The 225,167-nt window shown below is 64.0% G+C and carries 212 protein-coding genes, 6 tRNA genes and 1 pseudogene (2 of these 219 only partly in view); 124 read left to right on the top strand and 95 right to left on the bottom strand.

Annotated features, from left to right (window positions below):
* Positions 1-777 carry the 5' portion of a LysR family transcriptional regulator gene (locus IB236_RS01365; RefSeq protein WP_082522392.1) on the bottom strand. 156 nt of this gene lie to the left of the window's left edge, so the window shows 777 of its 933 coding nt (coding positions 1-777); the start codon lies at positions 775-777; its stop codon lies off the left edge, out of view.
* Between the two features lie 104 nt (positions 778-881).
* On the opposite strand from IB236_RS01365, the gene IB236_RS01360 reads away from it, so the two are divergent.
* Positions 882-2,510, top strand: coding sequence for a xanthine dehydrogenase small subunit (locus IB236_RS01360; protein ID WP_192418414.1), 1,629 nt, complete (start codon positions 882-884; stop codon positions 2,508-2,510).
* Positions 2,507-4,855 carry a xanthine dehydrogenase molybdopterin binding subunit gene (gene xdhB, locus IB236_RS01355; protein ID WP_192418412.1) on the top strand — a complete coding sequence of 783 codons (2,349 nt, stop codon included), beginning with the start codon at positions 2,507-2,509 and terminating at the stop codon, positions 4,853-4,855. The genes IB236_RS01360 and xdhB overlap by 4 nt, the downstream gene beginning before the upstream one ends.
* An 892-nt stretch (positions 4,856-5,747) precedes the next feature.
* On the opposite strand, the gene IB236_RS01350 is transcribed toward xdhB, so the two are convergent.
* Together IB236_RS01350 and IB236_RS01345 are read right to left on the bottom strand one after the other, a co-directional pair.
* Entirely contained in the window at positions 5,748-7,874 is a 2,127-nt protein-coding gene (locus tag IB236_RS01350; protein ID WP_192418410.1) for a diguanylate cyclase domain-containing protein, read from the bottom strand.
* Positions 7,875-8,265: 391 nt separating this feature from the next.
* A complete protein-coding gene (locus IB236_RS01345) occupies positions 8,266-8,889 on the bottom strand; it encodes a Crp/Fnr family transcriptional regulator (RefSeq protein WP_056060781.1) in 624 nt (207 codons plus the stop codon).
* A gap of 292 nt (positions 8,890-9,181) precedes the next feature.
* On the opposite strand from IB236_RS01345, the gene IB236_RS01340 reads away from it, so the two are divergent.
* On the top strand, positions 9,182-10,222 hold the full coding sequence (locus tag IB236_RS01340) for a porin (protein ID WP_192418403.1): 1,041 nt from the start codon (positions 9,182-9,184) through the stop codon (positions 10,220-10,222).
* Positions 10,223-10,295: 73 nt separating this feature from the next.
* Here IB236_RS01340 and IB236_RS01335 read toward each other — a convergent pair whose 3' ends face one another.
* Entirely contained in the window at positions 10,296-11,651 is a 1,356-nt protein-coding gene (locus IB236_RS01335) for a glycerate kinase (RefSeq protein WP_192418402.1), read from the bottom strand.
* A 101-nt stretch (positions 11,652-11,752) separates the two neighbouring features.
* Here IB236_RS01335 and IB236_RS01330 point away from each other — a divergent pair, with 101 nt between their 5' ends.
* Positions 11,753-13,630: a phosphodiesterase gene (locus IB236_RS01330; RefSeq protein ID WP_225580898.1), complete on the top strand. Its 1,878-nt coding sequence runs from the start codon at positions 11,753-11,755 to the stop codon at positions 13,628-13,630.
* A gap of 172 nt (positions 13,631-13,802) precedes the next feature.
* Here IB236_RS01330 and IB236_RS01325 read toward each other — a convergent pair whose 3' ends face one another.
* The 3 genes from IB236_RS01325 to xdhC all read right to left on the bottom strand — a co-directional run bounded on the left by IB236_RS01325 (position 13,803) and on the right by xdhC (position 16,593).
* A complete protein-coding gene (locus IB236_RS01325; RefSeq protein WP_121943585.1) occupies positions 13,803-14,135 on the bottom strand; it encodes a multidrug efflux SMR transporter in 333 nt (110 codons plus the stop codon).
* 186 nt (positions 14,136-14,321) lie between these two features.
* Positions 14,322-15,566, bottom strand: a complete 1,245-nt coding sequence (locus tag IB236_RS01320) for a urate hydroxylase PuuD (RefSeq protein WP_192418401.1) — start codon at positions 15,564-15,566, stop codon at positions 14,322-14,324.
* 199 nt (positions 15,567-15,765) lie between these two features.
* A complete protein-coding gene (xdhC, locus tag IB236_RS01315; protein ID WP_370539868.1) occupies positions 15,766-16,593 on the bottom strand; it encodes a xanthine dehydrogenase accessory protein XdhC in 828 nt (275 codons plus the stop codon).
* Positions 16,594-16,752: 159 nt separating this feature from the next.
* Between xdhC and IB236_RS01310 the strand changes: the two genes are divergently transcribed.
* Entirely contained in the window at positions 16,753-17,301 is a 549-nt protein-coding gene (locus tag IB236_RS01310) for a hypothetical protein (RefSeq protein ID WP_192418400.1), read from the top strand.
* Positions 17,302-17,456: 155 nt separating this feature from the next.
* On the opposite strand, the gene uraH is transcribed toward IB236_RS01310, so the two are convergent.
* Entirely contained in the window at positions 17,457-17,807 is a 351-nt protein-coding gene (gene uraH / locus IB236_RS01305) for a hydroxyisourate hydrolase (RefSeq protein ID WP_015012870.1), read from the bottom strand.
* A gap of 108 nt (positions 17,808-17,915) precedes the next feature.
* Here uraH and IB236_RS01300 point away from each other — a divergent pair, with 108 nt between their 5' ends.
* From IB236_RS01300 to IB236_RS01185, 24 genes are all read left to right on the top strand, one after another.
* Positions 17,916-18,584, top strand: a complete 669-nt coding sequence (locus tag IB236_RS01300; protein ID WP_056060765.1) for a GntR family transcriptional regulator — start codon at positions 17,916-17,918, stop codon at positions 18,582-18,584.
* Between the two features lie 13 nt (positions 18,585-18,597).
* A complete protein-coding gene (gene puuE / locus IB236_RS01295; protein ID WP_192418399.1) occupies positions 18,598-19,578 on the top strand; it encodes an allantoinase PuuE in 981 nt (326 codons plus the stop codon).
* Positions 19,579-19,583: 5 nt separating this feature from the next.
* Entirely contained in the window at positions 19,584-21,365 is a 1,782-nt protein-coding gene (gene uraD, locus IB236_RS01290; protein WP_192418398.1) for a 2-oxo-4-hydroxy-4-carboxy-5-ureidoimidazoline decarboxylase, read from the top strand.
* Positions 21,362-22,597: an ArgE/DapE family deacylase gene (locus tag IB236_RS01285; protein WP_192418397.1), complete on the top strand. Its 1,236-nt coding sequence runs from the start codon at positions 21,362-21,364 to the stop codon at positions 22,595-22,597. The genes uraD and IB236_RS01285 overlap by 4 nt, the downstream gene beginning before the upstream one ends.
* Before the next feature lie 168 nt (positions 22,598-22,765).
* Complete coding sequence (ggt, locus tag IB236_RS01280) at positions 22,766-24,553, top strand: gamma-glutamyltransferase (RefSeq protein WP_192418396.1); 1,788 nt, start codon at positions 22,766-22,768, stop codon at positions 24,551-24,553.
* Positions 24,554-24,746: 193 nt separating this feature from the next.
* The gene (locus IB236_RS01275) at positions 24,747-26,027 is read left to right on the top strand and encodes a C4-dicarboxylate transporter DctA (RefSeq protein WP_192418394.1); all 1,281 of its coding nucleotides are present in this window, start codon (positions 24,747-24,749) and stop codon (positions 26,025-26,027) included.
* Between the two features lie 41 nt (positions 26,028-26,068).
* Positions 26,069-26,773: a GntR family transcriptional regulator gene (locus IB236_RS01270; RefSeq protein WP_121943593.1), complete on the top strand. Its 705-nt coding sequence runs from the start codon at positions 26,069-26,071 to the stop codon at positions 26,771-26,773.
* Between the two features lie 198 nt (positions 26,774-26,971).
* Complete coding sequence (locus IB236_RS01265; protein WP_056747391.1) at positions 26,972-28,459, top strand: nucleobase:cation symporter-2 family protein; 1,488 nt, start codon at positions 26,972-26,974, stop codon at positions 28,457-28,459.
* Positions 28,460-28,637: 178 nt separating this feature from the next.
* A complete protein-coding gene (locus IB236_RS01260; RefSeq protein WP_056747727.1) occupies positions 28,638-30,944 on the top strand; it encodes an NADP-dependent malic enzyme in 2,307 nt (768 codons plus the stop codon).
* A gap of 294 nt (positions 30,945-31,238) precedes the next feature.
* Positions 31,239-32,270 (top strand): ABC transporter substrate-binding protein, encoded by a 1,032-nt coding sequence (locus tag IB236_RS01255; RefSeq protein WP_192418392.1) that lies wholly within the window; start codon positions 31,239-31,241, stop codon positions 32,268-32,270.
* Positions 32,271-32,456: 186 nt separating this feature from the next.
* Complete coding sequence (locus IB236_RS01250) at positions 32,457-33,281, top strand: ABC transporter ATP-binding protein (RefSeq protein WP_121943596.1); 825 nt, start codon at positions 32,457-32,459, stop codon at positions 33,279-33,281.
* A gap of 24 nt (positions 33,282-33,305) precedes the next feature.
* Positions 33,306-34,073 carry an ABC transporter permease gene (locus tag IB236_RS01245; protein WP_060986854.1) on the top strand — a complete coding sequence of 256 codons (768 nt, stop codon included), beginning with the start codon at positions 33,306-33,308 and terminating at the stop codon, positions 34,071-34,073.
* 472 nt (positions 34,074-34,545) lie between these two features.
* Positions 34,546-35,496: a hypothetical protein gene (locus IB236_RS01240; RefSeq protein WP_192418390.1), complete on the top strand. Its 951-nt coding sequence runs from the start codon at positions 34,546-34,548 to the stop codon at positions 35,494-35,496.
* A gap of 244 nt (positions 35,497-35,740) precedes the next feature.
* A complete protein-coding gene (locus tag IB236_RS01235; RefSeq protein ID WP_192418388.1) occupies positions 35,741-36,781 on the top strand; it encodes a patatin-like phospholipase family protein in 1,041 nt (346 codons plus the stop codon).
* A gap of 109 nt (positions 36,782-36,890) precedes the next feature.
* On the top strand, positions 36,891-37,670 hold the full coding sequence (locus IB236_RS01230; RefSeq protein ID WP_146872238.1) for a FadR/GntR family transcriptional regulator: 780 nt from the start codon (positions 36,891-36,893) through the stop codon (positions 37,668-37,670).
* 299 nt (positions 37,671-37,969) lie between these two features.
* Positions 37,970-39,337 carry a GntP family transporter gene (locus IB236_RS01225; RefSeq protein ID WP_192418386.1) on the top strand — a complete coding sequence of 456 codons (1,368 nt, stop codon included), beginning with the start codon at positions 37,970-37,972 and terminating at the stop codon, positions 39,335-39,337.
* Between the two features lie 34 nt (positions 39,338-39,371).
* Positions 39,372-40,283, top strand: a complete 912-nt coding sequence (gene ltnD / locus IB236_RS01220; protein ID WP_192418384.1) for an L-threonate dehydrogenase — start codon at positions 39,372-39,374, stop codon at positions 40,281-40,283.
* Positions 40,280-41,551 carry a 3-oxo-tetronate kinase gene (gene otnK, locus IB236_RS01215; RefSeq protein ID WP_056060714.1) on the top strand — a complete coding sequence of 424 codons (1,272 nt, stop codon included), beginning with the start codon at positions 40,280-40,282 and terminating at the stop codon, positions 41,549-41,551. The genes ltnD and otnK overlap by 4 nt, the downstream gene beginning before the upstream one ends.
* Before the next feature lie 17 nt (positions 41,552-41,568).
* The gene (locus IB236_RS01210) at positions 41,569-42,258 is read left to right on the top strand and encodes an aldolase (RefSeq protein ID WP_192418938.1); all 690 of its coding nucleotides are present in this window, start codon (positions 41,569-41,571) and stop codon (positions 42,256-42,258) included.
* A gap of 57 nt (positions 42,259-42,315) precedes the next feature.
* On the top strand, positions 42,316-43,383 hold the full coding sequence (locus tag IB236_RS01205) for an alpha/beta fold hydrolase (protein WP_192418382.1): 1,068 nt from the start codon (positions 42,316-42,318) through the stop codon (positions 43,381-43,383).
* 25 nt (positions 43,384-43,408) lie between these two features.
* A complete protein-coding gene (gene otnI, locus IB236_RS01200; protein WP_192418380.1) occupies positions 43,409-44,206 on the top strand; it encodes a 2-oxo-tetronate isomerase in 798 nt (265 codons plus the stop codon).
* A 363-nt stretch (positions 44,207-44,569) separates the two neighbouring features.
* The gene (locus IB236_RS01195; RefSeq protein ID WP_192418378.1) at positions 44,570-45,598 is read left to right on the top strand and encodes an ABC transporter substrate-binding protein; all 1,029 of its coding nucleotides are present in this window, start codon (positions 44,570-44,572) and stop codon (positions 45,596-45,598) included.
* Between the two features lie 13 nt (positions 45,599-45,611).
* Entirely contained in the window at positions 45,612-46,610 is a 999-nt protein-coding gene (locus IB236_RS01190) for an isopenicillin N synthase family oxygenase (RefSeq protein WP_192418376.1), read from the top strand.
* Positions 46,607-47,023, top strand: coding sequence for a VOC family protein (locus IB236_RS01185; RefSeq protein WP_192418374.1), 417 nt, complete (start codon positions 46,607-46,609; stop codon positions 47,021-47,023). The genes IB236_RS01190 and IB236_RS01185 overlap by 4 nt, the downstream gene beginning before the upstream one ends.
* 94 nt (positions 47,024-47,117) lie before the next feature.
* Here IB236_RS01185 and IB236_RS01180 read toward each other — a convergent pair whose 3' ends face one another.
* On the bottom strand, positions 47,118-48,113 hold the full coding sequence (locus tag IB236_RS01180; protein WP_192418372.1) for an isopenicillin N synthase family oxygenase: 996 nt from the start codon (positions 48,111-48,113) through the stop codon (positions 47,118-47,120).
* 445 nt (positions 48,114-48,558) lie between these two features.
* Here IB236_RS01180 and IB236_RS01175 point away from each other — a divergent pair, with 445 nt between their 5' ends.
* The 13 genes from IB236_RS01175 (at position 48,559) to IB236_RS01115 (ending at position 60,026) form a co-directional block, all read left to right on the top strand.
* The gene (locus IB236_RS01175; RefSeq protein WP_369804331.1) at positions 48,559-49,074 is read left to right on the top strand and encodes a nucleoside deaminase; all 516 of its coding nucleotides are present in this window, start codon (positions 48,559-48,561) and stop codon (positions 49,072-49,074) included.
* Positions 49,075-49,141: 67 nt separating this feature from the next.
* Positions 49,142-49,798, top strand: a complete 657-nt coding sequence (locus tag IB236_RS01170) for a TetR/AcrR family transcriptional regulator (RefSeq protein WP_056747723.1) — start codon at positions 49,142-49,144, stop codon at positions 49,796-49,798.
* A 189-nt stretch (positions 49,799-49,987) separates the two neighbouring features.
* The gene (locus tag IB236_RS01165; protein WP_056060694.1) at positions 49,988-50,299 is read left to right on the top strand and encodes a 2Fe-2S iron-sulfur cluster binding domain-containing protein; all 312 of its coding nucleotides are present in this window, start codon (positions 49,988-49,990) and stop codon (positions 50,297-50,299) included.
* Positions 50,300-50,331: 32 nt separating this feature from the next.
* The gene (locus IB236_RS01160; protein ID WP_056060691.1) at positions 50,332-50,919 is read left to right on the top strand and encodes an NAD(P)H-dependent oxidoreductase; all 588 of its coding nucleotides are present in this window, start codon (positions 50,332-50,334) and stop codon (positions 50,917-50,919) included.
* Positions 50,920-50,942: 23 nt separating this feature from the next.
* Positions 50,943-52,271, top strand: a complete 1,329-nt coding sequence (locus IB236_RS01155; RefSeq protein WP_192418370.1) for an amidohydrolase family protein — start codon at positions 50,943-50,945, stop codon at positions 52,269-52,271.
* Complete coding sequence (locus tag IB236_RS01150; RefSeq protein ID WP_192418368.1) at positions 52,268-52,744, top strand: RidA family protein; 477 nt, start codon at positions 52,268-52,270, stop codon at positions 52,742-52,744. The genes IB236_RS01155 and IB236_RS01150 overlap by 4 nt, the downstream gene beginning before the upstream one ends.
* Before the next feature lie 31 nt (positions 52,745-52,775).
* Positions 52,776-53,639 (top strand): creatininase family protein, encoded by an 864-nt coding sequence (locus IB236_RS01145; RefSeq protein ID WP_121505600.1) that lies wholly within the window; start codon positions 52,776-52,778, stop codon positions 53,637-53,639.
* Between the two features lie 86 nt (positions 53,640-53,725).
* Positions 53,726-54,724, top strand: a complete 999-nt coding sequence (locus IB236_RS01140; RefSeq protein ID WP_370539867.1) for an ABC transporter substrate-binding protein — start codon at positions 53,726-53,728, stop codon at positions 54,722-54,724.
* A gap of 197 nt (positions 54,725-54,921) precedes the next feature.
* Positions 54,922-55,752, top strand: coding sequence for an ABC transporter ATP-binding protein (locus IB236_RS01135; RefSeq protein ID WP_192418367.1), 831 nt, complete (start codon positions 54,922-54,924; stop codon positions 55,750-55,752).
* Between the two features lie 131 nt (positions 55,753-55,883).
* Positions 55,884-56,669 carry an ABC transporter permease gene (locus IB236_RS01130; RefSeq protein ID WP_109791018.1) on the top strand — a complete coding sequence of 262 codons (786 nt, stop codon included), beginning with the start codon at positions 55,884-55,886 and terminating at the stop codon, positions 56,667-56,669.
* A gap of 90 nt (positions 56,670-56,759) precedes the next feature.
* On the top strand, positions 56,760-58,145 hold the full coding sequence (locus tag IB236_RS01125) for an FAD-binding oxidoreductase (RefSeq protein ID WP_192418365.1): 1,386 nt from the start codon (positions 56,760-56,762) through the stop codon (positions 58,143-58,145).
* 93 nt (positions 58,146-58,238) lie between these two features.
* Positions 58,239-59,075, top strand: a complete 837-nt coding sequence (locus tag IB236_RS01120; protein WP_192418363.1) for an urease accessory protein UreD — start codon at positions 58,239-58,241, stop codon at positions 59,073-59,075.
* 480 nt (positions 59,076-59,555) lie between these two features.
* Positions 59,556-60,026: a hypothetical protein gene (locus tag IB236_RS01115; protein WP_192418362.1), complete on the top strand. Its 471-nt coding sequence runs from the start codon at positions 59,556-59,558 to the stop codon at positions 60,024-60,026.
* 149 nt (positions 60,027-60,175) lie between these two features.
* Here the strand turns inward: IB236_RS01115 and alaC are convergent, their stop codons facing one another.
* Positions 60,176-61,402: an alanine transaminase gene (alaC, locus tag IB236_RS01110; RefSeq protein WP_192418361.1), complete on the bottom strand. Its 1,227-nt coding sequence runs from the start codon at positions 61,400-61,402 to the stop codon at positions 60,176-60,178.
* 174 nt (positions 61,403-61,576) lie between these two features.
* Between alaC and IB236_RS01105 the strand changes: the two genes are divergently transcribed.
* Positions 61,577-62,323: a haloacid dehalogenase type II gene (locus IB236_RS01105; protein WP_192418360.1), complete on the top strand. Its 747-nt coding sequence runs from the start codon at positions 61,577-61,579 to the stop codon at positions 62,321-62,323.
* A 127-nt stretch (positions 62,324-62,450) separates the two neighbouring features.
* Positions 62,451-63,545, top strand: a complete 1,095-nt coding sequence (locus IB236_RS01100; protein ID WP_192418359.1) for a cytochrome D1 domain-containing protein — start codon at positions 62,451-62,453, stop codon at positions 63,543-63,545.
* Between the two features lie 112 nt (positions 63,546-63,657).
* Here the strand turns inward: IB236_RS01100 and IB236_RS01095 are convergent, their stop codons facing one another.
* Both IB236_RS01095 and IB236_RS01090 read right to left on the bottom strand, forming a co-directional pair.
* Complete coding sequence (locus IB236_RS01095) at positions 63,658-64,740, bottom strand: adenylate/guanylate cyclase domain-containing protein (protein WP_056060658.1); 1,083 nt, start codon at positions 64,738-64,740, stop codon at positions 63,658-63,660.
* Between the two features lie 314 nt (positions 64,741-65,054).
* A complete protein-coding gene (locus IB236_RS01090) occupies positions 65,055-65,843 on the bottom strand; it encodes a metallophosphoesterase (protein WP_225580897.1) in 789 nt (262 codons plus the stop codon).
* Between the two features lie 197 nt (positions 65,844-66,040).
* Between IB236_RS01090 and IB236_RS24580 the strand changes: the two genes are divergently transcribed.
* Positions 66,041-66,658, top strand: coding sequence for a hypothetical protein (locus IB236_RS24580; protein WP_370539876.1), 618 nt, complete (start codon positions 66,041-66,043; stop codon positions 66,656-66,658).
* On the opposite strand, the pseudogene IB236_RS24575 reads toward IB236_RS24580, so the two are convergent.
* Positions 66,652-66,978: pseudogene (locus IB236_RS24575) on the bottom strand (diacylglycerol kinase family protein); the annotation flags it as partial. The gene IB236_RS24580 and the pseudogene IB236_RS24575 sit on opposite strands and share 7 nt — an antisense overlap.
* A gap of 312 nt (positions 66,979-67,290) precedes the next feature.
* Here IB236_RS24575 and IB236_RS01080 point away from each other — a divergent pair.
* Entirely contained in the window at positions 67,291-68,142 is an 852-nt protein-coding gene (locus IB236_RS01080) for a phosphatase PAP2 family protein (RefSeq protein ID WP_192418357.1), read from the top strand.
* A 22-nt stretch (positions 68,143-68,164) separates the two neighbouring features.
* On the opposite strand, the gene IB236_RS01075 is transcribed toward IB236_RS01080, so the two are convergent.
* From IB236_RS01075 to IB236_RS01065, 3 genes are read right to left on the bottom strand one after another with little or no spacing between them, the layout of a single operon-like run.
* Entirely contained in the window at positions 68,165-70,066 is a 1,902-nt protein-coding gene (locus tag IB236_RS01075) for a CocE/NonD family hydrolase (protein WP_225580896.1), read from the bottom strand.
* Positions 70,067-70,079: 13 nt separating this feature from the next.
* Positions 70,080-71,036 carry a tripartite tricarboxylate transporter substrate binding protein gene (locus IB236_RS01070; RefSeq protein ID WP_225580895.1) on the bottom strand — a complete coding sequence of 319 codons (957 nt, stop codon included), beginning with the start codon at positions 71,034-71,036 and terminating at the stop codon, positions 70,080-70,082.
* A gap of 34 nt (positions 71,037-71,070) precedes the next feature.
* Positions 71,071-72,084, bottom strand: a complete 1,014-nt coding sequence (locus IB236_RS01065; RefSeq protein ID WP_099729412.1) for a porin — start codon at positions 72,082-72,084, stop codon at positions 71,071-71,073.
* 199 nt (positions 72,085-72,283) lie between these two features.
* Between IB236_RS01065 and IB236_RS01060 the strand changes: the two genes are divergently transcribed.
* Positions 72,284-73,204 (top strand): LysR family transcriptional regulator, encoded by a 921-nt coding sequence (locus tag IB236_RS01060; protein WP_056747358.1) that lies wholly within the window; start codon positions 72,284-72,286, stop codon positions 73,202-73,204.
* A gap of 120 nt (positions 73,205-73,324) precedes the next feature.
* Here IB236_RS01060 and urtE read toward each other — a convergent pair whose 3' ends face one another.
* From urtE to urtA, 5 genes are all read right to left on the bottom strand, one after another.
* Entirely contained in the window at positions 73,325-74,017 is a 693-nt protein-coding gene (gene urtE / locus IB236_RS01055) for an urea ABC transporter ATP-binding subunit UrtE (protein ID WP_192418356.1), read from the bottom strand.
* 76 nt (positions 74,018-74,093) lie between these two features.
* Positions 74,094-74,969, bottom strand: coding sequence for an urea ABC transporter ATP-binding protein UrtD (gene urtD / locus IB236_RS01050; protein WP_056060633.1), 876 nt, complete (start codon positions 74,967-74,969; stop codon positions 74,094-74,096).
* Entirely contained in the window at positions 74,966-76,105 is a 1,140-nt protein-coding gene (urtC, locus tag IB236_RS01045; RefSeq protein ID WP_192418354.1) for an urea ABC transporter permease subunit UrtC, read from the bottom strand. The genes urtD and urtC overlap by 4 nt, the downstream gene beginning before the upstream one ends.
* Before the next feature lie 20 nt (positions 76,106-76,125).
* The gene (gene urtB / locus IB236_RS01040) at positions 76,126-77,706 is read right to left on the bottom strand and encodes an urea ABC transporter permease subunit UrtB (RefSeq protein ID WP_192418352.1); all 1,581 of its coding nucleotides are present in this window, start codon (positions 77,704-77,706) and stop codon (positions 76,126-76,128) included.
* 153 nt (positions 77,707-77,859) lie between these two features.
* Positions 77,860-79,122: an urea ABC transporter substrate-binding protein gene (gene urtA / locus IB236_RS01035; protein ID WP_192418350.1), complete on the bottom strand. Its 1,263-nt coding sequence runs from the start codon at positions 79,120-79,122 to the stop codon at positions 77,860-77,862.
* Between the two features lie 415 nt (positions 79,123-79,537).
* On the opposite strand from urtA, the gene IB236_RS01030 reads away from it, so the two are divergent.
* The 3 genes from IB236_RS01030 (at position 79,538) to IB236_RS01020 (ending at position 83,724) form a co-directional block, all read left to right on the top strand.
* A complete protein-coding gene (locus IB236_RS01030; RefSeq protein ID WP_192418348.1) occupies positions 79,538-80,722 on the top strand; it encodes an MFS transporter in 1,185 nt (394 codons plus the stop codon).
* Between the two features lie 249 nt (positions 80,723-80,971).
* Positions 80,972-83,242, top strand: coding sequence for a xanthine dehydrogenase family protein molybdopterin-binding subunit (locus IB236_RS01025; protein WP_192418346.1), 2,271 nt, complete (start codon positions 80,972-80,974; stop codon positions 83,240-83,242).
* Between the two features lie 20 nt (positions 83,243-83,262).
* Positions 83,263-83,724: a (2Fe-2S)-binding protein gene (locus tag IB236_RS01020; protein ID WP_192418344.1), complete on the top strand. Its 462-nt coding sequence runs from the start codon at positions 83,263-83,265 to the stop codon at positions 83,722-83,724.
* Here IB236_RS01020 and IB236_RS01015 read toward each other — a convergent pair.
* Complete coding sequence (locus tag IB236_RS01015; RefSeq protein WP_225580894.1) at positions 83,715-84,770, bottom strand: sensor domain-containing diguanylate cyclase; 1,056 nt, start codon at positions 84,768-84,770, stop codon at positions 83,715-83,717. The genes IB236_RS01020 and IB236_RS01015 overlap by 10 nt on opposite strands.
* A 57-nt stretch (positions 84,771-84,827) precedes the next feature.
* Positions 84,828-86,012: a DUF917 family protein gene (locus IB236_RS01010; protein ID WP_192418342.1), complete on the bottom strand. Its 1,185-nt coding sequence runs from the start codon at positions 86,010-86,012 to the stop codon at positions 84,828-84,830.
* Between the two features lie 167 nt (positions 86,013-86,179).
* On the opposite strand from IB236_RS01010, the gene IB236_RS01005 reads away from it, so the two are divergent.
* Together IB236_RS01005 and IB236_RS01000 are read left to right on the top strand one after the other, a co-directional pair.
* A complete protein-coding gene (locus IB236_RS01005) occupies positions 86,180-86,866 on the top strand; it encodes a DUF3334 family protein (protein WP_056062049.1) in 687 nt (228 codons plus the stop codon).
* 206 nt (positions 86,867-87,072) lie between these two features.
* A complete protein-coding gene (locus IB236_RS01000; protein WP_116749105.1) occupies positions 87,073-87,399 on the top strand; it encodes a plasmid stabilization protein in 327 nt (108 codons plus the stop codon).
* 23 nt (positions 87,400-87,422) lie between these two features.
* Here IB236_RS01000 and mgtA read toward each other — a convergent pair whose 3' ends face one another.
* The 4 genes from mgtA to IB236_RS00980 all read right to left on the bottom strand — a co-directional run bounded on the left by mgtA (position 87,423) and on the right by IB236_RS00980 (position 95,795).
* Positions 87,423-90,158, bottom strand: a complete 2,736-nt coding sequence (mgtA, locus tag IB236_RS00995) for a magnesium-translocating P-type ATPase (RefSeq protein ID WP_192418340.1) — start codon at positions 90,156-90,158, stop codon at positions 87,423-87,425.
* Between the two features lie 284 nt (positions 90,159-90,442).
* On the bottom strand, positions 90,443-90,688 hold the full coding sequence (locus IB236_RS00990; RefSeq protein WP_056060597.1) for a hypothetical protein: 246 nt from the start codon (positions 90,686-90,688) through the stop codon (positions 90,443-90,445).
* 398 nt (positions 90,689-91,086) lie between these two features.
* Positions 91,087-92,157, bottom strand: a complete 1,071-nt coding sequence (locus tag IB236_RS00985; protein ID WP_192418338.1) for a response regulator — start codon at positions 92,155-92,157, stop codon at positions 91,087-91,089.
* Positions 92,157-95,795 carry an ATP-binding protein gene (locus IB236_RS00980; protein WP_192418336.1) on the bottom strand — a complete coding sequence of 1,213 codons (3,639 nt, stop codon included), beginning with the start codon at positions 95,793-95,795 and terminating at the stop codon, positions 92,157-92,159. Before IB236_RS00980 ends, IB236_RS00985 begins: the two co-directional genes overlap by 1 nt.
* Before the next feature lie 269 nt (positions 95,796-96,064).
* On the opposite strand from IB236_RS00980, the gene IB236_RS00975 reads away from it, so the two are divergent.
* From IB236_RS00975 to IB236_RS00935, 9 genes are all read left to right on the top strand, one after another.
* Positions 96,065-96,367 carry an urease subunit gamma gene (locus IB236_RS00975; protein WP_015012806.1) on the top strand — a complete coding sequence of 101 codons (303 nt, stop codon included), beginning with the start codon at positions 96,065-96,067 and terminating at the stop codon, positions 96,365-96,367.
* 40 nt (positions 96,368-96,407) lie between these two features.
* Positions 96,408-97,022 carry a HupE/UreJ family protein gene (locus IB236_RS00970; RefSeq protein WP_192418334.1) on the top strand — a complete coding sequence of 205 codons (615 nt, stop codon included), beginning with the start codon at positions 96,408-96,410 and terminating at the stop codon, positions 97,020-97,022.
* A gap of 61 nt (positions 97,023-97,083) precedes the next feature.
* Positions 97,084-97,389, top strand: coding sequence for an urease subunit beta (locus IB236_RS00965; protein WP_056060586.1), 306 nt, complete (start codon positions 97,084-97,086; stop codon positions 97,387-97,389).
* A 93-nt stretch (positions 97,390-97,482) separates the two neighbouring features.
* Positions 97,483-99,201, top strand: a complete 1,719-nt coding sequence (gene ureC / locus IB236_RS00960) for an urease subunit alpha (RefSeq protein WP_099729397.1) — start codon at positions 97,483-97,485, stop codon at positions 99,199-99,201.
* Between the two features lie 11 nt (positions 99,202-99,212).
* A complete protein-coding gene (locus IB236_RS00955; protein ID WP_146872273.1) occupies positions 99,213-99,692 on the top strand; it encodes a GNAT family N-acetyltransferase in 480 nt (159 codons plus the stop codon).
* Between the two features lie 75 nt (positions 99,693-99,767).
* Positions 99,768-100,427, top strand: a complete 660-nt coding sequence (ureE, locus tag IB236_RS00950; protein WP_192418332.1) for an urease accessory protein UreE — start codon at positions 99,768-99,770, stop codon at positions 100,425-100,427.
* Between the two features lie 10 nt (positions 100,428-100,437).
* Positions 100,438-101,148 (top strand): urease accessory protein UreF, encoded by a 711-nt coding sequence (locus tag IB236_RS00945; RefSeq protein WP_192418330.1) that lies wholly within the window; start codon positions 100,438-100,440, stop codon positions 101,146-101,148.
* Positions 101,145-101,825, top strand: coding sequence for an urease accessory protein UreG (gene ureG / locus IB236_RS00940; RefSeq protein ID WP_056060569.1), 681 nt, complete (start codon positions 101,145-101,147; stop codon positions 101,823-101,825). The genes IB236_RS00945 and ureG overlap by 4 nt, the downstream gene beginning before the upstream one ends.
* Positions 101,826-101,844: 19 nt before the next feature.
* A tRNA-Ser gene (locus IB236_RS00935) sits at positions 101,845-101,932 on the top strand.
* Here IB236_RS00935 and IB236_RS00930 read toward each other — a convergent pair.
* Both IB236_RS00930 and IB236_RS00925 read right to left on the bottom strand, forming a co-directional pair.
* Positions 101,918-102,169 (bottom strand): hypothetical protein, encoded by a 252-nt coding sequence (locus tag IB236_RS00930; RefSeq protein WP_192418328.1) that lies wholly within the window; start codon positions 102,167-102,169, stop codon positions 101,918-101,920. The two genes, IB236_RS00935 and IB236_RS00930, sit on opposite strands and share 15 nt — an antisense overlap.
* Before the next feature lie 230 nt (positions 102,170-102,399).
* Positions 102,400-102,906 (bottom strand): DUF2726 domain-containing protein, encoded by a 507-nt coding sequence (locus tag IB236_RS00925; RefSeq protein WP_192418326.1) that lies wholly within the window; start codon positions 102,904-102,906, stop codon positions 102,400-102,402.
* 33 nt (positions 102,907-102,939) lie between these two features.
* On the opposite strand from IB236_RS00925, the gene IB236_RS00920 reads away from it, so the two are divergent.
* The 12 genes from IB236_RS00920 (at position 102,940) to IB236_RS00865 (ending at position 110,019) form a co-directional block, all read left to right on the top strand.
* The gene (locus IB236_RS00920) at positions 102,940-103,155 is read left to right on the top strand and encodes a hypothetical protein (protein ID WP_192418324.1); all 216 of its coding nucleotides are present in this window, start codon (positions 102,940-102,942) and stop codon (positions 103,153-103,155) included.
* Complete coding sequence (locus tag IB236_RS00915; protein WP_192418322.1) at positions 103,152-104,366, top strand: replication initiation factor domain-containing protein; 1,215 nt, start codon at positions 103,152-103,154, stop codon at positions 104,364-104,366. The genes IB236_RS00920 and IB236_RS00915 overlap by 4 nt, the downstream gene beginning before the upstream one ends.
* Positions 104,367-104,387: 21 nt before the next feature.
* Entirely contained in the window at positions 104,388-104,708 is a 321-nt protein-coding gene (locus IB236_RS00910) for a hypothetical protein (RefSeq protein WP_192418320.1), read from the top strand.
* Between the two features lie 16 nt (positions 104,709-104,724).
* Positions 104,725-104,946: a hypothetical protein gene (locus IB236_RS00905; protein WP_192418318.1), complete on the top strand. Its 222-nt coding sequence runs from the start codon at positions 104,725-104,727 to the stop codon at positions 104,944-104,946.
* Positions 104,936-105,142, top strand: a complete 207-nt coding sequence (locus tag IB236_RS00900; protein ID WP_192418316.1) for a hypothetical protein — start codon at positions 104,936-104,938, stop codon at positions 105,140-105,142. The genes IB236_RS00905 and IB236_RS00900 overlap by 11 nt, the downstream gene beginning before the upstream one ends.
* A complete protein-coding gene (locus IB236_RS00895; protein WP_192418314.1) occupies positions 105,135-105,347 on the top strand; it encodes a hypothetical protein in 213 nt (70 codons plus the stop codon). The genes IB236_RS00900 and IB236_RS00895 overlap by 8 nt, the downstream gene beginning before the upstream one ends.
* A gap of 1 nt (position 105,348) precedes the next feature.
* Entirely contained in the window at positions 105,349-105,552 is a 204-nt protein-coding gene (locus IB236_RS00890; RefSeq protein ID WP_192418298.1) for a major capsid protein, read from the top strand.
* 348 nt (positions 105,553-105,900) lie between these two features.
* Positions 105,901-107,346: a virulence factor TspB C-terminal domain-related protein gene (locus IB236_RS00885; RefSeq protein WP_225580893.1), complete on the top strand. Its 1,446-nt coding sequence runs from the start codon at positions 105,901-105,903 to the stop codon at positions 107,344-107,346.
* A 4-nt stretch (positions 107,347-107,350) separates the two neighbouring features.
* On the top strand, positions 107,351-107,650 hold the full coding sequence (locus tag IB236_RS00880; protein ID WP_192418294.1) for a DUF2523 domain-containing protein: 300 nt from the start codon (positions 107,351-107,353) through the stop codon (positions 107,648-107,650).
* Positions 107,647-108,837: a zonular occludens toxin domain-containing protein gene (locus tag IB236_RS00875; protein ID WP_192418292.1), complete on the top strand. Its 1,191-nt coding sequence runs from the start codon at positions 107,647-107,649 to the stop codon at positions 108,835-108,837. The genes IB236_RS00880 and IB236_RS00875 overlap by 4 nt, the downstream gene beginning before the upstream one ends.
* Positions 108,838-108,997: 160 nt before the next feature.
* Positions 108,998-109,444: a hypothetical protein gene (locus tag IB236_RS00870; protein WP_192418290.1), complete on the top strand. Its 447-nt coding sequence runs from the start codon at positions 108,998-109,000 to the stop codon at positions 109,442-109,444.
* A complete protein-coding gene (locus IB236_RS00865) occupies positions 109,441-110,019 on the top strand; it encodes a recombinase family protein (protein WP_192418288.1) in 579 nt (192 codons plus the stop codon). Before IB236_RS00870 ends, IB236_RS00865 begins: the two co-directional genes overlap by 4 nt.
* A 265-nt stretch (positions 110,020-110,284) precedes the next feature.
* Here IB236_RS00865 and IB236_RS00860 read toward each other — a convergent pair whose 3' ends face one another.
* Positions 110,285-112,135, bottom strand: a complete 1,851-nt coding sequence (locus IB236_RS00860) for an AAA family ATPase (protein ID WP_192418286.1) — start codon at positions 112,133-112,135, stop codon at positions 110,285-110,287.
* 356 nt (positions 112,136-112,491) lie between these two features.
* On the opposite strand from IB236_RS00860, the gene IB236_RS24570 reads away from it, so the two are divergent.
* Both IB236_RS24570 and IB236_RS00850 read left to right on the top strand, forming a co-directional pair.
* Entirely contained in the window at positions 112,492-112,971 is a 480-nt protein-coding gene (locus IB236_RS24570; protein ID WP_192418284.1) for a GIY-YIG nuclease family protein, read from the top strand.
* Positions 112,972-113,345: 374 nt separating this feature from the next.
* Positions 113,346-113,849, top strand: coding sequence for a hypothetical protein (locus IB236_RS00850; protein WP_225580892.1), 504 nt, complete (start codon positions 113,346-113,348; stop codon positions 113,847-113,849).
* A gap of 52 nt (positions 113,850-113,901) precedes the next feature.
* Here IB236_RS00850 and IB236_RS00845 read toward each other — a convergent pair whose 3' ends face one another.
* Both IB236_RS00845 and IB236_RS00840 read right to left on the bottom strand, forming a co-directional pair.
* Positions 113,902-114,075, bottom strand: a complete 174-nt coding sequence (locus tag IB236_RS00845) for a hypothetical protein (protein ID WP_165836546.1) — start codon at positions 114,073-114,075, stop codon at positions 113,902-113,904.
* Between the two features lie 376 nt (positions 114,076-114,451).
* Entirely contained in the window at positions 114,452-116,203 is a 1,752-nt protein-coding gene (locus IB236_RS00840; protein ID WP_192418282.1) for a diguanylate cyclase domain-containing protein, read from the bottom strand.
* Between the two features lie 340 nt (positions 116,204-116,543).
* Here IB236_RS00840 and IB236_RS00835 point away from each other — a divergent pair, with 340 nt between their 5' ends.
* Positions 116,544-116,876, top strand: coding sequence for an I78 family peptidase inhibitor (locus tag IB236_RS00835; RefSeq protein WP_370539866.1), 333 nt, complete (start codon positions 116,544-116,546; stop codon positions 116,874-116,876).
* 82 nt (positions 116,877-116,958) lie between these two features.
* Here the strand turns inward: IB236_RS00835 and hemW are convergent, their stop codons facing one another.
* The 5 genes from hemW to IB236_RS00810 all read right to left on the bottom strand — a co-directional run bounded on the left by hemW (position 116,959) and on the right by IB236_RS00810 (position 121,730).
* Positions 116,959-118,206, bottom strand: a complete 1,248-nt coding sequence (gene hemW / locus IB236_RS00830) for a radical SAM family heme chaperone HemW (RefSeq protein ID WP_192418273.1) — start codon at positions 118,204-118,206, stop codon at positions 116,959-116,961.
* A gap of 13 nt (positions 118,207-118,219) precedes the next feature.
* Positions 118,220-118,819 carry an RdgB/HAM1 family non-canonical purine NTP pyrophosphatase gene (gene rdgB / locus IB236_RS00825; RefSeq protein WP_056641312.1) on the bottom strand — a complete coding sequence of 200 codons (600 nt, stop codon included), beginning with the start codon at positions 118,817-118,819 and terminating at the stop codon, positions 118,220-118,222.
* A gap of 49 nt (positions 118,820-118,868) precedes the next feature.
* Positions 118,869-119,603 (bottom strand): ribonuclease PH, encoded by a 735-nt coding sequence (gene rph / locus IB236_RS00820; protein ID WP_192418271.1) that lies wholly within the window; start codon positions 119,601-119,603, stop codon positions 118,869-118,871.
* Positions 119,604-119,728: 125 nt separating this feature from the next.
* Complete coding sequence (locus IB236_RS00815) at positions 119,729-120,631, bottom strand: PP2C family serine/threonine-protein phosphatase (protein ID WP_056747320.1); 903 nt, start codon at positions 120,629-120,631, stop codon at positions 119,729-119,731.
* 82 nt (positions 120,632-120,713) lie between these two features.
* Positions 120,714-121,730, bottom strand: a complete 1,017-nt coding sequence (locus tag IB236_RS00810; protein WP_015012787.1) for a serine/threonine-protein kinase — start codon at positions 121,728-121,730, stop codon at positions 120,714-120,716.
* Between the two features lie 90 nt (positions 121,731-121,820).
* Here IB236_RS00810 and IB236_RS00805 point away from each other — a divergent pair, with 90 nt between their 5' ends.
* The 4 genes from IB236_RS00805 (at position 121,821) to IB236_RS00790 (ending at position 125,977) form a co-directional block, all read left to right on the top strand.
* Positions 121,821-122,723, top strand: a complete 903-nt coding sequence (locus tag IB236_RS00805) for a YicC/YloC family endoribonuclease (RefSeq protein ID WP_056060548.1) — start codon at positions 121,821-121,823, stop codon at positions 122,721-122,723.
* 36 nt (positions 122,724-122,759) lie between these two features.
* Complete coding sequence (gene gmk, locus IB236_RS00800; protein WP_056060545.1) at positions 122,760-123,380, top strand: guanylate kinase; 621 nt, start codon at positions 122,760-122,762, stop codon at positions 123,378-123,380.
* Between the two features lie 16 nt (positions 123,381-123,396).
* A complete protein-coding gene (gene rpoZ / locus IB236_RS00795; protein ID WP_005794722.1) occupies positions 123,397-123,600 on the top strand; it encodes a DNA-directed RNA polymerase subunit omega in 204 nt (67 codons plus the stop codon).
* Positions 123,601-123,697: 97 nt separating this feature from the next.
* Complete coding sequence (locus IB236_RS00790; RefSeq protein ID WP_192418260.1) at positions 123,698-125,977, top strand: bifunctional (p)ppGpp synthetase/guanosine-3',5'-bis(diphosphate) 3'-pyrophosphohydrolase; 2,280 nt, start codon at positions 123,698-123,700, stop codon at positions 125,975-125,977.
* Between the two features lie 71 nt (positions 125,978-126,048).
* On the opposite strand, the gene greB is transcribed toward IB236_RS00790, so the two are convergent.
* From greB to hrcA, 6 genes are all read right to left on the bottom strand, one after another.
* Positions 126,049-126,615: a transcription elongation factor GreB gene (gene greB / locus IB236_RS00785; protein ID WP_192418259.1), complete on the bottom strand. Its 567-nt coding sequence runs from the start codon at positions 126,613-126,615 to the stop codon at positions 126,049-126,051.
* Positions 126,616-127,032: 417 nt separating this feature from the next.
* Positions 127,033-128,112, bottom strand: coding sequence for an ankyrin repeat domain-containing protein (locus tag IB236_RS00780; RefSeq protein WP_192418258.1), 1,080 nt, complete (start codon positions 128,110-128,112; stop codon positions 127,033-127,035).
* A gap of 368 nt (positions 128,113-128,480) precedes the next feature.
* Positions 128,481-128,999 carry a hypothetical protein gene (locus IB236_RS00775; RefSeq protein WP_192418257.1) on the bottom strand — a complete coding sequence of 173 codons (519 nt, stop codon included), beginning with the start codon at positions 128,997-128,999 and terminating at the stop codon, positions 128,481-128,483.
* A gap of 217 nt (positions 129,000-129,216) precedes the next feature.
* Positions 129,217-129,293, bottom strand: a tRNA-Arg gene (locus IB236_RS00770).
* A gap of 205 nt (positions 129,294-129,498) precedes the next feature.
* A tRNA-Ile gene (locus tag IB236_RS00765) sits at positions 129,499-129,575 on the bottom strand.
* Between the two features lie 50 nt (positions 129,576-129,625).
* Complete coding sequence (gene hrcA / locus IB236_RS00760) at positions 129,626-130,630, bottom strand: heat-inducible transcriptional repressor HrcA (RefSeq protein ID WP_056060538.1); 1,005 nt, start codon at positions 130,628-130,630, stop codon at positions 129,626-129,628.
* Positions 130,631-130,658: 28 nt separating this feature from the next.
* On the opposite strand from hrcA, the gene IB236_RS00755 reads away from it, so the two are divergent.
* The 3 genes from IB236_RS00755 to rapZ are packed head-to-tail and all read left to right on the top strand — an operon-like array spanning position 130,659 to position 134,130.
* A complete protein-coding gene (locus tag IB236_RS00755) occupies positions 130,659-131,555 on the top strand; it encodes an NAD kinase (RefSeq protein ID WP_056060503.1) in 897 nt (298 codons plus the stop codon).
* A 2-nt stretch (positions 131,556-131,557) separates the two neighbouring features.
* Entirely contained in the window at positions 131,558-133,267 is a 1,710-nt protein-coding gene (gene recN / locus IB236_RS00750; protein WP_192418931.1) for a DNA repair protein RecN, read from the top strand.
* The gene (gene rapZ / locus IB236_RS00745; RefSeq protein ID WP_056060499.1) at positions 133,267-134,130 is read left to right on the top strand and encodes an RNase adapter RapZ; all 864 of its coding nucleotides are present in this window, start codon (positions 133,267-133,269) and stop codon (positions 134,128-134,130) included. The genes recN and rapZ overlap by 1 nt, the downstream gene beginning before the upstream one ends.
* 117 nt (positions 134,131-134,247) lie before the next feature.
* On the opposite strand, the gene mutY is transcribed toward rapZ, so the two are convergent.
* From mutY to mutM, 3 genes are all read right to left on the bottom strand, one after another.
* The gene (mutY, locus tag IB236_RS00740; protein ID WP_192418256.1) at positions 134,248-135,318 is read right to left on the bottom strand and encodes an A/G-specific adenine glycosylase; all 1,071 of its coding nucleotides are present in this window, start codon (positions 135,316-135,318) and stop codon (positions 134,248-134,250) included.
* Positions 135,315-137,276, bottom strand: a complete 1,962-nt coding sequence (locus tag IB236_RS00735; RefSeq protein WP_056747317.1) for a dynamin family protein — start codon at positions 137,274-137,276, stop codon at positions 135,315-135,317. Before IB236_RS00735 ends, mutY begins: the two co-directional genes overlap by 4 nt.
* 102 nt (positions 137,277-137,378) lie before the next feature.
* A complete protein-coding gene (gene mutM, locus IB236_RS00730) occupies positions 137,379-138,194 on the bottom strand; it encodes a bifunctional DNA-formamidopyrimidine glycosylase/DNA-(apurinic or apyrimidinic site) lyase (RefSeq protein WP_056747316.1) in 816 nt (271 codons plus the stop codon).
* 29 nt (positions 138,195-138,223) lie between these two features.
* On the opposite strand from mutM, the gene IB236_RS00725 reads away from it, so the two are divergent.
* The 7 genes from IB236_RS00725 to pth all read left to right on the top strand — a co-directional run bounded on the left by IB236_RS00725 (position 138,224) and on the right by pth (position 144,191).
* On the top strand, positions 138,224-140,002 hold the full coding sequence (locus IB236_RS00725; RefSeq protein WP_192418255.1) for a tetratricopeptide repeat protein: 1,779 nt from the start codon (positions 138,224-138,226) through the stop codon (positions 140,000-140,002).
* A gap of 125 nt (positions 140,003-140,127) precedes the next feature.
* The gene (locus IB236_RS00720; protein WP_225580891.1) at positions 140,128-140,529 is read left to right on the top strand and encodes a lipoprotein insertase outer membrane protein LolB; all 402 of its coding nucleotides are present in this window, start codon (positions 140,128-140,130) and stop codon (positions 140,527-140,529) included.
* A 70-nt stretch (positions 140,530-140,599) separates the two neighbouring features.
* Positions 140,600-141,457 (top strand): 4-(cytidine 5'-diphospho)-2-C-methyl-D-erythritol kinase, encoded by an 858-nt coding sequence (gene ispE / locus IB236_RS00715; protein ID WP_056747314.1) that lies wholly within the window; start codon positions 140,600-140,602, stop codon positions 141,455-141,457.
* A 30-nt stretch (positions 141,458-141,487) separates the two neighbouring features.
* Positions 141,488-141,564, top strand: a tRNA-Gln gene (locus IB236_RS00710).
* A 46-nt stretch (positions 141,565-141,610) separates the two neighbouring features.
* A complete protein-coding gene (locus IB236_RS00705; protein ID WP_056060480.1) occupies positions 141,611-142,585 on the top strand; it encodes a ribose-phosphate pyrophosphokinase in 975 nt (324 codons plus the stop codon).
* A gap of 160 nt (positions 142,586-142,745) precedes the next feature.
* The gene (locus IB236_RS00700) at positions 142,746-143,381 is read left to right on the top strand and encodes a 50S ribosomal protein L25/general stress protein Ctc (protein WP_056060476.1); all 636 of its coding nucleotides are present in this window, start codon (positions 142,746-142,748) and stop codon (positions 143,379-143,381) included.
* Between the two features lie 201 nt (positions 143,382-143,582).
* The gene (gene pth, locus IB236_RS00695; protein ID WP_056747313.1) at positions 143,583-144,191 is read left to right on the top strand and encodes an aminoacyl-tRNA hydrolase; all 609 of its coding nucleotides are present in this window, start codon (positions 143,583-143,585) and stop codon (positions 144,189-144,191) included.
* Positions 144,192-144,292: 101 nt separating this feature from the next.
* On the opposite strand, the gene IB236_RS00690 is transcribed toward pth, so the two are convergent.
* Positions 144,293-144,550, bottom strand: coding sequence for a YfhL family 4Fe-4S dicluster ferredoxin (locus IB236_RS00690; RefSeq protein WP_099731061.1), 258 nt, complete (start codon positions 144,548-144,550; stop codon positions 144,293-144,295).
* A gap of 208 nt (positions 144,551-144,758) precedes the next feature.
* Between IB236_RS00690 and IB236_RS00685 the strand changes: the two genes are divergently transcribed.
* The 9 genes from IB236_RS00685 (at position 144,759) to IB236_RS00645 (ending at position 154,902) form a co-directional block, all read left to right on the top strand.
* Complete coding sequence (locus IB236_RS00685) at positions 144,759-145,721, top strand: ABC transporter permease (RefSeq protein ID WP_056060468.1); 963 nt, start codon at positions 144,759-144,761, stop codon at positions 145,719-145,721.
* A 5-nt stretch (positions 145,722-145,726) separates the two neighbouring features.
* Positions 145,727-146,605 (top strand): ABC transporter permease, encoded by an 879-nt coding sequence (locus IB236_RS00680; protein ID WP_192418252.1) that lies wholly within the window; start codon positions 145,727-145,729, stop codon positions 146,603-146,605.
* 177 nt (positions 146,606-146,782) lie between these two features.
* Positions 146,783-147,820, top strand: a complete 1,038-nt coding sequence (locus IB236_RS00675; protein ID WP_192418250.1) for an ABC transporter ATP-binding protein — start codon at positions 146,783-146,785, stop codon at positions 147,818-147,820.
* Entirely contained in the window at positions 147,817-148,698 is an 882-nt protein-coding gene (locus IB236_RS00670) for an ATP-binding cassette domain-containing protein (protein WP_192418248.1), read from the top strand. The genes IB236_RS00675 and IB236_RS00670 overlap by 4 nt, the downstream gene beginning before the upstream one ends.
* Before the next feature lie 106 nt (positions 148,699-148,804).
* Entirely contained in the window at positions 148,805-150,295 is a 1,491-nt protein-coding gene (locus IB236_RS00665) for an ABC transporter substrate-binding protein (protein WP_056747308.1), read from the top strand.
* Positions 150,296-150,425: 130 nt separating this feature from the next.
* Positions 150,426-151,829 (top strand): amidase, encoded by a 1,404-nt coding sequence (locus IB236_RS00660; RefSeq protein ID WP_146869835.1) that lies wholly within the window; start codon positions 150,426-150,428, stop codon positions 151,827-151,829.
* Positions 151,830-151,934: 105 nt separating this feature from the next.
* Positions 151,935-152,543, top strand: a complete 609-nt coding sequence (locus IB236_RS00655) for a hypothetical protein (protein WP_015012762.1) — start codon at positions 151,935-151,937, stop codon at positions 152,541-152,543.
* A 23-nt stretch (positions 152,544-152,566) separates the two neighbouring features.
* A complete protein-coding gene (locus IB236_RS00650; RefSeq protein ID WP_192418247.1) occupies positions 152,567-153,925 on the top strand; it encodes a tetratricopeptide repeat protein in 1,359 nt (452 codons plus the stop codon).
* 47 nt (positions 153,926-153,972) lie between these two features.
* Positions 153,973-154,902 carry a hypothetical protein gene (locus IB236_RS00645; RefSeq protein ID WP_146869837.1) on the top strand — a complete coding sequence of 310 codons (930 nt, stop codon included), beginning with the start codon at positions 153,973-153,975 and terminating at the stop codon, positions 154,900-154,902.
* Positions 154,903-154,958: 56 nt separating this feature from the next.
* On the opposite strand, the gene IB236_RS00640 is transcribed toward IB236_RS00645, so the two are convergent.
* The 8 genes from IB236_RS00640 to IB236_RS00605 all read right to left on the bottom strand — a co-directional run bounded on the left by IB236_RS00640 (position 154,959) and on the right by IB236_RS00605 (position 161,282).
* Positions 154,959-155,630, bottom strand: coding sequence for a histidine phosphatase family protein (locus tag IB236_RS00640; protein ID WP_146869838.1), 672 nt, complete (start codon positions 155,628-155,630; stop codon positions 154,959-154,961).
* 108 nt (positions 155,631-155,738) lie between these two features.
* Entirely contained in the window at positions 155,739-155,957 is a 219-nt protein-coding gene (locus IB236_RS00635) for a hypothetical protein (RefSeq protein ID WP_146869839.1), read from the bottom strand.
* Positions 155,958-156,041: 84 nt separating this feature from the next.
* The gene (locus IB236_RS00630) at positions 156,042-156,890 is read right to left on the bottom strand and encodes a DUF429 domain-containing protein (protein ID WP_192418246.1); all 849 of its coding nucleotides are present in this window, start codon (positions 156,888-156,890) and stop codon (positions 156,042-156,044) included.
* Entirely contained in the window at positions 156,887-157,768 is an 882-nt protein-coding gene (locus IB236_RS00625) for a DMT family transporter (RefSeq protein ID WP_192418245.1), read from the bottom strand. Before IB236_RS00625 ends, IB236_RS00630 begins: the two co-directional genes overlap by 4 nt.
* A 226-nt stretch (positions 157,769-157,994) precedes the next feature.
* Positions 157,995-158,417, bottom strand: coding sequence for a BLUF domain-containing protein (locus IB236_RS00620; RefSeq protein WP_056060427.1), 423 nt, complete (start codon positions 158,415-158,417; stop codon positions 157,995-157,997).
* 2 nt (positions 158,418-158,419) lie between these two features.
* A complete protein-coding gene (gene folE, locus IB236_RS00615; RefSeq protein ID WP_060986750.1) occupies positions 158,420-159,145 on the bottom strand; it encodes a GTP cyclohydrolase I in 726 nt (241 codons plus the stop codon).
* Positions 159,146-159,262: 117 nt separating this feature from the next.
* Positions 159,263-160,507: a cardiolipin synthase ClsB gene (clsB, locus tag IB236_RS00610; protein WP_192418244.1), complete on the bottom strand. Its 1,245-nt coding sequence runs from the start codon at positions 160,505-160,507 to the stop codon at positions 159,263-159,265.
* A 37-nt stretch (positions 160,508-160,544) separates the two neighbouring features.
* Positions 160,545-161,282: an endonuclease/exonuclease/phosphatase family protein gene (locus IB236_RS00605; protein ID WP_192418243.1), complete on the bottom strand. Its 738-nt coding sequence runs from the start codon at positions 161,280-161,282 to the stop codon at positions 160,545-160,547.
* Between the two features lie 356 nt (positions 161,283-161,638).
* Between IB236_RS00605 and IB236_RS00600 the strand changes: the two genes are divergently transcribed.
* Positions 161,639-163,405: a tetratricopeptide repeat protein gene (locus IB236_RS00600; protein ID WP_192418242.1), complete on the top strand. Its 1,767-nt coding sequence runs from the start codon at positions 161,639-161,641 to the stop codon at positions 163,403-163,405.
* 52 nt (positions 163,406-163,457) lie between these two features.
* On the opposite strand, the gene nudB is transcribed toward IB236_RS00600, so the two are convergent.
* From nudB to serA, 14 genes are all read right to left on the bottom strand, one after another.
* Positions 163,458-163,934 carry a dihydroneopterin triphosphate diphosphatase gene (gene nudB / locus IB236_RS00595; protein ID WP_192418240.1) on the bottom strand — a complete coding sequence of 159 codons (477 nt, stop codon included), beginning with the start codon at positions 163,932-163,934 and terminating at the stop codon, positions 163,458-163,460.
* Positions 163,935-163,945: 11 nt separating this feature from the next.
* On the bottom strand, positions 163,946-164,773 hold the full coding sequence (locus tag IB236_RS00590; protein WP_056747298.1) for a CsgG/HfaB family protein: 828 nt from the start codon (positions 164,771-164,773) through the stop codon (positions 163,946-163,948).
* Between the two features lie 137 nt (positions 164,774-164,910).
* Entirely contained in the window at positions 164,911-166,728 is a 1,818-nt protein-coding gene (aspS, locus tag IB236_RS00585; protein WP_056060406.1) for an aspartate--tRNA ligase, read from the bottom strand.
* A gap of 53 nt (positions 166,729-166,781) precedes the next feature.
* Positions 166,782-167,402 carry a DUF502 domain-containing protein gene (locus IB236_RS00580; RefSeq protein ID WP_056747297.1) on the bottom strand — a complete coding sequence of 207 codons (621 nt, stop codon included), beginning with the start codon at positions 167,400-167,402 and terminating at the stop codon, positions 166,782-166,784.
* An 8-nt stretch (positions 167,403-167,410) separates the two neighbouring features.
* Positions 167,411-167,761 (bottom strand): FmdB family zinc ribbon protein, encoded by a 351-nt coding sequence (locus IB236_RS00575; protein ID WP_099731076.1) that lies wholly within the window; start codon positions 167,759-167,761, stop codon positions 167,411-167,413.
* Positions 167,762-167,826: 65 nt separating this feature from the next.
* The gene (locus tag IB236_RS00570) at positions 167,827-169,272 is read right to left on the bottom strand and encodes a sodium:solute symporter family protein (protein ID WP_056060397.1); all 1,446 of its coding nucleotides are present in this window, start codon (positions 169,270-169,272) and stop codon (positions 167,827-167,829) included.
* Between the two features lie 99 nt (positions 169,273-169,371).
* Positions 169,372-170,937 (bottom strand): ubiquinone biosynthesis regulatory protein kinase UbiB, encoded by a 1,566-nt coding sequence (gene ubiB, locus IB236_RS00565; RefSeq protein WP_056747295.1) that lies wholly within the window; start codon positions 170,935-170,937, stop codon positions 169,372-169,374.
* The gene (locus IB236_RS00560) at positions 170,934-171,572 is read right to left on the bottom strand and encodes a hypothetical protein (RefSeq protein WP_192418238.1); all 639 of its coding nucleotides are present in this window, start codon (positions 171,570-171,572) and stop codon (positions 170,934-170,936) included. Before IB236_RS00560 ends, ubiB begins: the two co-directional genes overlap by 4 nt.
* Positions 171,573-171,633: 61 nt before the next feature.
* The gene (locus IB236_RS00555) at positions 171,634-172,671 is read right to left on the bottom strand and encodes a Tim44 domain-containing protein (protein ID WP_056060388.1); all 1,038 of its coding nucleotides are present in this window, start codon (positions 172,669-172,671) and stop codon (positions 171,634-171,636) included.
* A 36-nt stretch (positions 172,672-172,707) separates the two neighbouring features.
* Positions 172,708-173,439 carry a bifunctional demethylmenaquinone methyltransferase/2-methoxy-6-polyprenyl-1,4-benzoquinol methylase UbiE gene (ubiE, locus tag IB236_RS00550; RefSeq protein ID WP_056060384.1) on the bottom strand — a complete coding sequence of 244 codons (732 nt, stop codon included), beginning with the start codon at positions 173,437-173,439 and terminating at the stop codon, positions 172,708-172,710.
* 215 nt (positions 173,440-173,654) lie between these two features.
* Entirely contained in the window at positions 173,655-174,077 is a 423-nt protein-coding gene (locus IB236_RS00545) for a gamma-butyrobetaine hydroxylase-like domain-containing protein (protein ID WP_099731079.1), read from the bottom strand.
* 79 nt (positions 174,078-174,156) lie between these two features.
* Positions 174,157-174,588 (bottom strand): HIT family protein, encoded by a 432-nt coding sequence (locus IB236_RS00540; protein WP_056060378.1) that lies wholly within the window; start codon positions 174,586-174,588, stop codon positions 174,157-174,159.
* Positions 174,588-178,502: an FAD/FMN-binding oxidoreductase gene (locus IB236_RS00535; RefSeq protein WP_192418236.1), complete on the bottom strand. Its 3,915-nt coding sequence runs from the start codon at positions 178,500-178,502 to the stop codon at positions 174,588-174,590. Before IB236_RS00535 ends, IB236_RS00540 begins: the two co-directional genes overlap by 1 nt.
* Before the next feature lie 99 nt (positions 178,503-178,601).
* Complete coding sequence (gene serA, locus IB236_RS00530) at positions 178,602-179,831, bottom strand: phosphoglycerate dehydrogenase (RefSeq protein WP_121943683.1); 1,230 nt, start codon at positions 179,829-179,831, stop codon at positions 178,602-178,604.
* Positions 179,832-180,131: 300 nt separating this feature from the next.
* Here serA and ugpB point away from each other — a divergent pair, with 300 nt between their 5' ends.
* The 6 genes from ugpB to ugpQ all read left to right on the top strand — a co-directional run bounded on the left by ugpB (position 180,132) and on the right by ugpQ (position 185,504).
* Complete coding sequence (gene ugpB / locus IB236_RS00525) at positions 180,132-181,445, top strand: sn-glycerol-3-phosphate ABC transporter substrate-binding protein UgpB (protein ID WP_056060369.1); 1,314 nt, start codon at positions 180,132-180,134, stop codon at positions 181,443-181,445.
* Between the two features lie 120 nt (positions 181,446-181,565).
* Positions 181,566-182,447: a sn-glycerol-3-phosphate ABC transporter permease UgpA gene (gene ugpA / locus IB236_RS00520; protein ID WP_015012736.1), complete on the top strand. Its 882-nt coding sequence runs from the start codon at positions 181,566-181,568 to the stop codon at positions 182,445-182,447.
* A gap of 2 nt (positions 182,448-182,449) precedes the next feature.
* Positions 182,450-183,301, top strand: coding sequence for a sn-glycerol-3-phosphate ABC transporter permease UgpE (gene ugpE, locus IB236_RS00515; RefSeq protein WP_056060366.1), 852 nt, complete (start codon positions 182,450-182,452; stop codon positions 183,299-183,301).
* 61 nt (positions 183,302-183,362) lie between these two features.
* Positions 183,363-184,373 (top strand): sn-glycerol-3-phosphate import ATP-binding protein UgpC, encoded by a 1,011-nt coding sequence (locus IB236_RS00510; protein ID WP_056060362.1) that lies wholly within the window; start codon positions 183,363-183,365, stop codon positions 184,371-184,373.
* A 4-nt stretch (positions 184,374-184,377) separates the two neighbouring features.
* Positions 184,378-184,746 (top strand): VOC family protein, encoded by a 369-nt coding sequence (locus tag IB236_RS00505; protein WP_192418234.1) that lies wholly within the window; start codon positions 184,378-184,380, stop codon positions 184,744-184,746.
* A complete protein-coding gene (gene ugpQ, locus IB236_RS00500; protein WP_192418232.1) occupies positions 184,743-185,504 on the top strand; it encodes a glycerophosphodiester phosphodiesterase in 762 nt (253 codons plus the stop codon). The genes IB236_RS00505 and ugpQ overlap by 4 nt, the downstream gene beginning before the upstream one ends.
* 110 nt (positions 185,505-185,614) lie before the next feature.
* Here ugpQ and IB236_RS00495 read toward each other — a convergent pair whose 3' ends face one another.
* Both IB236_RS00495 and IB236_RS00490 read right to left on the bottom strand, forming a co-directional pair.
* Entirely contained in the window at positions 185,615-186,583 is a 969-nt protein-coding gene (locus IB236_RS00495) for a tripartite tricarboxylate transporter substrate binding protein (protein WP_108498338.1), read from the bottom strand.
* Between the two features lie 173 nt (positions 186,584-186,756).
* A complete protein-coding gene (locus IB236_RS00490; RefSeq protein ID WP_056060351.1) occupies positions 186,757-187,035 on the bottom strand; it encodes a hypothetical protein in 279 nt (92 codons plus the stop codon).
* Between the two features lie 72 nt (positions 187,036-187,107).
* On the opposite strand from IB236_RS00490, the gene hemA reads away from it, so the two are divergent.
* The 6 genes from hemA to IB236_RS00460 all read left to right on the top strand — a co-directional run bounded on the left by hemA (position 187,108) and on the right by IB236_RS00460 (position 193,626).
* Positions 187,108-188,439, top strand: coding sequence for a glutamyl-tRNA reductase (hemA, locus tag IB236_RS00485; protein WP_192418230.1), 1,332 nt, complete (start codon positions 187,108-187,110; stop codon positions 188,437-188,439).
* Between the two features lie 113 nt (positions 188,440-188,552).
* Positions 188,553-189,641: a peptide chain release factor 1 gene (gene prfA, locus IB236_RS00480; protein WP_056060345.1), complete on the top strand. Its 1,089-nt coding sequence runs from the start codon at positions 188,553-188,555 to the stop codon at positions 189,639-189,641.
* Positions 189,642-189,712: 71 nt separating this feature from the next.
* The gene (prmC, locus tag IB236_RS00475; RefSeq protein ID WP_192418228.1) at positions 189,713-190,558 is read left to right on the top strand and encodes a peptide chain release factor N(5)-glutamine methyltransferase; all 846 of its coding nucleotides are present in this window, start codon (positions 189,713-189,715) and stop codon (positions 190,556-190,558) included.
* A gap of 60 nt (positions 190,559-190,618) precedes the next feature.
* A complete protein-coding gene (gene grxD / locus IB236_RS00470) occupies positions 190,619-190,942 on the top strand; it encodes a Grx4 family monothiol glutaredoxin (RefSeq protein ID WP_056060339.1) in 324 nt (107 codons plus the stop codon).
* 156 nt (positions 190,943-191,098) lie between these two features.
* On the top strand, positions 191,099-192,106 hold the full coding sequence (locus tag IB236_RS00465) for an AAA family ATPase (RefSeq protein WP_099731088.1): 1,008 nt from the start codon (positions 191,099-191,101) through the stop codon (positions 192,104-192,106).
* Between the two features lie 176 nt (positions 192,107-192,282).
* Entirely contained in the window at positions 192,283-193,626 is a 1,344-nt protein-coding gene (locus IB236_RS00460) for a hemolysin family protein (protein ID WP_192418226.1), read from the top strand.
* A gap of 37 nt (positions 193,627-193,663) precedes the next feature.
* Here the strand turns inward: IB236_RS00460 and IB236_RS00455 are convergent, their stop codons facing one another.
* Positions 193,664-194,371 (bottom strand): lytic transglycosylase domain-containing protein, encoded by a 708-nt coding sequence (locus IB236_RS00455; RefSeq protein WP_192418224.1) that lies wholly within the window; start codon positions 194,369-194,371, stop codon positions 193,664-193,666.
* Positions 194,368-196,110: a proline--tRNA ligase gene (locus tag IB236_RS00450; RefSeq protein WP_192418222.1), complete on the bottom strand. Its 1,743-nt coding sequence runs from the start codon at positions 196,108-196,110 to the stop codon at positions 194,368-194,370. The genes IB236_RS00455 and IB236_RS00450 overlap by 4 nt, the downstream gene beginning before the upstream one ends.
* Positions 196,111-196,203: 93 nt before the next feature.
* Here IB236_RS00450 and IB236_RS00445 point away from each other — a divergent pair, with 93 nt between their 5' ends.
* The gene (locus IB236_RS00445) at positions 196,204-196,881 is read left to right on the top strand and encodes an RNA pyrophosphohydrolase (protein ID WP_056060325.1); all 678 of its coding nucleotides are present in this window, start codon (positions 196,204-196,206) and stop codon (positions 196,879-196,881) included.
* Positions 196,882-196,987: 106 nt separating this feature from the next.
* On the opposite strand, the gene proB is transcribed toward IB236_RS00445, so the two are convergent.
* The 4 genes from proB to rplU form a co-directional block, all read right to left on the bottom strand.
* Positions 196,988-198,130, bottom strand: a complete 1,143-nt coding sequence (gene proB, locus IB236_RS00440; RefSeq protein WP_056060322.1) for a glutamate 5-kinase — start codon at positions 198,128-198,130, stop codon at positions 196,988-196,990.
* A gap of 89 nt (positions 198,131-198,219) precedes the next feature.
* Positions 198,220-199,290, bottom strand: a complete 1,071-nt coding sequence (cgtA, locus tag IB236_RS00435; protein WP_056747278.1) for an Obg family GTPase CgtA — start codon at positions 199,288-199,290, stop codon at positions 198,220-198,222.
* Between the two features lie 170 nt (positions 199,291-199,460).
* On the bottom strand, positions 199,461-199,718 hold the full coding sequence (gene rpmA, locus IB236_RS00430; protein WP_005794180.1) for a 50S ribosomal protein L27: 258 nt from the start codon (positions 199,716-199,718) through the stop codon (positions 199,461-199,463).
* A gap of 15 nt (positions 199,719-199,733) precedes the next feature.
* Positions 199,734-200,045 (bottom strand): 50S ribosomal protein L21, encoded by a 312-nt coding sequence (gene rplU, locus IB236_RS00425; RefSeq protein ID WP_005794184.1) that lies wholly within the window; start codon positions 200,043-200,045, stop codon positions 199,734-199,736.
* Positions 200,046-200,280: 235 nt separating this feature from the next.
* Between rplU and IB236_RS00420 the strand changes: the two genes are divergently transcribed.
* The 8 genes from IB236_RS00420 to IB236_RS00385 all read left to right on the top strand — a co-directional run bounded on the left by IB236_RS00420 (position 200,281) and on the right by IB236_RS00385 (position 207,093).
* On the top strand, positions 200,281-201,210 hold the full coding sequence (locus IB236_RS00420; protein ID WP_108498330.1) for a polyprenyl synthetase family protein: 930 nt from the start codon (positions 200,281-200,283) through the stop codon (positions 201,208-201,210).
* A gap of 39 nt (positions 201,211-201,249) precedes the next feature.
* Positions 201,250-201,326 (top strand) — tRNA-Pro (locus IB236_RS00415).
* 135 nt (positions 201,327-201,461) lie between these two features.
* Positions 201,462-203,201 (top strand): type IV-A pilus assembly ATPase PilB, encoded by a 1,740-nt coding sequence (gene pilB, locus IB236_RS00410; RefSeq protein WP_192418220.1) that lies wholly within the window; start codon positions 201,462-201,464, stop codon positions 203,199-203,201.
* 20 nt (positions 203,202-203,221) lie between these two features.
* Positions 203,222-204,442 (top strand): type II secretion system F family protein, encoded by a 1,221-nt coding sequence (locus IB236_RS00405; protein ID WP_192418218.1) that lies wholly within the window; start codon positions 203,222-203,224, stop codon positions 204,440-204,442.
* Positions 204,442-205,314 (top strand): A24 family peptidase, encoded by an 873-nt coding sequence (locus tag IB236_RS00400; RefSeq protein WP_192418216.1) that lies wholly within the window; start codon positions 204,442-204,444, stop codon positions 205,312-205,314. Before IB236_RS00405 ends, IB236_RS00400 begins: the two co-directional genes overlap by 1 nt.
* Positions 205,315-205,323: 9 nt before the next feature.
* The gene (gene coaE, locus IB236_RS00395; RefSeq protein ID WP_192418214.1) at positions 205,324-205,944 is read left to right on the top strand and encodes a dephospho-CoA kinase; all 621 of its coding nucleotides are present in this window, start codon (positions 205,324-205,326) and stop codon (positions 205,942-205,944) included.
* A gap of 85 nt (positions 205,945-206,029) precedes the next feature.
* Positions 206,030-206,785, top strand: a complete 756-nt coding sequence (gene zapD / locus IB236_RS00390) for a cell division protein ZapD (protein ID WP_056060302.1) — start codon at positions 206,030-206,032, stop codon at positions 206,783-206,785.
* A gap of 89 nt (positions 206,786-206,874) precedes the next feature.
* Positions 206,875-207,093, top strand: coding sequence for a DNA gyrase inhibitor YacG (locus tag IB236_RS00385; RefSeq protein WP_192418213.1), 219 nt, complete (start codon positions 206,875-206,877; stop codon positions 207,091-207,093).
* Between the two features lie 117 nt (positions 207,094-207,210).
* Here IB236_RS00385 and IB236_RS00380 read toward each other — a convergent pair whose 3' ends face one another.
* The 5 genes from IB236_RS00380 to IB236_RS00360 form a co-directional block, all read right to left on the bottom strand.
* On the bottom strand, positions 207,211-207,669 hold the full coding sequence (locus IB236_RS00380) for an NUDIX domain-containing protein (RefSeq protein ID WP_225580890.1): 459 nt from the start codon (positions 207,667-207,669) through the stop codon (positions 207,211-207,213).
* A complete protein-coding gene (locus tag IB236_RS00375; RefSeq protein WP_192418211.1) occupies positions 207,659-208,531 on the bottom strand; it encodes an ATP-binding protein in 873 nt (290 codons plus the stop codon). The genes IB236_RS00380 and IB236_RS00375 overlap by 11 nt, the downstream gene beginning before the upstream one ends.
* A 62-nt stretch (positions 208,532-208,593) precedes the next feature.
* On the bottom strand, positions 208,594-209,823 hold the full coding sequence (gene argJ, locus IB236_RS00370; protein ID WP_192418209.1) for a bifunctional glutamate N-acetyltransferase/amino-acid acetyltransferase ArgJ: 1,230 nt from the start codon (positions 209,821-209,823) through the stop codon (positions 208,594-208,596).
* A 96-nt stretch (positions 209,824-209,919) separates the two neighbouring features.
* Positions 209,920-212,673, bottom strand: coding sequence for a preprotein translocase subunit SecA (secA, locus tag IB236_RS00365; protein ID WP_192418207.1), 2,754 nt, complete (start codon positions 212,671-212,673; stop codon positions 209,920-209,922).
* Between the two features lie 137 nt (positions 212,674-212,810).
* Positions 212,811-213,794 (bottom strand): M23 family metallopeptidase, encoded by a 984-nt coding sequence (locus tag IB236_RS00360; RefSeq protein WP_108498321.1) that lies wholly within the window; start codon positions 213,792-213,794, stop codon positions 212,811-212,813.
* A 32-nt stretch (positions 213,795-213,826) separates the two neighbouring features.
* Here IB236_RS00360 and IB236_RS00355 point away from each other — a divergent pair, with 32 nt between their 5' ends.
* A complete protein-coding gene (locus IB236_RS00355; RefSeq protein ID WP_192418205.1) occupies positions 213,827-214,126 on the top strand; it encodes a hypothetical protein in 300 nt (99 codons plus the stop codon).
* Positions 214,127-214,169: 43 nt separating this feature from the next.
* On the opposite strand, the gene IB236_RS00350 is transcribed toward IB236_RS00355, so the two are convergent.
* From IB236_RS00350 to petA, 6 genes are all read right to left on the bottom strand, one after another.
* Positions 214,170-214,245 (bottom strand) — tRNA-Thr (locus tag IB236_RS00350).
* Between the two features lie 49 nt (positions 214,246-214,294).
* Positions 214,295-214,834: a ClpXP protease specificity-enhancing factor gene (locus tag IB236_RS00345; protein ID WP_192418203.1), complete on the bottom strand. Its 540-nt coding sequence runs from the start codon at positions 214,832-214,834 to the stop codon at positions 214,295-214,297.
* 52 nt (positions 214,835-214,886) lie between these two features.
* Positions 214,887-215,498 carry a glutathione S-transferase N-terminal domain-containing protein gene (locus IB236_RS00340; protein ID WP_005794209.1) on the bottom strand — a complete coding sequence of 204 codons (612 nt, stop codon included), beginning with the start codon at positions 215,496-215,498 and terminating at the stop codon, positions 214,887-214,889.
* A 101-nt stretch (positions 215,499-215,599) separates the two neighbouring features.
* Complete coding sequence (locus tag IB236_RS00335; RefSeq protein WP_099731102.1) at positions 215,600-216,361, bottom strand: cytochrome c1; 762 nt, start codon at positions 216,359-216,361, stop codon at positions 215,600-215,602.
* 17 nt (positions 216,362-216,378) lie between these two features.
* The gene (locus IB236_RS00330; protein WP_015012702.1) at positions 216,379-217,794 is read right to left on the bottom strand and encodes a cytochrome bc complex cytochrome b subunit; all 1,416 of its coding nucleotides are present in this window, start codon (positions 217,792-217,794) and stop codon (positions 216,379-216,381) included.
* Between the two features lie 11 nt (positions 217,795-217,805).
* Positions 217,806-218,405, bottom strand: coding sequence for a ubiquinol-cytochrome c reductase iron-sulfur subunit (petA, locus tag IB236_RS00325; protein WP_056060279.1), 600 nt, complete (start codon positions 218,403-218,405; stop codon positions 217,806-217,808).
* A gap of 145 nt (positions 218,406-218,550) precedes the next feature.
* Here petA and mscL point away from each other — a divergent pair, with 145 nt between their 5' ends.
* Positions 218,551-218,979 (top strand): large conductance mechanosensitive channel protein MscL, encoded by a 429-nt coding sequence (gene mscL / locus IB236_RS00320; RefSeq protein ID WP_056641077.1) that lies wholly within the window; start codon positions 218,551-218,553, stop codon positions 218,977-218,979.
* A 184-nt stretch (positions 218,980-219,163) separates the two neighbouring features.
* On the opposite strand, the gene pdxA is transcribed toward mscL, so the two are convergent.
* Together pdxA and IB236_RS00310 are read right to left on the bottom strand one after the other, a co-directional pair.
* Positions 219,164-220,192 carry a 4-hydroxythreonine-4-phosphate dehydrogenase PdxA gene (pdxA, locus tag IB236_RS00315; protein WP_192418201.1) on the bottom strand — a complete coding sequence of 343 codons (1,029 nt, stop codon included), beginning with the start codon at positions 220,190-220,192 and terminating at the stop codon, positions 219,164-219,166.
* Between the two features lie 124 nt (positions 220,193-220,316).
* Positions 220,317-221,090 carry a Nif3-like dinuclear metal center hexameric protein gene (locus IB236_RS00310; protein WP_146869867.1) on the bottom strand — a complete coding sequence of 258 codons (774 nt, stop codon included), beginning with the start codon at positions 221,088-221,090 and terminating at the stop codon, positions 220,317-220,319.
* A 140-nt stretch (positions 221,091-221,230) separates the two neighbouring features.
* On the opposite strand from IB236_RS00310, the gene IB236_RS00305 reads away from it, so the two are divergent.
* Positions 221,231-222,379 (top strand): trypsin-like peptidase domain-containing protein, encoded by a 1,149-nt coding sequence (locus IB236_RS00305; protein ID WP_056060267.1) that lies wholly within the window; start codon positions 221,231-221,233, stop codon positions 222,377-222,379.
* Between the two features lie 355 nt (positions 222,380-222,734).
* On the opposite strand, the gene tatC is transcribed toward IB236_RS00305, so the two are convergent.
* The 5 genes from tatC to IB236_RS00280 form a co-directional block, all read right to left on the bottom strand.
* Positions 222,735-223,529, bottom strand: coding sequence for a twin-arginine translocase subunit TatC (gene tatC, locus IB236_RS00300; protein ID WP_056060263.1), 795 nt, complete (start codon positions 223,527-223,529; stop codon positions 222,735-222,737).
* A 59-nt stretch (positions 223,530-223,588) separates the two neighbouring features.
* The gene (gene tatB, locus IB236_RS00295) at positions 223,589-224,053 is read right to left on the bottom strand and encodes a Sec-independent protein translocase protein TatB (RefSeq protein ID WP_192418199.1); all 465 of its coding nucleotides are present in this window, start codon (positions 224,051-224,053) and stop codon (positions 223,589-223,591) included.
* 52 nt (positions 224,054-224,105) lie between these two features.
* Entirely contained in the window at positions 224,106-224,348 is a 243-nt protein-coding gene (gene tatA, locus IB236_RS00290; RefSeq protein WP_056060256.1) for a Sec-independent protein translocase subunit TatA, read from the bottom strand.
* 106 nt (positions 224,349-224,454) lie between these two features.
* The gene (locus tag IB236_RS00285; RefSeq protein ID WP_015012693.1) at positions 224,455-224,811 is read right to left on the bottom strand and encodes a histidine triad nucleotide-binding protein; all 357 of its coding nucleotides are present in this window, start codon (positions 224,809-224,811) and stop codon (positions 224,455-224,457) included.
* 235 nt (positions 224,812-225,046) lie between these two features.
* Positions 225,047-225,167, bottom strand: partial view of a patatin-like phospholipase family protein gene (locus tag IB236_RS00280; protein ID WP_192418197.1) — the 3' end only. The gene runs 917 nt beyond the window's last position; only the last 121 of its 1,038 coding nucleotides appear in the window; the start codon falls outside the window, past its right edge; its stop codon occupies positions 225,047-225,049.

Below are 225,167 nucleotides of genomic sequence, written 5' to 3'. Positions count from 1 at the left end.
ATACCGCTCGCAGTACTGGCGGCCCGTGGTCAGCACAAGCAAGCTCGATGCCACGATGCTTGGGATGAGGCTGAAATGCGCACAGCGCGCCGTGATGTGGCGCTGCATGCCCAGGCTGTCCAGGTGGGCGTCGATCACGCCGCGTGCGCCGGGGTGGGTGGGCGTGGGGGCGATGTGCTCGGCGGCCAGCCAGCTCTCCACGTCCCAGCCGCGCCGCACGGCAGGGTGGTCCTTGCCGACCAGGCACACCACCTCGTCGCCAAACAGGCGGCCCATGTGCAGGTCGTCCGGCGGCTGGGGCCAGTTGCCGATCACCACGTCCACGTCGCCCTGCGCCAGGTGCGCGTGGTAGTGCGCGTCGGCCGACAGGGGCAGGATCTCGATCGGACACAGGGGCGCCTCGACCTTGATGCGGGCCACGAGCTGGGGCAGAAAGAGTGGGTCGAGGTAGTCGCTGGCCGCCACGCGGAAGGTGCGGGTGGCCGTGCGCGGATCAAACCCGCGCGCGTCCGAAAACAGTGCCTCGGCCGCCCGCAAAATGGCGCCTGCAGGCTCCACCATGCGCAGTGCGGCGTCGGTGGGCATCATGCTGGCGCCGGAGCGCACCAGCAGCGGGTCGCCCGACAGGTCGCGCAGCCTTTTCAACGCAGCCGACACCGCCGGCTGGTGCATGCCCAGGCGGACGGCGGCCCTCGATACGCTGCGTTCTGTGAGCACGGTGTGCAAGACCCTTATGAGATGGAGGTCTATCTTGTCGAAAAGGGCGTGGTCTCTCATAGCGGTGGGGGCATGGGTGCCATAAGCTTGCGCATATGCCGGTAACGGTACTGCGTTCTACCCTCTGCTGAACCTTTCCATCAAAGATCGAAGTGGCGTTTGTCATGACAACAAGACCCTTGCAATTCCTGCGCCGAGGCCAGCCCGTGGCGCTGGGCAATGTACCACCCGACCGCACTCTGCTGGAGGTGCTGCGCGAAGACCTGGGCAACACCGGCACCAAGGAGGGCTGCGGCGAAGGCGACTGTGGCGCCTGCACCGTGGTACTGGGCGAAGAACGCGATGGCCAGCTGCACTACAGCGCCGTGAACAGCTGCATCCGCCTGGCCCATTCGGTGGACGGTATGGCGCTGTGGACCGTGGAGGACCTGGCCGAAGACCCGCTGATCCAGCCGGTGGGCGACGCCCCCGCTGCGGCGCGGCAAGCGATCACCTTGCACCCTGCCCAAGAGGCCATGGTTCAGTGCCACGGGTCGCAGTGCGGGTTCTGCACCCCCGGTTTTGTCATGAGCCTGTTCGGCATGTACCAAAGGCACATTGCCCCCACGCTCCCCACTGCGTGTGGTTCGCTGCCCCCATCCGGGGAAGGCCCCCCGGACTCCCGTGCGCCCGGGGCCCTCGCGCCTAGGGGCGGCCCGTCGGCGCTCGACCACGTCCGCCACGGCCAACCCATCACCCGCGAACTGGCGCAGGAAGAACTCTCGGGCAACCTGTGCCGCTGCACTGGCTACCGCCCCATCCTTGATGCCGCCCAGCAGATGGCATCGCTGCCCGGCATGGCGGTCAACGAGGCTGAAGTGCTACAAAAATTGAAGCTGCTTCGGCATGGTGCACTAGCGCAAGCGGCCGATTCGGCGTATATCGCGCCCTCCACCCTCCCAGAACTGCTCGCAGCCCGCGCCGCCCACCCGGGCGCCCAGGTGGTGGCGGGCTGTACCGACGTGGGGCTGTGGGTGACCAAGCAGCACAAGCAGTACACCCAGGTGCTGGACGTGACCCGCGCGGCCGAGTTGCGGCAGGTGGCACAGCACGCCGACGCCATCCACATCGGCGCTGCCGTCACGCTGACCGACGCGTTTGCAGCCCTCACCGCACAGTGGCCGCAGCTGCACCGTTTTGCCACGCGGTTTGCGGGGCTGCCCGTGCGCAACTCGGGCACGCTGGGCGGCAACGTGGCCAACGGCTCGCCCATTGGCGACTCCATGCCCCTCTTGATCGCGCTGCGCGCCCAGGTGGTGCTGGCCAGCCAGGCCCGGGGCGAGCGCCAGCTGCCGCTGGAAGACCTGTACACCGGCTACCGGCAAAACGTGATGGCGGCCGACGAGCTGCTGGTGCGCATCGTGGTGCCCCGCCCCTCGGCCCAAGAACAGCTGCGGGCATACAAGATTTCGAAGCGCTTTGACGACGACATCTCCGCCGTCTGCCTGGTGCTCAACCTCGACATCGCGGACGGCACCGTGCAGCGCGCCAGCATTGGCGCGGGTGGCGTGGCTGCCACCCCGGCCCGCGCACGGCAGACCGAAGCCGCCCTGACCGGCCAGCCCTGGACCGAGGCCACCGCGCAGCGTGCCGCTGCGGTGCTGCAGGCCGAGTTCAGCCCCATCTCCGACATGCGCGCCAGCGGTGCCTACCGCCGCCAGGTGCTGGGCAGCCTGCTGCAGCGCTACTGGCTGGAGACCCAGGGCCAGCCCTCGGTCAGCCTGGACACTTTGACGCTGGAGGCCGCCGTATGAACGCCCCCCACACCATCGCCGAAACCGCCCTGCCCGCGCCCGCCCGCGCCGCCATGGGCCAGTCGCACATCCACGAAAGCGCCCGCGCCCAGGTGGCGGGCGCCGCGCACTACATCGACGACCTGCCAGAGGTCAAGGGCACGCTGTACGCAGCGCCCATCCTCTCCACCGTGGCCCACGGCACATTGAACGGGGTGGATGCCACCGCCGCCCTCGCGCTGCCCGGCGTGCGCGGTGTGGTGCTGGCCAGCGATGTGCCCGGCGACAAGATCCTGGCCGCGTTCGGACACGACGAGCCCGTGTTTGCGCTGGACAGCGTGCAGTTTGTCGGCCAGGTGATCGGCCTGGTGGTGGCCGACTCGGTCATGCAAGCGCGCCGCGCGGTGCGGGCCGTGAAGCTCGACATCACCCCCCTGCCTGCCGTGCTGACGGTGCAGGACGCGCTGAAGGCGCAAAGCTATGTGCTGCCGCCGGTGTTTGTGCGCCGGGGCGATGCGGCCACGGGCCTCGCGCAATCGGCGCACCGCATGCAGGGAGCGTTTGAAGTCGGCGGCCAGGAGCATTTTTATCTGGAAGGCCAGATCGCCTACGCCATGCCGCTGGAGCAAAAGCAGTGGTGGATCTACTCCAGCACGCAGCACCCCGGCGAGGTGCAGCACTGGGTGGCGCACGCGCTGGGCATCGACAACCACGCGGTCAAGGTGGAATGCCGCCGCATGGGCGGTGGCTTTGGCGGCAAGGAGACCCAGGCCGGGCACCTGGCCGTGTGGGCCGCCGTGGCCGCGAACAAGCTGGGCCGCCCCATCAAGCTGCGGCTGGACCGGGACGAGGACTTCATGGTCACCGGCAAGCGCCACCCGTTTGCGTACGAGTACGACGTGGGCTTTGACGGCACGGGCCGCATCACGGGCCTGAAGCTCCAGATGGCCGCCAACTGCGGCTTCAGCGCCGACCTGTCGGGCCCCGTGGCCGACCGCGCGGTGTTCCATGCCGACAACGCGTACTACCTGAGCGATGTCGAGATCGCGTCGTACCGCTGCAAGACGAACACGCAAAGCCACACCGCCTTCCGCGGCTTTGGCGGCCCGCAGGGCGTGATCGTGATCGAGGCCATCCTGGGCGACATTGCCCGCGCGCTGGGCCGCGATGCGCAGGACGTGCGCCTGGCCAACCTGTATGGCAAGGACGCAAGCAGCGGCCGCCACGTCACCCACTACCAGATGGCGGTGGAAGACAACATCCTGCACGAGCTGCTGCCCACGCTGGAGCAGACCTCGCACTACCGCCAGCGCCAGGCCGAGATTGCGGACTGGAACGCGCGCAACACCGTCATCAAGCGCGGCCTGGCCATCACGCCCGTCAAGTTCGGCATCAGCTTCACGGCCACGCTGTTCAACCAGGCGGGCGCGCTGGTGCACGTGTACACCGATGGCAGCGTGCAGGTGAACCATGGCGGCACCGAAATGGGCCAGGGCCTGCACACCAAGGTGGCGCAGATCGTGGCCGACGAGCTGGGCGTGCCCCTGCACCGCGTGCTGGTGACGGCCAGCGACACCAGCAAGGTGCCCAACGCCAGCGCCACCGCCGCCAGCAGCGGCACCGACCTGAACGGCCGCGCCGCCCAGTACGCCGCGCGCAACGTGCGCGACAACCTGGCCTCGTTCGTGTGCGGGCTGGACGGCTGCGGCGCAGGCGCGATCCGGTTTGCAGGCGGCCAGGTGATCTCGCCCAAGACGGTGCGCAGTTTTGAAGAGGTGGTGCAGGCCGCGTACGCCAACCGCATCCAGTTGTGGAGCGACGGCTTTTACCGCACGCCCAAGATCCACTACGACAAGACGACCCTCACCGGGCGCCCGTTCTACTACTTTGCCTACGGCGCCGCCTGCACGGAGGTGGCCATCGACACCCTGACCGGCGAGAGCCGCGTGCTGAAGGTGGACATCCTGCACGACGTGGGCCACAGCATCAACCCGGCCATCGACATCGGCCAGATCGAGGGCGGGTTTGTGCAGGGCATGGGGTGGCTGACGACCGAGCAGCTGGTGTGGAACGACAAGGGCACCCTCGCCACCCACGCGCCCAGCACCTACAAGATTCCCGCCACGGGCGACATCCCGTCGCACTTCAACGTCCACCTGTGGCCCGAGGCGAATCGGGAGGACAACGTGGGTGGCAGCAAGGCGGTGGGGGAGCCGCCGTTCATGCTGGCGATCAGCGTGTACGAGGCGCTGCGCAATGCGGTGGCAGCGGGGCGTAGCGGCGTGGATGCTGCGGCGCCAGTGGTGTTGACGGCGCCGGCGACTGCGGAGAATGTGCTGAAGGCGTTGGGGCGGTTGGGAGAGTGACGTTTTTGGCTTCTGGCGATAATGGGATATGGGTTGGTAGCTATTGATTTTGTAGTGTTTGGTTGTGTGCGCTGACTGAGTCGCATGCCTTTGTTAAGGGCGGAGGCCGGGAGTCGCCCGGCAGGCGAGGCACTTTTCTTTGCTTCGCCAAAGAAAAGTGCCCAAAAGAAAGGCGACCCCGCTGTCTGCGTCCCCTGCGCTGACGCTACGGGGCAACCTGCGGTGCTCGGGTTTGGCGGGGTCTCGCTCAACTCGCGCCGCTGCGCGTCGCTCAGACACACGCGAGCCCTGATCCGCCAAACCCTGCGCTCCTCGGCGCATCCACAGGGGCACTGGGGGCAGAACTTCCACACGGGCCATTGCTTCGCTCGGCCCAGGCTGCGCAGCGCGTGGCGCTTGCGCCCGCGAGGTGGGGCCGAGCGCAGCAATGGCCCGTTCGGCTGTTCGGCTGTTCGGCTGTTCGGCTGTTCGGCTGCTTGGCTGCTTGGCTGCTTGGCTGTTTGGATGTTCGGCTGTCCACCCCCCTGCTGGCTGCGCCTGCGGCGGGGCGGTTGCGGGGTGAGCATGGGCGTCGGAGCGCCCATGCTTCGTGAACTGACTCGCCGTGGCTGTCTGAGCGGCGCGCGGCAGCGCAAAGCGAGTTCCACGGCGCACCTCGCAGCCGCCCCGCCGCAGGTTTGCCCCTTCGCAACGCGAAGGGGTCGCAGACTGGGGGGCGCCTTTTCTTTGGTGACTTTCTTTTGGCGAAGCAAAAGAAAGTTACTCGCACGCCGGGCGACTCCCGGCCTCCGCCCTCAACACAGGCAAGCAGCCCAATCAGCGCAACGACCAGATACTACAAAATCAATAGCTACCACCGCATATCCCACTAGCGCATCCAGCCCAAAAGCCCTCAAACAGGCCCCAAAGCCATCCGCCCCGAAGAAGTCACCGACGCATCCCTCGCATGCCGCGTCTCCACCCGGTTGCGCCCCGCCCGCTTGGCGTCATAACAAGCCATGTCCGCCGCATACAACACCGACGGCACATCCTGCAAGCTGGCGTCCAGCACCACCAGCCCGATGCTCACCCCCAGCGTAAAACTGCGCCCCTGGTACGACGGCTCCCACGCACGCACCGCCGCACGCAACTGCTCGGCCACGGCCTGGCCGCGCGCCAGAGCGCAACCAGGCAACACCACCGCAAACTCGTCCCCCCCCAGGCGCGCCGCCCAGCCGATCTGGCGCACATGGGACGCCAGCAGCCGGGCCACGTGGCGCAGCACATCGTCGCCCGCGTCGTGGCCCGCAATGTCGTTGACCACGGTGAAATGGTCCAGGTCGAGGAACAGCACCACGCCGTCGCCCTGGGTCTCACCGCCCTCCTCATCGGCGGCGGGTGCCACAGGGCGCTGACGGGCCGACCGCTCCGCCATCAGCTGACCCAGGCGCTCGTCAAACGCGGCGCGGTTGTACAGCTGCGTCAGCGCGTCGTGCGCGCGGCCCCAGGACTGCTGCACCTGGGCCTCGCGCGCGGCGGTGATGTCTTCCAGAATCCACACGGTGCCACCGTGCACCTCCTCGGGGCGCACACCCTGGCCCTGCACGCGGGCCCACACGGGGGTGCCGTCCTTGCGCAAAAAGCAGACATCGCCGTCGAACGCGCCATGCGCCGCCACCTCGGCGCGCACACGCTCGCCCACCTGGGCATAGTCGGCGTCGCTCGCGTACAGGATGCGCGCGGGGCGGCCCTGCAGCTCCTGCGCGCTGTAGCCCAGCATCACGCAGGCCTGGTGGCTCACCACCTCCAGCATGCCGTGGCGGGTGATGACGATGCCCACCGGGGCGCTGTCCAGCACGGCCTGGAACTGGCCGACCACCGTGTCCTTGCGCGACTGCTGCAGGCTGCCCTGCTGCACCAGGCCCTGGAACACCCGCACCAGTTCGCCCACCTCGCCGCCTGCGCGGGGCCAATGCACATCTTGCGCAGGCTGCTGGCGCGCGCTGGTCCTGAGCAACTGGCGCGCCTTGAAGGTCAGCTGCGCCAGCGGCTGGGCCATCCAGCCCATCAGCGCCACCGCCAGCAGCATGCACAGCACCATGCTGGCCACCGCCAGCCACCAGGCTTCGCGCTGGGCGCCGCGCAGCGGTGCCAGCAGCGCCTGCGACTGGCTCACGCGCGCCACGATCCACTGCGGCAGCGGCATGCCCGCCATGCTCACGATGTGGTCGGACTGCACATGGGTCATGCCCCGCCCCACCACCGGCTGGGCCTGGCTTTGCCAGCGCGTGTACACCGGGGCCAGGCCCACTTCATCACGCACCTGGCCCAGCACGCGGGTGGGGTCGGAGTGCGACAGGATGGTGCCGTCGCGGGTGAAGACGATGAGCTGCGAGTCATCGCGGGCGGGCAGCGTCATCGACGGTGGCAGCAGGCTTTGGGATTGCAGGCGCAACGCCCCTGCCACCACGCCCACCACCGTGCCGTCTTCGCGGTGCAACGGCATGGTGAACATGACCCGCGCCTCGCCCCGGCGGCCGGCGATCAGCTCGGACACCAGGGGCTTGCCATCGACCAGGGTGCGGCGCAGGGCATCGCGTTCGGTGGGGTCCAGGTCCGCGGCCTTTTCGATCTGACCGGCGCGCAAATTCAGGCGCAGTTCGCCGTTGTCGCGGGCGACCTGCATGGTGTCGAAGAACTGCACCGCAGGCAGGCCCTGCTGCAGCAGCCATTCCAGCGACGAGGGTGACTCCAGCATCGCCGGTGTGATGCCTGCGGCCACGGTGCGCAGCACCTTCTGGCTTTGTTCGATCTTGCTGGCCAGCAACCGGGCCACCACCTCGACCTCGTCGGTCTGCTGGCTCACCACCCGGCGCATGGCCTCCTGCCCGGAGGCCCGTGTCACCAGCCAGGCGGCCACCGCCCCCGACAGCGCCACCGCCAGCGCCGCCACCAGCATCAGCCGCAGCACCAGGGCGCCGGGCACCAGCCAGCCCGGATCAAGGTCCGGGGCTCCCTTGGGGCCGGGCGGCGGCGTCATGGACGCTTCCCCCCTGCTGGCTGATGGGCACACTCAAAGTTCGGCATGGGGACGGGTCATGGCAGACATGTCCCAACAAATATACGCAGGGCCTGTGCCCGGGGGCTTGGGTGGAACCCTTGGGTAAAGCCAAGGAAAAACCCTGAGCCCGTCGGGGTGCGGGAAGGGAACGGGAAGGGTGTGTGGAGGGATGAAAGCGGACTGCGGCAAGGGCCCTGCAGCGTGGTGCCAGTTCCCATAGCCAGGCAGAACGTGCCACCAGCCAAAGGCGCATCACCCCGGGGTGCGGGGCTTGTCAGCAAATGCAACGCAAGGGCAGTCCGTGGCTGCCGGCTGGCGCAACCCGACAGTCGCTGCAGGGCGTCGAGAGCGCGGTGTCAAGAACGCTGTGTCAGCAGCCCGCCATCGACTGCAATGCCCGTGGTTGGGGTAGCGCCAGCACATTGCCGGTGCCGTGGATCAGGCCCAGCTCGCGCAGGTGGCGCAGCACGCGCGAGAAGGTTTCGGGCGCAATGCCCAGCTGCGCCGCAATCAGGCGTTTGCGCTGGTGCAGGGTGACCTGCATGGCACCGCTGTGGTCGGGCTGGGCGTGGTTCAGCAGCCACTGCGCGCAGCGCGATTCGGCGTCCTGTGCCAGGCGGCTCACGGCCAGCTCGGACTGCTGCCGGTAGCCCTGCGCCATGTCCAGCAGCAGCCCGCGCGCGCCCGCAGGCATGGCGGCCAGGCTGCGGCGAAACTCTTCGATGGGGATGCGCCGCACATGCACGCGCGTGTCGGCCACCATGTCCACCGGTAGCGGCAGGCCCATCAGGGCCGACGCGGCGTCGAGCCAGAACGGCCCCTCGACGGCACCGAGCTGGTGGCGCAGGAAACCGTCGTCCAGCACACCGCGCAGCACACGGCCGTTTTCGAGGTGCAGCACCGTCGTCAGCACCTCATTGCGCCTGCGCAGCACTTCGCCGGGGGCGATCACCTCGGTGTCAGCGGGCAGAGAAAAAAGGGTAGATGGCAGCATGGAAGCCACTGTGCCGTGCGGCTGCGCCCGTGGCATTGAGCCACATCAAAGCCGCACCATGTCGCCCGCCCCGCGCGCCCCAGGTTTGCGCCAAAACACACGAAAACTGCGCCAGCAACGTGCATGGGTGCGCCCTGACCCGGCCAAAAAGTATGTAAACAGGTGTTGCACCAGGGCATGGAACTTGCGATGCCCCAACGGCGGGCCCCGCCCTGCACCACGGTGCAACAGGGGCCGCGTCTCCCCTTGCACCCGCCGGACCTCCGGCGCTTTCATCCCCAGGAATCACTCCATGAAAAAAAACCTGATTGCACTGTCTCTATCGCTCGGTGGCGCCCTGCTGGGCTCCACCGGCGCCCAGGCCCAGAGCTCCGTCCAGCTGATGGGCTTGACCGATGTGTTTGTGGGCTCCATGAAAAACGCCGGTGACGCCGGCAGCAGCAAGGTGGTCAACAGCGGCGGCATGACCACGTCGTGGTTCGGATTCAAGGGCACCGAAGACCTGGGCGGCGGGCTCAAGGCCAACTTTGCGCTCACCTCCTTCATCAAGGTGGACAGCGGCATCCAGGGCCGATTTGCCAACGACACGTTCTTCTCGCGCGATGCCAACGTGGGCCTGAGCGACAGCTGGGGCACCGTGACCGTGGGGCGCGGTCTGGCGCCCAACTTCCTGCCGTCCATCCTGTCGAACCCGCTGGGCGACTCGTTCACCTTTGCACCGCTGATCCTGCACATGAACGTGCCTCTGTTCAACGGCACGGGCTGGGGTTCGACCACGCCGTCCGACACCGGCTGGTCCAACGAAATCATCTACAGCACGCCCAACCTGGGCGGCCTGACCGCCAACCTGCACTACCAGTTTGGAGAGGTGGCGGGCGACAGCAGCAAGAAGAACGTGGGCATCAACGCGCTGTACTTCAACGGCCCCATCACCCTCACCGGCTTCTACGAGCGCGACCAGATGAGCAACCCCGCCGTGCCCAGCACCTACCTGGGCACCACCAAGACCGACTGGATGCTGGGCGGCGCGTATGACTTTGCGATCGTGAAGGCCTTTGCGAGCTACGGCCAGGCCAAGGCCGACAACACCACCAACAAGGCCAAGACGACGCAGCTGGGCGTGTCGGTGCCCGCAGGCGCCACCGGCAAGGTGCTGGCATCGTGGGCACAGACCAAGATGACGGCCACCGACATCTCGCGCAAGACCTTCACCGTGGGGTATGACTACTTCCTGTCCAAGCGCACCGATGTGTATGTGATGGCCATGAACGACCGCATCACCAACCAGACCAAGGGCAACAGCTTCGGCGTGGGCATCCGCCACCGGTTCTGAGGCCTGCACAGGGCGTCTGGGGCCTTTTTCAAGCCCCAGCGGCCCCAGGCACTGGTGCAATATACCTGAGCAGCTACAAAATCAGTAGCACCCGGAAATCGTTCACGTTGGTGTGTGTGGGGCCGGTGACCAGCAGGTCGCCCAGCCCCGCAAAAAATCCCCAGGCGTCGTTGCGCGCCAGGTGGTCGTCGATGCGCAGGCCTGCAGCGCCTGCGCGCGCCAGCGTGTCGGGGCAGACAAAGGCCCCCGCGTTGTCTTCGCTGCCGTCAATGCCGTCGGTGTCGGCCGCCAGCGCCCACACGGCGGGCTCGCCCTGCAGCGCCTGCGCCAGGCCCAGGCAAAACTCGCCCGCCCGCCCGCCCCGCCCCCGGGGCACACCGGCTGCACGCGGACGCACGGTGACGGTGGTCTCCCCGCCCGACAGGATCACACACGGCGCCGCAAACGGCTGGCCGCGCCGCGCCACTGCACGGGCCAGCGCCGCATGCACCTTGCCCACTTCGCGCGACTCGCCCTCGATCTCGTCCGACAGCACATGCGCAGGCAGCCCCGCCGAACGGGCCAGCGCGGCCGCGGCCTCCAGCGCCTGCTGCGGCGTGGCGATCAGATGCACGGCATGCCCGGCAAAACGGTCGTCGCCGGGTTTGGGCGTCTCCAGGCGGCCCGCCTCCAGCGCAGTGCGGATGGCCGGGGGCACCTCGATGCCATAGCGCGCCAGAATGGCCAACGCATCGGCGCAGGTGGTCGCATCCGGCACGGTGGGGCCACTGGCAATCACTGACGGGTCGTCGCCGGGCACGTCGCTGATGGTGAGCGTGACCACGCGCGCCGGCGCACAGGCCGCCGCCAGGCGCCCGCCCTTGATGCGCGAAAGGTGCTTGCGCACGCAGTTCATCTCGCCAATGTGCGCGCCGCTGTCGAGCAGGGCGCGGTTGATGCGCTGCTTGTCTTCCAGCGTCACCCCGTCGCAGGGCAAGGTCAGCAGGGACGAGCCCCCGCCCGAGATCAGGCACAGCACCAGGTCGTGCTCCGTCAGCCCCTGGGTCAGATCGAGAATGCGCTGCGCCGCGGCCAGCCCCGCCGCATCGGGCACGGGGTGCGCGGCCTCCACCACCTCGATGCGCTGCGGCACGCCCGCAGGCCGGGGCGGAACATGCCCGTAGCGGGTGACCACAAGGCCCGACAGGGGCGCGTCCTGCGGCCACAGAGCCTCCAGTGCCTGGGCCATGGCGCCCCCCGCCTTGCCCGCGCCCAGCACCAGGGTGCGCCCCCCGCTCTCGCGGCTGGGCGGCTGGGGCAGCCACTGGCGCATGCCGTGCAGGGGTTGTGCGCTGTGCACTGCGGCATCAAACAGCGCCTTCAAAAAGGCGCGGGGGTGGGTGCGGTAGTCCGGCAGGGAGGGGCTGGCTGGCTGGGTTTCTGGGTGCATGCCGCGCATTGTGCAGCGGCCGCACCAGTCACGTTGCTGTAACCAGCCTGTCACACACCACCGGTATCGTCGGCACCCTTGCTCAGGGACCCACAACAGCCATGCACAACACCCCATGGAGCCGACTGGAGGCGATGATGGCGCTGCTATCGCCCGCCGCCCGCCAGGGCACCGGCCCCCTGGCGCGGCTGATGCGCGAGGGCGGGCTGTACTGCGTGTTCCAGCCCCTGGCCGACCTGCGCGAGGGCCAGGTGTACGCGCATGAGGCACTAATCCGGGGGCCCCAGAACACCCCGCTGCACACCCCCGACAAACTGCTGGAGCTGGCCCGGCACGAGGGCATCCTGCAGGACTTTGAGCTGCTATGCGTCTACACCGCCATGGAGCAATGGGGGCGCCACGACGCGCCGGGCCGGCTGTTTGTGAACATCAGCGCCGATGCGCTGGTGCATGGCGTCCAGCTGATCGGCGCCACCGAGCTGGGCAACACCGTGCGCAGCCTGGGCCTGAGCGCTCGCATGCTGGTGCTGGAGATCACCGAACACGAACGCGTGACCGACATGCCCCAGCTGCGCCAGGCCATCAAGGCTGTGCATGCCTGCGGCGCGCGGCTGGCGCTGGACGACTTTGGCGATGGCCGCTCCAGCCTCAGGCTGTGGTCCGAGGTGAAGCCCGACTTCGTGAAGATCGACAAATACTTCATCCGCGACATCAGCGACCACCCCGAGAACCTGCAGATGCTGCAGGCCATCAAGGGGATTGCCGATGTGTTCGGCACCCAGCTCATCGCCGAAGGCATCGAAACCCGCGACGACCTGCGCGCGCTGCGCGACCTGGACATCCCCCTGGGCCAGGGCTGGCTGCTGGGCCGCCCGGCCATGGCGCCGCGCGAGGCGGTGGACGACGCGGCGCTGGAGGTGATGCACGACCGCCGCGTGGCCGTGCTGCCGCACCTGGGGCAGACCGCGCGCCCAGGCATCCTGCGCAGCCTGCTGGTGGTGCAGGCGCCAACCGCAGCGCCCGCCACCAACAACGATGCCGTGGCCGCCCTGTTCCGCCAGCACACGGACCTGCACGCGCTGGCGGTGGTGGACGGGTCACGCCCCGTGGCCCTCATCAACCGCCAGCAGTTCATGAATCATTACGCCACGCCGTACTTCCGCGAGGTGCATGGCCGCAAGTCCTGCCTGGCGTTTGCCAACCTGGCGCCGCGCGTGGTCGAGCTGGACTGCGATGTGGACCAGCTCGTGGGCATCCTCACCTCGCAGGACCAGCGCTACCTGAGCGACGGCTACATCGTCACCGACAACGGCCGCTACCTGGGCCTGGGCACCGGCGACCAGCTGGTGCGCGCCGTGACCGAGACCCGTATCGAGGCCGCGCGCCACGCCAACCCACTGACCTTTTTGCCCGGCAACATTCCGATCAGCCTGCACATCCAGCGCTTGCTGGAGAGCGGCACCGAGTTCGTGGCCTGCTATGCGGACCTGAACAACTTCAAACCCTTCAACGACCACTACGGCTACTGGCGCGGCGACCAGATGATCCGCCTGGTGGCGCGCCTGGCCACGGCACACTGCGACGCACGCAGCGACTTTGTGGGCCATGTGGGTGGGGACGACTTCATGCTGATCTTCCAGAGCAGCAACTGGCTGCAGCGCTGCAAGAACATCGTGGACGAGTTCGCACGCGAGGCCGTCACGCTGTTCGACGACAGCGCACGGCTGGCAGGCGGCATCCATGCCGAGGACCGGCATGGCGTGCAGCGGTTCTTTCCGTGCACCACGCTGGCCATCGGCGCCGTGCGCATCACGCCCGGGCGCTTTCGGCATGCCGAAGAAGTGGCCAACCTGGCCGCCGTGGCCAAGCATGAGGCGAAGCAGGCATCAACCGGGGTGGTGCTGCATGGCAGCTTCACCGAATCCAGCCTGGGGGCGGTGGCTGCCACGCGGGCGCTGCAGGATGTGCTGGCGGCGTAGGGCCTGTTTGGATCGCATACCCAGGACGCAACATCGACGCAAAAACGGGGTTCTGGCTTGCCAGCATTGGGTCCTCGACGCTGCTCGGCTTGAGGCAAACAAGTCCGCTTCGGTCCCTTTGCAGCCGTTCGCTGAAGCGTGAATCAGTCTTTGAAAATGCGTGTCCGGCGACTTATCGGGCACTCAAGTTCAAAGCAATGACGCCCAAAACTATGAAGCTTAGACCGGCCAGTCGAAGGAAGCTCGCCGACTCACCAAACCAGAGCATTCCCAGCACCGCCGTCAAAGCTGTTCCGCTTCCCGCCCATACCGCATAGGTAAGTCCGACTTCCATATGCCGGACGGCGATTGCCATAAGCCAGATAGCCGCGGAATAACAAAGCCCTGAAAGGACGGAAGGGAAAATACGTGTGAAGCCATCCGCATAGCGGAGTGCAATGGTTCCAACGACTTCCGCGAGCACGCTTGCCGCCAGTACAAGCCAGGCAAAGGTTGAGTCACGCACAGAGCACCTCTCAAGCCAGGCGCCTATACCGAGCGCGGCCAGAGGTTCTAAGAGCGGTACCCCGGATCAGTATTGGAGATTATCAGAGGCGCGCCGCAACAGCCTAAGGCTCCGTCGAGCCACGTCCGCTTCTTGGCGATTCTGTGAGCGACTGCTTCTGGCCGATTGCCGCGGCACTCAACACATTCAAGGCCCCGTTGCAGCCCCTGCCTCAAACCACTTCCCAATCAGCGCACGCTCCGCATCGGTGATGCCCGTGGCGTTGTTCATGGGCATGAGCTTTTGCACCACGGCCTGCTGGTAGATGGCCTGGGCGTGTTGCTTCACGCTGTCGGGCGAATCAAGCCGCAGGTTCTTCATCTGCACCTGCTCGCCGTGGCACATGTAGCAGCGCTGTTCCAGCACCGCCTGCACGGCCTTGAAGTCATTTTGGCCGCTAGCGCCAGTTTTGTCTGCGCTGGCTGCTCCTGAAACAGGAGCATTCGCCACGGGGGTGGCCACCGGTGCGGGGCGCATCCACACAATGGCGCCCACGATCACGGCCACACCCACCAGCGCATACGGCAGCGGGTTGCCGTTGCGGCCCAGCTTGTAGCCGTGGCGCATCACGAAGAACTGGCGGATGGCCGCGCCCGCGAACATCATCAGGATCAGCACCAGCCAGTTTTGCGGGTGGCTCCAGGTAAAGCTGTAGTGGTTGCTCAGCATGGCAAACAGCACGGGCAGCGTGAAATAGGTGTTGTGCACGCTGCGCTGCTTGCCGCGTTTGCCGTGGATCGGGTCCACAGGCTGGCCGGCCTTGATCTGGCTGATGACGGTGCGCTGGCCAGGGATGATCCAGAAGAACACGTTGGCACTCATGGACGTGGCGATCATCGCCCCCACCAGCAGGAAGGCCGCGCGGCCCGCAAACCAGTGGCAGGCCAGCCACGAGGCTACGCACACCAGCACCAGCACCAGCGCGCCCACAATGGCATCGCCGTTCTTGCGCTGGCCAAAGATGCGGCAGATGGCGTCGTATAGCAGCCAGAACACCACAAAGAAGCCCAGCGCCACCATGATGGCCGTGGCGGGCGCCCAGTCCATGCGCGACTTGTCGATGAGGTAGGTGCTGGCGCTGTAGAGGTAGGACACAGTGAACAGCGCAAACCCGCTGATCCAGGTGCTGTAGCTCTCCCAGAAGAACCAGTGCAGGTGTTTGGGCAACTGCGGCGGTGATACCGCGAACTTGACGGGGTGGTAGAACCCGCCGCCGTGCACGGCCCAGAGCTCGCCGCTCACGCCTTGTTTCTTGAGGTCTTCGTCCTCAGGCGGCGTGAGGCTGCTGTCCAGAAAAACGAAATAGAACGACGAGCCGATCCAGGCGATGGCCGTAATGACATGGACCCAGCGCAAAAGCAGGTTGGCCCAGTCGAGAAAGTAGCTTTCCATATCTCAACCTTGGTAGCGCGTGCGCGCCACAACAGCAAACCTGCTCACCACTGCGGGCGCTCTGAGCAGACATTGAGGTCGCGCACCTTGGCCAGTGGGTTGCTGGCCGGGGCACCGCTGCGACCGGTACGTCAAAGTGTATGCAGGAATTGTTCCCGATTCCAGCCCCAACCTGGGGCATTCGGGGCCGGAGTTACCCTCATTTCCCGGCCTTTGGCATGGGCGGTAGCGTCTGCAGCAACTGCGCTGCCACGGCCACGGCAATCACCTCGGGCTCCTTGCCCCCGATGCCGGGAATGCCGATGGGGCAGGTCACCTGCGCCAGCTCCTCGGGCGCGAACCCGCGCCCATGCAGGCGGTTGCTGAAGGTGGCCCACTTGGTTTGGCTGCCGATCAGCCCGATGAAGGGCAGGTCGCCCTGCTCGCGCTGGCGGCGCAGGCAGGCGGCCACCACGTCCAGGTCTTCGGCATGGCTGAAGCTCATGATCAGCACGCGGCTGCCGGGTGCCAGGCGGGGCACGGCCAATTGCACCGGCTCCGAGTGTTCGCAGACCACGCCCTCCGGCGGGTCGGGCGGGAAGATGCCGTCCCGGCTGTCGATCCAGGTCAGGGCAAAGGGCAGTGGCGCCAGCACGCGGGCCAGCGCGTGGCCCACATGCCCGCCGCCAAACAGGGCCACCGGGTGCAGGTTGGGTGTGAGGCGCTGGGCCAGCCCCGGGGCGTCTTGCGCCGTGAGCAGCTCAAACCCCAGGTGCACGACCCCGCCGCAGCACTGGCCCAGCGCCGGGCCCAGCGCAAACCGCATCGGCCCAAGCGCCGTCACCGGCCCGCCCGCCAAGCGGCGCCGCGCCTCGGCAATCGCCTGCAGCTCCAGATGCCCGCCGCCGATGGTGCCCACCAGCTGGTCGGCAAATACCGCCATCCAGGCGCCGGGCTCCCGGGGCACAGACCCTTGGGTAGACTCCACGGTCACTAGACAGGCTGGCGCGGCCTCCAGGCCGTCCAGCAGCATTTGCAAATTTGTCACCGCGATCCTTTTCGTGACGGACGCAAAACGGGGCCAGGCAAGCGGCTCACCCTCCGGTGAGGCTGCTGTTGCAGCCCCCTTTGCAGCCGTCGTCATTTTGTAACGTACCACCTTCGCCGCTGGGTTATCGTGCCCGCAGCCTCAGGAACCTTTCACACCATGCCCGACACGCCCTCTCCCCGCTCCACCGGAAAGCGCAGCCACTGGTTGCTGGCAGGCATCATGGCCGTGGGTGCGGCGCTGGTCTCGGCCTGCAAGTCCCCGCCAGAGCCCACGCCGCCCCCCGCGCCCGACAGCGTCCCCTCCACCGGCCCCGATGCCAGCGGCGTCAAGGGCCCCGTGCCCGCCACGGCCGGGTCTGCGCGCCCCTCGGCCGCTGCCACACCGTTGGCCTACCGCCAGGATGCCGCCACGCACCTGTATGGCCTGAACCGCGAACGCATCTTCAAGGGCAAACTGCCGCCGCAGCTGTACGCCATCGGTGTGCTGCAGCTCGACATCGACCGCGCGGGCAAGATCACCCGCCTGCACTGGATGCGCGCCCCGCGCCATGCCCCCGAGGTGGTCACCGAGATCGAGCGCACAGTGCGCGCTGCAGCCCCCTTCCCTGTCCCGGCCCGCATGGGCAAGGTCACCTACACCGAGACCTGGCTGTGGGACAAGAGCGGGCACTTTCAGCTTGATACGCTGACCGAAGGGCAGCTTTAGAAGCTGGCGTTTTACCCGCGCGCTAGCAGTGCGGATACACACCGACCCTGGCAACTGTCGCTGCTTAGGCCAGGGCCGCCGCGCAAGGGCCGCCCCGCCGCGCTGGCGGCGTCCCCCTGAGGGGGAAGGCGCGAAGCGACTCAGGGGGCTTCACACTACGAGCCCCGGTAGGTCGAATAGCTCCAGGGGCTGACCAGCAGCGGCACGTGGTAGTGCTGGTCGGCATGCGCAATGCCGAAGTCCAGGCTCACCTGGTTCAGAAAATTCGGCTCGGGCAGCTGCACGCCCCGGGCCTTGAAGTAACCCGCCACATCAAAGCGCAACCGGTAAGTACCGGTGCGCAGGCTGGCGTTGTCGAACAGCGGTGCATCGGTGCGGCCGTCGTGGTTCAGCACCAGGCGCTTGATAAGGGTGGCGTTGTCGCCGTCGGTGGAATACAGGGCCACTTCCATGCCGGCCGCAGGGCAGCCGTTCATGGTGTCCAGAACGTGGGTGCTCAATCCCATGGGGGAATCTCCTGAAGTAAGAGTCTGTCCAATCGGCGACGATTGCCAGATCGCAGTGTGTAGACCAAAAGTGTATACACTTTTCACCATCCACCGTATCATGCAGCCATGGAATCTTCCTCCACCAGCGCCATTGTCGAAGCGCTGACCCGCGCCATCGTAGAGCACCGCCTGCAACCCGGCACCAAGCTGGCCGAGCAAAAGCTGGCCGACCACTTTGGCGTGTCGCGCACGCTGGTGCGCCAGGCGCTGTTCCAGCTGGCACAGAACCGGCTGGTCACGCTGGAGCCCGCACGGGGCGCATTTGTGGCCACGCCCTCGGTCGAGGAGGCACGCCAGGTGTTTGCCGTGCGCCGCATGCTGGAAACCGAAATGACCCGCGCCTTTGTGCGCAGCGTGACGCCCGCCAAGCTCAAGGCCCTGCGCGCCCACGTGGCCAGCGAGAAGACCGCCATGGGCACGCAGGACGCCAGCACCCGCACCGAGTTGCTGGGCGACTTTCATGTGCGCATGGCCGAACTGATGGGCAACGAGGTGCTGGCGCAGATGCTGGGCGACCTGATCTCGCGCTGTGCCCTCATCACGCTGATGTACCAGTCAGCCAGCGCCGCCGAACACTCGCACGAGGAGCACGCCGACATCGTGGCGGCCCTCGCCGCGCGCGACGAAGAACGTGCCGTCGCCCTGATGCAAAGCCACCTCGAACATGTCGAAGCCAGCCTGACCTTTGACCGCAAGCGCCCTGCCAGCGATCTGGCCGCCGCCCTGGCCTCTTGAAAACCACCCCACCATGATCTACGACACCACCCAGGCCTACCCCCGCGACCTTATTGGCTACGGCAAGACCCCGCCCCATGCGCAGTGGCCCGGTGGCGCGCGCATTGCCGTGCAATTCGTTTTGAACTATGAAGAGGGCGGTGAAAACGCGGTGCTGCATGGCGATGCGGGCAGCGAGCAGTTCCTGTCCGAAATGTTCAACCCGGCCAGCTACCCCGAGCGGCACATGAGCATGGAGGGCATTTATGAATACGGATCGCGCGCTGGCGTGTGGCGCATCCTGCGCGAGTTTGAAAAGCGCCAGCTGCCCCTCACGGTGTTTGGCGTGTCCACGGCCCTGAAGCGCCACCCCGACCTCACTGCGGCGTTTGTGGAGCTGGGCCACGAGATTGCCTGCCATGGCCTCAAGTGGATCCACTACCAGCACATCCCAGAAGACGTCGAGCGCACGCACATGGCCGAGGCCATGGCCATCATCGAGCGCCTGACGGGCCCACGAGGAGGCTCGGAAGGCCAGGTACACGGCCTGGGCTGGTACACCGGCCGCGACAGCCCCAACACCCGCCGACTGGTGGCCGACTACGGCGGCTTTGAATACGACAGCGACTACTACGGCGACGACCTTCCCTTCTGGATGAAGGTGCAAAAGACCGACGGCAGCGTGGTGCCCCAGCTCATCGTGCCCTACACGCTCGATTGCAACGACATGCGCTTTGCGCTGCCCCAGGGCTATTCGCACGCCGACCCGTTCTTCCAGTACATGAAGGACACCTTCGATGCGCTGTATGCCGAGGGCGATCCGGCCGGCGAGAACGCGCCCAAGATGATGAGCATTGGCATGCACTGCCGCCTGCTGGGCCGCCCGGGCCGCATCACGGCGCTGCAGCGTTTTCTGGACCACATCGCACAGCACGACAAGGTGTGGGTGGCCCGCCGCATCGACATCGCGCGCCACTGGAAGGCCGTGTACCCCTACCCCACCACAAAGGCCTGATGACCATGGCATGGACCCTTGACCAACTGAATGCCGCCACGCCCGCGCAGGCCCTGGAGGCGCTGGACGGCGTGTACGAGCATTCCCCCTGGATTGCCGAGCAGGCGCTCACCCAACGGCCGTTCCGCTCGCTGGCACACCTCAAGCACGCCCTGGCCCACGCGGTGCGCACCGCCAGCACCGAGGCGCAGCTGGGCCTGATCCGCGCCCACCCCGAGCTGGCGGGCAAGGCCATGGTGGCAAAAAGCCTCACCGCCGAATCGACCAACGAGCAGTCCAAGGCGGGCCTGACCCAGTGCACGCCCGAAGAATTTGCGCGCATCCAGCAGCTCAATGCGGACTACAACGCCCGCTTTGGCTTCCCCTTCATTCTGGCCGTGCGCGGACCGCGCGGTACGGGCCTGCCACGCAATGAAATCATCGAGACTTTCGCGCGGCGCCTGAATAACCATCCAGAGTTTGAACTAGCCGAGGCACTGCGCAACATCCACCGCATCGCAGAAATCCGCTTGGACGACAAGTTCGGCTACGTGCCAGAGCTTGGCAACCTAACTTGGGATGCCCACGAGGAGCTTGCCAAGTACAGCGACCCCGGTTTTTCCGAAAAAGGTCAGCTCACCGTCACCTATCTGACTGAGGCACATCGCGCCTGCGCCGAGCGAATCGAGTTCTGGATGAAAAACTCGTGCGGCTTTGACGAAATAACTATTGACGCCGTTGGCAACGTGGTCGGCCGCTACCACCCGGCCAGCCCGGGTGCCCGATATCTCATGACTGGCAGCCACTACGACACCGTGCGCAATGCCGGCAAGTACGACGGGCGCCTGGGCATCTTTGTGCCCATGGCTTGCGTGCGTGCACTGCACCAAGCGGGCAAGCGTCTGCCGTTCGGTATCGAGGTGATTGCCTTTGCCGAAGAGGAAGGCCAGCGCTACAAGGCCACCTTCCTGGGTTCGGGCGCGCTCATCGGGCACTTCAACCCGGCTTGGCTGGACCAGAAGGATGCCGACGGCGTGACCATGCGCGCGGCCATGCAGCACGCTGGGTTGTGTATCGACGACATTGCCAAGCTGCAGCGCGACCCGGCGCAGTACCTGGGCTTCATTGAAGTCCACATCGAACAGGGCCCGGTGCTCAACGAGCTGGACCTGCCGCTGGGCGTGGTCACCTCCATCAATGGGGGTGTGCGCTTTGTGGGAGAAATGATCGGCACCGCGAGCCACGCAGGCACCACACCCATGGACCGCCGCCGCGATGCGGCCGTGGCCGTGGCAGAGCTGGCGTTGTACATCGAGCAGCGCGCCACCCAGGACGGGGACTCGGTAGGCACGATCGGCCTGCTCAACGTGCCCGGCGGCTCCATCAATGTGGTGCCGGGCCGCTGCCAGTTCAGTCTGGACCTGCGTGCGCCCACCGATCCGCAACGGGACGCGCTGGTGCGCGATGTGCTGGACCACCTGGGCCAGATCGCAGCCCGGCGCGGCCTGCGCTACACGCTGGAGGAATCCATGCGCGCCGCAGCAGCCCCCAGCGCCCCGGCCCTGCAGCACCATTGGGAGCGTGCTGTGGACCACCTGGGCGTGCCCGTGTTCCGCATGCCCAGTGGCGCGGGCCACGATGCCATGAAGCTGCACGAAATCATGCCGCAGGCCATGCTGTTTGTGCGCGGAGAAAACTCCGGCATCAGCCACAACCCGCTCGAATCCACCACCAACAACGACATGCAGCTGGCCGTGGACGCTTTCACCCAGGTGCTGCACCAGCTTGCCGAGGAACAACAACCATGACCACCCCGAACCACCACGCCGCGCTGGACGCCTGGATCGACCAGCACTTTGACGAAGAAGTGCGCTTTTTGCAGGCCCTGGTGCGCGTGCCCACCGACACGCCCCCCGGCAACAACGCCCCCCACGCCGAACGCACCGCCGAGCTGCTGAAGGACTTTGGCTACGAGGCCGAAAAGCACGCCGTGCCCACTGCCGATGTGTTGGCCTACGGCATGGAGTCCATCACCAACCTCATCGTGCGCAGACCGTACGGCAGCGGCGGCAAGACCATCGCCCTGAACGCCCACGGCGATGTGGTTCCGCCCGGCGAAGGCTGGGCACACGACCCCTATGGCGCCGAGATCGTCGATGGCGCCATGTACGGCCGCGCCACCGCCGTGAGCAAGAGCGACTTTGCAAGCTTCACCTTTGCCGTGCGGGCCTTGGAAGCCGTGGCCAGGCCCACCCAGGGCGCGGTAGAGCTGCACTTCACCTACGACGAAGAGTTTGGCGGCGAACTCGGCCCCGGCTGGCTGCTGCAAAAGGGACTGACAAAGCCCGACCTGATGATTGCCGCCGGCTTCAGCTACGAAGTGGTCACCGCACACAACGGCTGCCTGCAGATGGAAGTGACGGTGCACGGCAAGATGGCCCATGCCGCCGTGCCCCACACCGGAGTGGATGCCCTGCAGGGCGCCGTGCACATCCTGAACGCGCTGTACGCACAGAACGACGAGTACAAGAAGGTCACGTCCAAGGTCGAGGGGATCAAGCACCCCTACCTGAATGTGGGCCGCATCGAGGGCGGCACCAACACCAACGTCGTACCCGGCAAGGTGATGTTCAAGCTCGACCGCCGCATGATCCCCGAGGAAAACCCGGTGGAGGTCGAAGCCAACATTCGCCGCGTGATCGAACAGGCCGCAGGTGAGCGCGCCGGTATCAGCGTGGAGATCAAGCGCCTGCTGCTGGCGAATGCGATGACGCCGCTGGCGGGCAACAAGCCCCTGGTCGACGCGATCCAGCAACATGCCCAGGCCGTGATTGGTGAACCGGTCCCCGCCGTGGGCACGCCGCTCTACACCGATGTGCGTCTGTATGTGGAGCGCGGCATTCCCGGCGTGATTTACGGCGCAGGCCCCCGCACGGTCCTCGAATCGCACGCCAAGCGCGCCGACGAGCGCCTGCAGCTCGAAGACCTGCGCCGCGCCACCAAGGTGATTGCACGGACATTGAGCGACTTGCTCGCCTGAGAGCCCATAGGGCAGTGAGTAATGCACGCAGCACATCAGTGCTGCGATTCAATGTCATGACGAGATTGCCTCTGGCAGCCCTTTGACCGACCTACACTGGCGCGGGCGCATCCATCGACTGGGTGCGCCCGTTGTCATTTCCAGATTCCACACACCAGGAGATATCCCATGAACATTCGTCATACGCTGCTGGCTGGCAGCGTTGTGCTGGCCCTGGCCAGCCTCACGGCCTGCGGCAGCACGCCGCCGGTAGCCACGGCTGCACCCGCGCCCGCAGTGCAGCAGACCGCCTCGGCCCAGGCCGCCAGTGCAGCCTACGACTTCGACATGGATGTGTTCCACCCCGTGGTGGCACGCAATGGCATGGTCGCCTCCGAGCAGGAACTGGCCTCGCAGATCGGCCTGGACATCCTCAAGGCCGGTGGCAACGCCGTGGATGCGGCCGTGGGCATTGGCTTTGCGCTGGCCGTGGCCCTGCCCAATGCGGGCAACCTGGGTGGTGGCGGCTTCATGATGGTGCACGACGCCAAGACCGGCAAGAGCGTGGCCCTCGACTTCCGCGAAGTGGCGCCATCGAAGGCCACGCGCGACATGTACCTGGACGCCAAGGGCAATGTGGTGGACGGCAAGTCGCTGTACACCCACTATGCCGTGGGCGTGCCCGGCACCGTCGCGGGCATGGAACACGCACTCAAGAGCTGGGGCACCCTGCCCCTGTCGCGTGTGATCGCCCCGGCCATCGAACTGGCGGACAAGGGCTTCCCGGTGAGCGAAACGCTCGCCAAGATCCTGCAGCAAGAGAAGAAGAACATGGGCAAGTGGCCTGCCACCCAGGCCATCTTCTGGAAGAACGGCGAACCCCTGAAGGTGGGTGACCCGCTGGTGCAAAAAGACCTGGCGCAATCCATGCGCCTCATCGCCCAGCAGGGCGCCAAGGCGTTCTACGAAGGCGAGATCGCCCAGAAGATCGCCGCCGAAATGGCACCCCACGCAGGCGCCATCACCCTGCAAGACCTGCGCGAATACATGGTGGCCGAACGCGTCCCCACGCGTGGCACCTACCGTGGCTACGAGATCGTGACCATGCCCCCACCCTCCTCGGGCGGCCCGCACCTGGTGCAGATCCTGAACATGCTGGAGCCCCTGCCCCTGGCCCAGTGGGGCCCCAACAGCGCGCAGACCATCCACCACATGGCCGAGAGCAGCAAGCTGGCATACGCCGACCGCTCCGAATACCTGGGCGACCCGGACTTCGTGAAAATTCCGCTGAAGGGCCTGACCTCCAAGCGCTATGCCGAATCGCTGGCCAAGGGCATCGACCCCAACCGCGCACGCCCGGCCAAGGAGATCAAGCCCGGCCAGCCCCAGCCGTATGAGAGTGACCAGACCACCCACTACTCGGTGGTGGACAAGGCGGGCAACGCCGTGGCCGTGACCTACACGCTGAACACCAACTTCGGCAGCGGCATCGTCGCCAAGGGCACGGGCATCCTGCTCAACAACGAGATGGACGACTTCTCGGCCAAGCCCGGCGTGGCCAATGCCTATGGCCTGGTCGGTGGCGACGCGAACGCAGTGGCCGCCAAGAAGCGCCCGCTGTCGTCCATGACGCCCACCCTGGTGCTGAAAGACGGCAAGCCCACGCTGGTGACAGGCAGCCCCGGCGGCGCACGCATCATCACCACGGTGCTGCAGACGGTGGTCAACACCATCGACTTCGGCATGAACCCTGCGGAGGCCGCAGCGGCACCCCGCGTGCACCACCAGTGGACGCCGGACGAGCTGCGCGTGGAAAAGGGCCTCTCGCCCGACACCATTGCCCTGCTCAAGCAACGCGGCCACAACATCGCGGTCAAGCCTTCGATGGGCCGCACGCAGACCATCCAGATCCGTGGCGGCGCGCTGTACGGCTACTCGGACCCCCGCAACCCCGACGGCAAGACCCTCGGCTACTGATTGCCAGCGCCCGCTTGATGCGGGCGGTCTGTGCTTGTCAACATTTGCGAGGCCACGCCCCACAACGGCGTGGCCTTTTTATTGCCGCCTCTGGCAACCCCATGCGGGCATACCCTCATACCGCCACTCTTCAGACTTGCCTACAGTTCTTGTATGCAAGATTTGCGTTCAAAAAGCTACTGAAGGAGTTGGCATGCCCCGGTTTTTCAAATCCCTTTTTGGTCAGGTGGTGCTGGCCTTGATAGCCGGTGTGGTGGTGGGCCTGGTGTGGCCCGACACCGCCATTGCGCTCAAGCCCCTGGGAGATGGCTTCATCAAGCTCATCAAGATGCTCATCCCGCTCATCGTCTTCTGCGTGGTGGTGCATGGCATTGCTGGCACTGGCGACCTGCAGCGGGTAGGCCGGGTGGGCATCAAATCGCTGATCTACTTCGAGGTGGTCACCTCCATCGCCCTGGTGCTGGGCCTGGCGCTGGCGTTCTGGTTCGAGCCCGGCGTGGGCATGAACGTGGACCCCAAGGCGCTGGACCCCAAAGCCATGGGCGCCTACGCCGAAAACGCCAGCAAGCTCACTGGCGGCGGCTTCACCGACTTCTTGCTCAAGCTCATTCCCACCACCGCAGTGAGCGCGTTTGCCAACGGCGATGTGCTGCAGGTCCTGCTGTTTTCCATCGTTTTTGGCTGCGCCCTGGCATTGATCGGTGAGCGCGGGGCGCGGGTCACCGGCCTGATCGATGACCTGTCGCATGTGCTGTTCAAGACCATGGGCCTGATCATCAAGCTCGCACCGTTGGGTGTGCTGGGCGCCATCGCGTTCACCGTGGGCAAATACGGCCTGGGTTCCCTCAAGCAGCTGGGCATGCTGGTGGCGCTGTTCTACGCGGCGGTGGTCATCTTCGTCGTGGTGGTGCTGGGCCTCATCATGCGGGTGTCGGGCTTCAGCCTGTTCAAGCTGCTGCGCTATCTGCGCGAGGAGCTGGCCGTGGTTTTTGCCACCACGTCGTCCGACAGCGTGCTGCCCCAGATCATGGCCAAGCTCAAGCACATGGGCATCCGCGATTCGACCGTGGGCCTGGTGATCCCCACAGGCTACTCGTTCAACCTGGACGCGTTCTCGATCTACATCACACTGGCCGCCGTGTTCATCGCCCAGGCCACCAACACGCCGATTTCCATGGCCGACCTGCTGACGATCCTGGCGATCTCGCTGGTCACCTCCAAGGGTGCACACGGCGTGCCGGGCTCGGCCATCGTCGTGCTGGCAGCCACCTTGCAGGCCATCCCTGCCATCCCGGCGATTGGCCTGGTGCTGGTGTTGTCGGTGGACTGGTTCATGGGCATCGCCCGCGCGCTGGGCAACCTCATTGGCAACTGCGTCGCCACCGTGGCCGTGGCAGCCTGGGAAGGCGACATCGACCGCGAACGCGCCCACGCCGTGCTGGACGGCCGCGAGCCACCCTCGCCGCGTGCCTGATCGGGCAAGCCTCCCTCTGCACAGCACGCGACAATCCGGCCATGAGCATCAACCAGACCCAGATCGCCCAGCAGGTGGTGGAATCCATCCTGGCGCAAAAACTCTCGCCCGGCGAGCGCCTGGGCGAGCAGGAGCTGGCCGATCTGTTCGGCGTGAGCCGCACGCTGGTGCGCGAGGCCCTGATGCAGCTGCAGGCACGGGGCTTTGTGGAAGTGCGCTCGCGCCGGGGCTGGTACGTGGTGGAGCCCTCGGTGGAGGATGCACGCGACGCGTTCTCCGCCCGGCGCGTCATCGAATCGGGCATCCTGGCCGATGCGGGCCGCCCGCTGCAGAGCGTGACCCGCCGCCTGCGTGCGCACATCGCCGACGAACAGCAGGCCATCGAAGGCGCTGACGCTGCCACACGCGCCTTTTTGCTCGCAGATTTCCACGTCTGCCTGGCCGAGGCGATGGGCCACCGCAGCCTGAGCGACATCCTGCGCGACCTCACGGCGCGCACCACCCTGGCCGCGTCGCTGTACCAGTCGCAGCACGCGGCCAGCCAGTCTTGTGCGGAGCATGCCGCCATTGTGGAGGCGCTGGAGGCCGGCAACACCACCCTGGCCCGCGAACGCATGCTCGCCCACATTGGCCATGTGGAAGGCGCCCTCAACCCCGGCCAGCCGCTGGTGCGCGACCGCCTGCGCGAGTCGCTGGCACCGCTGACCAGTCAACGCACCAAGGCTGCATCCACGGACCTGGGCTAGCTGACGCCGGGCACGCCCCGGCCCCCAACCTTCCCATCGTCTGAGTCAAAGCAGGCGGGTACTTTGCTGCGCCCCTCTAAGGGTTAACCGGGATAAGCGCGCCCGGTCATTTTGTATACGATTTTTGTATGGACATCTGTGCACCATTCGGCACAGGTTTCCATTCCGTATTCAAAAACCAACCCCCGAAGGACACCCATGAACCCACCCGTACACCCCGTGGACGAACACCTGCCCCTGGGGCGACTCACGGCGCTGGGCCTGCAGCATGTGCTGGTGATGTATGCGGGTGCCGTGGCGGTGCCGCTCATCGTGGGCCGCGCGCTCAACCTCACGCCCGACCAGGTAGCCAAGCTGATCTCGGCCGACCTGTTTGTGTGCGGGCTGGTCACGCTGATCCAGGCGCTGGGCGCCTCGCGCTGGTTTGGCATTCAGCTGCCGGTGATGATGGGGGTGACCTTTGCCTCGGTGGCGCCCATGATCTCGATGGCGCAGACCACCGGCGGCACGGCCGGAGCCGGACTGATCTTTGGCTCGGTGATCGGGGCGGGGGTGATCTCCATCCTGATCGCTCCGCTGGTGAGCCGCATGCTCCGTTTCTTCCCGCCGGTGGTCACCGGCACCATCATTGCGGTCATCGGCATCAGCCTGATGCGCGTGGGCATCAACTGGATCTTTGGCAACCCCGTGGGCCCCACGGCGCCCAGCGTGCCCAACCCCGAGCACCTCAAGTGGCTGGCCGATGCGCAGGCTGCTGCCGGAGCCCCCGGCTCGTCACTGCCACCGGTTCCCAAGGGGTTTGCGGTGGTGCCCACGGTGCCCAACCCCAAGTACGCCGACCTGACCGGTGTGGGCATCTCGGGCCTGGTGCTGCTGTCCATCCTGCTGATTGCCAAGTTTGCCAAGGGCTTCGTCGCCAACATCTCGGTGCTGCTGGGCATCGTCATTGGTGCGGTGGTGGCCGTTGCGCTGGGCATGATGAACTTCGACAAGGTGGCCAAGGCGCAGTGGTTTGACCTGGTGCTGCCGTTCGAGATTGCCGGCCCCGTGTTCGACCCCATCCTGATCCTGACCATGACCCTGGTGATGATCGTGGTCATGATCGAATCCACCGGCATGTTCCTGGCCCTGGGCGAGATGACCGACCGCAAGGTGGACCAGGCAGCCCTCACGCGCGGCCTGCGCACCGATGGCCTGGGCACGCTGCTGGGCGGCATCTTCAACACCTTTCCGTACACCAGCTTCTCGCAGAACGTGGGGCTGGTCGCCGTCACCGGCGTCAAGAGCCGCTTTGTGTGCGTGGCGGGTGGTGTGATCCTGATCGTGCTGGGCGTGCTGCCCAAGATGGCCGCACTGGTCGAGTCGCTGCCCACCATGGTGCTGGGCGGCGCGGGGCTGGTGATGTTCGGCATGGTGGCGGCCACGGGCATCCGCATCCTGGGCGGGGTGGACTTCAAGACCAACCGCTTCAACGCCATGATCGTGGCCGTTTCCATCGGCGTGGGCATGGTGCCGCTGATCGCGCCCAACTTCCGCCAGTGGATGCCGCACGCTATCCACCCTCTGATCGAATCCGGTATCCTCCTGGCCTCGATCACGGCGGTGGCCCTGAACGTTTTCTTCAATGGCGCCAGCCGCGACACCTCCGCCGCTGTCAACGCCGCACGCCAGGCCGACGCCCACTAGCATCCCGCCTGCCCGCTGCCGAAAACCTGCCACTGCCCGCGTGGCCCCGCCCCCTGTCCGCCACGGCTGCCAGGGGGTTTTGGCTTCATGCTGCATACGCATAAACCTGCATGTCCGCCGCCCACGCCATCGGGTACCCTTGTTTTTGCTTTCCGCCCAGGACTTCCAGGATTTCCGCATGACACAGAACATTTCCGCCGCCGAACAGGCCCTGCGCGACGCTGCGCGCGAATACCACCGCAACCCCACCCGGGGCAAGATTTCGGTCACCCCCACCAAGCCTTTGTCCAACCAGCGCGACCTGTCGCTGGCCTATTCGCCGGGCGTGGCTTACCCGTGCCTTGACATCGCCGCCGACCCTTCCAAGGCGTTTGACTTCACCTCGCGCGGCAACCTGGTCGCGGTGATCACCAACGGCACGGCGGTGCTGGGCCTGGGTGACATCGGCCCGCTGGCCAGCAAGCCGGTGATGGAAGGCAAGGGCTGCCTGTTCAAGAAGTTCGCGGGCGTCGACGTGTTCGACATCGAACTGGCCGAACGCGACCCCGACAAGCTCATCGAGATCATCGCGGCGCTGGAACCCACGCTGGGCGGCATCAACCTCGAAGACATCAAGGCACCCGAGTGCTTCTACATCGAGCGCGAACTCAGCAAGCGCATGAACATCCCGGTGTTCCATGACGACCAGCACGGCACGGCCATCATCAGCAGCGCGGCGCTGCTCAACGGCCTGGAGCTGGTGGGTAAGCAGATCGACCAGGTGAAGATTGCCGTGTCGGGCGCGGGAGCGGCCGCCATTGCCTGCCTGAACGTGATGGTGGGCCTGGGCGTGAAGATCGAGAACGTCTTCGTGTGCGACTCCAAGGGCGTGATCTACGAAGGCCGCCCCGGTGGCTACGACGAATCCAAGGCGGCCTACGCGCAAAAGACCGACGCCCGCACGCTGGCCGATGCGGTCAACGGCGCCGACGTGTTCCTGGGCTGCTCGGCCCCCGGCGTGCTCACGGCCGAGATGGTCAAGACCATGGGCCCCAAGCCCATCATCCTGGCGCTGGCCAACCCCGAGCCTGAAATCCGCCCCGAACTCGCCAAGGCCATTCGCCCCGACTGCATCATCGCCACGGGCCGCTCGGACTACCCCAACCAGGTCAACAACGTCCTGTGCTTCCCGTACATCTTCCGCGGCGCGCTGGACTGCGGTGCCACCAAGATCACCGAGGCCATGAAGCTGGCCTGCGTGCGCCAGATCGCCGATCTGGCCAAGGCCGACATCAGCGAAGAAGTGGCCAGCGCCTATGCAGGCAAAGAGCTGACCTTTGGCCCTGACTACCTCATCCCCACGCCGTTCGACTCGCGCCTGATCCTCAAGATCGCGCCCGCCGTGGCCAAGGCCGCTGCTGAATCGGGCGTGGCCACGCGCCCCATCGAAGACATGGAGGCCTACAAGGAAACGCTGTCGCGCTTTGTCTACCAGACCGGCATGCTGATGCGCCCCGTGATCAACGCGGCCAAGGCCCTGCCCGATGCACAAAAGCGCGTGGCCTACGCCGACGGTGAAGACGAACGCGCCCTGCGCGCCGCGCAGATGGCCATCGACGACAAGATCGCCACGCCCATCCTCATCGGCCGCCCCGCCGTGATTGCCGCGCGCATCGCCAAGGCCGGCCTGCGCATGCAGCTGGGCAAGGACGTGGAGGTGTGCAACCCCGAGGACGACCCGCGCTTTCGCCAGTACTGGGAGCACTACCACCAGCTCATGAAGCGCAACGGCGCCTCGCCCGAAGTGGCCAAGGCCGCCGTGCGCCGCTCCAACACCATCATCGCCTCGCTGATGGTCAAGCTGGGCGATGCCGACGCCATGATCTGCGGCCTGGTGGGCACGTATGAAACGCACCTGGAGCGCATCCACAGCATCATCGGCCGCCAGGAAGGCGCCAACAACTACGCGGCGCTGAACGCGCTGATGACCAACCGGGGCACGCTGTTCATTGCCGACACCTATGTGAACGAAGACCCCACGGCCCAGCAGCTGGCGGACATCGCCTGGATGTCGGTGCAGGAGGTGCAACGCTTTGGCATCCCGCCCAAGGTCGCCTTCCTGTCGCACTCCAGCTATGGCTCGTCCAAGCGCGCATCGGCCCGCAAGATGCGCGAGGCGCGCGACCTTTTCGTGGCCGCCCACCCTGAGATCGAGTGTGATGGCGAGCTGCACGGCGATGCCGCGCTGGAGCCGAACATCCGCAACGCCTACATGGCGGATTCGACCCTGACGGACTCGGCCAACCTGCTGATCTGCCCCAACCTGGATGCTGCCAACATCCTCTACAACGTGCTCAAGACGACCACCAGCGGTGGCGTCACGGTGGGCCCCATCCTGATGGGCGCCGCTGCCACGGCCTACATCCTGACCCCGGCCGCCACCGTGCGCCGGGTGCTCAACATGACGGCCCTGGCCGTGGCCAGCGCTGCCGCCCGGCCACGCTGAGCGCGCTGTGCCGTGCTGACCTGAGCGCAGGCCGTGAGCAGGCCTGCCCACACACCGTTGCAACGGGGCCCTCGGGCCCCGTTTTTCATGGGCAAGCCGACCCCTCGCCCTGCGCATGCACCATTTCGGGAAACCCAGCATGCTGACGCGCACCACTTCGGTGAACAATGGGGCGCAGCAAAGCACCCGCGTACACAAACCGGGCATCGTTTTTGCTGACTGCAGGACCATGGCCCATCAAAGGGGCCAGTGCCTTCCCTCACCGAATTTCCCCTCGCCCGACAGGAGCCCCGAATGAAAAAAAGACTGTTCATGCAAACCGCCGCCGCCCTGGCCCTGATCGGCAGTACCTCGCTGGCCCAGGCGCAGGCCACCACGCCCATCAAGTTCCAGCTCGACTGGCGTTTTGAAGGCCCTGCCGCACTGTTCCTGCAACCCGTGGCCAAGGGCTACTTCAAGGCCGCAGGCCTGGACGTGACGGTGGATGCGGGCAACGGCTCCGGCGGCGCGGTGCAGCGCGTGGCCTCGGGCACCTACGACATGGGTTTTGCTGATCTGGCCGCCGTGATGGAGTTCCACGCCAACAACCCCGACGCGCAGAACAAGCCCGTGGCGGTGATGGTGGTCTACAACAACACGCCCGCCTCGGTCATGGCGCTGAAAAAGAGCGGCATCGCCAAGCCCGCCGACCTGGCTGGCAAGAAGCTGGGCGCCCCCGTGTTCGACGCAGGCCGCCGCGCGTTTCCCATCTTCCAGAAGGCCAACGGCATCGGCGCCGTGACCTGGACCGCCATGGACCCCCCGCTGCGCGAAACCATGCTGGTGCGCGGTGACGTGGACGCCATCACCGGCTTCACCTTCACCTCGCTGCTCAACCTGGAAGCCCGGGGCGCCAAAGCCGCCGATGTGGTGGTGCTGCCCTATGCCGACTTCGGCGTGAAGCTGTACGGCAATGTGATCATCGCATCGCCCAAGCTCATCAAGGAGAACCCGGCCGCCATCAAGGCGTTCCTGTCGGCCTTCACAAAGGGCGCCAAGGAAGTCATTGCCAACCCCGCAGCCTCCATCGAATACGTGAAGGCACGCGACGGCATCGTGAACGTGCCGCTCGAAACCCGCCGCCTGCAGCTGGCCATCGACACCGTGATCAACAGCCCCGACGCCCGCAACGAAGGCTTTGGCCAGCTCAAGCCCGGACGCCTCTCGCTGATGGCGTCGCAGGTATCGGATGCGTTCAACACCAAGACCCGCGTGAACGCCGACGATGTGTGGAACGCCAGCTTTCTGCCCAGCGCGGCCGAGCTGAACATCCTGCCGAAGAAGTGACACCCCCTGAGTCGCTTCGCGCCTTCCCCCCTCTCGACTCGCTGCGCGAGTCGGGAGGGGGACGCCCCCGGTGCACGCCAGCGAAGCGCCGCCTACGCGGCGGGGCGGCCCTTGCACGGGGGCGCTGGCCTGGGCCGCGCCCAGCATCAACCTCGGTGCACAAACACTACTCACTACGGACCTCTGATGCAGGCTGCTGATTCCTACTTTGTGGACTTCCGCGATGTCTGGCTCGCGTACAACGACGAGCTGCGCGCCAAGAACCAGTTTGCGGTCGAAGCCATCGACCTGCAGGTACGCCAGGGCGAATTCATCGCCATCGTGGGCCCCTCGGGCTGCGGCAAGTCCACCTTCATGAAGCTGGCCACCGGGTTGAAGATGCCCTCCATGGGCAAGATACTCATCGACGGGCAGCCGGTGACGGGGCCGCTCAAGGTCTCGGGCATGGCCTTTCAGGCGCCTTCGCTGCTGCCCTGGCGCACCACGGTGGATAACGTGCTGCTGCCGCTCGAAATCGTCGAGCCCTACCGCAGCAACTTCAAGCAAAAACGCAAGGAATACGAAGAGCGCGCCCGCAAGCTGCTGCAAAAGGTGGGGCTGGCGGGCTATGAGGACAAGTTCCCCTGGCAGCTGTCGGGCGGCATGCAGCAGCGCGCCAGCATCTGCCGCGCGCTGATCCACGAACCCAAGATGCTGCTGCTGGACGAGCCCTTCGGCGCGCTGGATGCCTTCACGCGCGAGGAGCTGTGGTGCATCCTGCGCGATCTGTGGACCGAGCAGCAGTTCAACGTGATCTTGGTCACGCACGACCTGCGCGAATCGGTCTTCCTGGCCGACACGGTGTATGTGATGAGTAAGAGCCCCGGCCGGTTTGTGGTGCGCAAGGAGATCGAACTGCCCCGCCCGCGCGACCTGGAGGTGACCTACACCAAGGAGTTCACCGACATCGTTCACGAACTGCGCGGCCACATCGGCGCACTGCGCAAAGCCGGCGCGCCCATCCAGCAATAAGAACAAAGAAAGCGCCTCATCCCCATGCACAAAAAAACCGTGGAGCGCTGGTCCCCCTGGATCCTGCTCGTCGCCACCATCCTGCTGTGGCAAATCATCTGCTCGGCCTTCAGCATTCCGGAATACCTGTTCCCCAGCCCCTGGGCCATCGGCGTGCAGCTGGTGGAGTTCAGCGGCGTCATCGCAGGCCATGCCTGGCGCACCTTCTGGGTCACCATGGCGGGCTTCGGCATCGCCATCGTGGTGGGGGTGCTGCTGGGCTTTGTGATCGGCAGCTCGCGCATCGCCTATGCCGCCGTGTACCCGCTGATGACGGCCTTCAATGCACTGCCCAAGGCCGCCTTTGTGCCCATCCTGGTGGTGTGGTTCGGCATTGGCGTGGGCCCGGCCATCCTGACGGCCTTCCTCATCAGCTTCTTCCCCATCATGGTCAACATCGCCACTGGCCTCGCCACGCTGGAGCCCGAGCTGGAAGACGTGCTGCGCGTGCTTGGCGCCAAGCGCTGGGACGTGCTGACCAAGGTGGGCCTGCCCCGCTCCATGCCGTACTTCTACGGCTCGCTCAAGGTGGCCATCACGCTGGCCTTTGTGGGCACCACCGTGTCGGAGATGACCGCTGCGAACGAAGGCATCGGCTACCTGCTGATCAGCGCAGGCTCGTCCATGCAGATGGGCCTGGCCTTTGCGGGCCTGATGGTCGTGGGCGCCATGGCCATGGTGATGTACGAGCTGTTCAGCTGGATCGAAAAACGCACCACGGGCTGGGCCCACCGGGGGTCGCAGGGGGAGTGACCGGCATGGCGCATCAGCGCCAACGCTCAAGCGCCGCCTCCCCGCCCCCCGTTCGGGCTGAGAGGCTGAGAATCTTTTGTCCCAACCCGCCCTGCACGCCAGAACACTCCGGTTCCTCGTGCGCAAGAGCGCTCAGCCCAACCTCGCCGTGCCAAGATGCTCTGACGCCAAGCGCGTCCCGTTGCGGCTGCATGGGATTTGGCGCCAGGCGGGGTACACCCGTTGCGGCATCAATTTGCTGAAAATCCCCAGCTCTCGGCGCCGCTTGCCTCCGCCATCGGGCGGTTATTTCTTCGAAGAGACTACAACGAAGAGCTCAAGCTGCGGCTTACGACTTACGTCGTCAGCTATGCTTTCTAAGATTGATACGCACTATCCGGCCGCCAACGACGTGTTTGGAAACCGGCTTGGTGCATGCTCAGTAGCTCGTCTTTCTTAGGATCTTCTCGCGGTCTGATTCGGTGAAGTGCACATGGTCAACGATCTGTTTCTTCTTGTTCTCGCAGGACTCTTTTCAGCCGCCTTGATTCCAGCAGCGCTGGGAATAGGCCTTGTTTTCGCATTGGTAAGAAAGCCCGTTAGCCGTTTCGTCGGTATCTTGCTTGTACTTGGCGTATGGACTTTTTTCGCAAATAAGTGGGTGACATCGGGCGAGAGTCAAAGGCACCAGGAAGACCGCAAATACACTGAGGAATTTCGGCCTCATGCTGCGCACTTTGAAATGGTCTGCGAGCAGGCTGGTACAAAAGTGTTCGAGACAGCCAAGGACGTAAAAAGCATCGCGCTCCAAGCGCCACGCGGGGATTTCACTACCTACGACTTGTGGGACAGGAACTTCAAGGGCGACGTCTATGGCGGGTTTGACGTTCAGTCTTCACAATCCGCAGAATGGGATCTTGTCAGGACGTTTCTGACCAAGAAGGAATGGGAACAGCAATGGCACGTTCCTACGAAAGAGGACTTCTTACGCTATCCGCAGATAGAAATACAAGGTCACAACGAAGGTGAGCCTGGGTTTTTTCGCTACTTGGATAGCAGTGTGGGATCACATCAAACCTTCTCCAAGGGGTTTCATCACAAGTCGGAGAGCCGCTATTTTGTGAAATGGGAAGACATATCCACGCCGCAGGATCGTGAGCATTGGGTCGCCGGCAGCAAGTGGACTATTACTGATTTGGAGACCGGTACCCTGATGGCAGAACGGATTGCCTACGCCATTGATCTTTACCAGGGAAGCACCAAAAGCGACTCTTACGGCAATTCAGGACTGCCTTGGATCCGCGCCGGGCACATTCAGCAGCGTCGGCCCCCGCAAGACAACGCCTGTCCCTCCAAAACGCCTCTCTACAACCTCGACTTCGTGCGTTCTGTCTTAAAGCCAATCGATCAGGCAATGAAGGTCATACCGCGCCCGGTTAGATAGACACTCTGCCGCCTGTGGTGCGGCTTCCGACCAATGCGGATGGGTTGCCGACGTGAGCGCAACTTGGCTGAGCCGCAGTTTGTGCGAATTGCAGCCGGGTTGCGCAGTACTGCACCCCACGCAATGTGCGACGGGCCGGGTTGGCTTAAGCCCTGGCTGTAAGCCCCGGAACCGAATCAAGGCCGCTGCGGCACGCCCGTCGCTATACTGCCGCCCCGTTTTGACGACAGCAGGATCACCCGGCATGCGCTTGACCATTCTTTTGCGCCTTCTGACACTTTGGGCAGCCGCTGGGCTCGCCGCATGCGGTGGGACGACCCCCACCAAACCAGCGACGGGCGGCGACGCCACCCCGGCCGCTGCCACCACCGCCGCCCCCATCCGCATCGGCATCGCCCTGGGCGGGGGCGCGGCCAAGGGCTTTGCGCACATTGGCGTGATCAAGATGCTGGAGGCCAATGGCCTGGCGCCCGCCGTGGTCTCGGGCACCAGCGCAGGCAGCGTGGTGGGCGCGCTGTATGCCAGTGGCATGAACGCGTTTGAAATGCAGGAAAAAGCCGTGGCGCTGGACGAAGCCAAGATCCGCGACCTGCAGCTGTCGTCCGGCGGGCTGGTACTGGGACAGAAGCTCGAAGACTATGTGAACGAGCAGGTGCGCCGCAAGCCGCTGGAACAGATGGCCAAGCCCTTCGTCGTCGTCGCCACGCGGCTGGAAGACGGCGAGCGCACCGTCTTTGCACGCGGCAACACCGGCCAGGCCGTGCGCGCATCAAGCAGCGTGCCAGGCGTGTTCCAGCCCGTCACCATCGGCAAATACCACTTTGTGGACGGCGGCATCGTGAGCCCGGTACCGGTGGATGCCGCACGCCAGCTGGGCGCCGACATCGTGATTGCTGTAGACATCTCCAACAAGGCCCGGGGCCAGACGCCGGGCAACATGCTGGGCGCGCTGAACCAGTCGATCGCCATCATGGGCCAGAAGCTGGGCCAGGCCGAGCTGGCGCGCGCCGACGTGATCATCCGCCCGCAGGTGCTGGACATTGGCGCCGCCGACTTCAGCCAGCGCGCCAACGCCATCGTGGAAGGCGAGAAGGCCGCGCTGGCCGTGATGCCGCAAATCCGCGAACGTGTGGCCCAGCTTCAGGCCGAGCGCAGCAAGGCGGCGGCGCAGGCCCAGCAGAAGGCGACCGAGGCGCAGTACCAGGCCTGCCTGGACAACCGCAGTCGGCTGCAGAAGCTGGCGGGCTTGGCCAAACTGGACGACTCCTGCCCGGCGCCCAAGTAGCGCGGCAAACAAACGATTCCGGCGCAGCGCCCTTCGGGTAAAGTCAACTGCGCCCCGGCCTGCCAGCACCACCCGGCACCGACTTCACGCCCCACTGCCCGCCCCACCCATGTCTTCGCCGTTCTCCGCCGTCAAACCCAGCGCCAAGCTCTCCGACCAAGTCGCCAGCGCGCTGGAGGCCGAGATCCGCGCGGGCCGCATCCAGGCTGCGCAAAAGCTGCCTACCGAAGCCGTGTTGGCGCAGCAGTTTCAGGTCAGCCGCACAGTGGTGCGCGAGGCCATCTCGCGCCTCAAGTCGTTGGGGCTGGTGGACTCGCGCCAGGGCAGCGGCGTGTATGTGCTGGCGCCGGGCATCGAGCCGCTGCAGTTCGATGTACCCCTGGCAGCATCGCGCGAGGCGGTGATGCAGATCGTGGAGGTAAGGCGTGCGCTGGAGGCCGAGGTGGCCGAGCTGGCGGCCCTGCGGCGCACCGATGCAGACATGGCCGCCATACGCGCCGCCATGCAGCACATCGCCGACGCCGTGCGTGCAGGCCGCGACGGGGTGGAAGAAGATGTGCTGTTCCACCGCGCCATCGCCCGGGCGGCAGGCAACCCGTTCATGATCAGCACGCTGGACTATCTGGCGCAGTTCCTCAAGGGCGCCACCCGCGTGACCCGTGCCAACGAGGCGCGCCGCACCGACTTTGCCGATGCGGTGACCCACGAGCACAGCCACATCGTGCGCGCCATCGAGGCGGGCGACCCGGTGGCCGCGCGGGAGGCTGCCGCGCAGCACATGAAGAACGCACTGGCCCGCATCGAGCAGGCCGACCTCACGTTCTGGGCCCAGGACGGCGCTCGGCTGGCCCAGCCGCTGGTGGCCGCATCCACACCGCTGGTGTTTTGAGCCACGTCCCAAGCCTGTGCGCCGGGCTTGCGTCTCAACACATCAGTGATCTGCTACATATTTGGTAGCTGCTCAGGCATATTGCACTAGCGCTTGAGCACCAAAACGCCTCAAAACCGCTTCACCCACCATGCCCACGCACTGGCAGACGCGGGTTAACCCGTGGCAGTGCCGTGCGCGATAATTTGTATGATAACCATATAAACACACCAACCAAGGTGCAGCTGGAAACCCCTGCAAGGCCGCTTTGAGCGGCTCTAGCCTGGGTCAGCCCCTTCCATCCCGGAGATACCCCGTTCATGTCTACCCTCGCACTTCTCGGCATCGGCGCCGGCAGCATTGCCCTGCTCCTGTTGCTCATCATCCGCTGGCAGGTCCACGCCTTCGTGGCGATGATGCTGGTGAGCTTTCTGGTGGCGTTTGCCACGCAGATGCCCATTGGCGACATCATCAGCACGCTGATTGCGGGCATGGGCGGCACGCTGGGTTCGGTCGCCATCCTGGTGGCGCTGGGCTCCATGCTGGGGCGCATGATCGAGGTCTCGGGCGGTGCGGCCAGCCTGGCCAACCGCTTCACGCAGCTGCTGGGCCCCACACGGGTGCCCATGGCCCTCACGGCCGCAGCGCTGGTTCTGGCCATCCCGGTGTTTTTTGACGTGGGCTTCATCATCCTGGTGCCCATCGTCTACGGCTTTTGCAAGGCAGCGGGCGTCAACCCCATCAAGTTCGGCCTGCCCGTGGCGGGCATCATGCTGGCCGCACACGTGGTGGTGCCACCGCACCCCGGCATCGTGGGCGGGGCTGCCATCGTCAAGGGCGACATTGGCTGGATCACCATCATTGGCCTGGCCATCTGCATCCCGCTGGCGGCGCTGTCGCAGTATGTGTCGGGCTGGCTCAACCGCAAGGGCTACCCCTTGTTGCCCACCACGGCCGAGCAGTTTGCGGCCTTTGGCAACAGCGAAGACAGCCAAACCACCCCGGCGGGCAAAGCCCCTGGCGTGGGCACCATCATGGCGCTGATCGTGATCCCCCTGGCCCTCATCATGGCGGGCACCACCGGCGCCACGTTGCTGCCCAAGGGCGACAACCTGCGCAACGTGCTGGGCTTCATCGGCTCGCCCATCTTTGCACTGATGGTGGCCGTGGGCCTGGCGATGTTTCTGCTGGGCCGCAACCAAGGCTGGAACCGCGAGCGCACCAACGCCATCATGGAATCCGCCCTGCCCCCTGCCGCCACCGTGATTCTGGTGACGGGTGCAGGCGGCGTGTTTGCCAAGGTGCTCACCGCCAGCGGCATTGGCACGGCGCTGTCGCAAAGCCTCACGGCCACCCACCTGCCGCTCATCCTGCTGGCGTTCATCATCTCGCTGGCGCTGCGCGCCGCCCAGGGTTCGGCCACCGTGGCCATCATCACCACCTGCGGCCTGCTGGCCGACGCCATTGCAGGTGGCGGGTATTCCCCCTTGCAAGTGGCGCTGCTCACGGTTGCCATCGGCTTTGGCAGCCTCGGGCTGTCGCACGTCAACGATTCGGGCTTCTGGATCGTGACCCGCTACCTGGGCCTGAGCGTGGGCGATGGCCTGCGCACCTGGACCGTGCTGACCACTGTGCTGGGCATCGCAGGTTTCGCAATGACCGCCCTGCTCTGGGCCCTAGTGGCCTGAGCCCCCTTGACCGTTTTCTTGAAGGACTGACAACATGACAAAACCCACCGTCGGCATCATCGGCCTGGGCGCCATGGGCGCTGGCATTGCCAAGACCCTGCGCAACAACGGTTTCACCATCCACGTCTGCGACGTGCGGCCCGGCGTGGCCGATGCGTTTGTGGCTGAAGGCGGCACCGCCCACGCCACCACTGCTGCGCTGGCGGCGGTGAGTGATGTGGTGGTGTCGGTGGTGGTCAACGCCGCGCAGACCGAGAGCGTGCTGTTTGGCGACGATGGTAAAAGCGGTGCGGCCAGCACCTCGCGCCCCGGCAGCACCTTTGTGATGTGCTCCACCGTGGACCCCAACTGGTCCGTGGCGATGGAAGCGCGCCTGAACGCCCTGGGCCTGCACTATGTGGACGCCCCCATCTCCGGCGGCGCAGCCAAGGCTGCCTCGGGCCAGATGACCATGATGACCTCGGCCAAGCCCGAGGCCTATGCCGCTGCAGGCGCGGTGCTCGACGGCATGGCTGGCAAGGTGTACCGCCTGGGTGACAAGGCGGGCGCGGGCAGCAAGGTCAAGATCATCAACCAGTTGCTGGCCGGTGTGCACATTGCCGTAGCCGCCGAAGCCATGGCCCTGGGCCTGCGCGAAGGCGTGGAGGCCAGCGCCTTGTATGAAGTGATCACGAACAGCGCGGGCAACAGCTGGATGTTTGAAAACCGCATGGCACATGTGCTGGCGGGCGACTACACACCGCTTTCAGCCGTCGATATTTTTGTGAAGGACCTGGGCCTGGTGCTGGACACCGCACGCGCCAGCAAATTCCCCCTGCCTCTGGCGGCCACCGCGCACCAGATGTTCATGCAGGCATCCACCGCAGGCTTTGCCAAGGAAGATGACAGTGCCGTGATCAAGATCTTCCCTGGCATCACGTTGCCCGAAGGAAAGGAGAAGGCATGACACGCGCGTTGCTGGGCTGCATTGCCGACGACTTCACGGGCGCGACCGACCTGGCCAACAACCTCGTGCGCGCAGGCATGCGCGTGGTGCAGGCCATGGGCGTGCCCACGGCCCCGCTGGATGCGGAGGCCGATGCCATCGTGGTGGCACTCAAGTCGCGCACCGTTCCCAAAGACGAAGCCATCGCCCAGTCGCTGGCCGCACTGCAGTGGCTCAAGGCGCAGGGCACCGAGCAGATCTACTTCAAATACTGCTCCACCTTTGACAGCACGGCCGAAGGCAACATTGGCCCCGTGACCGATGCGCTGATGCAGGCCCTGGGCACCGACTTCACCATCGCCACGCCCGCCTTCCCCGACAACAAGCGCACCGTGTTCAAGGGCTATCTGTTTGTGGGCGACGTGTTGCTGAACGAGAGCGGCATGCAGAACCACCCGCTCACGCCCATGACCGACCCGAACCTGGTGCGCGTGCTGCAAGCGCAGACACCCAGCCGCGTGGGTCTGATCGACCACAGTGTGGTCGCACAGGGCGAGGCTGCCATCCGCGCACGCATCGACCAACTCAAGGCCGAGGGCGTGCGCATGGCCGTGGTCGATGCGGTGTCGAACGCCGACCTGATGCGCCTGGGCCCTGCCCTCAAGGGCATGCCGCTGGTCACAGCGGGCTCGGGCGTGGCCATTGGCCTGCCGGGCAACTTTGGCGTAGCCTCCAGCAACGAGGCAGCCCGCCTGCCCGCCGCGCAAGGGCTGCAGGCCATCGTGTCGGGCAGCTGCTCAGTGGCGACCAACCAGCAGGTCATGGATTTCATCAAAGCGGGCCAACCCGCTCTGGCCATCGACCCACTGCGCATTGCCGCAGGCGTGGACGTGGCCGCCGAAGCGCTGGCCTGGGCCGAAGGCCACCTCGGCAAAGGCCCGGTGCTGGTGTATTCCACCGCCGAGCCATCGGCCGTGCGCGCCATTCAGGGCAAGCTGGGTTCTGAAAAAGCCGGTGCCATGGTGGAAGACACCATTGCCGCCATTGCACGCGGCCTGGTGCAGCGCGGTGTGCGCCAGCTCATCGTGGCGGGTGGCGAAACCTCGGGTGCCTGTGTGCAGGCCCTGGGCATCACGCAAATGCGCATTGGCGCGCAGATCGACCCCGGCGTGCCGTGGTGCCATGCCGTGGCGCCCGACGCCAAGGACGGGCTGCACATCACGCTGAAGTCGGGCAATTTCGGCAGCACCGACTTCTTCACCAAGGCTTTTGCACAATTGTTGGCATGACCTCTACCCCCGCCTTCATGGATGAACGCCAGGCCCGCGACGAAATCTGCCGCGTGGGCCGCAGCCTGTTTGAGCGGGGCTATGTGCATGCCACCGCAGGCAACATCAGCGTGCGCCTGGCCGACGGTTACCTCATCACCCCCACCGATGCCTGTCTTGGCACGCTGCAGCCCGAGCGGCTGGCGCGCCTGGACGCGCAGGGCCAGCAGGTGGCGGGCGACCGGGCCAGCAAGACCATTGCGCTGCACCGGCAGATTTACGAGGCATCGGCATCGACAGCGGCCCCAGCGCGCTGCGTGATCCATACGCACAGCACGCATCTGGTGGCCTGCTCATTGCAGGCCGACATGACGGCCAACGGTCCACTGGTGCCTGACGCGCAATTGCTGCCTCCCATCACGCCCTACTTCGTCATGAAAGTGGGCCGGGTGCCGCACATCCCGTACCACCGCCCGGGTGATGCTGCCGCGGCAACACTGGTGGCGCAGACCATCACCCGCTATGCCGCAAAGGGCAGCCCTGTGCGCGCTGTGATGCTGGCGCGCCTGGGGCCCAACGTGTGGCACGACACGCCCGCCGCCGCCATGGCCGTGCTGGAAGAGCTGGAAGAAACCGCACGCCTGTGGATGCTGTGCCAGCCCCGCCCCACGCCGCTGACCGAGCCCCAGATTGAAGAGCTGCGCCAGAGCTTTGGTGCCCACTGGTAACGGGCGGGCTGCGCCCATGGCGCGGGGGACGAAAGAACACACACAAGGAGACAAACCATGACCCTTTCTTTCTGGCGCAAAGCCTTTGCCCCCGTGCTGCTGGGCGTGCTGGCCACAGGCGGCGCATCGGCTGCGGACTACCCCGCCCCCAAGCATGGGGAATGGGTTGTCAAAGACTTCCGCTTCCACACCGGCCAGACCCTGCCCGAACTCAAGCTGGCCTACTCCACCGTGGGCGATCCCACAGGCGAGCCGGTACTGGTGCTGCATGGCACCAATGGCTCGGCAGAGAGCATGCTGACGCCCGGCTTTGCAGGCACGCTGTTTGGCCCCGGCCAGGCTCTGGATGCGCGCAAGTACTTCATCATCCTGCCGGACGCCATCGGCACCGGCCGCTCCAGCAAGCCGTCAGACGGCCTGCGCGCCGCCTTTCCGGCCTACAACTATGACGACATGGTGCAGGCCCAGTACCGCCTGCTGACCGAGCATCTGGGCGTACGCCATGTGCGCGCCATCATCGGCAACTCCATGGGCGGCATGCACACCTGGGTGTGGGCCCAGCGCTACCCCGACTTCATGGACATTGCCGTGCCCATGGCCTCGCTGCCCGCCGCCATGTCGGGCCGCAACTGGATGATGCGCCGCCTGCTGGTGGATGCCATCCGCAACGACCCCGAATGGCAGGGCGGCAACTACACCCGCCAGCCCCGCAGCCTGCAGTTCGCGTCGGTGTTCTTTGGCACGGGCACCAACGGCGGCAACCAGGGCCTGCAAAAGCTGGCCCCTACCCGCGCTGCGGCCGACGCCCTGGTGGAACAACGCCTCAAAGCCCCTTTCCTTGGCGATGCCAACGACCACATCTACCAGTGGGAGGCATCGCGCGACTACGACCCCGAGCCCGGGCTGGAACGCATCACCGCGCGCGTGCTGGCCATCAACTCGGCAGACGATGAGCGCAACCCACCCGAGCTGGGTGTGCTGGACAAAGCCATCGCCCGCATCCCGCACGCACAGGCCTACGTAATCCCAGCCAGCGCCGACACCCTCGGCCACAGCACGGTGGGCCTGGCGCGCTTTTACCAAGACCGGCTGGCGCAGGTGCTCACAACCGCACCCCGCCGCTGACCTCTTTTTCCTCAGGAACCTGTTTATGCCCCGCTTTGCCGCCAACCTGTCCATGCTCTACAACGACGTGGACTTTCTCGACCGTTTTGCTGCCGCCGCCCGCGATGGTTTCAAGGCGGTGGAGTACCTGTTTCCCTACGCCTACCTGGCGCAAGAACTGGCCGCGCGCCTGCAAGCCAACGGCCTGCAGCAGGTGCTGTTCAACGCCCCGCCCGGCAACTGGGACGCGGGCGAACGTGGGCTGGCCTGCCTGCCCGGGCGCGAGGCCGAGTTCCGCGAAGGCATTGCCAAAGCGGTTGAATACGCCCAGGCACTGCAATGCCCCCGCATCCACGTGATGGCAGGTCTGGTGCCCCAGGGGGCAGACGCCGCCACCGTGCGCTCCACCTACATCGCCAACGTGCGCTACGCCGCCGCGCAGGCTGCGCCCCACGGCATCCAGATCCTGCTGGAGCCCATCAATGGCCGCGACATGCCTGGCTTCTTCCTGAGCCGCCAGGACCAGGCCCACACGCTGATCGCCGAGATCGGCGCCGCCAACGTGAAGGTGCAGATGGACCTGTACCACTGCCAGATCGTGGAAGGCGACCTGGCCATGAAGGTGCGCCAGTACCTGCCCACAGGCAACGTCGGCCACTTCCAGATTGCCGGTGTGCCTGAGCGCCACGAACCCGATGTGGGCGAGATCAACTACACCTATCTGTTCAAGCTGTTGGACAGCCTGGACTACGACGGCTGGATTGGCTGCGAATACCGCCCCGCGCGCGGTGCCGCCGCCCACGCCACCAGCGACGGGCTGGGCTGGCTCAAGCCCTGGCTGTAAAGACCTACCTCGCACCACAGTTGCCGTTGCACGCCTGACGCTGGTGCAGCGCGCACCATGGCGCGGCACGCGGGGGCGTTCGGGCATGGTTTCTCCTTGGGTTGGCATGGCACAGATCCTGCAAATACGCAGACGCCAAGAGTAGAAGCGTTCAGCGGCCACCGCCCGGAAATTGCTCTTGAAGCATGCAATGGACTGACGCCACCACGGGCGCGCAGGACTGTGCGTCTTCAGGAGGCCGGTGCCCCCACCTCGCAGCCCCAGCGCCCTGTCGGTTGATTGCATGCACCCCGTTCGGAGGGGTGCGAAGCCTGGCTTTTCACTCCCCCGTGGTTACCCGCCAACGACCAGGAGTGCTCCACCATGCAACGCCGTTCCCTCATCCGCGCCACCGGCGCCGCCGCCCTTCTGTCTGCCACACCGTTTGTGCGCGCCCAGGGCAATCTGCAGAAGTTCAAGTTCAACCTGGGCTGGAAGATCGAGGCCTCGGGCGCAGGCTTTTTGTTGGCGCAGCAGCGGGGCTATTACAAGGATGCGGGCCTCGATGTCACCATCGACACCGGCAACGGGTCTGCCTCGGCCATCAGCCTGGTGGCGGGCGGTGCGTATGACGTAGCATCGGCCGACCTCTCGACCATGATCGAGTTCAACACCGCCAATCCGCAGTCCAGGCTGGCAGCGGTCGCCATCCAGTACGACCTGAACCCCAACTCGGTCATGGTACGCAAGGACGGCGCCATCAAGAAGCCCGCCGACCTGGCGGGCAAGACCATCCTGGGCCAGCCCTTCAACGCTTCGCGCAAGCTCTTTCCCGCCTTTGCCAAGGCACAGGGCTTTGATGGCAGCGGCGTGAAATGGGAAAACGTGGCACCCGACATCGGCGACACACGCTTCGTCAAAGGCGATTTCGACGCAGCGGCGTACTTCTTCTTCAGGGGTCTGCTCAACCTGAAGGCGCGGGGCCTGACGCCGGATCAGATCACGGTGTTCCGCTTTTCGGACTATGGCCTCAAGTCGTATGGCAATGGGCTCATTGCCAACGCCAAGAGCATGCAGGACAACCCGGACGCCATGAAGGCCTTCGTCAAAGCCACCACACGCGGCTGGGTCGATGCGATTGCCGACCCGCGCGCCGGCGCTGCCGCCATCAAGGCCCGAGAGCCCCTGGCCCATGAAGAGATCGAGTTCGAACGCCTGCAGCTCATCGTGGACGGCACCATGAAGACCGCCGAGACACGCGCCAACGGCTGGGGCGCTGCCACGCCTGCACGCCTGCAGGCCACCATCGATGAGACCGTGGCAGCCTTTGGCCTCAAGAGCAGCCTGGCGGTGGCCGACATCTGGACCGACCGCTTTCTGCCCCCGGCCGTAGACCGCAAGCTCAAGGCCTGACCGGGGGAAAGCCATGGGCATCCCCCTCCTCGACCTCAGCGGCGCCCTGCAGCCGGGCGCGCCGCGCAGCCCCGCCGTGATGGCCGTGGCCGCCCAACTGCGCCAGGCCTGCACGGGCCCGGGGTTCTTCTACGTGCGCCACCACGGTGTGCCGCAGGACACCATTGCGCGCCAGTTTGCCTTGGCGCAGCAGTTCTTCGACCTGCCGCTGGCCTCCAAGGAAGCGATTTCGCTGCACCACTCACCCGCGATGCGGGGCTACGAAAGCCTGGGCGGGCAGACCCTGGACGCGAATGCGCGCCCGGACCTCAAGGAGAGCTTCTACTGCGGGCTGGACTACGCGGCAGACCATCCGTATGTACAGCGCAGCTACCACTCATACGGCAGCAACCAGTGGCCGGAGGCGTTGCCCGAGCTGGCCACCCAGAGCCGCACCTACATCGCCGCCATGCGGCAACTGGCCCTGCGGCTGATGCAGCTGCTGGCGCTCTCGCTCGACCTGCCAGAAGACTATTTCGACCACACACACCAGAGCCCCATGCTCACGCTGCGGCTGCTGCGCTACCCACCCCATCCTGAGAGCGCCGATGCGCTCACCTTTGGCGCGGGCGAGCACACCGACTGGGGTGCCATCACCCTGCTGGCCCAGGACCACTATGGCGGGCTGGAGGTGAAACTGCCCACCGGCGAATGGGTGGCTGCCACACCCATCGAGGGGGCGCTGGTGGTGAACCTGGGCGACATGATTCCGCGCTGGACGAATGGGCTGTACCGATCCAACCCCCACCGCGTGCGCAATGTGCACAGCGGGGGCGCACCGCGCCACTCCATTCCGTTCTTCTACACGCCCGACTACGAGGCCCAGGTGGTCCCCGTCCCCACCTGTGTGCCTGCGGGTGAGTCGCCGCGCTTTGCACCCTGCACCGTGGGCGAGCACCTGCAGGCCATGTACCGCAAGACGTACGGCCTGGGTCAAGCCACCACCCCAGCCAGCGCGGCGGTGATGGCATGAGGCTCTGGTTCAACCTGCTGTGCCAGGACATCGAGGCGCAGCTTCAGTTCTATCAAGCCCTGCTGCAATTGCCCGAGGCGTCGGGGACGCGCTCGGCCATCTACCGGGCGGTGGAGACCGAGCACTTCCAGCTCGGCTTCAATGCCCCCGAGGCCTATGCCCTGCTGGGCCTGGCCGACCGGCAGCCTGGCGCAGCCTTGCCGTCACCACGCGGCGTGACAGGCTATGCCACCTTCATGCTGGACACACCGGACGCCGTGGAGGCTGCCACCGAAAAGTCCAAAGCTCTGGGCGGACAGGTCATCAAGCCACCTTACGCCACGTACTACGGCCAATGGCAGGCGGTGCTGGCGGACCCGGAGGACAACGTGTTCCGGATAAGCGCTGTGGGTGTACCGCGCCACGTCGCTTGAGCCTGCCCCTGCCCGGCCGCGCCATCGACGGCAGCCGCCCACCCAGGCATCGGCGGGGCGGACAAGCGTCCACCCCTGCCTCCCAAGTCACGCGTCAATAAGCCTTGAAGTTGGCCGCCACCCGCTGGTTCAGGTATTCGCCCGCGGCAATCGCCGGGTACTTCTTGCCGGGCCCTTCGATGATGGCGTCGCGGTTGGCCTGGGCAAAGAAGGCGATGCTGTAGCGCGGCCCCATGTAATCGCCGGGCAGAGGGTTCTTCACACGGTGGAAGTTGCTGGGCAGCTGGTCGTCGCTCCAGCGCATCAGCATGTCGCCGATGTTGCAGGTGATGGCCTGCTCGTCGGGCTCCACCGAGGTCCAGGCCTGGGTGCCCATCTCCTTGCCTGGGCACACCTGCAAGCCGCCCTGGCCCTGGCGCTGAAAGAGCAGGGTCAGGCAATCAAAGTCAGTATGTGCCCCGGCGCGCCACAGGCCCAGGTGGGCTTGCTGCTCGGGCGGGGTCGCAAAGTAGTGCAGCAGGCGCAAGGTGCTTTGGTAGCTGGCCTGCGCAGGGTCGTGCGCGCGGGCAAAGAAGGCCTCGTCAAACCCCAGCTTCCACGCAAAGCACGACAGCACCTGCATGGCCACCTGCCAGCACTGGCCTTCGAAGGCGAGCATGGTGGCCTGAAAGCCCGCCAGCTCCTCGCCGGAGGGCCACAGGCCCGCCATGTGCGGGCGGGTGATCTGGTACGACTCCTTCTGGTCCGGCGTGCCGGTGGAGGGGCGCACCTGCGCGCGGCTCTCCCAGCCCACGTTGAGCGCCTTCTTGAGCGGGTACTGCGCCTTCACGGCATCCGGCAGCGCAAAGAAACGCTCGGTCATCGCAAAGGCTTTATGCACCCCGGCCAGGTCAATGCCGTGGTTCACGATCTGGAAAAAGCCGACATCGACGGCGGCGTCCCATAGCTGATCGGCAATCTCGGTCTTGCGCTGAGCAAAGTGGCTGAGGTCGATGCGGCGGATCTCGCGGCTCGCGGTTTCCGAGCCCATCGCGCCCATGCGCGTTTCTTTTTGCAGCTCGGCGAGGTCGTAGGTGGCAGTGGTGGTCATGCAGTTCTCCTGAAGACAAGTGGAAGGAAGAAAGGCCCTCCCGCTGGGTGCTTCAAGAGCGTTTGGCACCGCCTGCTGCGGCCGGCCGTTCAACCCTTGAAGCCACGGTGTGCCAACGCACACCGCTGTGCGCACAGCGGGCTTCAAGAGCAATTTCCGACTGGCATCGCCTCGTGCAGGATGGCACAGGGACAACGCAGTGAACGCTTCTACTCTTGCCAATAGCGATGCAAGAAGAATGCCCACGCGCCTTGCATGTGTGCCAGCGCAAAGTCAGAGCGCTTGTGCACAGCGCGTCCAAAGCCATGCATACATGTCACTGATTGTGATTGGCATGCCAAATGCATAGCGCCCTGCACCACAACGGCGGGCGTGCAGACAGTCCGGCGTTGCACAACGACAGCAACCCACCCACCATCGACGGAGACACACCATGCACGCGCTCATGTCTGCACCCCCGGCCAGCTTTGACGACCCTACCCCCATCAACGACACCGACGGCACCTACCTGCGCCAGGCCATCGCGTGGTCGTGCACCGCCCGCGCGCGCGGCAACCGCCCGTTTGGTGCGGTGGTCATCAGCGCCGAAGGGCACCTGCTGGCCGAGGCCTACTGCAACACCACCGAGACCGGCGACTGCACCGGCCACGCCGAAACCAATGCCGTGCGCCAGCTCAGCCCCCGCGTGGGCCGCGATGCCCTGGCCAAGGCCACGCTGTATTCGTCGGCCGAGCCCTGCGTGATGTGTGCGGGCGCCATCTTCTGGTCGGGCATTGGGCGCGTGGTGTTCGGCATTGATGCCGAACGCCTGCGCGTGTTCCGGGGCGAACGTGCCGAACAGCGCGACGCCGAGCTGTCGTGCCGCGACGTGTTTGCCGCCTCGCCCCACGCCATCGAATGCATCGGCCCGGCGCTGGTCGAAGAAGCCAGCGCACCGCATATCGGGTTCTGGAAAGTCTGACCCACTCCTGCGCGGGCAGAATCTGCGGCGCACACTCTGCAATCCCCCCATGCCTCGCACCAAAGCCATGACCGAATCCGAAGCCGAAGCCGCCTCCGGCGCGCTGCTCAGCCGCGCCAAACAAGGCCGCGAACGCATCCTGGGCGCCATCCGCGAAGCGGCCATTGCCGAGTTCAGCCGCCATGGTTTCAAGGGGGCATCCACCAAGGCCATTGCCGAGCGCGCCGGCCTGACCAAGCCCCAGCTGCACTACTACATCAGCAGCAAGGAAGAGCTGTACGAAGAGTTGCTGTACTCGGTGCTCAACGGCTGGTCGGGCGCCTTCATTTTTGACAGCAACAGCGACGATCCCAAGAAGGTGTTGAGCAGCTATGTGCGCAAGAAGCTCGACTACGCACTGGACAACCCGGGCCTGTCGCGCATCTTCACCACCGAGGTGCTGGGCGGTGGGCGCAACCTGGGCAAGTACTGGCCGGTGGCCGTCAAGTCCACCCAGCAGAAGGTGGACCTCATCAACCGCTGGATTGCCGAAGGCCGCATGCGCAAGGTGGACGCCAAGGTTTTGCTGATGCAGATCTGGGGCATGACGCAGCACTACGCCGACTACGGCGTGCAGGTGCACATCATGCTGGGCCTGGCGCCCGACGAGCCCATCGACCGCGAGCCCATCGTGCGCGAACTCACCAGCTTTGTGCTGCTGGGCTGCGGCCTCGCACCAGACTAAGGCCCCCGCCCCATTCTGGGCATCCCTCGGGTGCCCGAGGGGCGAATCCCGGGCAATTTGCACCAGCACGCGGCGTCAAAAGCCGCTTTCAGGCCGCGTTGATCCACCACAAAGACGTTTGACCGCTTTTTGTGGCTGGCACAGCCTTTGCAATAGTTTGACCAATCGATCAAATCACATGGTCAAACAATGCAGACAGCCCCTGACACCGCCAGCAGTACCTGCGCCACCCGCACAGAACACGCATTCGAGCTGATCCTGCAGCGCAGCCAGATGCGCTTGCCCGTCGCCCCCGGCGAGAGCATGGCCGATGTGCTGCAGCTCGCTGGCGTACCGCTGGAAACCCTGTGCGAACAGGGTATGTGCGGCACCTGCGTCACCCGCTGGCTGGACGGCGAGCCCGACCACCGCGACAGCTGCCTGAGCGCTGCAGAGCAAGCCACCCACGTCGCCGTGTGCTGCGCGCGCAGCCACAGCGCCACGCTCACGCTGGACCTGTAGGCCCATCCCCCACAACCCGAAGGCCCCCCGCCATGCGCATCCTCGTGATCTATTGCCACCCGGTAGAGACCAGCTACAACGCAGCCCTGCACACCGAGGTGGTGCAGCAGCTGCGCGGCGCGGGCCATGAGGTGGACGACTGCGACCTGTACGCCGAGGGCTTCAACCCCGTGATGACACGCGAAGAGCGCCTGGGCTACCACGAGGTGCCCAGCAACCAGTTGCCCGTGCAGGGCTATGTGGACCGCCTGCTCTGGGCCGAAGCCGTGGTGTTCTGCTTTCCCACCTGGTGCTTTGGCATGCCGGCGATGCTCAAGGGATTTTTCGACCGCGTGCTCATGCCCGGCGTGGCCTTTGACATCAGCGATCCGCACAACGTCAAGCCCTCACTCACCCACATCAGGCGCATCTCGGCCGTGGTCACTTACGGGCGCCCCCGCTGGACGGCCCTGTTCATGGGCGACCCGCCGCGCAAGTCCATCACTCGCTACATGCGCCTGCTCACGGGCGGCAAGGCGCGGGTGGACTACCACGCCTACTACCACATGAACGTGGCCACACCGCCCCGGCTGGCGGCCTTCAAGGCCCGCGTGGGCCAGGCGATGGCGCGCTTTGCATAAGACAACGTTCTAAGGGCCACGGCATGCACGCATCCAACACCCCCGACCACATCCTGCGCGCCCGGCTGCCGCGCTGGCTGCTGCCCTCCGCGTGGCCGCAGCAGGGCCACCAGCCCGCACTGGCCGATCTGCACCTGGCCCAGGGCCGCATCGTGCAAGTGCTGCCCCACGGCACCCAGCCTGCGCTACACGGCGCTGTATGGGACGTGGCAGGCGCGCTGGTGCTGCCCGGCCTGGTCGATGCGCACACCCACCTGGACAAGGCCTTCACCCTGCCGCGCATGAGAGAAGTCAAACCCGGCCTGCTGGGCGCCATCGAAGCCATGATGGTGGATCGCCAAAGCTGGACCGAAGCCGACATCCACGCCCGAGCCAGCCGCGCGCTGCAATGGGCCTACGACGCAGGCACCGTGCACCTGCGCACCCACTGCGACTGGTGGGAGCCCGACGCGCAGCCACTGGCGTGGAACGTGTTGCACGCACTGGCCCACGACTGGGCCGACCGCATCACGCTGGAGCGCGTGAGCCTGATCCCCTTGCACCTGTATACGAACCGCAGCGCCGCCCTGCGGCTGGCCGCCACCGTGGCCGCCAGCGGCCCCGGCGCATTGCTGGGCGGCTTTGTGCACTCCACCAACTGGGACCCGCAGGCGCTGCGCCACCTGTTGGAAGCCGCACAACACCACGGGCTGAACGTGGACCTGCATGTGGACGAAGAACTGCACCCCGGCGCACAGGGTTTGGCGACCACGGCCGCACTGCTCAAGGAGCTGGGTTTCGAAGGCCATGTGGTCTGCGGCCACACCTGCGCCCTGGCCGCACAGGACGAGGCCACGGCCCTGGCCACGCTTGACGCGGTGGCACAAAGCCCGATCACGCTGGTCACGCTGCCCATCACCAACCTGCTGCTGCAGGACGCCACCACCGGCCGCACACCGCGCCAGCGTGGCCTGACGCTGGTGAAGGAGGCCCGTGCACGCGGCATCCCGGTGCTGGTGGCAAGCGACAACGTGCAAGACCCGTTCTGCCCCGTGGGCAGCTTCGACCCGCTGGAGGCCTTGGCCACGGGCGTGCTGGCGGCGCAGCTGGAGGCACCTTTCGACCAATGGAGCGAATCGCTGTGTCGTACCGACTGGCTGCGCACCGGCCGCACTGGCACCACGGCGCTGCCGCTGCAGCCCGGTGCGATGGCGGACCTGCTGGTTTTCACCCAGGCCGACCACTGGGGCTTTCCATCCCGCACACAAGGCGCGCAGGGTCGCGTGGTGCTGCGCCAGGGCCGCGTCGCCAGCGGCCACGCACCAGCCGCCTGGCATGTGCCCACCACCCAATCCGCAAGGAGCCTCGCATGAGCACCGCATCTGTCACCGCACCTGCGCCGGGCATCGCCCAGCCCCTGGCCCGCTACGCCGCGTGGCGCCGCGCAGGCGACTTCATCTACCTGAGCGGGATCATTGCCGTGGACCCTGCAGCCAGCCGCATTGTGCGCGGCTACGACGACATCCCGCATGAGGCCGCCACGCTGATTGGCCGCACGGGCGAGTTCAGCAGCGACATCAAGGAAGGCCCCATCCTCGCGCAGAGCTGGTATGTGCTCGACCGCATCCGCCAGACCATCGAGGCCACCGGCGGCCAGATGTCCGACGTGTTCAAGCTGGTGCAGTACTTCAAGAACCTGGACCACTTCCCACAGTACAGCCGCGTGCGCAAGCTGTTCTTCCCCGGCGAGCCCCCCGCATCCACCGTAGTGGAAGTGAGCGGCATGTTGCCCACGCCCGACATCCTGATCGAGGTCGAAGCCACGGCCTATCTGCCACAGCGCTGATCCACCCCCGACACCTTCACGAAAGTCCTTCATGCTGCACGGCTACAACCCGCCCCACCGCTACCTGCCCTACCTGAGCTGGACCGAGATCGCCGACCTGCCAGACAAGGAAAACACCGTCATCGTGCTGCCCACGGGCGCCACCGAGCAGCACGGCCCGCACCTACCCTGTGCGGTGGACACGGTGATCAGCGCGGGGGTGGTGGGCCATGCGCTGGCGCGCCTGCCGGCCGATGTGCCTGCGTTCGCGATGGCGCCGATCACCTACGGCAAGTCCGAAGAGCACCTGCACTTCCCCGGCACCGTCACGCTGAGCGGCGAGACCCTGCTGGCCACCATGAACGAGGTGGGCGAGTCGGTCTACCGCGCGGGTTTTCGCAAGCTGCTGTTTGTCAACGGCCACGGCGGCCAGCCGCAGGTGATGGAAATGTGCGCACGCGAGCTGCGCCTGCGCCATGGCGACTTCATTGTGGTGCCCAGCTTCACCTGGCGTGTGCCACATGTGGCGGGCAAGTACCTGTCCGACACCGAAAAGAAACTGGCCATGCACGCAGGCCACGCCGAGACGGCGCTGATGCTGGCGTTGGCCCCCGACACCGTGCACATGGAGCGTGCGGTGGTCAACTACCCGCCCGTTTTTGACTCGCCCCTGCTCTCACCCGACGGCCGCCCGGCCTGCGCCTGGAGTGCACGCGACTTCGGCCCCAGCGGAATCATTGGCGACCCGCTGCCCGCCACGGCCGAACAGGGGCACGCCATCCTCGACTCGCTGGCCGTGAGCTGGGCCGCCGCCATTACCGAGCTGCATCGGCTGCAGTGGGCACCGCGCACTGAGCCCACCTGGGGCCGCGCCCATCACACCGGCCACGTGGAGCACTCCAGCGCACTGGCCTGAAACCTGCAAACGCCACCGCAAAACCTTTCTGCCTTCCCCTTCGTTGTCCCTTCGTTCCACCTCCACCACCCTACCGGAGTACCACCATGATGAAGACCGCCTCCCACCTTTCCAAACTTGGTGCAGCCGCGCTGCTCGCTGTTGGTGCCGTGGGCACCATGCAGGCCCACGCGCAGGAAAAGTTCACCTACATGACCAACTGGTATGCGCAGGCCGAGCATGGCGGCTTCTACCAGGCGGTGGCTACGGGCCTGTACAAAAAGTACGGGCTGGATGTGACCATCAAGATGGGCGGCCCGCAGGTCAACATCGTGCAGATGATGGCCGCCGGCCAGGCCGAATGCGTGATGGGGTCGAGCGACCTGCAGATGATCCAGATGCGTGAAGGCGGCGTGCCCGTGGTCAATGTGGCGGCCGTGTTCCAGAAGGACCCGCAGGTACTCATCGCGCACGAGGACGTGAAGAAGTTCGAAGACCTCAAGGGCAAGACCATCCTGATCGCCTCGTCGGCCCAGCGCGGCTACTGGCCCTGGCTCAAGGCCAAGTACGGCTTCACCGACTCACAGACGCGCCCCTACACCTTCAACATCCAGCCCTTCGTGGCCGACAAAAACGCCGCCCAGCAGGGCTACCTGACATCCGAGCCGTTTGCGATTGCCAAGGCGGGCGTCAAGGCCAACACGCTGATGTTCAGCGACCAAGGCTACCCAGCGTATGCCACCACCATCTCGTGCATGGAAAAGACGGTGAAGGACCGCAGCGCCGCTGTGGCCTCGTTCGTGAAGGCATCGATGGAAGGCTGGAAGAGTTACCTGGCCGACCCAACCCCGGCCAACGCGCTCATCAAGAAGGACAACCCCAACATGACCGACGAGCAGCTCGCCTACAGCGTGGCCAAGCTCAAGGAAATGGGCATGGCCACGGGCGGCGATGCCACCACCATGGGCATCGGCATCATGACCGACGCACGCGCCAAGGCCAGCTACGACTTCCTGGTGGACGCCAAGCTCATCGACCCTGCCAAGGTGAAGCTGGCCGAGACCTACACCACGTCGTTCGTCAAAGACCTCAAGGTTCTTCCTTGATCCCCCCTGAGTCGCTTCGCGCCTTCCCACAAGGGGGACAACGCCCTCGCTGCGGGGCGGCCCTTGCTCGGCGTTCGCTGGCTCGGGCCGCGCCAGTTTCCAGCGGCTGGCGCCAAGCCAAGCGCTACGACAGATAAGCCCCATCGCCCTGACACAGCGGCCAGCCTCCCCGGCCACATCCATCGAAAGGCACCACCATGTCCATTCCCGCTGCCTCGCCACCTCTGGCACCCGCGCCGCGCCCCACACCCGCCGTGGAGGTGCTCTCGGCCGAAAAAACCTACCCCAATGGCACCCAGGCCCTGCTGCCGGTAGACCTGACCATTGAGGAAGGCGAATTCGTCACCCTGCTCGGCCCCTCGGGCTGCGGCAAGAGCACGCTGCTGAAAATGGTGGCGGGCCTGCTGGAGCCCACCGACGGCCGCCTGCACCTGTGGCGCAAGCCCGTGGCGCAGCTGGACGAGAGCGGCAAGAAGATGGCGTTTGTCTTCCAGTCGCCCACGCTCATGCCCTGGGCCAGTGTGCAGACCAACGTGCGCCTGCCGCTGGACCTGGCGGGCGTGCCGCGTGCAGAGGCTGACGCCCGCGTGACCGAGGCGCTGGCACTGGTGGGGTTGTCGAAATTTGCCCATGCGCTGCCCCGCGCGCTGTCGGGCGGCATGCAGATGCGCGTGTCCATCGCGCGGGGCCTGGTCACCCAGCCCGACCTTCTGCTGATGGACGAGCCCTTTGGCGCGCTGGATGAAATCACGCGCCACAAGCTCGACGCCGATCTGCTGGATCTGTGGCGCAAGAAGAAGCTGACCGTGATCTTTGTGACCCACTCGATCCACGAGGCGGTGTTCCTCTCCAGCCGCGTGGTCATGATGGCCGCACGCCCTGGCCGCGTGGTCGAAGAGTTCCGCATCGACGCGCCCTACCCGCGCACGGCGGACTTCATGGTGTCGCCCGAATTCAGCCGCTACGCCAAGCTGCTGCAGGACAGCCTGCTGCGCGCCAGCGTGGACACCGAGGAGACCGTGGCATGAGCACCCCCTTCCCTTCCGCACCGATGGCGTCGCCCGTGGTCACCGCGCACCCCACAGCCGCCCCGCGCTCAGCGCCTGCACCAGTCGCTGCCAAACCTGCCACCAAGACAACGCCCAAACGCCCGCCACTGATGGCCCAGCCCCGCGTGCAGCGCGTGGTGTACCCCGTGCTCGTCGGTCTGGTGCTGATCGCGCTGTGGCAGGGCCTGGTCACAGCCATGGAGCTGCCGCCCTACCTGGTGCCCTCGCCCATCCTGATGATGAAGACGCTGTTTACCGACTGGGCCGCACTGGGCGGCTCGTTGTGGGTCACCGTCAAGATCACGGTGCTGGCCTTTGTGGTGGCCACGGTGGCGGGCGTGCTGATCTCGTTCCTGTTTGTGCAGAGCAAACGCATCGAGACGGCGCTGTTCCCCTACGCCGTGCTGCTGCAGGTCACGCCCATCGTGGCCGTGGCACCGCTCATCATCATCTGGGTGAAGGACCCGACGGCATCGATGGTGATCTGCGCCGCACTGGTGGCCCTGTTCCCCATCATCAGCAACACCACGCTGGGCTTGCGCAGTGTGGAGCCTGACCTGCAAAGCTACTTCCAGCTCAACCGCGCCACGCGGCTCCAGACCCTGCTGCGCCTGCGCATTCCCAGCGCGCTGCCCTACTTCTTTGGCGGGCTGCGCATCTCCAGCGGCCTCGCACTCATCGGCGCCGTGGTGGCCGAGTTTGTCGCGGGCACCGGGGGCCAGGGTGCGGGGCTGGCTTATCAGATCCTGCAAGCGGGCTTTCAGCTCAACATCCCGCGCATGTTTGCTGCGCTGCTGCTGATCTCGCTGACGGGTGTGGCGCTGTTCGTGCTGATGGCATGGCTGACGCGCGTAGCACTCGGCGGCTGGCACGCCTCCGAAAACTCGCAGGACTGAACCCACCACTTCCGACACCACACCGCGCACCACCTTCAGGTGGCGCGGTGCAGGCCCCCTTTTGCCCAAAACGGCCCAGGAGATAACGACATGACCACCACCGCCCAACAACTTCCCGACCTGCTGCCCGACCTCGACTGGATCGCCGACCCGCTGCGCGTGGGCCGCCTGTCGCAGGACTTTGCCTGGTTCAGCCCCGTGCTCAAGCGCGACCTGGCGGGCAAACGCGGCGACATCGCCGTGCGCCCGCGCACCGAAGACGAAATCCGCCAGGTGGTAGCGGCATGCGCCAGTGCGGGCATTCCCCTCACCGTGCGCGGCAGCGGCACCGGCAACTACGGCCAGAGCACGCCACTGCACGGCGGCGTGATCCTGGACCTCTCGGGCTACAACGCCTTTGGGTGGGTGCGCGGCGGCGTGGGCCGCGCGCAGTCAGGCATCCGGCTGGCAGACTTTGACGCGCAGGCCAAGCCCCACGGGCAAGAGCTGCGCTGGCTGCCCAGCACCTACCGCAGCGCCACGCTGGGCGGGCTGTTTGGCGGCGGCTTTGGCGGTGCGGGCTCCATCAACCACGGCCCGCTGGCCGCGCCTGGCAACGTGCTGGCCGTGCGTGCGATGACGGTGGAGCCCGATCCGCAGATCATCGAACTGCACGGCCCCGAGGCCATGCTGCTGCACCACACCTACGGTACCAACGGCATCGTGCTGGAGCTGGAAGTGGCCCTGACCCCTGCCGTGGAGTGGACCGAATGCATCGCCACCTTCGAACAGTTTGACGCCGCGCTGGAGTTTGCCGACCGCTTTGGCAGCGCACCCGGGCTGGAGAAAAAGGAAGTGTGTTTTGTGGCCGCCCCCATCCCGCAGTACTTCACTAGCCTGGCCGAGCACCTGCCCGCTGACCAGCATGCGGTGCTGCTGCTGGTGGCCCCGCACTCCGAGGCGGGCATGCGCGACATGGTGGCGCAGCACGGCGGCCAGGTCACCTACCGCAAGACGGCCGATGAAGTGGCCAGCAGCCACAAGACGCTGCTCGAATACACCTGGAACCACACCACATTGCACGCCCTCAAGGTGGACAAGGGCCTGACCTATATCCAGAGCGGCTTCAACCCCATGCACCGCCTCAAGCAGGTGAAGGCGCTGGAGGCCGCGCTAAAGGGCGAGGTGATGATGCACCTGGAGTTCTTGCGCACCAAGGAAGGCGCCTTCAACTGCAGCGGCCTGCAGATCATCCGCTACACCACCGAAGAGCGCCTGAACCAGATCATGCAGATCTACCGCGACCACGGCGTGCAGATCAACAACCCACATGTGTACATCGTGGAAGACGGCAAGCAGAACAACCTGGACCCGGCCGTGGTGGGCATGAAGCGCCGCTTTGACCCCCAGGGCCTGCTCAACCCGGGCAAGCTGCGCAGCTGGTACACGGCCGAACCCACAGCCCCCGTGCAGACACCTGTACGCCAAACAGCGTAGAGAAAACGGGTGGCGCGTGTCGCACCCACGGTGCCTCTACCGCTTACCTGCAGGGCATAATCAGCTACTCATTTAGTAGCAAACCATCGAAACATGCCCTGGCACGCCCGCCTTCAGCTCGACTACACGGCAGAACATAGCGCCCGCACGGTAGCCCGCTACGAGCACAACGGGCCGCTGCGCATTCTGCAAAGCCTGTACCCCGAGGGCGACGCCATCTGCCACAACGTGCTGGTGCACCCGCCCGGCGGCCTGGTGGGCGGCGACACGCTGGACATCACCGCCACCGTGGGCCCCGGCGCCCACGGCCTGGTCACCACGCCCGGCGCCACACGCTTCTACCGCTCCACCGGCCCGCTGGCGCTGCAGCGCAGCCACCTCACCCTGGCCGAAGGCGCACGCCTGGAATGGCTGCCGCTCGAAGCCCTGTGCTACAGCGCCTGCCACGCCGAAAACCACCTCACGCTGAACCTGGCCCCCGGCGCGGAATGCATCGCCTGGGACGTGACCGCGCTGGGCCTGCCCCACGCGGGCCAGCCGTTTGAACAAGGCCGCTTCACCCAGCACCTGGAAGTGCCCGGCCTGTGGCTGGAGCGCGGCGTGATCGACGCCGCCGATGACCGGCTGCTGAGCAGCCCCCTGGGTTTATCGGGCCACCGCTGCATGGCCAGCATGTTCTTTGCCGCAGGCACGCCCCTCGACCGCACGCGCCGCGACGCAGCCCTGGACGCGGCCCGCGCGGTGATGGATCAACACCCCCAGGTCAAAGCCACCGCAGGCGCCACCAGCCCCAACGACCGCATGGTGGTGGTGCGCGTGCTGGCGCCGCAGGTGGAGCCTGCGATGAAGCTGCTCAAGGCGGTGCGGGTAGCTTGGCGGGAGGTGCTGTGGGGACTGGAAGGGGAGACGCCTAGGATTTGGGCGATGTAGGTGAGTGGCCTATCGCCGAGTGCACAGTTTCTCAGCCCCCTGCAAGCGATCTATTCATCAACCTTAGACACAGCCCGTCATGAGCAGAACTTGCGGATCCACGTTACATCGTGCAGCGCTCCTCACTAGCGAGGTTGCTGCGTGCTACTACTGTCTGGAGACATATTCCCCCAGCACTATTTCTGAGTGGTGTGATGGCGACAATCAGGATCAAACTGCCATCTGTCCTCGGTGTGGCGTAGATGCCGTAGTTGGTTTCAACGGACCACCAGACCATGCTTGGCTGATGGCAACCCGTGCACGCGCCTTTGGTTTAGATTGAGCCTCATATTTGGGCCCATTGAAGACATTGGTCCACACGACGTAAAGCCGTCGCTTAGTGAGTTTCCAGTTTAATAGTCTTGGTGCGCAAACGTGCCGCGTTGGCTGCAGATGGGATATCCGCTGAGCTACCAACCACATCAAATTTAGGCGTCAAACATGAAGCGCTACGAGCTAGTTCCGGAGTTAAGAGAATGGGATGCCCACAACGGAGGCGAAGAGTCCCCGGAAGGCTGGGTCAGTTGCATGGGAACCTTCTCGCTCGCAGCAGCGTATGCAAGTCTCTTTTGGCCGCAGTTCGTCGAGGTGCGGGGAATGGTGTTCCGGGAGGGCGTTACTGCTTCAGATGTGGACAGTTGGTTGACCAATACGAATCATGAGGCAAAGATCGTCGAGGCCACAATCAATCATCTTCATATCCTAGACATTCAGCATCCAGGTATCTGGTCAGAGGCGACCGAAACTCAACTGCAATTTTTAGGAAGAACGCTTCGGGCGTCATGGGCAGCCAAGCTCGAACTCGATTTCCCAGGTCGAAAGTTCGCTGTTGAGTTCATCGAAGGCTCATCAGAGAATCTGCGTGAATACCAAGTTCTCTTCTATGAAAACCATGAAAGCCGAAGCGTGTAGAGCTCTTCATGCCGCTCATGCACCCAATTGGTGGCCGTATCTGGCCACCTCAGCGACAGATCCTGGCCGGCAACGAACGGTGGCCCAGTTCGAAGCCAACCGTCCGGCGTCAGTTTTAGTTTGATCTACATCCGGCAAGCTGAGCTAGTTCAAGCTGACGCCACCGTTGGCACCTTCAACAACCCATCCGCCTTGAACATGGCGCGAATCCCCCGCACCGCCTGCCGAATCCGCGCCTCGTTCTCGATCAGCGCAAAGCGCACGTACTCATCCCCCTGGTCGCCAAACCCGATGCCCGGCGACACGCACACCTTGGCTTTGTCCAACAGCTGCCGCGCAAATTCCAGCGAACCCAGCGCGCGATACGGCTCAGGGATACGGGCCCAGATGTACATGCTGGCCTTGGGGCAGTCCACCGCCCAGCCCGCTTCGGTGAGGCCCTTGTAGAGCACGTCGCGGCGGCGCTGGTACTGGGCGGCGATGTCTTTCACGCACTGCTGATCGCCCTCCAGCGCGGCAATCGCAGCCACCTGCAGGGGCGTGAAGGTGCCGTAGTCGTGGTAGCTCTTGATGCGGGCGAGCGCCGCCACCAGGTCGGGGTTGCCCACCATGAAGCCCACGCGCCAGCCGGCCATGTTGTAGCTTTTGCTCAGGGTGAAGAACTCCACCGCCACGTCCTTGGCGCCGGGCACTTCCATGATGCTGGGGGCGCGGTAGCCGTCGTACACGATGTCGGCGTAGGCCAGGTCGTGCACCACCAGGATGTCGTGCTTCTTGGCCAAGGCGATCACACGCTCGAAGAAGCTCAGCTCCACACACTGCGCCGTGGGGTTGCTGGGAAAGCCAAAGATCATCATCTTGGGCTTGGGGTAGCTACCGCGGATGGCTTTTTCCAGCTCGGCAAAGAAGTCCACATCGGGCGCCACGGGCACGCTGCGGATATCGGCACCGGCAATCACCGCGCCGTAGATGTGGATGGGGTAGCTCGGGTCGGGCACCAGCACGGTGTCGCCCCGGTCCAGCGTGGCCAGCATGAGGTGGGCCAGGCCTTCCTTGGAGCCGATGGTGACGATGGCCTCGGTGTCGGGGTTGATGTCCACCGCGTAGCGGTCTTTGTACCAGTGGCTGATGGCGCGGCGCAGGCGCGGAATGCCTTTGCTGGCGCTGTAGCCGTGGGTGTCGGGCCGCTGGGCCACTTCGGTGAGCTTGGCGACGATGTGCGGTGGTGTGGCCCCGTCGGGGTTGCCCATGCTCATGTCGATGATGTCTTCGCCCCGGCGGCGGGCGGCGAGCTTGAGCTCGGCCGTAATGTTGAAGACGTAGGGAGGGAGGCGATCGATGCGCGCAAAACGGCGCTTGCCCTGCGATGCAGACATGCGGTGTGACTTTCACGTAAGCGCCCGGAACCGTCCGAGCGACGTGGCTGGCAGAAAGGCCAGCCCGCAGCCAATGTAGCGCAAGCTGCGGGCAGCACTCCAGCCCTTTGTGCGCAGTGTGGCGGCAATGCCGCAGTGGGGACGAGGGCTGGCCGCCGCCTCTACGATGGGCGCATGAACACCCTCCCATCCACCAACCCCGCTGCCCTGCCTGCCGACCATCCCTTTGCCCAGGTGCAGGTGCTGGCCTTCGACATCTTTGGCACCGTGGTGGACTGGCACGGCAGCATTGCGCGCGAGGTGCGGGCATTCTATCCCCAGGTGGATGCCGATGCGTTTGCACTGGCGTGGCGCGCGGGCTACCAGCCCGCCATGGCGCGGGTGATGCGCGGCGAACAGGGCTGGACGCTGATCGATGCCCTGCACCGGCAAATCCTGGACGAGATCCTTCCGCGCTTTGGGCTGGCACACCTGGGCGATGCCGAGCGCCACCACCTCAACCGCGCGTGGCACCGGCTCGATGCCTGGCCCGACAGCGTGCAAGGCCTGACGCGGCTCAAGCAGCGCTACACCATCACCACGCTATCGAACGGCAACATCGGCCTGCTGACCAACATGGCCAAGCGCGCCGGGTTGCCCTGGGACTGTGTGTTGAGCGCCGAGGTGTTCAAGGCCTACAAGCCGCATCCCGACACCTACCTGGGCGTGGCCCGGGTGTTTGACCTGCCACCACACCAGGTGGCGCTGGTGGCGGCGCACCACGACGACCTGGCCGCTGCGCAGGGCTGTGGCCTGCGCACGGCGTACATCGAACGGCCACACGAGTTTGGCGTGGCACAGCCCAAGGATGTGTCGCCGCAGCCGGGCAATGACTTGCATGCCAAGGACCTGAACGATCTGGCGCAGATGCTGGGTTGCTGAATGTGTGCCGGACACGCCATCTACACAGGCGATGGCCCCTTGTTGTGGACTCGCCACAAAGGAAACAAAACACGGAGTTACGCTTGCTCCACCCCCACGCCCTGCCCCTCTCACCAAAGGTTTTCCCATGCGACCTTCACTCCCCACCCTGCGCGCCGGCCTGCGGAACCTGCTGCTGCTCACTGCCTGCGCCCTGGCCAGCCTCGCCCAGGCGGCGCCATTCGCCTACATTCCCAACCTCAGTTCCAACAATGTCTCGGTGATCGACCTGGCCAGCAACGCCGTCACCACCACCGTACCCGTGGGCAACAGCCCCTATGGCGCGGCGGTGAACCCGGCCGGCACCCGCGCCTATGTGACCAACGCCGACTCCAACACGGTCTCGGTGATCGACCTGGCCACCAACACCGTCACCACCACCGTGCCCGTGGGCTTCTTCCCCCATGGCGTGGTGGTGAACCCGGCCAGCACCCGCGCCTATGTGACCAACAACGGCACCAACACGGTCTCGGTGATCGACCTGGCCAGCAACACTGTCACCGCCATCGTGACGGTGGGCTTCTTCCCCCATGGCGTGGCGGTGAACCCGGCCGGCACCCACGCCTATGTCGTCAACAACGGCACCAGCACGGTCTCGGTGATCGACCTGGCTACCAACACCGTCACCGCCACCGTGCCCGTGGGCGTAGACCCAATTGGCGTGGCTGTGAACCCGGCCGGCACCCGCGCCTATGTGACCAACAGCAACTCCGGCACCGTCTCGGTGATCGACCTGGCCACCAACACCGTCACCGCCACCGTGACCGTGGGGGCCATTGCCTTTGGCGTGGCGGTGAACCCGGCCGGTACCCGCGCCTATGTGGTCAACAGCAACTCCGGCACTGTCTCGGTGATCGACCTGGCCAGCAACACTGTCACCGCCACCGTGCCCGTGGGCTTCTTCCCCTATGGCGTGGCGGTGAACCCGGCCGGCACCCGCGCCTATGTGGCCAACAACGGCACCAACAATGTCTCGGTGATCGACCTGGCCACCAACACCGTCACCGCCACCGTGCCCGTGGGGGCGAACCCAGTAGCACTGGGCCTGTTCATCGGTGGACCCGCGCCCGCTGCCCCGGCCGCTGTGCCCAGCCTCCAGGCTTGGGCCCTGCTGCTGTTGGCGGCCACCCTCGGTGGCCTGGCGCTTTCGCGCCTGCGGACTGCGCAGCGCCATCGCTCCTGACGCTGGCTTTGGGTGCCGCCCGGCCCAGGGAAGGCATGCCGCAGCCGGGCCATGGCCTGCACGCCACGGGCCTGAGCAATCTGGCACGGATACCGGGGTGTGGAGTCGGCCTTCAGTGCGCCACCAGCAGCTGCACAAACATCTGCACCTTGGCGCGGCACTCGGCGCTGATGGAGGTGAACTCCAGCCCGGCCACCCATTCGTCGCCCTCTTGCTTGAGGGTGATGACCCGCGCATACACATCGGCCACGCGGTAGTCCACCAGCGGCAGCTCGAACTCCAGCTTGATCTCACTATGGGGTTCCAGCGGCTCGATCAGCTCGACCAGCAGGCCGTGGTAGCCAATGTCGCGGATGGCACCGTGCACGATGTGGGGCACCACGATCTTGTCCTGCATGCGCTGGCACAGGCAGGGCAGGCGCGCGTCCACACGGTGGCTGCGGCGGAACTCCTGGCGGGGCACCTTGAGCTTGTGCGACGGGATGGCGATCAGCTCACGCAGGCTGACGGGCTGCGTGCGCCCCTTGACGAACACCTGCATGGGCGCAGACGCCGACACCAGCCCCCAGCAGCGCTGGTAGGTGGAGTCGCTGATGAGCACCTGGCCCCGCAGGCTCAGCGCCTCGATGCGCGAAGCCAGGTTCACGGCCTCGCCGATCACCGTGTATTCGGAATACACATCCGAGCCAAAGCGCCCGGCCATCACCGTGCCCGTGTTCACGCCAATGCCCAGAAACACCTCCGGCAGGCGCTCGGTCAGGTGGGCCAGGTTCAGCTCGCGCATGGCGATCTGCATCTCCACCGCACACAGCAGCGCGCGGTCCACATCGTCGTCGCGGGCCACCGGGGCGCCGAACAGCACCATGATCGAGTCGCCCATGAATTTGTCGATGGTGCCCTGGTACTTGAACACCACCTCCGACAGCCGTGCCAGGCAGCGGTTGAGCGCCGCAATGACCACCGATGCGGGCTGTGAGCCCGACAGCGCAGTGAACCCGCGCAGGTCGGCCAGCAGGATGGTGACCTCGCGCGGCGCTACCTCCAGGCCGTTGGCGGCAGCACCTTCGGGGTTTTCCATACCGTGCAGGATGCCCGCCATCTCGGCCTGCGCCGCCTCGCCCAGGGGCTTGCCGGTTTCGCGTTCGATCAGCGCCTGCAGGCGGCGCACGGCGTCGTGGTGGAATTCTTTGTGCATGGAGGTCTGGGGCGTGGAGCGGCCGGGTTTTTATGGGTGGGGGTAAGAACCTGTTCAGGTTCTAAATGCAATACCTGCCATTCACCACCCAGAATAGGCGCCGCCCCACGGCTGGTCAACCGGTGAAAACACCCCGGGCAAAGCAGCAACAGCGAGGTCAGCGGCACCTGCCCGCTATCAGCAAACCGGTGTGGGGCGTGCCAGCAGCGCCGCAGCGCTTCCCGGTAGAAAAATTCGGTCTTTTTGGCTGGAAGCGCTACATCCATATGCATCAAATGCTATCAACAACATAGCAATTGATGCGTCTTCCGCCGTCACCTGGCAGCCACCCGGTCCACACACACAAACTCGCCCACCACGCCGTCATAGTCCCACCGTGCCGCCACCCTCGCTTGGCCGTCTGGCGCAGCGCCCGATGCCTCGGTGCTGAGCACCACCAGGCTGTTGGGGCTGCCGTGCCGCAGGCGGTGCGAAACCGCCGTGCCCGCGCTGCTGGCCCACAGCCCCGGCATTGGCTGCAACAGGCGCGGCTGGTGCACGTGGCCGGACAGCAGCATTTGCGCGCCGGCAATGCGCCAGCGCTCCACGGCTTCGTCGGCGCGATGGGGGCGGTGGTCGCGGTCCTCGGCGTCGCGCGCTACCAGCGGGTGGTGGCTGGCCACAATGCGCCATGCACCCGGGGGTGCACGCGCCAGCAGCAGCGCCACATGCTCGATCTGGGCAGACGACAGGCTGCCGCGCTCGTGCCGCCAGGCACGCGTGGTGTTCACGCCCACCACGTAGAACGCTCCCATCTGCCGCACGGGCTCCTGGTCCATGCCGAACTGTTCGGAGAACCTTTCGTACGAACGGCCCCAGCGCATCCACCACGCAAACAGGGGCAGGTCGTGGTTGCCCGCCAGCACCAGGGTGCTGCGCGCATGCAGGCCCTGCACAAACCGCGCGGCCTGCTCAAACTGCTCGGCCGTGGCGCGCTGCGTGAGGTCGCCCGACACCACCACCATTGCCACCCCCAGGCGTTGCGCCAGCCGCTGCACAGCAGCACACACCAACGGGTCGTGCGCACCGAAGTGCAAGTCCGACAGGTGCATCAGAACAGTCATGGCAGGTGGTCGCAGGCAGTGGGCAGGCGCACGGGGGGCCCCATCATGCAGGCAGCAAGCCGGGGGCGGGGGTAGTGCCGGGCGCAGGCGTGTCGGTTGCGGAGGCTGCGAAAGCGGTATCTTCTGGTGGTGGGGTCTGCGCTGCACCATCGCGCACCAGCGGGCTCGGTGCCACCAGCCACAGCGGCCGCGCACTGATGCGGAAATGCAGGGGTGGAGCCATCCACTCCCGCTCGCCGTCAAACGCCACCTTGACCTGCGGGGGTCGCCAGCTGGCGGGCGCCACGGTCAGCTCGGCACACGCCATGCTGACCACCGCGTTGTCCTTGTCGAGCTGGCCGGTGGCCGCGTTCCACACGGTGCGGGCGATGGCCCAGCGCCCCTGGGGCTTGAGCATCACCACGGCCAAGTGCCCGCCGTCTGCCACCTTCTGCGCCTGCGGCAGGCCCATGCGGTCCAGCTGCAAGGGGTTGTTGCCCACAAACAGGGTGGTGACCAGATGCTCCTCCTGCTGCGCCTCGGCGCCCTGGTGCGTCTTCATCACCACGCGCCAGCGGCGGCCCGATGCGGGACGAAACAGGCTCCACACCGCCGCCGCTATGGCCACCCAGCGCTTGCGGCCAAAGCGGCGCGATGCCATCTCGCGGTCGGCCAGCATCTTGGGGTACAGGCCCACGCTGGCGTTGACCACAAACATGCGGCGGTTCACAAACCCCACCTGCACCGGCCGCAGGTCCCCGGCATGCAGCGCCTGCAGCAGGTCCTCCACGGCGGTCTCGGGGTCGAGCGCCAGACCGTGCTCGCGGCTGAAATAGTTGAAGGTTCCCATGGGCACCACCCCCAGCGGCACCCCGGCGCGCAGCGCGGCCGACGCCACCGCGTTGATGGTGCCGTCACCCCCGGCGGCCACCACCAGTCCGCCATCGTCCTGCGCGGCCTGGGCGGCTTGCTCGGCCAGCTGCACGATGTCGGCGCGCCGGTCAGGCACGTGCCACACGACGTCGTGCGCCTGCAGGGCAGGCACACCTTCGAGCTTGGCGCGCAGCAGGTCCAGGTCGGCACCTGGCCGCCGTGGCACCACCAGATGGATGGGGCCACGGGGCTGGGGAGGGAGGGTGTGTTCCGAAGGTGTCATTCAAAAACTCTGCAACAAACAAGAGCAACCCCACACCGCGCTGAGCCAATCGCAGCGACCGGGCGAGCCCGCAGGCCCACACCACGCGATGATTGCCAACACGGATTGCAGGGCACTCCATGGTGACAAACGGTTGTCCCCCGTGCAGCCGGTAGCCACGCCTACCCTTTGTCAGCCGGCTCCGACAGCGGCAGTGACGATGCAATACACCCACCACGCAACGGGATGTTGGGAACTTCGGTACAACCCGCGGCTTCTCTCCATGGGCCGCCCGCCCTGCGGGTGCATCCGAAGAAAGGACCCACTATCTCCATGACCACAACCTCCAGCGCTTTGGCCGCCACCGACATCGGCGCCCTGCTGGCGCAACACCCCCTGGGCTGGTGGATGGCTGGCGTGCTGTCGTTTGCCCTGCTGGGTAGCGTCGCCTTGACCGGCTTGCGCCGCCTGCGACAACACGCAGGCGCCCCGCTGGGCCGCCTGTTTCCGGCGCAAGCGCGCTGGGTGTTGGTGGCCGCCATGGCCGCATCGGCCTGCACGCTGGCTCTGGCAGGTGCCGCGCTGGCAGAGCTGGCCGAAAGCGGGCGCGCCCCGGGCACCTGGGGCGCACTGGACGACGCACTGGCTGCAGGCCTGCAAGCACAGGCATCCGCCGCCGTGCTGCAATGGTTTGCCACCCTCACCCACCTGGGCGACACCTGGGTGCTGACCGCGCTAGCGCTGGGCGTGGCCGCCCTGCTGTGGCTGCGCCGGCACCGCCTGCTGGCCACCGGCTGGCTGGTGGCCATGGCGGGCAACGGCGCGTTGACCAAGGTGCTGAAGCGTCTGTTCGAGCGCGTGCGGCCCGAGCACACGCACGGCATCGCCGAGGCCAGCGGCTACAGCTTTCCCAGCGGGCACAGCAGCGCATCGATGGTGGCCTATGCCATGCTGGCCTACCTGGCCACGCGGCTATTGCCCCGCGCCTGGCACCTGCCTGCGGTGGTGCTGGCCGGCGCGCTGATCTTCACCACCGGCTGGAGCCGTGTGGTGCTGCACGTGCATTACGCCAGTGATGTGCTGGCAGGCTGGCTGCTGGGCGGCACGTGGATGGTGTGCACGGTGCTGATCATGGAGAGCGTGTCGCGCTGGCGCGGCGCGGCGCCCTCGGCGACGTGCCGCTGAGCCGCCGCCCGGGCGCCCCGGTTTACCGTGCGGGGGAGTCCTCGGCAGACGCCATGGGCTGCATCGGCAAGACCACACAGGACGCACGCCCCGGCCCCATGTGCACGGTGTTGAACGCCACCACCCGGGGCCCCGCACTGCCCTCCGGAGCGCCGGTGTTGGGGTTGACGTCGAACCGAGGGAAGTTGCTGCTCGAGATGTCGAGCCGTATCCGATGGCCCCGGCAAAAGAGATTGGACGTGGGCATGGGCTCGATGGTGATCTCCACCACTTCGCCAGGCGCCATCAGCCCCGGCTGCTCCCACGAGTCGCGGTAGCGGCAGCGCAGGATGCCGTCGGTCAGGTTCATCGCATACCCCTCGGGGTAGTCCTCGCTGGGCGGGTACTGGTCGATCAGCTTGGCCGTGAAGTCGGTGTCGGGTGCGGTGGACGACACCCACAGCGCGATGGTCACCGGCCCGGTGATCTCCACATCGCTGTCGAGCGGCGGCGTCTGGAACACCAGCACGTCGTCCCGGCCGGCCAGCGGCCCGAACGGCGCCTGCGCACCGAACAGCCCGTCGTGCGTACGCTGGTCGTAGGCACCGGCCACCATCAGCGGTTCGCCCGAGGTGACGGAGCCCCCGATGGTGGGCACCGGCCTTGCGGGGTCGAAGCAAAAACCGGCCTGGGCCTCGGCCTGCGGTACGGACCGCGACAGCAGCCCGCCCGGCGCGAGGTACCAGGGCACCAGCGTGGTCGCCGGCACGGGCCAGCGGGCCGCGCTGCGCCAGGCCCCGCCGTGGTCGAGCCGGCCTTGCGGCGTGCGCCGCCCGGAGCCCCCACCCATGCGGAAATAGCGCACGGCATCGTCCTGCCCCGCGGGAAGCGGCTGCCCGCGCAGCCAGTGGTTGAACCACGCGAGCCGCATGTGCACGTAGTCGGGTGCAAGCGTGCCATCCAGCACCGCATCGCGGCCGAAGTCCACATCGCCCGCGTACGGCACGCTGCGCTCGCCATGCGTCCAGGGGCCCAGTACCATACGCACGTCGCCCAGACCGCGCTGCGAGAGCCCGAGGTAGTTGTCGGTCGTAGTCTGCGCGTACGGGTCCCACCAGCCGCACATCAGCATCACGGCCACGCCTTCGAAGGCGCCGTAGTGGCCTGCCGCATACAGCTCGGGCTGGCGCCAGTGGTCGTCGAAGCTGCCGCGCTCCCATTGGCCGAAGAGATAGTCCTCGTACTCGGGCGCCCACTGCAGCGGCGAGTCGCCGCGCGTCCAGGGCAGGCGCAAGAACCATTCGCCGATGTCGGCCTGGTCGAGCGCCTGGCGCGCGGCGTCGCTCAGGCTGTTGCTGCCACTGCGCGCATTGCGCAGGGCCCACACGGCCTGCTTGAGCTCGAAAGCACCCCCATGGCGGATGCCGCCCCGGTAGGCATTGGCAAAGCCGCCGCATTCGAGAAACATGGCCTTGAGCCCGGCGGGCCGCTGGCTGGCCAGCGCCGTCTGGGTATGGGCCGCATACGACAGCCCGTAGGTGCCCACGGCGCCGTTGCACCAGGGCTGCGCCACGATCCAGGCCATGGTGTCGGCGCCGTCGTGGGCCTCGCCCAGGTACTTGGTGAACTGCCCCTCGGAGTCGAAGCGGCCCCGGCAGTCCTGCACCACCACCGCGTAGCCCTCGCGGGCAAACTGCTCGGCCACCTCGCCGCGCCGCAGGGGTGCGGGGTTGGCGGCGGTGCGCTCGCGCCGGGTGGGTTCGTCTTTGCCGTAGGGTGTGCGCTCCAGCAGCACCGGCAGGGGGCCGGTGTGGCCGGCCGGCAGATACACATCGGTGGCCAGGTGCACGCCGTCGCGCATGGGCACCCGGCAGGTGTGCCGCACCACCCCGCCCAGACCGGCCGGGGCGGCGGACGGCGCCATTGGATTCATCATCGTGGTCATGAAAGTTCCTGCCTCAGTCGAGCTTGAGGTTGCGGTCCTTGACCAGCTTGGCCCAGCGCGCCGTGTCTTCCTGGATGAAGCGGCCGAGCTCCTGCGGCGTGGTGGGCGCGGGCTCCGCACCCTGCGCCACCAGCGAGGCGGTCACCTCCGCATCGGCCAGCGATGCGCGCAGCACCTTGCTGATTTTTTGCACCGCCTCCGCCGGCGTGCCCGTGGGCGCGAACAGGGCGTACCAGATGTCGTACTCGAAGTCCTTGAGCCCCGCCTCGGCCATGGTCGGCACCTGCGGGAAGGCGCGCGAGCGCTTGGCGCTGGCCACCGCCAGCGGCACCAGCTTGCCCGCCTTGATATGCGCAGCCACACTGGGCACCGCATTGATGCCCACCTGCACATGCCCGCCCGCCAGCTCGTTCACCGCCGGGCCGCCGCCCTTGTACGGGATCTGCACCATGCGCGTGCCGGTGGCCGCCTGGAACATCTCCATCGACAAATGCCCCGGGCTGCCGTTGCCGCTGGTGCTGTAGTTCAGGCCGCCGGGGTTCTTGCGCGCCAGCTCGATAAGCTCCTGCACCGTGCGGACCTGCAGGCTTGGGTGTGTGGTGAGGATGGGCACGTTGACCACCACCCGCCCCACCGGCACGAAGTCGCGCGACGGGTTGTACGTGAGCTTGCTGGAAAGCAGCGGCGCCGTCACCATGCCGGAACCTGCGCCCATCAGCAGCGTGTACCCGTCGGCTGGCGCCGAGGAGACCGCCTGGAAGCCGTGCGCACCGGGCCGGTTGTCGATGACGACAGGCTGCCGCCACTGGTCCGACATCTTGCGTGCCACCACACGCATGGCCGTGTCCGCAGCTGCCCCTGCCGGAAACGGAATCACGATGCGCACGGGCTTCTCGGGGAACTCGGCCGCGCCCGCGATCAGCGGGTGGCACAGCATGAATGAACACAACAGTGCGATCGTTTGCGGCATGCGGGATATCCAGGGAATCATGCGGTGCTTGTTATCAGAAATCATGGCGAACTCCCGCGCCAATGGCGCGCACGGACACATTGCTGCGGCTCGAATCGATGCCGTCGCGGTCGATGAAGGCCTGCAGCTCGGTGCGTTTGGACAGGGCATAGGTATAGGCTACCTGCTGGCGCTTGCGCAGGCCGCGCAGCGACGCCTGCACATCGCGCTGCATCACGTTGACCACGATGGCGTGCTGGCCGGCCGAAAAGCGGGTGCCCACCAGCCAGTAGTCCACATCGGCGCGGGTGGTGGCCGACGTCCTGGCGTAGGTATCGCGGCCCAGAAGCACATAGGGCTCGATCGCGCCGAAGTCGTAGCGCACGCCGGCCTGCCATTTGCTCGAGAACTCGTTGGCCAGCAGGCCACCCGGGCGCGTGTCCTTGCCGTAGCCGATGCCTGCCGACCAGGGCCCATCGGCATAGTTGAGGCCCAGGTCCAGCGACTTGGCGCCGTTTTCCTGCTCGGGCGTCTTGGCGTCGCCGCGCAGGTAGTAGCGCGCCCGCAGGTTGACGCCGCCCCAGGTGGGGCTTTGGTAGCCGATGGCGTTGGACGTGCGGTTGCGCGCGTTCAGGATGGAGGTGCCGATGGCCGTGGCCCCGGCATCGTTGGCGGCGAACGAGGTGATGCGCGTCACCTGCGAATACAGCGGCGATCCAGTCGGGTTGGCCGAGTCGAGCCGCCCGAGCGCCACCGTGCCCAGGCTGCCGCGCAAGGCGGCATAGCTGTTGCGAAAGGCTGGCGTGGTGGCGGCGCCGGAGTCGGCTTCGAGCCCCATCTCCAGGCCGAACAGGGCGGCCAGGCCGTCGCCCAGGTCCTCCTTGCCGCGAAAGCCCAGGCGGGATGCGTTGTCGCGCTCTTCAGTCACGGAGCCGGCGTTGCCGGTCTTCACGTTGTTGACGGTGAGCCGCACCTGGCCGTAGACCTGCAGGTCCTGTGCGGCGGCGGGCACCGCCGCCGAAACGGAAAGGCCGCAGGCGGCCAGCGCGAAGGGAAATGAGCGCCTCATGAAATCTTGCTCCTTGAAGGGGTGGTGCCAGGTTGGCTGATGACGCCGCCGATTCTGTGGAGCGAGGTGCTCGGCCACAACGCTATGACGAACGCTGATGACCCTATGCAATAGACCGCAGGTTTGCGCTGGCGTGGCAGCAGTGCAAAGATGCAGGCCGGCTGCCTGCATACCCGAACGTCTGCCCCTTTTCCACTCCATGAACTTCAAGCAACTCGAGGCCTTCCAGGCCATCATGCTCAGCGGCTCCACCACCGGCGCGGCCGAGCGCATGGGGCTGTCGCAACCCGCCATCAGCCGCTTGCTGGCGCAGCTGGAGGAGGACCTGGCCCTGCGTTTGTTCGTGCGCGAAAAAGGCCGCCTGAGCCCCACGGCCGAAGCCCATGCGCTGCTGCACGACGCCCAGGTGCTGATGGACTCGGCGCAGTGCTTTCGCCGCCATGCCGAACAGTTGCGCCTGGGCGGCTTCAAGCGGCGCCTGCTGAAGGTGGCGGTGCCCAGCACGCTGGCCACCACGCTCATGCCGGTGCTGGCAAAGCGCTTCATGCAGGCGCACCCGGACGTGGTGCTGGAGGTACTGTCAGGCTCGTACAACGACACCGAGCGCGCGCTGCTGAGCCGCGATGCAGACATCGGCCTGGTGCGCCTGCCCATGGAAATGCAGGGACTGAGCACCCGCGCCAGCCTGGACTCCGAAGCCGTGTGCATCATGCCCCGGGGCCATGCGCTCGAAGGCCTGGCAGAGGTCAGCCCCACCGACCTGATTGACGTCAGCCTGATCCTGCTGGGGCGCCAGCGGCAGATCCGCCACGACATCGACATGGCCTTTCGCCAGCGGCGCGTGCAGCCGCGCGTGGCGCTGGAGGTGCACTCCATCAGCGAGGCCTGCGCCCACGTGGCCCAGGGGCTCGGGGTATCGATCGTGAACGCCTTGCTGGCGCAGCACTGCCCGTACGAAGCGATCACGTCGCGCCCGTTCAGGCCCCGCATCGCCTACCAGCTGGGCATCGCCACGGTGAACAACGCACCGGCCTCGCCGTTGCATGACACCTTCACCCGGCTGCTGGTGGAGGCGATGGAAGCACCTTCTCCCGCCGTGGCATTGCCTTCAGCTCTCTGAAACTGGCGCGCCCCTCGCCAGTGCTCCCGTGGAACTGGCCTCGCCAGGCCACCGGGTGCGTCCCCCTCCCGCGCAGCGAGAGAGGGGGAAGGCGCCGCAGGCGACTCAGGGGGTGCGCTCTTAAATCGCCACGAGGTTGCGAATGCCCTTGGCTTCCATCTCGGAGCCTGGCCCGCGGGCGATGACCTCGCCGCGTTCCATCACCAGGTACTCATCGGCCAGTTCCTGCGCAAAGTCGTAGTACTGCTCGCACAGCAGGATGGCCATTTCTCCCTGGTCGGCCAGCATGCGGATCACGCGGCCGATGTCCTTGATGATGCTGGGCTGGATGCCCTCGGTGGGCTCGTCCAGGATGAGCAAACGCGGGCCGGGGGCCAGCGCGCGGGCAATGGCCAGCTGCTGTTGTTGCCCGCCCGACAGGTCACCGCCCCGGCGCTTGAGCATCTGCTTGAGCACAGGGAAGAGTTCGTACAGGTGTGCAGGCACAGGCGTCGATCCGCTTTTGTAGGCCAGGCCCATGCGCAGGTTTTCTTCCACGGTCAGGCGGCCGAAGATTTCGCGGCCTTGCGGCACAAAGCCGATGCCTGCGCGCGCCCGGTCGTAGGGCGTGGCTTTGTCGATGGGTTTGCCGTCGAAGCTGATGCTGCCGCTCTTGATGGGCACCAGCCCCATGAGGCTTTTGAGCAGCGTTGTCTTGCCCACGCCGTTGCGGCCGAGCAGCACGGTGACCTTGCCCGGGCTGGCGGTGAGGCTCACGTCACGCAGGATGTGGGAGCCGCCGTAGTACTGGTTGATGTTCTGGACGGTGAGCATGGTGACTTGGGATGTTTTGGGCCGCTAGCGCTGGTTCAATATGCGCTGACAGCTATATTTTTGATAGTGAATACCTTCACCGGCCGAGGTACACCTCGATCACGCGCTCGTCGGCCTGCACCTGGTCGAGCGTGCCTTCGGCCAGCACCGAGCCATCGCACAGCACCGTCACCTTCTCGGAGATGGTGCGGATGAAGCCCATGTCGTGCTCCACCACCATGAGCGAGTGCTTGCCCTTGAGCGTGAGGAACAGCTCCGCCGTGCGGGCGGTCTCCTCATCGGTCATGCCCGCCACGGGTTCGTCCAGCAGCAGCAACTTGGGGTCCTGCATCAGCAGCATGCCAATCTCCAGCCATTGCTTTTGCCCGTGGCTCAGGTTGCCGGACTGGCGCGTGACGCTGTCGGCCAGGTGAATGGTGTGCAGGATCTCGGCCAGGCGGTCCGACTGAGCGGAGTCGAGCTTGAAGAACATGCTGGACTTCACGCCCTTGTGGGTCTTGAGCGCCAGCTCCAGGTTCTCGAACACGCTGAGCTGCTCGAACACCGTGGGCTTCTGGAACTTGCGGCCGATACCCAGGCTTGCGATCTCGGGCTCGTTGTGGCGCAGCAGGTCGATGGTGGAGCCAAAAAACACCGTGCCTTTGTCGGGCCGGGTCTTGCCGGTGATGATGTCCATCATCGTCGTCTTGCCCGCACCATTGGGGCCGATGATGCAGCGCAGCTCGCCCGGGGCGATGTCCAGGCTCAGGCCGTTGATGGCCTTGAAGCCGTCAAAGCTGACATGCACGTCTTCCAGGTACAGGATGCGGCCGTGGGTCACGTCCACTTCGCCCGGCGTGGCAATGCGCGAGAAGCCTGCCGCGCGGCCACCCGACTCGGTCTGGCCCAGTGCGACGGGCGCCAGCGTCTTCTGCAGCCGCCGCGCACCTTCTTCCATCAGATCGGGCGTCATTGCGCGGCTCCGTTCGTTGTTGTCATTTTTGCCTTGAGCTTCTTGACCAGCCCCACCACACCGTCGGGCAGGAACAGCGTGACCGCAATGAACAGCGCGCCCAGAAAGTACAGCCAGAACTCCGGCGCCGTCACCGTGAGCCAGCTCTTGGCACCGTTGACGATGAACGCGCCCACGATGGGTCCGATGAGTGTGGCGCGCCCGCCCACGGCCGCCCATACGGCGATCTCGATGGAGTTGGCGGCGCTCATCTCGCCGGGGTTGATGATGCCGACCTGGGGCACATACAGGGCGCCCGCCACGCCGCACATCATGGCGCTGATGGTCCAGATGGTGAGCTTGTAGGGCAGTGGCGAGTAGCCTGAGAACATGACGCGGCTCTCGGCATCGCGCACCGCCTGCAGCACGCGGCCGAACTTGCTGCGCACCAGCCAGCGCGCCAGCAGGAAGAAGCCCAGCAGCGACAACCCCGTCAGCACGAACAGCGTCATGCGCATGTTCTGCGTGGCAATGGGCGTGCCCAGGATGCGCTTGAAGTCGGTAAAGCCGTTGTTGCCGCCAAAGCCGGTTTCGTTGCGGAAGAACAGCAGCATGGCCGCATACGTCATGGCCTGCGTGATGATGGAGAAGTACACGCCCTTGATGCGCGAGCGGAAGGCGAAGTAGCCGAACACAAACGCGATCACGCCGGGCACCGCCACGATGAGGATCAGCGTGGCGATGAAGCTGTCGGACAGCGCCCAGTGCCAGGGTAGCTCCTTCCAGTCCAGGAACACCATGAAGTCTGGCAGGTCGCTCTTGTAGTTGCCGTCGCGGCCAATCTGGCGCATGAGGTACATGCCCATCACGTAGCCGCCGAGCGCAAAGAACAGGCCGTGGCCCAGGCTCAAAATGCCGGTGTAGCCCCAAATCAGGTCCATGGCCAGCGCACAGATGGCGTAGCACATGATCTTGCCGAGCAGCGCCACAGCGTAGTCCGACAGGTGGAACATGCTACCTGCGGGCACCCAGAGGTTGAGCACGGGGGCCACGGCGCACACCACGATGAGTGCCACGATAAAGGCCGACCAGCCACCGCGCGTGAGCAGCGGCGCCGGTGCGGGCAGTTGGATGTTGGAAGAGGTTGGCGTAGTCATGATCAGTCGTCTCTGGTGCTTCAGTCGGCCGTACGCCCTTTGACCGCGAAGATGCCCTGGGGCCGCTTCTGGATGAAGATGATGATGAACACCAGCACCGCAATCTTGGCCAGCACCGCGCCCGCCCAGCCTTCGAGGAACTTGTTCAGGATGCCCAGGCCCAGCGCGGCATACACCGTGCCCGCCAGCTGGCCCACGCCGCCCAGCACCACCACCATGAAGGCATCGACGATGTAGCTCTGCCCCAGGTCCGGCCCCACGTTGCCCACCTGGCTCAGCGCGCAACCCGCCAGGCCCGCAATGCCTGAGCCCAGCGCAAAGGCCATGGTGTCGATGCGCGCAGTGTTCACGCCCATGCACGAGGCAATGGGGCGGTTCTGCGTCACACCACGCACGAACAGGCCCAGGCGCGTGCGGCCGATCAGGTAGCCCATGCCCAGCAGCACGGCGATGGCAAAGCCGATGATGACGAGGCGGTTGTAGGGCAGCGTGAGGTTGGAGAGCACCTGCACGCCACCGCTCATCCACGCGGGGTTTTCCACACCCACGTTCTGCGCGCCAAAAATCGTGCGCACCAGTTGCATCAGCACCAGGCTGATGCCCCAGGTGGCCAGCAGCGTCTCCAGCGGGCGGCCGTACAGAAAGCGCAGCACGCCGCGCTCCAGCACCGCACCCACGGCGGCCGAGGCGCCAAAGGCCAGGGGCAGCGCAGCGACCAGGTACCAGTCGAACGCACCCGGAAAATACTTCTGGAAGATGCCCTGCACCACATAGGTGGCGTAGGCGCCGATCATCATCAGCTCGCCGTGGGCCATGTTGATCACGCCCATCAGGCCGTAGGTGATGGCCAGGCCCAAGGCGACGAGCAGCAGGATGGAGCCCAGGCTGATGCCCGAGAACGCGGCGCCCAGGCGTTCGCCCCAGGCGAGCTGGCCTTCCATGGCGCGCAGTGCGGCCTGCAGTGCGGCCTTGACCTTGGCGTCTTCTTCGACCGTGACGCGTTCGTTGAGCAGCAGCCGCGTATCCGGTGTGGCGCTGAGCGACAGTGCCTGGGCGGCCGCGATGCGTTGTGCGGGGTCGTCGCTGCCCAGCAGCGTGGCGGCGCGCGCCAGCTCCAGCTGGGTCTTGATCTTGTCGTTGGTTTCCTGCGCCAGTGCCTTGTCGAGCAGGGGCAGTCGGCCTGCATCCGGCTCCTTGGTCAGTGCCTTGGCGGCGGCCATGCGCTGGGTTTCGTCCTCGCCAAACAGCGCCAGGCCCGCCAGGGCCGTGTCGATCTCGCCGCGCATGCGGTTGTTGTTGATGATGTCTTCGGCATCGGCGGGCACAGGGACCTCGGCGCCAGTGACAGGGTCGATGCCCTTGTCATCGCGGACGATCAGCGCCTTGCCGTCGGCCACCTTCACCGCGTCGTCGGCCAGCGCCTGCAAGAAGGCAGCGGTGCGTTCGCTGGGCTCCACCACGGCCTGCTGCACGGCGGCCACACGGTCGTCGGTGTCACCAGCGGCCATGGCCAAGGCCTGCTCAGCGGTGAGTGCTTGTGCCTGCGCAGTTGCGTAGAGCAAGAGGCAGACAATGAGGCGAGATACGAAAGAGAAATTCATGGAGGGGCCAGTCGGTCAATATGCAAAGGCCCATGCAGAGGGCAGGGCCTAGACCAGGGCCCCCGCGCAAGGGCCGCCCCGCCGCGCTGGGGGCGTCCCCCTCCCACGCGCAGCGTGAGAGAGGGGGAAGCGGCGTAGCCGCTCAGGGGGAGATCACTTCTTCTCGGGTTCGTCTTTTTTCTTGTCGTTGCCTTCGATGTAAGGAGACCATGGCTTGGCCTTCACGGGGCCGGGGGTCTTCCACACCACGTTGAACTGGCCGTCGGCCTTGATCTCGCCGATGAACACGCTCTTGTGCAGGTGGTGGTTCTTCTCGTCCATCTTGGAGACGATGCCCGACGGTGCCTTGAAGGTCTGGCCGGCCATGGCGGCAATCACCTTGTCCACATCGGTGCTCTTGGCCTTTTCAACCGCCTGCTTCCACATGTTGATGCCGATGTAGGTGGCTTCCATCGGGTCGTTGGTGAGCGGCTTGTCCTTGTGGCCGGCAATGCCCTTGGTCTTGGCGTAGTCGCTCCACTTCTTGATGAACTCGGTGTTGGCCGGGCTCTTGATGGACTGGAAGTAGTTCCAGGCAGCCAGGTGGCCCACCAGCGGCTTGGTGTCCACACCGCGCAGTTCTTCCTCGCCCACCGAGAAGGCGACCACGGGCACGTCCTTGGCCTTCAGGCCGGCGTTGCCCAGTTCCTTGTAGAAGGGCACGTTGGAGTCACCGTTGATGGTGGAGACCACGGCCGTCTTGCCGCCCTGGCTGAACTTCTTGATGTCGGCCACGATGGTCTGGTAGTCAGAGTGGCCGAAGGGGGTGTACTTCTCGTCGATGTCGCTGTCCTTCACGCCCTTGCTCTTGAGGTAGGCGCGCAGGATCTTGTTGGTGGTGCGGGGGTAGACGTAGTCGGTGCCCAGCAGCACCCAGCGCTTGGCGCTACCGCCGTCCTTGCTCATCAGGTAGTCCACCGCAGGGATGGCCTGCTGGTTCGGCGCGGCGCCGGTGTAGAACACGTTCTTGGAGAGTTCCTCACCCTCGTACTGCACGGGGTAGAACAGCAGGCCGTTCATTTCTTCCACGACCGGCAACACCGACTTGCGCGACACCGAGGTCCAGCAGCCGAAGATGACCGAGACCTTGTCCTGGCCCAGCAGCTGCTTGGTCTTTTCGGCGAACAGGGGCCAGTTGGAGGCTGGGTCCACCACCACGGGTTCGAGCTTCTTGCCCAGCACGCCGCCCTTGGCGTTGATCTCGTCGATCGCCATGAGCACGGTGTCTTTCAGCACGGTCTCAGAGATGGCCATGGTGCCCGACAGGCTGTGCAGGATGCCGACCTTGATCGTGTCCTGGGCGTGGGCTGGCAGCGCAGACAGGCCAGCGAGCGTAGCGACGGCCGCGAGGGCCTTGAGGGAATAACGACGTTGCATGTGTGCTTCTCCGGTGGTGGTTTCAATCAGGAAATCAATCAAACCGCTTCGCCCGGTGGGCCCCGGTGTGGAGCCCCTGTGGATCGGGCGATGGAATGGATTCTGGAGAGCGGGGCCGGTTGGCGAAATACGCCGGGTGGCGTACACGCCCCGCGGCGAGCCCGCATCACACGGGGGCCGTTGCGAGGCGACTCACCACCCCCGATGCACGCCACAGGCGCACAAGGGCAAGGATGGAATTCACTATGAAAACAATAGCTGTTACGGCATATATGACTGGCGCTACCAGCCCATTTCATGCAAAAACCTTGGCCTGCAAAGGTTGTGGGGCCTCCGTAGAATCCAAGGGTTTTCCCTAGTCTTGTGCGCCTGACCCCATCGGCCCTGGTGCTGCCCTTTTGTCCCTCTGCGCTCCATGAACCTCCCCCTGCTGGCCCTGGCCATTGCCGCTTTTGGCATTGGCACCACCGAATTCGTGATCCTGGGGCTGCTGCCCGAAGTGGCAGGTGACCTGTCCGTCTCCATCCCCGCCGCTGGCATGCTGGTGTCGGCCTACGCACTGGGCGTGGCTGTGGGTGGACCGCTGCTGGCGGTGGCCACCGCGCGCTGGCCGCGCAAGACCACGCTGACCTGGCTGATGGTGCTGTTCATCGTGGGCAATGTGGGTTGCGCGCTGGCCCCCAGCTATGCGTGGCTGATGGTGGCGCGCGTGGTCACCTCGTTCTGCCACGCCGCGTTTTTTGGCATTGGCGCCGTAGTGGCCGCCAGCGTGGTGGAGCCCCACAAGCGCGCCCAGGCCATGGCGCTGATGTTCACCGGGCTCACGCTCGCCAACGTGCTGGGCGTGCCGCTGGGCACGCTGCTGGGCCAGCACCTGGGCTGGCGCTCCACCTTCTGGGCGGTGGTGGTGATTGGGGTGCTGGCCGTGGCCGCCGTGGTGCGCTGGGTGCCACACCTGCGCCACCAGATCAGCGGCAGCGCGTTGGGCGAGTTCCGCGTGCTGCGCATTCGCCAGGTGTGGCTGGCGCTGGCGGTGAGCGTGCTCGCATCCACCAGCATGTTCACGCTGTTCACCTACATCACGCCCATCCTGCGCGACGTGACCGGTGTCTCGCCACAGAACGTGAGCGGCGTGCTGCTGCTGTGCGGCGTGGGCCTGACCATTGGCAACCTGCTGGGCGGCCGCCTGGCAGACTGGAAGCTGCTGCCCTCGCTGATGGGCATCTTTGCCGTGCTGGCGGGGGTGCTGGCAGCGTTTTCGTTCACCAGCGTGTGGCTGTGGCCTGCCGTCATCACCGTGGTGGTGTGGGGCATGGTGTCGTTCGCGGCGGGCACGCCGCTGCAGGCGCGGGTGGTGTCGCAGGCGGGCGATGCGCCCAGCCTGGCGTCCACGCTCAACATCGGCGCATTCAACCTCGGCAATGCCATTGGTGCCTGGCTGGGGGGCGCAGTCATCACGGCCGGGTGGTCGCTGCAGACCATTCCGCTGGTGGCGGCTGCTGTCACGCTGAGTGCGCTGGCGCTCACGGCCTACATTGCCTGGCTGGACCGGCAGCCCGCTGCCCCGGCGCCCGTGCTGACCGACTGCAGGGCGGTCTGACGGTCCGGCCCTGCAGCGGCCCGCCCCCCACCGGCCCCAGACCACAGGCCCCGCCCCGCCCCGCCCTGCCCGGCGTACCCGGCAGGGCTTTTTTTTCACCTTGGCCCGTATCGGCATGTGCCCCATCCGCCTGCCGCGCTGCGTCGCATAGCCGACATGGGCATAAAGCGTTCACCCGCGCACGGCGATAGGATGGCAGCCCAACGGCTGGACGCACCCGCAGGTCCTCCGCAACGGTAAGGACAACCCATGGTGAAACGACGCACAGTGCTTCTCGGTGGCGCCGCAACAGCCGGCGCGCTGGTCATCGGCTGGGGCGTGGTGCCCCCGCGCCAGCGGCTACACACCGCGCAGCCCCTGCCCCAGGGCACAGGCCAGGTGGCGCTGAATGGCTGGCTCAAGGTAGCGGCCGACAACACGGTGACGGTGATGATGGCCAAGTCCGAAATGGGCCAGGGCGCGCACACCGGGCTGGCCGCCATCCTGGCGGAAGAGCTGGACGCCGACTGGGCCCAGGTGCGGCTGGAGATGGCGCCCATCGACGACATCTACAACAACCTGGCCACGGTGGTGGACGGCCTGCCGTTCCACCCCGACAACGACGGCTCCATCAAGGCCGTGGCGGGCTGGCTGACCGCCAAGACCATGCGCGAAGTGGGCGTGATGATGACGGGCGGCTCCAGCAGCATGAAGGACCTGTGGCGCCCCATGCGCGAGGCCGGTGCCCACGCCCGCGCCATGCTCATCAACGCAGCGGCCGTGCAATGGAAGGTGCAGGCCGCCGAATGCAAGGCCAACGCTGGCGTGGTGGAACATGCGGCAGGCCAGCGCGCCACGTTTGGCGAGCTGGCCGCACTGGCGGCGCAGCAGCCGCCACCGGGCAAGGTGCCCCTCAAGGCGCCTGCTGAATTCAAGCTGATCGGCAAGCCGCTCACCCGCATCGAGGCGCCCTCCAAGCTCGATGGCAGTGCGGTGTTTGGCATCGATGCCCACCCGCCCGGCCTGCTGTACGCCAGTGTAGTGATGTGCCCCACGCGGGGCGGCAAAGTGGCCCAGTTCGATGGCGCAGCCGCGCAAAAAATGCCCGGCGTGAAGCAGGTGCTGGCGGTAGCGCCGTACCACGGCGGCACTGGCGGCGTGGCCGTGATTGCCGACACGCCCTGGCACGCCAAAAAGGCCGCCGCCGCAGTCACCGTGCAGTGGGACCACGGCCCCGCCGCCGCGCTGTCGAGCGCCGCCGTCATGACCCAGCTGACCCAGGCGCTGGACCAGGCCCAGGGCTTTGGCTACCACAGCGTGGGCGATGTGGACCAGGCCCTGCAAGGCGCTGCAACCACCCTCACTGCCGACTACCGCGCGCCTTACTTGGCCCACGCCACCCTGGAGCCCATCAACTGCACCGTGCAGTTCAAGGATGGCGCGGCCAGCGTGTGGACATCCACCCAGGTGCCGGGCCTGGCGCGCATGGCGGCCGCCAAGGCCCTGGGCATCGACGACACCAAGGTGACCGTGCACCAGCTGCTACTGGGCGGCGGGTTTGGCCGGCGGCTGGAGGTGGACTATGTGGCCCAGGCCGCCGCCATTGCCAAGGCCGCGGGCGGCGCGCCGGTGCAGACGCTGTGGTCCCGCGAGCAGGACATGCAGCACGACTTCTACCGCCCCGCCTGCGTGGCCCGGTTCAAGGCCGGGCTGGACGCACAGGGCCAGCTGGTGGCCTGGCACAACGTGTCGGCCGGTCAGGCCATCGTGCCGCAGGTGCTGGCCCGCACCTTTGGCCTGCCGGGCGCCGGGCCGGACAAGACCGCGTCCGAAGGCGCGTTCGACCAACCCTACGAGTGGCCCCACGCACGCATTGCCCACGAGATCATCGACCTGCCGCTGCCCGTGGGCTTCTGGCGCTCGGTGGGGCATTCGCACCAGGCGTTCTTCAAAGAGAGTTTTGCGGACGAAGCGGCCCACGCCGCCAAGAAGGACCCGGTGGCGTTCCGCGCCGCGCTGCTGCAAAAACACCCGCGCCACCTGAAGGTGCTGCAAAAGGCGGCCGAGCTGGCGGGCTGGGGCCAGCCCTTGCCGCCCGATGCGTCGGGCGTGCAACGGGCGCGCGGCGTGGCGCTGCACCAGTCGTTCGGCTCCATCGTCGCGCAGGTGGCCGAGGTGTCGGTGGGTGCGGACAAGGCCATCCGCGTGCACCGCGTGGTGTGCGTGGTCGACTGCGGCGCGGCCATCAACCCCAACCTCATTGCCCAGCAGATGGAAAGCGCCGTGGTCTTTGGCCTCACCGCTGCGCTATGGGGCGAAGTGACGATCAAAGACGGCCAGGTGCAGCAGAGCAACCTGCACGACTACCCGCTGCTGCGCATGGCCGACTGCCCCCGCGTGGAAACCCACATCATCGCCAGCGCCGAGCCCCCCGAGGGCGTGGGCGAGCCCGGAGTGCCGCCCATCGCACCCGCCGTGGCCAATGCCTTGTTTGCCCTCACCGGCCAGCGCCTGCGTGCGCTGCCGCTCAAGCTCAGCTGACCCGACGCACCGGAGCCCCCATGACCACGACCCTGAACCTCAACGGCCGACCCGTCGCTGTCAACGCCGAACCCGACACGCCCCTGCTGTGGGTGCTGCGCGGCGAACTGCAGATGAACGGCACCAAGTTTGGCTGCGGCATGGCGCTGTGTGGCGCCTGCACGGTGCACCTGAACGGCGAGCCGGTGCGCGCCTGCATCACGCCCCTGTCGGCCGCGGGCAGCGCCCAGGTCACCACCATCGAGGGCCTGCAAGGCCCCGAAGCCTCTGCACTGCGCACCGCATGGACCGCGGTGGATGTGGCGCAGTGCGGCTACTGCCAGAGCGGGCAGCTGATGTCGGCCTGTGCCCTGCTGAAGAAAACGCCGCAGCCTACCGATGCCGACATCGACGCCGCCATGTCGGGCAATGCCTGCCGCTGCGGCACCTACCCGCGCATCCGGGCGGCGATCCACCAAGCTGCGCGCGGGCCTCAGGGCTGAGAGATCCCCCCTCCCAGGTCGAGCGAAACCTGCTCGACCACGCCCCCTTTTTCGGGCGGCATGTCGGCGCAGTACACGGCATTGCGCCCTGTGCCCTTGGCTTGGTAGAGGGCCTGGTCGGCACGGTTCACCAGCTCTTCAAAATTCATCCCCGAGCCCTTGTACAGGGTGGCTACGCCAATGCTCACGGTGACGGCCACCTCCTGCCCTTCGTCGCCCACGCACACCAGCAAGGACTCGACCTCGCGGCGCAGCGACTCTGCCACTTGCAACGCGCTCGCGCTGTCGGTCTCGGGCAGCACGATGACAAACTCCTCGCCCCCAAACCGCGCGACGATATCCACACCGCTGCGCTTGTGCCCAGCACACACCTGGGCCACGGCACAGATCACGCGGTCGCCCGCCAGGTGGCCGTACAGGTCGTTGACGGTCTTGAACAAATCGATGTCTGCCACCAGCACGGACATCGGGTGCCCAAAACGCTCCGTGCGCTTGTATTCCTTGGCGCCCAGCTCCATCAGCGTGCGGCGGTTGGACAGGCCCGTGAGCGAGTCGTTGGCGGCCAGCCGCTCCAGCGTGGCGTTGAGCTGCTGCAGCAGGCGGTTCTGCTCGGTGAGCTGCTGGTTGATCTGGGCGATCTCGGTCTCGCGGCACTTGCGGTCGTGGATGTTGAACGTGACGCCGATCAAGCGCTTGCCGGGCGTCTCGCTGTGGCCGTCCATGATGCGGCCATAGTTGGCAAACCAGATCCACTCGCCACTCTTGGAGCGCAGCCGGAACTCACACCGGTACTGCGGCGTGACGCCCGTCAGGTGGTCGGCCACGGCCTTGCGCACGGTGTCGATGTCGTCGGGGTGGAACAGGCCGTAGATGTCCTGCACGCCCGAGACGATTTCATCCTCGGAGAACCCCAGCTCTTCAAACGTCTTGGTCGCCTTGCGCGTGACGTTGCCGGTGATGAGGTCGTTCTCCCACAGGTCGAGCCCGGCGGCCTCCAGGGCCAGCTCCAGCCGCTCCTTGTTCAGGTCCGCCTCACCCATGGCCATGACCACCTTTTTTCACAGCGTTCCGTTTCTCTCGTGCGTCGGTGCGGGCTTCAGGGTTCAGCCGGGCGGCATGCCACCCGCGTAACCGATATTGCGCAGCAGCGCGGCAAACGATGCCACGACGCCAGGGGTGTGGTAGAGCTGGGGCGCAGTCTGCACCGCAATCACGCTCACCTGGTTGCCGGTGCTGCGGCCCGTTTTAGGGTCGAAATACTGGGCCAGGTCGTCGCTGGCGTTGGAGAACCCACGACCCGTGCTCTCTGAGTAGTAGCAGATCGAGTCGGGCGCAATGATGTCGGGGGTGGTGCTGGCCGCCGAATACATGATCAGGTTCTCGTTGAGGTTGTAGAGGTAATGTGTCTCGGTGCTCTGGGCCGGGTCGGCTGCATTGTCCAGCCGGATGATGCCCGAGTCCAGCGACGCGCTGGACGTGGACTGGCTGACCGAGGTGATGAAAAAGTTGGTGACCACGGCGCGCGCGGCACGGCCGGTGAGGTTCTGGATGCCCGCCGCCACGGCCTGGGTGCTCAGCGGCGTGACCGCCTGCAAGAGCTGCAGGCCCAGCTGGCGTGCCTGCTCCAGCGTGCCCGGAATGTAGCTGCCCGACAACGCGAACTGGTTGCCCGCGTTGGAGGGCCACATCGCAATGCCCGAGTACCCGCCGAAGCCGCCCACCACCCCGCCCGCCAGCGACTCGATGCCCGACGCTGTGCCGGAGCCCAGCACCGCGTACTCCGCCGCCACGAGCGTGGACGCATCGCTGGCCAGCACGGCCGGACTGGGCGCTGGCCCAGAAGGGGCGGTGAAGGTGGTCTGGGGCAGCTCAGGCACGGCACGGCCTGCGCCATCGCCGTTCACCACCCAGATGCTGCCGCCCGACATGGCCGCGCCAATCAACGGCACCAGCGAATTGATGGGCCCGATCTCCACCGGGATGAAGGCGCCTGGCTGCATGCCGGTGTACGCCTGCATCACGGCCACGGTGTTGCTGATGGAGTTCTGCACCGCCGTGAGGGTGAGGTTGTCGGCCGCGTCGGGCGAACCCATGATGGCCAGCACACAGGCATTGGTGGCGCCGTCGTAGTCCTGCACCTGCACCGTGCCCGTGTAGCCCTGGTCTGCCAGCTGCTGCACGATGGCGCATGCGTCTTGGTAACTGCCACCACCGCCGCTGGCCAGCACGGCCGCCCCGGTGGCGATCGCCTGGAAATCGGTCAGGCCATAGAAATAGACATTGCCCATCGGGCCCCCCTCTCTTATTTGGATGAAAAGCACGATATCCGAGCCCCGTCGAAAGTCAATGACCGGGATACCACGGGGGGATCGGCACCACGGCAGGGCCTGCACTCTGGTTTACGGCGGCATCATCGCCTATGCTGTGCACCAAGTTGTTTTCCGCTACCCCCACCATGAGCACCCCCGAAAAATCCCCCGTTTACGGCACCGAAGACCTTTTGATCAGCCTGTGCAACTCCGTCACCCGCGTGCTGGGCGTGGCTACACACAGCCAGATCCACTATTCCGGCATGGTGCAGCGCATCAGCAAGACCTGCCTGAAACCCGACATTGGCTGCTTTGTACTGTTTGACGGCGGCTTCTCGGGGCTGGTGATCATCAACTTCTCGGGCCAGGCGGCGATGGAGCTGTACGCCAACTACCTGCTGAACATGGGCATGTCCAAGGATGACCTGGTCAGTTCGTACACCTCCGACGAGGTCAGCAACGTGATGGGCGAGCTGATGAACCAGGTGGTGGGCGACTTCACCGGCAAGGTGCGGCGCGAGCTGCAGACCCACATCACGCAGAACCAGCCCAAGATGCTGGTGCTGAACAAGCAGGTGCAGCTGTCGGTGGACGCCAACCTCGACAAGCCCGAAGCCCGGCGCGTGACCTTCTACACCAGCAACAACAACATCTTCTACCTCGAACTCGCCATCGACCGCACCGAGTTCATCAAGCTCTACGACTTTGAAGCGCAGGAAGCTCCCGACCCGGACGCATTGATGGCCCAGTCGCAAGAAGCCCCGCCCGTGCCCGCCCCACCGCCCGCCGGCCAGGACGACACGGATGCGCTGCTCAAGTCCCTGGGCATGTAGCAACACTACAAAAAAGATAGCTGCCAGCGCATGAAACACTAGCGCTTGCAGCCAATTTCGCTCAAAGAAGCGCCCAGAGTGGCTGCGGCGCCCCTCCGGGCGGCCCAGCGGGCCTGTCCTACACCCGCCGTCACGATGCACTGACCGCTCCGCCAGGTCACGGGTCTAAGCTGAAAAGCCCACCTGTTGATCGGAAAGGAGTCCCCATGCCACGTGCCGCCTGGAGCGCCAAACGCGAGCGCCAGTACGAACACATCAAGGACAGCCTGCTGGAGCGCGGAGAGAGCGAAAGCACCGCCGAAGAGATTGCCGCGCGCACCGTGAACAAGGAGCGCGCGCAACACGGCGAAGCCCGCACGGCCAACCCCAAGACCCTGAAAGCCACGCCCGCACCCGTACGCGGCGGCAAAAACTCGCACCGCGGCCCGCAGGGCCGCACCCGCGAGCAGCTGTACGAAGACGCCAAGCGCGCGAACATCCGGGGCCGGTCCCGGATGAACAAGCAGCAGCTGGAGCAGGCCCTGGCGCGCTAACCCAAGCGCGACTCTCGCGCCCCCTACTGCCAGCCGTAGCGCCGCACGTACCAGCGCTTCATCACCGTTGTCAGCAGCACATAGCCCGCCAGGATCCCCACCAGCCACGGAAAGTAAGCCAGCGGCAGCGCCTGCAGCTTGAAGTGACCGGCCAGCGGCCCCATGGGGATGAAGGTGCCCACGGCCATGATGAGCACCGTGGCCGTGAGCAGCGGCACCGAGGCCACGCTCTGCACAAACGGCAGCTTGGGGGTGCGGATCATGTGCACGATCAGCGTCTGCGTGAGCAGCCCCACCACAAACCAGCCCGACTGGAACAGGGTCTGTGCGCCCTCGTTGTTGGCACCAAACACGTGCCACATGACGGCGAAGGTGGTGATGTCGAACACCGAGCTGATGGGCCCGAAGAACACCATGAAGCGGCCGATGTCGCCCGGGTTCCACTTCAGCGGGTTGCGGATGAGCTCCTCGTCCACGTTGTCGAACGGGATGGCGATCTGCGACAGGTCGTACAGCAGGTTCTGCACCAAGAGGTGCAGCGGCAGCATCGGCAAAAATGGCAGGAACGCACTGGCCACCAGCACCGAGAACACGTTGCCGAAGTTGGAGCTGGCCGTCATGCGGATGTACTTGAGCATGTTGCTGAAGGTCTTGCGGCCCTCCATCACGCCCTCTTCCAGCACCATCAGGCTTTTCTCCAGCAGGATGATGTCGGCCGCCTCCTTGGCAATGTCCACCGCGCTGTCCACGCTGATGCCGATGTCGGCCGCACGCAGCGCGGGGGCGTCGTTGATGCCGTCGCCCATGAACCCCACCACATGGCCGCCCGCGCGCAGCGCGCGCACCAGCCGCTCCTTGTGCAGTGGCGAGAGCTTGGCAAACACGTTGTGGGTGTCGGCCGCGCGCGCCAGGGTGGCGTCGTCCATGGCGTCCACGTCCTTGCCCAGCAACACGCCCCGCACCGCCAGGCCCACCTCGCGGCAGACCTTGAGCGTCACCAGCTCGTTGTCGCCGGTCAGCACCTTCACGGCCACACCGTGCGCGGCCAGCGCCTTGAGCGCAGGGGCGGTGGATTCCTTCGGTGGGTCCAGAAACGCCACGTAGCCGATCAGCGTGAGGCCCGATTCATCGGCCACGCTGTACACCGTCTGGTGGGGCGGCGTCTCCTTCATGGCCACGGCGACCACGCGCAGGCCTTCGTTGTTCAGGCCGCGCGTCACCTCCAGCACCCGTGCGCGCAGGGTGGCGTCCAGCGGCAGGTCTTGCGCGCCGGTGTCTTCCACCACGCGCACCTGGGTGCACACGTCCAGCATCTCCTCCACCGCACCCTTGCAGATCAGCTCGTGGTGGTCGTTGCGCTCGCTGACGATGACCGACATGCGCCGGCGCACGAAGTCGAAAGGCACCTCATCGACCTTGCGGTAGTCCTGCGCCAGGCGCAGGTCGGTCTGCAGCTCCACATGCTCCAGCACGGCGTGGTCCAGCAGGTTCTTCAGGCCGCTCTGGTAGTGGCTGTTGAGGTAGGCAAAGGCCAGCACCTCGTCACTGTTGTGGCCGAACACGTCGGTGTGGCGCTCCAGAAAGATCTTGTCCTGCGTGAGCGTGCCGGTCTTGTCGGTGCACAGCACGTCCATGGCGCCAAAGTTCTGGATCGCGTCCAGCCGCTTGACCACCACCTTCTTGCGCGACAGCAGCACGGCCCCTTTGGCCAGCGTGCTGGTCACGATCATGGGCAGCATCTCGGGCGTGAGGCCCACGGCCACCGACAGCGCGAACAGAAACGCCTCCAGCCAGTCGCCCTTGGTAAAGCCGTTGACCACCAGCACGATGGGCACCATGACCAGCGCAAAGCGGATCAGCAGCCAGCTCACGCTGTTGACGCCTGCCTGGAACGCGGTGGGCGTGCGGTCGGTGGCCGTGACGCGGGTGGCCAGCGTGCCGAAGTAGGTGTGGTTGCCCGTGGCCACCACCAGTGCCGTGGCCGAGCCCGAGACCACGTTGGTGCCCATGAACAGCAGGTTGGTGGCGTCCAGCGCACTGGTGCCGGGCTGGCTGCGCTCGGCAAATTTTTCGACCGGCAGCGATTCGCCCGTCATGGCCGACTGGCTCACGAACAGGTCCTTGGCCGTGAGCACGCGGCAGTCCGACGGAATCATGTCGCCCGCCGACAGCACGATGTGGTCGCCCGGCACCAGCTGGTGGATGGGCAGCTCGCGCGGCGTAGCTGCACTTGCGGCGCCCTCCGCGCCGCTGCGGCGCAGCACCGTGGCGGTGTTGCTGACCAGCGACTTGAGGCGCTCGGCCGCGCGGTTGGAGCGGCCCTCCTGCACAAACCGCAGCAGCGTGGAGAGCACCACCATGGCCAGAATCACGACGGTGGCCTCGTGGTCCTCAGTGAGGTACGAGATCAGTGCCAGCACCGTGAGCAGCACGTTGAACGGGTTCTTGTAGCAGTGCCACAGGTGCAGCCAGGCGGGCAGCGGCTTTTCGTGCTCCACCTCGTTGGGGCCGTGCTGGGCCAGGGCGGCGGCGGCCTGGGCGTCACTCAGACCCGCAGGGTCGGACTGCAGGCGCTCGATCAGTGGGGGCAGGTCATCGCTGGCGGCGCGCTGCAGCTCGCGGCTGAGCAGGTCGGGCGAGGTGGCGGGGGTGGGCGCACGGCCCAGGGTCAGCGTGTCCAGGATCAGCCGCCGCGCAAAGTGGCGCGTCACATGGCGGGTGTGCAGAAAGCGGTCGAACAGGTGGTGCAGGAAGCTCATGGCGGTCTCCCTAGCAGCAAGCGCTGATGGCGTTGCGCGTCACGGGCAGTGGTGCCGTGTGCGCAGAAATGTGGATGAAACGGAACATGGTGAGTCACTCCTTCTGGCCTGCAACAGCCAGAGGCGTGAGGCTCACGCCGTCACGCGAGCCATCGCCCCGGGCCCTGGGCCTGGTATGCAAAGTTCAATGGGGATGTGGTGTGGGGCGGCGCTTCGGAGCGCCTGCGCGGGTCTGGGTCCATGGGGCCTCCTGGGTAGTGGTTGCAATACCGGCGTGAGTCGGCTTAAAGCGGCCGCGCCCGGCGGCGCAATGCCCGCGCAGGCGGCTGGCCATGCAGGTAGCAGCGAATGCGGTGCGTGGGCCACAACGTGGTGCCGTCAAGTTCGGCCACGGCTTGCAGGCTGTCAGCGGCCCCATGGGCAGGGCCCTGCGCGCCTGAAGGCAGCGATGCAGCATGCTCGGCACGTTCAGCGCCAGGCGCCACCGCGCGCTGGAAAAGGCGGGGCAGATCCACAACAAAAAAACGCATGGCCGTTGTCCTTGGCAGGCAGGGCGGAGCACGCAGACGCAGATGGGTGCCAGGGGGCACCGTCACAGCAGGCGGGCCATGCCCCAGCCAAAGGGGCGCGGCCCGTGCAGACGGCACAGATGCAGCAAAGCGGCAAGACGGTAAAGCAACCCACACCGCCATGGCCGAAGGGGGCGCACGGGGTACAACAGGGGCTGGGAGAGACGGGGCCGGAGCTTGCACAAGGCAATCCACGGCCCGGGAGCGGGCGTCAGGAGGCCTGGCAGGCAGCAGCCGTCACGGCTTGCTGGGGTTCACTGCAACAACTGGCACTTTCCACGCTGGGGCTCCGGAAATGAAGGTGCGCGATTATTGCGCTGCAACATGACGAGGTCAATGCGTTTTTTTGGTCCCGACGGTCACCCTTCAAACTGGGGATGCAACTGCCGGATGCGGTTCATGGCCATGGCCGCTGCTGCGGTGCGTGTTTCCACCCCCAGCTTGGCAAACACACGCTCCAGGTGCTTCTTGACGGTGGCGGGGCTGGCGCCCAGGATGTCGCCGATGTCGCGGTTGATCTTGCCCTTGACCACCCAGTACAGCACCTCGGCCTCGCGCGCGGTGAGCTTGAAGGACAGGCTCATGGATTCGATGATCTTGGCATCCGACACATCGCGCATCACGATGAGCCAGTCGCCGCCGCCGGCGCTGTCGCCAGCCTGCTGGTGCAGGCGGAAGGTCAGCCTGCGGGCACCCTGCTCCACCGCAAGGCGCGGGGGCTCGGCCAGCGAAGCGGCCAGCAGCTCGGCCGCGTTGTCGGCCAGCACATGGCGACGCAGCCAGGCCTGCACCGGCTCGGGCGCCCATTGGCCGAAGGCGGTGGGCGCGCCGTCCGGGCCCACTTCACCAAAGTAACTTTGCAGCAGCTCGCGCGCCAGCGGGGTCTGCCACACGATCCGTCCGTCCACCGCACGCACGGTGATGCTGGCGTAGCCAAACGCATCGAGCGCGTTGCGCGCCTCGCGGGCCTGGCGAGCGTCCTGCCGGGCCTTGCGGGCAGAGCCCAGGTGCACCCCCATGCGCGCCATCACCTCGCGCGGCTTGATGGGCTTGGTGACGTAGTCCACGCCGCCCGCCTCCAGCGCGGCCACCAGGTGTTCGGTCTCGGTCAGGCCGGTCATGAAGATGATGGGAATGTGTGCCGTGGCGGGCGATGCCTTCAAGCGCCGGGCCACTTCAAAGCCGTCCATGCCGGGCATCATCGCGTCCAGCAACACGATGTCGGGCAGGGCTTGCGCGGCGCGCTGCAGGGCGGCCTCGCCATGCGTGGCCACCAGCACGGTGTAGCCCGACTCATCCAGCGCGTCGTGCAAGACGGCCAGGTTGTCCGGCACGTCGTCCACGATCAGCACCACATCGCTGTCGGTGCGGTCCAGCGCGGCACCCGGCGCGCCCGGGGCCTGGAAGGGAGGTGGGTTGGCGATGGTCATCACGAGGGTGCCTGTTCCAGGATCTGGCCCATGGCATCGAACTGGAACTGCTTGGCCAGCTGCCGCATGGTGTCCACAAAAGCGCTGTGCGCGGGCTGGCTGCGTTCAATGTCGTCCAGGGTGTTGAGAATGCCCCGGTAGTAGCCCAAAGACACTGCCTGCGCCAAAGCCGCCAGCGCAGTGGCATCGGGGTACGTGAGGGGTGCGGGCGCCGCAGAGGCCGCTGTGGGCGCTGGCCCGGTGGGGGCCTCGGCAGCCTCGTCGTATTGCCATTGCAGGCCCAGGCGGCGCTCCAGCCAGTCCAGCAGCTCGCTGTGGCGCACAGGTTTGACGATGAAGTCTTCGGGCCGGATGTCCACGTCGTTGTCGAGCGCCTTGTCGAAGGCATTGGCGGAGACGATGGCACATTGCACGTCCGGCAACCGCATCTGCCGCACACGTCGCAAAGTCTCCCAGCCGTCGATGCCCGGCATGGCCAGGTCCATGAAGATGGCGTGCGGCCGGTAGCCGGTGGCCAGCAGGTCCAGCGCATCGTGGCCGCTGGCCGCCTGGCGCAGCTCAAAGCCCAGGGGTTCCAGCAGTTGCAGCAGCAGTTCGCGGTCGGGCTCCTCGTTGTCCACCACCAGGATGCGGCGGCGCTCGCCTGCATACCCCCTGCGAGCACGCTGGGCTTGCACCGCCACGGGCGCCACCGCCTTGCCCAGCACATCCCCATGCACCTCGGGCAGAAACAGCTTGACGTGGAACACCGAGCCTACGCCCGGCGTGCTGCTCACCGTCAGCTCGCCGCCCATGAGCGCGGTGAGCATCTTGGCAATGGTCAGGCCCAGGCCTGCGCCCGGCGCGGCCGTGGTGCTGCCGCCGCCCGAGCCGCCGCGTGCAAAGGGCTCGAAGATGCGCTCGATCTCCTCGGCCGTGAGGCCCGGCCCCGTGTCCTGCACCTCGATGCGTGCCATCTCGCGCGCATGGCGCACGCGCAGCGTGACAGTGCCGTGCGCCGTGAACTTGACGGCGTTGCCCAGCAGGTTGATGAGGATCTGGCGCAGCCGCTTGTCATCGGCACGCACCACTTCCGGAATCACGCCTTGCACATCGAAAGTGAACGCCAGGCCCTTGGCGGCAGCTTGCAGTTCGAACAGGCTGGCCATCTCGTGCAGCCCGTCCGCAAAGCGCATGGGCGCCACGTCGAGCGTGAGCTTGCCCGACTCGATGCGCGCGATGTCGAGCGTGCCTTCGATGAGCGACAACAAATGCTCGCCGCCGCGCCGGATCACATGCACCGCCTGCTTGCGGTGCGGGGGCACGCCCGCGTCTTCGCCCATGAGCTGGGCATAGCCCAGGATGCTGTTGAGCGGCGTGCGGATCTCGTGGCTGATGGCGCTGATGTAGCGGCTCTTGGCCTGGTTGGCCTGGTCGGCCGCGCGCTGGGCCGTTTCGGCCACCTGACGCGCCTGCTCGGCCACGCTGCGCGCGGTCTGCAGCGCCTCGTCGGTCTGGCGGTGCAACTCGATCTCGCGCACCAGCAGGCCGGTCTGGCGATTGGATTCCTCCTGCGCCACCTGGCGGCTCTTGTGCGCCAGCACCAGCCACCAGGCCACGATGCCGGAGATGACGAGAAGCGCCAAGTAAGCCTTGAGCAGGCCCGAGCGCAGCGCCACTTCGGGTGCCGCCATCACCTCGGTGTCCGTTGCCGCCTGGGCGATGGTGTTGAGCTCCTGGTGGTACAGCAGGCCCATCACCGAGGCCAGCAGCGGCGCAATCACCAGCATCAGCAGCAAAAAGTGCCCCAGGCCCGTGTCCAGGTAGCGCCACATGGCGCGCGGCAGCACCCAGCGCAGGGCGGCAGACCACTGCACCGCCATGCTCGCGTGGGGCTTGCACAGGTCGCCGCAACGCGCGTCCAGCGTGCAGCACAGCGAGCAGATGGCGCCCCGGTACGCGGGGCACTGCGCCATGTCGGGCGCTTCGTACTCGCGCTCGCAGATCACGCAGCGCTGCACGGTGGTGCGCCGGTAACTGCCCACCTCTGTGCCCAGCCCCCCTTCGGCATTGCGGCGCAGCGGGCCATGCAGGGGCACCGCCACCACGTCGGCCAGCGCAGCGGGCTCGGACTGGCGCGCTATGTAGTAGCGCCCCCCGGTGACCCAGGCAATGAGCGGCGCAGTGACAAAGGCCACCGCCATCGCAATCACGGCCGAAAACGCCTGCGGCAGCGGGCCGAACAGCCCCAGGTGCGCGCTGATGGAAAGGATGGACGCCAGCGCCATCGAACCCACGCCCACCGGATTGATGTCGTACAGATGCGCGCGCTTGAACTCGATGCCCTTGGGCGACAGGCCCAGCGGCTTGTTGATGACGAGGTCGGCCACCACGGACATGATCCAGGCGATGGCGATGTTGGAGTACAGCCCCAGCACCTCGCCCATGGCGCGGAACACGTTCATCTCCATCAGCATGAAGGCAATCAGCGTGTTGAACACCACCCACACCACCCGCCCCGGGTGGCTGTGCGTGAGGCGCGAGAAGAAGTTGGACCACGCCAGCGAGCCCGCATAGGCATTCGTCACGTTGATCTTGAGCTGCGATATCACCACAAACAGCGCCGTGGCAGCCACCGCCCAGCCGTAGTTGGGGAACACATATTCATAGGCGGCCAGGTACATCTGGTTCGGGTCCACCGCCCGGTCGGCGGGGACCATGTGGGTGAGCGCCAGATAGGCAAGCAGCGCGCCGCCCAGCATCTTGAGCACCCCCAGCACCACCCAGCCCGGCCCGCCCACCAGCACCCCCAGCCACCAGCGCCCGCGCGTGGCGGGCGTGCGGGCGGGCATGAAGCGCAGGTAGTCGGCCTGCTCCCCCATCTGGGTGATGAGTGCAATGCCCACGGTGAGCGCCGCACCAAACAAGGGCAACCGGAACGTGGCGCCGCGCATCGATTCACCACCGTAGTGCACAACCCCGGAAAACGCACCAGGATCGCGCACCAGCACATAGGCAAACGGCACCACCAGCATCACCAGCCACAGCGGCTGCGTCCACACCTGCAGGCGGCTGATGGCCGACACGCCGTGGGTGACCAGCGGAATCACCACAATGGCGCAGATGAGGTAGCCCCAGGTGGGCGGGATGTCGAGTGCCAGCTCCAGCGCATAGGCCATGACGGCGGCTTCGAGCGCGAAGAAGATGAAAGTGAAGCTGGCGTAGATCAGCGAGGTGAGCGTGGAGCCGATGTAGCCAAAGCCCGCGCCGCGCGTGAGCAGGTCCATGTCCACCCCGTAGCGCGCGGCATACACGCTGATGGGCAGCCCCGCCAGAAAGATGATGAGCCCCGTGGCCACGATGGCCCAGAAGGCATTGATGAAGCCGTACTGCACCAGCAGCGTGGCGCCCACGGCCTCCAGGATCAGGAACGAGGCCGCGCCAAACGCCGTGTTGGCCACGCGCCATTCGGACCATTTGCGAAAGCGCTGGGGCGTGTAGCGCAGCGCGTAGTCCTCCATGGTCTCGGTGGCCACCCAGCTGTTGTAGTCGCGCCGGACCTTCACGACCTGCTGCGGCGCCTGCGCGTCGGCATCCGGCCCCAAGGCTGCTGCCGAGGCCGCGTCGGGCGGTGCAAGGGGGGCGGTGGAAAGGGGCATGGGCAAAGGGCGGCGGCAGCCTTTGCAAGTGCAGTTTCCATGCCACGATTCGCCGTCACATCCAGCGCACCTTCGCCCTCTGGCGTATGGCGGGCACGGGGCTTGCTGCCTATGATGAATCCGCTGCCCTCAGGACCGCCCGGTCAGGACAACCTGCCACACGAGCCCATCCAGCCTTGAATTGAGTAGAACGACATGGAACTGACCCCTCGCGTTCGACCGCCTCGGCGGTCGCGCGAGCCATTTACCCCAGCATTGAGTGCAACGATATGGAACTGACTCCTCGCGAAAAAGACAAGCTGCTAATCTTCACTGCCGCCCTGCTGGCCGAGCGCCGCAAGGCCCGGGGGCTGAAGCTCAACTACCCCGAGGCCGTCGCCCTGATCAGTGCCGCCGTGATGGAAGGCGCGCGCGACGGCAAGACAGTGGCGCAGCTCATGAGCGAAGGCCGCACCGTGCTGACCCGCGCGGACGTGATGGAAGGCATCCCCGAGATGATTCCGGACATCCAGGTGGAGGCCACCTTCCCCGACGGCACCAAGCTCGTCACCGTCCATCAGCCGATCGTCTGACCCCTCCCCAACACGTCCCCTTCTCTCTGTGGAGCCCCCCATGCGCATCACACTCTCACACCGTCACACAGCCGCTCTTCTTTTTATAGCAACCAGTGCAATCAGTTCTAGCGCCATCGCCCATACCGGCGCTGAATCCCACATCCACAACAGTTTTCTGAGCGGCTTGGCCCACCCCCTGTTCGGCCTGGATCACCTGGCTGCCATGGTGGCCGTGGGCCTGTGGAGCGCCCTGGCCGCGCGCCATGCTGGACGCGAACTGCTGTGGGGCCCCATGGGCTTTGCGGCCATGTTGCTGGCAGGCGCCGTGCTGGGCCTGCAGGGCGTGACACTGCCTGCGGTGGAGCCGATGATTGCCGCGTCGCTGCTGGCCACGGGCCTGCTCGTCGTGTCGCGCCTGCGCGTGCCCGGCCTCATGGCCGCGCTGGGCGTGGGCGTGTTTGCCGTCTTTCACGGCGTGGCCCACGGCGTCGAGCTGGCGGGCAGCCACAGCGCCTGGCAAACCCTGGCGGGCATGCTGACGGCCACCGTGCTGCTGCATGGCGCGGGGCTGGCGGCAGGCTGGGCACTGCGCCATCGCACCGTGTGGCTCAGCCGCGCTGCAGGCGCTGCCGTGGCGCTGATGGGTGGCGCCCTGCTGGCCCAGATGGCCTGACAGGTCTGACTGGCGTCATGCATACCGACACCGCAGCAGCTCCCCCCTCAAGGACCCGACCATGATCCCAGGCGAACTCTTTACCGAACCCGGCGAGCACGCGCTCAACACCGGCCGCCGTACGCTGACCGTGGTGGTGCGCAACACCGGCGACCGGCCCATCCAGGTGGGCTCGCACTACCACTTTGCCGAGACCAACAACGCCCTGGGCTTTGACCGTGCGGCTGCACGCGGCATGCGGCTCAACATCGCATCCGGCACCGCCGTGCGCTTTGAACCCGGCCAGGAGCGCACCGTGGAGCTGGTGGACTACGCAGGCGAGCGCCGCGTATTCGGCTTTCAGGGGCTGACCCAGGGCCCGCTGTAGCAAATTCAAGCCCAATTGGCCGGTAGCGCCGGTATCAATTGCCCCAGCAGCTATCAAAAACATAGTAAACCGTTCTTGCGGAGCACCCCTCACATGGCAACCATTGGACGACGCGCCTACGCCGAGATGTTCGGCCCCACGGTGGGCGACCGCGTGCGCCTGGCCGACACCGAACTCATTCTCGAAGTCGAGGCCGACCACACCCTGCGCGCCGGCAGCTACGGCGAAGAGGTGAAGTTTGGCGGCGGCAAGACGATTCGCGACGGTATGGCACAGAGCCAGCGCAGCAACGCACAAGGCGCGGTGGACACAGTGCTGACCAACGCCCTGGTGGTAGACCACACCGGCATCTTCAAGGCCGACATCGGCCTGCGCGCAGGCCGCATCGCCGCCATCGGCAAAGCCGGCAACCCCGACACCCAGCCCGGCGTGGACATCATCATTGGCCCCGGCACCGAGGTCATCAGCTGCGAGGGCAACATCGTCACCGCAGGCGGCATCGACAGCCACATCCACTTCATCTGCCCGCAGCAGATCGAAGAGGCCCTGGCCAGCGGCGTGACCACCATGCTGGGCGGCGGCACCGGCCCCGCCACGGGCACGCTGGCCACCACCTGCACGTCGGGGCCCTTCAATATGGAGCGCATGCTGCAGGCCGCCGACGCATTCCCCATGAACCTCGGCTTCCTCGGCAAGGGCAACGCCAGCCTGCCCGATGCGCTGCACGAGCAGATCAACGCGGGCGCCATTGGCCTGAAGCTGCACGAAGACTGGGGCACCACGCCCTCGGCCATCAGCAACTGCCTGGATGTGGCCGAAGCCACCGACACGCAGGTGGCCATTCACAGCGACACGCTGAACGAATCGGGCTTTGTGGAGAACACCATTGCCGCCGTGGGCGGGCGCGGGATCTGCGCCTTCCACACCGAGGGCGCGGGCGGCGGCCATGCACCGGACATCCTGCGCGTGGTGGGCGAAGACAACTTTCTGCCCAGCTCCACCAACCCCACCATGCCCTACACCCAGAACACGCTGGACGAGCATGTGGACATGCTCATGGTGTGCCACCACCTCGATGCCAGCATTGCCGAGGATCTGGCCTTTGCCGAGAGCCGCATCCGCAAGGAGACCATCGCGGCCGAAGACATCCTGCACGACCTGGGCGCCATCAGCATGATGAGCAGCGACAGCCAGGCCATGGGCCGCGTGGGCGAGGTCATCCTGCGCACCTGGCAGACGGCGCACAAGATGAAGGTGCAGCGCGGCAGCCTGCAGGGCGACACGGCCCGCAACGACAACACGCGCATCAAACGCTACGTGGCCAAATACACCATCAACCCCGCGATTGCGCACGGCATCAGCCACGAGGTGGGGTCGCTCGAAGTCGGCAAGTGGGCCGACATCGTGATCTGGAAGCCCGCGTTCTTTGGCGTCAAGCCCGCGCTGATCCTGAAGGGCGGACTGATTGCCATGGCTGCGATGGGCGACCCCAATGCCTCCATCCCCACGCCGCAGCCCGTGCACTATCGGCCCATGTTTGGCGCGTTTGGCGGGGCCATCGCCAAAACGTCGCTCACCTTTGTCTCGCAGGCAGGGTTGGCTGCTGGCATTGGCGAGCGCTTTGGCCTGCGCAAGACGCTTTCCGCCGTGCGCAACATCCGCGGCATCCGCAAGCGCGACATGGTGCACAACAGCTACACGCCCAAGATGGAGGTGGACGCGCAGACCTACACCGTGCGCGCCGACGGCCAGCTGCTCACCTGTGAAGCGGCCACCGTGCTGCCCATGGCACAGCGCTACTTCCTGTTCTGAGGTTGCTTCCCATGAACGCCTTGCTGCAAGACCTGCGGATCCGCCTGGACGACCTGACCGATCCCCGCATCGAAGCCTTCATGCAGGAGCATTTGAAGGACATGCGTGCCACCTCGCCACCTGAGAGCGTGCACGCGCTCGACATGGTGCAACTGCGCCAGCCTGAGATCCGCTTCTGGACGGCCTGGCGCGGCGAGGGCGAGTTGGTGGGTACCGGTGCACTCAAGCACCTGGATGCCGACCATGCCGAACTCAAGTCCATGCGCACAGCAGCCAGCGTGCGTGGCCAGGGGGTGGGCCGGGCCGTGCTGGAACACATCCTGGGCCAGGCGGTGGACCTGGGCTACCAGCGCATCAGCCTGGAAACGGGCACCCAGCCCTTCTTTGAACCCGCGCACCAGCTGTACCTGCGCTATGGATTTACCGACTGTGCACCATTCGGCAGCTACCGGCCCGATCCCCACAGCCGCTACATGAGCCGTGCCCTGTAGCGCATCCGCGCATCGCCTTTCGGCCAGGGCCACAATGTTGACCTCGCCTATCCGGCTCCGCCCTTCCCTCTTGCCATGATTCAGGTCTCCAAACTTCTTCCCCAAGGCCAAGGCCTCGCTCCCGTACTGCTCAAGCGCGCCACCACCATCGAGCTGGACTGGGACGTGCGCCAGAAAAGCCGCTTTGCAGCCACCGACTCGGCCGGACGCGAACTGGGCATCTTCCTGCCCCGTGGCACCCTGGTGCGCGGCGGCGATGTGCTGGTGGCCGAAGACGGTTCCATGGTGCGCGTGATCGCAGCGCCGCAGCCGGTGCTGGTCATCACCCACTGCCAACAACACGGCACACCGTTTGACCTGACCCGCGCCGCCTACCACCTGGGCAACCGCCACGTGCCCATCGAGCTGCAGCCCGACCACCTCAAGATCGAGCCTGACCACGTGCTGGCCGACATGCTGCGCGCCATGCACCTCATCGTGAACGAGCAAAACCTGCCGTTTGAACCCGAAGGCGGTGCCTATGCTGCGGGGCATGGCGGCGGGCACCACTATGGGGGTCACGGCCATAGCCACGACCACGAGCATGCTCACGCGCACGATCATGGCCATGACCACGGGCACACGCACACAGAGGTACCGGCTGCGGCCACGCCCCCGGCCCGAGGCCGCACGGTGTCCATCCCCGTGGTGGCCCAAGGGCACGTGCACGGCCCGAACTGCAACCACGACCACTGAGCCACTGCCCATGCGCCTGGACCGCCCCACGCCGCTGCCGGCCGCCAGCTTTTTGCAGCTGATGTGGCTGGCCTCCCCTGCACTGCCGGTGGGCGGGTTTTCGTATTCCGAGGGGCTGGAAAGCGCCATTGAAAATGTGGGCCTCGCCAGCGAAACCGCCGTGGGTGACTGGCTGCAGGACCAGCTCCACATCACCCAGGCCCGGGGCGACATGGCCCTCGTCGCCAAGGCTGTGGGTGCGTGGCGGCGCGCCGACTGGGCGCATGTGCGCGAACTCAACGACTGGGTGCTGCACACCCGAGAAACGAGCGAACTGCGCCTGCAGACCGAGCAAATGGGCCGATCGATGGCCGACTGGCTGCGCAATCAGAACCAGGGCGACGAGACCCTGATGCCCGCCGTGCGCCACCTGGCCGCATTACCCCCCACCTACCCTGTGGCATTCGCACTGGCCGCATCCACCACCCAGGCGCCCGTGCGCGATGTCCTGCTGGCCTACGCTTTTGGCTGGGCGGAGAACATGGTGCAGGCCGCCCTCAAATCCATGCAGCTGGGCCAAAGCGCCGGCCAGCGCATCCTGGCCCGGCTGGCCGATGCCATCCCAGCCGCAGCCGACCATGCCATCGGGTTGATGGACAGCGAGCGCCAGGCCTTTTCGCCCATGCTCGCCATCCTGTCAGCCCAGCACGAAACCCAATACTCCCGCCTCTTCCGATCATGACCACCAGCAACCTGCACCACGTCCCGAACCGCACCAAGAATCTGCCGCCCCTTCGCGTGGGCATCGGTGGCCCCGTCGGCTCCGGCAAGACCACGCTGCTGGAAATGCTGTGCAAGACCATGCGCGATGACTACGACCTCATCGCCATCACCAACGACATCTACACCAAGGAAGACCAGCGCCTGCTCACCGTGAGCGGCGCGCTGCCCGCCGAGCGCATCCTGGGCGTGGAAACCGGCGGCTGCCCCCACACCGCCATCCGCGAGGACTGCTCCATCAACCTCGAAGCCATCGACCGCATGCTGGGCGAGTTCCCCAACGCCGACATCGTGTTTGTGGAAAGCGGCGGCGACAACCTGGCCGCCACCTTCAGCCCCGAGCTGAGCGACCTCACCATCTACGTCATCGATGTGGCCGCTGGCGAAAAAATCCCCCGCAAGGGCGGCCCTGGCATCACCAAAAGCGACCTGTTCATCATCAACAAGACCGACTTGGCCCCCCACGTGGGCGCCAACCTGGATGTGATGCACGCCGACACCACCCGCATGCGCACCAACGCCCAGGGCCTCAAGCCGTTTGTGATGACCAACCTCAAAACCCTGGCCGGCGTGGCCGATGTGGTCAAGTTCATCGAGACCCGGGGCATGCTGAAAAAATCAGCACCCGCAGTCGGCTAGAATTCGCGCCTTCCCTCCCGGAGACTTGGGTGAGTGGTTTAAACCAGCAGTCTTGAAAACTGCCGACGGGCAACCGTCCGTGAGTTCGAATCTCACAGTCTCCGCCATGCCTTGACGCGGTTTTTCAACCGTGCAAGCAGCTCGCTTTCCTTCTCTGCCTCCATGGCCGCAATGGCCATCCACGGTTCGGGCTCCTCTCCCAATTCGATAGCAAAGTTTCCAGCAAGCACTGGGCTTAGCCGTCCCTGCTTGATTGCGTGTGACAGCGCTCCGGGAGTGATGTTGAACTCTCGCGACCACGCGGCAGCGTTCTTCACGACCAGCGCTTTCTGCAGCAAATCCATCGTCTGAGGCATGTTTAGAACCCTTCAATATTGAGGGGATTTCACCACAAAGCGCTTTGCGGTTGTTTGAAAGGCTTTCAACATCCGGCCTATTGAAACCATTTCAATACGCACGGAGCCGCCATGAATTTCAGACCTCGGGTTTGCACACCCCTTGCCACCAGAGGCGCTGCAAGCGCTGTGGCGGCTCCTGCAGCGTCTTGGCTGGGGGTGTGCACCCTGCAAGCAGACTATCGTTCGGCTCGCATTTCAAGTAGCTCTGCAGGCACCGTTGTTTGCTCAGATGCGGGGACGACGGCCAAGTCTGACTTCACCCGGTCAATGTCAGGCACACGCGGATACCGAATCACTCGGTACCCAGCGTCTGACAGCAAAGCGTCACGCGCACTGTCCTCCTTCGCGCGGCCTTTGTGGCTGCTGTCGTCCAACTCAACGACTGCTATCACTTGGAAAGCAGCATCACAGACGACGAAGTCTGCGACCTTTCTGTCGAACGTGTTGCGGACTGCGTATGCGCGTGCAGTCAACAGCGCACTAAAGCTGACCTGTGCCAGGACGACCCGCTCTGGCAGCGCCTGCACGAGTCGGTTGTACATCGCCTGCTCGCGCTCTGTCAGCAGCGACTTTCGCTTAGGCCTCTCTGCAGTGCCTGCGCTCTTCTTGTTGGCTGCCGCCACCAATGCGGCGCCGACAACTATCAACACCAGGGCGCCGAGCAACACCAGCAATGACTTCATTGTTACCCCCTCCTTTTTCGAAGGGAGTTTCGCATGAGCGGCACCAGCAAGACGCTTGACGGAATCAAGGGCCAATCCGGCGCCGGAATGCTCAACACATGGCATTCCATCGCCACCCTCGTTGAGGGCATGCAGCAGCGCGCCGCAGCCGCGCCCAGCAAGCGGAGCGCGGGCGCGGCAGCGTCGCGCGGTATCCAAACCCTCCCCGTTGGTAATCACGGGGAGAACCTGAACGAGTCACAAGCATGACCCGCGCAAAGAAAACCGACCTCGTCCTGGACGGCAATGAGGTAAAGCTGCGCCTCACCGCAGAGCGGACCAAAACGAAGCAACCCGTTCACGTCGATTGGGTCCGCTTCACCTGCAACCTGCGCAACGCGCCCACGCCCACGATTGAAGACCTGTTCCCGCTGCACGACGGTGCGCGCTGGTCCGACGATGTGCCCCACGTTGAGCGCGCTGCACGTCTTGCCGAACTGCTGAGAGACATGCCCGATGCAGACTTCGCGGCCAGCGTCCAGGCCAAGGCCCTCGCCGAGCAAGCATGCGAAGCCCTCGGCCCCGAGTTCAGCGTGTTCCCTGAAATCCGCAAGGGCCACGACTTCTATCGCTTCCGCTGGTCCATCGTGCGCAATGAGGTCGAGTGCGGTTGGGTTGGCTACCTCTCCAGCGGCGACAGCCCACGCCAGCACGCGCAGGCCCGCACCATTCACTGCAACCTCTACGGCACCGCCTGCACCTTCGCTCGTCACGGCTTCAATCAGCGCCTTGCCGCCATCGTGGAGCGCACCGAAGCCACGATCACCCGCGTAGACCTCGCCCTCGATTTCTTCGACGGCTTCACAGGTGGCATGGACCGCGTGCAGGCCGACTACAAGGCCGGGTTGATGGACCACCATGGCCGCACGCCCAGCTGCAATCAGGTTGGCGATTGGTGCAACGGTCGCGCCCGGTCCTTCTACTTCGGCAGCAAGGAAGCGGGCAAACAAACCAACGTGTACGAAAAGGGCCACCAACTCTTCGGCCCCAAGGATTTCAGCCCATGGCTGCGCGTTGAGTTGCGCTATGGAAACAAGCTGCGCGTGCTGTCGTCGGACATGCTGCGCCGTCCCGCCGACTTCTTCGCAGGGGCCAGTGACTGGCACGCCGCCATGCTGCGCGAAGCCGGTTCACAGGCCACACCTGAGCCAGTACGCACCACGCAGCGCCTCGCCGCTGAAACCATCTGCGCCGAGGTCAAGCGCAACGTGCAGTGGCTCATGGACACCGCCGCGCCAAGCATCGCGCTGTGCTTCAAGCACCTCGGCAACACGCAGTTCATCGAAGAAATCCTCTTCCACAAAAAAGCGCCTGGACGACTCCAGCGCTTCAACGAAAACGAGATCGCAGGCGCGTTTGATCGCGCCTTCCATCGTGTTCTCGCACCTGGGCGTGGCCGGTCCGGGATGCAACCAGCTTAGGCCGTAACCAAGGATCAAAAAATGAAGATGACCAGCAAAGCCGTGTTGCACGGTATCAAGCAATCCAAGGGTGAGATTGAAGGCCGTCCCTTCGACTCCACCACCTTCCACCTGTCCGTGGACATTGCCCAAACCAGCAGTGGTGAATCCATCGGCGTCGTCACTCGCCCGTTCAAGCTCGGTGACTCCACAGAGTTCCAGAAGTGGGCACACCTCAAGAACGCGTGGCCCCTTGGCGGCGTCATGTGCGAGTGCGAATTCGACATCGTGGCCGGTTCTGAGAACACCACGAAATTGACGCTGCTTGCGATCAAGCCTGCAGCCACGGCCAAGGCCGCGTAAGGCCACAAGGCACCCCATGCGCAACGTGATTCAGTCCCGCACAACAGGCGCTTTCCTCGCGCCGTCTTTCGAGGACGGCCAGCCGGAGTGGGTCATGTTGCTCTGCGAAGCCGCTGTGGTGGAAGACCTCGAAACCTGTGTGCAGCTTATCGAGGACCACACCGAGCCATTCCACCGGCCACAGGTCATCGACCTGGACGACCTCTACAAAAAGCAGGAGCCACACCTTGGAAATTGACCTCGCATTCTTCGCCCAGCGCGTGGCAATGCTCGCCCTCCTGGCGGGCTTCGTCGGCGGTCTGCTGTTTGTGCTGGTGCATGGCGCAGTAGTCGCCCTCTCTGAGCGTCTGCGCTCTCGCGCCAGCACAGCCGAACGCATCGCCCAGGCACGCATTCGGGCGCAATCAATCTTTCGGGCCATGCCTCGTGGCTGACCCCACCGTCATCGAATGCCCCAGCACCTGCACGGTGACTGTGGTGCATGAATTAAGCCTCCCTCCGCTGCAACTCGACACAGCGGATGGAGCAGCCATCGCGGGCGCCGTCCTCGCGGTCTGGGCTGTCGGCTGGGCATTTCGCATGCTCATCCGCGCCCTGCACATCGACGGCAATTCATCAACTACCAAAGAGGAAAACTGACATGCAAAAAACCTTCAATCGCTCGCTCGTCGCCGTTGTCGCTCTGGCCGGTGCTGCTGCTGCAAACGCCGCAGCCGTGGACGTGACCGCCGTCACTGCTGACATTGCTCTGCAGGCTGCACCTATCGCCGCTGTCGGCGCTGCCGTGCTCATCCTGCACGTGGGCGTCAAGGCCTTTAAGTGGGTGCGTCAAGCCCTGTCCTAAGCGGCCCTCGCATGTGTCCCTGACCGGCCGGCAGGGGCCTTGCAAAAGCTCACGCGGTGGGCTTCTTCAAGGTGCAAAACAAATGGGCCTCTTCGTCATCATCGCAATCTTGGGGGCCGCATGGCTAATCTTTATCGCCTAGCCCTGCTGTTCATCTTCTGCTTCGGCAACGTTGCACACGCTCTGTCTCCCCAGGGCTCTTGGTACTCCAACAATGCGCCGTATATGCCAGCCGCAAGTGCGCAGGCTTACGGGTCCAAAGACTCCCTGTGTGCAGCTATTGCCGCTGCCATGGCAGGCCCCAATCCATCGCGCACCTACACCCCTCGCTCCGGTGGTACCACTTGCTTGATTGACAGCTATTCAGCCAGCACTGGCGCGTATGTCACCTCGAATGAGTACAACGCCACCAATCGCGGGAACTCCTGCCCCGAAGGTTCTACCGCCACTGGTGCTACCTGCACTTGTACCGCTCCACTCGTTGAAAAGGACGGCCAGTGCAAGCCGCCAGCTTGCCCAGAGGGCACCCACGAACAGGGCGGTGCATGCGTTCCAAACGACTGCAAACCCGATGAAACCCGCGTCAATGGTGTGTGCGTCAAAGACCCGCCGTGCCCTGCCGGTGAAACCCGCATCAATGGCGTGTGCAAGAAAAACAAATGCAAGGCGGGCGCCTCCGCAGGTGACTACACGGATCTGAGCGATAGCGTCACCTATCTTTGCGAAATGTCCGATGGCATGAATTGCCAAGTGCGTATCAAGCCCACCATCTGCGTCAAGATTGACGGCATTGAGAGCTGTACTGGTGCGGGCACCTTCACAGGTGCCACCTGCTCCGGTGGCAATGGAGGCACAGGCGGCGGCAATGGCAGCGGCGATGCTGGCGGAAACAATGGTGGCAATGGTTCTGGCCCTGGCACTGGTGGCGGCGGTAATGGTTCAAATGGCACTGGCTCTGGTGGCACAGGTACAGGTGGCGGCGGCACTGGTACGGGCACAGGTGGCGGCGGCACTGGCACAGGTGGCGGCGGCACAGGTACTGGCACGGGCGGCGGTGGCACAGGTACGGGCACCGGTGATGGCGGCACAGGCACCGGCACAGGTGGCGGCGGTACAGGCACGGGCAATGGTGGCTCCGGCTCTGGCTCTGGCACCAATGGCCCCACCTATCCCCCGCCAATCGTCATCCCTCCGGCGCCCGATGGTGGATGCCCGCCCGGAACCCACAAAAGCGGGAGTTGGTGCATCAAAGACCCGGCACCGCCTGACGGTGATGGAAAGTGCCCCGAAGGCTCAGTGAAGATCAACGGCAAGTGCGTGTACACAGAGCCTCCATCGGGCGGCGGTGGTGGTACCGGTGGCGGTGGCACTGGCGGCGGTGGCAACGGGAATGGCGATGGCGAGGACGGCAGCGGCTTTGGTGGCTCCTGCATGGCTGGCTTTGCCTGTGAAGGCGATGCCATCCAGTGCGCGATAGCCAAAGAGCAGTACCGCCGTAACTGCAAGCTGTTCGACGACACCAGCGCGGAATCTGACCTCTACAACGCGAACAAGGGCAAGACCGGCAACCAGACCGGCGATCTACCCGGAAACGAAACCATCAGCCTGAGCGGTCGCATCGACACATCGGACCCGCTCGGCGGTGGTGGCTGCATCGGAGATTTGAGCATCACCGTGTGGGGCCATGGCGTTTCCTTACCCCTTTCCAACCTCTGCCAGTACCTTGCCATGCTCGGCAATATCTTGGTGGCCGTGTCGATGCTCATGGCCGCCCGCATCGTCACAAGGGGATAACACCATGCCCATTTTTGTTGCTGCCATCGGCGGCATGTTGATCAACCTCGTTGGCACCCTCGCGGGCCGCATCCTGATCGCCCTGGGAATCAGCGTAGTGACCTATACCGGCGTGTCCACATCCCTCGACTGGATGAAGGCCGGGGCACTCTCCGCGCTCGGTGGCCTGCCCGCTGAAATGATCGGCCTGATTGGCTTCATGAAAGTAGGGGTGTGCATCAGCATCATCACCAGCGCGATCGCGGCCCGGGCCATCGTCAGCGGCATTAGCGGCGACAGCTTCAAGAAATGGGTGATGAAATGATTTACCTGACCACTGGTGCCAACGGCGCGGGCAAAACGCTGCTCACCCTCAAGGATGTACGCGCCCAGCAGATCAAGGAAAACCGCCCGGTCTACTATCACGGCTTCGACATGGACGATGCCAAGGCCGCGGAATTCGGCTGGCAGAAGTTCGACCCCAAGAAGTGGCAAGACCTGCCTGATGGCTCCATCTGCATCATGGACGAGTGCCAGAATGAGTTCCCATTGCGGCGCTCTGGCTCTGATGTTCCCGACTACGTCCAGGCCATCGCCCAGCATCGGCGGCGGCGCGGTTTCGACTTCTGGATGATCTGCCCGCACCCATCGCTGATCGATGTGTTTGTCCGTCGTCTGATCGACAAGCCTTCATGGCACCGCCACCTGAAACGTGCCTTTGGCGCCGATGTGGTCAGCGTCCTGCGCTTCGCAAGTCCTGACATGAAGTGCGAAGAACCAGGGGCAGGGGCACGCGGTGAAGTCTCGATGGTCGGCTATCCGAAAGAGGTCTACAACTGGTATCGCTCGGCCAGCCTGCACACCGGGAAAAAGAAAATCCCTCGGGCCGTCTACGTCCTGGCCGCGTGCGCCATCGCTGTTCCTGCTGCCCTGTACTTTGCGATCACTGGCGTTTACAAGAACGCCACCAAGCAGGCCAAGCCAGCTACAGAAACGGTAGCCAACGTGCCAGGCACAAACGGCGCCAACTCGGGCAATCCGAACATGCGGCAAGTCGCCCAAGTGATGACCGCCGATGAATACATTGCGCACCGTGTGCCTCGGCTGCAGGACTTTGCGCACACAGCGCCAGCCTATGACGAAGTGACCAAGCCGACGGAGGCCCCATACCCTGCAGCGTGCGTCCAGATGGGCAAAACCTGCAAGTGCTACACCCAGCAGGCCACGCTACTTCAGGTGAGCGGCGCGGTGTGCCTGCAGATCGTGGCGCAAGGCTTCTTCATGGACTGGAAAACGGCCAGCAAGGGCGAATACAGCCACCGCGACAGGGGCGACTATCAGCAGGGCCGCAACATGCCACAAGCGGCCCAGCAAATGGCCCAAGCAGCCCCGGTTCGTGCCGCGCCAGCACCAGACCCTGCCCACAAACATGCACAGGTGCAGCCGGTCTCCGAGTGGGCGCAGGGCCTTGCCGCTCGCAATGCTCAGACGCGCTCCAGCTTGACGCAGTGAGTCCCCTTCTTCACTGATAGACAACGGGGACCCAGCCCATAGCCCATGTGGCGCAGGGCTGGGGCGGGGGTATGGGGCCGCAGGGCACCATGGAAGACCAGCGTGCAACTCGTGCCCTCTGCTACTGCGCGCAGATACACTCATTGCAAGGAGAGAGAGCATGAACAGGCGTCCGTTTCGACCTGACGAAGAAGACACCGGCAAATTCTTGTTTGATGTATTCAAGATCGCCCTTGGCGTGTTTATTGGCGGGCTTGCAGCCGCCTTCACCTACGAAGCAATCCTGACCTATCGAGCGGAAGAAGCACTGCGCAAAGCCTCTCAAGAGATCAAGGCCCAAGCCGCACGCACGAATGCGGAGATTGCCAAGCAGCACGAACTGAACCAGCAGGCCAAAGAGGAAGAGCGCCAGCGCATCGAAGGCCTACGCGCCGCACAAGCCCTTGAAAACCGGCTTGAGTACGAAAGACGACAGCGGAAAGAGGACGCATGGGCAAGATTCCACCAACCCTCTCCAAACTGCAAACTGGACTCAGGCACTACAGCGTGCGCCAACGAATACATGGCCGCTCGCAAACGCTTTGAGAGCCAGTACATGGACCGTTGACGGTCTACGGATACGCGCGCGTCTCCACCACCGAGCAAAACACCGCCGTCCAGCTCGCGGCATTCAAACGCGCAGGAATCAAACACGTTGTGCAAGAGAAGCGCAGCGGCGTCGCGCGACGCCCTGAGCTCCAAGCGCTCCTTTCAAAACTGCGTCCAGGTGACGTGCTGGTGGTCTACAAACTGGACCGCCTCTCCCGCAGCCTGCGGGACCTCCTGCGGCTGCTGGAATCGCTGGAGCAATCCAGCGTTGCATTCCGCAGCCTCACAGAGTCGATAGACACCAGCACCCCCGCAGGCCGCATGTTTTGCCACATGCTGGGCGCCTTCGCTGAGTTCGAAAGAGCCATGATCCGCGAGCGTTGCGCTGCTGGATTTGAAGCCGCAAAAGCTCGGGGTCAGAAGTTCGGAAGGGCACGCGCCATGCCCGAAAAAACCGAGGCCAAACTGGTGCGCATGTACCTCTCAGGCAACTACACCATGCAGGCCCTGGCGGACCACTTCGACGTGCACACATCCAGCGTGAAGCGCGCCATCTATCGTGTCACCAAACCCGACCACAGCAGCCTCAGATAGCTTTATGGAAGTGCCGTTGGTTTTTCCCCTTACACCCCGCTGTTATCGCGCATGCAATTAACCAGGGCCAGCAGTAGCAGAAAGGGCTGGAAACTGACTATTTGCGGATGGCACAGACGCTATATTCAACGCACTTCAATAATTTGGCCTGACGTTTTGGACAATGGTAGATGCTATATCAAAGCGTGCTTACTTTGATAAATATTAAAATCAGGATTCTTCTGAAGCTTGGTTTTTGCCGTTAACCAGAATATATAACTCACCGTCACGCGGCAATCATTCTTATAATTTCCCGCATTTCTACACTTTTCGGATTCAATTCATCTTGCAAGAAGTTTGGCAGTTTTTCAGAGCAAAAATTGATGACATCCCCCAAGTCCTTGCCGATATTCAGATAGGATTCGAGGTCACCATTCTTCAAAATGTAAGTTCTGTTCGAGTACTCAGCTTCAATTAGGGCATCGCAGTCTGGATGTACTACTTTAAACTGCGTCACCGCATCTTGCGTCTTCAAGCCTATCTTTAGATCGTCTCTGTAGAATAGATTGTAGGAATAGTCAAGGTCGGCGATTCGATAGACAATGAGTCCGAATTTTTCAAAGAGACCGGTCCATGGCGCAAGTTCAGATTTACCCCCAACATGCAGTATAGCTATTTCCTGATCTAGTTCTTGATGCAGCGACTGCAGCAGTGCTTTGAAAAAAAATCTGTCGGAATCACCCTCGACCAAAACAACCTTTTTCGCAAAAAATGCATAAGTCGATCTTGTATTGTCCAGAATACGAATTAAAAGTTTTTGCTGTGCAGTAAGACTAGGAAATCTAATCTCGGTGCAGCCGTCATTATTCAAAGAAAATCGGCGGACGCTGCTGATGGTTGTTGAGTTTATGAGCGCCTCAGAATGCGTCACCAAAATGTACTGACAATTCTGATGCGCATTTAACTCTCGTATTACCTGAAGATATTCATGTTGAAATTGATAGTGCAAATGAATCTCAGGCTCATCGATTATCACAACTCCGCCCTTTAAGTCACCTCTTCCATATGCCTCAAAGACCAGATGCGTAATAGCCTTCTGACCGGCGCTTAGGCTATTAATATCCGAGATAGCCTTATCTCTCCTTAAGTCCAGAAACTCGAATCTGTATTGCCAAGTTCGAAGGTCTAGAAGTTTTATCTTGCACTCCAGGCCGACAATCTTGAGACGTTTATTTATATCTTTTATAAACTGCAAATCATTGGCCATGGCCTCACACTCGGACTCATCGTACTTTTGAGACACAAGACCAAAGTGCACCTCCGCCACTCGGAGACGTACCAACCCAAAGATGGCTGGCTCGGAGCTGTCATTAGCATTCAAACTTCTGTTGTAATCAGCACTTCGAATCTGCCTGATCTGCACTGCGGGATGATTATCTCGAAGACTAACCGAAACATTGAACGAGTGGTAATTTCTGTAGCTACTGATCAACGTAAATGATTCATAGAGTCCATCAATGGGTTCAGCGTTATTTTCCAAGTTGTAAATAGATATGAGCTCCTTAAAAAAATGATAGTCAGTCAAATATTCATATCCAAAGTCCCGATCACAATTTTTAGGCTCAACAACGAAATTCTGATCATTTCTATTTAACACAATGTCCAAGCAATACACATCGCCAAAATCTAGCCTTGCAGCATCAGCCCGGGTACTGTAGCGCCCGACCAAAGGACCAAGCGCTGGTTTTTTATCTTGCAGATATCTAATGTTTGTTTTATCAATTTCATCAAGACGGATCACAATTCGGATTGTTTGAGGCAACCCCTCGGTGTTCCAATTCGGATCCAGCCTAAAACCTCTGAATGACTGGTCGTTTGTCGGCTGTAAAATCTGCCGCCGCTGATCAACATTGATACTGTTTCGTTGAGCGTAGAAATCGTAGTTAAAGTTGTACTGTTTATAAAGAACTCTACGAAACAAAAAATTAACTACTTCAAGCGCCGTCGATTTCCCCGAACCATTCTCACCAATGATGATATTTAGGCCTTCATCAAAAATTATTTGATCGGCAGTACTAATGTCTTCAACATATCTGAAGCTCAAAACATTGGATAGTTGCAAAGAGACAATTTTCATGAATTTTCAGGATGAAATTATTATGCAGGCCCATATGATGCACTTGCCGGGTGTAATGATCAAGGCAAAAGGTTCATAGCCATCGCACCACAGTCTTTGAAAACTTTTCTCATTTCGGATGGGCTAGGGACTGCACTGGGCTCGGAGGATCCCCAAGCGTGAGCCCGATTCCTTCCTGCTGACAAGCTGTAGTTTGTCCTGTGGGCGCTTGTCGCGGTGAGCTAACTTTTTATACATCGATCTGTGAACAGCGCTAACTCAAAAAACCTCGGCTACAAGCTACTTCCAAGAGCAATTAGGGTCCAGAATAGCCCGCAGGTTCTTTGAGACACGCCACGTCAGGTATCACTGCCAATATGCCCGTCTACTTCGTCCGAGAAGGCTGCGAGGGTCCGATCAAGATCGGGCGCGCAGCAGAACTCAAACGCCGGGTTGGGCAACTCCAAACCGGCAATCCAATTACGCTACAGCTACTTGGTTGGTTGGTCGCCGCAAGTGACAACACCCTTGAGCGCGATCTTCATGATAGATACGCTAGGCACCGACTTCGTGGCGAGTGGTTCAGAATCTCTCAGGATGAAGTCCTTCGTGAACTTCAGAGAAGCAATGGCTTCGTACCGAGGCGAGGTGACGCTTTTGAGATCATCGGCCACGATAAGGACGGAATTCCTGAATACGCTGGCGTCTGTTCCTGGGCGGACTTTGAGTTCTATGAGTGTTGCCCATTTTGCGGTTGCTTCTGCGGTATGCAGCAGATCTCCGAATACCCTCTTCATAGCTGCATGAACTGCGGGGAGGTCCTGGAGTTCAGCGGCCCGGGCGCCAGTGATGTCTAACCCCCTAACCAACCCGCAGACCATTCCTTACCTCGAATGTTGGTCATTGGCTGCCCTTTGAGCGTATGTCTGGCGTCACCACTCAAGTGAAACGGTGACCGACACCTTCCTGCATCCCACTTGCTGTTTTAGGCCAAATTTAGCCGGACGATTCGGGCGCTAAATAGCGAACGGCAGCTCACATGCATGCATGTTCGACTTTGGTTCGAAAACCACAGTCTCCGCCAGTTCTCGGCCCGGCGCAGCTACAACAGCGAAATGTGCGCAAAGGCCAGTGCAGCAACATGTCTGTGGCTGACCACCCCTCACCCAACCCGATTCACAAGAACGCATCTGCCCCCTAGACTGCGTTTTTACTGAACCTTGCCGCGTCCATGGGCAGGATGGAGAAATTGGGTGCGGGCCTGCGGCCTGAAGTGACTAGCCATGTCGAGGAGAGAAAGATGTTGTCGTCGGCCCTCTACGCATCGTTCTTTTTCACGGTGGCCCTGCTGGTCACCACCGCCTACTTCTTGATGGGCGGTCTGCCGCTTCTTACGCTGAAACATGACACCCCACTGGACGCGCGGTTCGTTCGGGGGTTCTTCAACGTGTACTACCGTGCTGCGTTCTGGGCGTCACTGGGGGCGTTTGTCAGTTATGCGCTTTGGGGCAGGTACCCCTTTGCCATCGGCGTTGCGGTCAATGCCTGCATCGTCTCGCTGCTGCGCAAGCACTTGTTGCAAGCCATGCAGCAGCTCGGTGCACAGATCGAGGCGAGTAGCGACGGAGCGATTCACCACTTTCGCCGCGTGCATTCGGCGGCGCTCTCCGTCAACCTGGTTCAGCTGGTGGCGATCGTTTGGGGGCTGTTGTGGTTGTCACAGCAGCTCAAGTAGACCTCTCGGTGGGGTGCCACGCCGGGCCTGTGCCCTGCGTGTGGCCTTTCTTTCACCTCGCCAGTCCCGCTCCCTGCGGCGCGATGGGGGTCAAATCTTCAGGGCGGCATACCTCTTCGCTGTGCGCCAAACGAATCCACAGACCGGTGCGTTTGATGATGACGTAGTCCACGCTCACCGTTCTGCCTTTGTAGAGAAATTGCGTGCCGGGTTTGTACAGAATCATTCTTGTGATGTAGCGCGCTGGGATGGCCGGATGATGACGACATCACCCATTCCGCAATGGTGCCAACAGATGGGCGCCGGGGCTTTGCCGCCCGATAAAAGACCTACGACGCAGTCGCTTTTTCACCCCCGTGTTGATGCCGAAGGGCGGACAAAAAAAAGCCCGCAGGTTGCGGGCTTAACACTTGCACGATGCAAGCGGGAGGGATGTCGAGGGGTATCGACGTGGCAATGTTAGGACGGTGACCCGTGAGGGCATGTAGGACAGAGCCGATTCCTCCAGAGGCGCGCGCAAGGGCTGAAATGTGTGTCCCCGGGTCCCGGACCGCTTGGCAGCCTGCTGCCGCCATAGGGTCAATGCACCGCTCACCCAGCGCTCAAGTGCCATAGATCCGTGCGCAGCCCCGTCCAGTGGCTTTGGCAAGGTACATCGCGGAATCGGCCTTGCGCAGGAGTTCTTCGGCCTCGGTTCCGTCGCCGGGCGACAGGACGATACCGACGGACGCGCCGATTTGCAGGGCGTGTGCCTCGATCTCGGTGGGCTGCCCCAGCGCCTGCACCAGGCGATCGGCCAAGCGGTAGGCGCTTTCGCGGTCGGACACCCCACGTTGCAACAACGCAAACTCATCACCGCCCAGCCTCGCCACCACGTCGTCCTCGCGCGCAGCCTGCGTCAGTTGCCGGGCCACCCATACCAGCAACTGGTCGCCCACCGCGTGGCCGTAGCGGTCGTTGATGGGTTTGAAACCGTCCAGGTCCACATACAACACGGCAAAGCCACGGCCCAGGCGGTGCACATCGGTGGCGGCGGACTGTAACGCTTGCAAAAAGGCCGTGCGGTTCACCAAGCCCGTCAGGCCGTCGTGCTCTGCGACGTGGCGGATCTGCTGCTCGGCCTGCTTGCGCTGGGTGACGTCGGTAAAGGTGCGCAGCGCTCCCCCGCCTTTGATGGGTACGGTCTGGACCTCCAGGATGCGTCCGTCGGGCCGGGGGCGGTCGTACACCTGCAGCTGATCGACTCCACCGTTGCTGTGCAGCAGCATGTCCTGAATGTCTTGGGAGGCACCCTTGAACTCACCGCGAGCGCGCAGGTAGGCCAGCACATTCATCAGCGTGGGTTTGGACGCCATCAACTCGGCGGGCAGCTCCAGCAGCTCCAGTGCACGGCGGTTGCACAGTTCGACGACACCGGCGGCACTGATCTTGGCCACGCCCTGGTCCATGTTTTCCAGCGTGGCTTCGAGCAAGATGGATTTCTCGCGCAATTGCGCCTCGCTGTCGCGGGCGCTGCGTTCCGCCTGGGCCAGCAGGCGCTGCTGGCGATTGAGTTCGGTGATGTCCACATGGGCATAGAACACCGTGCCGTCGCTGCCCTGTTTGGCGATGACGCGGCTCCAGCGGCTGCGGGGCAAGGGCACCTCAAACGGCGCCCCCGCAAAACGCATGTGCTCCTGCAAGATCGACAGGCCGTCGTAAAAAGGCGCCATATCTCCCTGGCCTTCGACGGACCAGGCGTGGCGGTACACCTCGTCGAACGCTTTACCCGCGGCAGCCGTACGGTCCGACAGGCTATACATCTGCATAAAGGGCTGGTTGACCCATTGGATGCGCTGATCTTCGGCGCAGATCATCAGCCCATCGGGAATGCGGTCAAACAGTTCGGAGCTTTCAAACAGCGGACTGCGCAGGTAGCCGGGCTCATGGATGTCGGCCTCGGCCGGCGTAGCGAGCGTGGCTTGCGCGCTCTGCAGCGGCAGCGCCTCGGCACGCCACACGCGCACCCGCCCCACGCCTTCAATGGGCAACGACGACACATGCACGCGCAGCCCCCGGTGATCGAAGCTGTAGGGGCGGGTCTGCGCCCGGTGGCGCTCGACTCCGGCGGTGATGTAGCGCTCGATGTTGGGCAGCTCCTGGGCATCGAGCCGCTGGTTATAGAAGCGGCGCAGGTTGGCTTCGTAGGGCTCGCCCTCGTACACATGCCCCTCGTGCTCTGGGAAGAACTTGAAGAAGGTCCTGTTCCAGGCCACCGTGCGGTCGCTGTCGTCAAACGCGCACAGCGCCACGTCCAAACCATCCAGGGTGTCACCCAGGGCACGGATGAGGCGGAGGCGAGAAGCGTCAGGCATGGTCAGGAGGTTGGATACGGCACTGTCAGCACAAGCCCGTGCAACACACTGGCCCAGGTGGCAAGGGGTCTGCCAACGCCGACGCACAGCGCCGGTCGCTTCATTGTGCGGAACCGTACTTACAGCAAACCGTCTGAGGGCCACGGACAAGTTGAAGGCAGCGGTTTATGTTGTGCTAGCACCACAAAATCTTGATACAAGTCAAGAACCAGCCGAGACCAGCGCGGATGCCAGGCCCCGTCGTCGTTACGGCTGGAAACTGATCCATAGCGTGACCGGAACCCTGTCGCGCCTGCGTTCCGCTATGGTGGGTGTTTTGTACCCCGGAGCTAGCCGCATGATGAAAAAAACCACCCCTTTTGCCGTCGCCTGTTGCCTGGCCCTGGGAGCAGCTGTGACTGGATGTGCGGGTTACGGACAAACACCCGCACCACCCGCCAGCACGGCACCGACAGGCACGGCGCCCGGAGGCATGTGCAATGCCCAGCCCGCGCAGTTTGCAGTGGGACAAAACAGCACAGCATCGATCGTGGAGTCTGCACGGCAGCGCTCGGGCGCGCAGACGGCGCGCATCCTGCGCCCAGGGCAAATCATCACCAAGGAATACGACACCCAGCGGCTGAACCTGGAGGTAGACGGCAATGGCCGCATCCTTGCGGCAAAGTGTGGCTGAGCTTGCCCCCGGCTGTTGAATGGCCTGAGGGCCTGCCAACAATCTCCCGGGAGATCACAAACCGGCTTTGACGTAGCCTCCGTCAGTCCGCCAGGAACAGCTCCTGCAGATCGCTCAGAAAGTCAAAGCCCCGCTCGGTAGGCCGTACACGCGCCATGTCGCGCTCGATCAGGCCCTTGCGCTCGGCGGTCTCCAGGCCCTTGGCGATGGCGGTCAACGGCAGGCCTGTGCGGGCCATGAAGTCCTGCAGCGCAAAGCCTTCGCGCAGGCGCAGGGCGTTGAGCATGTACTCAAACGGCAGATCGGCGCGGCGCACCTCGTCGTCCTGCGCCACGGCATGGCCTGCCAGGGCGTTGTCCATGTAGCGCGCGGGGTCCCGAAAGCGCACCTGCCGCACCACGCGGTGCGCAAAGCTCAGCTTGCTGTGCGCGCCCGCGCCGATGCCCAGGTAGTCGCCAAACTGCCAGTAGTTGGTGTTGTGAAAACACTGGTGGCCCGGCTGCGCATACGCAGAAATCTCGTACCGCGCCATGCCCGCCTGCCCCGTCATCTCGGTGATGCGGTCAAGCATCGCGTAAGCCTGGTCGTCCTCGGGGATGGCCGGGGGGAACTTGGCGAAGTAGGTATTGGGCTCAATGGTGAGGTGGTAGATGGAGATGTGCGGCGGCTTGAAGGCCAGCGCCGTTCGCAGGTCCTGCTCCAGCTCTGGCAGCGTCTGGCCCGGCAAGGCGTACATGATGTCGAGGTTGAAGGTGTCGAAGGACGCAGCAGCCTCCTCCACCGCCGCCATCGCCTGGGAACGGTCGTGCACGCGGCCCAGGGCCTTCAGGTGCTGGTCGTTAAAGCTCTGCACCCCCACCGACAGGCGCGTGACGCCCGCCGCGCGGAAGGCGCGAAAACGGTCTTTCTCGAACGTACCGGGGTTGGCCTCCATCGTGATCTCGCAATCTGGCTCCAGCCGCAGGCGGGCGCGGATGTCGCCGATCAGCCGGTCGATGGCTGCCGGCGAAAACAGGCTGGGCGTGCCGCCGCCGATGAAGATGCTGTGCACGGACCGCCCCCAGACCAGGGGCAGCGCGGCCTCCAGGTCGGCCATCAGGGCATCGATGTAGCGCTGCTCGGGCACCTCGCCACCAGTGGCATCCGCGCGAAATTCGTGCGAGTTGAAGTCGCAGTACGGACATTTCTTGAGGCACCAGGGCAGGTGTACGTACAGCGACAGGGGCGGCAGGCTGGGCAGCTGCAACAGGCCCGGACGCATGTAGTGCTGGATGTCGCGCACCACGGCAGGTTCGGCCTCGGCCTGTGGCGTGATCGGAATATGAACCACGGTCAGCGCCCTTCTACAACCAGCGTTCGCGCATCAGCGCCAGCATCTGTGCGGCCGATCGGCCCCGGTGGCTGTGGGCGTTTTTCACCTCCACAGGCAGCTCGGCAAAGGTCTTGCCGAACTCAGGGATGAACATCACGGGGTCGAAGCCAAAGCCGTTGCTGCCCCGGGGTTCGGTGGTGATCTCGCCCACCACGCGGCCTACGGCGATCAGCGGCTCCGGGTCTTGCGGGCTGCGCACGGCGACCAGGGTGCTGACCATGGCGGCGCGGCGATTGGTCACGCCTTGCAGTTGCTCCAGCAGGGCGCGCACGTTGTTGTCGTCGCTTTTCTCGTAGCCGAACTGGGTGCAGTAATACGCGGTGTCCACGCCCGGCAGGCCGCCAAAAGCGTCCACACACATGCCGGCATCGTCGGCCAGCGCAGGCAAGCCCGTGTGTTCGGATGCAAACCGTGCCTTGGCCAGGGCGTTTTCGACAAAGGTGCGGAAGGGCTCCTCGGCCTCACCCACACCCAGGTCGGCTTGGCGCACCAGTTCCACGCCCAGGGGCGCAAACATGGCCTGCAACTCGGCCAGTTTGCCGCGGTTGTTGGATGCCAGAACAATTTTCATGGTCAAAATGGCCGCAAGCGCCAGTGAAATATGCGCAAGCAGCTATCAATTAAGGAGTATTTTGCAGGGCTTGCTGCTGCAGCTGCACCAGCTGGGCGATGCCCTGTTCGGCCAGCCCCAGCAGTTGGTCCATCTCGGCGCGGGTAAAGGCCACGCCTTCGGCTGTGCCCTGCACCTCCACATAGTGGCCTGCGCCCGTCATTACGACGTTCATGTCGGTGTCGCAATCCACGTCCTCCACATATTCCAGGTCCAGCAGCGGCGTGCCCTGCACGATGCCCACCGAAATGGCTGCTACGGGCTGCAGCAGCGGCGACTGGGCGATCTTGCCGCTGGCCAGCAGCTGGTTGACCGCATCCTGGGCCGCGACCCAGGCGCCCGTGATAGCGGCGGTGCGTGTGCCACCATCGGCCTGGATCACGTCGCAGTCGATCTGTATGGTGCGCTCACCCAATAGCTTGAGGTCAAACACGGCGCGCAAGCTGCGGCCGATGAGGCGCTGGATCTCCTGCGTGCGGCCGGTCTGCTTGCCCCGTGCAGCCTCGCGATCGCTGCGGGTGTGGGTGGCGCGCGGCAGCATGCCGTACTCCGCCGTGACCCAGCCCTCGCCGCTACCGCGCTTGTGCGGGGGCACACGCTCTTCCACCGAGGCGGTGCAGAGCACCTTGGTGTTGCCAAACTCAATCAGCACCGAGCCCTCGGCATGCATGGTGTAGTGGCGCGTGATGCGCACAGGGCGCAGTTGGTTGGCGGCGCGGTTGCCGGTGCGGATGAAGGTGGTCATGTGATTCTCTGTATGGAGCGGGTCGCCCACCTGCTTCACGAGGTGGGCGATGAAAGGCGAAAAAACCTGGTTCCATGCATTCGCATGGAGGGAGCCTGGATGCAACCCACAGCGCCGATGGCAGTTCAGGCCTTGCGGGCAGCAGAGCGACGGATGGCTTCGTTGATTTCGGCGATCGACCGCTCGATGGCCGCATCGTCCAGGTCATCCACCAGCCCATCGAGCGGGCCCGCCTGGATGGTGGACGCAAACACGTCGTCGCTGATGCTGTCCGTGGACACCCCCTGGGTGGACTCGAACGCATCTGGCGTCTCCCACTCCAGAGCCACCACGGTCACGTTGTCACTGCTGTCCCCGGCTTTGCGAAGGGCATCTTCCACCAGCTCGGGCACAGCATGCGACACGGTGTTGCGGCCCAGTTGCTTGGCGATGTCTTCGTCGCTGAGCGTGCCCCACAGGCCGTCTGAGCACAACAGAATGCGGTCGCCCTGCTCCAGGTACACAGGGCCGGTGATGTCGTAAATGGGCTTGGTGGGCGACCCCAGGCAGGTGAACAGCACGTTGCGGTTGATCTTGTCCAGACCAGGGGGCGGCGTGTTGCGCAACTCCATGTACGAGTGGTCCCGCGTACGGGTCAGCAGATCGCCATCGCGCACCATGTACAGGCGCGAGTCTCCGCAATGGATCCAGGTGGCGGTACCGGCCTGCAACACCGCCGCGACCAAGGTGGTGCGCGGTGTGTCGAGCATGCCTTTCTCTGTGGCGTAGCGCAGAATCTGGTGGTGTGCCGCGAGCAACGCGCCGGACAGGAACTCCTGCACATCCTTGAGCTGGGGTTTGGCCTGGCGCTGGAACAGCGCCGAGATGGTCTGCAGCGCGATCTGTGCGGCCACTTCACCTTCAGGGTGGCCACCCATGCCGTCGGCCAATACAAACAGGCCCGATTCGCGCGTGTAGCAGTAGCCCATGCGGTCTTCGTTCTTCTCGCGGCCGCCACGGCGGCTGATCTGGAATACCGAGAACTTCATAAGGACTCACGCAAACAAGGATGCACCCGGGCGCCATCCGTGGACATGTACCTCACCCGAACCCGCATTGCGTGCGTCTGGTTCATTTGGGCTTGGCTCCGATACCGGTGGCTTCACCCACCTTCTGCACATTTTTCTTGGTGTCAGACACCAGAGTGTCCAATTGCAGCCGCATCTTCTCGGCCACCGTTAGCTTGGTGTAGCGGCGCTCACCCTCGCGGCTGAGCTCTTTTTGCAAGGCAAACACCGACTGGGGGCGGGACAGCGGGTCAAGCGCCATGCACCACTCCACCACCTCGATCAGGTTGTCGGAATACACGCCACGCAACTTGGTCAGGGCGAGCGACAGGCGGTCCTTGTCCACGCGCTGCGGCGCCTCGTTGGGCGGAAAGCCCTGCATGCAGGCGTAAATGCAGGCGCCGATGGCGTAGATGTCGGTCCACGGCCCCATCTGCGAATCGCGCCGGTACATCTCGGGCGCAGCAAAGCCGGGGGTGTACATGGGGCGGATGAAATTGCCTTCCTTGCTCAGCACCTCGCGCGCCGCGCCGAAGTCGATCATCACGGCCTTGTTGTCGTCGGTGATGAAGATGTTGGCGGGCTTGATGTCCAGGTGCAGCATCTTGTGCTGGTGCACGATGCGCAGGCCGCGCAGCACTTCGTCGAACAACGAGCGGATGGTGGACTCGCGGAACACCTTCTGTGTCTTGAGGTCGCGGGCGGTGATGATGAAGTCCTGCAGGGTCGCGCCCTCCAGGTAGTTCATCACCATGTAAACGGTTTCGTTCTCGCGGAAGAAATTGAGCACGCTCACCACGGAGGCGTGCGAGATCTGGGCCAGCGAGCGGCCCTCTTCAAAAAAGCTCTTGAGCCCCAGGCGGTACAGCGAGAGCTTTTCGGGCGGCACCTTCGGAAGCAACTCACCAGGAGCGCGGGTCGCCAGGGACGAAGGAAGGTACTCCTTGATGGCCACCTGCTGGCCTTCGGCGTCGAGGGCCAGATAGACCACACCAAAACCACCGGAGGACAACCGGCGCACCACACGGTAACCGCCAATTGCGGTATCGGGCGGCAAGGGGGCCGGTTTGATTTTTGACATATTTTGCGAAGATGATTCGGGGGTAAGGCGGAACCCGGATAATCGCCGGATCGCAAGCAACCATCAAAAAGTCCAATGCCAGTTTACAGCATGACCGGATACGCCAGCGCACAGCATGGCGCATCTGCCACTGGCGCTGAAACCGACGCCCGCGCCCCCCAGACGCGCCGGCTGGGACTGGAAATCCGATCCGTCAACAGCCGCTTTCTGGACCTGTCGTTTCGCCTGCCTGACGAGCTGCGCGCCATGGAGCCCACGCTGCGCAGCCTGCTCACAGCGCGCCTGAAACGCGGCAAGGTCGAAGTGCGAGCCGCCCTCGACACCGACGACAGCAACAGCCTGCAAGACCCGCCGGCACGACTGCTGCAGCGGCTCAACTCTTTGCAGGACTCCGTCAGGGCCTGGCTGCCCAGCGCAGCCCCCCTCACCGTGGCCGACGCCCTGCGCCTGTGTGCCAATGCACATTCTGGCACCGAGGACTGGAGCGAAGCCGTTCCGGCCCTCGCCGAAGAAGCCCTGACCGCCTTGCTGGCCGCCCGCGAACGTGAGGGCAAGCGCCTCGCAACCATGCTGCTGGATCGCGTCAAGCAGCTGCGGGCCTTGGCCGAACAGGCCGTCCCCATGGTTCCGCTGCTGGTGGAGCAGCAACGCCTGCGCTTCATGGAGCGCTGGAAAGAGGCGATGGCCCTCACCGACGGCTCTACCCTCCCCGAGGCTGCCCGTGACCGCGCATTGACCGAGGCCACGGCGTTTGCCATCCGCATCGACGTGGCAGAAGAGATCACGCGGCTGGATTCGCACCTGGATGAAATCGAGCGCCTGCTGAAAAAAGGCGGCGAAGTGGGCAAACGCCTGGACTTCCTGATCCAGGAACTCCACCGCGAAGCCAACACGCTGGGCTCCAAATCTGCCGCGCTCGACCTCACCCGCATCAGCGTGGACATGAAGGTGCTGATCGAGCAGATGCGCGAGCAAGTGCAAAATATCGAATAACACTCATTTTTTGATAGCGCCTGGCGCACATCAACCATGGACTATCCAGGAAATCTCATCGTCGTGGCAGCACCCAGTGGTGCCGGCAAGTCCAGCTTGGTCAAGGCCTTGCTGGAGCTGGACTCGCATGTCCACCCCTCCATCTCGCACACCACCCGTGCGCCCCGCGGCCAGGAAAAGCATGGCCGCGAATACTTCTTCGCGTCGGAGTCCGAGTTCGATGCCATGGTGCAAGGCAACGCGTTTGTCGAATGGGCCCATGTGCACGGCAATCGCTATGGCACCTCCAAGAAAGCCATCGAAGAGCGCATTGCCCAGGGCTCAGATGTGATTCTGGAAATCGATTTCCAGGGCGCACTGCAGATCAAGCAGGCATTTGCCAATGCGGTGCTGGTTTTCATCCTCCCGCCCAGCTGGGAAGAACTGCGATCGCGGCTGGAGCGGCGGGGCGAAGACTCTGCGGATGTCATCGAGGTACGCCTCAAAAATGCCGCCATCGAGATGGCCCAGGTCAGCAAATTCGACTTCGTTATAATCAATGAGTTGTTTGAGCGCGCGCTTTTCGACCTGAAAGCCGTAGTTCACGCCCAGCGACTCAAGTACGCCGCTCAGCGCCGCGCCCGTGCTGACACCTTCCAGTCGCTCAATATCACCTGAATCCCCGGAGTAAACGATGGCACGCATCACCGTAGAAGACTGTCTGGAAAAGATCCCCAACCGCTTCCAGCTCGTACTGGCCGCCACGTACCGCGCCCGCATGCTCAGCCAAGGCCACGCTCCACGCATCGAAAGCCGCAATAAGCCCGCCGTGACTGCCCTGCGTGAAATCGCCGAAGGCAAAGTGGGTCTGGAGATGCTCAAGAAGGTTCCCGGTTGAACGTTCTGCTGGGCAATGCCCACCCAAAAGCACCGCGCCAGCGGTGCTTTTTTTTGCCCGAAAGCCCTCTGGCGCAGTCCCGCGCTACATTTAAGGCATGAACGCGGTGCTCAATTCACCTTCTGCAACGCAGCCCCGCCCGGGTGACCCATCTCCGGCAGGCAATCTATCGGCAGCCGCTGCGGCCGCCAATGCGGCTGCGGCCAGCTTCGCAGCACTGACCGATAGCCTAGACTACCTGGACGCCGTCAGCATCGAGCAGGTGCGCCAGGCGTACCGTTTTGCCGACGAAGCCCACCTGGGGCAGCTGCGCAACAGCGGTGAGCCCTATATCACCCATCCTATTGCAGTGGCTGCGCAGTGCGCGGCTTGGAAGCTCGATGCCCAGGCGCTGATGGCCGCGCTGCTGCACGACGCCATGGAAGACTGCGGCGTGACCAAGGCCGACCTGATCGACCGGTTTGGCGCCCCGGTGGCCGAACTGGTGGATGGCCTTACCAAACTGGACAAACTGCAGTTCAACACTCGCGAAGAAAATCAGGCCGAGTCGTTTCGCAAAATGCTGCTGGCCATGGCGCGTGATGTGCGCGTCATCCTCATCAAGCTGGCCGACCGTACGCACAACATGCGCACGCTGTCGGACATGCCGCGCAGCAAATGGGGTCGCATCTCGTCCGAGACGCTGGAAATTTACGCCCCCATTGCCCACCGCCTGGGCCTGAATCAGACCTATCGTGAACTGCAGGACCTGGCCTTCCGACACCTGCACCCCTGGCGCTATGCGACCTTGGCCAAGGCCGTCAACAAATCCCGCAACCGCCGGCGCGATCTGGTTCAGAAAGTGCAGGCCGAAGTGGATGCTGCCTTTTCCAAGATCGGCATGAAGGTGCGCCTGGCTGGTCGCGAGAAAACGCTCTATGCCATCTATCAAAAGATGGACCTCAAGCACCTGAGCTTTGCCCAGGTGACGGACATCTACGGCTTTCGAGTCATCGTGCCGACTGTGACCGATTGCTACACCGCCTTGGGTATACTGCACCAGATGTACAAGCCGGTACCTGGCAAGTTCAAGGACCATATTGCTATTGCCAAGCTCAACGGCTATCAGTCTCTGCACACCACCCTGGTAGGACCCTCGGGCGTGAACATCGAGTTCCAGATGCGCACCGATGAGATGCACGTGATTGCCGAAGCCGGCGTGGCAGCACACTGGCTGTACAAGGCTCAGGACGGGGAAGGCACGGCAGCCGAGCGCCTTGGAACCAAGTGGCTGCAGTCCTTGCTGGACATACAGAACGAAACGCGGGATGCGGCGGAGTTCTGGGATCACGTTAAGGTGGACTTGTTTCCCGATGCGGTCTACGTCTTCACACCCAAAAGCCAGATCATGGCGTTGCCGCGCGGCGCCACGGTGGTGGACTTTGCCTATGCCATTCACAGCAATGTGGGTGACCGGACGACCGCCGCCAAGATCAATAACGAGCAGGTTCCGCTGCGCACCGAACTCAAGAACGGGGATGTGGTGGAGATCATCACCGACCCCGTTTCCACACCCAACCCAGCGTGGCTTGGTTTTGTGCGCACGGGTCGAGCACGGTCCAAAATTCGCCATTACCTCAAAACCTTGGCCCAAACCGAGTCCGAAGGGCTGGGTGAAAAACTGCTGACCCAAGCCATCCGAGCGGAAGGCCTCGAACAACTGCCCCCCGTCAGCGCTGAGACCCAACCGCTGTGGGACAAGCTGCTGCGCTTCACCGGCAATCGCACGCGCAGCGAGCTGATGACCGATCTGGGCCTGGGCAAACGCATTGCCAGCATCGTCGCCAAACGATTGATGGTGCTGATGTCGGAGCATGGCCACCGTCCGGATGCTCTGCTTATGACTCGTGAGCGCTACACATCTCACGAAACCCTGTCGCAAGGGGCCGTCACGCTGGATGGCAGCGAGAATGCCTCTGTGCAATATGCCACCTGCTGCCGTCCCGTGCCGGGCGACAGCATCGTCGGTTATCTGGGCCGCGGTGAGGGACTGGTCGTGCACAACGCACATTGCAGTGTCGCCAAACGGCTGCAGCATAAAGACAGCGAACGCTTCATTGCCGTGGACTGGTCGGACGAGCCCACCCGCATGTTCGAAACGGGCGTGGTCGTTACCGTGAACAACGGCAAGGGGGTACTGGCACGCGTGGCAGCGGAGCTTGCCAATTCAGAGGCCGACATCACCCACGTGGACATGGACGATGAGGCGGCCTTGGACACCACGGATCTGCGATTCATCGTGGCGGTTCGCGATCAGGCCCATCTCGAGCTGGCACTGCGCAACCTGCGCCGCACACAGGCTGTGCTGCGTGCAGCAAGGATCACTCCACAACCCTGAAACCTCGGCAAAGTACCAAGCCCTGAGGTCGATACAACAGACGCGCAGGTTGGCGTCTGTTTGTGAACGGGTTACGTAGCGGCACTACGAGGCGGGTACTGCACCTCCACCACCTCCAAATGGCGCACTCCGCCCGGCGTGGGTAACTGCACCTCGTCCCCAACGCGCGCCTTCAGCAGCGCCCGGGCCACAGGTGAAATCCAGCTGACCTGACCCATACGGCTGTCAGCCTCGTCGATGCCCATGATGGTGATCGTGCGCTCACCATCCCCGTCGTCAGAGTAGGTGACGGTAGCCCCAAAGAAGACCTGCTCACTGCCTGCATGCAAACTGGGATCCACCACTTCGGCAATCTCCAGCCGCTTGGTCAAAAAACGGATGCGCCGATCAATTTCGCGCAGGCGCTTCTTGCCGTAAAGGTAGTCGCCGTTTTCAGACCGGTCTCCGTTGCTGGCAGCCCAGTGCACCACATCCACGATCTTGGGCCGCTCGTTGTCGATGAGATCCAACAGCTCCGCCCTTAGACGCGCATACCCAGACGGAGTGATGTAATTTTTGCCGCCCGGTGGCAAAGGAGGTAGTGCCAATCCTTCGTCATCGTCAGCACTGTCGGTTTCCTTGGTAAAAGCCTTGCTCATTGCCAGAACTCTCCAATCAGCGCAAAGCGCCTGGACAAATGAAAAAGCCTGCAATCTCACGATTGCAGGCTTTAAACATTGGTGCGGCTGGCAGGAATCGAACCCACGACCCCTTGGTTCGTAGTTTCCAAGCCGCCTGCAAGTCGTTGATTTTACACAGTTGAAAGCCGTCCGTTCCGACTCAATTCGTACTGTCATGTACAGCCCTGACCAACAGAATCCCCCAAATTTCCCCGACCGAAGCCTCATCAAAGAACTGGGGTTGCAGAGGTGACGGTATGCTCGCTATCACCTGCCAAAGGCGGCATACGGCCAGAAGCAGTCGGTGGCGGCTAGCGAAAGCGGACGCTCAACGTCGAAATTCAGTCGACGCCGAAGGCGGTCGGCTGCAACGAACAGTTAGGCATGCACCATGTTCTACCGACGTATTGACGCGGAGTTTTCGCGCAATCGATATTCGACTGTGATCGCATCGAGTTCACGTAGAAACGCTTGGCCTACGTCATCATTGTGGTTCATCAGCACAAACTCTCTTATCGGGGGATAGCCCGCGATCTTCGCCTTTTCCGCGCGAGCCCCATATTGGTACAGCACGCCGAGTAGCTGCTTGCGCTTGAGTTCGATGTTTTCATAGTCCCGTCGGGTAGCTAGGCGGTACAGCGCGCTCCCATTGGGGTTTGCTCCTCTGCGAAGCAGCGCTTCCACAATAGCCAGTTTTGTCGACGAAGAATCCATGGCAACGGATAGCGGCGTGACGTACGAGTCGCGACCGTCACCATTTATCTTGTCGCCCGCTTTGAGAAGCAGAGCGACGGCTTCATCAGCATCGTCAGGTTTACCGTCATAGAAGATCAACTCCTCCAACGGTGAAAATTGCTCACTTTGCGAAGTGCGGTGGCGTGAAATCTTGGCCCCATGCTTCAGGAGGAGTTTCAGGACTTCGTTTCCCTGTCCGGGGTGCCGCGCAGCGGCAGCTAGCGGCGTGAACCGGCCCAAAGCGAAATTTGCGCTAGCGCCGTGATCCAGCAACATTCGCACGAGCGTTGTATTGTGGGCTCGGATAGCGAGTATGAGCGGCGTTCGTTCGTCAAACTCCACATTGACCCGAGCGCCCGCCTGAAGCGCCAATTTGATGCCCGCCATCTGTCCGGCATCGATAGCATGCATCAGACTCGTTTCCCAGCCACGCTCGCCTTTGGAAGGCCTATTTACATCCGCGCCCAGTTTCACAAGCAACTCGAACATGGCTTGATTGGTATGCTGCTCTTGGCAGCGGCTTGAAATTGGCTTGATCGAGACCGCTAGAGCTTCCGCCCCCAAGCTAGGAGGGAGAGTGCCCAATTGCCTGACTTGCTCCTCTACCAGTGAAACGTCTCCCTCCGCCACAGTGTCCAGAAAAGCTGATCCGTAAGTGAACCTGCATGGCGGTGACGAGGCGTGCAGCTTCAGGGTCATCAGAAGCGCAGCAAGAAAAATAGTTAGGCGAGAGAAAGTCATGCCAATCGAAGGGAATGAATTGCGTGGCAAGAGAGGGGATGCTCACGGCTAATGTGGCGTGGACGGCAATCTATCCGCGGCTGTCTAACGTGATGTATCCTGCAAAACCTGCGGGATATTCTGGACACTGATTCCTCCTGAAAATAGCTTGCAGATTGGGCTTGCGGTCAGTGCGCTGTTCAAAAGCACAGGTATGAAATTTCCGACGAACCCGGCAGGCATCAACTTAGCAAACTATAGCTTGCCAGTAGGCAGGCACCGGGCAACTTAGACAGCGCGGTTTGGCCGGCAGCTTTGGAGTAGTTTCGTCCACCGGCTGCTTTGGGCCCTGAGCCGACGGTCAATTTTTCCGAAACCGGTCACTGCAGCTACAACACTTGGCCCTTTGCAAACAATTCGGCGAGCTCTTTTCTTTTCTCGTCGGACCTTACTGTTTCGAGCGCAAGCATAGCTTCTGCGCGAGCCTCTTTCTCGCGCTTAAGTGCTTGAAGTGCAAATGCCTTGGAATAGTGCAGCAACCATTCCATCTCAATTCCGTTCAGCATGGAGGGCTGAAGCGTATCCAGCGCCAATTGGGGCTCCTGGTGGCTCAGCAAATGCTCCGCTAAGAAGTAACGCGCTACGACTACCCGATTGCTTCCCTCGCTTGCACCTTGGTTTAGACAGGCCTTCAAAGCTAGTTCAAACTGTTCCCGCGCTTCCATGAATCGACCGAGCCCCGATAACAGGCTCGCGAATTCACCGTGGTAGTCAGGCAGTCCGTTGTGACAAGGGTCCGCGAATGTGAGCGCCTCCTCATAAAGCGGAACCGCATCTTCGGCTCGACCGGACTGCCAAAAATCGAAGGCTTGGCTTGCGAGAAATGATGCGCGTGGTTGGTCAATCATTGGATGATCCAGTGCCTGCTCTTGGCCGACAGTTGCCTCACCAGCTCGGGCAACTCGAACGGTACTTGCGCAACGGGAAGGTAGGGCAAGACCGCTTGGCTTTTCTACCCAAAAGTCCCCCACAAAGTCCCCCACAACTGGCTTGTGGAAAAACAGCTTATCAGCTCCAGGCAAAGGAAAAAGCCCTGCAAATCATAGACTTGCAGGGCTTACCTGTTGGTGCGGCTGGCAGGAATCGAACCCACGACCCCTTGGTTCGTAGCCAAGTACTCTATCCAGCTGAGCTACAGCCGCTAAGCTTCGAATTATAGCATGATTTCTTGGCGACCCTTGAAATTTGCTTTCTTTCTGATTGCTTTCCTGGATCAGGTCATGCAAACAGACACTCAATTCAACGCAAGCCGAGATTGTAATGCACGATGAAGGCTCCAAAAACAAACTGAGCGATTTGGATCACAAAACACATCGTTTGTTGATGGATTCACCCTGCGAGCGAGGGTGGTAGGGCGTGTTGGACTTGAACCAACGACCAAAGGATTATGAGTCCTCTGCTCTAACCAACTGAGCTAACGCCCCCAGCCATGCTCCAGCGCTATACAACGGGACAAGCGCCGTATTGTAGGGGCTTACTTGCGGTGGCTGAGCGCGTTGGACACCAGCTTGGAGGTGATGTCCACAATCTGGATCATGCGGTCGTATGGCATGCGCGTAGGACCAATCACGCCCAAAGTCCCCACCACCTTGCCATCAACCTCATAGGGGGAGCTGACGATCGAAAGCTCTTCAAAGGGCACAACCTGGCTCTCGCCACCGATGTAGATGCGCACCCCCTCCGCTTGGCTGGAGATGTCCAGAAGGCGAAGGATTTGTGTCTTCTGCTCAAACAAGTCAAATGCCCTACGCAGGTTGCCCATGTCGCTGGAGAAATCACTGACGGACAGCAGGTTGCGCTCTCCAGAAATCACCACCTCGTCCTGCGCCTCGGACAGTGCCTCTGAGCCTACGTTGACTGCCGCCTGCATAAGCGATGCAATCTCTCCGCGCAATACATCGACCTCGGACTTCAAACGTTCTCGCACCTGCTCCATTGCGAGTCCGGCGTAGTGGGCATTCAGGAAGTTGGAGGCCTCTACCAGTTGCGACTGGGAGTGATCCACCTCGGTGAAGATCACGCGATTCTGTACGTCACCTTCCGGCGACACGATGATCACGAGGAAGCGCTTTTCGGAGAGTCGAAGAAACTCTATGTGGCGAAATACCGAGGTACGCCGAGGTGCCATCACCACTCCAACGAACTGGGAGAGGTTGGACAACAGCTGTGCGGCGTTGGCGATGACTTTTTGCGGCTGTTCAGGTGCCAGCTGGGGCGGCATGACAGACTCCCGCTGCACCGTGAGCATCGTGTCCACAAACAATCGGTATCCACGCGCTGTGGGAATACGGCCAGCGGAGGTATGGGGACTCGCAATCAGCCCCAGCTCTTCCAGGTCCGCCATCACGTTTCGTATCGTGGCAGGCGACAAATCCAACCCGGACGCGCGCGAAAGGGTACGCGACCCTACGGGCTGCCCATCAGCGATGTAACGCTCGACCAGGGCTTTGAGCAACAACTTGGCACGGTCATCGAGCATGGAATGATTTTAATGATGTAATTTCGCGATGACGTCCAATTTCCGCCATGTCGCACTTATAGGCAAGTACCAGACTTCAGCTGCAGGCGCCCCCGGTGATGGCTCTCGCCGGGCTTTGGAGGATATTGCGCATTTCTTGGAGCGCCAGGGATGTGAGGTGGTGCTGGAAGCGGAGACCGCCAGCAATACCGGATTGACACACTACCCTTCCTTGAATGTAGACCAGATCGGTGCACGGTGCGATTTGGGGCTGGTGGTGGGGGGGGATGGAACGATGCTCGGCATTGGCCGACGCTTGGCGCGTTTCGGAACGCCGCTGATCGGCATCAACCAGGGCCGGCTCGGCTTCATCACCGACATTCCCTTCGACACCTATCAGACCACATTGCCACCGATGCTGCGAGGTGCCTACGAAGAAGACCAGCGGCCTTTGATGCACGCAACAGTCGTTCGCGATGAACGTGTGGTGTTCGAAGCCTTGGCCATGAACGATGTGGTGGTCAACCGTGGCGCGACATCGGGCATGGTGGAATTGCGTGTCGAAGTTGGTGGGCAGTTTGTGGCCAATCAAAGGGCCGACGGCCTCATCATTGCTTCCCCCACCGGATCGACCGCATATTCGTTGTCTGCGGGCGGGCCCATGCTTCACCCATCCATCCCGGGCTGGGTGCTGGTTCCTATAGCGCCACATACGCTGTCCAACCGCCCCATCGTGCTCTCCGATGCGACTGAGGTGGCTGTCGAAGTAGTGAGCGGGCGCGATGTCAGCGCGAACTTTGACATGCAGTCCCTTGCGTCCTTGCTGCATGGCGACCGCATCCTCGTCAAACGCTCTGAGCATCGCGTGCGATTTCTACACCCTCAAGGCTGGAACTACTTCGCGACTTTGCGCAAGAAGCTGCGCTGGAACGAAGGGGGCTCATGACCATGGCACTGCGGCGGATAACACTGCGGGATTTTGTGATCGTTCAAACGCTGGAACTTGACTTGCGCAGCGGCTTTACCGTGTTGACTGGTGAAACCGGGGCGGGCAAGTCCATCTTGATTGACGCATTGCAACTGGCACTGGGAGCACGCGCGGATGCCGGGGTAGTACGGGAAGGATGCAGCAAGACCGACATTTGCGCGGAATTCGAATGCCCTGCCCATGCCCGCCCATGGCTGGAAGAAGCCGGGTTTGAAACCGATGACTGGCTGCTACTGCGCCGTACCGTCGACACACAGGGCAAGAGCCGCGGTTGGATCAATGGGACACCAGCGACAGCTTCACAGTTACGTGCCTTGAGCGAGATGCTTCTCGACATCCACGGTCAGCACGCATGGCAAAGCCTGACCCGCCCAGAGTCGGTGCGCGGCTTGCTGGACGCTTTTGCCGGTGTGAATACCCGCGATACAGCATCGCGTTGGACGCAATGGCGCGCTGACCTCAAGGCATTGCAGCAGGCACGCGCAGCACAGGCAACGCTTCAGCAAGAGCGCGAGCGCCTGCAGTGGCAAATCAGCGAAGTGGACAAGCTCGCGCCAGGCGACCTGGAGTGGGAGGATCTTGACGCGCAACACAAGCGCCTATCGCACGCGCAGGCGTTGCTGGATGGGGCCCATGGAGCGCTTCAAGCTTTGCAAGAAGACGACGCGGGAGCCGTTTCCGCACTGACCCACGCACATTCGCTGCTTCAGGCGCAAGAACACATTGAGCCAGAGTTCGCCAATCTGGCCGATATCCTGGCGTCGAGTCTGGCGCAGACGACAGACGTGGTGCATTCTCTGCACACCTATTTACGCCATGCGGACATTGACCCCCAACGTTTGGCAGAACTGGACGAACGCATGTCCTTGTGGATGGGACTGGCTCGCAGGTACAAACGCCCTCCTGCAGAACTACCCGCTCTGCTCAAGGACTGGAAAGCATCCATGCGCCAGCTTGATGCCGCCACCGATCTGGAAAAGCTGCAGGCCAACGAATCCGCCAGCGCCAAGGCGTACCATGCGGCGGCGCGCGCACTGTCTCTGGCTCGCGCCAAAGCAGCACCAAAGCTCTCCGTGTCCATCTCTCAGGCCATGCAAGGTCTTGGGATGGAGGGCGGCAAATTCGAGGTGTCAGTGACGAAGGCGTCGGACCCCTCTCCCGACGGGATCGATGATGTCGTGTTTTTGGTTGCGGGACACCCCGGCATGACCCCCAAGGCGGTCGGCAAAGTCGCCTCCGGCGGGGAGTTGTCCCGCATTTCGCTGGCGATCGCAGTCACAACCAGTGAATTGGGCTCAGCCCCCACACTCATTTTTGACGAGGTGGACTCCGGCGTGGGTGGCGCAGTCGCCGAAACCGTGGGACGTTTGATGCAGCAGCTGGGACGCGACCGCCAAGTGCTGGCAGTAACTCACCTGCCCCAAGTAGCAGCATGTGCGCATCACCACCTCAAGGTGGCAAAAAACAAAAGCGCTCAAGGCACAACCAGCACCGTGCTGGTTGTGCAGCAAGACGAGCGTGTGGCAGAAATCGCCCGCATGCTGGGTGGGGAGCGCGCTACCGAGACCACGCTGGCGCACGCGCGCGAAATGCTGGGTACTGCGGCACCGGCATTGGTCGCTACGCCTATCCCACCCGCCCCCTCATCTAACGCCGCTAGGAAACGCTGATGGCCCTTGAAATTGTTGTCATCACGGGCATGTCGGGATCTGGAAAATCCGTCGCCTTGCACGCACTGGAAGATGCTGGCTACTACTGCGTAGACAACCTGCCGCCGGAGCTACTGCCAGCCTTCGTAGCGCTCGAACACAAACACCATGGCAACCGCGTAGCCATTGCAGTGGATGTCCGCAGCGCAACGTCCTTGCATCAAGTGCCTCAAGAGTTGAGCCGTTTGCGCAGTCAGGGCGTGGCCGTCAAATCCCTTTTTCTGGATGCCACGATTGATACTCTGGTGCGGCGTTTCTCCGAGACGCGCCGCCGCCATCCCCTGTCGCACGACGACCTCCAGCAAGGACGCAGGGCCTTAGTTCAAATCATTGAGCTGGAGCGTGAGTTGCTGGCTGAACTGCGCGAACAGTCACACGTGATCGACACCAGCACCATCCGCGCCTCCCAGTTGCAAAGTTATGTCAAAGGCCTGATGTCCACGGCGCAAGGGCAATTGACCTTGGTTTTCCAGTCATTTGCTTTCAAACGCGGTATTCCCATGGATGCCGACTACGTCTTCGACGTCCGCATGCTGCCCAACCCACACTATGAGATCGCGCTCCGGGACCTCACAGGACTGGACCAGCCGGTGGCTGACTTTCTGGACCTGCAACCCGAGGTAGACCTGATGCGGGCCCACATTGAAAAATTTCTAGCGCACTGGCTGGACATGCTGGATCGCAATCACCGAAGCTACGTCACTGTAGCCATCGGCTGCACCGGCGGACAACACCGCTCTGTCTATCTGGTGGAGAAACTGGCGCAAGCGTTCAGCGACCGATGGACTGCATTGAAGCGGCATCGTGAACTGGATGGGCGCTGACCATTGCCTTCACAAGCGAGCTCTTGGAGCCAAACCCCTTGGGAACAAGTTGTAGAGCTTGGCGCCAACGAAACGAGACGAGCCCCCCCGCGACTGAGAGAGCGCTCCCGTTTGAATTCACCATAGCGAAGATTGCGTAGTGTCCAGCAACTTACGGATGGGCGCCGGCAACCCCACCAAGGACCACTGATCTGGCCCCAGCCACTCTCCGCCCTCCACGGTAGGCACCATTCCGTCGGTCTGTATCACCAAGGGGTGAAGATGCAAGTCCCGGTGCGTGAGGACATGCACAAATGGCTGCAACTCTTGCTGCGCATACTGCCCATCGCTACCCAAAGCACTCACAAAAATATCCCGCGACTCCAGGTCAGCGAACACGGGCACGCAGTGCATTCCCGCCCAGATCCCAGTGGGTGGGCGGCGTTGCAGCCAGATGCGCCCCTCGCCATCGCGCAGGATCACCAATTGCCAGGATTCAGCCCGGCGTGACAGTTTGCGGGTTCTGACGGGATAGCGTTCAGGCCCCCCCTCCTTGAAAGCTGCGCAATCGCCCATCAAAGGGCAATCGGAGCATTTTGGAGAGCGGGGTGTGCACAGGGACGCCCCCAAGTCCATCAGGCCCTGGGTGTAACGGGGCATCGCCACATCAAGATCGCGCACTGGCAACAGCGCATCGGCATGCTCCCATAGAAGGCGTTCGTTTTTGGCAGAAGCCAGATCTTGGCCAAAGCCCAGCAGACGCGTCAGCACCCGCCGCACGTTGGCATCCAGAATGGGCACGCGCTCTGAAAAACAAAACGCGGCAATGGCGCCTGCGGTTGAACGCCCAATGCCCGGCAAAGACGCCAACAGCGACGCCGTTCGCGGGAAGGCGCCACCATGGTCGGTCATGATCTGCTGAGCGCAGCGATGGAGATTGCGTGCACGACTGTAGTAGCCCAAACCACTCCACAAGCCCAGGACCTCATCTTGAGGGGCTGCCGCCAGGGCGCTCACATCAGGAAATCGGCCCAGAAAGCGGGCGTAGTAGTCCAGCACAGTAGTGACCTGAGTCTGCTGCAACATGATCTCCGACAACCAAACCCGGTATGGATCGCGGGTCTGTTGCCAGGGCAGATGGTTGCGCCCATGTACAGCTTGCCAAGCGACTACCCGCGCGGCCACACCCTCCCGGGATTCAGCACTCATGCGGAAACCGGATGCGCGTCAGTCAATGCCGGTGCAGCCCCTGGCAGAGCCACCAACTTGGAAGTCAGCTCATGCAACTTGTTCTCCAACTGGCCGAGTTCCTCCTCGCCAGCCTCGATCTCCGAGATGCGCTCCACCAAGCCGCTGGCAGCCTGTTGTATGCGGTCTACGGCCTCCATGCGGCGAGCAAAGCTGCGACGCCGTTCTCGCAGCTGTGCGTCCAATTGCGCAGTGGCTGATTTGCTCCACAGTTCCAGATCATTGGCCGCTGACTCGTACACCGTGCGCAAACGCATGGCCAGCGCGCGCACCAGGCGCTCCGCAAACTCGGGTTGCGCCAACTTGAGAGCATTGCCCATACCCAGGTACTGCAAATGACTCTGCTCGATCTGGTACAGGTCTTGCGCAAAGTGTTCAAGCTGCGGCGGCGTGGGCACCTGCAAAGAAAACCCGAACTCTGCATTGAGCTGCCTGAAGGTCCCGCTGAGCATGGCCTGAATCTCGGTACCAGAGGCTTGCGCCTTGTCCAAGGTGCCGCGCAGTTTGTCAAAGGTCTGGACGTATATTTTCTTCACGCCCAGCTTGAGCCCCTTTTGCTGCAATGTCTGGGCCAGCTCGGCCAGCTCTGCTTTGAGCGCCTTGGCGCCCAACTGCTGAAAAACGTCACGCAGCAACTTGAGGTGAACCGCACGCACCGCCTGGATCTTGGCAGTGCTGAGATCAAACTCACGCTGCTCCTGCTCAATGCGATGGCGCATGGATTCGATCACCGATGCGTTCTTGCCCCGGAGACTGCGCAACTCGGCCATTTGGTCATCGAGGTCGCGGCGTCGGATATTGATGACCCGCGACGTTTCCGTACGCAGGCTCGCCACCCCTGCCGCTACCGCAGCGCGCAGTATGGACTGACGTCTGCCCATGATGCCTTTGGCAAGGGCCTCTTCCAACGCTGGCAGTCCACTGGTTTCCAGCAAAACGTCGTCCGCAGTGATCTTGGCCACCAAGCCTTTTTGCGCAGACACAGGCACCACACGGTCCAGAGACACGCCGAGCATCTCGGCGGAAGTCGCGCACTGGCGCTCCATCTGCGCCTGGACCTGCTCGGCGGTGTTGAGCGTATCCCAGAGGGTGTCGATCTTGTTCAGCACCACCAAACGCGCTTCCATGCTCTCGGGCGAGATGGCCAGGTGCTCGCGCCAGATCGACAGGTCAGAGCGCGTCACGCCGGTGTCCGCACTCAGGATGAACACAACTGCATGCGCCTGGGGGATGAGGTTGACCGTCAGCTCGGGCTCTGCACCCACTGCGTTCAGGCCAGGCGTATCCAGAATCACCAAACCCTGCTTCAAGAGCGGATGGGGAATATTGATGATGGCGTGGCGCCACATGGGCACCTCTACCAAGCCCTGCGCGTCCGGCACAGGGTTTTCATCTGTCAGATCGTCATGCCAGAAACCCAGCGCACGCGCATTGTCCAGACTGACCTTGCGAACCTCGGCCACTTTTTCCAGTGCTTTGGCAATCTGGTCAGCGTTGCCAACATCCAGCGGGATCTCCTGCCAACGGTCGGTTTTGACCCGCCACTCCGCCAGGCTCTGCATCTGAAGTCGAGTCTCAATGGGCAATAGCCGCAAGCTGGGTGCAACATTCGCGTCGTACCCCAGTTCGGTGGGGCACATGGTCGTGCGGCCCGCACTGGCAGGCATGATGCGGCGACCATAGTCAGCAAAAAAGATCGCGTTGATCAGTTCGGATTTTCCACGCGAAAACTCCGCCACAAACGCCACCATGACCTTGTCGCTGCGTACCTGCTCTTCCAGCCGCTGCAGGCGCTCTTGCACTGCTGCATCCATCAGGTCGTGCGTGGCCATCCAATCGGCCAGCCGCTTGAGCTGCTGGGCGAACTCCCGTCGCCAGACGCCATGCTGGTCAAACTGTTCGTTGAATGAAGGTCCCACTTTGCTCCCAGAGATCTATGGATGGCCCGCGAGGCAGGTATATACAAAATATAGCATCGACCGTCCGCCAGCTGTCACAAACCGTCCATCGGACGGCAGCATCTATGGGCGCTGGCACTGGCGGCAGAAGTAAGTGCTTCTCTGTCCCTGGCGAATCAGCTCGATGGCTGTACCGCATACATGGCAAGGCTGACCATCGCGGCCATACACGTTCGCGGCCGTCTGAAAGTGGCCAGCCATTCCTTCGGCATTCGAAAAATCGCGCAGCGTGCTACCGCCCATCTCCACAGCGCGGGCCAGCACCGAGCGAATGGCCTGATGCAGCTTATGTACTCGTGCCGGACCAATGCGTGATGCAACGGTAGTAGGACGGATGCCAGACAAAAAAAGCACCTCAGAGGCGTAGATATTCCCGACCCCCACGACCACGCGCCCCGCCAGAAGCAACTGTTTGATAGGCATCCGGCTTTTCTTGAGTCCTGCCTGAAAAGTCGGAAGTAGAAACTCCTCAGACAAGGGCTCCATACCTAAGCCGCCCAGCAATTTGGCGGCTACCGGCGAGTTCTCTGATGGCGCATAGACCACCGCGCCAAATCGTCGCGGGTCATGCAGGCGCAGCGTGCCCCGGTCGGTGACAAGGTCAAAGTGGTCATGCACCCCCGCTTCTGGCATGTCTGAAGCAAAACGCAGGCTACCCGACATCCCCAAATGCAGAAGCAGAACGCCTTGGTTCATATCGAGCAACAGATACTTGCCCCGCCGGCGCAATCCGACCACTTGTTGGCCTCCCAGCAACTGGGGGTCACAACCCAGAGGCCACCGCAGGGGCTTGCCCATCATCACAGCCTCGATCCGGGCTCCAGCGATCGCGGTAGCAAAACTGCGCCGCGTCACTTCCACTTCAGGCAACTCAGGCATACAAACAACCGGGCAACGGCTTAACAGGCATGGATTATTATGGCCCGATGGTGTTATCCCACAGCTTTCGTACCGTCGCCTTGGTCACCGTGATTGCGGCGTCCGCCCACTCAGCTTGGGCCCAAAAGCCCGCCGGCGAAAACCGCCCCCCGAGCGAGCCCCCTCCGGTAGAGTCCAACCCCGCGTTGGACGCAGAGCTGTTCTACGAAATCTTTCTGGGCGAGATCAGTGCACGAACCGGGGACCCAGGCGCAGGCTACGCGTTCATGCTGGAGGCTGCGCGCCGAAGCGCTGACGGGCAGCTCTACCAAAGGGCTGCAGACATTGCCTTGCAATCACGATCAGGCGAATACGCCCTGGCTGCAGCCCGAGCCTGGAAGGAAGCCCTGCCCCAGTCGCGCGAGGCCAATCAATATGTGCTGCAGATCCTGATCGCATTGAACCGCATCGCCGAAACACCGGACTTGCTGCGCCAGGAACTTGCACAAGCCTCTCCTAGGACCAAGGCGTCAACGCTGGCATCTTTGCCACAACTGTATGGACGCGCAAGTGACAAAGCGCTGGCCGCCAAGGTGGTGGAACAGGCCCTGGTCAATGAACTCACCAACCCTGCCACCGGACCCGAGGCCTGGGTGTCGCTGGGTCGATTGAGGCTTGCAGCGGGCGACAAGGCCGGTGCGCTCGACGCAGCACGCAGGGCCCAGGGCCTGGACAATGCCAGCGAAAGCGCGGCCCGGCTGGCGCTGGAGCTGATGGACGAAGGCCTGCTGGACGCAGAGCCCATCGTGACGCAAACGCTGTCCAGACAACCCATCCCGGACCTGCGCATGGCGTATGCCAGGGTATTGCTGGGCCTTCAGCGCTATCCAGAGGCCAGTCGCCAGCTGGAGACGGTCACCAAGGAAAAGCCTGACCTGGCAGAGGCATGGTTGGTGGCCGCCACCTTGCAGTACCAGGACAACCGCCTGCCTGCCGCAGAGGCATCGCTGCAACGGTTCATGGAACTGGCATCTGCAGCTGGTGACACCGACCTGCGGCAAAAGAGCCTCACGCAAGCGTACCTGCTGCACGCGCAGATTGCCGAGAAAAAGAAAGACTTTGCGGGCGCAGAAGCGTGGCTCGCACGGATCGACAACGCAGAAGAAGTCTTTGGTGCGCAGACGCGCCGCGCATCATTGCTGGCACGCCAGGGCAAGCTCGCCCAGGCGCGGGCCTTGTTGCGCAACCTGCCAGGCAATTCAGCAGACAGCCAACGCATGAAGCTGATGGCCGAAGTGCAGCTGTTACGCGGCCAGCGCCTGTACCAGGAAGCCTACAAGGTACAAGTCGAACTGGTGGCCCTGGCCCCGGACGACGCCGAACTGGTCTATGACCAGGCCATGCTGGCAGAAAAGGCGGGCCAGCCAGACACGATGGAGAAGCTGTTGCGTCAGGTGATCGCACGCCAGCCAGAGTACCACCACGCCTACAACGCCCTTGGCTATTCGCTCGCAGACCGCGGAGTGCGGCTGGCCGAGGCCAAACAGCTCATCCTGAAGGCATTGGAATTCGCCCCCAACGATCCCTTCATCATGGACAGCCTTGGCTGGGTGGAGTTTCGCCTGGGCAACAAGGCAGACGCCCGCAAACACCTCGAAGTAGCCTTCAAGGCACGGCCTGATGTGGAGATTGCTGCACATCTGGGTGAGGTGCTCTGGAGCATGGGCGACAGGGACGGTGCAACACGCGTCTGGAAAGAAGGTCAGCGTGCCAGTCCTGACAATGACACCCTCAAAGAGACCCTGCAACGCCTCGGGGCCTCCCTCTGATGCAAGGCCTTTTCAGCGCTACTTCAAACAGTCGGCTACGGACTCTTCCTCACCGGTGGGCATGGTGGCTGGTGTTGTGGGCGCTGTGGCTCGCAGGTTGTGCGCAGCCAATGGCCACAGCCCCCATGGATGAAGACAGCTGGAGTGGGCGCATTGCCTTGCAGATCGACGGGCAGGCCTCGCAGTCTTTTTCTGCCACGTTCGAGCTGCGCGGCACCGCCCAGGCGGGTGGACTCGTTTTGCTCAGCCCCTTTGGCAATCGCATTGCGCAACTCGACTGGAAAGATGGTCACGCGCAGCTGCTTAGCGGTCAGGACACCCGTACCTCTGATTCCCTGGACACGCTGCTCCAGGACGTGACCGGCACTCGCATTCCCGTGACCGCCTTGTTCAGCTGGCTCAAGGGCACCCAGGCCAGTGCGACGGGGTGGCAAGCAGACCTTACCGGCATTGCAGACGGGCGGCTGACGGCACGCCGCAGCGACCCGCAGCCTACCGCCACGCTGCGCATTGCGCTGACTCCCTGACGGCCTGCAAACTGCTGCGGCCAGCAGAGCCGTTCGCACAGCAAAACCTCGCTCCCCACTCTTTCGCCCCATGCAAGCCTTGTATGACGTGCCAGCCCCGGCCAAGCTCAATCTTTTTTTGCACATCACCGGACGGCGTGCTGACGGCTATCACCTGCTGCAGTCCGTGTTCATGCTTGTGGACTGGTGCGACACCCTGCACTTCCAACGCCGCACGGATGGATTGATTTCGCGGGAAGACCTGTCCACAGCGCTGCCCGAAGTGGACCTCTCGGTCCGCGCTGCACGTGCACTGCAGGCTGCAACGGGCTGCAGCGAGGGCGCTCACATTGGCGTTCTGAAACGCGTGCCGGCACAGGCAGGCATGGGAGGCGGCTCTTCAGATGCCGCCACCACGCTGCTGGCTTTGAACCGGCTGTGGGGGCTGAACCTGCCAAGACACGCATTGGCAAAGATCGGTTTGCAGCTGGGCGCTGACGTTCCGTTTTTTTTATGCGGCCACAACGCTTGGGTGGAGGGAATTGGTGAGACAATCACGCCGCTTGAGAAAGTGCACCAGCTACCGCAAGCGAGCTTTGTGATCGTGAAGCCCGCAGCAGGTTTGGAGACAAAAGAAATTTTTTCGTCACCAAGTTTGAAACGCGATTCAGATAGTGCTACAATCCTAGGCTTTGCTGCAGCACACTTTGACTTCGGTCGAAACGACTTGCAGCCAGTTGCTCAGGCTCTTTGCCCCGATGTTTTTCAAGCCATTGAATGGCTCAAAGATCGCGGCCTCAAAGGCAGAATGACAGGCTCAGGCAGTGCGGTGTTTGCGCAACTATCACATGCAGTTGACTTGAACGGAGCCCCCGAGGGCTGGCAAGTGAAGGCATGTGAAAATCTGATGATTCATCCTCTGGCAGGTTGGGCATCAGGAGAAATTTAAGGTTGGTTGCCCTCGGCAATTGACCTGTGTAGGGGAGTCGCCAAGCTGGTTAAGGCACCGGATTTTGATTCCGGCATGCGAAGGTTCGAATCCTTCTTCCCCTGCCAAACGCTTTCCGCGTACGGGCTTTTATTTCAGACTGCTGGGACGCTCATGCAAGCCAACCACCCCGACTTCATGGTTTTCACCGGCAATGCCAATCCTGGCATGGCAGCTGAAATTGCCCAACACCTCGGCACCACCCTCGGTGCGGCTGACGTGGGTCGCTTCTCTGACGGTGAAGTCACCGTCGAAATCAAACAAAACGTGCGCGCACGTGATGTTTTCGTGGTGCAGTCCACCTGCGCACCCACCAACGAAAACCTCATGGAACTGCTGATCATGGTCGATGCGCTCAAGCGCGCGTCGGCTGAGCGGATCAGCGCCGTGATTCCTTATTTCGGTTACGCCCGCCAGGACCGCCGCCCCCGCTCTACCCGTGTGCCCATCACGGCCAAGGTGGTGGCCAACATGCTGCAAGCCGTGGGCGTGGCCCGCGTGCTGACCATGGACCTGCACGCTGACCAGATCCAGGGCTTCTTCGATATTCCCGTGGACAACATCTATGCGTCGCCGGTGCTGCTGGGCGACCTGCGCCAGAAGAACTACGAAGATCTGATCGTCGTCTCCCCCGACGTGGGCGGCGTGGTGCGCGCACGTGCCCTGGCCAAGCAACTGAACTGCGATCTGGCCATCATCGACAAGCGCCGTCCTAAGGCCAATGTGTCGGAAGTGATGCACGTGATCGGCGAGATCGAAGGCCGCAACTGCGTGATCATGGACGACATGATCGACACCGCCGGCACGCTGGTGAAGGCTGCCGAAGTGCTCAAGGAGCGCGGTGCCAAGAAGGTGTACGCCTACTGCACGCACCCCATTTTCTCGGGTCCTGCCATCGAACGCATCGCCAAGGGCACAGCCCTCGATGAAGTCGTGGTGACCAACACCATCCCGCTGAGCGACAACGCCAAGGGATGTTCCAAGATTCGCCAACTCTCCGTGGCCCCGCTGATCGCCGAAACGATCCAGCGCATTGCCAAGGGTGAGTCGGTCATGAGTCTGTTCTCGGACCAGGACAACCTGTTCTGACACGCTCCCCCGGGAGCGTTGCAGTCGGATTGCACGCAGGCCTCCTTCGGGAGGCTTGTCTGTTCGAGAGCAATGCGCAGGCCTGCCGCCATGAAGGCGTCACAGGTCTTTTTTAATCGGGGTACGACTGGTCGCGGTCCACCCTTTTCAGGAGCTAACTATGAACTTCGTCGCTTTTGAGCGCGCCAAGCAGGGTACGGGTGCGAGCCGCCGTCTGCGTAATTCGGGCAAGACGCCTGGCATCGTGTACGGTGGTGCTACGGAGCCACAACTGATCGAGGTGGACCACAACGCACTGTGGCACGCCCTCAAGAAGGAAGCGTTCCACTCCAGCGTGCTGGACATGGAAGTGGCTGGCGCCACGTCCAAGGTTGTGCTGCGTGACGTGCAATACCACCCCTACAAGCAACTGGTGCTGCACATCGACTTCCAGCGCGTGGACGACAAGACCAAGCTGCACCTGAAGGTGCCACTGCACTACAGCGGTGCAGAAGAGTCCAACGCCGTCAAGGTGGACAAGTGCATGGTCAACCCGATCGTGAACGAACTGGACGTGACCTGCATGCCTTCGGACCTGCCCGAATTCATCGCTGTGGACCTGTCCAAGCTGGAAAAGGGTGCTTCCCTGCACCTGAAGGACATCAAGCTGCCCAAGGGCGTGGTGGCCAAGGTCCGTGGTGGCCAGAACAACAACCCCGTGCTGGTGTCCGTGGTGCCTCCAGTCGTGGTCGTCGAGACCCCTGCGGAAGCCGCTCCTGCTGCCGATGCCAAGGGCAAGGGCAAGGGCAAGAAGTAATTCGCCGGTCAACGACCTCGATCACTTCACCCGGTCAACCCGCTTTGCGGTGTTGACCACGAAACGGCCCACCTTGCGTGGGCCGTTTTCATTGGTGTGGCGCACTTTGCACGCCGCACCTCTCTCTCGCCGACTGCATCCTCAGGCAGCGGCAGCAATGCCGACGGCCTTTCCACACCCCAGCCACCGATAATCCCGCACATGATCAAGCTGTTTGTAGGCCTGGGAAACCCCGGGCCAGACTACGAGGACACGCGGCACAACGCCGGCTTCTGGTGGATTGACGCCCTGGCGCGCGAACTCAAGACCACGCTGGTGCCCGAGCGCAGTTACCACGGCCTGGTGGCACGCACCACGGTGCACGGCCAGAACGTGTGGCTGCTGGAACCGCAGACCTTCATGAACCTCTCGGGCAAGTCCGTGGCCTCGCTGGCGCGCTTTTTCAAGATCCTGCCCGAGGAAATCCTGGTGGTGCACGACGAACTGGACATCGCACCGGGCCAGGTCAAGCTCAAGCGCGGCGGCAGCCATGCCGGGCACAACGGCCTGCGCGACATCCACGGACAGCTGGGCTCGCCCGACTACTGGCGCCTGCGCATCGGCATCGGCCATCCGGGCGTCAAAAGCGAAGTCGCCAACTGGGTGCTCAAGAAGCCGTCGCCAGACCAGCGCACGCTGATCGAGGACAGCATCGCCCACTCGCTCAAGGCCTACCCCGCTCTGTTGGCGGGGGACATGGAAAAGGCCACGCTGCTCATCCACACCACCAAACCGCCCCGCCCCAAGCCCCCTCGGCCCGTGGAGGACTGAGGGGCCACCAGTCCATCCAGCCGTTGTACTGTGGATATTGCTATTTATTCAATAGCAATCAAGGCATGACCAACTAGCGCAAGCGGTCGGTTTGGCTCAAATTACGTCGGCGTGGACGCCTGCAGCCGCTGAAACTTCTGCCACAGCGTCTCGCGGTTTTCCACATGCTGCGGGTTCACGGGAATGCAGGCCACAGGGCAGACCTGCACACACTGGGGCTCGTCGAAATGCCCTACACATTCTGTGCACTTGTTCGGGTCGATTTCGTAGATCTCCTGCCCCAGGTAGATCGCCTGGTTGGGACACTCGGGCTCGCACACATCGCAGTTGATGCACTCGTCCGTGATCATCAGCGCCATACCGCCTCCCAGTGCACGGGGCCAAAAACAGGGGCAACGGAGCGAGCGGCGCAGTTCATGCTCCGTATTATCCCGCGCCGGTGGCATGTGCCTTGCGTGCCACACTGCAACCCACCACCGCTGACGGGGACGTTTTTACCGTTATGCTGTGTATACACATTAATTTTGACGCCCCTGCGTCTGACCCACCTGCCAACGCACCCCACCCATGGGCCTGTTTTTTCTCAAGCGGTTTGTCACCCTCCTGGCCACGTTGATTGGCGCCTCCATCGTCGTGTTCCTGGTGCTGGAAATCCTGCCGGGCAATGCCGCGCAGATTCTGATGGGTCCCGATGCCTCTCCCGATGCGGTGGCGGCTCTGGCCACCAAGCTGGGTCTGGACCAGCCCGCCAGCCTACGCTACTGGCAATGGGTGAGCGGCCTGGTAGTGGGCAACATGGGCGACAGCTACGCCTACAGCTCGCCCGTGCTCGACCTGGTGCTGGAGCGCCTGGCGCTTACCGTGCCGTTGGCCCTGATGGCCATGGTGATCACCACGGTGCTGGCATTGGCCGCCGGTGTGTACGCCGCGGCGCGCCACAACAAGCTGGGTGACGTGGGCGTGATGGGCTTGGCGCAGATCGGCATTGCCATCCCCAACTTCTGGTTCGCCATCCTGCTGATCCTGCTGTTCTCGGTGAAGCTGCAGTGGTTCTCGGCCGGCGGCTTTCCGGGCTGGACTGAAGACGCTGGCGGCAGCCCGCTAGAAGCCCTCAAAGCCCTGCTGCTGCCCGCCATTGCGCTGGCCGTGGTGCAGGCTGCCATCCTCGCGCGCATCACCCGCTCGGCCGTGCTGGAGGTGCTGCGTGAAGACTTTGTACGCACCGCCCGCGCCAAGGGCCTCACGCAGCGCGCAGCGCTGTGGGGCCATGTGCTGCGCAACGCCATGATCCCGGTGGTCACCGTGATGGGGCTGCAGTTTGCCAACCTGCTGGCGGGCACCATCGTGGTCGAGAACGTGTTCTATCTGCCCGGCCTCGGGCGCCTGATCTTCCAGTCCATCTCCAACCGCGACCTGATCGTGGTGCGCAACTGCGTGATGCTGCTCGCCGCCATGGTGGTGATCGTGAACTTCGTCGTGGACATCCTCTACGCCGTGATCGACCCCCGCGTGAAGGCTTCCGACATCTGATCCCCATGAGCGCCGCCGTGTCCACCCTCTCCTCTTCCACACCCTCCGCCCCCGGCTGGCTGCACCGCGCGCTGCGCCACCGCAGTTTTGTCATCGGTGCGGTGTTGTCGGCGCTGCTGATCCTTGCTGCGCTGCTCTCTTTTGTCTGGACGCCTTGGTCGCCCTACGAGATGGACCTGGCCAACAAGCTGGCGAGTCCCTCCGGCACCCACTGGCTGGGCACGGATGCCTTTGGCCGCGACGTAGCCTCGCTGCTGCTGGTGGGCGCCCGCAACTCCATCCTGGTGGGCGTGATCGCGGTGGGCATCGGCCTGACCCTGGGCACGGCGCTGGGACTGCTGGCCGCCGCCAAGCGCGGCTGGGTGGAAGAGCTGATCATGCGGCTGGCGGACTTCACGTTTGCCTTCCCCCCCATCCTCTCAGCCATCATGATGACGGCGGTGTTTGGTGCAGGCATTGTGAATTCCATCATCGCCATCGGCATCTTCAACATCCCGACGTTTGCACGCGTCACGCGCGCATCGGCCAACGCCGTGTGGTCGCGCGAATACATCCTGGCCTCACGTGCCTGCGGCAAAGGCAGCTGGCGCATCACGCTGGAACACGTGCTGCCCAACATCCTGTCGGTGCTCATCGTGCAGGCCACCATCCAGTTCGCCATCGCCATCCTGGCCGAGGCCGCCCTGTCGTACCTGGGCCTGGGCACCCAGCCGCCCCAGCCCTCTTGGGGCCGCATGCTGAGCGAGGCACAGACACTGATGTTCCAGGCCCCGCTGCTGGCGGTGTGGCCCGGCATGGCGATTGCGCTGGCGGTGCTGGGGCTGAACCTGCTGGGCGACGGGCTGCGCGATTTGCTCGACCCCCGCCTCTCCAGAAAAAGATGACACCCCCTGAGTCGCTTCGCGCCTTCCCCCTCTCTCGCATTGCTGCGCAATGCGGGAGGGGGACACCCCCAGTGCGGCGGGACGGCCCTTGCACGGGGGCGCTGGCTTGGGTCGCGCCAGTTTCACAGACCCGTTTAGCTGAGATGAAATTACTGCGAACGATGACGATCCTCTGCCATGCCTTTGCTTGAAGTCTCCAACCTCCGCATCCGCCTGCAGACGCACCGGGGCCCCGCCGATGCCGTGCGCGGCGTGAGCTTTTCGCTGGCGCGCGGTGAAACCCTGGGCCTGATCGGTGAATCAGGCTGCGGCAAGTCGATCACCGCCATGTCGCTCATGGGCCTGCTGCCCGAGAGTGCACAGGTCACCGGCAGTATCCGCTTTGATGGGCAAGAGCTGGTGGGCCGCACCGATGCACAGATGTGCAAGATGCGCGGCAACCGCATTGGCATGGTGTTCCAGGAGCCCATGACGGCCCTGAACCCCGTGCACACCATTGGCCGCCAGGTGGCGGAGCCGCTGCGCCTGCACCGGGGCATGAATGCAGCAGCCGCACGCACCGAAGCGATTGCCTTGCTGGACCGCGTGGGCATCCCCAACGCCGCACAGCGCTTTGACGCCTACCCGCACCAGTTCTCGGGCGGGCAGCGCCAGCGCATCACCATTGCGATGGCGCTGGCCTGCGGGCCCGACCTGCTGATCGCCGACGAGCCCACCACGGCGCTCGACGTGACCATCCAGCAGCAGATCCTGGACCTCATCAGCGACCTGGTGGCCGAGCGCAACATGGCGCTGATCCTCATCTCGCACGACCTGGGGGTGATCTCGCAGAACGTGGACCGCATGATGGTGATGTACGGCGGCAGCGTGGTCGAAAGCGGCTCCACTGCCTCGGTCTTCTCGGCCATGGCCCACCCTTACACACGCGGGCTGTTCGCCGCCCGGCCCCACCTGGGTGCCGTGCACGCGCCCGGGCAGCGCCCCCGCCTGTCCACCATTCCGGGCACGGTGCCCGAGCTGGTGGACCTGCCCGCTGGCTGCCCGTTTGCAGGACGCTGCAGCTACACGGTGGATGACTGCCACCACAAGCAGCCCGAGGCCACGCTGGTGGCCACCGATGCCGACGGCGACCACCTGGTGCGTTGCCTGCGGCGCGAAGCCATTGCCGAGGCGCAGAGTGCGGACGTGGTCAACGTCATCGAGGTGGCTGCATGACCCACGCCACTCACACCACCGTCGCTCCCACCACCGCGCCGCTGCTCCAGGTGACCGACCTGGTGCGCGAATACACCCTGCCCCGCGAGCACCTGTTCCGTCCCCCGGGCAAGGTGCATGCGCTCAACGGCGTGAACTTCTCGATTGCCTCTGGCCGCAGCCTCGGCATCGTCGGCGAATCGGGCTCGGGCAAGTCCACCCTGGCACGGCTGGTGATGGCGCTCGATGCACCCACCTCCGGCACGGTGGAGCTGCTGGGCCGCAACCTGCACCAGTTGCCAGCCGAGCAGTTGCGCCAGGCGCGGCGCGACTTTCAGATGGTGTTCCAGGACCCGTACGGATCGCTGGACCCGCGCCAGACCGTGGAGCGCATCGTGACCGAACCACTGCAGGCGCAAGGCCAGACCACGCGCGCCGAGCAGCGCGAGCAGGCCGCCCAGGTGCTGTCGCAAGTGGGCCTGCGCACCAACGACCTGGGCAAGTACCCGCACGAATTCTCTGGCGGCCAGCGCCAGCGCATCGCCATTGCGCGCGCCCTCATCACCCGGCCCCGCCTCATCGTGGCCGACGAGCCTGTGAGCGCACTCGACGTGTCGGTACAGGCCCAGGTGCTGAACCTGATGCAGGACCTGCAGCAGCAGTTCGGCATCACCTACATGCTCATCAGCCATGACCTCGCGGTGGTCAACCACCTGTGTGACGAGGTGGTGGTGCTGTACCAGGGCCGCATCGTGGAGCGCGGCTCGCCGGGCGAGCTGTTCCGCAACGCGCAGCACCCGTACACACAGTCGCTGGTGGGCGCCGTGCCGCAGGTGTTGCCCGGCCGCGCGCGGGCGCGCCGTGCGGCAGCCGCTGCGGCAACGGCAAAAACCGCATAACCACATGCAGGTGTGATGGTGTAAAAAGCTTCTTTCCTCCCCGGTAACAAATTGCACCGGGGGTCTTTATGGTTGTTGTCTGGTTTTTTGTCTGGAGAGTCCGAACATGCTGAACCGCCGTACCGTCCTTGCCACTGGCGCCATCGCCGCTGTGCCCTTGACCACCTCGCTTGGCGCCCTGGCGCAAGGCCGCAAAGATGCGGTGACGCTGGCGATGACGCTGGAGCCCCCAGGCCTGGACCCCACCGCCGGTGCGGCATCTGCCATCGCCGAGATCGTTCAGTACAACATCTTCGAGACGCTCACCAAGATCAACCCCGACGGCAGCGTGTCGCCCCTGCTGGCCGAAAGCTGGGAGGTCTCGCCCGACCTCAAGACCTACACCTTCAAGCTGCGCCGTGGCGTGAAGTTCCAGAATGGCGAGCCCTTCACTGCTGCGGCCGTCAAGTTCTCGTACGACCGCGCAGGCGGCGAGAAGAGCACCAATAAGGACAAGCGCACCTTTGCCGGCATCACCACCCAGGTGGTCGACGACTACACCGTGGTGCTGCTCAACAAGGAGATCGACCCCGACCTGCTGTTCGTGCTGGGCCAGGCCACCTCCATCATCGTGGAGCCCAAGAGCGCCGACACCAACGCCAACAAGCCCGTGGGCACCGGCCCCTACCAGCTGCAGGCCTGGAACAAGGGCTCGTCGGTCGTGCTGACCGCCTGGGACGGCTACCGCGACGCCAAGGCCATCAAGATCAAGCGCGCGACCTTCCGCTTCATCTCCGACCCAGCCGCCCAGGTGGCTGCCCTGCTGGCGGGCGACGTGGACGCATTCCCCCGCGTCACGCCGCGCAGCGTGGCGCAGTTCAAGGCCAACCCCAAGTTCCAGGTGGTGGTCAGCGGCTCGCGCGCCAAAACCATCGTGGCCATCAACAACGGCAAGAAGCCGCTGGACGACGTGCGCGTGCGCCGCGCCATTGCCGCAGCCATTGACCGCAAGGCCGTGATCGAAGGCGCGGGCGACGGTTACGGCGCACCCATCGGCAGCCACTACGTGCCCGGCGCGTTTGGCTACGTGGACACCACGGGCGTGAACCCCTACGACCCCGAGAAGGCCAAGAAGCTGCTGGCCGAGGCCGGCATCAAGACGCCGCTGGAGCTGACCATGACGCTGCCCCCCACGCCTTACGCCCGCCAGGGCGGCGAGGTGGTGGCTGCCCAGCTGGCCAAGGTCGGCATCATCGCCAAGATCCAGAACGTGGAATGGGCGCAGTGGCTCAGCGGGACCTACGGCAGCAAGAACTACGACCTGACCATCATCAGCCACGTGGAGCCCTTTGACCTGGGCAACTTTGCCAAGCCCGACTACTACTGGGCCTACAACTCGCCCAAGTTCAACGACCTGTTCAGCCAGATCAAGAACGCCGCCCGCCCCGCCGACCGCGCCAAGCTGCTGGGCGATGCGCAGCGCCTGCTGGCCAACGATGCGGTGCACGCCTTCCTGTACTCCAACCAGTGGATCACGGTGGCCAACAAGAACCTCAAGGGCCTGTGGAAAGACATGCCCGTGTTCGTGAACGACATCTCCGCGCTGTCCTGGTCCTGAAAGCCACGCGCCGCAACGCGGTGCGTGCAGGAGTCAAGACTCCTAAAACAATAGCTGCCAGCGCTTTACCCACTAGCGCTTGCAGCCTTTTTTATTGATAAACATCGCTACGGCGACCACCCACCCCGCCATGACCGAACTGCACGACCTGCCCGCCCACGACCTGATTGCCGCCTACCGCCAGCGCAAGCTGTCACCGGTCGAGGTCACGCAGTCCGTGCTGGCCCACATCGAACGGTGGGAGCCCCATATCAAAGCCACCTACCTGCTGCGCCCCGAGGCCGCCCTGGCCCAGGCCCGTGCCTCCGAGGCCCGCTGGCTGCGCGGCGAGCCCAAGGGGCTGCTCGACGGCGTGCCCAGCACCATCAAGGAAAACATTGCCACCGAAGGCGACCCCACCCCGCTGGGCACGGCCGCCGTCGAGCTGGTGCCCGCCGCAGCTGACGCCCCCCCCGCCGCCCGCATGCGCGAGGCAGGTGCCGTCATCGTCGCCAAGACCACCATGCCCGACTACGGCATGTTGTCATCCGGCCTGTCCACCTTTCACCCGCTGTCGCGCAACCCCTGGGACGTGAGCAAGGGCCCGGGCGGCTCCAGCGCCGGCGGTGGCGCGGCGGCCGCTGCGGGCTACGGCCCGCTGCACATCGGCACCGACATTGGTGGCTCGCTGCGCCTGCCTGCCAGCTGGTGCGGCATCTTCAGCCTCAAGCCCAGCCTGGGCCGCATCCCGATTGACCCGCCCTACACCGGCCGCGCCGCCGGCCCCATGACCCGCACCGTGGCCGACGCCGCGCTGATGATGCAGGTGCTGAGCCAGCCCGACGCGCGCGACAGCATGAGCCTGCCCTACCAGGACATCGCCTGGAGCCAGTTCAACAAGGGCGCCGAGCGCCTGCGCGGCCTGCGCATCGGCCTGCTGCTGGATGCAGGCTGCGGCCTGCCGGTGGAGCCCGAGGTGAAGGCCGCCGTGGAGCGCGCAGCCCAACTCATGGAAGCCGCCGGCGCCACCATCGTGCCCATGGCACCTTTCATGACCCAGGCCATGCTCGACGGCATGGACCACTTCTGGCGCATGCGTTCCCACATCGACCTGCAGGCCCTGCCGGCGGCGCGGCGCGACAAGGTGCTGCCCTACATCCGCACCTGGGCCGACAGTGCCGCCGGCATGAGCGGCACCGAGGTCTTCACCGCCAGCCACCAGTTCCACCTGACGCGCGTGGCCGCCGTCAAGGCCTGCAGCGCGTTCGACTATGTGATCTCGCCCGTGGCGCCCAACGTCGCCTTCCAGGCCGAGCTGCCCTCGCCCACCAACGACCCGCTGCGCCCGCTGGAACACATCGGCTTTACCGTGCCGTTCAACATGTCCGAGCAACCTGCGGCCTCGGTCAACTGCGGCTACACCCGCGCTGGTTTGCCCATCGGCCTGCAGATTGCGGGCGCACGTTTTGACGACCTTGGCGTGCTGCAGGTCGCGCACGCGTTCGAGCTGATCCGCGAACCCCAGCGGGCATGGCCCCAGCCGCCTGCGGCATAACCCTGCATCTGTCGTGCGTTGTTGTTGGTAACCTTGGGGGAATACGCTCTGACGCTGGCACCACCGCTGGAGCCCCCACCTCACAAACCACCATCCCACCACCGCATGGACATCATCATCCTGGCGATCCTCATCGCCACCGGCACCTTCATGCTCAACGCCAAAGAGCAGCGCAAGCGCATTGCGCTGCTGGGCAAACACCTGGCCAACTACCAGATCGAAAAGCTGATGGAGGCGCTGACCGACGGCTACCTGCGCGCCCTGGGTGAAAGCACCGACGAGCGCCGCAGCCAGATCTGGAGCCTGCTGAGCACCACCGAGTCGCAACTGAGCGAGCAGTTCAGCCGCTTTGCCGCCGACTTTGCCAAGGTGGACGAAGCCCACGCCCGCGTCAGCCGGCTCTCCGTGCCGATCCCGTTTGCCGACAAGCTGCTGCCCGCCATGACCTTTGACGTGCGCCGAGCGCTCGCCATCCACGCGCGCGGCATTGCCCATGTGGTGCAGAACACCAGCCACCTGTCGCCCAAGGACCGCGCCTACATGATGACGGCCGAGCTGTTTCTGATGCAGCACACCTGCCACTGGTACTGCAAGTCCAAAACCGTGGCCAGCGCCCGCATGCTGGCGCGGCACCAGACGCCGCATGAACAGCTCGTGGCGTCGGTGTCTGCCGAAACCCGCAACGCCTACCTGACCTTGATCAACGGCGGCTGAGCCCAGCGACCCAACAATGCCCCATGCCATCCTCCACGCACACCCGCATGACCGACAGCCTGGGCAACCCCATCACGCTGCACGACGAGGCCAGCGCGACGGCGCTGAATGACTTTGTAGAAGGCTTCATCGCCTGCGAGGCCCGCGCGGTGAACGTGCTGAACGCGGCGGCCGACACCAGCCCCATCGTTCAGGCCAGCTGCGCCGCACTGCACATGTTTGCCGAGTCGGCCGACGCTCCGCACAACGCCCGCCCCCTCATCGACCAGGCCCTGGCTCGCGCGGCAGAGGCTACCGAGCGTGAACAACGCTTTGTGGCCGCCATCGCCGCCTGGGTGGATGGCGACCTGCCCCGCGCCATTGCGCTGCACGAGGAGCAAGCCCGCCTGCACCCGCGCGACCTCGCCTCCCTCAAGCTCGGCCAATACCATTTGTTCAACCGGGGCGACTCGCCCGGCATGCTGCGCCTGGCGCTGCAGGCCCTGCCCGCAGCGGCCGAGGTGCCCTACCTGCACGGCATGCTGGCCTTTGGCTGGGAGCAATGCCACCGCCTGCAAGAGGCTGAAAGCGCCGCACGCCACGCCATCACCCTGTGCCGCAAAGAGCCCTGGGCCCACCACGCGCTGGCCCACGTCATGCTGACCCTGGGCCGCATCCGCGAAGGTACCGATTTCATGGCCAGCATGAGCGACACCTGGACGGGCCTGAACTCCTTCATGGTCACGCACAACTGGTGGCACCAGGCGCTGTTTTTGCTGGAGCAGGACCGGCATGCCGAAGTGCTGGCGCTCTACGACCAGCAGGTGTGGGGCGTGGTCAAGGAATACACGCAAGACCAGATCAACGCCGTGTCACTGCTCGCCCGGCTGGAGTTGGCAGGCGTGGATGTCGGCGACCGCTGGACCGACGTGGCCGATCACCTGGCACTGCGCCTGGCCGACCATGTACTGCCCTTTCTGGACCTGCAATACCTCTACGGCCTGGCCCGCGCCGGGCACATGGAGGCCGCGCGCACGCTGCAAAACAACATCACCGCCCACGCGGCCACCCGCACCGAGGCGCAGGAGCGCACCGTGTGGCAACAGGTGTGCGTGCCCGCCGCCCACGGCCTGCTGGCGCATGCGCAGGGCGACTGGGCGACGGCGGTGGAGAAGCTGGGCGTGGCCCTGCCCCGGCTGGTGGAGATTGGCGGCAGCCATGCGCAGCGGGATCTGTTTCACCAGATCTGGCTGGATGCACTGCAGCGCAACGGGCAGTGGGCAGCGGTGCAGAACGTGTTACAGCCGATGGTGAATGGGCAGCCGGAGTCGGTGCGGCTGGCTAGGCAGGTGGGGGTGGTGTGTGCCGCGTTGGAATTACCTGTAGGCTGTGGCCGCAGATAAGACCCGCCGTTTCGCCCACTTGCCCCGGCCATTACATCGGCTTAGCTATGTCTTCCCCCCGCAAATTCATCTCGGAGTTCGGACTACACGTCTGCACAAGTTACTGCTGGCTGCTGCAACAAGACGGACTTAGTCAGCTCGGCGAGCTTCCGGACGATCCTCACATTTACATCGTCGGACGACGACCGAGAATTTCAATTGATCCTCAGTCCGTCGTGTTCACTTCTGACACTATTTCTGGACGCTGCTTCAAACATGTGCGCGACGAGAAGATTGAGATTCCATTTATTGCTATGAACGAGCTAGGGTGCTTGGACTTATCTGTGCAATCGAGCTATCCGTATACGGAAGTGGCATTCGTTGCGTCAGATGGAAAACCACTGCTTTCCGCAAAGTCAGCAATGCTCTTGGGACTTTGCGGGCCAAAGTACTGGGAGCACTTGGATCTTGAAGTGCTTTATGTCGGGCAATCGTACGGCGACGGCGGTTCCAGAACAGCAGTGGAACGGCTTCAGAGTCATTCGACTCTCCAGAGTATTTATGCCGAGGCCATTCGACAATCCCCTGACCAAGAAATCTGGCTAGTTCTACTTTGCTTTGAACGTTACATGCTTGCGAGCTTCGATGGCATCACAAAGAAATATCAGACGACTGAGGAAGAGGATGACCGCCACAGACGTGAAGTAATTTACAACCCGGTGTCGGAACAACAAGAGGTCAATTTCACTGAAGGTGCTCTTATCAAATACTTTCGACCAGAGTTCAACATTAAGTACAAAAACTCATTTCCAAATCCTGCGCACGCCACGTACGAGGAGTGCTATGCGGTCGACCTGAATGCAGTTGCCGTAGAAGTGCAGACCGAGGACTTGATGCTGCGTCTCTGGTCGTCGGCTATTGCTCCGCAGTGGACTCATATTGCTAAGTACCCACTTCACAGCGACCAACAGAGGCGGTCAATGTTTGAGTTAGTTTGAAGATCGCCTTGACTGAAATAGAGACTACTAAGTCTCAACGTCAGCAAATTTAAACCTCACCTCACCACCAGCTTCGTCTGGTCATAAACCGGCTGCTCCGGCAAATCCGCCAGGTGCCGCACATCAGCCCAGTCCAGCACTTCCACCGCTTCTCCACTCACCCGCACGCGGTTGAGACCCGCGTTGGGAATGTCGCTCTGGCGCGGGCCATCCAGCCCCGTGCCGCGTGCAGTGCGCCAGATCATGTCGAGCACGCCGCCATGGGTGACCACCATCACGGTCTGGCCGCTGTGCTGCTGGGCGATGCGGTACACGGCATCCATCACCCGGGAGTGGAACTGGCGGGTGGTCTCGCCGCCGGGCATGCCGTAGTCGGCTTCAAAACGCAGCCACTGGTTCCATGCGTCGGCATGTTCCTGCTTGACGTCGTCCACGCGCTTGCCGTCCACCACGCCAAAGTTTTGCTCGCGCAGGGCGCTGTCGGTGAGGGTGTCGATGCGGGCCTCAGGGAACAGCACCTGCAGGCTGGGTGTGGCGGTCTGCTGGGTGCGGATGAGGTCGCTGCAGATGAGGTGGTGCACCACGGGGCGCTCTGCGGCCAGGCGTTCGGCCAGGCGGCGGGCCTGTTCGTGGCCAGTGGCGTTGAGGGGTACGTCCACATGGCCCTGAAAGCGCAGCTCGCGGTTCCAGTCGGTCTCGCCGTGGCGGATCAGGATGAGTTCGGTCATGCGTGTCATTATCGAATGTACACACACGATTGCAAGGTTTTTTGGCCGCTACCGCCCGTCCAGCATGCCTGAATAGCTATTATTTTTATAACAAAACAACGACAGGCACTACCGCATGGGCACGACCAGCACCTTGCGGCGCGGCTGGCAGCCGGGGCCTTCGTGGGGTGCGCTGTCGCGCTCCCAGCCCGGGCCGGGCGAGGTTTGTGCGCACACACGCTGGCCATCGACCAGGCTGCGCCAGTAATACCAGGGCGCGGGGGCGGCCTGCACCAGCAGCGGGGCCAGCAGGACCAGCGCGAACAAAAGGCGGGGGGCGAAAGGCATGGGCAAACAAAGCATCCAGCGTGTCCCGCCCATGCTACGCAGCCTGCGCCGGGCCGATGCCCTGAAAAGCGGTGGAATGGTCGGTCACGGCTTTTCAGCCGTGATGATCCAGCCTTCCAGCGGATCGAGCCCCGGCGGCAGGCCGTAAAGCGCATCGCCTTCGGCATGGCACTGCTGCGCCCAGGCGGCTTGCAGCAGGCACAGCACGGCGTCCAGGCTGTCGCCGCTGGCGTCATCCACCAGGGTGTCGCGCTGGGCATGGCTGAGCTTGAGGCGCAGGCCGAGGCGGGTCTGGCCCAGCTCCAGCGCGTTGACCAGGTCTTTGCGGGCGATGAGGCGGTCGGGGGTCTGCTTGGCGCGGTCGTCGCTTTTGTAGCTGCGCCGCTGCAGCACCTCACGCGCGAGCAGGCCGGGGTAGGCCTCCAGCGCCACGCGGCGGGGGTCGCCTGCGTACAGGCCGGGCAGGTGCACGCCCGCGTCCAGCAGCAGCGGCAGGCCCGCGTGCAGCATGTAGGCCACGGGCGGGTTCACCCATTTCATCGAGGGGCTGGAGCCTGCAGGCCCGTCGGTGGCGCGGTGGGCAAACTTGCCGCCCACGGGGCGCGCGCCGCAGAACGCCGCAAACTGTGCGCGGATCTGCTCGCGGCTGAGGCCGCGGTAGTGCTGCATGCAGGCGTGCCAATCGGTGGGCCAGCCCAGCGCCTGCACCAGCTCGCGCGGCAGGCCAAAAGGCAGGTCGAGCCCGCCCACCCAGTCGCCGGGCTGCGCCAGCCACTGGCCGAACGCGGCCAGGGTGTCGAACGGCTGCAGCGTGGTGAGCGACACGCGCGCGCCCTGGCGCTGGCCCAGCGCCAGCACGATGGGTTTGCGCCGCGTGGGGCTGCTGGAGAAGTCGCAGCCCAGCAGCAGAGGTTGTGGTGCGGCAGCCGTCATCCCAAGGCCAGCGCCGTGACGCCTGCAGCAATGCACAGCGCACCTAAGATGCGCGCCACGCGGTCACCCTCGCCCAGCAGGTGCCCGCCGATCAACGCGGCAAACAGCATGGACACCTCGCGCGCCGGGGCCACGTGCGACAGGGGTGCCTGCTGCATGGCGTACAACACCAGCACATAGGCCACCGGGCTCACCACCGCCACGGCCAAGGCAAAACGCCACTGCGCCAGCCACAGGGTGCGGGCGGTGGGCAGGTCGCGCAGCACCACGGGCGCCAGCAGGCCCACACGCACAAAGTTGCCCATGTAGTCCACCAGGATGGGCGACATCAGCAGAAACTTGACCGCATAGCCGTCGACCACCGTGTAGCTGGCAATGAAGGCCCCCGTGAGCAAGCCGTACAACATGCCCTTGTGCACCCGCGCCCGCGCGGCAGGGTCGTGCGCGGCGCGCAGCAGGCCCGGGCCACCCGCAATCAGGAACACGCCCCCCACCACGCCCACGATGCCCAAGGCACCCAGCGCCGAGATCTGCTCGCCCAGCAGCGTGATAGCCACCAGCGACGACAACAGCGGCCCCGAGCCGCGCGCCAGCGGGTAGACCACGGTGAGGTCCGCCACACGGTAGCCGCGCAGCAGGATGACGAAGTACGCCACATGCAGTAGCCCGCTGGCGGCGACAAAACCCCACTCCACCGCGCCCCACTGCGGCACCGCGTCGCGCCCCAGGTACCAGCCCAGCGGCGCCCAGACGACCATCATGATCACCGAGGTGAAGAACGCAAACCGCGAGTCCCCCCCGGCCTTCTTGGCCACGATGTTCCAGCACGCGTGGATGAGGCCGGCGAGGATGATGAGGGCGAAGGCGGTAAAGGTCACGGGTCAGAAAGAGAGAGGGCTGGAATGCAAAAAGCCGCAGCGCAATGGCGGCTGCGGCTTGGATTGAAGGGCTAGGTACCGCTCACGGCATCGGCAACTGGCGCGGCCCCGGCCGGGGGGCCACCGTGCAAGGGCCGCCCCGCCGCACCGGTGGCGTCCCCCTGCCCGCACCGCGCAGCGGTGCGAGAGCGGGGGGAAGGCGCGCAGCGCCTCAGGGGGGTGATCCCTAAGCTCGGCCGATGATGGAGGCCGTGGCCATCAACTCTTCAAGCAGCGCAAACGACACCTTGCCCGACACCGCATACGGGTCCAGTTCGGGCTTTTCGGAGTATTTGAGCAGGATGGAGTGGTTGATCTTGGAGAGGTTGACCTGCCCCATGGTCCAGCCGCCAAAGCGGCGCTCGGCGATTTCTTCGTAGTGCAGCAGCTCCACGTTCTTGTGGCGCGTGTCCTTCTGGATGTGGCCATACAACTCGCTCACCGCAGAGCGCCCGCCCTCGATGGCTTGCAAAAACACGCCGCCGCCGTAGCACAGCACGCCGGTGATGCCGCTGCCGGGGTTGTGCTGGCGCGATTGCGTCAGGATGGCTTCAATGGCGGCGGGCGAGGTATCGACCGCGCGACTGGCGTAAAGCAGGCGTACCAGCATGGTCAGTTCTTTCCAGGGATGAGGGACAAAAATTCACGGCGCAAAGCGCTGTCCTTGAGGAACACGCCACGCATGACCGAGTTGATCATGCGGCTGTCGTTGTCGCGCACGCCGCGCCAGGACATGCAGAAGTGGCTGGCTTCCATGACGATGGCCAGGCCGTCGGGCTGGGTCTTTTCCATGATCAGGTCGGCCAGCTGCACCACGGCTTCTTCCTGGATCTGGGGGCGGCCCATGATCCAGTCCACCAGGCGCGCGTATTTGCTCAGGCCGATCACGTTGGTGTGCTCGTTGGGCATCACGCCGATCCAGATCTTGCCGATGACGGGGCAGAAGTGGTGGCTGCAGGCACTGCGCACGGTGAGCGGGCCCACGATCATCAGCTCGTTCAAGTGCTCGGCGTTCGGGAATTCGGTGATGGGCGGCTGCGCCACATAGCGGCCGCGGAACACCTCGTTGAGGTACATCTTGGCCACGCGGCGCGCGGTGTTGTTGGTGTTGTGGTCGCCTTCGGTGTTGATGACCAGGCTGTCGAGCACGCCCTGCATCTTGACCTCGACCTCGTCGAGCAGCTTTTCCAGCTCGCCGGGCTCGATGAATTCGGCAATGTTGTCGTTGGCGTGAAAGCGCTTGCGCGCGGCGGCAAGGCGTTCTCGGATCTTGACGGAAACGGGCGTGCCTTCGTCCGGTGAGGTGGGCGTCATATCGGCGGCAGGTTGGCTGGACATGGCTGGCATCGTACCAGCGAACCCAGTTTGATCAATTACAAGGGTTTTAGACAGCAAGCGCTAGTGAAATATGCCTGAGCAGCTATAAATAATATAGCAAACTCGATAAAGGCGCTCTCAATACCGCTTGCCCGTCACCCACAGCGCCAGGCGCATGAGACCAAACGCCACGCGGTCCAGCACCCGCTGGCGCAGCGGGCGGCCGGCATAGCGCGCAGGGTCCATGCGGCGGCCCGCGTGCTGCATGGCGTGCACCAGGCGCTGGCGCAGGTCGATGGCAAAGGCGGCGTCTTCCACCACCACGTTGGCCTCGCGCGCCAGCAGCAGCGAGAGCGGGTCGAGGTTGGACGAGCCCACCGTGGCCCAGGGCCGGTCGCCCTGCGCATCGATGACGGCCACCTTGGCGTGCAGAAAGCTCGGGGCGTACTCGTAGATCTCGACCCCCGCCTCCAGCAGCGCGCCGTACACGGGACGGGCCGCGTGGTACTGCATGAAGTATTCGTACCGTCCCTGCAACAGCAGGCGCACCCGCACGCCCCGGCGCGCGGCCATCACCAGCGCGCGGCGCAGCTTGCCGCCGGGCATGAAGTAGGCATTGGCAATGATGACCTCGTGCCGTGCTGCGCCGATGGCGCGGCGGTAGGCCTTCTCGATGCGGCTGCGGTTGCGCACGTTGTCGCGCAGCACCAGGGTGGCGCGCACAGGCGGGCCTGCGCCAGGGTCGCCGCGCTGCTCCGCGTGCCGTGCCGCGCTGGCCGCGCGCAAGGCCTGCAGGGCCTCCGGCAAGCGGCGCTGGCGTGCATCGCGCACGGCCTGCATGCGCCACCAGAGCTGGTCCATCGTGTCGCTGGCCGATGCCACCAGGCTGCCCGTGGCCCGCACGGCAAAGTCAAAACGGGGGGCCTCCAGCGCGCCGTGGTTAGGGTCGTGAAAGTCGTCCAGCACATTGATGCCGCCGCAAAACAGCACCCGCCCATCCACCACACACAGCTTGCGGTGCAGGCGCCGCCAGCGGTGCGGCAGCAGCAGCCCCAGCGGCCCCAGCGGCGAATACACGCTGCACAGCACCCCGGCGGCCTGGAACTGCTCGGCCCAGGCCTTGGGCAACGCACCCGTGCCCACGCCATCGACCACCAGATGGGTGCGCACGCCGCGCGCTGCAGCGCGCATCAGCGCCTGGGCCACGGTGGCTCCGGCGCCGGTGAAGTCAAAGATGTAGGTCTCGAACTGGATGTCCGCCATCGCAGCATCCATGGCCTCGGTGAGCGCCGGAAAGAACTCCTCGGCGCCTTGCAGCAGCCGGACCTGGTGGTCGTCGGCGGGCCCGGTGCCCGGGGCCTGCACAAAGGACTTGCGCCTCATCCCGTCACCCCGCCACCGCGCACACCCCGGCAGCGCCTCACAGCCGGAACTCCGCGATCAGGGGCAGATGGTCCGACATGCGCCACCAGATGCGGCCACGAGGCACCTGCAGCGACAGCGGCGTGAGCTCGCGCGCATACACATGGTCCAGCTGCGCCAGGGGCAGGCGTGCGGGGTAGGTGAAGGTGCGGGGCGCATCCCATTCATACAGGCCAAAGCCAGCCAGCATGCGCTTGAGCAACTGCCCCCAGTCGTTGAAGTCACCGGCCACCACCAGCGGCGTACCGGGGGGCACCTCGCGCTCGATGAAGCCCTGCAGGCGCTCGACCTGGCGGATGCGGCTGCCAGGGATCAGGCCCAGGTGCACCACGATCACGTGCACGTTGCGGCCCTGCACATCCACCTCCACATGCAGCAGACCGCGCTGCTCGAAACGGTGGTCCGAGATGTCTTCATGCTGGTGCCCGATCACCGGCCAGCGGGTGAGCAACGCGTTGCCATGTTCGCCGTGTTTGGTGACCGCATTGGTGCGGTACACCGCCTCGTAGCCTTCTGGCGCCAGGAACTCGGCCTGCGGCAGATCAGGCCAGCGCTGGAAGTAGGCCGCCTCGCGCCGGTGCAGCTTGCGCACCTCCTGCAGGCAAACGATGTCGGCGTCGAGCTGCTCCACCGCCAGGCCCAGGTTGTGAATCTCCAGCCGCCGCGCGGGCCCGATGCCTTGCACCCCCTTGTGGATGTTGTAGGTGGCTACGCGCAGGATGTCGTCGTGTTGCATGGTCCTAGGAGGGGTAATTGCACGCGCTCGCCAGCGCCGCGATGGGTGCGCCAGGCAAGGCGCGAGGACGCGGCGGGCTCATGCCCGCAAGAAGGAGCAACGCCGCATGGCGCGCCCAGCGCGGTGCTGGCGAATGCGTAGCGTGCCCACTCGACAAGCGAACGTCAACGAAGCAGCGAGAGTCAGTATCCATGAGGCGCCCTTGAAAACGGCAAGCGGTCAATTGCCGCTCCTAGGACTGGAGATTGTGTCGCAAGCCGTGGTGGCAAGGGGTTTGCCCGACGCAGGCAGGGGGCGGCAGCGCTTTACACTGGAGACTCCAACATTTTGAGCACGCAGGGACGGCCCCGACCCCCATGGCTACCGAGAGCGGCCCCAATCCCGCCCCACAGACCCAGGCGCTGATCGTGGACAGCAATGCCACATCGCGCAGCATTCTGGTGGGGCAGCTGCGCGAGTACGGCGTGACCCGCATCGTGCAATGCTCCCGTGTGCAGGACGCGCGCGCCCGGCTGGAGCACACGGTGTTCGACTACGTGCTGTGCGACCAGTTTTTTGGCGAATCCAACTACTCGGGCCAGACCCTGCTGGACGACCTGCGGCGCGCGCAGTTGCTGCCGTTTTCGACGGTGTTCTTCATGGTCACGGCCGAGGCGTCGTACGCCGCAGTGGCCGAGGCCGCCGAGTCGGCACTGGACGGCTACCTGCTCAAGCCCTTCACGCCCAGCGCGCTGTTCGAGCGCCTGAGCCTGGCGCGCCTGCGCAAGATCCACCTCAAGCCCATTTTCGATGCCATCGAAGCCGAGGACTTCGAGCAGGCTGCAGCGCTGTGCGTGGAGCGTTTCGAGGCCCGCAAGCCCTATTGGCTGTACGCCGCCCGCATCGGGTCGGAGCTGCTGCTGCGCTTGGGCCGCCACGACGAGGCGCGCACCCTGTTCGAGGCCGTCATCGCGGCACGGGCCCTGCCCTGGGCCAAGCTGGGCGTGGCCCGCGCACAGATCGAATCAGGCCAGGCCGCGCGCGCCATCACCACCTTGCAGGAGTTGATTGGCGAAGACGCGTCGTTCGCCGACGCCTACGACGTGCTGGGCCGCGCGCAGGTGGAGATGGGCAATTTTTCGCAGGCCATCGAGACCTACCGCACGGCCAGCACCCTCACGCCCGACTCGGTGGTGCGGCTGCAGAAGCTGGGGATGATGTCGTACTACATGGGCGACCGCGCCACCGCCACCAAGGTGCTGGCACGCGCCACAGTGCTGGGCATTGACTCCAAACTGTTCGACTACCAGTCGCTGGTGCTGCTGACGTTTGCGTATTACGCCGAGAACGACCGCAAGGGCATCGAGCGCTGCATGGCCGACTTTGCGCGCATCCTGGAGCGCCACTACGGCAGCGCGCGCATCCGGCGTTTTGCCGAGGTGGCGCGGGCGCTGCAGCTCATCCAGCAGCGGCAGTTTTCGCAAGCGGTTGAATCGGTGCGTGGCATGGCCCGCGAGATAACGTCCAGCACCTTCGACTTTGAGGCTGCTTGCAACCTGGGCAGCCTGCTGGCCGTATTGGCCGTCACGTCGATCGAGCTGCCCGAGGGCGACAGCTGGGTGCTGGCACTGGGCATGCGCTATGCCAACACGCGCGGCTTGACCGAGCTGATGGCCAACGCATGCAACCTGCATGAGCCTTATAGCCAACTGGTGCGAGACTGCCTGCAACGCGTCAACAAGACGGCCGAAGTCGCCATGGCGCAAAGCCTGGGCGGCGACCCTGGCGGTGCCGTGCAAAACCTGCTGGCCGAAGCCGAACGCACCCTCAACTCCAAACTGCTCGATATGGCACAGCAAGTGCTGCTACGCCATGGCGCGCGCATGGCCGCCCCCCAACCGCTGCAAGAGAGCATCGACGCACTGCGCGCCCGCATGGGCAGCACCCCGGCGAGGGCCATCCTGGGGCAAGACAGTGAACGTCACCCCGGCGGTGTAGCGCTGAGGGTGCGGGGCAGCAGCGACAACACACCCACGCGCACTCCGCAGCCATCGCCCGACAGCTCGGCGCTCGGCCCGTCGCCCGTAGACGATGCCGACGATCCTGCTGCCGCCCTGCGCTTGCGGCCTCCAGACGCCTCTTGAGGCGACGCCGCCCGGCCGTGCCCCAGTTGCCGCCGGGCCATTCGGAGTCGACTCACCCGAGATGCAAAAACCGGGGGAGTAACAGGCACGCCTCGGCATTGGACGCTGAAAAACACCGGTCAGCGGCCTGCTGCCAGGGCAGCCACTCATAGGCGTCGTGCTCACGTGGGCTCAGCACCACGGGCGTGCCTGCGGGCACACGCAGGCCAAACACGCGCTCGCGGTTGCGCACCACGCCAGGGGCATAACGGTGCAGCCATTGGGGCCAGATGTCGTACACGTTCTCCAGCGCCCAGTCGGTCAGCAGACAACCCGGTGCCTGGGTGTCTATCCCGGTTTCTTCGGCCACTTCACGGCGTGCGGTCTCGGCAAAAGGCTCATCCAGCGCATCCTTGCTACCGGTGACCGACTGCCAATGCCCCTCGCCCCCGGTGCGGCGGATCAGCAGCACCTCCAGCGCGGGGGTGTGGATCACCACCAGCACCGACTCTGGAAGCTTGTAAGGCCGCGGTGGCCCGGCGGCTGCCATGGGCTGTGCCTTCAGCCCCCCTTGGGGCGCTGGGCTGCCGTGGTGGTGGGCACGGGCGGGGGCAGCTCCTTGGCCTGCAACGCACGCGCCTGCACCACCAGCTGGTTGTGCGCGTCCAGAAACGCCGCAGCAATGACCTTGCCTTCATTGGTATTGCTCCAGCCAGCGCCCGCAGCCCCCCCCAGCTTGCCGAACACCAGGCCGCCCACCCCCAGGTCGGTGGTGCGCGCTGAGCCCGTGGCCGCCGCTACCTGTTCGGTGGTTTCGTTGTCGGACAGCAGCAAGGCCGTCTGTGCTTCCTTGAACTTGACCTGCTCCACCAGCCCGGCCAGGCCTGCGATGTCGCGCAGTACCGGGATCATGGCGATCACCCCGGCCAGGCCCCGGCCCGCATCCTGCTCGCTGAACGTGAGGCTGGGCGTGAGCGTGTACTGCGCCTCGTACCCCTTGCCCTTGGCCACGGTGGAGTTGTTCTTGCGCAGGATGCCGGCGTCCTTCAATTCCTGCTCCTGCACAGTGCCCTTCAGGCCCGCTGCCCGGTCCACCACGCGGAAACACCCGCTCTGCTGGGCCAGCAGCTTGACCAGCGGCACCGGCGACGCGGGCAGCTGGTAGCCCGAGCCCATGATGTAGCCATTGGGGTTCTCGGCCAGCGCCAGCGTGGCCACCGGCGCATCGCAACGCACCAGCTCACGGGCCGCGTTCTGCGCGCCCTGGGGCCCGGCCGAGCCCGTGACCACCGAGCCGCCCTGGCCCAGTTCGGTCTTCTTCTCGCCGCATCCGGCCAGGGCGATGCATGTGGCCGCAAGCAGCCAATGGGAGCGTGTCAACAAACGCATGGAAGTACCTCTTTCAGTCCGTGCACGGCGGCCAGTGCCCGATGCGCCGCACATGAAAAAAGCGGCCAGGGCGCAAGGCCCGAGCCGCTTGGTGTGCGATGCATGGCTGCATGCGCGAAGGACGTGTGCGTCCGGAATCAGGCCGCAGTCTTGACCGCGTCGGGGTTGCGCAGGCGGATGTGCAGCTCGCGCAGCTGCTTTTCGTCCACAGGGCTGGGCGCCTGTGTGAGCAGACACTGGGCACGTTGGGTCTTGGGGAAGGCGATCACGTCGCGGATCGACTCGGCACCGGTCATCAGCGTCACGATGCGGTCCAGGCCAAAGGCCAGGCCGCCGTGCGGGGGCGCGCCGTACTGCAGCGCATCCAGCAGGAAGCCGAACTTGAGCTGGGCTTCTTCGGGCGTGATGTTGAGGGCGTCAAACACCTTCTGCTGCACATCGGCGCGGTGGATACGGACGGAGCCGCCACCCATTTCCCAGCCGTTGAGCACCATGTCGTAGCCCTTGGAGATGCACTTCTCGGGCGCAGTGACCATCCAGTCTTCGTGACCATCCTTGGGGCTGGTGAAGGGGTGGTGCACCGAGTTCCAGCGCTGGTTTTCCTCGTCGTACTCAAACATCGGGAAATCGACCACCCACAGCGGTGCCCAGCGGTTCTCGAACAGGCCGTTCTTCTTGCCGAACTCGCTGTGGCCGATCTTGATACGCAGCGCGCCAATCGCGTCGTTGACGATCTTTTCCTTGTCGGCACCGAAGAAGATCAGGTCGCCATCCTGTGCGCCAGTGCGCTCCAGCACGGCTTGCAGGGCTGCGTCGTGGATGTTCTTCACGATGGGCGACTGCAGACCGTCACGGCCCTTGGCCAGTTCATTGACGCGGATGTAGGCCAGGCCCTTGGCGCCGTAGATCTTGACGAACTCAGTGTAGGCGTCGATTTCGCCACGGCTGATGCCGCCGCCTTCGACCGAGCCACCGGGCACGCGCAGGCCGACCACGCGGCCATTCTTCATGTTGGCGGCGCCCGAGAACACCTTGAAGTCCACGTCCTTCATCACGTCGGTCAGCTCGGTGAATTCGAGCTTCACGCGCAGGTCGGGCTTGTCGGAGCCATACAGGCGCGCAGCGTCCTGGTAGGTCATGACGGGGAACTCGCCCAGGTCCACGCCCAGCGTGTTCTGGAACACCGTCTTGATCATGCCCTGGAACATGTCGCGGATGTCCTGCTCTTCCATGAACGATGTCTCGATATCGATCTGGGTGAATTCAGGCTGGCGGTCAGCACGCAAGTCTTCGTCGCGGAAGCACTTGGTGATCTGGTAGTAGCGGTCGAAGCCCGCCACCATCAGCAGCTGCTTGAACAGCTGGGGCGACTGGGGCAATGCGAAGAAATGGCCATCGTGCACGCGGCTGGGCACGAGGTAGTCGCGCGCGCCTTCGGGCGTGCTCTTGGTGAGCATGGGGGTTTCGATGTCGATGAAGCCATTCGCATCGAGGAACTTGCGCACTTCCATTGCCACCTTGTAGCGCAGCATCAGGTTGTTCTGCATGTACGGCCGGCGCAGGTCCAGCACGCGGTGCGTGAGGCGCGTGGTTTCCGACAGGTTTTCCTCGTCGATCTGGAACGGAGGCGTGACGGAGGGGTTGAGCACGTTCAGCTCATGGCACAGCACTTCGATCTGGCCGGTCTTGAGCTTGTCGTTGGTGGTGCCTGCGGGGCGTGCGCGCACCACACCCTTGACCTGCACGCAGAACTCGTTGCGCACGCCTTCGGCGACCTTGAACATCTCGGCGCGGTCGGGGTCGCACACCACCTGCACGTAGCCTTCGCGGTCGCGCAGGTCGATGAAGATCACGCCACCATGGTCACGGCGGCGGTTCACCCAGCCCGACAGGGTAACGGTTTGGCCCAACAGGGCTTCGGTCACAAGACCGCAATAGTGGGAACGCATGGCCATGACAAAACTTCCGGCGCCGCAGGGCGCGTTGACGTTGAAAGAGATTGCTTTTCTTACTTGGGTGGGGGCAGCGTGGGGTCCGCTGGAGCCACCACACCCATGGAGACGATGTACTTGAGGGCGCTGTCCACACTCATTTCGAGCTCGACGCAGTCGCTCTTGCGCACCATCACAAAATACCCCCCCGTGGGGTTGGGGGTGGTGGGCACGTACACGCTGACGAACTCGTCGCGCAGGTACGCAGCCACTTCACCATTGGGGGCGCCGGTGACGAACGCCACGGTCCATACCCCTTCGCGGGGCCACTGCACGAGCACGGCCTTGCGAAAGGCATTGCCGCTCTCGGAGAACAGCGTGTCCGACACCTGCTTGACGCTGGAGTAGATAGAGCGCACCACCGGAATGCGGTGCACCAGCGCATCGCCCCACTGCACAAGCTTGCGGCCCGCAAAGTTGCTGGCAATGGCGCCCACCACGAGCAAGATGGCCAGCGTGAGGACCACACCAAAGCCCGGGACATGCACTCCGAGCAGCTTGTCGGGCTGCCACGCGCCGGGCAGGATCTGCAGGGTCTGGTCGAGCGTGCTCACAATCCAGTTGAGCACCCAGGCCGTGATGACACCGGGCACGATGACCAGAAGGCCTGTCAACAGCCATTTGCGCAGGGCAGCCATGCAGGTCCTCAGCTCGAAGAGGAAGAAGTACCACTGGTACCAGCAGTACCGGTAGCGCTGGCAGTGCTTGTGCTGGCCGCTTCCTTTTTAGGAGCATCACCGCCACTGGCAGGTGCCGCTGATTCGGTTTTGGACTCCGACTTGGCCTCGGTGGCCGGGGCGGAGTTGCCACCGTTTCCGCCACGGAAATCGGTCACATACCAGCCCGAGCCCTTGAGCTGAAAACCTGCGGCAGTGACCTGCTTGGAGAAGGCTTCGGCGCCGCAGGCGGGGCACACCGTCAGGGGTGCGTCGGAGATTTTTTGCAGCACATCCTTGGCATGGCCACAGGAGCCGCATTTGTAGGCGTAAATAGGCATGTCAGTGTGTTGAGGGAAAGTGCAAAACCCTCAATTATAGGCGGCATGCCCCTTTACCCCCCGCGTTACTCGACCCCAACCATCTTGTGGTGGGAGGCATGGCTGTTGCGGATGGCCTGTGGCCCGAGGGAGCCGATCAGCATGCCCGCCAGCGCGGCCAGCAAACCCGCCAGCTGCGCAGGAAAGATTGCCCCCGCCGGAGTGGACAGGAAAAGCAGCCAGGTCACCAGCCCCAGCACGATGGCAAAGATGGCGCCCTGCGTAGTGGCACGCTTCCAGTACAGGCCGAACACCAGCGGCACAAACGCTCCCACCAGCGGCACCTGGTAGGCACCCGACACCAGCTCATAGATGGAAGTACCCTGCATGTAGATGGCATAGGCCAATACGCAGGCGCTGAAAACGAGCGTGGTGATGCGCATGGTGCGCAGGTGCTGCTTGTCCGAGCTGTGCGGACGGAACTGGCGCCAGATGTTTTCGGTGAAAGTGACGCTGGGCGCCAGCAGCGTGGCAGAGGCCGTGGACTTGAGCGCCGACAGCAGGGCCCCAAAGAACAGCACCTGCATCACAAAAGGCATCTTCTCCAGCACCAGCGTGGGCAGCACCTTTTGCGGGTCGTCCTTGAGCAGCGCAGCCGTTTCCGTGGGCATGATGATGAGCGCGCTGGCCACCAGGAACATGGGCACAAAGGCGAACAGGATGTAGCAGATGCCACCGATCACGGGACCGCGCGTGGCTGCCTGGATGTTGTTGGCCGACATCACACGCTGAAAGACGTCCTGCTGCGGGATGGAGCCGAACATCATGGTCACGCCCGCGGCGATGAAGAACACCACGTCATGGAACTTGGGCTCAGGCAGGAACCGGAACAGCTCACGGCTGGACGCGAACTCGATCACCTTGTCGGCCCCCCCGGCCATGTTGCCCGCAAACACGGCAATGACGGCCAGGCCCACCACCAGGATGATCATCTGGATGAAGTCGGTGACCGCCACCGACCACATGCCGCCGAACAGCGTGTACGCCAGGATGGAGACCACACCAATCGTCATGCCCACCGGAATGCTGATGGCACCGCCAGACAGCAGGTTGAACACCAGGCCCAGCGCTGTGACCTGGGCAGAAACCCAGCCCAGGTAGCTCAACATGATGATCAGCGAGCAGACGATTTCCACCGTGCGGCCATAGCGTTCGCGGTAATAGTCGCTGATGGTGAGCAGTGTCATGCGGTACAGCTTGCCGGCAAAGAACAGGCCGACCAGGATCAGGCAGAAGCCCGCGCCGAACGGGTCTTCGACCACATTGCCCAGACCGCCCTCGATGAACTTGGCGGGAATGCCCAGCACGGTCTCCGACCCAAACCAGGTGGCAAACGTGGTGGTGATGATCATGTACAGCGGCAGGTGGCGCCCGGCAATGGCAAAGTCCGCAGCGTTCTTCACACGCCGGGCTGCCAGCAAGCCGATGCCGATGGTGATCAGCAGGTAAACGATAACCAGGGTCAGCAGCACAGCGCGCTCCTCTCTCTTTTTGTCTCGGTCGGTCCAGGGTGAAGAAATCCGACCTGCACCCCGGCGCGCCCCACACCGGGGCACCGGGCATGCAGATCGTCAGAAAAGCCGGATTCTGATCAGCAGTTGGATGAGCAGCAAGCCCAGCACAAACCCGACCCCAGCAAAAATGATGCCTTGCAGCAGCCGGTTGGTGCGTTTTTGCGCTTCCAGCAGTTCACGCAGTGCAGGCTCGTGGTCTGCCGGGCGTTGGCGCAGCGCGTCGTAGATGAGTCGTGGCAGCTCGGGCAGCAGCTTGGCATAGTGCGGCGCCTCGGCCCGCAGCTCGCGCCACAGGCGCTGGGGGCCCATCTGCTCCAGCATCCACTTTTCAAGGAAGGGCTTGGCCGTGCTCCACAGGTCCAGGTCCGGGTCCAGCTCGCGGCCCAGGCCCTCAATGTTGAGCAGGGTCTTTTGCAGCAGCACCAGCTGGGGCTGAATCTCGACATGGAAGCGGCGCGAGGTCTGGAACAGCCGCATCAGCACCAGGCCCAGCGAGATTTCCTTGAGTGGGCGGTCAAAATATGGCTCGCACACGGCGCGGATGGCCGACTCGAGGTCATTGACCCGCGTTTCGGGCGGCACCCAGCCGCTTTCGATGTGCAGCTCTGCCACCCGCTTGTAGTCGCGCCGGAAGAACGCCACAAAGTTCTGCGCCAGGTATTCCTTGTCCACTTCGGTCAGCGTGCCCACGATGCCGAAGTCCAGCGAGATGTAGCGGCCGAACGTGGCAGGCTCCAGACTCACCTGGATGTTGCCCGGGTGCATATCGGCGTGAAAAAAACCGTCGCGAAACACCTGGGTGAAGAAGATGGTGACGCCGTCGCGCGCCAGCTTGGGGATGTCCACACCGGCCTCCCGCAGGCGGTCGATCTGGCTGATGGGCACACCGTTCATGCGCTGCATCACCATGACCTCGGGGTGGCAGAAGTCCCAGAAGATCTCGGGGATCAGCACCAGGTCCAGCCCGGTCATGTTGCGGCGCAGCTGCGCCGCGTTGGCAGCCTCGCGCACCAGGTCCAGTTCGTCGTGCAGGTAGTTGTCAAACTCTGCCACCACCTCACGGGGCTTCAGGCGCTTGCCATCGGCAGACAGGCTCTCCACCCATCCCGCCATCATGCGCATGAGGCTCAGGTCCTTCTCGATCACCGGCAGCATGCCAGGCCGCAGTACCTTGACGGCTACCTCGCGCTCAATGCCCTGGCGGTCGCGCAGCGTGGCGAAATGCACCTGGGCGATGGACGCGCTGGCCACCGGTGTGCGGTCGAAAGAGGTGAACACCTCGTCCACCGGACGACGGAAGGCACGCTCGATGGTGGCGATGGCGATGTCGGGGTCGAATGGCGGCACGCGGTCCTGCAGGCGGGCCAGTTCGTCGGCGATGTCGGGCGGAAGCAGGTCGCGGCGGGTGGACAGCACCTGGCCGAACTTGACGAAGATAGGCCCTAGGCTTTCCAGCGCCTCGCGCAGGCGTTGCCCACGCGGCGCATCCAGATTGCGCCCGATGGACACGATGCGCGAGATCATGCGCAGCCAGGGCTTTTGAAAGCTGTCGAGCAGCAAGCCATCCAGGCCGAACCGGAACACCACCCACAGGATGGCCGCCCCCCGCAAGAAGCGCTTCATGCGTCGGCCCGGTCCGAACCAGCCGAAGGTGACAGCGGCGCCGCCGCCGGAGCACTGGGCGCCACCGGTGCCGTCGCAACGACCACTGCAGAAGACGCCGCGCTGGCGGCTGCCATGCGCGAACCCACAAACTGGTGCAGCGCCTGCGCAGCCCGGCTGGCGAACTGTGCCAGCGTATGCGCAGGGGCATCGCCAATCACGCGGGCCAGGTCTTCCTCCACATCCCAGCGCACATGGTCCACCAGCCAGTTGATCTCGGCCGCCAGTTGCACATCGCCCTCAATGCGGATGGAGGGCTTGTCGCCCCGCAACGCAGCCTGGGCCAGGGTGATGGGGGAGGTATCGGTCACTTCCAGCCGCAGGTCTGGCACCGCGGATTCGGGCGCCAGGTTGAACAGGCCCGCAGGGGTGATCACCAGCGACAGGGAATAGGCCCGCCACTGCACCCGGGCGATGCGGCCCTTTTGGCGCACCAACCGGTCCGTGGCCTCTTTCTCCTGCATCAGCACATGGTTGAGAAACAGCACCAGGCGCTGCTGCACCTCGTGGACCAGCCATTGCGGGGGCTGCGGGCCGGCTGCCAGGCGCTCGAAGAGGCCGTCCAGAAAAGAAAAAGGGGACTGTGGTGTTGCCATAGTCCCCGATTATTCCCTGAACTGGAATGCCCCTGGCACGCAGGGGCCCCGTGGGCGGTGTTTACTGCAGGGCTTGCACGCCTGCCACCAGCCAGCCGGTGTTGCCCGCCTTGGGCTTGGTCATGTTCCAGACCTCACGGAAGGGGCTGGGCCCGGCGGAGGGTTCTTCGCGGATCATGCCCGAGAACTCGACGCTGGCCATGTAGCCGTCGCCCAGGTCTTCGATGCCCAGCAGCTGCGCTTCGATCATGACCACATCGGTGTGATTGGGCTGCGTGCCCCGGTGGGCTTCGCGCTCGGTCAGCTGGGTGCGGATCTCATCGAGCATGTTATCCGTCATCATGGACCGCAGGGTGGCGATGTCCGAGCGGTCCCACGCGCCCTGCAAGGTCACGAAGTTGCGCTTGGCGGCCGCCAGGAAACCCTCGGTGTCGAAATCGGCGGGCACACCCCAGTTCTGCGAACCCGACAGGCCCGAACCGATCACCACCCCCGAACCCACGCCACCCTGCCCGGCACGCGAGGCATCAAATGCCATGCTGCTGCGCTCCCAGGGGCGGGCCGATGCGTCGTTGCCCACGTTGTTGGGGCTGTACTGCGGCGGCACCTGGGCAGCGGCGGGCGTTGCAGCCCCTGCGCCCTGAAAGGCGAACGGAGCACCACCTGCAGCATTGCCCGAGCCATTGCTACCGCCGTTGCGCGACCGCATGACCATCTTGAAGATGGCAAACGCCGCCAGCGCCAGCAGCGCAATCATCAGGATGTTGCCAAAGCCCGCGCCCAGGCCCAGCGAGTGCGCCAGCCAGGCCAGGCCCAGACCCGCCGCCAGGCCGCCCAACATGGCACCCCAGGGCTTCTTGGCCGGTGCGGCCGGAGCCGCTGCCGGCGTGGCGGTAGCAGGCTTGGCTGCCGCAGCCGTGTTGGTCGCGCTCTGTGCCGGTGCGCCCGGCGTGGCGGGCGGCGTGGCCGACTCGCGCTGCGTCACATTGCTGGACTGCTTGCCCACCGATTTGCCACCACCCAGTCGCCGCGCGGCGTCGGCATCGGCGTGCGCAAACGCCAGCATCGCGACCAACACCACAGACCACAGTTTCATCATGACTTCTCCGTCTCCGTTATCGACCGAGCAAACCGCTCAGCACTTGATTCCAACATGGAGGGCCACAATGCCCCCCGTCATGTTGTGATAGTCCACATGCCCAAAACCATTTTTCTGCATGAGGCTTTTGAGTTCTTCCTGCCCCGGGTGCATGCGGATGGACTCCGCCAGATACCGGTAGCTCGCGTCGTCGCCCGCCACCAGCTTGCCCAGCTGGGGCAGCACCTTGAACGAGTACCAGTCGTACACCTTGGTCAGCGGCTGCGCCACTTTGGAAAACTCCAGCACCAGCAGCTTGCCGCCGGGCTTGAGCACACGGCACATCTCGGCAATGGCCTGGTCCTTGTGGGTCATGTTGCGCAAGCCAAAAGCCACGCTCACCACGTCGAAATGCGCGTCGGGGAACGGCAGCTTTTCAGCGTCGCAGACCAACGTAGGCAGCACCACGCCCTCGTTGATGAGCCGGTCACGGCCCACACGCAGCATGGCTTCATTGATGTCGGTGTGCACCACACGGCCCGATGCCCCCACCTTCTTGGAAAACGCCAGTGCCAGGTCGCCGGTGCCACCCGCAATGTCCAGCACCTGGCTGCCTTCGCGCAGGTTGGCCACCATCACGGTGTAGGCCTTCCAGGCACGGTGCAGACCCGCCGACATGAGGTCGTTCATCACGTCGTACTTGGAGGCCACGGAATCAAACACACCGCGCACGCGGCGTGCCTTTTCCTGCTCGTCCACCGACTGAAAACCGAAATGCGTGGTGCTCATAAGAATCATGCTAGGCGCGTGAACGCCAGAGGTACAGCGACAACCCCGCACTGAATTGGGGCATCTGTCGCAATTTGGAGAACGCTATTGAAACAAAACCAGCCGCTAGCGCAAACAAATATTGCGCTGATAGCTATATTTTCAATAGCACCTTGACGCACAGGGACTTGTGCGGCTTTTGGCGGCGGCCCCCCTGAACAGGCCTGCCAAGGGCATCAGTGACTGCCGCAGGCATGGCCCCCTGCACCACCCTTGGGCGCCATGGGTGCATCACGATCGGCCCCCGCCGCAGCCAGCCGCTCGGTGTACTGGGCCCACAGTGCGTCCTGCTTCTGGCCCAGCTCGTAGAGATAGTCCCAGGTGAAGATGCCGCTGTCGTGGCCGTCGGAGAACGTGGGCTTGACCGCGTAGTTGCCCACAGGCTCCAGGTTGATGAGCGCCACATTGCGCTTGCCCGTCTGCAGCACCTCCTGCCCCGGGCCGTGGCCTTGCACCTCGGCCGAGGGCGAGTACACGCGCATCAGCTCGAACGGAATGCGGAACGTGGCGCCATCCGAAAAACCCACCTCCAGCACGCGCGACTGTTCATGCACCGTCAGGGCCTGCGGCGTGGGAGCGCCCGCTTTCAAACCTGCCATGGAATCACCTTGAGAAAACTGTTGTCAGGAACGACGGCTGCCATTGTCCCACCCGCCCAGGCACACGCTGCCAGCAAGGTTACCGGGCGGCCCACTGCGCCAGCTGGGACTGCAGCTGCGCTTCCAGCGCGGGCAACAAGGCCCGCACGGCGGCCTCTTGCGCTGCGGGGCTGGGCCGCTGTGCCGCAGCCCATACGGGCGATGGAAAGTGACTGTCCCAGTCAAACCGCGCAATCACATGCCAGTGCAGGTGCGGCACCATGTTGCCCAGCGCCGCGATGTTGACCTTGGTGGGCGACAGGTGCTGGCGCAGCGCCTGCTCCACCAGAGTCACGGCTTCCATGCAATGCGCACGGTCAGCAGCGGCCAGGTCCGAGAACTCGGCCACATGCGCGTTCCAGACCACGCGGTAAAAGGCGGGGAACCCCGCCTCCTGCGCACGGATGACACGCAGGCGCTCGCCACGCCAGACCAATGCGCCGCCGTCTTCAGCGCACAAGGGGCAGGTCATCAGACCAGCACCCGCTCAATGCCGCCGTTGTTGGCACGGTGTACGTACTCAGGCATCCAGTTCTCGCCCAGGATCTCGCGCGCCATCTCGACCACGATGTAGTCGGCTTCGAGCAAGCCGTTGTTCAGGTCGCCTTCGTAGCGGTTCAGGCCCTGCAGGCAGCTGGGGCAGCTGGTGAGGATCTTCACGTTGTCCTGCGCGCCGACAGCACCGCTGGCACGCAGCTGGGCTTCGCCCTTCTTGATCTCTTCTTCCTTGCGGAAGCGCACCTGCGTGGACACGTCGGGCCGGGTCACACCCAGCGTGCCCGACTCGCCGCAGCAACGCTCGCTCTTCAAGACCTGCTCGCCCACCAGCGCCTTCACGGTCTTCATCGAGTCCTGCAGCTTCATGGGGTTGTGGCAGGGCTCGTGGTACAGGTAGGCGCCCTTGCCTTGCAGCTGGATGCCCTTTTCCAGCAGGTACTCGTGGATGTCGATGATGCGGCTGCCCGGGAAGATCTTGTCAAACTCGTAGCCCTGCAGCTGGTCGTAGCAGGTGCCGCAACTCACCACCACGGTCTTGATATCGAGGTAGTTGAGCGTGTTGGCCACGCGGTGGAAGAGCACGCGGTTGTCCGTGATCATCTTTTCGGCCTTGTCGAACTGGCCCGAACCGCGCTGGGGGTAGCCGCAGCACAGGTACCCAGGCGGCAGCACCGTCTGCACGCCCGCGTGCCACAGCATGGCCTGGGTCGCCAAACCGACCTGCGAGAACAAGCGCTCTGACCCGCAGCCAGGGAAGTAGAACACCGCCTCCGTCTCGGCCGTGGTGGCCTGCGGGTTGCGGATGATCGGCACGTAGTCCTTGTCCTCGATGTCGAGCAGCGCGCGCGCCGTCTTCTTGGGCAGGCCGCCTGGCAGCTTCTTGTTGATGAAATGGATCACCTGCTCCTTGATCGGAGCCGTGCCCACCGTCGCGGGCGGCTTGGCCGTTTGCTTGCGGCCCACCTTGCGCAGCAGGTCCACGGCCATGCGCTGGGCCTTGAAACCCACGTCCACCATGGCCGAGCGCATCAGCTTGATGGTGTCCGGGTTGGTGGCGTTGAGCATGGTCATGGCCAATGCGTTGCCGGGGCGGAAGGTCTTCTTGCCCATCTTGCGCAGCAGGTTGCGCATGTTCATGGTGACGTCGCCGAAGTCGATCTTCACCGGGCAAGGGCTCTCGCATTTGTGGCACACCGTGCAGTGGTCGGCCACGTCCTCAAACTCCTGCCAGTGCTTGATGCTCACGCCCCGGCGGGTCTGCTCTTCGTACAGGAACGCCTCGACCAGCAGCGACGTGGCCAGGATCTTGTTGCGTGGGCTGTACAGCAGGTTGGCGCGTGGCACGTGCGTGGAGCACACGGGCTTGCACTTGCCGCAGCGCAGGCAGTCCTTGACCGAATCGGCAATGGCGCCGATGTCGCTCTGCTGCATGATCAGCGACTCATGCCCCATCAGGCCGAAGCTGGGTGTGTAGGCGTTGGTCAAATCGGCATGCAGCGCCGGTTTTGAAGCCAAATCGGCACCAAGCGCTGGTTGAATATGCCCTGAATGCTCCTGATTTCGGAGCAACTTGCCTTTGTTGAAGCGGCCTTCCGGGTCCACCTTGCGCTTGTACTCGGCAAAGGGGCGCAGCTCTTCATCGGTCAAAAACTCCAGCTTGGTGATGCCAATGCCGTGTTCGCCCGAGATCACGCCGTTCAAGCTGCGCGCCAGCACCATGATGCGCGCCACGGCCTCGTGGGCCGTTTGCAGCATCTCGTAGTCGTCGCTGTTGACCGGGATGTTGGTGTGCACATTGCCGTCGCCTGCGTGCATGTGCAGCGCCACCCACACGCGGCCCTTGAGCACGCGCTTGTGGATGGCCACGGCCTCGTCCAGGATGGGCTTGAACGCCGCGCCAGTGAAGATGCCTTGCAGCGGCGCCCGCAGCTGGGTCTTCCAGCTGGCGCGCAGGGTGTGGTCCTGCAGTTGGGGGAACAGCGTTTCCACATCGTGCAGCCAGCCCTGCCACAGGGCGCGCACCTCTTCCACCAGGGCGATGGCCTGGGCCACGCGGTCTTGCAGCAGCTCGGGCGAAGGCACCTCGTCGTCGGCGTCGTGCTTGCCCAGGGGCAGGTTGCCACGCTCGAAGAACTCGGTCAGCGCGTCGCACAGCTTGAGCTTGTTGCGCAGGGAGAGCTCGATGTTGATGCGCTCGATGCCGTCGGTGTACTCGGCCATGCGCGGCAGCGGGATCACCACGTCTTCGTTGATCTTGAATGCGTTGGTGTGGCGGCTGATGGCCGCCGTCTTCTTGCGGTCGGCCCAGAATTTCTTGCGCGCATCGGCCGTGATGGCCACAAAGCCTTCGCCGCTGCGGGTGTTGGCCAGGCGCACCACTTCGCTGGTCACGCGGGCCACGTCGTCGGCGTTGTCACCGGCAATGTCGCCAATCAGCACCATCTTGGGCAGGCCGCCGTTGCCCTTTTTGCTCTTGGTGGCATAGCCCACAGCCTTCAGGTAGCGGTCGTCCAGGTGCTCCAGGCCCGCCAGCAGCACGCCACTGCGCTTTTGCTCGGCGAACATGAAGTCCTTGATCTCGACGATGCTGGGCACGGCGTCCTTGGCGTTGCCGAAGAACTCCAGGCACACGGTGCGCGTGTGCTCGGGCATACGGTGCACCACCCAGCGCGCGCTGGTGATGAGGCCGTCGCAGCCTTCCTTCTGGATGCCGGGCAGTCCGGCGAGGAACTTGTCCGTCACGTCCTTGCCCAGGCCTTCCTTGCGGAAAGTCTTGCCCGGAATGCTCAGGCGCTCGGTGCGCACGGGCGTCTTGCCATCGGCCTCGAAATACTGCAGCTCGAAGGTGGCCACTTCCACGTCATGGATCTTGCCCATGTTGTGGTCCAGGCGGGTCACTTCGAGCCACTGGGCGTCGGGCGTGACCATGCGCCAGCTGGCCAGGTTGTCCAGCGCCGTGCCCCAGAGCACGGCCTTCTTGCCGCCCGCGTTCATGGCGATGTTGCCGCCAATGCACGATGCCTCGGCGCTCGTCGGATCCACCGCAAACACAAAGCCCGCACGCTCGGCCGCATCGGCCACACGCTGGGTGACCACGCCGGCTTCGGTCCACACCGTGCCCACCTCGCGGTCCAGGCCCGGCAGGCGGCGCATCTCCACCTCGGTCATGGCTTCGAGCTTTTCGGTGTTGATGACCACGCTCTTCCACGTCAACGGAATGGCGCCGCCGGTGTAGCCGGTGCCGCCCCCGCGTGGAATGATGGTCAGGCCCAGTTCGATGCAGCCCTTCACCAGGCCAGCCATCTCGACCTCGGTGTCGGGGGTGAGCACGACGAACGGGTATTCGACGCGCCAGTCGGTCGCGTCGGTCACATGGCTCACGCGGGAGAGGCCGTCGAACTTGATGTTGTCCTTGGCCGTGAGGCGGCCCAGGGTTTTCTGGATCTGGCGGCGCAGTTGCGCGGCCTGCTCGAAGGTGGCGTTGAATTCGGCCACAGCGCGTCGCGCGGCGACGACCAGCTCACCGACGAGACGGTCGCGCTCGGCATCGTCTGCGGGGGTGCGGCGTTTTTCGATCTCGCCCAGGCGGTGCTGCAGGGCATCCACCAGCAGCTTGCGGCGCGAGGGGTTGTCCAGCAGGTCGTCCTGCAGGTAGGGGTTGCGCTGCACGACCCAGATATCGCCCAGCACCTCGTACAGCATGCGGGCCGAACGGCCCGTGCGGCGCTCTTTGCGCAGCTGGTCCAGCACCTCCCAGGATGAGGACCCCAGCAGCCGGATCACGATCTCCCGGTCGGAAAACGAGGTGTAGTTATAGGGAATTTCACGCAGTCGGGCAGGCTCGGCGGCCTGCGTCTGCAAGGCCGCCAACGCGATCGGTACATTCATGGGGGTCTACCTGGGGTGGGGGCGCGATTTTAAGCCACCGGCCTGCGGCTTGCCGGGCCGGGGCTGTCTGACAGAGCCGAAACCGGCCCCGCAACAGTGTCAGAACAGCACGCGGCTGCGCAGGGTGCCGCTGACCTGGGCCAGCTTGTCCAGCGCCAGATCGGACGAGGCGGCGTCGATGTCGATGACCACGTAGCCGATCTTCTCGTTGGTCTGCAGGTATTGGGCCGAGATGTTGATCTGGTTGTCCGAGAAGATGCGGTTGATCTCTGACAGCACGCCCGGCACGTTGCGGTGGATGTGCAGCAGACGGTGCTTGCCGGGGTGGGCGGGCAGCGCCACCTCGGGAAAGTTGACCGACGAGGTGCTGGTGCCGTTGTCGCTGTATTTCACCAGCTTCTCGGCCACCTCCAGGCCAATGTTGGCCTGCGCCTCCATGGTGGAGCCGCCGATGTGGGGAGTCAGGATCACGTTGTCCAGCCCGCGCAGGGGCGATACAAACTCATCCTTGTTGGTGCGCGGCTCGACCGGGAACACGTCGATGGCGGCGCCCAGCAGCTTCTTGGCCTGGAGCGCTGCAGCCAGCGCTTCAATATCCACCACCGTGCCCCGCGCGGCGTTGATGAGGATGCCGCCCGGCTTCATGGCCGCGATTTCGGCGGCGCCGATCATGCCCTCGGTGGACGGCAGCTCGGGCACGTGCAGGCTCACGATGTCGCTCTGGCCCAGCAGATCGTGCAGGTGCTGCACCTGGCGGGCATTGCCCAGAGGCAGCTTGTTGACCACATCAAAGAAGGCCACGTGCATGCCCATGGCCTCGGCCAGTACCGACAGCTGGGTGCCGATGGAGCCGTAGCCCACGATGCCCAGGGTCTTGCCACGGATCTCATAGGCGTTATCGGCGCTCTTGAGCCAGCCGCCCCGGTGGGCCACCGCGTTTTTCTCAGGCACGCCGCGCAGCAGCAGGATGGCTTCGGCCAGGACCAGTTCGGCCACCGAGCGGGTGTTGGAGTACGGCGCGTTGAACACCGCAATGCCGCGCTCGCGCGCCGCGTTCAGGTCCACCTGGTTGGTGCCAATACAAAAGCAGCCCACGGCCACCAGCTTATGGGCCTGGGCAAACACCTCTTCGGTCAGCTGCGTGCGCGAGCGGATGCCCACAAAGTGCACATCGGCGATCTTGCGTTGGAGTTCTTCGTCGGGCAGTGCGCCGGACACCGTCTCGATCTGCGTATAGCCTGCCGCCCGGATCACATCCACCGCGGAGGAATGAATGCCTTCGAGCAGCAGAAACTTGATCTTGTTCTTGTCGAGCGAATTGGTGGCCATGGCGATGAAGGAGAAGGAGTGAAGAAAGGGGAAGTCCGGCGCGCGACGGCGCGAACGAACCGGGGCTGCACACGCATGTGAACAGTCACCAGCATGGTGCATTGCACAAAACCTTGCAAGCCTCGGCAAATGCGCCACACCTTGTCACAAAAAGGTCACAATCGCACCCCTCACGGGTACCCCAAGGGGTTTCCCCGGTTGTTGCAGGGCGCGGGCTCATGCGACAACGACATATCAATGTCACAGAGGCTGCATAGCATCCGGCCCTTGTGCTTTTCGTCATCCTCGGAGGAAATATTCATGAAAACGAAGCTTCTGGCGGTCTGCGCTGCTGTTGCCATGTCGGTCTGCGCACCTGCGCAAGCACAGGCACCCATTGAGATCCAATGGTGGCACTCGATGAGTGCAGCGCTGGGCGACTGGGTCAATGACCTGGCCAAGCAATACAACGCCAGCCAATCCCAGTACAAGGTCGTGCCCACGTACAAGGGCCAGTATGACGAATCGATGACCGGCGCCATTGCCGCCTTCCGCGCTGGCAATGCCCCCCACATCCTGCAAGTGTTCGAAGTGGGCACCGCCACCATGATGGCCAGCAAGGGCGCCATCGTGCCTGCAGCCAAGGTGCTGAACGACGCGGGCTTCAAGTTTGAACCCACCGAGTATGTGTCCGCAGTGGCCGGTTACTACACCGCCCCCAACGGCCAGATGCTGAGCTACCCGCTCAACAGCTCGACCACGATCTTCTATTACAACAAGGACGCCTTCAAGAAGGCTGGTCTGGACGCCGACAAGCCGCCCAAGACCTGGCCCGAAGTGTTTGCCGCCGCCTCCAAGCTCAAGGCCAGCGGCCACAGCTGCCCGTTCACCACCAGCTGGGTGAGCTGGACGCAGCTGGAGAGCTTCTCGCTGTGGCACAACACCCTGTTCGCCTCCAAGAACAACGGCTTTGACGGCAACGACGCGCAACTGCAGATCAACACCCCGCTGCACGTTCGCCACTTCGAGAACCTGGCCAAGGCCTCCAAGGAAGGCAGCTTTGTCTACAAGGGCCGCAACAACACGGCCGATGCATCCTTCCCCTCCGGTGAATGCGCCATGATCACCGGCTCGTCGGGTCTGTACGCCCGCGTGGCCAAGGAAGCCAAGTTCGCCTACGGCATCTCCACCCTGCCTTACTACCCCGATGTGAAGGGTGCCCCACAGAACACCGCCATCGGCGGCGCCAGCCTGTGGGTGATGGCCGGCAAGAAGCCCGAGGAATACAAGGGCGTGGCCAGCTTCCTGAACTTCCTGAACGACACCAAGGTGCAGGCTGCCAGCCACCAGCGCACGGGCTACCTGCCTGTGACCATGGGCGCCTACAAGCTCACCGAGGCGTCTGGCTTCTATGACAAGAACCCCGGCACCGACGTGGCCGTGACGCAGATGATCCGCAAGGCCACCGACAAGTCGCGTGGCATCCGCCTGGGCAACTTCGTGCAGATCCGCTCGATCATCGACGAGGAAACCGAACAGATCTGGTCGGGCAAGAAGTCACCCAAGGAAGCCCTGGACACCGCCGTGACACGTGGCAACGAGCAGCTGGCCCGCTTCGCACGCGCCAACAAGTAAGCACGGTCCACCATCTGTCGATGTCACCTGGCCACCCGGCTGGGCGGCATCGAAAGCCCGCCGCCCCGTCAACCAACTTGGTTCACGGGGCGGCGGGGTTTTCTTTTTGAGAGTTTCGTCATGGAAAAACGCGTACTTTTCCGCTCTGCGTGGCTACCCTGGGTGCTTCTGGCTCCCCAGCTGGTCATCATCAGCGTGTTCTTCTTCTGGCCCGCAGGCCAGGCCCTGGTGCAGTCGTTCCAGATGCAGGACAGCTTTGGCATGTCCACCGAATGGGTGGGGCTGGACAACTTCAAGGCCCTGTTTGAAGACCCGGGCTATCTCGCCTCGTTCAAGACCACGGCCTTCTTCTCGATCCTGGTGGCGGTGGTGGGCATCGGCCTGTCACTGATCCTCGCGATCTTCGCCGACCGCATCATCAAGGGCGCCATCGTCTACAAGACCGCCCTGCTGCTGCCCTACGCCGTCGCCCCTGCGGTGGCAGGTGTGCTGTGGATGTTCATGTTCTCGCCCTCGCTGGGTGTGGTGGCCTACATGCTGCGCCAGTCGGGCTTTGACTGGAACCACATGCTCAACTCCGACCACGCGATGACGTTGATCGTGATTGCAGCGGTGTGGAAGCAGATCTCCTACAACTTCCTGTTTTTCCTCGCAGGTTTGCAGTCCATCCCCAAGTCGCTGATCGAAGCCGCCGCCATCGACGGTGCGGGCCCCTGGCGCCGGTTCTGGAGCATTCAGTTCCCGCTGCTGTCGCCCACCACGTTCTTCCTGCTGGTGATCAACGTCGTGTACGCGTTCTTCGACACCTTTGCCATCGTGGACTCGACCACCCAGGGCGGTCCCGGGCGCGATACCTCCATCCTGGTCTACAAGGTGTACCACGATGGTTTCAAGGCCATGGACATGGGCGGCTCGGCCGCGCAATCGGTGGTGCTGATGGCCATCGTGGTGGTGCTCACCGTCATTCAGTTCCGCTACGTTGAGAAAAAGGTTCAATACTAAAAATGGTCGAACGCAGCCCCTATCTCACCGCGTTCTCGCACCTCATCATGGTGCTGGGCGTGATCATCGTCGGCTTCCCGCTGTACCTGGCCTTCGTGGCCTCCACCCATACCGCACAGGACATCGTTCAGGTGCCCATGCCCATGGTGCCCGGCAGCAACTTCTGGCAGACCTACCACGACGCGCTGTTTGGCGGCGGCGCGGGTGCGGGCTCCACTGCACCTGTCGCCCGCATGATGTGGGTGAGTTTTGTCACCGCAATGGTCATCACGGTGGGCAAGATCGCCATCTCGCTGCTGTCGGCGTTTGCCATCGTGTACTTCCGCTTCCCCTTCAAGGGCATCTGCTTCTGGCTGATCTTCATTACGCTGATGCTGCCCGTGGAAGTGCGCATCGGGCCTACCTACCAGGTCGTATCCAACCTGGGCATGCTCAACACCTACGCAGGCCTCACGGTGCCGCTGATCGCCTCGGCCACCGCCACCTTCCTGTTCCGCCAGTTCTTCCTGACGGTACCCGATGAGCTGGTGGAGGCCGCACGCGTGGACGGTGCCGGTCCGATGCGCTTTTTCAAGGACATCCTGGTGCCGCTGTCGCGCACTTCGGTTGCCGCACTGTTCGTGATCCAGTTCATCTACGGCTGGAACCAGTACCTGTGGCCGCTCTTGGTGACCACGTCCGAAGACATGTACCCGGTGGTCATCGGCATCAAGCGCATGCTGGCCGGTGGCGACGCAGGCAACGAATGGAACATCGTGATGGCCACGGCCCTCCTGGCCATGCTGCCGCCTGCCTTTGTGGTGGTGGTCATGCAACGCTGGTTCGTCAAGGGCCTGGTGGACACCGAAAAATAAGACAAAACCCCTGCAAGCGCTTGTTCAATAAGCCCCTGTAGCTATCAAATTCATTGCACATATGGCATCCCTCTCTCTTCGCAACATCGTCAAGCGCTACGGCGTGGGCCCCAAGGCCAACCAGGTCATCCACGGCGTGAACGCCGAGGTCAAGGACGGCGAGTTCGTCGTCATCGTCGGCCCCTCGGGCTGCGGCAAGTCCACCCTGCTGCGCATGGTGGCGGGCCTGGAAGAAATCTCCGGCGGCGAATTGCGCATTGGCGACCGTGTGGTCAACGACCTGGAACCCGCCCAGCGCGACATCGCGATGGTGTTCCAGAACTACGCGCTGTACCCGCACATGACGAACTTCGAGAACATGGCCTACGGCCTGAAGATCGCCAAGGTACCCAAGGAAGAGATCAAGGCGCGCGTCGACAAGGCCGCCAAGATCCTCGAACTGGGCCACCTGCTGGAGCGCAAGCCGCGCGAGCTGTCGGGCGGCCAGCGCCAGCGCGTGGCCATGGGCCGCGCCATCGTGCGCCAGCCCCAGGTGTTCCTGTTTGACGAGCCGCTGTCCAACCTGGACGCCAAGCTGCGCGCCCAGACCCGCCTCGAAATCCAGAAGCTGCACCGCGAACTGGGCATCACCAGCCTGTTCGTGACACACGACCAGGTCGAGGCCATGACGCTGGCCCAGCGCATGATCGTGATGAACGCGGGCAACATGGAGCAGTTCGGCACACCCGAAGAGGTCTACCACACGCCCGCCTCCACCTTCGTGGCCAGTTTCATCGGCTCGCCGCCGATGAACCTGCTCAAAAACGCACCTGGCGCCAAACCGGGCACCATTTTGGGCATCCGCCCGGAGCATCTGGATGTGCGCAGCGAGGGTTGGGCCGTTACCGTCGAAACTGTGGAGTTGCTGGGTGCCGAGCGCCTGATCTACGGCCGCATCAACGGCGAACAGATCATCGTGCGGGTAGAGGAAGGCACCCACGCGCCGCAGCCGGATGCGGTGATCCACGTCGTGCCCCGTCCCGACCGCCTGCACGCTTTCGATGCCACCACCGGTAAACGCATCCCCGACTGAGCCCGTGCAGCCGCCTGAAGCCGCCCGCGCCGGGCACGAGGTTCTGGCCACCGTGCCGGTGCTGGCCTCGCTGCACCTGGCAGAGACCCGGCAGTTCTACGTCGAGCGGCTGGGGTTCACCGCACTGCTGGAGATGGATAACTACCTGATCCTGCAGCGCGATGGCTGCGAGCTGCACTTTTGGCCCTGCACCGAGCGCCACATTGCAGAAAACACTTCGTGCTACGTACGTGCAGACACCGGGTTGCTGCATGCGGATTTCACGGCACGCGGCCTGCAACTGGCACCTCCCACTGTCCAGCCCTGGGGCATGAAGGAGATGTATGTCGTCGACCCCCATGGCAATCTGCTGAAATTTGGTGAACCCGCATGAGCGCACCCTCGTCTACCCTCGCCCCCTGGCCTTACCCCCGCTGGATCGCCCACCGCGGCGCGGGCAAGCTGGCCCCTGAGAACACCTTGGCCGCCTTCCGGCTGGGTGCCCAATACGGCTACCGCATGTTCGAGTGCGACGCCAAGCTCAGCAGCGACGGCGTGCCTTTTCTGATGCACGACGCCAGGCTGGAGCGCACGACCAATGGCCACGGCACCGGCGGCGACCGGCCCTGGACCCAGCTCGCCCAGCTGGATGCAGGTGGCTGGTATTCCCGCAGCTACGCGGGCGAGCCCCTTCCCACACTGGAGAACCTGGCGCGCTACTGCATTGCCAACGGGTTTTTCCTGAACATCGAGATCAAGCCCACACCAGGCCAGGAAGAAGTTACCGGCCGCGTGGTGGGTGAATACGCTGCGCGGCTGTGGCAAGGGCAGGCCGTGCCGCCCTTGTTCTCGTCGTTCAAGCCCGAGGCGCTGGCGGGCGCCATGGCCACCGCGCCCCACCTGCCCCGCGCGCTGCTCATCGACGCGCTGTGGGACGGATGCTTTGACAAGGCGCAGGCGCTCGGCTGTGTGGCCATCGTGTGCAACCACGCGCTGTGGGACCCGGCCCTGGTGGCGCAAGTCCACGGCATGGGCATGCGCACGCTGAGCTACACGGTGAACGACGACTGGGCGGCGCAGCGCCTCATCGCGCTGGGCACGGACGGCATCATCACCGACCGCGTGGATTTCTTCTCGCCCGCCACGCCATAACGCGCACCTTCCAACCAACACCGCCCCAAGCCAGCGCCACCGGGGACCGGGTTTGCCGGGCCACCGGTGGAGTCCCCCTGCAGGGGGAAGGCGCGCAGCGCCTCAGGGGGTCAATCGAGTTTCGCGCCAGACTTCTTGACGGCGTCGGCCCAGCGGGGCATCTCCGAGGCCAGGAACTTGGCAAAGTCGTCCGCACCCAAAAATGCCGGATCGGCCCCCTGGCTCACCATGCGGTTGCGCACATCGGGCATCTGCAACACCTGGCCAAAGGCGTCACTGAGCTTGTTGACCACGTCCTTGGGCGTGCCTGCAGGGGCCAGAAAGCCATAGAAGCCCACCACCTCAAAGCCCTTGATGCCGCTCTCGATCACCGTGGGCACCTCGGGCAGCGCGGGGTTGCGCTCCTTGCTGGTCACGGCCAGGGCGCGCACCTTGCCTTGCTTGTGGTACGACGCAGCCTGCGGAATGCTCTCGGCCATGAACTGCACCTGCCCGCCCATGAGGTCGGTGAATGCCGGCGCGCTGCCCCGGTAGGGGATGTGCACCATGAACAGGCCCGTGGCGGTCTTGAACATCTCGGGCACCAGGTGGCTGATGCCGCCATTGCCCGCCGAGCCAAAGTTGACCTGACCGGGCCGCGACTTGGCATAGGCCATGAACTCCTGCAGATTCTTGGCGGGCACGCTGGTGTTGACCAGCAAGGCCAGCGGCTGCATGGCCGTGCGCGCCACGGGCACAAAGTCCTTGAGGGTGGCATAGGGCAGGCGGCTGTACAGCGCTGGGTTGATGACCATCACCCCCGTGTTGGCCAGCATGATGGTGTGGCCGTCAGGGGGCGCTTTCATCACCTCCTGCGCGCCCACGGTGCCACCGGCTCCGGCCTTGTAGTCCATCACCACCGGCTGACCCAGCACGGTCTGCAGCTTGTCGGACAGCAGGCGCGCATGCTGGTCCAGAGGCCCGCCGGCGGGGAAACCCACCACGATACGGATGGGCTTGGACGGAAACGCCTGCGCTTGCACGGCGGCAGCAAAGGCCAGGCCTGCGGCCAGGGTGATGCAGGTACGCAGCAGTTTCATGGGGTTGTCTCCAGCATTGGTTGTGGGTGTACGGGGGTGTTCGCTAGTTCCGTCAGAGCGGGCCATGGCAACCGTCCTGGAAGGTGTAAAGAGGCTATCAGACACCAGGGCGCGACAGCCCTCCAGATCACCTCTCGCAAACCCTCAAAACACGTGACGGCTTGCTGAAAGCTTCAAGCCTTCCAGCCCCGCACCAGCACCCACTGGCAGGTGGCGCAGGCCACCACCAGCGCAGCATAGGTGAGCATCTTGCCGTCACGTCCCCACAGCACCAGCCCTGCCGCGAGCACCGCCACCCCCACGGCAAACAGAATCGCCCAACGCAGCCACACAGACATCGCAGAGGCACTGCGGGAGCCCACCAGACGGCCCGAAAGCACCAACACTAGCGCCATGGCGGCAGCGGGTGCGACAAAGTTGAGGAGGTGGTTGACGATGTCCAGCGGACCCATGGAATTGACCCAAATCAAGGCTTGAACAAGCAAGGCCGCCTGTTCGGGCCAACAATTTTATAATTGCAGCTTATGGCAGTCTGGGCCCTCGGCATCAACCACACCACCGCGCCGCTCGATCTGCGCGGCCGGTTTGCGTTTGCGCTCGATCAGATCGCCCCCACGCTGCACGGTTTGCGCCAGTCGTTGGGCCACTCTGGCGGCGCTGCCAGCCGCCACCCCGGGGTGGAAACCGCCATCATCTCCACCTGCAATCGCACCGAAATTTACTGTGCCGGCGACCAGCCCGCAGTGGACCACACGCTGGGCTGGCTGGCCCACAGCGGCGGCGTGAGCCCCGCGCTGCTGCGCTCGCACTCCTACACGCTGGAAGACAGCCTCGTCGCACGCCACGCCTTCCGCGTGGCCAGTGGGCTCGATTCCATGGTGCTGGGCGAGGCCCAGATCCTGGGCCAGATGAAAGACGCGGTGCGCGCCGCCGAGACGGCCGGCGCTTTAGGCACCACGCTCAACCAGCTGTTCCAGCGCAGCTTTGCCGTGGCCAAGGAGGTGCGCACCAGCACCGAGATCGGCGCACACAGCATCAGCATGGCCGCCGCCGCCGTGCGCCTGGCCAGCCAGCTGTTTGAAGACCTCTCCAAGATCCGCGTGCTGTTCGTCGGCGCGGGCGAGATGATCGAGCTGTGCGCCACGCACTTCGCCGCCAAGAACCCCAAGCAGATCGCCATTGCCAACCGCACGCTGGAACGCGGCGAAAAGCTCGCCACCCGCTTTGGCGGCGAGGTAATGCGCCTGGCCGACCTGCCCGAGCGCCTGCACGAGTTCGACGCCGTCATCAGCTGCACCGCGAGCAGCCTGCCCATCATCGGCCTGGGTGCCGTGGAGCGCGCCCTCAAGAAGCGCCGCCACCGCCCCATGTTCATGGTCGATCTGGCCGTGCCGCGCGACATCGAGCCCGAGGTCAAGGCCCTGGGCGACGTGTACCTCTACACCGTGGACGACCTGGCCACCGTGGTGCAAACCGCGCAGGCCAACCGCCAGGCCGCCGTGGCGCAGGCCGAGGCCATCATCGACGCGGGCGTGCAAAGCTTCATGCACTGGATGGAGCTGCGCAGCCCCGCAGCCGCCGAGGGTGGCGTGGTGCCGCTGATCCAGCAGCTCAACGCCCAGACGGACGAATGGCGTGCTCTGGAGATCGCCCGTGCCAAGAAGCTGCTGGCCAAGGGCGAGGACGTGGACGCCGTGCTCGAAGCCCTGTCGCGCGGCCTCACGCAGAAGATGCTGCACGGCACCCTGGCCGAGCTGCGCGCGGGCGACGCCGAGATGCGAGCCCAGACGGCCCAGACCGTCTCGCGCCTATTCCTGCGCTCGCAAAGCAAGACGCCCAACAACAACGGCCTGTAGCGGCGCTCGCCCGCTCCACAGCCGTTCCGATTTGAGCCAAATCGGCCCCAGGCGCATGATTTACATGCGCCACCAGCTACCAAATCTGTAGCAAATCCTTTTTCCAGAATTCCATGAAACCCTTTCTCAGAAGCCAGCTGGAGCGCTACGCACAGCGCCTGGGCGAACTCGACTTCCTGCTCTCGCGCGAAGACATCATGAGCGACATGGCGCAGTACCGCCGTATCTCCGTCGAGCACGCCGAGGTCACGCAGGTCGCCGGCCGCTACGCCCGCTACCAGCAGCGCGAGGCCGACCTGGCGGGTGCGCGCGAGATGCTGGCCGACCCCGACATGGCCGAGATGGCACAAGAAGAAATCACCAGTGCCGAGGCCGAGCTGCTGCAACTGGAAGACGAACTGCAGCGCCTGCTTTTACCGAAGGACCCCGACGACGCGCGCAACGCGTTTGTGGAAATCCGCGCGGGCACGGGTGGTGACGAATCGGCGCTGTTCGCAGGCGACCTCACGCGCATGTACACCCGCTACGCCGCCAACGTAGGCTGGAAGGTGGAGGTGGTGAGCGAGAACGCGGCCGAGCTCGGCGGCTACAAGGAAATCGTGCTGCGCATAGAGGGTGACCATGTTTACGGGGCTCTCAAATTCGAATCCGGCGGCCACCGCGTGCAGCGCGTGCCCGCCACCGAGACCCAGGGCCGCATCCATACCAGCGCCTGCACCGTAGCCGTGATGCCCGAGCCCGACGAGCACGAGGCCATCAAGCTCAACCCGGCAGACCTGCGCATCGACACCTTTCGCGCCAGCGGCGCCGGTGGCCAGCACATCAACAAGACCGACTCGGCCGTGCGCGTGGTGCACTTGCCCACCGGCATCGTGGCCGAATGCCAGGACGGCCGCAGCCAGCACAGCAACAAGGCCAAGGCGCTGCAGGTACTGCAGGCGCGCATCCAGGAGAAAGAGCGCAGCGAACGCGCCGCCAAGGAGGCCGCGCTGCGCAAGGGCCTGATCGGCAGCGGCGACCGCAGCGACCGTATCCGCACCTACAACTTCCCGCAGGGGCGGCTCACGGACCACCGCATCAACCTCACGCTGTACAAGCTGCTGTACGTGATGGAAGGCGACCTGGGCGACGTGCTGCAGGCACTGGCCCATGCGCGCGAGGCCGAGCAGCTTGAAGAGCTGGAAATGGGCTCCAACGGTTAAGCACAGCAAAATATGAGTCAAACTGGCTGATAGCGCTTGATTCATATGCCTTTGCAGCTATCAAAACAATAGTGAACAACACCGCCTCTCCCACCCTTGCCCAGGCCTTGGCGCAAGCCCACACCCTGGGCCTGCAACGCATCGACGCGCAACTGCTGCTGCTGCATGCTGTGGGCCGCCCCGACGCTGGCCGTGCCTGGCTGCTGGCACACGATACCGACGCGCTCGACGAGACCACACACACCCGGTTCATTGCCCTGTGCCAGCGCCGCGTGGCGGGCGAGCCTGTGGCCTACCTCACCGGCCGCAAGGAGTTCTACGGCCTGCCGCTGCAGGTGGACGCGCGCGTGCTGGACCCGCGCCCTGACACCGAAACGCTGGTGGACTGGGCGCTGGAGGTGATCGCCCCGCTGACATCACCGCGCGTGGTAGACCTGGGCACCGGCAGCGGCGCCATTGCGTTGGCACTGCAAAGCCAGCGTGCCGACGCCCAGATGCTGGCGGTAGATGCCAGTGCCGATGCACTGGCCGTGGCACAAGCCAACGCAGCGCGGCTGGGCCTGCCTGTGCAGTTTCAGCAGGCCAACTGGCTGATGGGAGTGGAGGGGCCATTCGACGCCATCGTCTCCAACCCCCCCTACATCGCCAGCGCCGACCCGCACCTGGCCGCGCTGACCCACGAGCCCCTGCAAGCCCTGGCCAGCGGCGCGGACGGCCTCGAAGACATCCGCGCCATCGTCGCCCAGGCGCCCACCCACCTGCGGCCGGGCGGCTGGCTGCTGCTGGAGCATGGCTACGACCAGGCAGACGCCGTGCAGGAGCTGCTTGCCGCCCAGGGCTTTGTGCGGGTACAAAGCCGCAATGACCTTGCCGACATCGCACGCTGCACAGGCGGGCAATGGCCGACAGTGAAATAATCCCTCCATCGCGGGCCCTCAGCATCCATTCGCCCGCAGCCTCTTTCAAGGAGTTTTCCCATGAGCGACACCCAACAACGCATCGACGGCCTCGTCAAATCCAGCGACATCCTGCTGTTCATGAAGGGCAGCGCCAGCTTCCCCATGTGTGGCTTCTCCGGCCGCGCCATCCAGATCCTCAAGGCCTGTGGCGTGGACCCGAAGAGCGTGGTCACCGTCAACGTGCTCGAAGACGACGAAATTCGCCAGGGCATCAAGGAATACAGCAACTGGCCCACGATCCCGCAGCTGTATGTGAAGGGCGAGTTCATCGGCGGCTCGGACATCATGATGGAGATGTACGAGTCGGGCGAACTCAAGCAAGTGCTGGGCACCGAGGGCTGATCGAAGCGACCGTTGCCTCACCCGCCATCAGGCCGCCTTCGGGCGGCCTTTTTGTTTGCCCGCAACAGAGGCACCAATCAGGGGCTTTTCCGATGGAGCAGCGGGCATGTTGTGTGCTTGAATGATTGCGTGACGTAACCCTCACAGGAGCATGCAATGACCAGCCATAGCCTTGTTCCCCAGCCACCTGCCCTGCGCCTGCCGGTGGCCCAGATGCGCAATGTGTTCCACCCTGGCGATGTAGAGCGCAAGCTCGCTCGCCTGCAGGAATCAGGCAACCAGAGGGAATACGAAACCCTGCGCACCGTGTACGAACGCATGCTGGAGCGCGGCCCGGAGCGTTTTCAGGTCAAGCCATCGGGCATCCCCGACATGGCCAGCCTGTACGAGCAGTTGCCCAACTTCACCGAGGTGCTGGACGACGTGAAGCGCCACGTGGCGCTGGCGCAGGACAGCAGCGATGGCCTGGAGGTCACACCCATGCTGCTGCTGGGCCCGCCCGGCATCGGCAAGACCCACTTCGCACGCCACCTGGCCGAGCTGCTGGGTACGGGCATGAACCTGCTGCCCATGAGTTCCATGACCGCAGGCTGGCTGCTGTCGGGCTCGTCGGCGCAGTGGAAGGGCGCGCGCCCTGGCAAGGTGTTCGAGGCGCTGGTGGAGGGCGAATATGCCAATCCCGTCATCGTGGTGGACGAGATCGACAAGGCCAGCAGCGATGCGCAGTACGACCCGCTGGGCGCGCTGTACAGCTTGCTGGAGTACGACACCGCCCAGAGCTTTACCGATGAGTTTGCCGAGGTGGCCATCGACGCGAGCCAGGTCATCTGGATTACCACCGCCAACGACACACGCGGCATTCCCGATCCCATCCTGAACCGCATGAACGTGTTCGAGGTGGAGGCGCCCACGCTGGAGCAGGCCCGCACCATTGCGCGCAACCTGTACCAGGGCATCCGGGCGGGGCACGACTGGGGCCGCCTGCTGGACCCGGAGCCGACGGACGACGTCCTGGACCACCTGGCACAGATGCCCCCGCGCGAAATGCGGCGGGCGCTGATGACGGGTTTTGGCAATGCGCGGCTGGACCGCCGGTCCACGGTGGAGATCACCGACCTGCCGAAGGCCGCCACGGGACGCAGCCGGATTGGCTTTGTGCAGTAAATAGCGCGAAGCAGTCGCGCGCACTGTAGCGCCACCCGCCCCCCTGCCACACCATGCAGTGGCATGGGGCTGCAGGGGGCATACGTCACAAGGCGCGCCAGCGGGCCCGTGTGCAAGGTGCCCAGATACACTTGGTGGCCCGGTGTACCGCCGTACTCCGGTTCCGCCTTCGTCCCATGACCCTGTCCCAAAGCCTCTTCGTGATCGGGCTGCTGATTGCAGCCAGCGCCTTTTTCTCCATGGCCGAGATTTCGCTCGCGGCCGCCCGCCGCCTGCGCCTGCGCCAGATGGCCGATGAAGGCGACGCGCGTGCGGACCGGGTGCTGCGCATGCAGGAGCAGCCGGGCGACTACTTCACGGTGGTGCAGGTAGGGCAGAACGCCGTGGCCATCCTGGGCGGTATCGTGGGCGAAGGTGCGCTGAGCCCGCATTTCAGCGAGCTGTTTGCGCTGTGGATGTCGGGGCCCACGGCCGAGCGGGCAGGGTTCCTGGCGTCTTTCCTCATCATCACATCGCTGTTCATCCTGTTTGCCGATCTGTTCCCCAAACGCCTGGGCATGGCAGAGCCCGAGCGGCTGGTGGTGCGGCTGGCACAACCCATGGCCTGGTGCATGACCCTGTTGCGCCCGCTGGTGTGGTTCTACAGCCGAGGGGCCGACGCGCTGTTCCGCCTGTTGGGGTTGTCCTCACTGCGCGATGACCGCATCACGTCAGACGATATCCTGGCCATGATGGAGGCAGGCGCGCGTGCCGGGGTGCTGGCGGCGCGCGAGCAGCAGGTCATCACCAACGTGTTCGAGCTGGACACGCGCACCGTGTCCAGCGCCATGTCGCCGCGCGACCGGGTGGCCTTCTTCTTGCGCGATGAGCCCGACTCCGTCATCCGGCTGCGCATTGCGGCCGAGCCCTTTTCGACCTACCCCGTGTGCGAGGGCGACATCGACCACGTGGTGGGCTATGTGGATGCCAAGGATCTGTTCCAGCGCGTGCTGAACAACCAGCCTATTTCGCTGGCCGACGACAGCCTGGTGCGCAAGGTGCTGATCGTGCCCGACCGGCTGACCCTGTCGGAGGTGCTGGAGCAGTTCCGCCAAGTCCACGAGGACTTTGCCGTCATCGTGAACGAGTACAGCCTGGTGGTCGGTGTGGTCACACTCAACGATGTCATGAGCACCGTGATGGGTGACCTGGTGGGCCCGGCGGACGAGGAGCAGATCGTGCGACGGGATGAGAACTCCTGGCTCATCGATGGGGTCACCCCCATTGAGGATGTGCTGCACGCCCTGTCGCTGGACGAGTTGCCGCACACCGGCGAGTACGAAACCCTGGCGGGCTTCCTGATGGTGATGCTGCGCCGCGTGCCGCGCCGCACTGACAGCGTGAGCTGGGGCGGCTACAAGTTTGAGGTGCTGGACGTGGACAGCTATCGCATCGACCAGGTCATGGTCTCCAGGCTGGGCGGGGCCCCTGGTGCTTCGGCCCCGAGCCCGTCAGCACCGACGGGAACCGCTGTGGAGTGACCAAGGCGCGGCCCGTGTCACCGCCGCGCTGATCGCTCTATGCGGCCGGCGACTGTGGCCGATCGGCAAAAAGCCACTTGCGCTGCGCTCCAAAGACGGCATCCGGGTACGGCGACCGGCCTCGGCTGCCGTTGTAGCGTCCAAGCGCCATGAACAAATCGCCCTGCTCCCGGTCAATGTAGTGGCGCAGGATGACGCAGCCAAAACGCAGGTTGGTCTGCATGTGGAACAGCTTACCCGGGTCGCCATCGCCAATCACGCGCGTCCAAAACGGCATGACCTGCATGTAGCCCCGCGCTCCGACGCTGGACACCGCAAACTTGCGGAATCCGCTTTCTACCTGGATCAGCCCCAGGACCAAGGACACATCCAGCCCGGCGCGCTTGGATTCGTACCAGACCGTCTGCAAAAAATCGCGGCGTACTTCCAGGTCCGGTTTGCGCGGCCGCAGGCGATCACTCTGCGTGCCCAGCCACCGCAGGTAGTGCAGGCGCGCTTCAGTGGTGAAAAACTCCGGCTCGGGCGGCGCCTGGTTGGCAATGGCAGAGCTGAGTGCGGTGCGCACCGAGTCCATCAGGGGCTCCTCCAGCTGCCCGCCAGCGTGCGCCACCTGGGGAGCGCCCAGCCAGGCGGCGGGCGCTGCCAGCGAAGCCAGCGACACCAGGCAGCCGCGCCGCGACAGCCCCGCAGGGCCGCCCGAGGCCGCGGCCGACGGAGCGATGAAGGAGGCGCCGCACATGCTCATACGGCCATGCGGCCCTTCACATGGGCCAGGATGTCGGCCACGGCCACCTTGGTGGCTGCGGCGTCACGGCGGTGCTGGTACTCGACAACGCCCTCTTTCAAGCTCTTGTCGCCAATGGTCACGCGGTGTGGCACGCCGATCAGTTCCCAGTCGGCAAACATCGCTCCGGGGCGCTCGCCACGGTCGTCCAAGATCACGTCCACGCCCGCGGCCAGCAGGTCGGCATACAGTTGCTCGGCCGTGGCTTTGACGGCCTCGCTGCGGTCCATGCCCACGGGGCAGACCACCACGGTGAACGGCGCAATCGCGTCCGGCCAGATGATGCCGCGCTCGTCGTGGTTTTGTTCAATGGCGGCGGCAGGCAGGCGCGTCACGCCAATGCCGTAGCAGCCCATCTCGAAGAATGCCGGCTTGCCGTCGTCGCCCAGGAAGGTCGCGTTCATGCCCTTGCTGTACTTGGTGCCTAGGTAGAACACATGGCCCACTTCGATGCCGCGCTCGATCGCCAGCTCGCCCTTGCCGTCCGGGGAGCGGTCGCCCGCCACCACGTTGCGCAGATCGGCCACCATGTCGGGCTCGGGCAGGTCGCGGCCCCAGTTGACGCCGGCGATGTGAAAGTCCACTTCGTTGGCGCCGCAGATCCAGTCGGCCATCACAGCGACTTCGCGGTCTGCCACGATCTTCAAAGGCTTCTTCAAGCCGATGGGGCCCAGATAACCCGGCTTGCAGCCAAAGTGGTCCTCAATTTCGCCCAGCGTCGCAAAGCGGAAGCCCGCCAGTCCGGGCACCTTGCCAACCTTGATCTCGTTCATGTCGTGGTCGCCGCGCAGCAGCAGCAGCCACACCTGGGTCTTGACGATCTCACCCGCTTCGTTGGTTTCGTCCGTGGTCAGCACCAGCGACTTGACCGTGGTGTTCAGCGGAACACCCAGCAGTTCTGCCACATCGGCACAGGTGCTCTTGCCTGGGGTGGCCGTTTTGGTCAGCGCCTGCGTGGCTGCGCCGCGTGGTCCGGCGGGGGCCAGCGCTTCGGCCTTTTCCATGTTGGCGGCGTAGTCGCTCTGCGGACAGTAGACGATAGCGTCTTCACCGGTTGCAGCAATCACCTGGAATTCTTCCGACAGATCCCCCCCGATGGCGCCGCTGTCAGCGGCGACGGCACGGTAGGTGAGGCCGAAGCGGTCAAAGATCCGCCGGTAGGCTGCGGCCATCACCTGGTAGCTGGCCTTGGCGGCCACTTGGTCGCGGTCAAAGCTGTAGGCATCCTTCATGATGAACTCACGTCCGCGCATGAGGCCAAAACGGGGGCGGCGCTCGTCGCGGAACTTGGTCTGGATCTGGTAGAAGTTCTTCGGCAGCTGCTTGTAACTCTTGAGCTCTTGACGGGCGATGTCAGTGATCACTTCTTCGCTGGTCGGCTGCACCACGAAGTCGCGACCATGGCGATCCTGGATGCGCAGCAGCTCGGGGCCCATTTTCTCAAAGCGCCCCGTTTCCTGCCAGAGCTCAGCGGGCTGCACCACGGGCATGGTCAGCTCGACAGCACCCGCGCGGTTCATCTCTTCACGCACGATGGCTTCCACCTTGCGGATCACGCGCAGGCCCAGAGGCATGTAGTTATAGATGCCAGCGCCCAGCTTCTTGATCAGCCCGGCCCGCGTCATGAGTTTGTGGCTGACCACTTCGGCGTCCGCCGGAGCTTCCTTGAGGGTGGAAATGAAGAATTGGGAGGCTTTCATCGGGAGTCGATTGCAGGCAGAACGGGGCCGTCCACTTGCTGCGCGCTAGGCGCCGTGCATAATGGACGCAGTTTAAAAATTTGGGGTTTGATTATGCTTGACCGGGACGGCTTTCGGCCGAACGTCGGCATCATCCTGCTCAACCAGAAAAACCAGGTGTTTTGGGGCAAGCGCATACGCACCCACAGCTGGCAGTTCCCGCAGGGTGGCATTGACCGGGGCGAGACCCCCGAGCAAGCCATGTTCCGCGAGCTGCATGAGGAGGTGGGATTATTGCCCAACCACGTTCGCGTGGTGGCCCGCACCCGGGACTGGTTGCGCTATGAGGTGCCTGACCGGTACATCCGCCGCGATGCGCGCGGCCACTACAAGGGCCAGAAGCAGATCTGGTATCTATTGCAATTGATGGGGCACGACTGGGATCTGAACCTGCGCGCGACCAATCACCCGGAGTTTGACGCTTGGCGGTGGAACGACTACTGGGTTCCACTGGATGTGGTGGTCGAGTTCAAGCGCGGTGTCTATGAGATGGCGCTCACCGAACTGGCCCGCTATCTGCCGCGACACGAGCAGCGCAACCGCTATTTGCGCAGCGGTTTACGCACCCGCGAGGGTGAACATGCGGGCGTCGCCAACATGTTCCGCACAGGCTCCATGCTGGTCAATCCTGGCATGGAACTCCCCCCAGGCGCCAGTTTTGATCCTGATCCTCAAAACAGCATGCCGGGAGAACTCGACGGCATGCCATCGGTATCAGACACACCGCGCTGACCCTGGCATCGCACCATGAAAAACGCCTGCATCTGCAGGCGTTTTGTTTTGATGGGCGAATCCGCTCAGTCCTGAATCGACAAGGATTGATGCGCGCACCCAGTCTCTATGCGCCTTGCGCCAACACGAGATTGTCTCGGTGCACCATTTCCGGCTCAGCCATGTAGCCCAGCAGTTTCTCAAACTCCGTCGACGGCTTGCGGCACAGAAGGCGGGCTTCCGCCGCTGCATAGTTGGCCAAGCCGCGTGCAATCTCTGCCCCAGACCCGTCGCGCACGGCAATCACGTCGCCGCGCGAAAAGTCCCCCTCCACCGCCGTCATGCCGATGGGTAGCAGGCTTTTGCCTTCGTCGCGCACCTTGGCCGCAGCCCCAGCGTCCACGACCACAGACCCACGCAGTTGCAAATGGTCCGCCATCCACTGCTTGCGGGCCTGCTTTTTCTGTGTCTGGGCAACCAGCAAAGTACCCAACGCCTCACCACTCACCAAACGGACCAATACGTCGGACTCACGCCCCCAGGCGATCACAGTCGATGCACCAGAGCCTGCAGCGCGCTTGGCCGCCAGAATCTTGGTGATCATGCCGCCTTTGCCAATGCTTGAGCCTGCACCGCCCGCCATCGCTTCCAGAGCAAGATCACCCGCTTTGGCCTCATGCACAAACTGCGCAGACGGATCACGGCGCGGGTCGGCGGTGTAGAGCCCCTTCTGGTCTGTGAGGATGATCAGGGCATCGGCTTCCACGAGGTTGGCCACCAGCGCACCCAGCGTGTCGTTGTCGCCAAACTTGATCTCGTCATTGACCACCGTGTCGTTTTCGTTGATCACCGGCACAACACCCAAACGCAGCAGCGTGAGCAAGGTGGAGCGCGCATTGAGATAGCGCTCACGGTCCGCCAGATCGGCATGGGTAAGCAGTACCTGCGCGCTGCCCATCCCCTGCTCGCGCAGCTTGGTTTCGTACATCTGCGCCAGCCCCATCTGCCCCACCGCTGCGGCAGCCTGCAGCTCGTGGATTTCCTGGGGTCTTGTGGTCCAGCCCAGGCGCTTCATGCCTTCGGCAATGGCACCGCTGGACACCATCACCACCTCGCGTGGGGCACCCCCAACACCGCGCACCAGCGCGGCCAGTTGGCGACTCCACTCACCGATGGCGGTTTCATCCAGTCCACGCCCTTCGTTGGTCACAAGGCTGGAGCCCACCTTCACCACGATGCGGCGGGCATCTCTCAATACGCTGGAAACCATTTTGATGTCTTTGATGCCGATAGCGCTACTGCTTCATACCTGAGTAGCTATTAAAAATGTAGCAACCCTATCCTCTGAGCGCCGACGCGTCAGGCTGGAGCATCGCCGGCGAAACGGGGATCCACCTCCACCGGCTCGTTCTCCGTGCGCTGCTCGGACTGCACATGGCGGAAGATGGCGTGAATCAGTGGCTCACAGCCCTCACGCGTAAGGGCCGAGATCTCAAACACCGGCCCCTTCCATTTGAAGCGCTTCACAAAATCCTTCACGCGCGCCTCACGCTCATCAGCGGGAACCATGTCCAGCTTGTTCAGCACCAGCCAACGCGGCTTGTTGTAAAGCTGCTGGTCGTATTTCTTGAGCTCGTTCACGATGGCCTTGGCCTGCGCCACCGGGTCCACAGCATCGTCAAACGGTGCCAAGTCCACGATGTGCAACAGCAAACGCGTGCGTTGCAGATGGCGCAGGAACTGGTGGCCCAAGCCAGCGCCCTCAGAAGCTCCCTCGATCAGACCGGGGATGTCGGCTACAACAAAGCTCTGCTCAGGCCCCACCCGCACGACGCCCAGGTTGGGGTGCAGCGTGGTGAATGGGTAATCCGCAATCTTTGGTCGCGCATTGGACACGGCCGTGATGAAGGTGGACTTTCCGGCGTTGGGCATGCCCAGCAGGCCCACATCGGCCAGCACCTTCAGCTCCAGCTTCAAATTCTTTTTCTCGCCCGGCCAGCCCGGCGTTTTTTGACGCGGGGCACGGTTGATCGCGCTCTTGAAACGCATGTTGCCAAAGCCGCCATCACCGCCTTTGGCGATGGTGATGACCTCGCCCGGGGTCAGCAGCTCATACAGAACTTCACCCGTCTCGGCGTCGGTGATGATGGTCCCGACCGGCATCTTGAGTGTGATGTCCGTACCCGCTGCGCCGAACATATCGGAGCCCATGCCATGCTCACCCCGTTTGGCCTCGTGACGGCGCGAGTAGCGATAGTCCACCAGGGTATTCAGGTTGGGATCGGCCACAGCAAACACATGCCCCCCGCGCCCACCGTCACCACCATTGGGACCGCCGAACTCCTTGTATTTTTCGTGCCGGAACGACACGCAGCCATTGCCACCATCACCTGCGGCAATGTCAATAAAGGCTTCGTCGACGAACTTCATGGGGTATCCAGTTTACAAAAGAGGCCGTACTGTCGGCTGCTGACCAATTGTGGCGGAACAGCAGGGGCCATTCCAGGCGCCACAGACCTAAGGCGCACCAGCGACGCGTGCAGACCAAACAACAAAGCCCCGACAAAGCGGGGCTTCGATGGTTGCCGGAGGAGCAATCCTCAGGCGGGAGTCACATTGACCGTGGACTTGGACAATGCACCCTTGGTACCGAACGACACATGGCCGTCCACCAGGGCAAACAAGGTGTGATCCTTGCCAACGCCGACATTGGTGCCGGGGTGGAAACGTGTGCCACGCTGGCGCACGATGATCGAACCAGCGCTGATCAGTTCACCACCGAAGGCCTTGACACCCAGCATCTTTGGCTTGGAGTCACGCCCGTTTCGCGTAGAGCCGCCGCCTTTTTTCTGTGCCATGACTAGCTCCTTCGATTAAGCAGCAATCGCACCAATTTGCAGCTCAGTGAACTGCTGGCGATGGCCTTGGCGTTTTTGATAGTGCTTGCGACGGCGCATCTTGAAGATGTGCACTTTGTCGTGCTTGCCGTGGGCCACAACAGTGGCTTTCACGGTTGCGCCGGACACCAGGGGCGTACCAACCTTCAATTCAGCGCCGTTGCCGACAGCCAGAACCTGGTCGATCACAATTTCCTGGCCTACGTCCGCAGCAATCTGTTCTACTTTAATTTTTTCGCCGGAAGCAACGCGATACTGCTTGCCGCCGGTTTTTATGACCGCGTACATGTTGACCTCTTGATATGAGTTCTGCAGACGAATTTCCGCAGAGCCCGCGAGTATAGCGCATCTGACATCACCCCGCCAGCCCCACGCGTATCAGTCAATTTGGCGTGACCAGCACGCCACCGTCCTCGTCAGCCACGTAGCGGGCCTTCCTATAATTCGGTCACTTTCTGTGACCACCATCTTGACTGACCATACCGCCCCCGCAGCATCTCCCCTCACGCTCGTTGCACAAGACATGCACGAGGTCGACAAGGTCATCGGTCAGCGCCTGACATCAAGCGTCCCCTTAGTGGCCCAGATCTCTCAATACATCATTGCAGCTGGCGGCAAGCGTCTGCGCCCCGCTCTGCTGCTGATGGTGTGCGGAGCCTTGGGCTACCGTGGCACACATCGACACAGCCTGGCGGCAGTGGTCGAGCTGATTCACACCGCAACACTGCTGCATGACGATGTGGTGGATGCATCCACCCTGCGCCGTGGCCGCCCCACAGCCAACGAAACCTTTGGCAACCCTGCCAGCGTTCTCGTGGGCGACTTTCTGCACACCCGGTCATTCCAGATGATGGTCGAGGCTGGAAGCATGCGCATCATGGAAATCCTCTCCGAGGCCACTAACGTGATTGCGGAAGGCGAAGTGCTCCAGCTGATGAACATGCACGACGCCTCACTGGATGAAGCGGGCTATCTGCGTGTCATCCGCTCCAAAACAGCCAAACTTTTTGAAGCCAGCGCCCGCCTCGGCGCCATCCTGGCCAACAGCCCCCCCGATGTGGAAGAGGCATGCGCAACTTACGGGCAGGCACTGGGTACCGCATTCCAGATCATTGACGATGTGCTGGACTACGACGGCGACACTGCCGAGATGGGCAAAAATCTGGGCGACGACTTGAGAGAAGGCAAATCCACCCTCCCCCTGATCGCCGCCATGGAACGAGGCACCCCCAGCCAGGCGGAAATCGTTCGCCAAGCCATCGAACAAGGTTCGACCGAACGACTAGAAGAAGTCGTGAGCATCGTCCGCTCGACAGGCGCCCTGGACGTTACCCGCGCCGCAGCCTTCGCTGAAGCGCACCGCGCCATGGCTGCCGCCCGACTATTACCCGCAAATGCCTATTCGGAGGGTTTGCTAGAATTGGCAGCCCAATTGCTGGGGCGGCGAAATTGAAAGAGGCACTACATCACTCGCGAGTGCTTTTACAAGCTGCGGGGTGTAGCTTAGCCTGGTAGAGCGCTACGTTCGGGACGTAGAGGCCGGAGGTTCGAATCCTCTCACCCCGACCATATATCGCAGTATGGTCACCTACCAAAATCCCACCCGTTTGTGGCGCCGTTGCCAATATGCGCCGCTGTACAGCCCATGGTTGATCGGTGATGATAGGATGGTTTCTTTTCCACACCTAACACATTCTCGGTTACATGGCCGCTGTTGATACTGCCCTCAAAGAAGCCTCTGCAGTAGCCCTGCCCGGGCTCGGCCGCGCCCTGATGTCTGCGGGCAAGCTGACCCAAAAGTCAGCAGAAGACATTTACAAAAAATCACAAATAAGCCGTACTAGTTTCATTGCCGAGCTGACGGGCTCTGGAGCTGTTTCTGCAGCGGATCTGGCGCACACGGTATCTGCGGTTTTCGGTGCACCCCTGCTCGACTTGGACGCCATTGATCCTTTGCGCCTGCCGAAGGAGCTCCTGGATAACAAGATATGCCAAGCATATCGCGTGGTGGTCCTGAGCAAGCGCAACAACCGGCTGATCGTCGCAACAGCCGATCCGACTGACCAAGAAGCTGCAGAGAAAATCAAATTCACCACCCAAATGGGTGTGGATTGGATTATTGCGGAATATGACAAACTCAGCCGGCTCGTAGAAGTTACGACCAAATCCACCAGCGAATCCATGGACACGCTGGTGAGTGGAGGCGGAGACTTCGCTTTTGACGATGTTGCTATTGAAGATGCGCCTGAAGAAGCGGATACAGGAGCAACGGAAGTTGAAGATGCGCCGATCGTCAAGTTCCTGCACAAAATGCTGCTTGATGCATTCAATATGCGTGCGTCGGATCTGCATTTTGAGCCTTACGAACACCAATACCGCGTCCGTTTCCGTATTGACGGAGAGCTGCGCGAAATAGCCTCCCCACCGATCGCCATCAAGGACAAGCTCGCGTCCCGTATCAAGGTGATTTCGCGACTGGATATTTCCGAGAAGCGCGTTCCCCAAGATGGTCGCATGAAGCTCAAGGTGGGGCCGGATCGCGTGATCGATTTCCGGGTAAGCACCTTGCCCACCCTGTTTGGCGAAAAAATCGTGATCCGTATTTTGGATCCGAGCAGCGCCAAGCTCGGGATCGATGCGCTCGGCTATGAACCCGTGGAGAAGGAACGATTGCTCCAGGCGATTGGTCGTCCTTACGGAATGATTCTGGTCACAGGCCCTACGGGCTCTGGCAAGACGGTGTCCTTGTACACCTGTCTGAATCTGCTGAACAAGCCGGGGGTCAATATCGCAACCGCCGAAGACCCTTCTGAAATCAATTTGCCTGGCGTCAATCAGGTGAACGTGAATGAAAAAGCCGGTATGACCTTTGCTGTGGCACTGAAGTCGTTTCTGCGCCAGGATCCCGACATCATCATGGTGGGTGAAATCCGGGATCTGGAAACTGCAGATATTTCCATCAAGGCGGCGCAGACAGGTCACCTTGTGCTTTCCACGCTACACACGAACGACGCGCCCACGACGCTCACGCGGATGCGCAACATGGGTATTGCGCCGTTCAACATCGCTTCCAGCGTGATTTTGATCACGGCGCAACGTTTGGCGCGTCGATTGTGCCCCGTGTGCAAGGTTCCCGCCGATATCCCCCATGAGGCTTTGGTGGACGCGGGATACGAAGAACACGAGATTGATGGTTCCTGGGTGACCTATCGACCCGTGGGTTGCTCGGCCTGCAATAACGGCTACAAGGGCCGACTCGGCATCTATCAAGTAATGCCTATTTCCGAGGAGATCCAGCGCATTATTTTGCGCGACGGGAGCGCACTGGAGATTGCAGAGCAGGCACGCGCCGAGGGTGTTCGTTCGCTGCGCGAATCCGGGCTCTACAAAGCCAAATTGGGTCTGACTTCCCTTGAGGAAGTTCTGGCCGTCACCAACGAATAGCATCCACGGACGAGGGCACCATGGCGACCGCAGCATCAACCAAAGATATCAAGGATTTTGTCTTCGAGTGGGAGGGCAAGGACCGCAACGGAAAGATCGTTCGTGGCGAAATCCGCGCGGTCGGAGAAAACCAGGTGCAGGCGACGCTGCGTCGCCAAGGGGTTTTCCCCACCAAAATCAAGAAGCGCCGCATGCGTTCGGGCAAAAAAATCAAGCCCAAGGACATTGCGCTGTTTACCCGCCAGCTGGCAACCATGATGAAGGCTGGCGTACCTCTGTTGCAGTCCTTCGACATTGTGGGTCGAGGCAATACCAATGCCAGCGTCACCAAGCTGCTCAATGACATCCGGTCCGATATCGAGACAGGGACATCGCTCAACGGGGCTTTCAGAAAGTATCCGATGTACTTTGACAGTCTCTACTGCAACTTGGTAGAGGCGGGCGAGGCTGCGGGTATTTTGGAAGCCCTGCTGGATCGGCTGGCCACGTACATGGAAAAAACCGAGGCGATCAAATCGAAGATCAAGTCGGCCCTGATGTACCCCATTTCCGTGGTGATTGTGGCTTTCGTTGTGGTGACGGTCATCATGATCTTCGTGATTCCAGCGTTCAAGGAGGTCTTCACGTCTTTCGGAGCTGACCTCCCAGCACCTACGTTGTTTGTGATGGCCATCAGCGAGGTATTTGTCAAATGGTGGTGGCTGATTTTCGGTGTCATCGGTGGTGGCTTCTACTTTTTCATGCAGGCATGGCGCCGCAGTGAAAAGGTACAGATGTTCATGGATCGGCTTCTATTGCGGCTTCCTGTGTTTGGTGCCTTGATCGATAAGTCCTGCGTTGCGCGCTGGACTAGGACGTTGTCCACCATGTTCGCCGCGGGCGTGCCGCTGGTAGAGGCGCTTGACTCGGTGGGTGGGGCCGCTGGTAACTCGGTGTACTCTTTGGCCACAGATAAGATCCAGCAGGAGGTCTCCACGGGTACCAGCCTCACCGCCGCAATGGGCAACGCTAACGTCTTCCCCTCCATGGTGCTTCAGATGTGCGCGATTGGCGAAGAATCCGGCTCTATCGACCACATGCTTGGCAAGGCTGCCGACTTCTATGAAGCCGAGGTGGATGACATGGTGGCTGGCCTGTCCAGCCTGATGGAGCCCATCATCATCGTGTTTCTGGGTACGCTCATCGGCGGTATCGTGGTATCGATGTACCTTCCCATCTTCAAGCTCGGTCAGGTCGTGTAATGGCGCTGGAAGCATGGTTGGATGCCGCTATCGGCGGCGTGATTGGTTTGCTTTTCGGCAGTTTTCTGAATGTGGTGATTTACCGCCTTCCCAAAATGATGGAGAGGCAGTGGGCGGCAGAGCTCGCGCAAGTCGAGGCATCCAATCAGGGCAAAGAGCTGCCCGAGGATATGCAGCCCACCTTTAACCTCATGACACCTCGGTCCCGCTGCCCGGCTTGCGAGCATGTGGTGCGCTGGCATGAAAACATTCCTGTCTTAAGTTATCTGTTTTTGCGCGGACGGTGCTCGTCCTGCAAAACACGCATCAGCCCCCGCTACCCGATGGTCGAACTGGCAACGGGAGCGCTGTTCTTTTTCTGTATCCACCGCTGGGGCGTGACGCCTGCGGGGTTGGCATGGTGCGGCTTTTCGGCGGCCCTGATTGCTCTGGCGTTCATTGACTGGGACACCACGCTTTTGCCCGATGACATCACCTTGCCTTTGCTCTGGGCAGGGTTGCTGGCGTCCGCCCTGCAATGGACGAACGTACCGTTGTTTGCTTCCGTCATGGGCGCTGCGGCAGGATACCTGTCGCTCTGGCTGGTCTACTGGGGCTTCAAGTTGGCGACAGGCAAAGAAGGCATGGGCTACGGCGACTTCAAGCTGTTTGCAGCATTGGGCGCATGGTTTGGCTGGCAGGCGCTGGTGCCGATCATTTTGATGTCTTCAGTGATTGGCGCCATCATCGGGATCGCAATGAAAATTTTCAGCAGCTTGCGTGAGGGTGGCTACATTCCGTTCGGCCCCTTCCTGGTGGGTGCAGGGCTCACCGCGATGGTGTTCGGCCCCAACGCCATTTTGGGTACAGTGCTCGGTCTTCTGGGGCTCTGACGAACTCTCATGCCAACCCACCGACAGCCCTTGCGCCTGGGTCTGACCGGCGGCATCGGTAGCGGCAAGAGCACCGTAGGCCAGATGATGGCGTCCTTGGGTGCAAGCCTCATCGACGCCGACCAGATCTCCAGGGAGGTGACTGGGCCGGGCGGTGCGGCCATGCCTGCCATTCGAACTACCTTTGGTGAAGCATATGTTGATGCATCGGGTGCGCTGGATCGTGCGCGCATGCGGCAACTGGCCTTCAGCCAACCGCAGGCGCGCAGCCAGCTGGAGGCCATCGTGCACCCCTTGGTGGCCTTGCAAAGCCAGCAACAGATTCAACAGGCACTACAGTCTGGCTGCCGATGGATCGTGCACGACATCCCGCTGCTGACGGAGTCTGGGCGGTGGGCGCGCCAACTCGACGCCGTGGTCGTGGTGGACTGCACAGAGCAGACCCAGATCGCGCGGGTCATGCAGCGCAGCGGTCTGTCTGCCAAAGCTGTGCAAGACATCATTGCCTCACAAGCTACGCGCCCAGCGCGCAGGGCGGTGGCCGATGTGGTGATTGCCAACGAAGCACATTGCTCGCTAGAGCAGTTACGGGCTGAGGTGCGGCAAGTGGCCACGCTGTTCGGGCTATGATGCGTACGAAACCGTTTGTGCTTTCACCCCATGCCGTGCGCCACCGGCGTCAGAATACTGCCTGAGCCTCCAGGAACCCGCCAGCGTGATCCTTTACGAATACCCCTTTAACGAGCGTCTCAGAACCTATCTGCGGCTGGAGCAGCTGTTCCGCCGCTTGGGGGAGTTGATCCCCCGGCCTCACGCGCTGGATCACCATTTCGCCTTGGTGACGATTTTCGAGATCATGGATGTGGCCGCCCGGGCCGATCTGAAGTCGGATGTGCTCAAGGACATCGAAAAGCACAAGCACCAGCTCGACACGTACCGAGGCAACCCCTCCATTTCTGAAGCCGCACTGGACGCGGTGATCAGTCAGTTGGACCGGTGCTTCGTGGCACTCAACACCCAAAGCGGCAAGTCGGGCCATGCACTGACGGAAAACGACTGGCTGATGAGCATCCGCAGCCGCATCGGCATTCCGGGTGGGACCTGTGGCTTTGACCTGCCAGCCTATTACGCGTGGCAACACCACCCCCCAGCGGTGCGTCAGCAGGCCCTGGAGGAATGGGCCTCCACGTTGGCGCCCCTCGCCGAGTCGATCTATGTGCTGCTCAAGCTGCTGCGCGATTCAGGCGTGCCCCAAAAGGTCGCTGCAGAACGCGGACAGTTTCAGCAGAATCTGCCCCAGGGCCGCACCTTCCAGCTGCTGCGGCTTCGCATCGACCCAGCGCTGAACCTGATCCCGGAAATCAGTGGCAACCGTCTGATTGTCTCGGTGCGGCTCATGCGGCTGGAAGGCGATGGACGCCTGCACGCCTGCAACGAAGATGCGGCGTTTGAACTGACCCTGTGCGCGTAGGCCTTAGCCAGCCCAAGCCCAGAGACTGAATCGCGCCAAAGCCCGCTAAAGATCGGGCGGGCCGACTTGAGCAAGAGGATCACCCCAGGATGCCCCACTCCCTAGCCCCTTCCTCGCAGGCACGCATCGTCACCTGCCCCAGCTGCGGCGGAGATAGCGTGTATAGCGCCGCGAATGTATACCGTCCGTTTTGCAGCGAGCGCTGCAAGCAGATGGACCTTGGCGCATGGGCCAGCGAAAGCTTTCGCATGCCCACCGAAGCGCCGCCAGACGACGCCCCCCATGGCGACCCGCGCCAGCAGCATTGACCAAGGTCATAGGCGCCATTCAAGAGCGATTTCGCCAAAAACCAGCGGTAGCGCTAGTGCTGCATGCCTGAGGAGCTACTAATTCAATAGCAAATCAGTCCCACACAGGCGGGAGTCTCACTCCACCGCGGACTGCAGACCCCGCTCCTCAGCCAGCCATTGCAACACCGGATAGGCACCGGGCAGCACCGGGGACACCGTGATCGGCATTTGCTGCCAGGCCATGGCCTGGCCTTCACGCATCTCGAATTCGCCAGTCCACTCCCAGACCTTGCACCAGTGCAGCCGCACCAGTGCGTGGGGGTAATCGTGTTCGGTCACTTTCCAGACGCTGGCCGGGCCGATGGTCACGCCCAGCTCCTCGATCAGTTCGCGGCGCAGCGCCTGCTCCACGGTCTCGCCCGCCTCCAGCTTGCCACCCGGAAACTCCCAGTACCCCGCGTAGGGCTTGCCCGGCGGGCGGGTGGATAGCAGCATCGCGCCGTCTGCGCGCAGCAGGACGCCCACGGCCACTTCGGTGTGTTTGCGTTCGGCAGTGGCCGGGACGCTGTCTGGAGCGAGATGTTCAGCCGCCATGTCGCCCCGCATAGTCACGCGCAAACTGGTACGCCACACGGCCGCTGCGCGAGCCACGCTCCAGCGCCCAGACCAGGGCCTCAGGCCGCGCCTCCTCAATGGCCTGTGCGGGCACACCGAACGACGACAACCACTGCGCCACGATGGTCAGATACTCCTGCTGGCTGAACGGGTAGAAGCTGACCCACAGGCCAAAACGCTCCGACAACGAAATCTTCTCCTCCACCACCTCGCCCGGGTGCACCTCGCCGTCTTCGGTGTGGGTGTACGTGAGATTGTCGGCCATGTACTCCGGCAGCAGGTGGCGCCGGTTGCTGGTGGCGTAGATCAGCACGTTCGGCGTGGCGGCCGCCACCGAGCCGTCCAGGATCGACTTGAGCGCCTTGTAGCCTGGCTCACCGTCCTCAAAACTCAGGTCATCGCAGAAGACGATGAATTTCTCGGGCCGGTCAGACACTACGTCCACGATGTCCGGCAGGTCGGTCAGGTCGGCCTTGTCCACCTCTATCAGGCGCAGGCCTTCGGCTGCGTAAGCGTTCAAGCAGGCCTTGATCAGCGACGACTTGCCGGTACCACGCGCACCGGTCAGCAGCACGTTGTTGGCGGGCTTGCCCTGCACAAACTGCTGCGTATTGCGCTCGATCTTTTCTTTTTGCGGATCGATTTCCTTAAGGTCTGCCAGCTGCATCGCCCCCACGTGGCGCACAGGTTCCAGCGCGCCATGCCCACTGCTGCGCTTGCGGTAGCGCCAGGCAATGGATGCGGACCAGTCGGGTGCTCCCAGCGGCTGGGGCAGCACCGACTCGATGCGGGCGATGAGCTGCTCGGCACGTTCGACCAAGCGTTCAAATTTTTCGTTCATTGTGGCGACATGCGCTAGTGAAATATGCCTCAACAGCTATCACAAAGATAGCAAAAACCAACTCACGAGCGGTAGTCGGCGTTGATGGTCACGTACTCGTGGCTGAAGTCGCAGGTCCACACCGTGTCCGCTGCGGTACCGCGCCCTAGTAGCACCCTCACGGTGATCTCGCTCTGCTTCATCACCCGCTGACCGTCTTCTTCGCGATAGGCAGGATTGCGCCCCCCTTGCAGCGCCACGTGCACATCGTCCAGGTACAGGTCGATGCCGGTCTGGTCCAGGTCGTCAATGCCGGCGTAGCCCACGGCCGCCAGGATGCGGCCCAGGTTGGGGTCGCTGGCAAAAAAGGCCGTCTTGACCAACGGCGAATGGGCAATGGCGTAGGCCACCTTGCGGCACTCGTCGCCAGTCTTGCCGCCTTCGACCCGCACTGTGATGAACTTGGTCGCCCCCTCGCCGTCCCGCACGATCGCCTGCGCCAGCTTTTGTGACACCGAGAGCATCGCAGCCTTGAGGGCCTGGCCGTCCGCACTGTCCAGCGAGGTCACGGGCGCATGCGCTGCCTTGTTGGTGGCGACAACCACGAACGAGTCATTCGTCGATGTGTCGCCGTCGATGGTGACGCGATTGAAAGAGCCATCGGCCAGTTCGCGCGCCAGTTGCTGCATGACGGAGGGCGCCACGCAGGCGTCCGTGGCCAGGAAGCCCAGCATGGTGGCCATGTTGGGGCGGATCATGCCCGCACCCTTGCTGATGCCCGTGATGGACACCGTGGCGCCACCGATCTGCACCTGCGCAGAGAACGCCTTGGGCAGTGTGTCGGTGGTCATGATGCCCTCGGCGGCACGGGCCCAGTGGCCGGGCTGCGCATCGGCGATGGCGGCGGGCAGTCCCGCTTCGATGCGGTCGTTGGGCAGCGGCTCCATGATCACGCCGGTCGAGAACGGTAGGATCTGCTCGGGCGCCACGCTCAGCTGACGAGCGAGCGCAATGCAGGTGGCGCGCGCACGCGCCAGGCCGTCAGCCCCCGTACCTGCATTGGCGTTGCCCGTGTTGATGACCACGGCGCGAATGGGCTGGCCGCTGCTCAAATGCTCGCGACTGATCTGCACCGGCGCTGCGCAAAAGCGGTTCTGCGTGAACACGCCAGCCACGCTGGCGCCCTCGTCCAGCAAGAACACGGTGAGGTCCTTGCGGTGGGCCTTGCGGACACCAGCTTCGGCAACACCGATGCGCACACCGGCGATGGGGTGCAGATCGGCAGCAACGGGGGCGACTAGATTGACGGGCATGAAGGTCTTTCTCAAAAAACTGCGGCCGATTATCCGGAAAACCGTGGCGCGCCAATGAAAACACGGGCCGAAGCCCGTGTTGTGTGGATCAGGAAATCAGGCGAGTTTGCCGTGGCACTGCTTGTACTTCATGCCGCTGCCACAAGGGCAGGGATCGTTGCGGCCCACGCGCACGCCCTCTGGCAGCGCCAGACCCTGTGTCTGAGCGTCCACCGTGGTTTCGACCTCCCCGGTTTCCGTGGGCGCTGTGTAGGTCACGTTGGCAATGCTTTCGCCGCGGTTTTCCATCTCTTGCGCTGCCTGGTCCAGCTGCTCCTGCGACTGCACCTGCACGGTCATGAGGATCTTGGTCACTTCGTTCTTGACCTGGTCGATCAACTGGCGGAACAGCTCGAAGGCCTCGCGCTTGTATTCCTGCTTGGGCTGCTTTTGCGCATAGCCGCGCAGGTGGATTCCCTGGCGCAGGTAATCCAGCGCAGAGAGGTGGTCACGCCAGTTGGAGTCGAAGCTCTGCAACAGCACCATGCGTTCAAACTGCGTGAAATTCTCCCGCCCGACCTGCTCCACTTTGGAGTCAAAGGAGGCATGGGCCGCGGCCAGCACCTTCTCCAGGATCTCGTCGTCGGTGATGGCACTGGCGCCCTGCACCACCTGCTGCAAGGCAATCGATACCTGCCACTCCTCGGCCAGCACCTTCTCCAGAGCGGGGAGGTCCCACTGTTCTTCCACCGACTCGGCGGGCACATACTGGCGCACCAGATCGGTCATGCAATCTTCGCGCATGGCGGCGATCACGTCCGACAGGTCGGCTGCATCCAGAATGTCGTTGCGCTGCTGGTAGATCACCTTGCGCTGGTCGTTGGACACATCGTCGTACTCCAGCAACTGCTTGCGGATGTCGAAGTTGCGGGCCTCCACCTTGCGCTGTGCCGACTCGATGCTGCGCGTCACGATGCCGGCTTCGATGGCCTCGCCATCGGGCATCTTGAGGCGGTCCATGATCGCCTTGACGCGGTCGCCCGCGAAGATGCGCATCAGCGAATCGTCCAGGCTCAGGTAAAAACGTGAGGAACCGGGGTCGCCCTGGCGGCCCGAGCGGCCGCGCAGCTGATTGTCGATACGGCGCGACTCATGGCGTTCGGTCGCAATGATGCGCAGGCCACCGAGCTCCTTGACCTTCTCGTGGTCGATCTTCCACTGCTCGCGCAACGCAGCCACCTTGTCGGCGCGTTCGGCTTCTGGCAGGGCTTCATCGGCTTCGATGGCCGCCACATCTTTTTCAATGTTGCCGCCCAGCACGATGTCGGTCCCACGACCGGCCATGTTGGTGGCAATGGTGATCATGCCGGCACGACCGGCCTGGGCCACGATGTCCGCCTCGCGGGCGTGCTGCTTGGCATTGAGCACCTGGTGGGGCAGGCCTTCCTTGTTCAGCAGCTGGTCAATGATTTCGGAGTTCTCGATCGACGTCGTGCCCACCAGCACGGGCTGGCCGCGCTCATGGCATTCGCGAATGTCCTTGATGGCGGCTTCGTACTTCTCGCGCGTGGTCTTGTAGACGCGGTCCAGCTGGTCGTCGCGCTTGCTAGGCCGGTTGGGTGGGATGACCGTAGTTTCCAGGCCATAGATTTCCTGGAACTCGTAGGCTTCGGTATCGGCCGTACCCGTCATGCCGGCCAGCTTGTTGTACAGGCGGAAATAGTTCTGGAACGTGATGGAGGCCAGTGTCTGGTTCTCGGCCTGGATGTTCACGCCTTCCTTGGCCTCCACGGCCTGGTGCAGACCTTCACTCCAGCGGCGGCCCGACATCAGGCGGCCGGTGAACTCGTCCACGATCACGATCTCGCCGTTTTGCACCACGTAGTGCTGATCGCGGTGGTACAAGTGATTGGCCCGCAGCGCTGCATACAGGTGGTGCATCAGCGTGATGTTGGCCGGGTCGTACACCGAGGCGCCTTCGGCGATCAGGCCGTGGGACGCCAGAATGCGTTCGGCAGTTTCGTGGCCTTGCTCGGTCAGAAACACTTGGTGGGTTTTTTCGTCCAGCGTGAAGTCGCCGGGCTTGGTCACGCCCTCGCCTGTGCGGGGGTCCGCCTCGCCTTCCTGACGCACCAGCAAGGGCACCACCTTGTTCATGGCGATGTACATCGCCGTGTGGTCTTCGGCCTGGCCACTGATGATGAGCGGCGTGCGGGCTTCGTCGATCAGGATCGAGTCCACCTCGTCCACGATGGCAAAGTTCAGGCCCTGCTGCACGCGGTCCTGCGCTTCATAGACCATGTTGTCGCGCAGGTAGTCAAAGCCGTATTCGTTGTTGGTGCCGTAGGTGATGTCGGCACGGTACGCAGCCTGCTTTTCTTCACGGGGCATGTTGGGCAGGTTGATACCCACCGTGAGGCCCAGGAAGTTGTACAGGCGCCCCATCCACTGCGCATCGCGGTTGGCGAGGTAGTCATTCACCGTCACCACGTGCACACCCTTGCCCGAGAGGGCATTGAGGTACACCGGCAGCGTGGCCGTCAGGGTCTTGCCCTCGCCAGTGCGCATTTCGGCGATCTTGCCGAAATGCAGCGCCATGCCACCGAGCAGCTGCACATCAAAGTGCCGCATCTTCATGATGCGCTTGGAGCCCTCGCGCACCACGGCAAAGGCTTCGGGGAGGATGCTGTCCAGCGACTCGCCCTTGGCCACGCGGTCCTTGAACTCCTGCGTCTTGGCCCGGAGCTGCTCGTCCGACAGCTTCTCGTAATCGGGCTCCATCGCATTGATGCGGGTCACCGTCTTGCGGTACTGCTTGAGGAGCCGGTCATTGCGGCTGCCGAATATTTTGGTGAGGAAGTTGGTGGCCATGCGAACAGGACCGCCTGCCCCGCTGCAATCAGCGCGCCAAGCGACCGAAATCCCTAAGATGAATTGAGTTCAGATGGGTCCTGCGACCGATATTGCAAGCATTGCAACTGCGGGCAGAGAACGCCGGACCCGCGATTTTACCTGCCCGGTGCCGGCGCGGCCGGCTGTCCTGCCAACGTGGAGGGCTGAATGGCGGCTACCTGTGCGCCAGTGGCCGTACCGCCCGCATTCAGGAACTTCTGTGGGTCCTGGAAAACCCCCTGCACCAGCACCTCAAAGTGCAGATGCGGCCCCGTCGAGCGGCCGGTGGTACCGATCTCCGCAATCTTTTGCCCGCGGCGCACGATGTCGCCCTGCTTGATCAAGACGCGCGAGGCATGGGCATAGCGCGTCACCAGCTGGTTGCCATGGTCTACCTCGATCATGTTGCCGTAGGCGGGGTGGTACTCCTGGGTAACAACCACGCCTCCGGCGGCCGCCAGGATGGGTGTGCCGGTGTCGGCCTGGAAATCCAGCCCGGTGTGCAAGGCCGACTGCCCCGTAATGGGATCGACCCGCCAGCCAAAACCCGACCCTGCGACACGCCCCGTGACGGGCGCATGGGTCGGAATCATCTTCTTGCGGATGTGCTGGTCAAACAGACGGGACTCCAGCACCGTCATCAGATCCACACGCTGATTGGTCAGGCGCTCCAGATCATCCAGGGTGGTTTGCAGCTCTTCCATGGACAGGTTGCGCGCGCTCACGAGGGCGCCGCCGCGGGCATCCGCTTTCTGAATGTCAGCAGGTGCCATGCCTGCCAAGCCCAGCACACGGTCTCCGAGGGACTCCAGCTGCACCATGCGCGCTTGCATTTCACCCACACGCCGGGCCATGGCATCGAGATTGGCGCGCATGAATCGGTCACGCTCGGCAAACTCATCCTTGACCACAAGGCGCACCAGCGAGCCCACGATAGGCCACCCTTCACGCGCCCCTTTCAGAAAAACCCAGTGGTAGAGCCCTGCAGCCACCACCATCAGGCACAGCGACACAGCAAGCCCCGCCAGGACCAAGCGCGTGCCAGACAAATGAATGGCCCGGCTGCGCGCCAGTCTGGCGTCCGTGATAATCAAATGCACTGCCAATACTCCACGCCCGAAGACGCCACACCATGAATCGCCGCCACTACGCCATCACCCTGCAGCAAGCCAGCGAGGAATCCCCCACGCTGGCAAAGCTTACAGCGCTGACACGCGACTCCAGTGATCGGCTCAAGGCCATTGAATTGCTGATTCCCGCCGCGTTGCGCCCAGCGGTTCAGGCAGGCCCCATTGACGGGGACAGCTGGTGCCTGCTGGTCAAGAGCAACGCTGCGGCGGCAAAAATACGCCAACTGCTGCCTGCTTTGCAGGCGCATCTGCGCAGTCGGGGGTGGGAGGTTAACGCGATTCGCCTGAAAGTTCAAACCTGACGGCCAGGGCGTCAGTGCCAGGGAATGCAAAAAGCAAGAGAAATGGTGCCGGTTGTCGGAATCGAACTGACGACCTACCGCTTACAAGGCGGGTGCTCTACCAACTGAGCTAAACCGGCGAAGGCAGCATTTTATCCTGTAAAAACCGCCCGAAATTTGAAACAGCAGCTATTTGATGCGCTTCAGCGAGGGGCGTGCTCCACCTTGAGCAGGCGGCGGCCGAGGAGTGTCGCCCCCATCATCCTTGTGGCCATCTTCCACACCCACCAGCTGCACGACACGGTCTTCGGCAGGCACGGCAGCCGTCGCCTCTTCCGTTTGCACCGGCGCGGGGGACACAGCAGCAGACAGTGCAGAGGGAGCCCCCTCCGCAGAAGTCAACAGATCCACCGGTGGCGGGAACGCCATACCTTGACCGTTCTCACGGGCATAGATAGCGATCACACGCCCGACCGGCACCAGAATTTCGCGAGGCTTGCCACCAAAACGCGCCTTGAACTCAATGAATTCATTGCCCAGTTGCAGCGCGCTGGTCGCATCAAAACTGATGTTCAGAACGATCTCGCCATCCTTCACATACTCGCGCGGCACCTGCACGGAGTCGTCCACACGCACCGCCACGTAAGGCGTGAGCCCGTTGTCGGTACACCATTCGTACAGGGCGCGAATGAGATAGGGGCGCGTGGAGGTCGATTCCTGTGCGGTCATGGATGGCGGTACTACAGCTGCGATGGAAAGAGGGAAGTCTGCAGGCCGCGGCTTACTTGCGCATGACCTTTTCGGACGGCGTCAGCGCTTCAATGTAAGCCGGGCGCGAGAAGATGCGCTCAGCGTACTTGAGCAGCGGGGCCGCATTCTTGGACAGATCAATGCCGTAGTAATCGAGGCGCCACAGCAGCGGCGCGATGGCCACGTCCAGCATCGAGAAGTTGTCGCCCAGCATGTACTTATTCTTGAGGAACACCGGGGCCAGCTGCGTCAGGCGGTCACGGATGTGGGCGCGCGCCTTTTCCAACGCTTTCTCATTGCCCTTGGTCGCACGCGATTCGAGCGTGTTCACATGCACGAACAATTCCTTCTCGAAGTTGAGCAGGAACAGGCGCACGCGGGCGCGGTCCACCGGGTCACCAGGCATCAGTTGCGGGTGAGGAAAACGCTCATCGATGTACTCATTGATGATGTTCGACTCGTACAGGATCAGGTCGCGCTCGACCAGGATCGGCACCTGGCCGTACGGGTTCATCACGCTGATGTCTTCGGGCTTGTTGTACAGGTCCACATCGCGGATTTCAAAGTCCATGCCTTTTTCAAACAGAACAAAACGGCAGCGGTGGGAGAAGGGACAGGTCGTACCCGAGTAAAGCACCATCATGGTGGGAGGCTCCTAAAAATCAAAAGAGTGGGACGCCAAAAGCGCCCACTCTGTAATAAATCCGACGGCACCCCGCAGGGTGCTAGCGATGGATCTGGCGTTTACTTGACGTCCTTCCAGAACGCAGCGTTCAAGCGCCAAGCAATGATCGTGAACACGCCCAGGAACATCAGCACCCAGACGCCCACGCGCCAACGGGTGTTCTGCGCGGGCTCGCCCATCCACTGCAGATAGTTCACCAGATCGCCAATATTCTGATCGAATTGCAAAGGCGTCATCGTGCCTGGTGTGATCTGCTCCCAGCCCTTGAACACATGGGTCTTGTGGCCGTGGCTCTCGTGTTCTTCAAACACGGGACGACGTTCGCCCTGCAACTGCCACAGAACATGGGGCATACCGACGCTGGGGAAAGCCAGGTTGTTCCAGCCGGTGGCCTTGGTGTCGTCGCGATAGAAGGTGCGCAGGAAGGTGTACAGATAGTCAGCCCCCGTGCCGCCGTGGCCTGCACGCGAACGTGCGATCACGGTGAGGTCGGGCGGATTGGCACCAAACCATTCCTTGGCCTGCTTGGGATCGATCGACGCCTTCATGGTTTCACCCACCTTGTCGGTGGTGAACAGCAGGTTGTCCTTGATCTGCTGCTCGGTCAGGCCGATGTCGCGCAGGCGATTGAACCGCATGTAGGCCGCCGAGTGGCAGCTCAGGCAGTAGTTCACGAACACCTTGGCACCGTTTTGCAGCGAGGCCAGGTCATTGGTCTTGTTGGGCGCCTTGTCCCAGGCAATGGTGTCGCCACCCGCCGCATGGGCAGCACCGGCGACCAGACCCACAGCGGCGATCAACGTGAGGATGATTTTCTTCATTGTTGTTATCTCCAGGCTCAGTGCGCCACAAAGGTCACGCGGTCAGGCACGGGCTTGGTTTCACCGATGCGGCTCCACCAGGGCATCAGCAGGAAGAAGCCGAAGTAGAACAGCGTTCCGACTTGCGACACCCGCTCGCCGATCGGCGATGGTGGCTGCACACCCAGGTAGCCCAGGATCAGGAAGATGATCACAAACACGCCGTACAAATACTTGTGCCAGTCGGGGCGGTAGCGGATCGACTTGACAGGGCTGTGATCCAGCCAGGGCAGGAAGAACAGGATGATCACAGCACCACCCATGACCACCACACCCCAGAACTTGGCATCGATGGACAGCATCATGGCGATGACCACCACGGCCGCACCGGCAATACCCGCCTTCACGAAGCTGGGCAGCTTGGCCTTGAGCACGCCAAAACCGGCGCCAGCGACCACGCACAGCACGAGCACGTACATCATCTCAGTGGTGATGGCACGCAGCATCGAATAGAACGGCGTGAAGTACCAGACCGGGGCAATGTGGGCCGGGGTCTTGAGCGGATCCGCAGGGATGAAGTTGTTGTATTCGAGGAAGTAGCCACCGAACTCGGGAGCAAAGAACACCACGGCCGTGAATGCCATCAGGAACATGCTCAGCGCGAAGATGTCGTGCACCGTGTAGTAGGGATGGAAGGGCACGCCGTCGAGCGGCTTGCCGTTGGCATCCTTGGGAGCCTTGGGGCCCTTGATTTCCACACCATCGGGGTTGTTGGAGCCCACGTCGTGCAGCGCCAGCAAGTGCGCCACCACAAGGCCCAGCAGCACCAGGGGCACGGCAATCACGTGGAAGCTGAAGAAGCGATTCAGCGTCGCATCGCCCACCACATAGTCGCCACGGATCAGCAGGGCCAGGTCCGGGCCGATGAAAGGAATGGCGGCAAACAGGTTCACGATCACCTGGGCACCCCAGTAGGACATCTGCCCCCAGGGCAGCAGGTAACCCATGAAGGCTTCGGCCATCAGGCACAGGAAAATCGCGCAACCGAAGATCCAGACCAGCTCGCGCGGCTTGCGGTAGCTGCCGTATATGAGGCCACGGAACATGTGCAGGTACACCACCACAAAGAACGCCGAAGCGCCCGTGGAGTGCATGTAGCGGATCAGCCAGCCCCAGGGCACATCGCGCATGATGTACTCGACCGACGCGAACGCGAGATTGGCGTCCGGCTTGTAGTGCATGACCAGGAAGATGCCGGTCACGATCTGGATCACCAGCACGACCAGCGCCAGCGAGCCGAAGATGTACCAGAAGTTGAAGTTCTTCGGAGCGTAGTACTCCGACATGTGCACCTTGTAGGCGTCAAAGGCCGTCGGGAACCGGTTCTCGAACCAGTTGGTGACCTTGGCGCCTGCGGAGGCGTTCGGCGAGATTTCTTTGAATTCGTGGGCCATGTCGTTCTCCGTCAAGCCTTCTTGTCTTCACCGATCAGCAGGCGCGTATCGGACAGGTACATGTGCGGAGGCACCTCAAGGTTGTCGGGTGCTGGCTTGTTCTTGAAGACGCGGCCCGCCATGTCGAACGTGGAGCCGTGGCAAGGACACAGGAAGCCACCCTTCCAGTCGTCGGGCAGCGAAGGTTGTGCACCGGTCTGGAACTTGTCCGACGGCGAGCAACCCAAGTGCGAGCAAATGCCCACACCCACAAAAATTTCCGGCTTGATGGAGCGCGCCTCGTTGCGGGCGTACTCAGGCGTGAGTTCAGAGGGCTTGCGCTCCGACTTGGGATCGGCGAGCTGGCCGTCGAGCTTGGGCAGCTCTGCCAGTTGCTCCGGCGTGCGCTTGATGATCCAGACGGGCTTGCCGCGCCACTCCACAGTGACCTTTTCTCCAGGTTTGAGGGCGGAGATATCCACCTCGACAGCAGCACCAGCGGCTTTGGCACGCTCTGAGGGCTGGAAAGTACTCACGAAAGGAACGGCGGTTGCCACGCCGCCCACCGCACCAGCACATGCTGACGTGATGATCCACGTCCGCTTGCTGGAGTCGATTGGAGTGTCACTCATGGGGATCCTCGATGAACATCGCTAGATTGGGGTCAACCGCGAATTGTAGCGGAGTGAAAATGGTTATTTCCAAGTGGTTTGCTGGCTTGACAGGGGTGCGAACCGGGCAATACTCCCCCATCACCGTTTTACAAGGAGCAACAACATGGGGATGATGCAAGAGTTCAGGGAGTTCGCGGTCAAGGGCAATGTGATTGACCTCGCGGTGGGCGTCATCATTGGCGGCGCCTTTGGCAAGATCGTGGATTCGGTGGTAGCAGACCTGATCATGCCGGTGGTGGGGCTGGTCTTTGGCAAGCTCGATTTCTCCAACCTGTTCATCGTGCTGGGCAACGTGCCTCCAGGCACGGGCACCACGCTCGACGCCCTCAAAAAAGCCGGTGTGCCAGTGTTTGCCTATGGCAACTTCCTGACCGTGGCGGTCAACTTTGTGATCCTGGCTTTCATCATCTTCATGATGATCAAGCAGATCAACCGCCTCAAGCGCGAAGCCCCTGCCGCCCCCGCCGCGCCGGTGGCCCCTCCCGAAGACATTGTGTTGCTGCGCGAAATTCGCGACAGCCTGAAGAAGTAAACCCTTGGGCCAGCGGCCTTAGTGGCCGCACAAAACGCCACCGCTGCGCTGCCTCCACCAGCCGCCGGTGGCGTTGGCTTTTTGGGGTCGCGCCGCCCGCACACCCGCGTCCAGGCTGGCACAATTTTTCAACGGTTCGTTTGATATCGATCAGCGCTGGGCCCCAAGGCTTCAGCGGCTGACGTCATCCGCACAGCGCCCGCGCCATGCGCACCGCCTCGATCAGGCTGGAGGCATCTGCAACGCCCTGCCCTGCAATATCAAACGCCGTCCCGTGGTCGGGGCTGGTGCGCACCAGGGGCAGGCCCAGGGTCACGTTCACGCCCTTTTCCACCCCCAGGTACTTCACCGGGATCAGGCCCTGGTCGTGGTACATGGCGATGACCACGTCGAACTCGCCCGCGCGCTGCGGGGTGCTGCGCGCGCGCATGAACACCGTGTCAGGCGCAAACGGGCCGTGCACATCGAGCCCCTGCGCGCGCGCCGCCGCGATGGCCGGGGCGATCACCTCCAGCTCTTCGCGGCCAAACAATCCGCCCTCGCCCGCATGGGGGTTCAACCCTGCCACACCCACGCGGGGCACACGGCCCAGGCTGCGCTGCAAGGCGGCGTGGGTGATTTGCAGCGTCTGCAGCACGTTGTCCTGCGTCACCGCTGCAATCGCGTCGCGCAGCGACACATGGATGCTGACGAGCACGGTGCGCAGCTCGTCATTGGCCAGCATCATGCGCACGGGCATCCGCGCCAGCGGCACCCCCTGGTGCGCAGCAGCCTCTGCCTGCAAGAGCTCCGTATGCCCCGGGAAGTCCACCCCTGCAGCCGACAAGGCCTCCTTGTGCAAAGGGGCGGTCACCAGCGCTGCCACCTCCCCACGCAATGCGGCACGCGCCGCCCAGACCACGCTGTCCGCCGCGGCACGGCCGGCGGCGGCGCTGATCTCGCCCCAAGGCTGGGGCCCCGGGATCCCAGGCAGTTGGAGCACGGGGATGCAGCGGGGCGGAGCGTCCGCCGCTTCGCCCGGTGACCCGATCTGCGCCACAGGCACACCGGGCACACCGGGGCGCGTGATGGCGTCCGCAGCGCGTCGCACGGTGGCCAGGTCACCGACGACAAAGCAGTGGCGCAGCGCATCGGGCGCGTCGCGAAAGGCCTTGGCCACGATCTCGGGGCCGATGCCGGCGGGATCTCCCTGGGTGATGGCGATGGGTTGCATGGGTTTGGAGCCAAAAGTGCTTGTAGCGCTAGTTATTCATGCGCTATCAGCTATGAATAAATGAGCAAAATGGACCGGATATCCGCACGATGTGATTGCTTGCCGTGCGGTGTCTTGCCATGGGCTAGGCGGGGTTGTCGATCTCGATGAACTGGTGGCTCAGCCCGCACTGGTCTGCCACATGCGCCGCCACGGCGGGGGCGCCATAGCGCTCCGTGGCATGGTGCCCGGCGGCAATAAAGCCCACCCCCGTCTCGCGCGCCAGGTGCGCCTGGGGCTCGGAGATTTCGCCGGTGATGAAAACATCCGCCCCTGCGGCAATGGCCGACTCGAAATACCCCTGCGCGCCGCCCGTGCACCACGCCACGCGGCGCACGGGGCGCCGTGCAGCGGCACCACCGCCCACGTCACCCGGCGACACCAGGGTCACGGTGCGGCCGAGCGCCTGGGCAACATGGTCGGCCACAGTCTCGACATTATCGAAAGCCGCGGGCGCTGCAAAGCCCAGGTCCTGCTCGCCAAACCGCGCATCGGCGGCAAAACCCAGCACCCGGCCCAGCTGTGCGTTGTTGCCCAGCTCGGCATGGGCATCGAGCGGCAGGTGGTACGCAAACAGGTTGATGTCGTGCGCCAGCAGCAGTTGCAGCCGCTGCTTCATCCAGCCCGTGATGCGGCCATCCTGTCCGCGCCAGAACAGGCCGTGGTGCACAAAAATGGCATCGGCCTGCGCGGCAATGGCGGCTTCGATCAGTGCACGGCTGGCAGTGACGCCACTGACCACTCGCCGGATCACGGCCTTGCCCTCGACCTGCAGGCCATTGGGGCCGTAGTCCTTGAAGCGCTCGGGTTGCAGCAGGCTGTCAAACGCCTGCAAAAGTTGACTGCGGTGAATGCTCATGCCGCTATTGTGGCGCGCCGTTCGCGCCCCCACATTCGGAGACAATCCTGTGTGAGAGGGAGCGCCCAGGCCGCCACGGCGAACCTGCAGCGCCCACCTCCGTCGCCCACACCCTGTACTACCACCGGCAAGCACCTTTCATGAAGCGACTCTGGCTGTTGTTTTCCCAGTCCGTGACGGTCCTCGTTGCGGCCTACTTTGTTGTCGCCACGCTCCAGCCTGACTGGCTGGGCCGGGGCACCACGCGCTCCGGGGCGGGTATTGCGCTGCTGGAGGCCCCTGCCACGCCACCGTCGCAGCCTGCGGCGGGCAGCTTCAGCGGTGCGGCGCGCAAGGCGGCACCGGCCGTGGTCAGCATCAACACCAGCAAGGAAGTGCGCCACCCGCGCAGCAACGACCCCTGGTTCCAGTTTTTCTTTGGTGACCAGGGCAGCCAGGCGCAGGCCGGCCTGGGCAGCGGCGTGATCGTGAGCCCCGAGGGCTACATCCTCACCAACAACCATGTGGTGGAAGGTGCTGACGAGATCGAGGTGACCCTCACCGACAGCCGCCGCGCCCGTGCGCGCGTGATCGGCACCGACCCCGACACCGACCTGGCCATCCTCAAGATCGAACTGGACAAGCTGCCCGTGATCGTGCTGGGCAACTCCGACGCCCTGGATGTGGGCGACCAGGTGCTGGCCATCGGCAACCCCTTCGGCGTGGGGCAGACCGTGACCAGCGGCATCGTGAGCGCGCTGGGCCGCAGCCAGCTGGGCATCAACACGTTTGAAAACTTCATCCAGACCGACGCGGCCATCAACCCCGGCAATTCGGGCGGTGCGCTGGTCGATGTGAACGGCAACCTCATGGGCATCAACACCGCGATCTACTCGCGCTCGGGCGGCAGCATGGGCATCGGGTTTGCCATTCCGGTGTCCACAGCCCGCATGGTGCTCGATGGCATCGTGAAGGACGGCCAGGTCACGCGCGGCTGGATTGGCGTGGAGCCCAACGAGCTGTCGCCCGAACTGGCAGAAACCTTTGGCGTCAAAAAGGCCACCGAGGGCGTGATCATCACCGGCGTGCTGCAGGACGGCCCCGCCGCCCAGGCTGGCATGCGCCCGGGGGATGTGATCGTGAGCGTGGACGGCAAGAGCGTGGGCAATGTGTCGCAGCTGCTGACCGCCGTGGCGGCACTCAAGCCGGGCCAGGCTGCAGCGTTTGACGTGCAACGGGCCGATAAGCGCGTGGAGCTGAGCATCAACCCAGGCGTGCGCCCCCGGCCACAGCGCAATGTGAGGCGCTGAGCCCCTTCAGCGAGCCCGGCTCTGCGCGGTCATCGCCGGGCGGGTACAAGCCGTCACCACTGCCTGATTGGGGGCGAAGCAGGCGAAGGTCGTCGGCTTTGGGGCCCCTCTGCAGGGCCAAGCCGGGGTGAAGAACAGGCCAGCCGAAAGGGGCCAGATGCGGGTGAGGAGTGTCCCTTCCTCTGAAGGGCTGCAGCCCTCACAGTACTATAAAAAACATAGCTGCCAGCGCATATCTCACTAGCGCTTGCAGCTATTTTTATTGTTTTTCTGTCTCATCGCCCAGGTGGAGCCCCACGGACGCGATCTGTGCATCACCCCCAACGCAACCCCGCCAGCCTGCGGGGCTGGCAGGTCAGGATGCGGAAGCGGATTCCCCGGGCTCTTCGGGCGCCTGGGTGTGCTTGATGAAGATCTGAGCGGCCCAGATGCCCACCTCGTACAGCAGGCACATGGGCACGGCCAGCGACAGTTGCGACACCACATCGGGCGGTGTCACGACGGCGGCCACCACGAAGGCCAGCACGATGAAATAGCCGCGAAACTCGCGCAGCTTTTGTACGCTCACGATGCCCATGCGGGCCAGCACCACCACCGCAATCGGCACTTCAAACGCCATGCCGAACGCCAGGAACATGGACAGCACAAAACTCAGGTAGGCCTCGATGTCAGGCGCGGCCGTGATGCTCTTGGGGGCAAAGCTCTGAATGAACGCGAACACCTGGCCAAACACCAGGTAGTAGCAAAACGCCACCCCGATGAAGAACAGCAGCGTACTGGACACCACCAGCGGCAGCACCAGCTTTTTCTCGTGCGAATACAGGCCGGGCGCCACAAAAGCCCAGATCTGCCACAGCACAAAAGGCAGCGCGAGCAGGAACGCCGACATCAGCAAGATCTTGAGCGGCACCATGAACGGCGAAATCACCGAAGTGGCGATCAGCGTGGCCCCCTTGGGCAGGTGGGCTACCAGAGGGGCGGCCAGAAAGTCGTACAACGCGCCGGGACCCGGGAAGAAGAACAGGATCGCTGCCGCAATGGCGATGGCGATCATGGCCTTGACCAGCCGGTCGCGCAGCTCCATGAGGTGCTGTACGAACGGCTGCTCGGTGCCGGCCAGTTCGTCTTCTTTGGTGGGGGTTTCGGACATGGTGGGTTTTCGTGGGCGTCAGGGCCGCCCATGCAGCGCACGAGGCGCCGCAGGCTGCGTCAGTGGAATTTTTGGGGGCGGTAACGTGCTACGCGGGCTGCGCCGGACTGTGCCTTGGTGCGCACACCACTGCGGGCCTTGTACCACTGGGGCACCGCACCACGCTTGAGGCGCCAGTTCTTGCCGGGGTGCTTGTAGGCAGGCACCACGGCCGCCTGCTCCCGCAGGTCGGCGTTGTTGCTGGAATCGATGGCATCGGTCCAGTCTTTCTCGAACTCGCTGGCGCTGGTCTGGATGGTGTTGTGCACGTCGCGCGCGGCGTTCTCCACCGAGTCCTTCATCTTCTTGAGCTCATCGAGCTCCATGGACCGGTTGACCTCCGCTTTCACGTCGGACACATAACGCTGCGCCTTGCCGAGCAAGGTGCCGACGGTACGGGCCACACGGGGCAGCTTCTCGGGGCCGATGACGATCAACGCCACGGCGCCGATCAGCGCCATTTTGGACAGGCCAATATCAATCATGGATCAGGCGCCAGCGCAATGCAGGCCAAGGCAGCGGGTCAGCAGCACCAGCTCAGCTCTTTTGCTTGGCTTCGACATCGATGGTGGTCTTGTCGGCGGCCTGGCTGTTGGCCACCTGGCCAGCGGGGGGCGTGGCAGCAGCAGGTGCATCAGACGAGCCATCCTTCATGCCGTCCTTGAAGCCCTTGACGGCGCCGCCCAGGTCAGAGCCCATGTTCTTGAGCTTCTTGGTACCGAACACCATCACAACGATCAACAGCACGATCAGCCAGTGCCAGATGGAAAAAGAGCCCATGAAATATCTCCTAACGAATTGCAATCATTTTAGACGGGGGGCGTGACAGGAGTTCAGTGCCGGGGCAAGCCGACACCTCTCAACATGGCACGATCGTCAGCCTGGTTCAGCCTTTGAGCCACGGACGGGGGCCGCCCATGACATGGATATGCAGGTGGTGGATTTCCTGCCCACCTTCAAGCCCCGTGTTTACCACGACGCGAAAGCCACCATCCGGGTACGGGTTGCAGCCCTGCTCCAGTGCCAGCTTTGGCGCCAGCGCCATCATGCGCCCCAACACCCCGGCATGCTCCGGGGTGACCTGTGCCATGGAAGGGATATGCAGCTTGGGCACCATCAAAAAATGCACTGGCGCCCACGGGTGAATGTCGTGGAAAGCGAAGATTTCTTCGTCCTCATAAACCTTCTTGGAGGGGATCTGGCCCGCGATGATTTTGCAGAAAAGGCAGTTCGGATCGTGCATGGGAGGGATCGGAGCAAAGGGAATCAGGGGTACAGGCGCGGATCAACCCTGAGGGTGCCTCGCGCGCAAGCGAGGGATGTCCTGCATAACCCTCGCGAGTCGGTGGTAGGCGGATCGGGATGGGCCACAAGGCATCTTTTTGCAGCCAATAGCTGTGCTATTGGCCAAAAAAGCAACGCAGCGGACCGCCCGAGACCGCGCTATCACAGACCGCAGGGAGTTATGCAGGACATCCCTAGGCATTGTCAGCGATCTTGATGCTGGGGCGCACGCCCACGTCCTTGCGGTGCGCGTGCAGCCACTCCTGCCCCGCTGTGCGGCCCAGCGCAAACAGCTTGCGCACAAAGGCCAGGTCC

The organism is Acidovorax sp. ACV02 (assembly GCF_014851475.1).
Taxonomy (GTDB): Bacteria; Pseudomonadota; Gammaproteobacteria; order Burkholderiales; family Burkholderiaceae_C; genus Acidovorax; species Acidovorax delafieldii.
This window is presented reverse-complemented; position numbering and strand designations above follow the sequence as displayed.

What these genes read in the sequence shown, in the direction of transcription:
- IB236_RS01360 (WP_192418414.1), top strand. Translation starts at nt 882, where the DNA reads ATGACAACAAGACCCTTGCAATTCCTGCGCCGAGGCCAGCCCGTGGCG.
- xdhB (WP_192418412.1), top strand. Translation starts at nt 2,507, where the DNA reads ATGAACGCCCCCCACACCATCGCCGAAACCGCCCTGCCCGCGCCCGCC.
- IB236_RS01350 (WP_192418410.1), bottom strand. Translation starts at nt 7,874, where the DNA reads ATGACGCCGCCGCCCGGCCCCAAGGGAGCCCCGGACCTTGATCCGGGC.
- IB236_RS01345 (WP_056060781.1), bottom strand. Translation starts at nt 8,889, where the DNA reads ATGCTGCCATCTACCCTTTTTTCTCTGCCCGCTGACACCGAGGTGATC.
- IB236_RS01340 (WP_192418403.1), top strand. Translation starts at nt 9,182, where the DNA reads ATGAAAAAAAACCTGATTGCACTGTCTCTATCGCTCGGTGGCGCCCTG.
- IB236_RS01335 (WP_192418402.1), bottom strand. Translation starts at nt 11,651, where the DNA reads ATGCACCCAGAAACCCAGCCAGCCAGCCCCTCCCTGCCGGACTACCGC.
- IB236_RS01330 (WP_225580898.1), top strand. Translation starts at nt 11,753, where the DNA reads ATGCACAACACCCCATGGAGCCGACTGGAGGCGATGATGGCGCTGCTA.
- IB236_RS01320 (WP_192418401.1), bottom strand. Translation starts at nt 15,566, where the DNA reads ATGGAAAGCTACTTTCTCGACTGGGCCAACCTGCTTTTGCGCTGGGTC.
- IB236_RS01310 (WP_192418400.1), top strand. Translation starts at nt 16,753, where the DNA reads ATGCCCGACACGCCCTCTCCCCGCTCCACCGGAAAGCGCAGCCACTGG.
- uraH (WP_015012870.1), bottom strand. Translation starts at nt 17,807, where the DNA reads ATGGGATTGAGCACCCACGTTCTGGACACCATGAACGGCTGCCCTGCG.
- IB236_RS01300 (WP_056060765.1), top strand. Translation starts at nt 17,916, where the DNA reads ATGGAATCTTCCTCCACCAGCGCCATTGTCGAAGCGCTGACCCGCGCC.
- puuE (WP_192418399.1), top strand. Translation starts at nt 18,598, where the DNA reads ATGATCTACGACACCACCCAGGCCTACCCCCGCGACCTTATTGGCTAC.
- uraD (WP_192418398.1), top strand. Translation starts at nt 19,584, where the DNA reads ATGGCATGGACCCTTGACCAACTGAATGCCGCCACGCCCGCGCAGGCC.
- IB236_RS01285 (WP_192418397.1), top strand. Translation starts at nt 21,362, where the DNA reads ATGACCACCCCGAACCACCACGCCGCGCTGGACGCCTGGATCGACCAG.
- ggt (WP_192418396.1), top strand. Translation starts at nt 22,766, where the DNA reads ATGAACATTCGTCATACGCTGCTGGCTGGCAGCGTTGTGCTGGCCCTG.
- IB236_RS01275 (WP_192418394.1), top strand. Translation starts at nt 24,747, where the DNA reads ATGCCCCGGTTTTTCAAATCCCTTTTTGGTCAGGTGGTGCTGGCCTTG.
- IB236_RS01270 (WP_121943593.1), top strand. Translation starts at nt 26,069, where the DNA reads ATGAGCATCAACCAGACCCAGATCGCCCAGCAGGTGGTGGAATCCATC.
- IB236_RS01265 (WP_056747391.1), top strand. Translation starts at nt 26,972, where the DNA reads ATGAACCCACCCGTACACCCCGTGGACGAACACCTGCCCCTGGGGCGA.
- IB236_RS01260 (WP_056747727.1), top strand. Translation starts at nt 28,638, where the DNA reads ATGACACAGAACATTTCCGCCGCCGAACAGGCCCTGCGCGACGCTGCG.
- IB236_RS01255 (WP_192418392.1), top strand. Translation starts at nt 31,239, where the DNA reads ATGAAAAAAAGACTGTTCATGCAAACCGCCGCCGCCCTGGCCCTGATC.
- IB236_RS01250 (WP_121943596.1), top strand. Translation starts at nt 32,457, where the DNA reads ATGCAGGCTGCTGATTCCTACTTTGTGGACTTCCGCGATGTCTGGCTC.
- IB236_RS01245 (WP_060986854.1), top strand. Translation starts at nt 33,306, where the DNA reads ATGCACAAAAAAACCGTGGAGCGCTGGTCCCCCTGGATCCTGCTCGTC.
- IB236_RS01240 (WP_192418390.1), top strand. Translation starts at nt 34,546, where the DNA reads ATGGTCAACGATCTGTTTCTTCTTGTTCTCGCAGGACTCTTTTCAGCC.
- IB236_RS01235 (WP_192418388.1), top strand. Translation starts at nt 35,741, where the DNA reads ATGCGCTTGACCATTCTTTTGCGCCTTCTGACACTTTGGGCAGCCGCT.
- IB236_RS01230 (WP_146872238.1), top strand. Translation starts at nt 36,891, where the DNA reads ATGTCTTCGCCGTTCTCCGCCGTCAAACCCAGCGCCAAGCTCTCCGAC.
- IB236_RS01225 (WP_192418386.1), top strand. Translation starts at nt 37,970, where the DNA reads ATGTCTACCCTCGCACTTCTCGGCATCGGCGCCGGCAGCATTGCCCTG.
- ltnD (WP_192418384.1), top strand. Translation starts at nt 39,372, where the DNA reads ATGACAAAACCCACCGTCGGCATCATCGGCCTGGGCGCCATGGGCGCT.
- otnK (WP_056060714.1), top strand. Translation starts at nt 40,280, where the DNA reads ATGACACGCGCGTTGCTGGGCTGCATTGCCGACGACTTCACGGGCGCG.
- IB236_RS01210 (WP_192418938.1), top strand. Translation starts at nt 41,569, where the DNA reads ATGGATGAACGCCAGGCCCGCGACGAAATCTGCCGCGTGGGCCGCAGC.
- IB236_RS01205 (WP_192418382.1), top strand. Translation starts at nt 42,316, where the DNA reads ATGACCCTTTCTTTCTGGCGCAAAGCCTTTGCCCCCGTGCTGCTGGGC.
- otnI (WP_192418380.1), top strand. Translation starts at nt 43,409, where the DNA reads ATGCCCCGCTTTGCCGCCAACCTGTCCATGCTCTACAACGACGTGGAC.
- IB236_RS01195 (WP_192418378.1), top strand. Translation starts at nt 44,570, where the DNA reads ATGCAACGCCGTTCCCTCATCCGCGCCACCGGCGCCGCCGCCCTTCTG.
- IB236_RS01190 (WP_192418376.1), top strand. Translation starts at nt 45,612, where the DNA reads ATGGGCATCCCCCTCCTCGACCTCAGCGGCGCCCTGCAGCCGGGCGCG.
- IB236_RS01185 (WP_192418374.1), top strand. Translation starts at nt 46,607, where the DNA reads ATGAGGCTCTGGTTCAACCTGCTGTGCCAGGACATCGAGGCGCAGCTT.
- IB236_RS01180 (WP_192418372.1), bottom strand. Translation starts at nt 48,113, where the DNA reads ATGACCACCACTGCCACCTACGACCTCGCCGAGCTGCAAAAAGAAACG.
- IB236_RS01175 (WP_369804331.1), top strand. Translation starts at nt 48,559, where the DNA reads ATGTCTGCACCCCCGGCCAGCTTTGACGACCCTACCCCCATCAACGAC.
- IB236_RS01170 (WP_056747723.1), top strand. Translation starts at nt 49,142, where the DNA reads ATGACCGAATCCGAAGCCGAAGCCGCCTCCGGCGCGCTGCTCAGCCGC.
- IB236_RS01165 (WP_056060694.1), top strand. Translation starts at nt 49,988, where the DNA reads ATGCAGACAGCCCCTGACACCGCCAGCAGTACCTGCGCCACCCGCACA.
- IB236_RS01160 (WP_056060691.1), top strand. Translation starts at nt 50,332, where the DNA reads ATGCGCATCCTCGTGATCTATTGCCACCCGGTAGAGACCAGCTACAAC.
- IB236_RS01155 (WP_192418370.1), top strand. Translation starts at nt 50,943, where the DNA reads ATGCACGCATCCAACACCCCCGACCACATCCTGCGCGCCCGGCTGCCG.
- IB236_RS01150 (WP_192418368.1), top strand. Translation starts at nt 52,268, where the DNA reads ATGAGCACCGCATCTGTCACCGCACCTGCGCCGGGCATCGCCCAGCCC.
- IB236_RS01145 (WP_121505600.1), top strand. Translation starts at nt 52,776, where the DNA reads ATGCTGCACGGCTACAACCCGCCCCACCGCTACCTGCCCTACCTGAGC.
- IB236_RS01140 (WP_370539867.1), top strand. Translation starts at nt 53,726, where the DNA reads ATGATGAAGACCGCCTCCCACCTTTCCAAACTTGGTGCAGCCGCGCTG.
- IB236_RS01135 (WP_192418367.1), top strand. Translation starts at nt 54,922, where the DNA reads ATGTCCATTCCCGCTGCCTCGCCACCTCTGGCACCCGCGCCGCGCCCC.
- IB236_RS01130 (WP_109791018.1), top strand. Translation starts at nt 55,884, where the DNA reads ATGGCCCAGCCCCGCGTGCAGCGCGTGGTGTACCCCGTGCTCGTCGGT.
- IB236_RS01125 (WP_192418365.1), top strand. Translation starts at nt 56,760, where the DNA reads ATGACCACCACCGCCCAACAACTTCCCGACCTGCTGCCCGACCTCGAC.
- IB236_RS01120 (WP_192418363.1), top strand. Translation starts at nt 58,239, where the DNA reads ATGCCCTGGCACGCCCGCCTTCAGCTCGACTACACGGCAGAACATAGC.
- IB236_RS01115 (WP_192418362.1), top strand. Translation starts at nt 59,556, where the DNA reads ATGAAGCGCTACGAGCTAGTTCCGGAGTTAAGAGAATGGGATGCCCAC.
- alaC (WP_192418361.1), bottom strand. Translation starts at nt 61,402, where the DNA reads ATGTCTGCATCGCAGGGCAAGCGCCGTTTTGCGCGCATCGATCGCCTC.
- IB236_RS01105 (WP_192418360.1), top strand. Translation starts at nt 61,577, where the DNA reads ATGAACACCCTCCCATCCACCAACCCCGCTGCCCTGCCTGCCGACCAT.
- IB236_RS01100 (WP_192418359.1), top strand. Translation starts at nt 62,451, where the DNA reads ATGCGACCTTCACTCCCCACCCTGCGCGCCGGCCTGCGGAACCTGCTG.
- IB236_RS01095 (WP_056060658.1), bottom strand. Translation starts at nt 64,740, where the DNA reads ATGCACAAAGAATTCCACCACGACGCCGTGCGCCGCCTGCAGGCGCTG.
- IB236_RS01090 (WP_225580897.1), bottom strand. Translation starts at nt 65,843, where the DNA reads ATGACTGTTCTGATGCACCTGTCGGACTTGCACTTCGGTGCGCACGAC.
- IB236_RS24580 (WP_370539876.1), top strand. Translation starts at nt 66,041, where the DNA reads ATGCGGAAATGCAGGGGTGGAGCCATCCACTCCCGCTCGCCGTCAAAC.
- IB236_RS01080 (WP_192418357.1), top strand. Translation starts at nt 67,291, where the DNA reads ATGACCACAACCTCCAGCGCTTTGGCCGCCACCGACATCGGCGCCCTG.
- IB236_RS01075 (WP_225580896.1), bottom strand. Translation starts at nt 70,066, where the DNA reads ATGACCACGATGATGAATCCAATGGCGCCGTCCGCCGCCCCGGCCGGT.
- IB236_RS01070 (WP_225580895.1), bottom strand. Translation starts at nt 71,036, where the DNA reads ATGCCGCAAACGATCGCACTGTTGTGTTCATTCATGCTGTGCCACCCG.
- IB236_RS01065 (WP_099729412.1), bottom strand. Translation starts at nt 72,084, where the DNA reads ATGAGGCGCTCATTTCCCTTCGCGCTGGCCGCCTGCGGCCTTTCCGTT.
- IB236_RS01060 (WP_056747358.1), top strand. Translation starts at nt 72,284, where the DNA reads ATGAACTTCAAGCAACTCGAGGCCTTCCAGGCCATCATGCTCAGCGGC.
- urtE (WP_192418356.1), bottom strand. Translation starts at nt 74,017, where the DNA reads ATGCTCACCGTCCAGAACATCAACCAGTACTACGGCGGCTCCCACATC.
- urtD (WP_056060633.1), bottom strand. Translation starts at nt 74,969, where the DNA reads ATGACGCCCGATCTGATGGAAGAAGGTGCGCGGCGGCTGCAGAAGACG.
- urtC (WP_192418354.1), bottom strand. Translation starts at nt 76,105, where the DNA reads ATGACTACGCCAACCTCTTCCAACATCCAACTGCCCGCACCGGCGCCG.
- urtB (WP_192418352.1), bottom strand. Translation starts at nt 77,706, where the DNA reads ATGAATTTCTCTTTCGTATCTCGCCTCATTGTCTGCCTCTTGCTCTAC.
- urtA (WP_192418350.1), bottom strand. Translation starts at nt 79,122, where the DNA reads ATGCAACGTCGTTATTCCCTCAAGGCCCTCGCGGCCGTCGCTACGCTC.
- IB236_RS01030 (WP_192418348.1), top strand. Translation starts at nt 79,538, where the DNA reads ATGAACCTCCCCCTGCTGGCCCTGGCCATTGCCGCTTTTGGCATTGGC.
- IB236_RS01025 (WP_192418346.1), top strand. Translation starts at nt 80,972, where the DNA reads ATGGTGAAACGACGCACAGTGCTTCTCGGTGGCGCCGCAACAGCCGGC.
- IB236_RS01020 (WP_192418344.1), top strand. Translation starts at nt 83,263, where the DNA reads ATGACCACGACCCTGAACCTCAACGGCCGACCCGTCGCTGTCAACGCC.
- IB236_RS01015 (WP_225580894.1), bottom strand. Translation starts at nt 84,770, where the DNA reads ATGGCCATGGGTGAGGCGGACCTGAACAAGGAGCGGCTGGAGCTGGCC.
- IB236_RS01010 (WP_192418342.1), bottom strand. Translation starts at nt 86,012, where the DNA reads ATGGGCAATGTCTATTTCTATGGCCTGACCGATTTCCAGGCGATCGCC.
- IB236_RS01005 (WP_056062049.1), top strand. Translation starts at nt 86,180, where the DNA reads ATGAGCACCCCCGAAAAATCCCCCGTTTACGGCACCGAAGACCTTTTG.
- IB236_RS01000 (WP_116749105.1), top strand. Translation starts at nt 87,073, where the DNA reads ATGCCACGTGCCGCCTGGAGCGCCAAACGCGAGCGCCAGTACGAACAC.
- mgtA (WP_192418340.1), bottom strand. Translation starts at nt 90,158, where the DNA reads ATGAGCTTCCTGCACCACCTGTTCGACCGCTTTCTGCACACCCGCCAT.
- IB236_RS00990 (WP_056060597.1), bottom strand. Translation starts at nt 90,688, where the DNA reads ATGCGTTTTTTTGTTGTGGATCTGCCCCGCCTTTTCCAGCGCGCGGTG.
- IB236_RS00985 (WP_192418338.1), bottom strand. Translation starts at nt 92,157, where the DNA reads ATGACCATCGCCAACCCACCTCCCTTCCAGGCCCCGGGCGCGCCGGGT.
- IB236_RS00980 (WP_192418336.1), bottom strand. Translation starts at nt 95,795, where the DNA reads ATGCCCCTTTCCACCGCCCCCCTTGCACCGCCCGACGCGGCCTCGGCA.
- IB236_RS00975 (WP_015012806.1), top strand. Translation starts at nt 96,065, where the DNA reads ATGGAACTGACTCCTCGCGAAAAAGACAAGCTGCTAATCTTCACTGCC.
- IB236_RS00970 (WP_192418334.1), top strand. Translation starts at nt 96,408, where the DNA reads ATGCGCATCACACTCTCACACCGTCACACAGCCGCTCTTCTTTTTATA.
- IB236_RS00965 (WP_056060586.1), top strand. Translation starts at nt 97,084, where the DNA reads ATGATCCCAGGCGAACTCTTTACCGAACCCGGCGAGCACGCGCTCAAC.
- ureC (WP_099729397.1), top strand. Translation starts at nt 97,483, where the DNA reads ATGGCAACCATTGGACGACGCGCCTACGCCGAGATGTTCGGCCCCACG.
- IB236_RS00955 (WP_146872273.1), top strand. Translation starts at nt 99,213, where the DNA reads ATGAACGCCTTGCTGCAAGACCTGCGGATCCGCCTGGACGACCTGACC.
- ureE (WP_192418332.1), top strand. Translation starts at nt 99,768, where the DNA reads ATGATTCAGGTCTCCAAACTTCTTCCCCAAGGCCAAGGCCTCGCTCCC.
- IB236_RS00945 (WP_192418330.1), top strand. Translation starts at nt 100,438, where the DNA reads ATGCGCCTGGACCGCCCCACGCCGCTGCCGGCCGCCAGCTTTTTGCAG.
- ureG (WP_056060569.1), top strand. Translation starts at nt 101,145, where the DNA reads ATGACCACCAGCAACCTGCACCACGTCCCGAACCGCACCAAGAATCTG.
- IB236_RS00930 (WP_192418328.1), bottom strand. Translation starts at nt 102,169, where the DNA reads ATGGATTTGCTGCAGAAAGCGCTGGTCGTGAAGAACGCTGCCGCGTGG.
- IB236_RS00925 (WP_192418326.1), bottom strand. Translation starts at nt 102,906, where the DNA reads ATGAAGTCATTGCTGGTGTTGCTCGGCGCCCTGGTGTTGATAGTTGTC.
- IB236_RS00920 (WP_192418324.1), top strand. Translation starts at nt 102,940, where the DNA reads ATGAGCGGCACCAGCAAGACGCTTGACGGAATCAAGGGCCAATCCGGC.
- IB236_RS00915 (WP_192418322.1), top strand. Translation starts at nt 103,152, where the DNA reads ATGACCCGCGCAAAGAAAACCGACCTCGTCCTGGACGGCAATGAGGTA.
- IB236_RS00910 (WP_192418320.1), top strand. Translation starts at nt 104,388, where the DNA reads ATGAAGATGACCAGCAAAGCCGTGTTGCACGGTATCAAGCAATCCAAG.
- IB236_RS00905 (WP_192418318.1), top strand. Translation starts at nt 104,725, where the DNA reads ATGCGCAACGTGATTCAGTCCCGCACAACAGGCGCTTTCCTCGCGCCG.
- IB236_RS00890 (WP_192418298.1), top strand. Translation starts at nt 105,349, where the DNA reads ATGCAAAAAACCTTCAATCGCTCGCTCGTCGCCGTTGTCGCTCTGGCC.
- IB236_RS00880 (WP_192418294.1), top strand. Translation starts at nt 107,351, where the DNA reads ATGCCCATTTTTGTTGCTGCCATCGGCGGCATGTTGATCAACCTCGTT.
- IB236_RS00875 (WP_192418292.1), top strand. Translation starts at nt 107,647, where the DNA reads ATGATTTACCTGACCACTGGTGCCAACGGCGCGGGCAAAACGCTGCTC.
- IB236_RS00870 (WP_192418290.1), top strand. Translation starts at nt 108,998, where the DNA reads ATGAACAGGCGTCCGTTTCGACCTGACGAAGAAGACACCGGCAAATTC.
- IB236_RS00860 (WP_192418286.1), bottom strand. Translation starts at nt 112,135, where the DNA reads ATGAAAATTGTCTCTTTGCAACTATCCAATGTTTTGAGCTTCAGATAT.
- IB236_RS24570 (WP_192418284.1), top strand. Translation starts at nt 112,492, where the DNA reads ATGCCCGTCTACTTCGTCCGAGAAGGCTGCGAGGGTCCGATCAAGATC.
- IB236_RS00850 (WP_225580892.1), top strand. Translation starts at nt 113,346, where the DNA reads ATGGGCAGGATGGAGAAATTGGGTGCGGGCCTGCGGCCTGAAGTGACT.
- IB236_RS00845 (WP_165836546.1), bottom strand. Translation starts at nt 114,075, where the DNA reads ATGATTCTGTACAAACCCGGCACGCAATTTCTCTACAAAGGCAGAACG.
- IB236_RS00840 (WP_192418282.1), bottom strand. Translation starts at nt 116,203, where the DNA reads ATGCCTGACGCTTCTCGCCTCCGCCTCATCCGTGCCCTGGGTGACACC.
- IB236_RS00835 (WP_370539866.1), top strand. Translation starts at nt 116,544, where the DNA reads ATGAAAAAAACCACCCCTTTTGCCGTCGCCTGTTGCCTGGCCCTGGGA.
- rdgB (WP_056641312.1), bottom strand. Translation starts at nt 118,819, where the DNA reads ATGAAAATTGTTCTGGCATCCAACAACCGCGGCAAACTGGCCGAGTTG.
- rph (WP_192418271.1), bottom strand. Translation starts at nt 119,603, where the DNA reads ATGACCACCTTCATCCGCACCGGCAACCGCGCCGCCAACCAACTGCGC.
- IB236_RS00815 (WP_056747320.1), bottom strand. Translation starts at nt 120,631, where the DNA reads ATGAAGTTCTCGGTATTCCAGATCAGCCGCCGTGGCGGCCGCGAGAAG.
- IB236_RS00810 (WP_015012787.1), bottom strand. Translation starts at nt 121,730, where the DNA reads ATGTCAAAAATCAAACCGGCCCCCTTGCCGCCCGATACCGCAATTGGC.
- IB236_RS00805 (WP_056060548.1), top strand. Translation starts at nt 121,821, where the DNA reads ATGACCGGATACGCCAGCGCACAGCATGGCGCATCTGCCACTGGCGCT.
- gmk (WP_056060545.1), top strand. Translation starts at nt 122,760, where the DNA reads ATGGACTATCCAGGAAATCTCATCGTCGTGGCAGCACCCAGTGGTGCC.
- rpoZ (WP_005794722.1), top strand. Translation starts at nt 123,397, where the DNA reads ATGGCACGCATCACCGTAGAAGACTGTCTGGAAAAGATCCCCAACCGC.
- IB236_RS00790 (WP_192418260.1), top strand. Translation starts at nt 123,698, where the DNA reads ATGAACGCGGTGCTCAATTCACCTTCTGCAACGCAGCCCCGCCCGGGT.
- greB (WP_192418259.1), bottom strand. Translation starts at nt 126,615, where the DNA reads ATGAGCAAGGCTTTTACCAAGGAAACCGACAGTGCTGACGATGACGAA.
- IB236_RS00780 (WP_192418258.1), bottom strand. Translation starts at nt 128,112, where the DNA reads ATGACTTTCTCTCGCCTAACTATTTTTCTTGCTGCGCTTCTGATGACC.
- IB236_RS00775 (WP_192418257.1), bottom strand. Translation starts at nt 128,999, where the DNA reads ATGATTGACCAACCACGCGCATCATTTCTCGCAAGCCAAGCCTTCGAT.
- hrcA (WP_056060538.1), bottom strand. Translation starts at nt 130,630, where the DNA reads ATGCTCGATGACCGTGCCAAGTTGTTGCTCAAAGCCCTGGTCGAGCGT.
- IB236_RS00755 (WP_056060503.1), top strand. Translation starts at nt 130,659, where the DNA reads ATGACGTCCAATTTCCGCCATGTCGCACTTATAGGCAAGTACCAGACT.
- recN (WP_192418931.1), top strand. Translation starts at nt 131,558, where the DNA reads ATGGCACTGCGGCGGATAACACTGCGGGATTTTGTGATCGTTCAAACG.
- rapZ (WP_056060499.1), top strand. Translation starts at nt 133,267, where the DNA reads ATGGCCCTTGAAATTGTTGTCATCACGGGCATGTCGGGATCTGGAAAA.
- mutY (WP_192418256.1), bottom strand. Translation starts at nt 135,318, where the DNA reads ATGAGTGCTGAATCCCGGGAGGGTGTGGCCGCGCGGGTAGTCGCTTGG.
- mutM (WP_056747316.1), bottom strand. Translation starts at nt 138,194, where the DNA reads ATGCCTGAGTTGCCTGAAGTGGAAGTGACGCGGCGCAGTTTTGCTACC.
- IB236_RS00725 (WP_192418255.1), top strand. Translation starts at nt 138,224, where the DNA reads ATGGATTATTATGGCCCGATGGTGTTATCCCACAGCTTTCGTACCGTC.
- IB236_RS00720 (WP_225580891.1), top strand. Translation starts at nt 140,128, where the DNA reads ATGGATGAAGACAGCTGGAGTGGGCGCATTGCCTTGCAGATCGACGGG.
- ispE (WP_056747314.1), top strand. Translation starts at nt 140,600, where the DNA reads ATGCAAGCCTTGTATGACGTGCCAGCCCCGGCCAAGCTCAATCTTTTT.
- IB236_RS00705 (WP_056060480.1), top strand. Translation starts at nt 141,611, where the DNA reads ATGCAAGCCAACCACCCCGACTTCATGGTTTTCACCGGCAATGCCAAT.
- IB236_RS00700 (WP_056060476.1), top strand. Translation starts at nt 142,746, where the DNA reads ATGAACTTCGTCGCTTTTGAGCGCGCCAAGCAGGGTACGGGTGCGAGC.
- pth (WP_056747313.1), top strand. Translation starts at nt 143,583, where the DNA reads ATGATCAAGCTGTTTGTAGGCCTGGGAAACCCCGGGCCAGACTACGAG.
- IB236_RS00690 (WP_099731061.1), bottom strand. Translation starts at nt 144,550, where the DNA reads ATGGCGCTGATGATCACGGACGAGTGCATCAACTGCGATGTGTGCGAG.
- IB236_RS00685 (WP_056060468.1), top strand. Translation starts at nt 144,759, where the DNA reads ATGGGCCTGTTTTTTCTCAAGCGGTTTGTCACCCTCCTGGCCACGTTG.
- IB236_RS00680 (WP_192418252.1), top strand. Translation starts at nt 145,727, where the DNA reads ATGAGCGCCGCCGTGTCCACCCTCTCCTCTTCCACACCCTCCGCCCCC.
- IB236_RS00675 (WP_192418250.1), top strand. Translation starts at nt 146,783, where the DNA reads ATGCCTTTGCTTGAAGTCTCCAACCTCCGCATCCGCCTGCAGACGCAC.
- IB236_RS00670 (WP_192418248.1), top strand. Translation starts at nt 147,817, where the DNA reads ATGACCCACGCCACTCACACCACCGTCGCTCCCACCACCGCGCCGCTG.
- IB236_RS00665 (WP_056747308.1), top strand. Translation starts at nt 148,805, where the DNA reads ATGCTGAACCGCCGTACCGTCCTTGCCACTGGCGCCATCGCCGCTGTG.
- IB236_RS00660 (WP_146869835.1), top strand. Translation starts at nt 150,426, where the DNA reads ATGACCGAACTGCACGACCTGCCCGCCCACGACCTGATTGCCGCCTAC.
- IB236_RS00655 (WP_015012762.1), top strand. Translation starts at nt 151,935, where the DNA reads ATGGACATCATCATCCTGGCGATCCTCATCGCCACCGGCACCTTCATG.
- IB236_RS00650 (WP_192418247.1), top strand. Translation starts at nt 152,567, where the DNA reads ATGCCATCCTCCACGCACACCCGCATGACCGACAGCCTGGGCAACCCC.
- IB236_RS00645 (WP_146869837.1), top strand. Translation starts at nt 153,973, where the DNA reads ATGTCTTCCCCCCGCAAATTCATCTCGGAGTTCGGACTACACGTCTGC.
- IB236_RS00640 (WP_146869838.1), bottom strand. Translation starts at nt 155,630, where the DNA reads ATGACCGAACTCATCCTGATCCGCCACGGCGAGACCGACTGGAACCGC.
- IB236_RS00635 (WP_146869839.1), bottom strand. Translation starts at nt 155,957, where the DNA reads ATGCCTTTCGCCCCCCGCCTTTTGTTCGCGCTGGTCCTGCTGGCCCCG.
- IB236_RS00630 (WP_192418246.1), bottom strand. Translation starts at nt 156,890, where the DNA reads ATGACGGCTGCCGCACCACAACCTCTGCTGCTGGGCTGCGACTTCTCC.
- IB236_RS00620 (WP_056060427.1), bottom strand. Translation starts at nt 158,417, where the DNA reads ATGCTGGTACGCCTGCTTTACGCCAGTCGCGCGGTCGATACCTCGCCC.
- folE (WP_060986750.1), bottom strand. Translation starts at nt 159,145, where the DNA reads ATGTCCAGCCAACCTGCCGCCGATATGACGCCCACCTCACCGGACGAA.
- clsB (WP_192418244.1), bottom strand. Translation starts at nt 160,507, where the DNA reads ATGAGGCGCAAGTCCTTTGTGCAGGCCCCGGGCACCGGGCCCGCCGAC.
- IB236_RS00605 (WP_192418243.1), bottom strand. Translation starts at nt 161,282, where the DNA reads ATGCAACACGACGACATCCTGCGCGTAGCCACCTACAACATCCACAAG.
- IB236_RS00600 (WP_192418242.1), top strand. Translation starts at nt 161,639, where the DNA reads ATGGCTACCGAGAGCGGCCCCAATCCCGCCCCACAGACCCAGGCGCTG.
- nudB (WP_192418240.1), bottom strand. Translation starts at nt 163,934, where the DNA reads ATGGCAGCCGCCGGGCCACCGCGGCCTTACAAGCTTCCAGAGTCGGTG.
- IB236_RS00590 (WP_056747298.1), bottom strand. Translation starts at nt 164,773, where the DNA reads ATGCGTTTGTTGACACGCTCCCATTGGCTGCTTGCGGCCACATGCATC.
- aspS (WP_056060406.1), bottom strand. Translation starts at nt 166,728, where the DNA reads ATGGCCATGCGTTCCCACTATTGCGGTCTTGTGACCGAAGCCCTGTTG.
- IB236_RS00580 (WP_056747297.1), bottom strand. Translation starts at nt 167,402, where the DNA reads ATGGCTGCCCTGCGCAAATGGCTGTTGACAGGCCTTCTGGTCATCGTG.
- IB236_RS00575 (WP_099731076.1), bottom strand. Translation starts at nt 167,761, where the DNA reads ATGCCTATTTACGCCTACAAATGCGGCTCCTGTGGCCATGCCAAGGAT.
- ubiB (WP_056747295.1), bottom strand. Translation starts at nt 170,937, where the DNA reads ATGAAGCGCTTCTTGCGGGGGGCGGCCATCCTGTGGGTGGTGTTCCGG.
- IB236_RS00560 (WP_192418238.1), bottom strand. Translation starts at nt 171,572, where the DNA reads ATGGCAACACCACAGTCCCCTTTTTCTTTTCTGGACGGCCTCTTCGAG.
- IB236_RS00555 (WP_056060388.1), bottom strand. Translation starts at nt 172,671, where the DNA reads ATGATGAAACTGTGGTCTGTGGTGTTGGTCGCGATGCTGGCGTTTGCG.
- ubiE (WP_056060384.1), bottom strand. Translation starts at nt 173,439, where the DNA reads ATGAGCACCACGCATTTCGGTTTTCAGTCGGTGGACGAGCAGGAAAAG.
- IB236_RS00545 (WP_099731079.1), bottom strand. Translation starts at nt 174,077, where the DNA reads ATGGCAGGTTTGAAAGCGGGCGCTCCCACGCCGCAGGCCCTGACGGTG.
- IB236_RS00540 (WP_056060378.1), bottom strand. Translation starts at nt 174,588, where the DNA reads ATGACCTGCCCCTTGTGCGCTGAAGACGGCGGCGCATTGGTCTGGCGT.
- IB236_RS00535 (WP_192418236.1), bottom strand. Translation starts at nt 178,502, where the DNA reads ATGAATGTACCGATCGCGTTGGCGGCCTTGCAGACGCAGGCCGCCGAG.
- serA (WP_121943683.1), bottom strand. Translation starts at nt 179,831, where the DNA reads ATGGCCACCAATTCGCTCGACAAGAACAAGATCAAGTTTCTGCTGCTC.
- ugpB (WP_056060369.1), top strand. Translation starts at nt 180,132, where the DNA reads ATGAAAACGAAGCTTCTGGCGGTCTGCGCTGCTGTTGCCATGTCGGTC.
- ugpA (WP_015012736.1), top strand. Translation starts at nt 181,566, where the DNA reads ATGGAAAAACGCGTACTTTTCCGCTCTGCGTGGCTACCCTGGGTGCTT.
- ugpE (WP_056060366.1), top strand. Translation starts at nt 182,450, where the DNA reads ATGGTCGAACGCAGCCCCTATCTCACCGCGTTCTCGCACCTCATCATG.
- IB236_RS00510 (WP_056060362.1), top strand. Translation starts at nt 183,363, where the DNA reads ATGGCATCCCTCTCTCTTCGCAACATCGTCAAGCGCTACGGCGTGGGC.
- ugpQ (WP_192418232.1), top strand. Translation starts at nt 184,743, where the DNA reads ATGAGCGCACCCTCGTCTACCCTCGCCCCCTGGCCTTACCCCCGCTGG.
- IB236_RS00495 (WP_108498338.1), bottom strand. Translation starts at nt 186,583, where the DNA reads ATGAAACTGCTGCGTACCTGCATCACCCTGGCCGCAGGCCTGGCCTTT.
- IB236_RS00490 (WP_056060351.1), bottom strand. Translation starts at nt 187,035, where the DNA reads ATGGGTCCGCTGGACATCGTCAACCACCTCCTCAACTTTGTCGCACCC.
- hemA (WP_192418230.1), top strand. Translation starts at nt 187,108, where the DNA reads ATGGCAGTCTGGGCCCTCGGCATCAACCACACCACCGCGCCGCTCGAT.
- prfA (WP_056060345.1), top strand. Translation starts at nt 188,553, where the DNA reads ATGAAACCCTTTCTCAGAAGCCAGCTGGAGCGCTACGCACAGCGCCTG.
- grxD (WP_056060339.1), top strand. Translation starts at nt 190,619, where the DNA reads ATGAGCGACACCCAACAACGCATCGACGGCCTCGTCAAATCCAGCGAC.
- IB236_RS00465 (WP_099731088.1), top strand. Translation starts at nt 191,099, where the DNA reads ATGACCAGCCATAGCCTTGTTCCCCAGCCACCTGCCCTGCGCCTGCCG.
- IB236_RS00460 (WP_192418226.1), top strand. Translation starts at nt 192,283, where the DNA reads ATGACCCTGTCCCAAAGCCTCTTCGTGATCGGGCTGCTGATTGCAGCC.
- IB236_RS00455 (WP_192418224.1), bottom strand. Translation starts at nt 194,371, where the DNA reads ATGAGCATGTGCGGCGCCTCCTTCATCGCTCCGTCGGCCGCGGCCTCG.
- IB236_RS00450 (WP_192418222.1), bottom strand. Translation starts at nt 196,110, where the DNA reads ATGAAAGCCTCCCAATTCTTCATTTCCACCCTCAAGGAAGCTCCGGCG.
- IB236_RS00445 (WP_056060325.1), top strand. Translation starts at nt 196,204, where the DNA reads ATGCTTGACCGGGACGGCTTTCGGCCGAACGTCGGCATCATCCTGCTC.
- proB (WP_056060322.1), bottom strand. Translation starts at nt 198,130, where the DNA reads ATGGTTTCCAGCGTATTGAGAGATGCCCGCCGCATCGTGGTGAAGGTG.
- cgtA (WP_056747278.1), bottom strand. Translation starts at nt 199,290, where the DNA reads ATGAAGTTCGTCGACGAAGCCTTTATTGACATTGCCGCAGGTGATGGT.
- rpmA (WP_005794180.1), bottom strand. Translation starts at nt 199,718, where the DNA reads ATGGCACAGAAAAAAGGCGGCGGCTCTACGCGAAACGGGCGTGACTCC.
- rplU (WP_005794184.1), bottom strand. Translation starts at nt 200,045, where the DNA reads ATGTACGCGGTCATAAAAACCGGCGGCAAGCAGTATCGCGTTGCTTCC.
- IB236_RS00420 (WP_108498330.1), top strand. Translation starts at nt 200,281, where the DNA reads ATGCACGAGGTCGACAAGGTCATCGGTCAGCGCCTGACATCAAGCGTC.
- pilB (WP_192418220.1), top strand. Translation starts at nt 201,462, where the DNA reads ATGGCCGCTGTTGATACTGCCCTCAAAGAAGCCTCTGCAGTAGCCCTG.
- IB236_RS00405 (WP_192418218.1), top strand. Translation starts at nt 203,222, where the DNA reads ATGGCGACCGCAGCATCAACCAAAGATATCAAGGATTTTGTCTTCGAG.
- IB236_RS00400 (WP_192418216.1), top strand. Translation starts at nt 204,442, where the DNA reads ATGGCGCTGGAAGCATGGTTGGATGCCGCTATCGGCGGCGTGATTGGT.
- coaE (WP_192418214.1), top strand. Translation starts at nt 205,324, where the DNA reads ATGCCAACCCACCGACAGCCCTTGCGCCTGGGTCTGACCGGCGGCATC.
- IB236_RS00385 (WP_192418213.1), top strand. Translation starts at nt 206,875, where the DNA reads ATGCCCCACTCCCTAGCCCCTTCCTCGCAGGCACGCATCGTCACCTGC.
- IB236_RS00380 (WP_225580890.1), bottom strand. Translation starts at nt 207,669, where the DNA reads ATGGCGGCTGAACATCTCGCTCCAGACAGCGTCCCGGCCACTGCCGAA.
- IB236_RS00375 (WP_192418211.1), bottom strand. Translation starts at nt 208,531, where the DNA reads ATGAACGAAAAATTTGAACGCTTGGTCGAACGTGCCGAGCAGCTCATC.
- argJ (WP_192418209.1), bottom strand. Translation starts at nt 209,823, where the DNA reads ATGCCCGTCAATCTAGTCGCCCCCGTTGCTGCCGATCTGCACCCCATC.
- secA (WP_192418207.1), bottom strand. Translation starts at nt 212,673, where the DNA reads ATGGCCACCAACTTCCTCACCAAAATATTCGGCAGCCGCAATGACCGG.
- IB236_RS00355 (WP_192418205.1), top strand. Translation starts at nt 213,827, where the DNA reads ATGAATCGCCGCCACTACGCCATCACCCTGCAGCAAGCCAGCGAGGAA.
- IB236_RS00345 (WP_192418203.1), bottom strand. Translation starts at nt 214,834, where the DNA reads ATGACCGCACAGGAATCGACCTCCACGCGCCCCTATCTCATTCGCGCC.
- IB236_RS00340 (WP_005794209.1), bottom strand. Translation starts at nt 215,498, where the DNA reads ATGATGGTGCTTTACTCGGGTACGACCTGTCCCTTCTCCCACCGCTGC.
- IB236_RS00335 (WP_099731102.1), bottom strand. Translation starts at nt 216,361, where the DNA reads ATGAAGAAAATCATCCTCACGTTGATCGCCGCTGTGGGTCTGGTCGCC.
- IB236_RS00330 (WP_015012702.1), bottom strand. Translation starts at nt 217,794, where the DNA reads ATGGCCCACGAATTCAAAGAAATCTCGCCGAACGCCTCCGCAGGCGCC.
- petA (WP_056060279.1), bottom strand. Translation starts at nt 218,405, where the DNA reads ATGAGTGACACTCCAATCGACTCCAGCAAGCGGACGTGGATCATCACG.
- mscL (WP_056641077.1), top strand. Translation starts at nt 218,551, where the DNA reads ATGGGGATGATGCAAGAGTTCAGGGAGTTCGCGGTCAAGGGCAATGTG.
- pdxA (WP_192418201.1), bottom strand. Translation starts at nt 220,192, where the DNA reads ATGCAACCCATCGCCATCACCCAGGGAGATCCCGCCGGCATCGGCCCC.
- IB236_RS00310 (WP_146869867.1), bottom strand. Translation starts at nt 221,090, where the DNA reads ATGAGCATTCACCGCAGTCAACTTTTGCAGGCGTTTGACAGCCTGCTG.
- IB236_RS00305 (WP_056060267.1), top strand. Translation starts at nt 221,231, where the DNA reads ATGAAGCGACTCTGGCTGTTGTTTTCCCAGTCCGTGACGGTCCTCGTT.
- tatC (WP_056060263.1), bottom strand. Translation starts at nt 223,529, where the DNA reads ATGTCCGAAACCCCCACCAAAGAAGACGAACTGGCCGGCACCGAGCAG.
- tatB (WP_192418199.1), bottom strand. Translation starts at nt 224,053, where the DNA reads ATGATTGATATTGGCCTGTCCAAAATGGCGCTGATCGGCGCCGTGGCG.
- tatA (WP_056060256.1), bottom strand. Translation starts at nt 224,348, where the DNA reads ATGGGCTCTTTTTCCATCTGGCACTGGCTGATCGTGCTGTTGATCGTT.
- IB236_RS00285 (WP_015012693.1), bottom strand. Translation starts at nt 224,811, where the DNA reads ATGCACGATCCGAACTGCCTTTTCTGCAAAATCATCGCGGGCCAGATC.